Annotated in this window: 233 protein-coding genes, 3 tRNA genes, 1 other RNA gene and 2 riboswitches (1 of these 239 only partly in view); of the genes, 104 read left to right on the top strand and 133 right to left on the bottom strand. The window is 63.5% G+C overall.

The annotated features are described in order from the left end of the window. Positions 1-4,510: the 5' portion of an LPD22 domain-containing protein gene (locus HNQ95_RS03210; protein ID WP_182573415.1), read on the bottom strand. The gene continues 1,811 nt to the left of window position 1, outside the view; only the first 4,510 of its 6,321 coding nucleotides appear in the window; it begins with the start codon at positions 4,508-4,510; its stop codon lies beyond the left edge, outside the window. 572 nt (positions 4,511-5,082) lie between these two features. Here HNQ95_RS03210 and HNQ95_RS03205 point away from each other — a divergent pair. Beyond that, on the top strand, positions 5,083-5,742 hold the full coding sequence (locus HNQ95_RS03205) for a Rha family transcriptional regulator (RefSeq protein WP_182573416.1): 660 nt from the start codon (positions 5,083-5,085) through the stop codon (positions 5,740-5,742). Between the two features lie 27 nt (positions 5,743-5,769). On the opposite strand, the gene HNQ95_RS03200 is transcribed toward HNQ95_RS03205, so the two are convergent. From HNQ95_RS03200 to HNQ95_RS03120, 17 genes are all read right to left on the bottom strand, one after another. Next, complete coding sequence (locus HNQ95_RS03200) at positions 5,770-7,944, bottom strand: lysozyme family protein (protein WP_182573417.1); 2,175 nt, start codon at positions 7,942-7,944, stop codon at positions 5,770-5,772. Further along, positions 7,944-8,462 carry a virion core protein, T7 gp14 family gene (locus HNQ95_RS03195; protein WP_182573418.1) on the bottom strand — a complete coding sequence of 173 codons (519 nt, stop codon included), beginning with the start codon at positions 8,460-8,462 and terminating at the stop codon, positions 7,944-7,946. Before HNQ95_RS03195 ends, HNQ95_RS03200 begins: the two co-directional genes overlap by 1 nt. A gap of 1 nt (position 8,463) precedes the next feature. Beyond that, a complete protein-coding gene (locus HNQ95_RS03190; RefSeq protein WP_182573419.1) occupies positions 8,464-8,937 on the bottom strand; it encodes a hypothetical protein in 474 nt (157 codons plus the stop codon). After that, positions 8,918-11,314: a phage tail protein gene (locus tag HNQ95_RS03185; protein ID WP_182573420.1), complete on the bottom strand. Its 2,397-nt coding sequence runs from the start codon at positions 11,312-11,314 to the stop codon at positions 8,918-8,920. The genes HNQ95_RS03190 and HNQ95_RS03185 overlap by 20 nt, the downstream gene beginning before the upstream one ends. Continuing rightward, the gene (locus tag HNQ95_RS03180; RefSeq protein WP_182573421.1) at positions 11,314-11,916 is read right to left on the bottom strand and encodes a phage connector family protein; all 603 of its coding nucleotides are present in this window, start codon (positions 11,914-11,916) and stop codon (positions 11,314-11,316) included. Before HNQ95_RS03180 ends, HNQ95_RS03185 begins: the two co-directional genes overlap by 1 nt. Next, complete coding sequence (locus tag HNQ95_RS03175) at positions 11,916-12,209, bottom strand: hypothetical protein (protein WP_182573422.1); 294 nt, start codon at positions 12,207-12,209, stop codon at positions 11,916-11,918. The genes HNQ95_RS03180 and HNQ95_RS03175 overlap by 1 nt, the downstream gene beginning before the upstream one ends. Positions 12,210-12,214: 5 nt before the next feature. Further along, positions 12,215-12,508 carry a hypothetical protein gene (locus HNQ95_RS03170; RefSeq protein ID WP_182573423.1) on the bottom strand — a complete coding sequence of 98 codons (294 nt, stop codon included), beginning with the start codon at positions 12,506-12,508 and terminating at the stop codon, positions 12,215-12,217. Positions 12,509-12,559: 51 nt separating this feature from the next. Next, positions 12,560-12,910 carry a hypothetical protein gene (locus tag HNQ95_RS03165; protein ID WP_182573424.1) on the bottom strand — a complete coding sequence of 117 codons (351 nt, stop codon included), beginning with the start codon at positions 12,908-12,910 and terminating at the stop codon, positions 12,560-12,562. A 3-nt stretch (positions 12,911-12,913) separates the two neighbouring features. Beyond that, positions 12,914-13,357 (bottom strand): Bbp16 family capsid cement protein, encoded by a 444-nt coding sequence (locus HNQ95_RS03160; protein WP_182573425.1) that lies wholly within the window; start codon positions 13,355-13,357, stop codon positions 12,914-12,916. Between the two features lie 78 nt (positions 13,358-13,435). Then, positions 13,436-14,443: a major capsid protein gene (locus tag HNQ95_RS03155; RefSeq protein WP_182573426.1), complete on the bottom strand. Its 1,008-nt coding sequence runs from the start codon at positions 14,441-14,443 to the stop codon at positions 13,436-13,438. Positions 14,444-14,445: 2 nt separating this feature from the next. Further along, complete coding sequence (locus tag HNQ95_RS03150) at positions 14,446-15,207, bottom strand: hypothetical protein (RefSeq protein ID WP_210289140.1); 762 nt, start codon at positions 15,205-15,207, stop codon at positions 14,446-14,448. Continuing rightward, positions 15,197-15,532, bottom strand: coding sequence for a Bbp19 family protein (locus HNQ95_RS03145; RefSeq protein ID WP_182573428.1), 336 nt, complete (start codon positions 15,530-15,532; stop codon positions 15,197-15,199). Before HNQ95_RS03145 ends, HNQ95_RS03150 begins: the two co-directional genes overlap by 11 nt. Continuing rightward, positions 15,529-15,750 carry a hypothetical protein gene (locus tag HNQ95_RS03140; RefSeq protein ID WP_182573429.1) on the bottom strand — a complete coding sequence of 74 codons (222 nt, stop codon included), beginning with the start codon at positions 15,748-15,750 and terminating at the stop codon, positions 15,529-15,531. The genes HNQ95_RS03145 and HNQ95_RS03140 overlap by 4 nt, the downstream gene beginning before the upstream one ends. Beyond that, positions 15,750-17,426 (bottom strand): portal protein, encoded by a 1,677-nt coding sequence (locus tag HNQ95_RS03135; protein WP_312870907.1) that lies wholly within the window; start codon positions 17,424-17,426, stop codon positions 15,750-15,752. The genes HNQ95_RS03140 and HNQ95_RS03135 overlap by 1 nt, the downstream gene beginning before the upstream one ends. A gap of 11 nt (positions 17,427-17,437) precedes the next feature. Continuing rightward, a complete protein-coding gene (locus HNQ95_RS03130; RefSeq protein WP_182573430.1) occupies positions 17,438-17,650 on the bottom strand; it encodes a hypothetical protein in 213 nt (70 codons plus the stop codon). 166 nt (positions 17,651-17,816) lie between these two features. Further along, complete coding sequence (locus tag HNQ95_RS03125; RefSeq protein ID WP_182573431.1) at positions 17,817-19,298, bottom strand: terminase; 1,482 nt, start codon at positions 19,296-19,298, stop codon at positions 17,817-17,819. Further along, positions 19,291-19,827, bottom strand: coding sequence for a terminase small subunit (locus tag HNQ95_RS03120; protein WP_182573432.1), 537 nt, complete (start codon positions 19,825-19,827; stop codon positions 19,291-19,293). Before HNQ95_RS03120 ends, HNQ95_RS03125 begins: the two co-directional genes overlap by 8 nt. Positions 19,828-20,263: 436 nt before the next feature. Between HNQ95_RS03120 and HNQ95_RS03115 the strand changes: the two genes are divergently transcribed. From HNQ95_RS03115 to HNQ95_RS03035, 17 genes are all read left to right on the top strand, one after another. Next, entirely contained in the window at positions 20,264-20,752 is a 489-nt protein-coding gene (locus HNQ95_RS03115) for a hypothetical protein (RefSeq protein ID WP_182573433.1), read from the top strand. Then, positions 20,749-21,435 (top strand): exonuclease domain-containing protein, encoded by a 687-nt coding sequence (locus HNQ95_RS03110; protein WP_182573434.1) that lies wholly within the window; start codon positions 20,749-20,751, stop codon positions 21,433-21,435. Before HNQ95_RS03115 ends, HNQ95_RS03110 begins: the two co-directional genes overlap by 4 nt. 86 nt (positions 21,436-21,521) lie before the next feature. Next, positions 21,522-21,740: a hypothetical protein gene (locus HNQ95_RS03105; protein ID WP_182573435.1), complete on the top strand. Its 219-nt coding sequence runs from the start codon at positions 21,522-21,524 to the stop codon at positions 21,738-21,740. Next, the gene (locus HNQ95_RS03100; RefSeq protein WP_182573436.1) at positions 21,740-21,946 is read left to right on the top strand and encodes a hypothetical protein; all 207 of its coding nucleotides are present in this window, start codon (positions 21,740-21,742) and stop codon (positions 21,944-21,946) included. Before HNQ95_RS03105 ends, HNQ95_RS03100 begins: the two co-directional genes overlap by 1 nt. Positions 21,947-22,043: 97 nt before the next feature. Further along, positions 22,044-22,238 (top strand): hypothetical protein, encoded by a 195-nt coding sequence (locus HNQ95_RS03095; RefSeq protein WP_182573437.1) that lies wholly within the window; start codon positions 22,044-22,046, stop codon positions 22,236-22,238. Continuing rightward, positions 22,235-22,615: a hypothetical protein gene (locus HNQ95_RS03090; protein WP_182573438.1), complete on the top strand. Its 381-nt coding sequence runs from the start codon at positions 22,235-22,237 to the stop codon at positions 22,613-22,615. Before HNQ95_RS03095 ends, HNQ95_RS03090 begins: the two co-directional genes overlap by 4 nt. 2 nt (positions 22,616-22,617) lie before the next feature. Beyond that, positions 22,618-23,046 carry a hypothetical protein gene (locus tag HNQ95_RS03085; RefSeq protein WP_182573439.1) on the top strand — a complete coding sequence of 143 codons (429 nt, stop codon included), beginning with the start codon at positions 22,618-22,620 and terminating at the stop codon, positions 23,044-23,046. Then, positions 23,039-23,224: a hypothetical protein gene (locus HNQ95_RS03080; protein WP_182573440.1), complete on the top strand. Its 186-nt coding sequence runs from the start codon at positions 23,039-23,041 to the stop codon at positions 23,222-23,224. Before HNQ95_RS03085 ends, HNQ95_RS03080 begins: the two co-directional genes overlap by 8 nt. Continuing rightward, positions 23,221-23,415, top strand: coding sequence for a hypothetical protein (locus HNQ95_RS03075; protein WP_182573441.1), 195 nt, complete (start codon positions 23,221-23,223; stop codon positions 23,413-23,415). Before HNQ95_RS03080 ends, HNQ95_RS03075 begins: the two co-directional genes overlap by 4 nt. After that, positions 23,415-24,560, top strand: a complete 1,146-nt coding sequence (locus HNQ95_RS03070) for a hypothetical protein (protein ID WP_182573442.1) — start codon at positions 23,415-23,417, stop codon at positions 24,558-24,560. The genes HNQ95_RS03075 and HNQ95_RS03070 overlap by 1 nt, the downstream gene beginning before the upstream one ends. A gap of 1 nt (position 24,561) precedes the next feature. Continuing rightward, on the top strand, positions 24,562-25,131 hold the full coding sequence (locus HNQ95_RS03065) for a DUF1643 domain-containing protein (RefSeq protein ID WP_246340543.1): 570 nt from the start codon (positions 24,562-24,564) through the stop codon (positions 25,129-25,131). Between the two features lie 373 nt (positions 25,132-25,504). Further along, a complete protein-coding gene (locus tag HNQ95_RS03060; protein WP_182573443.1) occupies positions 25,505-25,753 on the top strand; it encodes a hypothetical protein in 249 nt (82 codons plus the stop codon). Between the two features lie 49 nt (positions 25,754-25,802). Beyond that, entirely contained in the window at positions 25,803-26,903 is a 1,101-nt protein-coding gene (gene dnaN, locus HNQ95_RS03055; protein WP_182573444.1) for a DNA polymerase III subunit beta, read from the top strand. 2 nt (positions 26,904-26,905) lie between these two features. Next, the gene (locus HNQ95_RS03050; RefSeq protein WP_182573445.1) at positions 26,906-27,289 is read left to right on the top strand and encodes a hypothetical protein; all 384 of its coding nucleotides are present in this window, start codon (positions 26,906-26,908) and stop codon (positions 27,287-27,289) included. Then, positions 27,286-27,501 carry a hypothetical protein gene (locus tag HNQ95_RS03045; RefSeq protein WP_182573446.1) on the top strand — a complete coding sequence of 72 codons (216 nt, stop codon included), beginning with the start codon at positions 27,286-27,288 and terminating at the stop codon, positions 27,499-27,501. Before HNQ95_RS03050 ends, HNQ95_RS03045 begins: the two co-directional genes overlap by 4 nt. Next, positions 27,498-27,755, top strand: a complete 258-nt coding sequence (locus HNQ95_RS03040; protein ID WP_182573447.1) for a pyocin activator PrtN family protein — start codon at positions 27,498-27,500, stop codon at positions 27,753-27,755. The genes HNQ95_RS03045 and HNQ95_RS03040 overlap by 4 nt, the downstream gene beginning before the upstream one ends. Beyond that, a complete protein-coding gene (locus tag HNQ95_RS03035; RefSeq protein WP_182573448.1) occupies positions 27,752-28,069 on the top strand; it encodes a hypothetical protein in 318 nt (105 codons plus the stop codon). The genes HNQ95_RS03040 and HNQ95_RS03035 overlap by 4 nt, the downstream gene beginning before the upstream one ends. A gap of 138 nt (positions 28,070-28,207) precedes the next feature. Here the strand turns inward: HNQ95_RS03035 and HNQ95_RS03030 are convergent, their stop codons facing one another. Further along, positions 28,208-29,218, bottom strand: a complete 1,011-nt coding sequence (locus tag HNQ95_RS03030) for a fatty acid desaturase (RefSeq protein ID WP_067961000.1) — start codon at positions 29,216-29,218, stop codon at positions 28,208-28,210. Between the two features lie 219 nt (positions 29,219-29,437). Here HNQ95_RS03030 and HNQ95_RS03025 point away from each other — a divergent pair, with 219 nt between their 5' ends. The 3 genes from HNQ95_RS03025 (at position 29,438) to bmt (ending at position 32,056) form a co-directional block, all read left to right on the top strand. Next, positions 29,438-30,295, top strand: coding sequence for a helix-turn-helix domain-containing protein (locus HNQ95_RS03025; RefSeq protein ID WP_067960997.1), 858 nt, complete (start codon positions 29,438-29,440; stop codon positions 30,293-30,295). Between the two features lie 65 nt (positions 30,296-30,360). After that, a complete protein-coding gene (locus HNQ95_RS03020; protein WP_154383928.1) occupies positions 30,361-30,981 on the top strand; it encodes a DUF1989 domain-containing protein in 621 nt (206 codons plus the stop codon). 58 nt (positions 30,982-31,039) lie between these two features. Continuing rightward, the gene (gene bmt / locus HNQ95_RS03015; protein ID WP_067966376.1) at positions 31,040-32,056 is read left to right on the top strand and encodes a betaine--homocysteine S-methyltransferase; all 1,017 of its coding nucleotides are present in this window, start codon (positions 31,040-31,042) and stop codon (positions 32,054-32,056) included. Positions 32,057-32,068: 12 nt separating this feature from the next. On the opposite strand, the gene HNQ95_RS03010 is transcribed toward bmt, so the two are convergent. The 12 genes from HNQ95_RS03010 to HNQ95_RS02955 form a co-directional block, all read right to left on the bottom strand. After that, positions 32,069-32,473, bottom strand: a complete 405-nt coding sequence (locus HNQ95_RS03010; RefSeq protein WP_154383926.1) for a hypothetical protein — start codon at positions 32,471-32,473, stop codon at positions 32,069-32,071. A 188-nt stretch (positions 32,474-32,661) separates the two neighbouring features. Beyond that, positions 32,662-33,204: a PadR family transcriptional regulator gene (locus HNQ95_RS03005; protein ID WP_246340545.1), complete on the bottom strand. Its 543-nt coding sequence runs from the start codon at positions 33,202-33,204 to the stop codon at positions 32,662-32,664. 291 nt (positions 33,205-33,495) lie between these two features. Next, positions 33,496-33,963 carry a hypothetical protein gene (locus tag HNQ95_RS03000; protein ID WP_312874155.1) on the bottom strand — a complete coding sequence of 156 codons (468 nt, stop codon included), beginning with the start codon at positions 33,961-33,963 and terminating at the stop codon, positions 33,496-33,498. 143 nt (positions 33,964-34,106) lie between these two features. Next, positions 34,107-36,149 (bottom strand): vWA domain-containing protein, encoded by a 2,043-nt coding sequence (locus HNQ95_RS02995; protein ID WP_067960977.1) that lies wholly within the window; start codon positions 36,147-36,149, stop codon positions 34,107-34,109. 2 nt (positions 36,150-36,151) lie between these two features. Continuing rightward, entirely contained in the window at positions 36,152-36,712 is a 561-nt protein-coding gene (locus HNQ95_RS02990) for an RNA polymerase sigma factor (RefSeq protein ID WP_067966374.1), read from the bottom strand. A gap of 100 nt (positions 36,713-36,812) precedes the next feature. After that, entirely contained in the window at positions 36,813-37,898 is a 1,086-nt protein-coding gene (locus HNQ95_RS02985) for a hypothetical protein (RefSeq protein ID WP_182573449.1), read from the bottom strand. A 115-nt stretch (positions 37,899-38,013) separates the two neighbouring features. Further along, entirely contained in the window at positions 38,014-39,192 is a 1,179-nt protein-coding gene (locus HNQ95_RS02980; RefSeq protein WP_182573450.1) for a BaiN/RdsA family NAD(P)/FAD-dependent oxidoreductase, read from the bottom strand. A gap of 152 nt (positions 39,193-39,344) precedes the next feature. Next, the gene (locus HNQ95_RS02975; protein ID WP_182573451.1) at positions 39,345-40,037 is read right to left on the bottom strand and encodes a dienelactone hydrolase family protein; all 693 of its coding nucleotides are present in this window, start codon (positions 40,035-40,037) and stop codon (positions 39,345-39,347) included. Between the two features lie 60 nt (positions 40,038-40,097). Next, positions 40,098-41,408 carry a CynX/NimT family MFS transporter gene (locus HNQ95_RS02970; protein WP_182573452.1) on the bottom strand — a complete coding sequence of 437 codons (1,311 nt, stop codon included), beginning with the start codon at positions 41,406-41,408 and terminating at the stop codon, positions 40,098-40,100. Next, positions 41,405-42,082, bottom strand: coding sequence for a FadR/GntR family transcriptional regulator (locus HNQ95_RS02965; RefSeq protein WP_154383924.1), 678 nt, complete (start codon positions 42,080-42,082; stop codon positions 41,405-41,407). The genes HNQ95_RS02970 and HNQ95_RS02965 overlap by 4 nt, the downstream gene beginning before the upstream one ends. A gap of 98 nt (positions 42,083-42,180) precedes the next feature. Next, positions 42,181-42,864 (bottom strand): 4Fe-4S dicluster domain-containing protein, encoded by a 684-nt coding sequence (locus tag HNQ95_RS02960; RefSeq protein ID WP_182573453.1) that lies wholly within the window; start codon positions 42,862-42,864, stop codon positions 42,181-42,183. 96 nt (positions 42,865-42,960) lie between these two features. Further along, positions 42,961-44,535: a trimethylamine methyltransferase family protein gene (locus HNQ95_RS02955; protein ID WP_067960954.1), complete on the bottom strand. Its 1,575-nt coding sequence runs from the start codon at positions 44,533-44,535 to the stop codon at positions 42,961-42,963. A gap of 267 nt (positions 44,536-44,802) precedes the next feature. Here HNQ95_RS02955 and HNQ95_RS02950 point away from each other — a divergent pair, with 267 nt between their 5' ends. Next, a complete protein-coding gene (locus HNQ95_RS02950) occupies positions 44,803-45,501 on the top strand; it encodes a cobalamin B12-binding domain-containing protein (protein ID WP_067960949.1) in 699 nt (232 codons plus the stop codon). Between the two features lie 92 nt (positions 45,502-45,593). Here HNQ95_RS02950 and HNQ95_RS02945 read toward each other — a convergent pair whose 3' ends face one another. Beyond that, positions 45,594-45,728, bottom strand: coding sequence for an entericidin A/B family lipoprotein (locus tag HNQ95_RS02945; protein WP_067960946.1), 135 nt, complete (start codon positions 45,726-45,728; stop codon positions 45,594-45,596). Positions 45,729-45,793: 65 nt separating this feature from the next. Here HNQ95_RS02945 and HNQ95_RS02940 point away from each other — a divergent pair, with 65 nt between their 5' ends. The 12 genes from HNQ95_RS02940 to HNQ95_RS02885 all read left to right on the top strand — a co-directional run bounded on the left by HNQ95_RS02940 (position 45,794) and on the right by HNQ95_RS02885 (position 55,361). Then, the gene (locus HNQ95_RS02940) at positions 45,794-46,441 is read left to right on the top strand and encodes a DUF1638 domain-containing protein (RefSeq protein ID WP_154383922.1); all 648 of its coding nucleotides are present in this window, start codon (positions 45,794-45,796) and stop codon (positions 46,439-46,441) included. Positions 46,442-46,478: 37 nt separating this feature from the next. Beyond that, a complete protein-coding gene (locus HNQ95_RS02935) occupies positions 46,479-47,054 on the top strand; it encodes a DUF4893 domain-containing protein (protein ID WP_182573454.1) in 576 nt (191 codons plus the stop codon). A gap of 128 nt (positions 47,055-47,182) precedes the next feature. Continuing rightward, positions 47,183-47,842, top strand: a complete 660-nt coding sequence (locus tag HNQ95_RS02930; protein WP_154383921.1) for an exopolysaccharide biosynthesis protein — start codon at positions 47,183-47,185, stop codon at positions 47,840-47,842. Between the two features lie 5 nt (positions 47,843-47,847). Then, a complete protein-coding gene (locus tag HNQ95_RS02925; protein ID WP_154383920.1) occupies positions 47,848-48,615 on the top strand; it encodes a formyl transferase in 768 nt (255 codons plus the stop codon). Positions 48,616-48,752: 137 nt separating this feature from the next. Next, a complete protein-coding gene (locus HNQ95_RS02920; RefSeq protein WP_115733777.1) occupies positions 48,753-49,055 on the top strand; it encodes a virulence factor in 303 nt (100 codons plus the stop codon). After that, positions 49,048-49,632, top strand: a complete 585-nt coding sequence (locus HNQ95_RS02915; RefSeq protein WP_067960936.1) for a methylenetetrahydrofolate reductase C-terminal domain-containing protein — start codon at positions 49,048-49,050, stop codon at positions 49,630-49,632. Before HNQ95_RS02920 ends, HNQ95_RS02915 begins: the two co-directional genes overlap by 8 nt. Then, a complete protein-coding gene (locus HNQ95_RS02910) occupies positions 49,629-50,729 on the top strand; it encodes a methylenetetrahydrofolate reductase (protein ID WP_067960933.1) in 1,101 nt (366 codons plus the stop codon). The genes HNQ95_RS02915 and HNQ95_RS02910 overlap by 4 nt, the downstream gene beginning before the upstream one ends. A gap of 77 nt (positions 50,730-50,806) precedes the next feature. Next, the gene (locus HNQ95_RS02905; RefSeq protein ID WP_067960930.1) at positions 50,807-51,775 is read left to right on the top strand and encodes a methyltetrahydrofolate cobalamin methyltransferase; all 969 of its coding nucleotides are present in this window, start codon (positions 50,807-50,809) and stop codon (positions 51,773-51,775) included. 169 nt (positions 51,776-51,944) lie between these two features. Continuing rightward, on the top strand, positions 51,945-54,053 hold the full coding sequence (locus tag HNQ95_RS02900) for an ASKHA domain-containing protein (protein WP_067960928.1): 2,109 nt from the start codon (positions 51,945-51,947) through the stop codon (positions 54,051-54,053). Positions 54,054-54,385: 332 nt separating this feature from the next. After that, on the top strand, positions 54,386-54,568 hold the full coding sequence (locus tag HNQ95_RS02895; protein WP_154383919.1) for a hypothetical protein: 183 nt from the start codon (positions 54,386-54,388) through the stop codon (positions 54,566-54,568). Between the two features lie 150 nt (positions 54,569-54,718). Then, on the top strand, positions 54,719-55,021 hold the full coding sequence (locus HNQ95_RS02890) for a hypothetical protein (protein ID WP_182573455.1): 303 nt from the start codon (positions 54,719-54,721) through the stop codon (positions 55,019-55,021). A 157-nt stretch (positions 55,022-55,178) separates the two neighbouring features. Further along, positions 55,179-55,361, top strand: a complete 183-nt coding sequence (locus HNQ95_RS02885) for a hypothetical protein (RefSeq protein WP_067960918.1) — start codon at positions 55,179-55,181, stop codon at positions 55,359-55,361. Between the two features lie 21 nt (positions 55,362-55,382). Here the strand turns inward: HNQ95_RS02885 and HNQ95_RS02880 are convergent, their stop codons facing one another. Continuing rightward, the gene (locus tag HNQ95_RS02880) at positions 55,383-56,282 is read right to left on the bottom strand and encodes a LysR substrate-binding domain-containing protein (RefSeq protein ID WP_067960915.1); all 900 of its coding nucleotides are present in this window, start codon (positions 56,280-56,282) and stop codon (positions 55,383-55,385) included. Positions 56,283-56,509: 227 nt separating this feature from the next. Here HNQ95_RS02880 and HNQ95_RS02875 point away from each other — a divergent pair, with 227 nt between their 5' ends. The 3 genes from HNQ95_RS02875 to HNQ95_RS02865 all read left to right on the top strand — a co-directional run bounded on the left by HNQ95_RS02875 (position 56,510) and on the right by HNQ95_RS02865 (position 58,462). Then, positions 56,510-56,689, top strand: coding sequence for a hypothetical protein (locus HNQ95_RS02875; RefSeq protein WP_182573456.1), 180 nt, complete (start codon positions 56,510-56,512; stop codon positions 56,687-56,689). 326 nt (positions 56,690-57,015) lie between these two features. After that, on the top strand, positions 57,016-57,156 hold the full coding sequence (locus HNQ95_RS02870; RefSeq protein WP_182573457.1) for a hypothetical protein: 141 nt from the start codon (positions 57,016-57,018) through the stop codon (positions 57,154-57,156). A gap of 367 nt (positions 57,157-57,523) precedes the next feature. Continuing rightward, positions 57,524-58,462 carry a GlxA family transcriptional regulator gene (locus tag HNQ95_RS02865; RefSeq protein WP_353622437.1) on the top strand — a complete coding sequence of 313 codons (939 nt, stop codon included), beginning with the start codon at positions 57,524-57,526 and terminating at the stop codon, positions 58,460-58,462. Positions 58,463-58,465: 3 nt separating this feature from the next. Here the strand turns inward: HNQ95_RS02865 and HNQ95_RS02860 are convergent, their stop codons facing one another. The 3 genes from HNQ95_RS02860 to HNQ95_RS02850 form a co-directional block, all read right to left on the bottom strand. Then, positions 58,466-58,846 carry a peptidase inhibitor family I36 protein gene (locus tag HNQ95_RS02860; RefSeq protein WP_182573459.1) on the bottom strand — a complete coding sequence of 127 codons (381 nt, stop codon included), beginning with the start codon at positions 58,844-58,846 and terminating at the stop codon, positions 58,466-58,468. A gap of 98 nt (positions 58,847-58,944) precedes the next feature. Further along, the gene (locus HNQ95_RS02855) at positions 58,945-59,787 is read right to left on the bottom strand and encodes a DUF1194 domain-containing protein (RefSeq protein WP_154384214.1); all 843 of its coding nucleotides are present in this window, start codon (positions 59,785-59,787) and stop codon (positions 58,945-58,947) included. 97 nt (positions 59,788-59,884) lie between these two features. Next, positions 59,885-60,301 carry a DUF6463 family protein gene (locus HNQ95_RS02850; protein WP_154383915.1) on the bottom strand — a complete coding sequence of 139 codons (417 nt, stop codon included), beginning with the start codon at positions 60,299-60,301 and terminating at the stop codon, positions 59,885-59,887. Positions 60,302-60,435: 134 nt separating this feature from the next. Between HNQ95_RS02850 and HNQ95_RS02845 the strand changes: the two genes are divergently transcribed. Then, entirely contained in the window at positions 60,436-61,020 is a 585-nt protein-coding gene (locus HNQ95_RS02845; protein WP_246719222.1) for a TetR/AcrR family transcriptional regulator, read from the top strand. A gap of 34 nt (positions 61,021-61,054) precedes the next feature. Here HNQ95_RS02845 and HNQ95_RS02840 read toward each other — a convergent pair whose 3' ends face one another. Beyond that, a complete protein-coding gene (locus HNQ95_RS02840; RefSeq protein ID WP_067960895.1) occupies positions 61,055-61,528 on the bottom strand; it encodes a site-2 protease family protein in 474 nt (157 codons plus the stop codon). Between the two features lie 194 nt (positions 61,529-61,722). Here HNQ95_RS02840 and HNQ95_RS02835 point away from each other — a divergent pair, with 194 nt between their 5' ends. Beyond that, positions 61,723-62,628: an IS110 family RNA-guided transposase gene (locus HNQ95_RS02835; protein WP_067960891.1), complete on the top strand. Its 906-nt coding sequence runs from the start codon at positions 61,723-61,725 to the stop codon at positions 62,626-62,628. On the opposite strand, the gene HNQ95_RS02830 is transcribed toward HNQ95_RS02835, so the two are convergent. Together HNQ95_RS02830 and HNQ95_RS02825 are read right to left on the bottom strand one after the other, a co-directional pair. Continuing rightward, positions 62,579-62,860, bottom strand: a complete 282-nt coding sequence (locus HNQ95_RS02830) for a zinc metalloprotease (RefSeq protein WP_067960888.1) — start codon at positions 62,858-62,860, stop codon at positions 62,579-62,581. The two genes, HNQ95_RS02835 and HNQ95_RS02830, sit on opposite strands and share 50 nt — an antisense overlap. 157 nt (positions 62,861-63,017) lie before the next feature. Next, positions 63,018-65,579, bottom strand: a complete 2,562-nt coding sequence (locus HNQ95_RS02825) for a GcvT family protein (RefSeq protein WP_067960886.1) — start codon at positions 65,577-65,579, stop codon at positions 63,018-63,020. A gap of 293 nt (positions 65,580-65,872) precedes the next feature. Here HNQ95_RS02825 and HNQ95_RS02820 point away from each other — a divergent pair, with 293 nt between their 5' ends. After that, on the top strand, positions 65,873-67,621 hold the full coding sequence (locus tag HNQ95_RS02820; RefSeq protein WP_154383912.1) for a glycosyltransferase family protein: 1,749 nt from the start codon (positions 65,873-65,875) through the stop codon (positions 67,619-67,621). 23 nt (positions 67,622-67,644) lie between these two features. Here the strand turns inward: HNQ95_RS02820 and HNQ95_RS02815 are convergent, their stop codons facing one another. The 8 genes from HNQ95_RS02815 to HNQ95_RS02780 all read right to left on the bottom strand — a co-directional run bounded on the left by HNQ95_RS02815 (position 67,645) and on the right by HNQ95_RS02780 (position 77,220). After that, a complete protein-coding gene (locus HNQ95_RS02815) occupies positions 67,645-68,130 on the bottom strand; it encodes a cupin domain-containing protein (protein ID WP_067960878.1) in 486 nt (161 codons plus the stop codon). A gap of 161 nt (positions 68,131-68,291) precedes the next feature. Further along, the gene (locus HNQ95_RS02810) at positions 68,292-69,704 is read right to left on the bottom strand and encodes an aspartate aminotransferase family protein (RefSeq protein ID WP_246340564.1); all 1,413 of its coding nucleotides are present in this window, start codon (positions 69,702-69,704) and stop codon (positions 68,292-68,294) included. Between the two features lie 71 nt (positions 69,705-69,775). After that, complete coding sequence (locus HNQ95_RS02805) at positions 69,776-70,783, bottom strand: NAD-dependent epimerase/dehydratase family protein (RefSeq protein WP_067960875.1); 1,008 nt, start codon at positions 70,781-70,783, stop codon at positions 69,776-69,778. Continuing rightward, positions 70,780-71,214, bottom strand: a complete 435-nt coding sequence (locus tag HNQ95_RS02800; RefSeq protein WP_067960874.1) for an EamA family transporter — start codon at positions 71,212-71,214, stop codon at positions 70,780-70,782. The genes HNQ95_RS02805 and HNQ95_RS02800 overlap by 4 nt, the downstream gene beginning before the upstream one ends. Before the next feature lie 99 nt (positions 71,215-71,313). Continuing rightward, on the bottom strand, positions 71,314-72,666 hold the full coding sequence (locus HNQ95_RS02795; protein WP_157097208.1) for an FAD-binding oxidoreductase: 1,353 nt from the start codon (positions 72,664-72,666) through the stop codon (positions 71,314-71,316). 2 nt (positions 72,667-72,668) lie between these two features. After that, on the bottom strand, positions 72,669-74,105 hold the full coding sequence (locus HNQ95_RS02790) for a UbiA family prenyltransferase (protein ID WP_182573461.1): 1,437 nt from the start codon (positions 74,103-74,105) through the stop codon (positions 72,669-72,671). 217 nt (positions 74,106-74,322) lie between these two features. Then, positions 74,323-74,589 (bottom strand): hypothetical protein, encoded by a 267-nt coding sequence (locus tag HNQ95_RS02785; protein WP_067960870.1) that lies wholly within the window; start codon positions 74,587-74,589, stop codon positions 74,323-74,325. 135 nt (positions 74,590-74,724) lie between these two features. Continuing rightward, on the bottom strand, positions 74,725-77,220 hold the full coding sequence (locus tag HNQ95_RS02780; protein WP_067960867.1) for a mechanosensitive ion channel family protein: 2,496 nt from the start codon (positions 77,218-77,220) through the stop codon (positions 74,725-74,727). Positions 77,221-77,416: 196 nt separating this feature from the next. Here HNQ95_RS02780 and HNQ95_RS02775 point away from each other — a divergent pair, with 196 nt between their 5' ends. The 4 genes from HNQ95_RS02775 to soxG are packed head-to-tail and all read left to right on the top strand — an operon-like array spanning position 77,417 to position 82,559. Continuing rightward, positions 77,417-78,676, top strand: a complete 1,260-nt coding sequence (locus tag HNQ95_RS02775; RefSeq protein WP_182573462.1) for a sarcosine oxidase subunit beta family protein — start codon at positions 77,417-77,419, stop codon at positions 78,674-78,676. Positions 78,677-78,686: 10 nt separating this feature from the next. Then, positions 78,687-78,986, top strand: coding sequence for a sarcosine oxidase subunit delta (locus HNQ95_RS02770; protein ID WP_182573463.1), 300 nt, complete (start codon positions 78,687-78,689; stop codon positions 78,984-78,986). Continuing rightward, complete coding sequence (locus HNQ95_RS02765) at positions 78,983-81,979, top strand: sarcosine oxidase subunit alpha family protein (protein WP_182573464.1); 2,997 nt, start codon at positions 78,983-78,985, stop codon at positions 81,977-81,979. Before HNQ95_RS02770 ends, HNQ95_RS02765 begins: the two co-directional genes overlap by 4 nt. Next, positions 81,972-82,559, top strand: a complete 588-nt coding sequence (gene soxG / locus HNQ95_RS02760; RefSeq protein ID WP_067960856.1) for a sarcosine oxidase subunit gamma family protein — start codon at positions 81,972-81,974, stop codon at positions 82,557-82,559. The genes HNQ95_RS02765 and soxG overlap by 8 nt, the downstream gene beginning before the upstream one ends. Before the next feature lie 12 nt (positions 82,560-82,571). Here soxG and HNQ95_RS02755 read toward each other — a convergent pair whose 3' ends face one another. Both HNQ95_RS02755 and HNQ95_RS02750 read right to left on the bottom strand, forming a co-directional pair. Continuing rightward, a complete protein-coding gene (locus tag HNQ95_RS02755; RefSeq protein WP_067960853.1) occupies positions 82,572-82,967 on the bottom strand; it encodes a VOC family protein in 396 nt (131 codons plus the stop codon). Between the two features lie 22 nt (positions 82,968-82,989). Beyond that, on the bottom strand, positions 82,990-83,460 hold the full coding sequence (locus HNQ95_RS02750; protein WP_067960850.1) for a DMT family transporter: 471 nt from the start codon (positions 83,458-83,460) through the stop codon (positions 82,990-82,992). 82 nt (positions 83,461-83,542) lie between these two features. Here HNQ95_RS02750 and HNQ95_RS02745 point away from each other — a divergent pair, with 82 nt between their 5' ends. The 3 genes from HNQ95_RS02745 to HNQ95_RS02735 all read left to right on the top strand — a co-directional run bounded on the left by HNQ95_RS02745 (position 83,543) and on the right by HNQ95_RS02735 (position 85,928). Beyond that, the gene (locus tag HNQ95_RS02745; RefSeq protein ID WP_067960847.1) at positions 83,543-84,460 is read left to right on the top strand and encodes a LysR family transcriptional regulator; all 918 of its coding nucleotides are present in this window, start codon (positions 83,543-83,545) and stop codon (positions 84,458-84,460) included. Between the two features lie 68 nt (positions 84,461-84,528). Further along, positions 84,529-85,035, top strand: a complete 507-nt coding sequence (locus HNQ95_RS02740) for an SRPBCC family protein (RefSeq protein WP_067960842.1) — start codon at positions 84,529-84,531, stop codon at positions 85,033-85,035. A 173-nt stretch (positions 85,036-85,208) separates the two neighbouring features. Next, a complete protein-coding gene (locus HNQ95_RS02735) occupies positions 85,209-85,928 on the top strand; it encodes a glyoxalase superfamily protein (protein WP_067960840.1) in 720 nt (239 codons plus the stop codon). A 40-nt stretch (positions 85,929-85,968) separates the two neighbouring features. On the opposite strand, the gene HNQ95_RS02730 is transcribed toward HNQ95_RS02735, so the two are convergent. Next, entirely contained in the window at positions 85,969-86,679 is a 711-nt protein-coding gene (locus HNQ95_RS02730; protein ID WP_067960837.1) for a nitroreductase, read from the bottom strand. A gap of 230 nt (positions 86,680-86,909) precedes the next feature. On the opposite strand from HNQ95_RS02730, the gene relB reads away from it, so the two are divergent. The 6 genes from relB (at position 86,910) to HNQ95_RS02700 (ending at position 95,109) form a co-directional block, all read left to right on the top strand. After that, positions 86,910-87,452 carry a type II toxin-antitoxin system RelB family anti-toxin gene (relB, locus tag HNQ95_RS02725; RefSeq protein WP_067966366.1) on the top strand — a complete coding sequence of 181 codons (543 nt, stop codon included), beginning with the start codon at positions 86,910-86,912 and terminating at the stop codon, positions 87,450-87,452. Between the two features lie 21 nt (positions 87,453-87,473). Further along, complete coding sequence (locus HNQ95_RS02720) at positions 87,474-89,927, top strand: GcvT family protein (RefSeq protein WP_067966365.1); 2,454 nt, start codon at positions 87,474-87,476, stop codon at positions 89,925-89,927. Next, complete coding sequence (locus HNQ95_RS02715) at positions 89,924-90,613, top strand: HAD-IA family hydrolase (RefSeq protein ID WP_376769244.1); 690 nt, start codon at positions 89,924-89,926, stop codon at positions 90,611-90,613. The genes HNQ95_RS02720 and HNQ95_RS02715 overlap by 4 nt, the downstream gene beginning before the upstream one ends. A 1-nt stretch (position 90,614) precedes the next feature. Beyond that, entirely contained in the window at positions 90,615-91,796 is a 1,182-nt protein-coding gene (locus HNQ95_RS02710; RefSeq protein WP_067966362.1) for a pyridoxal phosphate-dependent aminotransferase, read from the top strand. Next, positions 91,793-94,237 (top strand): GcvT family protein, encoded by a 2,445-nt coding sequence (locus tag HNQ95_RS02705; protein WP_182573465.1) that lies wholly within the window; start codon positions 91,793-91,795, stop codon positions 94,235-94,237. Before HNQ95_RS02710 ends, HNQ95_RS02705 begins: the two co-directional genes overlap by 4 nt. A gap of 68 nt (positions 94,238-94,305) precedes the next feature. Next, positions 94,306-95,109 (top strand): creatininase family protein, encoded by an 804-nt coding sequence (locus HNQ95_RS02700; protein ID WP_182573466.1) that lies wholly within the window; start codon positions 94,306-94,308, stop codon positions 95,107-95,109. Positions 95,110-95,283: 174 nt separating this feature from the next. Here the strand turns inward: HNQ95_RS02700 and HNQ95_RS02695 are convergent, their stop codons facing one another. Together HNQ95_RS02695 and cobD are read right to left on the bottom strand one after the other, a co-directional pair. Further along, positions 95,284-95,787, bottom strand: coding sequence for a tyrosine phosphatase family protein (locus HNQ95_RS02695; RefSeq protein WP_182573467.1), 504 nt, complete (start codon positions 95,785-95,787; stop codon positions 95,284-95,286). Then, positions 95,784-96,842: a threonine-phosphate decarboxylase CobD gene (gene cobD, locus HNQ95_RS02690; RefSeq protein ID WP_182573468.1), complete on the bottom strand. Its 1,059-nt coding sequence runs from the start codon at positions 96,840-96,842 to the stop codon at positions 95,784-95,786. Before cobD ends, HNQ95_RS02695 begins: the two co-directional genes overlap by 4 nt. On the opposite strand from cobD, the gene cbiB reads away from it, so the two are divergent. Further along, on the top strand, positions 96,841-97,806 hold the full coding sequence (gene cbiB, locus HNQ95_RS02685) for an adenosylcobinamide-phosphate synthase CbiB (protein ID WP_182573469.1): 966 nt from the start codon (positions 96,841-96,843) through the stop codon (positions 97,804-97,806). The two genes, cobD and cbiB, sit on opposite strands and share 2 nt — an antisense overlap. Positions 97,807-97,816: 10 nt before the next feature. Here cbiB and cobO read toward each other — a convergent pair whose 3' ends face one another. The 5 genes from cobO to HNQ95_RS02660 all read right to left on the bottom strand — a co-directional run bounded on the left by cobO (position 97,817) and on the right by HNQ95_RS02660 (position 100,894). Then, positions 97,817-98,434 carry a cob(I)yrinic acid a,c-diamide adenosyltransferase gene (gene cobO / locus HNQ95_RS02680; protein ID WP_067960818.1) on the bottom strand — a complete coding sequence of 206 codons (618 nt, stop codon included), beginning with the start codon at positions 98,432-98,434 and terminating at the stop codon, positions 97,817-97,819. Continuing rightward, entirely contained in the window at positions 98,434-98,934 is a 501-nt protein-coding gene (cobU, locus tag HNQ95_RS02675) for a bifunctional adenosylcobinamide kinase/adenosylcobinamide-phosphate guanylyltransferase (protein ID WP_067960815.1), read from the bottom strand. Before cobU ends, cobO begins: the two co-directional genes overlap by 1 nt. A 1-nt stretch (position 98,935) precedes the next feature. Beyond that, a complete protein-coding gene (locus HNQ95_RS02670; RefSeq protein WP_067960813.1) occupies positions 98,936-99,712 on the bottom strand; it encodes a CbtA family protein in 777 nt (258 codons plus the stop codon). Positions 99,713-99,728: 16 nt separating this feature from the next. Then, entirely contained in the window at positions 99,729-99,905 is a 177-nt protein-coding gene (locus HNQ95_RS02665; protein WP_067960811.1) for a CbtB domain-containing protein, read from the bottom strand. Between the two features lie 35 nt (positions 99,906-99,940). After that, a riboswitch (cobalamin riboswitch) is annotated at positions 99,941-100,137 on the bottom strand. A 67-nt stretch (positions 100,138-100,204) separates the two neighbouring features. Beyond that, on the bottom strand, positions 100,205-100,894 hold the full coding sequence (locus HNQ95_RS02660) for a gamma-glutamylcyclotransferase (RefSeq protein ID WP_067960810.1): 690 nt from the start codon (positions 100,892-100,894) through the stop codon (positions 100,205-100,207). A 121-nt stretch (positions 100,895-101,015) separates the two neighbouring features. Here HNQ95_RS02660 and HNQ95_RS02655 point away from each other — a divergent pair, with 121 nt between their 5' ends. After that, entirely contained in the window at positions 101,016-102,014 is a 999-nt protein-coding gene (locus tag HNQ95_RS02655; RefSeq protein ID WP_067966360.1) for an acetyltransferase domain-containing protein, read from the top strand. Further along, the gene (locus HNQ95_RS02650; protein WP_067960808.1) at positions 102,011-102,487 is read left to right on the top strand and encodes a methyltransferase family protein; all 477 of its coding nucleotides are present in this window, start codon (positions 102,011-102,013) and stop codon (positions 102,485-102,487) included. Before HNQ95_RS02655 ends, HNQ95_RS02650 begins: the two co-directional genes overlap by 4 nt. On the opposite strand, the gene HNQ95_RS02645 is transcribed toward HNQ95_RS02650, so the two are convergent. The 4 genes from HNQ95_RS02645 to HNQ95_RS02630 form a co-directional block, all read right to left on the bottom strand. Continuing rightward, complete coding sequence (locus tag HNQ95_RS02645) at positions 102,484-103,278, bottom strand: CPBP family intramembrane glutamic endopeptidase (RefSeq protein WP_182573470.1); 795 nt, start codon at positions 103,276-103,278, stop codon at positions 102,484-102,486. The genes HNQ95_RS02650 and HNQ95_RS02645 overlap by 4 nt on opposite strands. Before the next feature lie 88 nt (positions 103,279-103,366). Continuing rightward, a complete protein-coding gene (locus tag HNQ95_RS02640) occupies positions 103,367-103,753 on the bottom strand; it encodes a MerR family transcriptional regulator (RefSeq protein WP_055969316.1) in 387 nt (128 codons plus the stop codon). Between the two features lie 160 nt (positions 103,754-103,913). Next, positions 103,914-105,344 carry a magnesium transporter gene (mgtE, locus tag HNQ95_RS02635; RefSeq protein ID WP_067960804.1) on the bottom strand — a complete coding sequence of 477 codons (1,431 nt, stop codon included), beginning with the start codon at positions 105,342-105,344 and terminating at the stop codon, positions 103,914-103,916. A 126-nt stretch (positions 105,345-105,470) separates the two neighbouring features. Continuing rightward, complete coding sequence (locus HNQ95_RS02630; protein WP_067960801.1) at positions 105,471-105,893, bottom strand: MerR family transcriptional regulator; 423 nt, start codon at positions 105,891-105,893, stop codon at positions 105,471-105,473. A 72-nt stretch (positions 105,894-105,965) separates the two neighbouring features. On the opposite strand from HNQ95_RS02630, the gene HNQ95_RS02625 reads away from it, so the two are divergent. The 3 genes from HNQ95_RS02625 (at position 105,966) to HNQ95_RS02615 (ending at position 110,170) form a co-directional block, all read left to right on the top strand. Then, positions 105,966-108,245 (top strand): heavy metal translocating P-type ATPase, encoded by a 2,280-nt coding sequence (locus HNQ95_RS02625; RefSeq protein ID WP_182573471.1) that lies wholly within the window; start codon positions 105,966-105,968, stop codon positions 108,243-108,245. A gap of 267 nt (positions 108,246-108,512) precedes the next feature. After that, positions 108,513-109,421 carry a glycosyltransferase family 2 protein gene (locus tag HNQ95_RS02620; protein WP_182573472.1) on the top strand — a complete coding sequence of 303 codons (909 nt, stop codon included), beginning with the start codon at positions 108,513-108,515 and terminating at the stop codon, positions 109,419-109,421. Next, the gene (locus HNQ95_RS02615) at positions 109,418-110,170 is read left to right on the top strand and encodes a glycosyltransferase family protein (RefSeq protein ID WP_067960792.1); all 753 of its coding nucleotides are present in this window, start codon (positions 109,418-109,420) and stop codon (positions 110,168-110,170) included. Before HNQ95_RS02620 ends, HNQ95_RS02615 begins: the two co-directional genes overlap by 4 nt. 107 nt (positions 110,171-110,277) lie before the next feature. Here the strand turns inward: HNQ95_RS02615 and HNQ95_RS02610 are convergent. Next, positions 110,278-110,362: transfer RNA gene (locus tag HNQ95_RS02610), tRNA-Leu, on the bottom strand. Positions 110,363-110,571: 209 nt separating this feature from the next. Between HNQ95_RS02610 and lipB the strand changes: the two genes are divergently transcribed. Then, a complete protein-coding gene (gene lipB / locus HNQ95_RS02605) occupies positions 110,572-111,312 on the top strand; it encodes a lipoyl(octanoyl) transferase LipB (RefSeq protein WP_067960788.1) in 741 nt (246 codons plus the stop codon). Positions 111,313-111,864: 552 nt separating this feature from the next. Here lipB and HNQ95_RS02600 read toward each other — a convergent pair. The 24 genes from HNQ95_RS02600 to HNQ95_RS02485 all read right to left on the bottom strand — a co-directional run bounded on the left by HNQ95_RS02600 (position 111,865) and on the right by HNQ95_RS02485 (position 136,300). After that, the gene (locus HNQ95_RS02600) at positions 111,865-113,151 is read right to left on the bottom strand and encodes a lipoprotein-releasing ABC transporter permease subunit (protein ID WP_067960784.1); all 1,287 of its coding nucleotides are present in this window, start codon (positions 113,149-113,151) and stop codon (positions 111,865-111,867) included. Further along, a complete protein-coding gene (locus HNQ95_RS02595) occupies positions 113,148-113,297 on the bottom strand; it encodes a hypothetical protein (RefSeq protein WP_154383891.1) in 150 nt (49 codons plus the stop codon). The genes HNQ95_RS02600 and HNQ95_RS02595 overlap by 4 nt, the downstream gene beginning before the upstream one ends. 241 nt (positions 113,298-113,538) lie before the next feature. After that, a complete protein-coding gene (locus tag HNQ95_RS02590; RefSeq protein ID WP_067960781.1) occupies positions 113,539-114,222 on the bottom strand; it encodes an ABC transporter ATP-binding protein in 684 nt (227 codons plus the stop codon). Then, complete coding sequence (locus HNQ95_RS02585) at positions 114,222-115,508, bottom strand: lipoprotein-releasing ABC transporter permease subunit (RefSeq protein WP_067960776.1); 1,287 nt, start codon at positions 115,506-115,508, stop codon at positions 114,222-114,224. Before HNQ95_RS02585 ends, HNQ95_RS02590 begins: the two co-directional genes overlap by 1 nt. Next, positions 115,505-116,833 carry a proline--tRNA ligase gene (gene proS / locus HNQ95_RS02580; RefSeq protein ID WP_067966358.1) on the bottom strand — a complete coding sequence of 443 codons (1,329 nt, stop codon included), beginning with the start codon at positions 116,831-116,833 and terminating at the stop codon, positions 115,505-115,507. The genes HNQ95_RS02585 and proS overlap by 4 nt, the downstream gene beginning before the upstream one ends. Positions 116,834-117,296: 463 nt before the next feature. Continuing rightward, entirely contained in the window at positions 117,297-117,566 is a 270-nt protein-coding gene (locus HNQ95_RS02575; RefSeq protein WP_067960771.1) for a DUF1467 family protein, read from the bottom strand. Beyond that, a complete protein-coding gene (gene mce / locus HNQ95_RS02570; RefSeq protein ID WP_067960767.1) occupies positions 117,563-117,967 on the bottom strand; it encodes a methylmalonyl-CoA epimerase in 405 nt (134 codons plus the stop codon). The genes HNQ95_RS02575 and mce overlap by 4 nt, the downstream gene beginning before the upstream one ends. Before the next feature lie 95 nt (positions 117,968-118,062). Continuing rightward, on the bottom strand, positions 118,063-119,733 hold the full coding sequence (locus tag HNQ95_RS02565; RefSeq protein WP_067960765.1) for a ribonuclease J: 1,671 nt from the start codon (positions 119,731-119,733) through the stop codon (positions 118,063-118,065). Positions 119,734-119,755: 22 nt separating this feature from the next. Continuing rightward, positions 119,756-120,583 (bottom strand): biotin--[acetyl-CoA-carboxylase] ligase, encoded by an 828-nt coding sequence (locus tag HNQ95_RS02560; protein WP_154383890.1) that lies wholly within the window; start codon positions 120,581-120,583, stop codon positions 119,756-119,758. A gap of 4 nt (positions 120,584-120,587) precedes the next feature. Beyond that, positions 120,588-122,024 carry an NADH-quinone oxidoreductase subunit NuoN gene (gene nuoN / locus HNQ95_RS02555; protein WP_154383889.1) on the bottom strand — a complete coding sequence of 479 codons (1,437 nt, stop codon included), beginning with the start codon at positions 122,022-122,024 and terminating at the stop codon, positions 120,588-120,590. Positions 122,025-122,041: 17 nt separating this feature from the next. Beyond that, on the bottom strand, positions 122,042-123,547 hold the full coding sequence (locus HNQ95_RS02550; protein ID WP_067960757.1) for an NADH-quinone oxidoreductase subunit M: 1,506 nt from the start codon (positions 123,545-123,547) through the stop codon (positions 122,042-122,044). Beyond that, on the bottom strand, positions 123,547-125,535 hold the full coding sequence (gene nuoL / locus HNQ95_RS02545) for an NADH-quinone oxidoreductase subunit L (RefSeq protein ID WP_067966356.1): 1,989 nt from the start codon (positions 125,533-125,535) through the stop codon (positions 123,547-123,549). Before nuoL ends, HNQ95_RS02550 begins: the two co-directional genes overlap by 1 nt. A 10-nt stretch (positions 125,536-125,545) precedes the next feature. Further along, positions 125,546-125,854: an NADH-quinone oxidoreductase subunit NuoK gene (gene nuoK / locus HNQ95_RS02540; RefSeq protein WP_067960754.1), complete on the bottom strand. Its 309-nt coding sequence runs from the start codon at positions 125,852-125,854 to the stop codon at positions 125,546-125,548. Between the two features lie 2 nt (positions 125,855-125,856). Further along, positions 125,857-126,477, bottom strand: coding sequence for an NADH-quinone oxidoreductase subunit J (locus HNQ95_RS02535; RefSeq protein ID WP_067960751.1), 621 nt, complete (start codon positions 126,475-126,477; stop codon positions 125,857-125,859). A 129-nt stretch (positions 126,478-126,606) separates the two neighbouring features. Next, on the bottom strand, positions 126,607-127,098 hold the full coding sequence (nuoI, locus tag HNQ95_RS02530) for an NADH-quinone oxidoreductase subunit NuoI (RefSeq protein WP_055970601.1): 492 nt from the start codon (positions 127,096-127,098) through the stop codon (positions 126,607-126,609). Beyond that, positions 127,098-128,141 carry an NADH-quinone oxidoreductase subunit NuoH gene (gene nuoH / locus HNQ95_RS02525; RefSeq protein WP_067960748.1) on the bottom strand — a complete coding sequence of 348 codons (1,044 nt, stop codon included), beginning with the start codon at positions 128,139-128,141 and terminating at the stop codon, positions 127,098-127,100. The genes nuoI and nuoH overlap by 1 nt, the downstream gene beginning before the upstream one ends. A gap of 8 nt (positions 128,142-128,149) precedes the next feature. After that, complete coding sequence (gene nuoG, locus HNQ95_RS02520) at positions 128,150-130,231, bottom strand: NADH-quinone oxidoreductase subunit NuoG (protein WP_154383888.1); 2,082 nt, start codon at positions 130,229-130,231, stop codon at positions 128,150-128,152. An 87-nt stretch (positions 130,232-130,318) separates the two neighbouring features. Beyond that, complete coding sequence (locus HNQ95_RS02515) at positions 130,319-131,020, bottom strand: helix-hairpin-helix domain-containing protein (RefSeq protein ID WP_246340548.1); 702 nt, start codon at positions 131,018-131,020, stop codon at positions 130,319-130,321. Positions 131,021-131,106: 86 nt separating this feature from the next. Continuing rightward, on the bottom strand, positions 131,107-132,414 hold the full coding sequence (nuoF, locus tag HNQ95_RS02510) for an NADH-quinone oxidoreductase subunit NuoF (protein WP_182573473.1): 1,308 nt from the start codon (positions 132,412-132,414) through the stop codon (positions 131,107-131,109). Positions 132,415-132,425: 11 nt separating this feature from the next. After that, entirely contained in the window at positions 132,426-133,550 is a 1,125-nt protein-coding gene (locus HNQ95_RS02505) for an NADH-quinone oxidoreductase subunit E (RefSeq protein WP_182573474.1), read from the bottom strand. Further along, positions 133,551-134,741, bottom strand: coding sequence for an NADH-quinone oxidoreductase subunit D (locus HNQ95_RS02500; RefSeq protein WP_067960709.1), 1,191 nt, complete (start codon positions 134,739-134,741; stop codon positions 133,551-133,553). 9 nt (positions 134,742-134,750) lie between these two features. Continuing rightward, entirely contained in the window at positions 134,751-135,356 is a 606-nt protein-coding gene (locus HNQ95_RS02495; protein WP_067960706.1) for an NADH-quinone oxidoreductase subunit C, read from the bottom strand. A 6-nt stretch (positions 135,357-135,362) separates the two neighbouring features. After that, complete coding sequence (locus HNQ95_RS02490) at positions 135,363-135,944, bottom strand: NuoB/complex I 20 kDa subunit family protein (RefSeq protein WP_067960703.1); 582 nt, start codon at positions 135,942-135,944, stop codon at positions 135,363-135,365. Beyond that, positions 135,935-136,300: an NADH-quinone oxidoreductase subunit A gene (locus HNQ95_RS02485; protein WP_067960700.1), complete on the bottom strand. Its 366-nt coding sequence runs from the start codon at positions 136,298-136,300 to the stop codon at positions 135,935-135,937. The genes HNQ95_RS02490 and HNQ95_RS02485 overlap by 10 nt, the downstream gene beginning before the upstream one ends. Positions 136,301-136,643: 343 nt before the next feature. On the opposite strand from HNQ95_RS02485, the gene HNQ95_RS02480 reads away from it, so the two are divergent. The 8 genes from HNQ95_RS02480 (at position 136,644) to HNQ95_RS02445 (ending at position 146,682) form a co-directional block, all read left to right on the top strand. Further along, positions 136,644-137,870: a winged helix-turn-helix domain-containing protein gene (locus tag HNQ95_RS02480; protein ID WP_182573475.1), complete on the top strand. Its 1,227-nt coding sequence runs from the start codon at positions 136,644-136,646 to the stop codon at positions 137,868-137,870. Beyond that, positions 137,866-138,068: riboswitch (cobalamin riboswitch) on the top strand. (Overlaps the previous gene by 5 nt.) 37 nt (positions 138,069-138,105) lie before the next feature. After that, complete coding sequence (locus HNQ95_RS02475) at positions 138,106-138,540, top strand: DUF1636 family protein (protein ID WP_067966355.1); 435 nt, start codon at positions 138,106-138,108, stop codon at positions 138,538-138,540. Beyond that, entirely contained in the window at positions 138,537-139,574 is a 1,038-nt protein-coding gene (gene cobW / locus HNQ95_RS02470; RefSeq protein WP_067960695.1) for a cobalamin biosynthesis protein CobW, read from the top strand. The genes HNQ95_RS02475 and cobW overlap by 4 nt, the downstream gene beginning before the upstream one ends. A 14-nt stretch (positions 139,575-139,588) precedes the next feature. Further along, positions 139,589-143,023: a cobaltochelatase subunit CobN gene (cobN, locus tag HNQ95_RS02465; protein ID WP_182573476.1), complete on the top strand. Its 3,435-nt coding sequence runs from the start codon at positions 139,589-139,591 to the stop codon at positions 143,021-143,023. Further along, on the top strand, positions 143,020-144,537 hold the full coding sequence (cobG, locus tag HNQ95_RS02460) for a precorrin-3B synthase (protein ID WP_182573477.1): 1,518 nt from the start codon (positions 143,020-143,022) through the stop codon (positions 144,535-144,537). Before cobN ends, cobG begins: the two co-directional genes overlap by 4 nt. Before the next feature lie 2 nt (positions 144,538-144,539). Then, on the top strand, positions 144,540-145,172 hold the full coding sequence (locus HNQ95_RS02455; RefSeq protein ID WP_182573478.1) for a precorrin-8X methylmutase: 633 nt from the start codon (positions 144,540-144,542) through the stop codon (positions 145,170-145,172). Continuing rightward, positions 145,169-145,921 carry a precorrin-2 C(20)-methyltransferase gene (locus HNQ95_RS02450; protein ID WP_182573479.1) on the top strand — a complete coding sequence of 251 codons (753 nt, stop codon included), beginning with the start codon at positions 145,169-145,171 and terminating at the stop codon, positions 145,919-145,921. Before HNQ95_RS02455 ends, HNQ95_RS02450 begins: the two co-directional genes overlap by 4 nt. Next, positions 145,918-146,682: a precorrin-3B C(17)-methyltransferase gene (locus HNQ95_RS02445; protein WP_182573480.1), complete on the top strand. Its 765-nt coding sequence runs from the start codon at positions 145,918-145,920 to the stop codon at positions 146,680-146,682. Before HNQ95_RS02450 ends, HNQ95_RS02445 begins: the two co-directional genes overlap by 4 nt. On the opposite strand, the gene HNQ95_RS02440 is transcribed toward HNQ95_RS02445, so the two are convergent. Next, positions 146,646-147,413: a cobalt-precorrin-6A reductase gene (locus HNQ95_RS02440; RefSeq protein ID WP_182573528.1), complete on the bottom strand. Its 768-nt coding sequence runs from the start codon at positions 147,411-147,413 to the stop codon at positions 146,646-146,648. The genes HNQ95_RS02445 and HNQ95_RS02440 overlap by 37 nt on opposite strands. A gap of 1 nt (position 147,414) precedes the next feature. Between HNQ95_RS02440 and cbiE the strand changes: the two genes are divergently transcribed. From cbiE to cobM, 3 genes are read left to right on the top strand one after another with little or no spacing between them, the layout of a single operon-like run. Beyond that, the gene (gene cbiE / locus HNQ95_RS02435; RefSeq protein ID WP_182573481.1) at positions 147,415-148,647 is read left to right on the top strand and encodes a precorrin-6y C5,15-methyltransferase (decarboxylating) subunit CbiE; all 1,233 of its coding nucleotides are present in this window, start codon (positions 147,415-147,417) and stop codon (positions 148,645-148,647) included. Next, complete coding sequence (locus tag HNQ95_RS02430; protein WP_182573482.1) at positions 148,644-149,030, top strand: cobalamin biosynthesis protein; 387 nt, start codon at positions 148,644-148,646, stop codon at positions 149,028-149,030. The genes cbiE and HNQ95_RS02430 overlap by 4 nt, the downstream gene beginning before the upstream one ends. Next, entirely contained in the window at positions 149,027-149,791 is a 765-nt protein-coding gene (gene cobM, locus HNQ95_RS02425; RefSeq protein ID WP_182573483.1) for a precorrin-4 C(11)-methyltransferase, read from the top strand. Before HNQ95_RS02430 ends, cobM begins: the two co-directional genes overlap by 4 nt. Here the strand turns inward: cobM and HNQ95_RS02420 are convergent. Beyond that, positions 149,758-150,873: a cobalt-precorrin-5B (C(1))-methyltransferase gene (locus tag HNQ95_RS02420; protein WP_246340550.1), complete on the bottom strand. Its 1,116-nt coding sequence runs from the start codon at positions 150,871-150,873 to the stop codon at positions 149,758-149,760. The two genes, cobM and HNQ95_RS02420, sit on opposite strands and share 34 nt — an antisense overlap. A 53-nt stretch (positions 150,874-150,926) precedes the next feature. On the opposite strand from HNQ95_RS02420, the gene cobA reads away from it, so the two are divergent. The 9 genes from cobA to HNQ95_RS02375 all read left to right on the top strand — a co-directional run bounded on the left by cobA (position 150,927) and on the right by HNQ95_RS02375 (position 159,560). Next, positions 150,927-151,712 carry a uroporphyrinogen-III C-methyltransferase gene (gene cobA / locus HNQ95_RS02415; RefSeq protein WP_067960668.1) on the top strand — a complete coding sequence of 262 codons (786 nt, stop codon included), beginning with the start codon at positions 150,927-150,929 and terminating at the stop codon, positions 151,710-151,712. Further along, complete coding sequence (locus HNQ95_RS02410; protein ID WP_182573484.1) at positions 151,709-153,022, top strand: cobyrinic acid a,c-diamide synthase CobB; 1,314 nt, start codon at positions 151,709-151,711, stop codon at positions 153,020-153,022. The genes cobA and HNQ95_RS02410 overlap by 4 nt, the downstream gene beginning before the upstream one ends. A 4-nt stretch (positions 153,023-153,026) precedes the next feature. After that, a complete protein-coding gene (locus tag HNQ95_RS02405; protein WP_182573485.1) occupies positions 153,027-153,782 on the top strand; it encodes an adenosylcobinamide-GDP ribazoletransferase in 756 nt (251 codons plus the stop codon). A gap of 24 nt (positions 153,783-153,806) precedes the next feature. Beyond that, a complete protein-coding gene (gene cobT / locus HNQ95_RS02400; RefSeq protein ID WP_154383873.1) occupies positions 153,807-154,817 on the top strand; it encodes a nicotinate-nucleotide--dimethylbenzimidazole phosphoribosyltransferase in 1,011 nt (336 codons plus the stop codon). Between the two features lie 191 nt (positions 154,818-155,008). Continuing rightward, positions 155,009-155,995 carry a thiosulfate ABC transporter substrate-binding protein CysP gene (gene cysP / locus HNQ95_RS02395; RefSeq protein WP_067960659.1) on the top strand — a complete coding sequence of 329 codons (987 nt, stop codon included), beginning with the start codon at positions 155,009-155,011 and terminating at the stop codon, positions 155,993-155,995. A gap of 181 nt (positions 155,996-156,176) precedes the next feature. Next, positions 156,177-156,998 (top strand): sulfate ABC transporter permease subunit CysT, encoded by an 822-nt coding sequence (gene cysT / locus HNQ95_RS02390; protein ID WP_182573486.1) that lies wholly within the window; start codon positions 156,177-156,179, stop codon positions 156,996-156,998. A gap of 1 nt (position 156,999) precedes the next feature. Then, the gene (gene cysW / locus HNQ95_RS02385) at positions 157,000-157,908 is read left to right on the top strand and encodes a sulfate ABC transporter permease subunit CysW (RefSeq protein WP_182573487.1); all 909 of its coding nucleotides are present in this window, start codon (positions 157,000-157,002) and stop codon (positions 157,906-157,908) included. Next, a complete protein-coding gene (locus tag HNQ95_RS02380; protein WP_067960650.1) occupies positions 157,905-158,927 on the top strand; it encodes a sulfate/molybdate ABC transporter ATP-binding protein in 1,023 nt (340 codons plus the stop codon). The genes cysW and HNQ95_RS02380 overlap by 4 nt, the downstream gene beginning before the upstream one ends. 183 nt (positions 158,928-159,110) lie before the next feature. Continuing rightward, positions 159,111-159,560, top strand: coding sequence for an RrF2 family transcriptional regulator (locus tag HNQ95_RS02375; RefSeq protein WP_067960647.1), 450 nt, complete (start codon positions 159,111-159,113; stop codon positions 159,558-159,560). A 9-nt stretch (positions 159,561-159,569) separates the two neighbouring features. Here HNQ95_RS02375 and HNQ95_RS02370 read toward each other — a convergent pair whose 3' ends face one another. From HNQ95_RS02370 to HNQ95_RS02355, 4 genes are all read right to left on the bottom strand, one after another. Then, positions 159,570-160,505, bottom strand: a complete 936-nt coding sequence (locus HNQ95_RS02370; RefSeq protein WP_182573488.1) for an LLM class flavin-dependent oxidoreductase — start codon at positions 160,503-160,505, stop codon at positions 159,570-159,572. A 129-nt stretch (positions 160,506-160,634) separates the two neighbouring features. Next, entirely contained in the window at positions 160,635-160,787 is a 153-nt protein-coding gene (locus HNQ95_RS02365; RefSeq protein ID WP_157097064.1) for a hypothetical protein, read from the bottom strand. Positions 160,788-161,121: 334 nt separating this feature from the next. Beyond that, positions 161,122-161,394 carry a YMGG-like glycine zipper-containing protein gene (locus tag HNQ95_RS02360; protein ID WP_067960641.1) on the bottom strand — a complete coding sequence of 91 codons (273 nt, stop codon included), beginning with the start codon at positions 161,392-161,394 and terminating at the stop codon, positions 161,122-161,124. A 214-nt stretch (positions 161,395-161,608) separates the two neighbouring features. Next, a complete protein-coding gene (locus tag HNQ95_RS02355; RefSeq protein ID WP_246340552.1) occupies positions 161,609-163,495 on the bottom strand; it encodes an AI-2E family transporter in 1,887 nt (628 codons plus the stop codon). Between the two features lie 405 nt (positions 163,496-163,900). Between HNQ95_RS02355 and HNQ95_RS02350 the strand changes: the two genes are divergently transcribed. Further along, on the top strand, positions 163,901-164,386 hold the full coding sequence (locus HNQ95_RS02350) for a hypothetical protein (RefSeq protein WP_067960634.1): 486 nt from the start codon (positions 163,901-163,903) through the stop codon (positions 164,384-164,386). A gap of 92 nt (positions 164,387-164,478) precedes the next feature. Here HNQ95_RS02350 and HNQ95_RS02345 read toward each other — a convergent pair. The 3 genes from HNQ95_RS02345 to HNQ95_RS02335 form a co-directional block, all read right to left on the bottom strand. Next, a tRNA-Lys gene (locus tag HNQ95_RS02345) sits at positions 164,479-164,554 on the bottom strand. Between the two features lie 210 nt (positions 164,555-164,764). Beyond that, positions 164,765-164,840, bottom strand: a tRNA-Lys gene (locus tag HNQ95_RS02340). A 102-nt stretch (positions 164,841-164,942) separates the two neighbouring features. After that, positions 164,943-165,857 (bottom strand): PhzF family protein, encoded by a 915-nt coding sequence (locus HNQ95_RS02335; RefSeq protein WP_182573490.1) that lies wholly within the window; start codon positions 165,855-165,857, stop codon positions 164,943-164,945. Between the two features lie 186 nt (positions 165,858-166,043). On the opposite strand from HNQ95_RS02335, the gene HNQ95_RS02330 reads away from it, so the two are divergent. Genes HNQ95_RS02330 through HNQ95_RS02320 form a run of 3 tightly spaced genes read left to right on the top strand, consistent with a single transcriptional unit; the run spans position 166,044 to position 169,283 of the window. Next, positions 166,044-167,342 (top strand): efflux RND transporter periplasmic adaptor subunit, encoded by a 1,299-nt coding sequence (locus tag HNQ95_RS02330; protein ID WP_182573491.1) that lies wholly within the window; start codon positions 166,044-166,046, stop codon positions 167,340-167,342. A gap of 21 nt (positions 167,343-167,363) precedes the next feature. Continuing rightward, positions 167,364-168,068, top strand: coding sequence for an ABC transporter ATP-binding protein (locus HNQ95_RS02325; protein ID WP_067966350.1), 705 nt, complete (start codon positions 167,364-167,366; stop codon positions 168,066-168,068). Positions 168,069-168,071: 3 nt separating this feature from the next. Further along, positions 168,072-169,283: an ABC transporter permease gene (locus tag HNQ95_RS02320; protein ID WP_067960623.1), complete on the top strand. Its 1,212-nt coding sequence runs from the start codon at positions 168,072-168,074 to the stop codon at positions 169,281-169,283. A 6-nt stretch (positions 169,284-169,289) separates the two neighbouring features. On the opposite strand, the gene HNQ95_RS02315 is transcribed toward HNQ95_RS02320, so the two are convergent. The 3 genes from HNQ95_RS02315 to HNQ95_RS02305 all read right to left on the bottom strand — a co-directional run bounded on the left by HNQ95_RS02315 (position 169,290) and on the right by HNQ95_RS02305 (position 171,667). Next, positions 169,290-169,733 carry a cupin domain-containing protein gene (locus HNQ95_RS02315; protein ID WP_154383865.1) on the bottom strand — a complete coding sequence of 148 codons (444 nt, stop codon included), beginning with the start codon at positions 169,731-169,733 and terminating at the stop codon, positions 169,290-169,292. 98 nt (positions 169,734-169,831) lie between these two features. Continuing rightward, on the bottom strand, positions 169,832-170,545 hold the full coding sequence (locus HNQ95_RS02310) for a hypothetical protein (protein WP_067960618.1): 714 nt from the start codon (positions 170,543-170,545) through the stop codon (positions 169,832-169,834). Between the two features lie 9 nt (positions 170,546-170,554). Beyond that, a complete protein-coding gene (locus tag HNQ95_RS02305) occupies positions 170,555-171,667 on the bottom strand; it encodes an endonuclease/exonuclease/phosphatase family protein (RefSeq protein ID WP_067960614.1) in 1,113 nt (370 codons plus the stop codon). Between the two features lie 164 nt (positions 171,668-171,831). Here HNQ95_RS02305 and HNQ95_RS02300 point away from each other — a divergent pair, with 164 nt between their 5' ends. Together HNQ95_RS02300 and HNQ95_RS02295 are read left to right on the top strand one after the other, a co-directional pair. Next, complete coding sequence (locus HNQ95_RS02300) at positions 171,832-172,350, top strand: BA14K family protein (protein WP_154383863.1); 519 nt, start codon at positions 171,832-171,834, stop codon at positions 172,348-172,350. Between the two features lie 155 nt (positions 172,351-172,505). Next, positions 172,506-172,811: a PilZ domain-containing protein gene (locus HNQ95_RS02295; RefSeq protein WP_154383862.1), complete on the top strand. Its 306-nt coding sequence runs from the start codon at positions 172,506-172,508 to the stop codon at positions 172,809-172,811. A 307-nt stretch (positions 172,812-173,118) separates the two neighbouring features. Here HNQ95_RS02295 and ilvC read toward each other — a convergent pair whose 3' ends face one another. The 3 genes from ilvC to HNQ95_RS02280 form a co-directional block, all read right to left on the bottom strand. Next, on the bottom strand, positions 173,119-174,138 hold the full coding sequence (gene ilvC / locus HNQ95_RS02290) for a ketol-acid reductoisomerase (RefSeq protein WP_067960608.1): 1,020 nt from the start codon (positions 174,136-174,138) through the stop codon (positions 173,119-173,121). A gap of 26 nt (positions 174,139-174,164) precedes the next feature. Next, entirely contained in the window at positions 174,165-174,818 is a 654-nt protein-coding gene (locus HNQ95_RS02285) for a TetR/AcrR family transcriptional regulator (protein ID WP_067960605.1), read from the bottom strand. Between the two features lie 177 nt (positions 174,819-174,995). Continuing rightward, positions 174,996-175,907, bottom strand: coding sequence for a LysR family transcriptional regulator (locus tag HNQ95_RS02280; protein ID WP_067960604.1), 912 nt, complete (start codon positions 175,905-175,907; stop codon positions 174,996-174,998). Positions 175,908-176,000: 93 nt separating this feature from the next. Between HNQ95_RS02280 and HNQ95_RS02275 the strand changes: the two genes are divergently transcribed. Next, a complete protein-coding gene (locus HNQ95_RS02275) occupies positions 176,001-177,053 on the top strand; it encodes an SDR family oxidoreductase (protein ID WP_067966347.1) in 1,053 nt (350 codons plus the stop codon). A 16-nt stretch (positions 177,054-177,069) separates the two neighbouring features. Here the strand turns inward: HNQ95_RS02275 and HNQ95_RS02270 are convergent, their stop codons facing one another. The 5 genes from HNQ95_RS02270 to HNQ95_RS02250 all read right to left on the bottom strand — a co-directional run bounded on the left by HNQ95_RS02270 (position 177,070) and on the right by HNQ95_RS02250 (position 183,026). Next, positions 177,070-177,705: a hypothetical protein gene (locus HNQ95_RS02270; protein ID WP_067960600.1), complete on the bottom strand. Its 636-nt coding sequence runs from the start codon at positions 177,703-177,705 to the stop codon at positions 177,070-177,072. 55 nt (positions 177,706-177,760) lie between these two features. Beyond that, entirely contained in the window at positions 177,761-178,795 is a 1,035-nt protein-coding gene (locus HNQ95_RS02265; RefSeq protein ID WP_246719221.1) for an OmpA family protein, read from the bottom strand. 121 nt (positions 178,796-178,916) lie between these two features. Further along, entirely contained in the window at positions 178,917-180,179 is a 1,263-nt protein-coding gene (locus tag HNQ95_RS02260) for an FAD-dependent oxidoreductase (protein ID WP_182573492.1), read from the bottom strand. Positions 180,180-180,254: 75 nt separating this feature from the next. Further along, positions 180,255-182,171, bottom strand: a complete 1,917-nt coding sequence (locus HNQ95_RS02255; RefSeq protein WP_067960590.1) for a potassium transporter Kup — start codon at positions 182,169-182,171, stop codon at positions 180,255-180,257. A 114-nt stretch (positions 182,172-182,285) separates the two neighbouring features. Then, entirely contained in the window at positions 182,286-183,026 is a 741-nt protein-coding gene (locus HNQ95_RS02250) for a pyridoxine 5'-phosphate synthase (protein WP_182573493.1), read from the bottom strand. Between the two features lie 171 nt (positions 183,027-183,197). Here HNQ95_RS02250 and HNQ95_RS02245 point away from each other — a divergent pair, with 171 nt between their 5' ends. Then, positions 183,198-183,602: a SpoIIAA family protein gene (locus HNQ95_RS02245; RefSeq protein ID WP_182573494.1), complete on the top strand. Its 405-nt coding sequence runs from the start codon at positions 183,198-183,200 to the stop codon at positions 183,600-183,602. Here the strand turns inward: HNQ95_RS02245 and HNQ95_RS02240 are convergent. Further along, the gene (locus HNQ95_RS02240) at positions 183,599-184,219 is read right to left on the bottom strand and encodes a hypothetical protein (RefSeq protein ID WP_182573495.1); all 621 of its coding nucleotides are present in this window, start codon (positions 184,217-184,219) and stop codon (positions 183,599-183,601) included. The two genes, HNQ95_RS02245 and HNQ95_RS02240, sit on opposite strands and share 4 nt — an antisense overlap. 121 nt (positions 184,220-184,340) lie before the next feature. On the opposite strand from HNQ95_RS02240, the gene HNQ95_RS02235 reads away from it, so the two are divergent. Next, positions 184,341-185,213 (top strand): protein phosphatase 2C domain-containing protein, encoded by an 873-nt coding sequence (locus tag HNQ95_RS02235; protein ID WP_154383857.1) that lies wholly within the window; start codon positions 184,341-184,343, stop codon positions 185,211-185,213. Positions 185,214-185,336: 123 nt separating this feature from the next. Here the strand turns inward: HNQ95_RS02235 and HNQ95_RS02230 are convergent, their stop codons facing one another. Beyond that, positions 185,337-186,464 carry an ATP-dependent DNA helicase gene (locus HNQ95_RS02230; protein WP_182573496.1) on the bottom strand — a complete coding sequence of 376 codons (1,128 nt, stop codon included), beginning with the start codon at positions 186,462-186,464 and terminating at the stop codon, positions 185,337-185,339. Positions 186,465-186,636: 172 nt separating this feature from the next. Here HNQ95_RS02230 and HNQ95_RS02225 point away from each other — a divergent pair, with 172 nt between their 5' ends. Together HNQ95_RS02225 and HNQ95_RS02220 are read left to right on the top strand one after the other, a co-directional pair. Then, positions 186,637-187,287, top strand: a complete 651-nt coding sequence (locus HNQ95_RS02225) for an ankyrin repeat domain-containing protein (protein WP_157097062.1) — start codon at positions 186,637-186,639, stop codon at positions 187,285-187,287. Positions 187,288-187,530: 243 nt separating this feature from the next. Continuing rightward, positions 187,531-187,983: a GNAT family N-acetyltransferase gene (locus HNQ95_RS02220; RefSeq protein WP_210289139.1), complete on the top strand. Its 453-nt coding sequence runs from the start codon at positions 187,531-187,533 to the stop codon at positions 187,981-187,983. On the opposite strand, the gene HNQ95_RS02215 is transcribed toward HNQ95_RS02220, so the two are convergent. Genes HNQ95_RS02215 through nthA form a run of 3 tightly spaced genes read right to left on the bottom strand, consistent with a single transcriptional unit; the run spans position 187,980 to position 189,620 of the window. Further along, positions 187,980-188,360, bottom strand: coding sequence for a nitrile hydratase accessory protein (locus tag HNQ95_RS02215; protein WP_182573498.1), 381 nt, complete (start codon positions 188,358-188,360; stop codon positions 187,980-187,982). The two genes, HNQ95_RS02220 and HNQ95_RS02215, sit on opposite strands and share 4 nt — an antisense overlap. After that, the gene (gene nthB, locus HNQ95_RS02210; protein WP_182573499.1) at positions 188,347-189,006 is read right to left on the bottom strand and encodes a nitrile hydratase subunit beta; all 660 of its coding nucleotides are present in this window, start codon (positions 189,004-189,006) and stop codon (positions 188,347-188,349) included. Before nthB ends, HNQ95_RS02215 begins: the two co-directional genes overlap by 14 nt. Further along, a complete protein-coding gene (gene nthA, locus HNQ95_RS02205; protein ID WP_067960562.1) occupies positions 189,003-189,620 on the bottom strand; it encodes a nitrile hydratase subunit alpha in 618 nt (205 codons plus the stop codon). The genes nthB and nthA overlap by 4 nt, the downstream gene beginning before the upstream one ends. A gap of 98 nt (positions 189,621-189,718) precedes the next feature. Between nthA and HNQ95_RS02200 the strand changes: the two genes are divergently transcribed. Together HNQ95_RS02200 and HNQ95_RS02195 are read left to right on the top strand one after the other, a co-directional pair. Next, the gene (locus HNQ95_RS02200; RefSeq protein ID WP_067960559.1) at positions 189,719-190,993 is read left to right on the top strand and encodes an SDR family oxidoreductase; all 1,275 of its coding nucleotides are present in this window, start codon (positions 189,719-189,721) and stop codon (positions 190,991-190,993) included. A gap of 3 nt (positions 190,994-190,996) precedes the next feature. Continuing rightward, positions 190,997-191,470, top strand: a complete 474-nt coding sequence (locus HNQ95_RS02195) for a DUF2269 family protein (protein ID WP_067960556.1) — start codon at positions 190,997-190,999, stop codon at positions 191,468-191,470. Here HNQ95_RS02195 and HNQ95_RS02190 read toward each other — a convergent pair whose 3' ends face one another. The 4 genes from HNQ95_RS02190 to HNQ95_RS02175 form a co-directional block, all read right to left on the bottom strand. Continuing rightward, the gene (locus HNQ95_RS02190) at positions 191,471-192,067 is read right to left on the bottom strand and encodes a LysE family translocator (RefSeq protein WP_067960553.1); all 597 of its coding nucleotides are present in this window, start codon (positions 192,065-192,067) and stop codon (positions 191,471-191,473) included. A 187-nt stretch (positions 192,068-192,254) separates the two neighbouring features. Then, the gene (locus HNQ95_RS02185) at positions 192,255-192,902 is read right to left on the bottom strand and encodes a glycine-rich domain-containing protein (RefSeq protein WP_182573500.1); all 648 of its coding nucleotides are present in this window, start codon (positions 192,900-192,902) and stop codon (positions 192,255-192,257) included. A gap of 157 nt (positions 192,903-193,059) precedes the next feature. Next, entirely contained in the window at positions 193,060-193,632 is a 573-nt protein-coding gene (gene ilvN, locus HNQ95_RS02180) for an acetolactate synthase small subunit (protein WP_067960547.1), read from the bottom strand. Between the two features lie 76 nt (positions 193,633-193,708). Beyond that, positions 193,709-195,493 carry an acetolactate synthase 3 large subunit gene (locus HNQ95_RS02175; protein ID WP_256441225.1) on the bottom strand — a complete coding sequence of 595 codons (1,785 nt, stop codon included), beginning with the start codon at positions 195,491-195,493 and terminating at the stop codon, positions 193,709-193,711. 367 nt (positions 195,494-195,860) lie between these two features. On the opposite strand from HNQ95_RS02175, the gene HNQ95_RS02170 reads away from it, so the two are divergent. Beyond that, on the top strand, positions 195,861-197,687 hold the full coding sequence (locus HNQ95_RS02170; protein WP_067960541.1) for an ATP-binding protein: 1,827 nt from the start codon (positions 195,861-195,863) through the stop codon (positions 197,685-197,687). Between the two features lie 26 nt (positions 197,688-197,713). Here HNQ95_RS02170 and HNQ95_RS02165 read toward each other — a convergent pair whose 3' ends face one another. Next, positions 197,714-198,025 (bottom strand): hypothetical protein, encoded by a 312-nt coding sequence (locus HNQ95_RS02165; protein WP_067960538.1) that lies wholly within the window; start codon positions 198,023-198,025, stop codon positions 197,714-197,716. Positions 198,026-198,241: 216 nt separating this feature from the next. Here HNQ95_RS02165 and HNQ95_RS02160 point away from each other — a divergent pair, with 216 nt between their 5' ends. Next, entirely contained in the window at positions 198,242-199,057 is an 816-nt protein-coding gene (locus HNQ95_RS02160; RefSeq protein ID WP_067960536.1) for an alpha/beta fold hydrolase, read from the top strand. Between the two features lie 157 nt (positions 199,058-199,214). On the opposite strand, the gene HNQ95_RS02155 is transcribed toward HNQ95_RS02160, so the two are convergent. Both HNQ95_RS02155 and miaA read right to left on the bottom strand, forming a co-directional pair. Continuing rightward, positions 199,215-200,006: a GGDEF domain-containing protein gene (locus HNQ95_RS02155; protein WP_154386658.1), complete on the bottom strand. Its 792-nt coding sequence runs from the start codon at positions 200,004-200,006 to the stop codon at positions 199,215-199,217. A 46-nt stretch (positions 200,007-200,052) separates the two neighbouring features. After that, positions 200,053-201,030, bottom strand: coding sequence for a tRNA (adenosine(37)-N6)-dimethylallyltransferase MiaA (gene miaA, locus HNQ95_RS02150; RefSeq protein WP_182573531.1), 978 nt, complete (start codon positions 201,028-201,030; stop codon positions 200,053-200,055). Here miaA and serB point away from each other — a divergent pair. Both serB and HNQ95_RS02140 read left to right on the top strand, forming a co-directional pair. Next, positions 201,020-201,907 carry a phosphoserine phosphatase SerB gene (serB, locus tag HNQ95_RS02145; RefSeq protein WP_182573501.1) on the top strand — a complete coding sequence of 296 codons (888 nt, stop codon included), beginning with the start codon at positions 201,020-201,022 and terminating at the stop codon, positions 201,905-201,907. The genes miaA and serB overlap by 11 nt on opposite strands. Further along, positions 201,904-202,476 (top strand): GNAT family N-acetyltransferase, encoded by a 573-nt coding sequence (locus HNQ95_RS02140; RefSeq protein ID WP_154386661.1) that lies wholly within the window; start codon positions 201,904-201,906, stop codon positions 202,474-202,476. The genes serB and HNQ95_RS02140 overlap by 4 nt, the downstream gene beginning before the upstream one ends. 44 nt (positions 202,477-202,520) lie before the next feature. Here HNQ95_RS02140 and HNQ95_RS02135 read toward each other — a convergent pair whose 3' ends face one another. From HNQ95_RS02135 to HNQ95_RS02095, 9 genes are all read right to left on the bottom strand, one after another. Beyond that, the gene (locus HNQ95_RS02135; protein WP_067960527.1) at positions 202,521-204,038 is read right to left on the bottom strand and encodes a DegQ family serine endoprotease; all 1,518 of its coding nucleotides are present in this window, start codon (positions 204,036-204,038) and stop codon (positions 202,521-202,523) included. 124 nt (positions 204,039-204,162) lie between these two features. Beyond that, positions 204,163-204,348 (bottom strand): DUF2065 domain-containing protein, encoded by a 186-nt coding sequence (locus HNQ95_RS02130; protein WP_067960524.1) that lies wholly within the window; start codon positions 204,346-204,348, stop codon positions 204,163-204,165. A 3-nt stretch (positions 204,349-204,351) separates the two neighbouring features. After that, complete coding sequence (gene hflC / locus HNQ95_RS02125; protein WP_067960521.1) at positions 204,352-205,290, bottom strand: protease modulator HflC; 939 nt, start codon at positions 205,288-205,290, stop codon at positions 204,352-204,354. Then, a complete protein-coding gene (hflK, locus tag HNQ95_RS02120; protein WP_067960518.1) occupies positions 205,290-206,393 on the bottom strand; it encodes an FtsH protease activity modulator HflK in 1,104 nt (367 codons plus the stop codon). The genes hflC and hflK overlap by 1 nt, the downstream gene beginning before the upstream one ends. A 149-nt stretch (positions 206,394-206,542) precedes the next feature. Further along, complete coding sequence (locus tag HNQ95_RS02115; RefSeq protein WP_182573502.1) at positions 206,543-207,064, bottom strand: dihydrofolate reductase; 522 nt, start codon at positions 207,062-207,064, stop codon at positions 206,543-206,545. A 40-nt stretch (positions 207,065-207,104) separates the two neighbouring features. After that, positions 207,105-208,124 carry a DUF4424 domain-containing protein gene (locus HNQ95_RS02110; protein WP_246340556.1) on the bottom strand — a complete coding sequence of 340 codons (1,020 nt, stop codon included), beginning with the start codon at positions 208,122-208,124 and terminating at the stop codon, positions 207,105-207,107. A gap of 10 nt (positions 208,125-208,134) precedes the next feature. Next, positions 208,135-208,929 (bottom strand): thymidylate synthase, encoded by a 795-nt coding sequence (locus tag HNQ95_RS02105; protein ID WP_067960510.1) that lies wholly within the window; start codon positions 208,927-208,929, stop codon positions 208,135-208,137. 102 nt (positions 208,930-209,031) lie between these two features. Next, entirely contained in the window at positions 209,032-209,499 is a 468-nt protein-coding gene (locus tag HNQ95_RS02100; RefSeq protein WP_154386663.1) for a YHS domain-containing (seleno)protein, read from the bottom strand. 138 nt (positions 209,500-209,637) lie between these two features. Beyond that, complete coding sequence (locus HNQ95_RS02095; protein ID WP_067960504.1) at positions 209,638-209,949, bottom strand: DUF2853 family protein; 312 nt, start codon at positions 209,947-209,949, stop codon at positions 209,638-209,640. A 183-nt stretch (positions 209,950-210,132) separates the two neighbouring features. Here HNQ95_RS02095 and ssrA point away from each other — a divergent pair. After that, positions 210,133-210,494: a transfer-messenger RNA gene (gene ssrA, locus HNQ95_RS02090) on the top strand. A gap of 188 nt (positions 210,495-210,682) precedes the next feature. Next, a complete protein-coding gene (locus HNQ95_RS02085) occupies positions 210,683-211,234 on the top strand; it encodes an AAA family ATPase (protein WP_154386664.1) in 552 nt (183 codons plus the stop codon). Between the two features lie 4 nt (positions 211,235-211,238). Here the strand turns inward: HNQ95_RS02085 and HNQ95_RS02080 are convergent, their stop codons facing one another. Both HNQ95_RS02080 and HNQ95_RS02075 read right to left on the bottom strand, forming a co-directional pair. After that, the gene (locus HNQ95_RS02080) at positions 211,239-212,384 is read right to left on the bottom strand and encodes a GGDEF domain-containing protein (protein WP_182573504.1); all 1,146 of its coding nucleotides are present in this window, start codon (positions 212,382-212,384) and stop codon (positions 211,239-211,241) included. 170 nt (positions 212,385-212,554) lie between these two features. Continuing rightward, complete coding sequence (locus HNQ95_RS02075) at positions 212,555-213,763, bottom strand: multidrug effflux MFS transporter (RefSeq protein WP_067966336.1); 1,209 nt, start codon at positions 213,761-213,763, stop codon at positions 212,555-212,557. Between the two features lie 169 nt (positions 213,764-213,932). Between HNQ95_RS02075 and HNQ95_RS02070 the strand changes: the two genes are divergently transcribed. From HNQ95_RS02070 to HNQ95_RS02050, 5 genes are all read left to right on the top strand, one after another. Continuing rightward, on the top strand, positions 213,933-214,586 hold the full coding sequence (locus tag HNQ95_RS02070; protein ID WP_067960499.1) for a TetR/AcrR family transcriptional regulator: 654 nt from the start codon (positions 213,933-213,935) through the stop codon (positions 214,584-214,586). 152 nt (positions 214,587-214,738) lie between these two features. Next, positions 214,739-215,278, top strand: coding sequence for an SspB family protein (locus HNQ95_RS02065; protein ID WP_067960496.1), 540 nt, complete (start codon positions 214,739-214,741; stop codon positions 215,276-215,278). Positions 215,279-215,293: 15 nt separating this feature from the next. Then, on the top strand, positions 215,294-215,491 hold the full coding sequence (locus HNQ95_RS02060) for a DUF4169 family protein (protein WP_154386667.1): 198 nt from the start codon (positions 215,294-215,296) through the stop codon (positions 215,489-215,491). Next, complete coding sequence (locus tag HNQ95_RS02055; RefSeq protein WP_067960490.1) at positions 215,488-215,715, top strand: ribbon-helix-helix domain-containing protein; 228 nt, start codon at positions 215,488-215,490, stop codon at positions 215,713-215,715. Before HNQ95_RS02060 ends, HNQ95_RS02055 begins: the two co-directional genes overlap by 4 nt. After that, the gene (locus HNQ95_RS02050) at positions 215,712-215,888 is read left to right on the top strand and encodes a BrnA antitoxin family protein (protein ID WP_169808380.1); all 177 of its coding nucleotides are present in this window, start codon (positions 215,712-215,714) and stop codon (positions 215,886-215,888) included. The genes HNQ95_RS02055 and HNQ95_RS02050 overlap by 4 nt, the downstream gene beginning before the upstream one ends. On the opposite strand, the gene HNQ95_RS02045 is transcribed toward HNQ95_RS02050, so the two are convergent. The 4 genes from HNQ95_RS02045 to HNQ95_RS02030 form a co-directional block, all read right to left on the bottom strand. Continuing rightward, complete coding sequence (locus HNQ95_RS02045; protein ID WP_182573505.1) at positions 215,866-219,810, bottom strand: AsmA family protein; 3,945 nt, start codon at positions 219,808-219,810, stop codon at positions 215,866-215,868. The genes HNQ95_RS02050 and HNQ95_RS02045 overlap by 23 nt on opposite strands. 311 nt (positions 219,811-220,121) lie before the next feature. After that, positions 220,122-220,646, bottom strand: a complete 525-nt coding sequence (locus HNQ95_RS02040; protein ID WP_182573506.1) for a hypothetical protein — start codon at positions 220,644-220,646, stop codon at positions 220,122-220,124. Positions 220,647-220,746: 100 nt separating this feature from the next. Next, entirely contained in the window at positions 220,747-221,199 is a 453-nt protein-coding gene (locus HNQ95_RS02035; protein WP_067960483.1) for a GNAT family N-acetyltransferase, read from the bottom strand. A gap of 166 nt (positions 221,200-221,365) precedes the next feature. Beyond that, positions 221,366-221,829 (bottom strand): transposase (locus tag HNQ95_RS02030; RefSeq protein WP_182573507.1); only part of this gene is annotated, 464 nt, incomplete at its 5' end.

Raw genomic sequence — 221,829 nt, 5'->3', positions numbered from 1 at the left:
GGGCGACAGCAGCGTTGCGGCGGCGCACCTGAAGCCGGTTCATGGCGTCGTCGAGCGGCGCCTTGATGTTCCGATAGGTGGCGCCCATGTCCGCAAACCCATCGATCTCACGCAGGATCGTGCCCGCATTCAGCACCAGATCGAGGAACTGTCGCACCTTGCCACGGCGCTGCTCTGCCTTGGTTGCCACACGCGACGGTGGGCGCTTCTTCACGTTGGCGTCGAACGCCGCGATGATGTCGCCGACAACCTCGTCGAGTTCACGCTGAGACTGAGCGTCAGTCAGTTTCTTTTCGTGGCGCGCGGTATGGGCGATGTTCTTCAGGCTGTCGACCACGCCGCGCAGATGCTCGACCGAAAGGGATTTGTAAGGCGTCCGCCCTACATCCTTCAAAACGTCGTCGGGGATAGAGATTTCATTCTCCCGACCGTCCGCCTTCATCTGCTCAACGTAGGCTTCCAGCGCACCACGCATATCTTCCTTGCGCCCGGAGATGCGGCGGAAGTCGTATCGGAACAGCAATTCGTCGATGGCTTCCAGGTATCGGCCCGCCAGGTTCTGCCGCGTCGATTTCTTCTGCAGCCGCGAGACCAACCTCTCGGCCGCCTCGACCTCATCGCCAATACGCCGCGCCTCCGAATAAAGGGCGTGGTTCAGCAACTGCCGGCGCTTGGCCTCGGAAGCGCCCGCCAGGTCATCGGCCGAGGCCATGCGATACGCCTGCTCGCCCGTCTTGCGCTCTGCAGCGAGGTATCGGTTCGAGTTCATGGCATCGCGAACGCGCATCCTCGCAGTCGTGCGCCGAGCGATTTCACGGATTTCGGCAACACTGGTTTTGCCACCCGGCCGGCCGGCGCGCCTGTTCAGCGCGTCCAGCTCCAGGGCGAGCACGCGAGCGCGCTTATCACCATGAACTGCGTCCATCGCCGCCGCTTCGATCGAGCCGTCGCGCAGCACGTCACCATGACGTTCAAACATCACACGATCGGTTTGATCCTCAATCGCCTGCTTCCGGCCGGGCGCTTGCTCCATAGCCTTCACGAGCTCGTCGCCCGATCCGTAGCCGAAGACGCCAGCGGCATCGTCAGGATCAAGCCCGCCCTCGACCGCGTAAACAGTCTGCTTGCCACGCGGCAGGGTTTTCAGGACGCCCGCGCCATAGCGGTCAACCAGGATATCCTTCGACAGACGGATGTCGCCCATGGTCTCGGGCTGGGCCTCGCCGAACCAACGGCGGTTGCCCATCCACTCGATCGCGCGATACACCCGCTGCGAGCTGACATCGATCTCGACATCATCCCGAACCTTGGCGCGCTCCTCGCGATACCATTTCTCGCGCTCGCGCTTGATCGGCGCCATGGTCTCGGCGAGCAATTTCGCATGCGCCTCGTCGGTCGACTGGTCGCGGAGCTTCAGGAACGCGGCATAATCCTCGGGAGACAGACCCATTTCCTCGGCGGTCGCGAACACTGTCACGTCAGCCGAAGACTGCCGAGCCTTGGCGATCTCGTCATCGGTCGCAAGCATGCGGTCGAACACCGCGCGCAGCTCGTCGGACGGTGAGATATTCAGGCCGGCCAGATTCTTGTAGATCGAAATCAGCCAGGCGCGGAACTTCTCGAATGCGCCGCGGAGTTCGATCGAAGGTGCCTTGCCCTCCAGAAGATACGCCTCGAAAGCCCGAGCCCACTGCTCCTGCATGCCGACATCGACGGCGGCGTCCTTCATAAGATCGCCGGTCGAACCGTTTTCCAGTGCGGCAATCACGTCCTCCGATGTCAGTTTCACATCGGGCATGACGCGCGCTGCGTCTTTCACAACGTCGTCCGCGTTCGAACGCCACCATTCCTTGATCGCAGCGAAGTCCTGAGCACTGGCAATCTCGCCGCGCGCCGACAAATCCTGCATCACGGTCAGGAAATAGTGACCGCTTTCATGGATGAACGTCGACAGATCAGCCGACTTGAACAGCGAGATCACACTGTCGCCGTTACCTACGCCGGCAAGCGGAAACTGCACCGAGCCGCGAGCACCGCGCACGTCACCGGACTGCCCGTACCGCCGCACCTCCTCGGCCTGATCTGCCTCGACCGCCGCACGGATCGCGTCGTCGCTGTCATCGAGCGACAGCCCGATCGCCGACAGATACCGCTCGATCTCATCAGCGTCGGTTCCGGCCTCAGGCGCAGCCTGATCAACGGAGAACTGCTGTATGCCGCCGATCTCAGCGTCGATCGCATCCCACAGCGCAGCTCCGATATCGGGCACCTGTCCGCCGTTCGTCAGCGCTTCCTTGTACGCAAGCACGACAGGATGATCGGCCATGAACCCGGCCTCGATCGCGGCGAGCGCCACGTCATCGGGGCCGAATTTCCTCCCCGCATTGCCGAACATGTCGCGCATGCCCGCCGCCACGCCCTTACGCGCAAGCCTGAGCTTCTTCTTGCCGCGGCCACGGTCAACGACCTCGGCATCGCGCGCCTTCAACTCGCCGCCGCGATCAACGATGCCGCCGTAATCCGAGATGAACTCCAACAGCGTCTGACGCCGATCGACGCCGACCGCCTTCTGAGCACGTGCCTCGGCCAGCGTCCGCGTCAACGCGTCGACATTCTTCAGCTGCATGCCCTGAGGGACATCGCCGCGCACCTGTGGCAGCGGATACCGGGCGATGAATTCCTCGGTCGTCAGGCCAGAACGCTCAGCCATGACGCGGTAAAACGCCGGGTACAGCATCGCCTCACTGGTCGCGACATCGGTCGATCGGCCTGAGACACGCAGGCGCGAAACCATCTCGTCATAAATCTTTGCCTCGAATGAGCGGTACTGCTCATCGTCCTGGCGCATGCGATCGGCTTCCTCGAATGCCTCCTGCATGGCGTCTTCGGCGCGTTCATTGAACTCCCGAGCCTCGCGCGCGGTCATCTCATCAGGGTCGAACCGCATGTTCTCCATCAGGAAGGCATCATGGTCCGACCCGGCCATTTTCGCCGCATAGGTCGCAGTCGGGATCTGCAGATCGCCACCGGTCGCGAGCGCCGTCCTAAGATCGTCGGAGTTCACGCCGTCGAGTTCGTCGGCCAACAGGAACGGATCGACACCCGAACTCTGGAAGTACTCGACCCACTCCGACGCAGGCACATACACGTTCTCGACCGGGCCATTCGCAGTGGCGCGGGCGACGAAATCGCGGAATGCGTCGGGCATGCGGTTGCGCAGAACGGACGTGACCGACGCCGACTGAATTTCCTTGATCTTAGCTTCGGCCTCCTCGGCGCGGCCCGCGGCCTGTTGCGCCCGCCTGTAACGGCCTGGCATGATCGCATTCAAGCCGATACGGCCAGCCTCAACCAAGCCTCCGACGAACCCACCTGTCTGTATGGCGCGCATCACACCATCGAATGGGTCTTGATCTGGAGCATACAAGTTCTTGGCGATCGCATTCTGGAGGATATTCTGAACCGCCTCCTGCCCGCCCTCCAGCGCAACTTGCTTGCCAATGGACCGGAGAATAGATGCCAGCCCCGACTTTACGACCGGGTTTGCAATTAGACGCTCGATCGGGATCGCGTCGGTCATGCCGGGGAAAATGCCGTAGAGAGCCGCGATTGTTTGCGTATCCTCATCTTGGCCGCCCCTCCGAGCGCGAGACGCGGCCTCACCGGCTCCTGCCGCGCCGCCGAACACAGCCGCTCCCGATCCGCCCGTGACAAGACCAACGCCAAGGATAGTCAGCAGGGAGCCGAGGCCAGAGCCAACGTCACGCCCGAAACTGTCTTCCATCCCCTGTGCAGCCGGCAGAATGCCTGCCCCAAAATCCTGGACGGCCTCCCCGCCAGATTGCAGGGCCTCCGACGCCGCGCCCAACGCCGGGGCAAGGGCCGGCTCCAGCGCCGTCAACGCCTCCTCCATGGTCATGTCGCCGGCGATCACGTCAGACAGGACACTTTGCGCCACTTGGGGATTGATCACGCCTTGCTGAAAAATCTCAGCCCGTAGAGCTGCGATTTCTTCGGGTGTCTTCCGCCCCGCTCCCGCAATCGACTGCGCCAGCGGCGCCCGATCGGAAGGGTCGCGTGGGGTCAATATTTGCCCCGCCCCCTCCATGGCTGTGCCAAGGCTGGAGACGGCGCCGCCAGGAACGGCCTTGCCGGCTTCTTTGATGTTGGAGCCGATAATCTCCCAGAGCGACAACCCCTCAAGATCGTCGCGGGCCAAGGCTGAGTTTTCAGGCTTCCGCAGCCATTCGGCCAGCATGGGTGAGGATGACAGGATCGACGAATTCCGCTTGCGCTCAATCTGCTGCTGAAAAATCGAGCGGTTTTCCTGCACCAAAGGCAACGGCGGCGTCGGGCGCCCCGTCGTCCTTGCGTACTCCTGCGCAAGCTGCAGGTCGCCCGCGATTTCGTCTGGCTTGACGTTAATCGTATCGAGAACTATCCCCGCCGCCGCAGCGGTGGCCTGTTGCTGCTTTGACTTCCATGCATCATAGTCCGCGAGAGTATCCAACTGACGTGCTCCTGTGCCGGGATGTGCGACCGTTGTGATTTATGCCACGGATGTTGAGATTTTAGCAATGGAAGTATTAGGGGTGCGCACGAGGTTGGCCTTGAACTGGGTTAGGTCAAAACCCATTTTGGCCGCCCTCTATGCTGTCATGGCGCTACAATTGGCGACTGCCATTCTTGCCTACTCGGCTCTGTCTGAAGCGAATAGCGCGGCAATATGGGCTGCGGACGCGTACAGCCAAGCGAGAGACGCAGCAAATTCATCTCGTGAGGCGGCCGATGATGCGAGGGCGGTCAAGCAGATGCTTCCATGAACGTCACTGTTGACAATCGCAACATGTTGCGATAATCACAACTATTGACGGAGGCTGGTTTATCCTCCATAGTGCGCTTGGGTTTGAACACCCTTGTGCACGCGGTTTGAGAGCATCCGTTAGGCTTTCGTCCCGCTTTAAGAATTGGTCCAGGGTCTACGTGATATGTCCAAGGCGAAAGCCTAAAGGCGCGTAGAGCCGTCGTGCACGGTTGTTCAAACCCTGGATCAAACTATCCTTTTGAACAAGGAATGCACAAATGAACGACATCACCACCCTCATCCCCTGCCATGCTCGCACCGTTCGCGGCCTGGACCAGCCCGTCGTGTTCGTGTGCGACGGCAACGTCTACGCCAGCAGCGAGGATGTTGCTGCCTTTTTCGGCAAGTCGCACTATCATGTTATGCGTGACATCAAGGCGTTGATTTCCAACAATGTTTTATGTGCATCCAATTTTGGTGAATCATCCCGCCCCATGAAAATGCCGAGCGGTGGAACCCGAGACATCGCGATCTACAACATGAACCGCGACGGGTTCACGCTGCTGACAATGGGCTTCACGGGCAAGCGCGCCCTGAACTGGAAGCTCAAGTATATCGCCGCCTTCAACGCGATGGAGGAAAAGCTTGCAAACCGAGAGCGCGCGCAGGCGCCGAAAGGATCACTCCAAACTCTGATCGACGCGCACCGGAGAGCATACGAGCGCTTTCTGACCCACGTCGATATCATCCAGACGGCGGCGGAATACAACATGGATGAAGACGCTGAGGATCGGACGGCGGACGAACTCATTCGGTATCAGTGCCGGACACTGGAGGAGTTGCGCCAGAAGGCAGGATATATCGCCGCAGCGCCTACATTAGGCGGCGACATGAGGAAAGATCAGGTGCGCGCCCTGCTCTATTCGATGGCAGGGTAATCAAGGCGGGCCGGGTCACTCCCGGCCCTACCCTCCGTTTAAGATATACGCCTCGTACTCAGTCACGATTTCATCCTCGCTCGGCTTACGGCCAAGCTCCGTTTCGAGGCGCGTCGAAATTCCGCGGCGCAGATCGACCGGAATATCCTGATACTCGACGGCGACATCGACCGAGAGCCCGTCGCCGATCTTGCCAGCCTCGAACAGGAAGCCCTCCCGCTTCGACGTTGACGACCACGGCGTTTTCGTCGGGTTCCACATCGACTTTTCTTCCTCGATGACAATCGGCAGCAGCATGCGGTTGATCATCGACTGAATGTCGATCTGCGTCGGGTTCTTGTTCTCTGCCTTCTTGAACTCCTCCATCTGGCGCGACAGGGCGTTGTTGAACTCGGCGATACGCGCGGCCTGTGCCTGGCGCTTCGAACCATCGGTGCCGACCGTCGTGATCCCAAGCGCCTCAAGCTGCGTCTGAGCTTGGGAGAACGCGGCGGTGATCGTCATCCCGTCTTCACGAGCCTTGCGCTCATCGGTGAGCGCGGACTGACGCCAGCCGTTCACCTGCTTCCAATCATCGTCGCTGAGGCGGTCGCGGTATTTGAACATGTCTATGTCAGCGAACGCGGCCGGGTCTTCGGCATACATCGTCTGAAGATCATAGAGCGTCCGGTCATCCGTCTTTGGCTGTCCGCCTTTCGCCCGGGCCTCGAAATACGACCACAGGCCAGACATCTCCTCGCGGCCGAGCTGCGCGCGGACCTCGGCCGGGATGGCATCTGGGCTTGATCCGGCATCTACGAACCCGAATGCCTGCGACTTCAGAGCATCCATCTGGGCTTTCGCCTGGGCCTCACGCACCGACGTGATAGCCTTGATCCGCTGCATCGTGGCGTCTCGGACGGACGGGTTGCTGATCCCGTCAAGAAACTCGGTCGGGTCGGCAGACACAGCCACGCCGCTTGCCTTCGACATACGGGCAGCGAACTGGGCATTCGACAGTTTTGCGATGCCTTCCCACGTCGGAGCGAGGCCGTTGCGAACATCAGAGTACCGGCCGGCAGCAAGGTCGTCGCTCAATTCGCGGCCAGTGCGCGACTTATAGTCGGCCTGCGCCAGCCACCATGCGCCGCGGTCCTGGCTCTCTGGAGTGAAGTCTGGCAGGCCAAGCGCCGAGCGAACGCGGTCCCACGTCCCTTTGACGAACTGATACCTGCCCGCCGCCGTCGACGTACCGCCCGCGCCCTTCTGCCTCGGGTGATCGGAGAAATCAGAGAATTTCGCCCCGCCGTTGATGGTACGATAATCCGGCGCCTCAGTCCCGGCGATGACGCCGAGCAGCGAATATGCCTGCTGCGGAAGGTCAGCCGCGGCGAATTTCGTCGCCGGCACCTTACCGCTATCGAAGAACTCGTTCGTCTTCCGCTTGGCTTCTTCCTCGATAACCAACGGCGCAAACACACCCTCCAGGTCAGTCTGGTGCGGGCCGGTCAGCATCTTCTTGTTCTCGTCCTCGTACTTCTTCGCAGCGACAGGATCAGTCTGCGCCATCCTGAGGGCGATGTTCTTGTGTACGCCCGAGATGAATTCGACTTCGCGGTTTTTCAGCGTGTCAGCATCCCAGCCCTGCAGCGCGCCCATCTCCCGCAACTCAGCCTGACCGGCTGCGATGTTCTTGTTCACGAGCGCCGGGTTCTGGTAGCCGGCAAGGGCATCCTCGGCGAACGTATCGATCCGAGCCGTCGACGCATCCGCGAACCACTTCTTGCGCGACTGAGCCGTATGCAGGATCGACTGATCGAGCGACGAGTTCACGCGCGCCTGAGACGCCTGCGAATATTTCTGCTGAGCGGACGGCGACAGGCCCTTGCCGATCTCGCGCTGCTTGTCAGCCAGGCGCTTTTCATAATCGGCGCGGCCGTCGACGGCGGCCTTGCCTTCCAGCGTCATGAAGCCGTTTTCGCCGTACTTCGCTTCGCGGTCCCAGGCTGCGAGCTCGTTGTCGGCTTCCTTGGCCTTGGCGATATCCTCAAGCTCGCGGACGCGTGCGAGCGCATCGCCCATCTGGGACACGCCAGCGGCAAGACCCTGCATGCCACGGCCGATCGCAGCGCCCATGTCATCGGCGGTCGCGTTGACGTTGATGCCCTGTTGATGGATCGGCCGATTGGCAACGTTGGGCTGATACTGAGGGACGACGGGCATTAATAGATGCTCCCGATCTTCGGCGCCTTGTAATCCGTGTACGCCTTACCGAAACCACCGAGCACCGTGCCGGCCGCGGCGAGATAGCTGCCCGACTTGGCGGCCTTGGCGTTCATCCGGTTCAGTGTGGCATCGGCGCGACCGTTCACGCCCTGAACCTCGTAGTCATACGCTTCACGTGCGGTGTTGCGGCGGATCGTCAGGGCGTCGAGCTCGCCGAGGACGGCAGTGTCGACCAGCGTGTCCAGAGGCGAGCCAAAGGTCAGATCCACGCCGTTCGCGGCCATGGCGGCTTTCTGCCTGCCCTGAAGCTGTGCGACCTCCTGCCGCTTCTGCTGCTCCTCGATCGCGCCGCGTTCCAGCGCATCGCGCGCGCGACGGTCCGCCAGCTGGGCGTTCATCTCTGCGACCTGGGCATTGTAGTTCGAGGCCGCAGCCTGGGCTTTGCCCTGCTGGATCTGGCCTGCCGCGCCGAGCAGGCTCGCCCCGAGCGTCAAAGCAATACCAAGATCGCACATGTCAGCGCCTCATTTCGAACAGCCGGAACATCTCTCCGTTGACGCCGAGAGCCGCAGGACTGGACAGTTCGAAGCCCATCCACTGCAGCCAGCGCTTGGAAACCTCGTTCCGGTCATCAACGACGTTCCTCAGCACTGCATACCGCTGCAATAGTTGTTCCCTCCAATCGAGCGACTGGCGAAGGAACACGCGGAAATGCCGCTCGACAGCATCGGTGCCGAGCAGCCACGGCGCGCCGGTCAATGTCAGGACGTTCAGATCGCCGACGCCGAACATCACTTCAGGGTTGCCGTCTACCAGCGTGGTCCACGCGCGTGACGATTTCTGCAGTGACCTTTCAAGGGCCTCTGTTGGAGAGAAGCCCGAAGCCGCCAGCACTTCCAGCCGGTCGGCAGGGCGCATCCGTTCCGCGATGGTCGCGATATGCGATGCATCTGCCGGAACAAATTCGACATCAGGCCCCCAGCGTGACATCAGGCATCACCGCAAGGATCGTCATCGGCAGCGGATCGAACTGCTTCACGACCACGTTGCCGCCGTCGCGCCAGGTCGGCATCGGCGTTATCGCAAGATCCCCGGTATACGCCTGAATTGCCTCGTTCCAGGCTTCCGTTTCGCGCTGCTTGTATTCGATCATCTTGCCGCTATCGCGGGTGTAGTCGTCGGTGCCAAGCCAGATGCCGCGCGTTCGCTCAACGCGCATCGTCACATTCGAGACGGATTTCTTGCGGCCTTGCACCGTGCCCAAGCCGCGAACCTCACCAAGATCGAGATCGAGCGTCTTCAGCATCGCCTCATACGGGAGGCCGACATGAACCTTTTGCGCCGCATTCTGGAGCGTGATCGAGCCGCCTGCGACGGTCAGGTTACGGACGACATTGCCATCCGCCAGTGCCACGACCTGCTTGCCCTCCAGATGCCCAAGACCTGAGATCGTCGTCGTCGCTGCGCCGCTGTAGGTCAGGCCGCTATCGACGAAAAATGCATCCTCGACGTTCGTGAACGACCGCGAGTGCAGCCGCTCGATGTACCGCTTGGTGACGCCGCCGATCGTGCGCTTAATCAGGAAGTAAGGAACATCCTCCATCCCCTCGCCAATCACTGCTACGTCTTCGAAAACCCCGTCCGTTTCGTGGCGCGTCCACGCCCAGACATCGTGCTCTTTCATGTAGGTCAGCGATCGGAGCGAACCGTCATCCATCACGACCCAGACGATCGAATACGGAGCCTGAGCATATCCCCAAGCCTTGATCTCGCGATCCTCGAACAGGTGGCGGGAGAGGATCGTCAGGTCTTTGCCGGTGAAGCTGTCTTCGGTGAACTCGTAGGAGAAATCGCGCACCACGCCGCCGCGTTCTTGGGCGAACAACACCGTGTTGCCGACCACCACGGGCTGCACCTTGGACGCGCCGCGGTAGCCCTGTGATTTGATCACGATCGCATCAGGCGCAATGAAATCAGCCTGGCCGCCCGTCACCGTCCATTCGGCGCCCGAGGTCAGGACCATCATGCCGCGCAGGGCCAGCAGAGAGCGGACCTCATTCACTTGCCGCGAGCGAATACGGAACTCCAGCGCGTCACTGGCCTTGCGAGGGTTCGCGTAGCCGAAATTCTCATAGTTCGCCGACTGAGACATCCAGATCGCTTGGGGGTCGTTTAGCGTGCCGCCGAGCGCAAAACGCTGTTCAACAAACGTCGAGCAGCGCGGGTAATTTCCGGCGCCGACGAATGGATTGTTCGCGGATTGCGGCGCATCAGCCGTATCGGCCACGATATTCTCATCGGTGAAGCTCGTCGTTTCGGTCTTCCCGATGTACCCGTAAACGCCGTTGCTCTCTTTATATACGACGTAGTAGGCCGCGCCCGCGACAGCGCTCCACGTGATCGTATTCTTGTTGCCCTTGTAAGTGAGATCATTCGTCAGCGTGACAGCCGCAGATGGAAGGCTTTCCTCGCCTGTGCTGCCAGAGATAGCGGCAACCTTGTACCGCATATTAGATCCCCAAAGCGTCTCGAAAGCCAAGCCTGTTGGCGCAGAAGGAGCGCCGGGGTCAGCCCCGCCAGGAGGTGACGGAGAAACGCCGTTGATGCCGAACTGGCCGATGATCGCTTCAGTTCCTGTCACTTCCACAAGCAGGCCGACATCGGCCGTGGCCGAGCGGTACAAGCGATATGAAACTGCACCGACGACCGGGTTCCATGAAAATCTATAGGTGCGCCCGTCTTCCTTGCCCCACTGCAAGGTTCGCGTGATGGAGGACGAAACCGCGCTCTGTTCGCCGCCAGCGCCGACCGCAGTCACGACAAAGCTTGCCGAGCCGCTATCCCCGTTTTTGCGCTGGAAATACTCAGAGCCGGCAACGCCCGTGGGCACAGTCATCGTCGGCGTGAACGTCGGCGTCGTCAGCGACCAGTTGTCGTCAGCCAGGCGCGAGAGCTTGCGAGGCGCATACAGTACGTGCGTGATATACATCACGTCCGCCTCTTGCGTCAGAACCAGATCGTCAACGTCGTCCTGAGTGTAGGGCGTCACAGCTTCATACGCGCTCGGCCCCGACAGCACCAACCCGCCGTTGCGGTAAACGCGCATGGAGAGGTGGCCGAACTCCAGCACGTAGGATTGCTCGGTGTTGAACTGAAATGAGATCAGCCGCGTTTTCTTGGTGCTGTCCTTGACCTCGCCAATGAACTCAAAGCCAGCCCGGTTTGACGCGCCACCATGGGCGTGAATGAACAAGTTGAGCGCGGACTTCAGCCCGGATCCGTATTTCGCCAGATCGACGCGAGCCCACAGCGCTGGCGACAGCTCGCCGCCCGTGAACGCCGGCTGGTATGCGCGCAGGTCAGCCATCAGGAACGCGCTTCCATCATCTCAGCCGGATAATCCGAAGTCTCTCGGACCTCGTTCGCGTCAGCCGCGGCGGCCTCGCTCTGCATCCTGGTCGCAAGCTGGAATGCGTCGGCGCGGATCTTCGGGTCGCGGGTGAGTGGCATGGCAAGGCGAACGGCCAGGTGCCAAGCAAGCGCCTCGACAAATAGCGGCGGGAATTTCGTCACGTCGTCGACGCGGCAGGTGTAGTCGAGGAACGCGGGCGACAGATCGCAGAACAGCGTTGTGCCCTCGATGTCGTAGGCATAGCCGCCAGCGACGGCACCGTCGCCGTAGTCCAGATAGTCACCTTGCCCCTCGTCAGTGACCCGGCGAACCTTGAGGCAGTCGGTCGGGCGCTTGTAGGCGTAGGCCCAGCGCCTATCCTTGGTGTTCGTGACTTCGGCGAGCGAGCTAGTCTTGCGAGCAAACCGCCACGGGAACGCCTGCAGCAGCGTGTCGCGCGAATGCTCATAGAACTGCTTGCAGAGCTTGGCCTCGGTGCTGGCCTCGTCCAGGTCTTGGATGTTGTCCTTGGCGAGGTTCGACAGGGCGAGATTGCAGATCGAGACGACGGAGGTCATCAGTCGTCACCGTACAGGATAGAGGCAGTGTCCTTGCCCTCGGGCGCCGCCTCAAACGCCGCCTCGACGATTTCCAGGTCGACGCTGCCGCCGCCGCTGATGCTGTCGCTTTTCGAGCGCACGCGCACCTTGGCAATCATCTGCAGTTCGTCGCCCGCCTGCGATCGGCTCAGGCCGGCCGCGCTCATCTGCTCCTTGTCGAGGTAGATGGACGGATAGTATTTCTCGCTCGACGGCTTGTCGGAGACGACGGACGGCTCGCTGTATTTCCTGCCGAGATCCTGCATCTTCATGGAGATCAGTCCTCCATGCGGTAGAGCGACAGATAAATCCCGGTAGGCGGGCCACTGGAGATCACGCCCTTTACGGTGCAGCCCCACGGCAGATAGACCACGGCGCTACCAGCTGCGGTCAGGCTCGCGCTCGGAACATCGACATACGTCACGCCGTCAGGGCCAAGCATCTGGACCTTGACTGTCGCGCCGCTGAACGTGCCGGTTGCAACCATGAGATAACGCCCGCCAAAGGCTACAGCTTTCGCAGAGCCTGACGCGGCGACGTTGACGAGCAGATCGATTTGGGAAGCGGGCATCCGTGATCCTCACATGGAAGGAGAACAGGGCGGCCGAAGCCGCCCCGCTGGTCAGTCCTCGACGGCCTCGATCGGCGTGTCGTCCGAGAACGGCGCCGGCTCGTCGATGGCGGGATCAGGATCGCCAGCAGCGGCGAGGATCGCGTCGGCTTCCTTCGCCGTCTTGATGTCGTCGCGGCCGGTCAGTTCCTTCGCGAGGGCGATACGTTCGGCGGCGGTCGGCTTGCCGGCCGGCAGCGATCCGCCCTTCTTGCCGTCGTCGTCATGGTCGAGCGGATCGGCGGAGCCGGTCTTTTCCATCCACGACTTGCTGAAGTCTTCGGGCTGAGCGAGGGAGAATTTTGCCCCCTCCTCGCGGATCATGCCGCCGTAGTAGCCCCGCTGGGTTGCGCGGACCTTCATGGCTTAGACCCCGTTCGTCTGGACGGACCCGACGATGCCCGCCGTGATCTTGCCAGCCGTGAACGCACCAGCGCCGCCAACCGTGAAATACAGCTGGGCGTACTGGAGATTGATGCCCTGGGGCAGCAGCGTCCACGGAACCTGAAAGCCGGCGACGAGCTCGGCCTCGGTGAACGTGCCGATCGTGATCGTCTTGTCGGGCGTGAACGTGTCAGTGCTGTCGAGCTGAATATCGATCTTCAGCGTGCCGTCTTCCGCAGCCGTGTCGAAAGTCTCGACGACCTGGATCAGCAGCGGGATCTTCAGCGACTTGGCGACATCGCGCGACAGATCGGCCGCGGCGCCATAGACGCGGCCAACAGCGTTGAAGTTGATCGCGTTCGTCGACTTCGCCGAGACGGTGACCGCCTGGGCGTCGGAGAACTGGAGGGTTTTGTCGAAGATCATTTTGATTGCCTTCCTCAGCAAATCAGGGTTCCCGGTGCGACCATCGCACCGGGCATTGCGCAAATCACATCACTCAGATCAAACGACCTGAGCTTCAGTGTTCAGGATGGCGTCCGTTTCGCGGATCGGGATGCCGCGATACGTCAGCACTTCCTGCCCTTCCAGTTCGCGGCGCTGCAGCTGGAGCGCTGCGTTTGCCGCAGTGCCGTTGCCGGTCGACAGGCCGTCGAGAGCGGCAAGGGTGTCTCGGTTGCAATAGATCGCGATGCGGCTGGTCTTGCCGTCCATGCGGCGAGACTGGAGCTTCCAGTATGCGAGACGCATCCACTTGTAGAGATCGACCGAGCCGGCAGCGACATCGGCCGCCTTCAGGTTGGCGATGCGCGCGTTGTAGCGCCAGTCCTTGACGGCAACACCCATGTGCCAGGTGAACACCTCCTCCTTGACGTAGAAGGCATTGTTCTGGTCGTCGAGAACGCGCTGTTCGCCCTTGTCCTCACGCTGCACGCCTGCCTTGCTGCCCTCTGGGAAAAGGAGGTGCGTGGCATGGTCGCCCCACGTGACGAACCAGATCGAAGTCTTATCGGCACCAGCGCCGCCACCTGCGTCGACGATCTGGTTCCCAGCGCCGCCGCCGCCGATCACGCCGTAGCGCGCCGCCAGACCCTTGAACTTCTCCGGGGTGGTCGCCGTGTCATGGTAGAACAGGCCGGTTGCCATCTCCTGGTTCATCGCCTCAAGGTGCGAATTCGCCTCGCCAAGCCGAAGCTGGGCTGGGTTCTTCGACATCTTCAGTACGCGCGTGTCGACACCCGAACGGGCTTCAAGGAAACCAGTGGTGTCTTCGACAGCCTGCAGCGAGGACTTGGACTGAGGGATGCCCTTGTAGAGCGCGCCCCATGCCGGGGTCGGAAGGCCGGTGCGGATCGCGTGCTTGTGCGAGGAGCCGTTGTTGCACTCCATGGCAACAGCGTCGTCGAGGATCGGGTTCTGATGCTTCAGAACTTCGATCACTTCGCCGATGGCCGGGTCGTTCTGCTTGTGAACGTCGATCAGGTTGATGTAGGTGGACGACAGAGTTGCCATCGTTATTTGCCCTTCGGTTTGTCATCGGGATAGAGGATCGAGGCGGTGTCAGCCGCGACCTTTTTCCCAGGGGTTTCGCTGATGGCCGGGTTGTCTTCACCGATCACGGCACCGACCTTCGCCATGAAACGGATCATTTCGGGATGGTTGCCTGCCCCCGAAGCGTTCAGGTATTCTTTGAGTGCATCGTTACCGAACCGGCCAACGACGCCGCTGGCGGTCTTCACCGTGCCGTCCCAGTTGGCGCCGCCGATCTCTGGGTCCTTCTTGGCCTCGTCGACCCAGTCGGAAACCGTCTTGGCCCAGCCCTCGCCCTGCGCCTTCATGCGAGCCTGCTGCTTGGCGATGAACTTGTCGGTCAGGGCCTGGGCCTGCTTGCCAGTCAGACCAGCCGCCTTGAACTCGGGCGACAGCTCGTCGAGCAATTCCTGATCGACCTCGACGCCTTCGGGCATCTTGAGGACGTATTTGCCATCCTCAGGCACCTTGTCAGCGGGATCGTCGGCGGCGGGCTTGGTCTTGTCGTGCTCAGCCTTGGCGGCGGCGTTCTCCTCGTCCGTCTTCGCCGGATCGGGAGCGTATTCCTTCCACTCGGTGGGCGCATCGCCGGCAGGCTTTTCGGTGCCGGGCTCAACCGTAGGCTCGACCTTGGGGTCATCGGGATACAGAACCGAGCCGGCATCGGCAGGCGGCGTGACGACGACGGCAGGCGGATCGCCCGCGCCGGTTCCATCTTCCGCGCCGTAAACCGGCTTATTCTTCATCCAATTCAGAAACATGCACCGTTCCCTTGTCTTCCGCCTTTTTCTGCGCCCTCTCCAAGATCAGGCGCGGGTACTCGGTCAGGTCCACCAAATCCATCTGAGCGATCAGCCACAAACCGATGTTCTGCTCGCCTAGCCTCAGGTCAGTCGTCGCTCTGTCGCCCGTGAATGCAGTGCGATAAACGCCGCATCGCTCCAGAACCCGCAACATAACTCGCCTGCCATGCGGTAATCGCAACACTGCTTCCAAATCACTGATGACCTGGTCGCGCTGCAATCCTTGGTCCTTAGATAGTTGTTCGGTCAAATTGGCCTGGTCGCTCAATGCAGCACCACCTCGACCTCGTCGTCCGGTATGGTGATCGTCCACCACCCATGTGCGTCATCCCCGGCGACGAAAACGACAGCGTCGTCGTAGTCGCATTCCTCGCCTTCATCGTCGAAATAGGTCGTGATCGGAGATGTGACGCCATCCGAAAACAGTACGTACCGCTCGCTGTGGTTCACGATCTCAACTGTCGGGACCGGCTTCGGCGGAAACATCACCCTATCCCCAGTTGCTGCAGCACGGAGCCACCGCCGCCCGTGTCGACCTCGCTCAGCAGGCGCGCAGCATCGGCGCCCTGCTTGACAGCCGGCGCCATAGCAGCAGCATTCGCGGCGTTCTCAGCCTGGGCCTTGCGCTGGGCGCGGGCTTCGCGCTTCTTCGCGACCTCCTCGTCAGGAACGATGACGGACGGAGGCGAGCCGAGCATATCGCCGTAAATGTCGACACCCTCGTCCATATCGATCTTGTCGAGGACTTCGGGGTTGACGGCGGCCAGGTTGCCGGCAAACGAGAACAGGCGCTCGATCGAGCCGGTCGAAACCGCCTTCTGCGCCTGGGCGAGCATCGAGATATACTCAATCTTGAGATCCTGCCCCTGTAATTCAGGTGGCGCAGGCGGGAACAGGCGGCGCGCCTCCATGATGTCGTAGGTGCGGTCGATCGTCGGCGCCAACTGGCCGCCGTAGATGTTTTCGAGGACCGGCCCGAGCGCGAGCAGTTTTTCTTCCTTGCGCTCTGCGATCTCGAACTGGTTGCGCGGCTGGATGCCTTCCATCTGCGACAGCATCAGGAACAGGTCTGCATAGTACGCGCGCTCGATACGCTGGCTCGTCGTCTGGATCTTGTTTTCCAGTTCCGCCAGCGACAGGTTGACCTCGATCGCCGCGGTATAGCCGCGCCCGGTAGGGTCATCGACATAGGTCACCGAGCCAGGCATGAGCGATGCCGGGTTGTTCTTCAGTGACATCGGCCCTTTCATGGGCGGGCGCACCTTCTTCTCGATCGCCTCGCCAGACCGCAGCTGCATCGTCTGCAGCATCTTCACATCGGGCAGCGCATCCATGCCAGGTGATGTCGCGTAGTGATCTTCGGCGACGAGCTCCCACGGCGGCGAGATGATCGGATTGCTATCGAAGCCGCTTTCTTCAAGCATTCCGCTGCCATAGATCGGCCGCGCGCCGTCCTCCCAATAATTGGAAGTCCACGGCTTGTTGCGCTTATCGATCTTGGTGACATCTCGATCGTGGCGCGGCTCGACCGCGTGATTGATCGTGAACCGTTCGTCGTAATCGCCCTTGTCGTAGCAGCGCTTGACCGTGTTGCTGACCTTGTCCAGGCCGAACCGTTTGACGATGCGCTCGACCGACCACGAGAATTGACGATAGAGCGTCGATGCCCTGCCCGCATCATCACGCGCTATCCAGAACGATCCGTGCAGCAGCTGGATCATGCGGATAACCTTGTCGGCATCCTCGACCAGCAGGCCGCAGGACTGGCCGAACAGTCCGAGATCCCCGTATCCCCAATGGAACGAATTGTAGATGTTCGACGACTGGAACACCTCTCGCATCCGGGTTTCGACGGAGCTCAGGTAAGTCTTAACCGGGGCAAAATCGCGCATCTCCGGGTCATAGGTGGTGAGCCGGAACCAAGGGCGAGCAGGCGACGTGATGCCCGAATGCATGCCGCTGGCGAGCGTGCGCAGGCCGAACGTGCCGGTGCTGTCGACGATCTTCTTGCGCGACGGTCGGCCTTCGCTGTGGTTCAGCGTCAAGCGCAGGCGCGACGGTGCGTTGAACTCGGCAAGCTCGCTCCAATGCGCCTCCCACGGGTTGCGCATCTCCTTCAGAGACTGGAGACGGCGGTCATGGTACTGGCGCTTGGTTTCCACGAACGATGACCTCAGGCGCCGAGCAGCGTCTTTTTCTGGGTCGGTGCAGCCGACGTGACGCCAGAGCCCGAGGTGAGCAGCGTCCCGGTTGCAGCGCGTGCGCGATCCCTGACGCGGCTCGACACGTCGCCGGCCACCTGGGAGCGGTCGGGCTGACGCATGGCCGCATACTCAGGCGGCAGCTGCGGCTTGTCAGGGGCCTTAGGCGTATCGAACATGCACATGAGGAGCATCCTACGGTGACGATCCCGCGATGCTTACTCGCCGATGGTTGATTGGCTGAACGGGTGGTGTTAATCCTGACAGCGCAAAGTCGCCACGCTCTCCCGAACTGTCGCCGGATGGTTGGCGTGCTGCCCGATCGGGCAGATAGGGAGAGCGGGCGCACTCTCACCCGAACGGGTTGTAATCCTCGTCCATCAGCGGGGCGCCAACAGCGGCGGCGCGCTGTGACCGATCCTTCTTCACCACAGGCTGCGCAAACGTCAGCGCGAGCGCATCTCCCTTGTTCGGCGATGGTAGGCCGCGTTCCTTCATGTCTTCCTTGCTCTCCATCTGGATCTTGCCGTCGATCCTCGGGACAGTCTCAGGTCCGATCAGATCCTGATACAGGTCCTCGTCCTTCGGGTCGATCGCGCCGCCTTCCTTGAGCCAGTCCTTGATGCCCTGCCCCCACATCTGAGCTCGCTTGTTTAGGAAGCCTGGGTCGCTCGATCCGCCGCCAAACCACACGAGCTGCCACGACCGGCCCATCGTCCGACCCGCCGACACGATGCCTGTCCCATACCCGCCATCGACGAAAACAGCATCGGCCTGGTGCTCGTCCTCAAGGCGCGCGATGATATTCGCGACGTGGACGTCGTTGTCGTTCTTGGGGATCGTCAGCAAGTGCTTGGAGTAGAGCCCCTGCCTTAGATAGATTTCCAGATTGTCATCACCTGTCCATGCTGGGTCTACGCCCAAGATGACGGGGGCAAAGTTGTATTGCTCTGGCCGAAGATGGCGCGTCCTTGCCGCTTCGATATCCTCGCCGTTCAGCATCTGTCGGGCACTGGTCGACGGGAATTGACCGCGAACGCGGATCTTTACCTTGTCGCTGTCCTCGCCGTTATCGTCGACAAGCTTCTGCAGATACGCCTTGTTCGTGCCCGGGACGGTGCGGCTGTCGATCTGTCGCTTGACCCAGCGGTGGCGAAACCGCCTGAAGCACTCACGAAATCGGCCTGAGTTGCGCGTCGGGTTGCCGAACACGATCCAAATGATGATCGTGTTTTCGTCAGTCAGCGCGCCTTCTGCGACCTCCCAGACCTTATCATGGATCTTCGACGCCTCATCAAACAGCAGAACAATGATCTTGTCTTTGTTGTGCAGGCCGGCAAATGCCTCGGTGTTGTGTTCTGACCACGGTATGAAATCCTGCCGCCAGTCGTTCGCGTGCTTTTTGTCGCGGCTCTTAATCGACGTCGACTGAACATCGAACCAATGCGACGTGATCGACATGCGAAACCACTTGCCGATCTCCGGCGCCGTCTTGGTGCGCAGCTGTCCATCGGTGTTGGCGGTCGTGACGATCTTGCAATCGTCGAAGCAGGACATTGCCCAGTTCGAGATCATGCCCATCTCGGCAGATTTGCCGATACCGTGGCCGGACGCGACCGCAATCTGAAGCGGCTGGTATCGTTTCGTCGGGTCACTCAGATGGTCGCGGATGACGCCGTTGATATCAGACTGCCATTCACGCGGCCCGTCATAATCCTTGAGGTCCCCCTGGCCCCAATCGAACGCAAACCGCGCCCACCCATCGGGATCGTACTGGTATCGGCCGACCGCATCGAGGATGTCGTCGTCTGGCGTGCGCTCAGCCTTAGCCATTCGTCGCACGCTTCTTGGCGCGAGCAACGCGCTCAGCTAGGTTGTCAATCACATTAACTTCCAACTTGTCGTTGTAGAGCGAGTGGTGACGCGCGAGCATATCGAGAGCGCGCAGCCTATCGGCTCGCTTGATCTTGGCAACGTGCTCGACAACGCCCTCACCCTTATTGACCGTGACCACCTCCAGGCCGGCAACAGCCGCAGCCGTCTCGTCGTCCCAGTCTTGCGGCCGGGTAAGCGCGCCGTCTGCGTTGAACATTTTGCGGATGTCGCCGAATGCGATTTCAGCGATTGCATTCAGGACGCGCTCGCCCGTTATCTCGGCTTTCTGAAGGCGCTTGCCTGTGGCCGCGTCGATGTGTGCGCGTACCTCTGGTTTGCTGAGGTTTTCGCTACCGATCTTTTCGGCCGTCTTCTTCGAATATCCCGCCCTGATAGCCGCCTGTGTCGCGTTCAAATCGATCAGGTATTCCGCGACAAATCGCTCCTGCTTTGGAGTGAGTTTTTTCTCCCTGATATTTCCGGCCATTCGCCTGTCTCGCTGCGTTGTAATTTCCGCATCAGATAGCGCGCGGATGGTTGAGCGGGTGAATTGCAGGACGGGCGAGGTTTGTATTTGGTGTTTTCAAAAAGAGGTCAAAAACTCGTATTTGATGAGGGTTAGCGCTGTTAATACTGCTGTACTCCTCAAACCATAGAGTTTTTGATGTCTCTATTAAAACCTATCTTCCATTCTATTTCGAATAGATAAGATATTGATTTATAAGGGGAATATTGGATTTCTTGGTCTGCAATGAGGTTTTGATTTGGCTTGAAATGGTCGATTGTTCAGTACGCTGTGAACAGGCTACGGAAATCGTTCACACCATGATCGTTGATTTATACTGCGGCAAAGAAAGAGATTTGATTTCCAGTTTCGAACTGGTGTATGTTGCCATATACGCAACATATTGAGGAAATCGCACATGCTGATAGCGGAGCGAATAGCCTACGAAAACGCGGTCGAGGATTGCATTCGGGCCGTCAGCCGCGCGACCGATGGGAATGAGGCTGACGTCCTGGTCGACGTGTTCAGGGCGCTACGCTCCGTCATGCCGGAGAAATCGGTTCGGGTACTCCAGCCGGTTCAGGTGAACTATCTGGAGCAATTGCAGCGCTTGGCGCAGCGCGCCTGGTTCGACAAGCACGGCCATGGATCAGGGTTGTCAGGCGTGACCGCTGACGCCGTTGCGGGCATTGAGACGCCGATAGGCATGTTCCGCGCTGTGATCTGGCGCAGGCCATGGGCCGGCAAGCGAGGTGACCGCCTGTGCTGGTCGACCGAGTATTATTTGAACGACGAGGCGATCGTTCTCGACGAGATACGCGCGGCAGGGCTGGCGAAAGGCGTCAGGCAGCGCCGCGCCGAGGCTGGGGTATTGCCGCGTAGGAAGAAAAAGGAGCAGGCGAGATGAAAATCGCGAGGGTGATAGATTATGAGACGACCGGAACGCCCGAAGATGCCGGCGCCGAGATCATCGAGTTCGGCCGGATCGATGTCGACCTGGTTACACGCGAGATAGGCAACGGCTGGCGATCATTCGCTCGACCACGCGGTCCTATCCCGGCCGTGACAAAGGCCGTCCACCACATCACCGAGGACGAGGTCGTGAATGCGCCCGATGCGCGCGAGCTCTGGGATGCATTCTATGACGGATGCGCCGAGACTGACGTTCTCGTGGCGCATAACGCGAAATTCGAGATGCATTTCCATGCCGGCGACGGTCGACCATGGATCGATACTTACAAGGTGGCGCGCGTCGTATGGCCCGATGCGCCGACGCATTCGAACCAGGGGCTGAGGTACTGGCTCGACCTGGCCGTAGACCCCGCCGAGGCTACGCCGCCACACCGCGCTTTGCCCGACGCCTACGTGACAGCGCACCTATTCGTGCGGCTGCTCGCCGAGAAGACGCCCGACGAGATGATCCTGATATCGAAGTACCCGGCACTCCTGAAAGTGATGAATTTCGGGAAGCACCGCGGCACGACGTTCGAGGCGGCGCCCATCGATTACCTCGAATGGATACGCGACAAGTCCGAGATGGACGAGGATACAAAATTCTCGGCGCGGTACTGGCTGAAGAAGCGAACCTAAAATGTTGCGATATGTGTTGCGATTAGTGTTGACATGCGCCACATGCGTTGCGATAGTCGCAACATAAGAGCACCGGGAAATCAGCGATGAACGCCCACGTAACCGTCACCGAAAACGCACTGCAGCCGGGCACCGGACGCATGATCTGCGCTGTCGCCCACGTTGGCGGCGACATGCGCGCGACGGTCCTGTTCGACGGCGAATACTACGTGGTCGGCAAGCATCTCCTTGCAGACTTGCAGCGCGGACTGACCCCGGCCGAGCTCGAAATCGATCCCGAAATTATCGATGAGGACATGCTGTGATGAACAGAATGGACGCCTATCGCGCGCACCTGTACGCCGACGAGATCAGCAAGTCGCTGCTCATGGCATATGCGCTTAACGGACATGCGGATCCGCTCACGGTCGCGCACCACGTCGCTACGGCCGAGGCGAAACTCGACAAGCTCGCGGCTGCGCTTGGCTATCGTGTTGAGAAAATCACATCACCCGTTAAGGAGGCTGCGTAATGATCCGCCGCTTGATCAACGATCTCAAGCCGTTCGAGCGCGTCGGCGTGGCATTGCTGCTCGCCGCCCTCGTGATCGGCCAGATGGGAGCCTGAAGATGCTCGCCCGTCTCGACCCGAACGAACTCCGTACCGAGGCCGCCAAGCTATGGCGGCAATCCGAGGCGCTGGCAACTGCCGGCCAGATGAACCTGGCACGCGAATACGCTGATGCGTCCGCGTGCCTCTACGACAACGCCGCGGAGATTGAGGCCGCCCGCCCCTTGTTCGCACAAGCGAGGCAGCAGCCATGAGCACGAACACCAATCACGTCGTACAGTGGGACGAAGCCGACCTAGTCGAACTGCATCGCATGGTGCCCGACCTAGACGCCGTTCTGACCCACAACCCCATCCATCAGGTCTATTTCCGCGCTGGCTTGCTGGCGTGCCGCGAGTACATGGCTCGCTTCGTCGAACAGGGCGGCGATGCAACGACCGCTGGCTCTATCCGCGCCAACTGGTGGCCCGACCTCGGCGCCGACCCAGGAGCGCCCCGGCAGCTAGCTTTTGACGAGCTTGTGTCCGAGCGAGAGGGCGGCGGCTTTGATAGCAAAGACATTAGCCCCAGCGTCGAGGCTTTGGCCCGCGCATGGGCATTCTTGGCTCGCTCCCCAGCCAGGAGCGCTTAGCTATGGCTGGAACAAAGCATACGGCGGAGACTGTGAACCTAGCACCGGTCAAGCATTGGTCTATGGCAACCGCCATTGAGCAAGTCGAGAAGTGCGCTTTCGAGTGCGAAGGTGGCCCACTCGCGAATAACGATGCATGGCGCTGGCTGGTTGGCGCGGCAAAAATTGGCCCCGAGTTTTGGCCCGGCCAAGGCGTCTTTTTCGAGATCACGGCAGAGGCTAGTGGCAAGACGCTGAAGCAGTGGGTCCATTTCTACATCGTCGGTTGTCACATGGATAGCGACACAGACCGCCGCTATTGGACCTATGATCTTAGCTACGACCCGCCAGCGCCATGGCATTACGGCACAGTCCATGTCCAGCGCATCAGAGGCGATAGGCTTCGGCTCGAAAAGCCTGGCAGCCTGACGGAGGGCTCCTCCCATGCATGAACTCGACAAGACGGGACTGGAAGCGGCCCTGCGCAAGCTTGTGAATGAGGTTGCCGGTTTGGGCATGTTCGGCCCCGAGATCAAAGCCATCATCGGAAACACTAATTGGGAGGTGCTGGCTATGCGCGTTCAGGAAGCGCGTGCAGTCCTCGCCGAAGTTGAGGAGAACCGCCCATGACCACGATCCCCGGTTACGACGCATGGAAATTGGCTTCGCCCGAAGACAGCGACACGCTCTGCCCGTTCTGTGGCGCCTATTCACGCCGCAGTTGCGAGATTGAGGAAGAGAGCGGCGGTGTTTGCCCTTGGGAGGAAAGCCAGCCCGAGCCCGATCCTGACTATCTCCGCGACCTTCGGGAGGACCGCTGATGAGTGCGCTCGACAAGACGGGACTGGAGCCCTGCCCGTTCTGCGGTGGCAAAGACCTGGTGTCCGAAGGCGATGACAAGATTGTCGGATACCGCTGCCGCACATGCGAGGCCACCGGCCCCAACCACTACAACAGCCGGTTCGATTGGAACCGTCGGGCCTCCACCACTTCAGCAGGAGTGACGGAGGAGCAGGTAGACCACGCCCTCGACGCGGCTGACTATTGCCGGAACACGATCACTCGCAAATGGATGCGCGCCGCCCTCGAAGCCGCTTTCGTCTCTCGGGTAGCTCCAGTCAGCCAGAAAGAGGCGGTGCCGGTCAACGATGAATTGTGGGCGCTCTGCTATCTGCATGACTGGGGCCCACCAAGGGAAGGGCAAGAGCACCGCTGGGAGCCCGGCAAAAACATCTTCCCTGCGGTCCATGCCTTCTACACCTCGTGGCAGGACGCAGAGGCCATCCGCAAGGACATGACCAACCCGGCAAAATACTGGGTGGTTCGCGCTCGGACTGAGGACGCGCGGATGAACAAAGTTCGCGCATCATCCCCCTCCCCAGCACCTGCCGTAGAGCCGGTGGGGATCAAGGCGCTGGAGTGGAACGAGAACCGAACCGCAAAGAGCATCGGCGGTAGCTACCATATCGCGACCGGAAGTTTCCTGATGTGGGTGCCAGCAGCGATGCACGACTTCGGCTTTTACGCCGACGACGAGGCCGCTATCCGAGCCGCAAACAGGAACCACGAACGGTCCATCCGCTCTGCGCTCCATCCTTCTCCTACGCCAGTCTCCGACGAGACCTGTGCGACGTGTCAGGGTAACGGTGAGATCGTCACCGATTGGGAAACCTACTTGCACGGCGACGATGACGAGCATGCCACCGCCGAATGCCCCGATTGCAACGGCGAGGGCAAGATTTCTCCTACGCCAGTCTCAGCGCCTGTGGGGGTGGTGGAGGAGCTGCACGAACTAGTCGAATTGGTAGCCGACCAGTGCTTGGGCCCATCCACACTTGATGATCCCGATGATGAAACAGTCGGCTGGGACGGCGATGGCAAGCCATTGGCGATGACATTCGGCCATATCCGCCGTGCCCGCAAGGCTGTCGCTTCCCTCCGCTCCCCGGCTGTGGAGGGCAAGTAGCATGGCGAACCAGCTCATGATCGAAAGTCTGCTTGCTCTGCATAGCTCAGCGGTCATCTCAGACTGCACAGACTACCGCTACCGACTGGATCGGGAGGTCCAGGAACGTGGGCTGGTGTTCGCCTTCTTCGGCGTCAACGGCTCGACTGCTGGCCCCGTCGAGGAAGACCAGACAACGAAGAAGTGGCGAGGCTTCACTCTTCGGAACGGTGGGTGTCGATACATCGCCGCCAATCCGTTCGGATACCGCGCAAAGGATGTCAGACGGCTTGCCGAGGTTGACGACCCGGTCGGCCCTGAGAACGCCCGTTATCTTCGCGAGATAATAGCCGAGGCTGATATCCTAGTCCCCTGCTGGGGAAGCCGCGACAAGATACCGGAGCGCCTGCGGCATCATCTTGATGATCTACGCGAGCTGTTGTTCGCCAGCGGCAAGCCAATCAAGGTCTTCGGTTTCACATCGTCTGGCGATCCGAAGCACCCATTGATGCTTGGCTATGACACGCCTCTTGTCGATTGGCCCGCCGCGATCGCCCCTAGTGCCAGCGCGCAAGGGGGAACGCAGCCATGAGTGAGCTTGTGGAGCGGCTACGCGATATCTACGCCAACGATGACCATGCCAGGGGCTGCGAGGGGCGTACCTACAGTTGCTCGTGCGGCTTTGACGACCGGACATTCCAGACTGCTGAGGAAGCCGCATCCGAGCTTTCGCGCCTCCAACAGGCTCTTGCAGCAGCAGAGGCACGGATTGCGGCTGTGTATGTCTCGCTGACCAATTGTCCGCACGACATGGGCTACGATCTGGAATGTGGCCCTATCGGCTGCCGTCTGGATTTGACCGCCGAAGGTGGTTGTGTTTGCTCGGGGATTGGGCCGGCTCTCGCCCCCTCAACCGACCCTGCTTCCCTCCCCGCCCTTCTAGCAGAGACGCGGGGGCGCCCGTAATGGCGAAGTTTCAGCGCAAGCCGCCACGCACGGCATCGGCGATCATCCGCGACATGATGGAGATCATCGACCAAGATCCTCGATCAATGGAGACGATCGGCAAGGTCGTCGGCATCCACCCGAACAACCTCTCGTACTGGCGATCAGGCATGAGATCGCCGACGCTTATAAATTTCGAGAATGCCGCCCAGGCCATTGGCTATAAGCTGACGCTCGTGCGCATTAACGATGTTGACAGCGGTTTATAACTGCCTGTAGTGTTGCGATTAAAGCAACGATAGCAACGGAGATCACACCATGGATTTCGTAACTGTAGAAGGCCGCTCGCTTCGGGATGCGTTGAAATGCATCACGCCCATCGTGGAACGCCGGAATACCATCCCGATCCTGGGAACTCTTCTTTTGGAGTTCAACGGAAACGCTCTGATCATCACAGGCACCGATCTCGATATGGAGATGCGCGTCGACATCGACGTTATCGACGGCGACGGCGCTTGGAAGGCTTGCCTTTCGGCCGACACCCTTTCGAACATCGCCAGGTTAAGCGGCGCCTCCCCGGTTCGGATATCTGTTGAGGGCGACAAAGCAAAGCTCTCCGTTGGAGATGGCGACGCGTCGTATGAAATTCCCACGATGCCCGTTTCGGATTTCCCACTGATCGAGGCGACGGCCGACACCGTGCTCGACAGGTTCGGAAACGGCTCGATCTCTGATCTCCTGAGTAAGGTCGCGTGGTGCATCTCGACAGAAGAAACGCGCTACTACCTTAACGGCGTGTGTTGGCAGAGCCGCGAGGACGGGCACGTATTTGTTGCCACAGACGGGCATCGCCTATCAGTTTGCCGGTACGATCAAGATGCCGTCCCTGGCATCAACATGATCATCCCCCGGAAGGCCGTCACGCACGTCGTGTCTCATTTCCGCGGCAGAGATGTTGAGATTTTCTCAACATCGAAGCCCCTGGCTATAGACATCGTTTCGCCCGGCCGCCGCCTCCGGACCAAGCTGATCGACGGCACTTTCCCCGACTGGACCCGCGTTGTCCCGAAGTCCGAGGCACTGCAATACAAGTTCGAGATCACGCCGGCAGAGATCGATCTCGCTGTCCAACGCGCCCAGGTCTTCGGCGAGGCGAATAGGGCGGTCGAGATCAAACCGAAAGACGGCAAACTCGCAGTTGCCAGAAGGTCGCCAGACTGTGGAACGGCCGAGATCCAGACTTCAGCAACGTGGCCCGAGGGGGCGACGAGCTTCGGCTTCAATGCGAAATATCTGCGCGAGGTGCTAGCGACGGTAGCCGGCCCCACCGAACTGCTTATGCAAGATGCCAGCGCGCCGTTCATGGTCGCCGACATGGATAAGACCATGACACGCGTCATCATGCCGATGAGGGTTTAGAATTGACCCCTTTCGCATCAGTCGCCCTGTTCAAGCGCGCCGGCAAGCTGACGTTCAAGCCGCCGCGCAAGGAACGCTCGGACACCGCCACCCAGGCGCGCAAGTCGGCTATCCGCTTCTGGCGCGGCAACATCGGCGGCGACGACGTTCTAACACGCGTCATCGTGGTCCGCGAGTTCGGCGGCGTGCTGGAGATCAGCGAGCGCGGCGGCGCAGTAGGCGCCGAGCGGCCTTGGACGGAATACAGCCTCGATCTGGCTACTGCATCCCAAGCGCCGCACCTCGCCGCGTGCATGAAGGAAATCGGCATTGATGCCGTCGACATTCCGCCGCCAGTGCCCGACGTGCTGGTGATCAATGGGTTCACGTACAGGAGGGAGATTTGAGCACGATCCCCAAGGATATCGCCGCCAAAGCCGACGCGGTTTATGATGCACTCGGGCGCGGAAGTCTGGCCGACACCGGAGCGATCGCCCGCGCCATCTTTGCCGAGCGCGAGCGTTGCGCAATGGTCGCTGACGGCATCGCCGAGCGTGAGCGCGGCGAGCGCGCCTCTACCGCAGAGCACATCGCGCAGAGCATCCGAGGCCAGAAATGAACACCGCCTTCATCCTCATGGCCCAGTACGAGCGAGCCGTTATCCCGCTCGAAACCGTCTGCAAGGACTACTTCCAGCACCTGACGCCGACGACGTTCATGCGCAAGTCGCTGGCCGGCGAGATCAAACTTCCCGTAATCAGGATCGACGAGGGGCAGAAGGCCGCGCGGGGCATTATGCTCAGCGACCTTGCAAAATGGATCGACGATCGCCACGCTGAGGCCGTCGAGGAAATCAGGAAGATACACGGATGAAAGCCACTGAAGCAATGGACCGCATCAATTTCCGCAGGCGGCGAGCTGACGTGCTCGTGGCAGCGATTATGGATAAAGTCGGGCATCTCGTCGATGACAAGCGGGAGTTTTGCGGCTTACTCAGAGAACTCTTGGCTGATGCCGGCATCGAAGTTCTGAGCGACTTTAACCGCATGGAGCTTGGCTTACCGCCTCGCGGCGAGGATGGTTGGACGGCTCAGGAGATCGTGGCGATGGAACGGCTGCGGCTTGAGATCATGCTGCGGCCGATAACAATGACGATCCCGAGCGCCGACCTCCTTAAATCCGAGTAGTACACCAGTGTTACAAGACGCCCGCAACACCATGCGCTTCATGCACTTCCGTCCCATCATACATGGGCAGTGCGGCGATGAAGTCGCTCATTGCAACATTTCAGGCTAGAGCGCGGGAATTGGCAAGGTCTGAAAGGATCATTCCTTCGGCGGCTCAGCAGGCACAGGTGCTGTGCCCAGCCCATTGACGTTGCGCGCCCTGACGCGCGGCACGAACGCCCTGCCCGGCTCGGGCGCGCGGCGCAGCGCCGGGTGGCACACCGGTTCCTTGGCGCGGAAGGCATAGGCTTTGACCAGCGCGAGATAGTTCGGATAGGCATAGCCCTTGTTCATCCGGAGCCACTCTTCGCGGCGCGCGCGGAACAGTTCCGGCAGCTTGTACCAGGCGACGGTCGGGCTCTTGTGGTGCACGAAATGCAGGTTGTTGTTGAGGAACAGGATCGAAAGCGGCGAGCGTTCGACGATGACGGTGCGCCCTTCCGGATGCTCCGACCATTGATGCTCGGCAAAGGTGCGGATCGAGATCAACGAATGGCCGAGCCAGACCGGCACCAGAACATAGAGCCAGAGCGGCAGGCCGAAGCCGAACTGGATGACCGGCAGGACGATGACCAGCCCCGCCGCGTGCAGCAGCCAGGCAGTGCGGACTGCCTTGTCGCCGCCGGCGATCGCCTTGGCGTCGTCGATGACAAAGCCGATGCAGGACAGCAACGGCCCGAGCACGAAACGACCGGCCATGGTGTTGTTGATCCTGAGCACCAGCTTCATCGCCTCAGGCAGGTCGTCATGCTGCCAAAGTGAGCGGTAGTAGCTCTCGGGATCGTCGAACGGGTCGGTCAGCTTCTCGTCGGCGTGGTGGCGCAGGTGAATGGTTTTGAAACGACGGTAGGGCCAAAGCAGACCGATGGGCAGAGAAACCAGCGCTTCGTTGATGCGCGCGTTGCGGGTTGGGTGGCCGTGCAGCACCTCATGCACCAGCGACGATTGCAACGCCACCGTCAGCACCATCAGCACCAGCGCAGCAACCGGATAGCTGGGCCACACCAGCAGTCCCACCAAAAGCCAGGCACCGTAGCAGGCGGCGATCAGAAACACCGTCGGCCATTCGACCCTGGTGGTCGTGCCGCGTTTGTTTCCCCTGTTAGCCATGCTGCTGCCTGCTGTCCTTGGATGCCTGGAACTCGATGATTCCTGACATAATGCTGTCAGTAGCCTTGCGTTTCTGCAACGAGACAATGCGCACAGATTGTTTACATTGCGCTGCTTAAGCCGCAAGTGTTACACTTAGTAAACAAGCTGGAAGATGAATCTATTTCCCGCGGGCGCCTTGCCTGCGTTCCGCAAAACCATTCCACCTTTGGGCAGGCCATGGACAAACGCGATCTATCCGAAGTTTTCCGCGAGCGTCTCAAGGCGTTGGTCCAACGCTCCGGCCTCAATCAGTCGGCCTTTGCCACATCGGTCGGCATCGACCGCTCGGCGCTGTCGCAGTTGCTTTCGGGGGCAACGATAAGGCTCCCTCGCGCCGAAACCCTGCTGACAATCGCATCCGCTCACAAGGTTTCGCTCGACTGGCTGCTTGGCCTCAGCCAGGACGAAGGGGTTACAGGCGAAATCCGCGAAAGCCTCGAGATCGAGGAGGCATCGGGCGGTTTCGAACGCACGCTGATCGCGAAATGGCATGCCGAGGCCGCCGGCACCAAGATCCGCTATGTGCCCGCGGGCATTCCTGACCTGCTGCGCACCGAAGCACTCATCGACTACGAGGCCGGCATCTCCAACAAGAGCCGCGAGAGCCAGGCCGGCGAGACGCAGTATCGCATCGACTACAACCGCCGGCCCGAGACCGACATGGAAGTCTGCATGCCGCGTCACACGCTCGAGATTTTCGCGCGCGGCCTGGGCGTCTGGTCGGGTTTTCCAGACAAGGACCGCAAGCAGCAGCTGCGCCACATGGCTGACTTGCTCGACGATCTCTACCCGACATTCCGGCTGTTCCTGTATGACGGCCGCATGCGCTATTCCGTGCCCTACACGATCTTCGGCCATTCCCGCGCGGCGATCTATGTCGGCGACATGTACCTTGTGCTCTATGCCACCGACCCGATCAGGACGCTGACCCGCCATTTCGACAATCTGATCCGCGCCGCCGACATCAACGCCCACGAGACCGCGGCCTTCGCGCGACGGCTGGCTGTGGCTTCGTTCCCGGCCAGTTGGGGCTGACTGGCGCTCTGGTTGAATTTGCCGCCGCGATACGGCAGCGTGCGCCGCGATCCCCGAGGAAACCCATGCCAGATCAGAAGCGTGTCGTCATACCTGCCCAGTCGGGCCGTTCCATCCGCGTCTCCAGCGGTGACCTGGTCCGCATCATCGACATCAAGGGCCAGCAGGTCGCCGACCTCTGGGCGTTCACGCCTGATATGAAGGACTGGCTGAGCACTTCCAACACCCGCGATATCGGCGAGCGGCTGTTTCCCAAGACAGGCGAACATTTCTACGGCACGACGGGAAACAAATTGCTGACCTTGGTCGAAGACGCCTCGCCCGGCCCGCACGACATGCTCTACCCCGCCTGCAACCACGCGCTTTATGTCCGCGCCGGCTTCGACGAGCATCCCAGTTGCCAGGACAATCTGCACAAGGCCCTTGCCTCGGAAGGGCTCGCCTTGCCCTTCACGCCAGACCCGGTCGACCTGTTCCAGAACTCGCTGCCGCAGCCCGATGGCAGCATCGACGTCTTCGCCTCGATCAATCCGCCCGGCGGCTACGTCGCTTTGCGCGCCGAATGCGACCTGCTGCTCGTCGTCACCGCCTGCTCGGTCGATCATTATCCGACCAATGGCGGCGTCTGCACCGAGATCGCGGTCGAGGTGACGCCGGCAGCATGGTCGGCCAAGCAAACGCGTTGACTGGACATAAAGACTTCTTTATATCCTTATCTAATCTCCTGATATGAAAGTCGCTGCGATGACGACCAATCCGATCGATGCCCTGCTGGCCGAAAAGGGCGTGCTGCTCGCCGATGGCGCAACCGGCACAAACCTGTTTGCCATGGGCCTCGAGGCCGGCGAAGCACCCGAGCTGTGGAATGAAAGCGCGCCCGAGAAGATTTCGACGCTGCACCGGAAATTCGTCGAGGCCGGCGCCGACATCATCCTTACCAATTCGTTTGGCGGCACCCGTCACCGGCTCAAGCTGCATCACGCCCAGGATCGCGTGCACGAGCTCAACAAGCGCGCTGCCGAAATCGCCCGTGGCGTTGCCGACAAGGCCGGCCGCAAAGTTATCGTCGCCGGCTCCGTCGGCCCGACGGGCGAGCTTCTGGTTCCGCTTGGTGCCATGACCTATGACGAGGCGGTCGATGCATTCGCCGAACAGATCGAAGGCCTCAAGGCCGGCGGCGCCGAAGTCGCATGGATTGAAACGATGTCCGCGCCGGACGAAATCCGTGCGGCGGCGGAAGCTGCCATTCGCGTCGGCCTGCCCTACACCTACACCGGCTCGTTCGACACCGCCGGCCGCACCATGATGGGCCTGCTGCCCAAGGACATCCACGGTGTCGTTGACGGCCTTGCCCAGACGCCGCTTGGCGTTGGCGCCAATTGCGGTGTCGGTGCGTCCGATATCCTGGCTTCGCTGCTCGACATGAGCGACGCCAAACCGGATGCAACGATCATCATCAAGGGCAATTGCGGCATCCCGGAATTCCGCGGCACCGAGATTCACTATTCGGGCACGCCGGAACTGATGTCGGACTATGTCCGCCTCGCTGTCGATGGCGGCGCCAGGATCATCGGCGGCTGCTGCGGCACCTCGTTCGAGCATCTGGCCGCCATGCGCAAGGCGCTCGACGCCCACAAGAAGGACGTTCGTCCGACCGTCGAGGCAATCGTCGAGCGCATCGGCCCGATGCGCAACAAGCTGGCGGCGCCGAACACCACGGAAACCAGCGAAGGCCGCCGCGAACGCCGTCGCCGCAGCTGAGGCTTCTTCTGATCAGCTGTTTTCTTCGTATCGCGCGAGTGCCGACTTGATGTCGGTGCCCGCGCCTTCGACCGGGCGCATCATCATCACGGCGTCCGATGTGCGCACATCGCCCAGTTTCTCCATCGCCAGCCGGAAGCGCTCATTGTTGAGCGCCGACCATGCCGTGCGATGGGCGTCATCGACATCGCTCACGCGGGAACGCGAGGAACTCGGGGTTGAGACCGGCACCGCCTGCTGGACAGGCTTGGCGGGCACATAGATGTGGCTGCTGGTGGCAGGCGCCGGCGCCTGTGCGGCAGCATCTGCCACGGCGTCGCTATTGCGGTTGGCAGCCTCCGGCCGGGTTGGCATCGCCAAGGCATCGGCGGTGCGAGCAATTGATACCGCACCCGCCATCACACGTCCAACCAGCATTCTCAAACCACCCCTTGTACACCCGCAGCTGTATTAGCCGGGGATCGTTGCGATCGGGTTCCGGGGCGAATTGGCTTTTGATTCAAATTGTCGGAAACGGCCCGCAAATCTGGCCTTTTCCTAGGTTTCACACAGAAAAAGCTCCCGCCTTGCGGCGGGAGCTTCAGACGTTACAAGACCTCGGGGAATCAAAGGTCTTCGAGGTCGCGACGGGCCTTCTTCAGGATCTCGCGCGCCTTCTCAGCCTGTACGGCGGTCAGCGAACCGCTGCGCAGTCGGCTGAACACAGCGAAGTTCAGCGCCTTGACTTCGTCGCCGAGGGCGACACCGCTGACCTGCGTCGAGTTTTCCTCGATCTGGCCATTGATCTTGGCGAGCTCGGCGGCGTTTTCATCGAGATATGCCTGGCCCGCCTCGGTGATCGAGTAGAGCTTCTTGTTGCCATTGGCGACGGAGACGACGAGGTCCGCCTCCTCCAGCATCTGCAGCATCGGATAGATCGCGCCCGGGCTCGGGCTGTAGGCGCCCTGGAACTTGGCCTCCAGCGCCTTGATGATGTCGTAGCCGTGGCGCGGCTCTTCGGCAATCAGGCCGAGCACGACCAGGCGCAGAGCGCCGGGATCGAACATGCGCGGGCCGCGGCCGCCGAAGGGACCGCCACGATGACGGCCGAAGGGACCGCCGCGGCCATGCCGGCCGCCGCCCCTGCCGCCTTCATTCTGGCCCGACATGGACCATTCTCCACGGCAACGATCGTTGAAATTCGGGTGGTTGAACATGTGAGTACCTCTCCAGGATGTTTGTTTCATGTCGCTATATCTATTCAAAGATATATCTTTTGCAAGATAGAACGTAGGGAATTTTTCGCGCCGCTCTGCGAACGCGTGCGGAAACATCCCGGAAGGGAGCGCCCTCCCAGTCCGATGAAAGTCGATTTCAGCTTGTTTTCAACCGCTTACGCCCGGATCGAGATGTCCTCGCAGGGCCACGCCGTTGTAACGGAATTTCGCTCCGTCCGGCACCTAGGCGCCGACAACCATGTCGCTCAGAACATGACTGAAGTGCTTTTCCTGCCGTTCCAGCCACGCGTAAGCCCGCGGCCAGTTGGCCGGATCTGTCATCGCGACCGGATGGTTGGACAGGTAGCACAGCGCGTACTCGCCGCGCAGGCTGACGCCAAGCGCCTTGCCCAATGCGGGCTCGAAGGCAATCAGCCGGTTCGCGGTTGTGGCATAACCCTCGCCGCGTTGGCCCCTGACGAACAGCCCGACGCTGCGATTGGTCAAATAGAGCGAAACCACCAGATCGTCGGCGATATGCCGCCAGCGCGAATAGAGGCTGCCATGGCGTATCCTGGGATCGTTGCGGCGGGCGAGATAACCGTCCCAGAAAACCTTGATCTCGCGCGACGACAGTGAGCGCAGCCCGCCATGCGCAATATCCCATTCGTCCAGTTGCCGGTCGGCCATCACCAGTCTCCGAAACACCACCCCAGCGATTTTCGGGTGGACGCCTAGAGATCACAAAAGAACGGCCGGCGGAAAGCCCCCTTTCCGCCGCCGGAGATCACAAAAGAATGGCCGGCGGAAAGCCCCCTTTCCGCCGGCCGGCCCACCTGCCCTTGCCTGTTGCCTTACTGCTTGTTGCCCTGGAGCGACGATGCCAGCCGCACCAGCGACAGGAATTCGGCGCGATAGCCATAGGGATCGGCACCGCGCGCCGCCGAGGCGATCTCGGCGATCCGGTCAAAGCCGAACCTGGCTGTCGCGTCCTCGTCGCGCAGTTTCTGGCCGAAGGCCGCAACCGCCACCGAGAACCGCTGATCGGTGCCGGCGCCGTCGAAGCTCGCGACTTCGTTCGTCTTCGTCACCGGCGTGGTGATCAGCTTGCTCACGTCGCCATCAGGCGCCTTGTAGCGGATCTTCACGAAAGCATACTCGTCGGCATCGGCGACGCCGCCATTGCCTGTCGAAGCCTGGCCGTAGCGCAACGGGTCCATCGCCAGCGACGGGCTGCCCTTGGGCGTGATCTCGTAGATCGCCGTCACCGAATGGCCGGAGCCGATCTCGCCGGCATCGACGCGATCGTTGTTGAAGTCCTCGCGATTGAGCGCACGGGTCTCGTAGCCGATGAGCCGATATTCGGCGACGGCAGCCGGATTGAACTCGACCTGTATCTTGACGTCCTTGGCAATCGGGAACAGCGTCGAGGAGGCATCCTGCACCAGCACCTTCTCGGCTTCGGCCAGCGTGTCGATATAGGCCGCCGTGCCGTTGCCGTTCTGGGCGATGGTCTGCATCATCTGGTCGTTGAGATTGCCGCGGCCGAAGCCGAACACCGACAGGAACACGCCCGACTTGCGCTTGTCCTCGATCAGCCGCTTGAGCTCGTCGTCATCGGTCTGGCCGACATTGAAGTCGCCGTCGGTCGCCAGCATCACACGATTGATGCCGTCCTTGACGAAGGATTTTTGCGCCAGCCGATAGGCTTCGCGAATGCCCGCTTCGCCGGCAGTCGAGCCGCCAGGGGCCAGCGTGTCGATGGCCGACAGTATCTTTTCCCGGTCCGACGCCTTGGTCGGTTCGAGCACGGTACCCGCGTTGCCGGCATAGGTGACGATCGAAACCGTGTCGTCGGCATTGAGCTTGTTGACCAGGAGGCGGAAGGCCGAGCGCAGCAACGGCAGCTTGTCCGGCTCGTCCATCGAGCCCGACACGTCGATCAGGAACACCAGATTGGCCTTCGGCTGCTCGGTCGGCTTGACGTCATAGCCCTTGATCGCGACGTGCATCAGCTTGCTGTGCTCGTTCCACGGCGTCGGCATGACGCTGACGGTGGTGTTGAACGGCGTGGCGATCGCCTCCGGCCCCTTCCAGTCATAGGGGAAGTAGTTGATCATTTCCTCGACCCGTACCGTGTCGGGCTGAGGCAGAACCCCTTCCTTCAGCAAACGGCGAGCGAAGGAATAAGAGGCTGTGTCGACATCGATGGAGAAGGTCGAGACCGGATCCTCAAGCGCCGAACGCACCGGATTGGTCTTGAAATCCTCGACGCGATCGCGGTTTTCCGGCGGGGCCATCGGCATGTCGGAGGGCGCGATCACGCCCTGCAGCTCGGTTGTCAGCGTCGGCGCGGACATGCGGCTCATCTGCGCTGCCGCGTCGGCCAGCGGCGCCGGCGCCGGCACGGCCGGCGCCGCCTCGTTCATGACATCAGCTTCTTCGGCTGCCGCTGTTGCCTCCGCCTTGGCCGCCTGCGAGGCGGCAGCCATCGGTTTGGCCGGCGCGGTCTGCGCCGCGCCTGAATCGGTCTTCTTCAACGCGGCGGCAAGCGGCTCCTTCAGGCGCCCGGAAGGCACATCGGCGATCTCCTGCTCGGCGCCGAAATTGAACGGCGAGCCCTCCATCAGATAGAATGTGGCATAGCCGGCGATCGGCAGGGCAACGAGACCGGCAAAGGCCGGCGCTGCAATCAGCTTCTTTTGCATGATGTCTCTCCAGAGCTTTCGTGCTCGTTCGGTGAGACGACCGGCATTGGCGGTTCCTTGGGTGGCCGCGGAATTTTTTTCGAGGTCGTAGGCCGCCATCGCCGCCGCAAGCGCGCGCGCCTTGGCCTCGCTGCCTGGAGCGGGCGTCGGAATGTTGCGCAGCATGTCGAGTTCGTTATCGTCGACCATGGTCACTCTTCCCCGGCCGAGCGCATGAGCAGCTTCAGCCGTTTCTTCGCTTCATGGATATGCCAGGACACGGTGGCCTCGGCGATCGCCATGGCATCCGCCGCTGCCGCATGGCTCAAGCCCTCGCCATAGACGAGAAGGATTGCGTCGCGCTGCTTGTCCGGCAGTTGCCTGACCGCCGCCCACATCCGCTCGGTCGGATCTTCCGCTTCCGGCCCGCCATCTCCCGCGACAAGCGCATGGACGCCATAGGCGGTGGTCTTCGCCGTCTCGCGCGCCGATTTGCGCTGCATGTCGCGCGCGGCATTCAGCGTCATCGCATAGAGCCATGTCGTGAAGGCGGCACCGCCGCGATAGTCGCGAATGGCCTGGCCCAGCCGCGCACAGACCTCTTGGGCAATGTCTTCAGCATCCGATCTGTTGCCGCACCAGCGCCAAGCGACACGGTGGACGAATCCGTAATGCCTTTCGACGAGTTCGCCGAAAGCTGTCCTGTCGCCATCGCACGCTCGTCCGACCAGATCGCCGTCGGAGGCTTCGCTTTCGTCCAGCATCATCGCCATCATTTGTCCGTTGGACGAAAGCTTTGAGGCAATCCTTGGGGTGCTGCGAAGAAAAATTTCCTCACCTCCCCAAGGCATGCCGGGCGGCGCGCCACCTCCGTCACGAGCCGGGGCAGACCAGCTTGACGCTTACCGTGTTCTTGCCGCTGACGGACATGCCGCCGGTGACATATTTGGCAAATGGCAAGGTGCTGACATCGTGGGACACCTCGGTGTCGACGGTGAAGCTCTCATTGGCGAAGACATTGCCGCCGTCGACTTCTCCTTGCGGCCGCATCGACATGCCATGGCCGCCCTTGCAGCGGATCTTCACGTCGCCCGGCCGGCCTTTCGACTTGTTGTCGAGAGCCATGGTCAACCCGTCGAGCTCCAGCGCCATGTCGATGTCGTCGTTGATCTGTCCGCTCGAAGTGCATGACATGCCGGCAATCCTGACGCTCTTGATCTTGCCTGCCCGCCGCGTTTTCCCCTTCAGCATCCATGTGTCGGATCCCGGCGAACTGTTGCCCTCCATCTCCACCGACTGGGTGACATAGGAGTAGGTCACGTCGAATTGCGGCCCCTTGATGCGCGGCTCGAGCTTTGCCTCGATGGTAACCGTCCCTTGGTCGACGATGCGCTTGAGCAATGCTCGTGTCGCCTTGGCCTGTTCGCGATAGCGCTCCGCTTCCTCAGCTGCGAAGTGGCTCGGCAGTCTGTCCCAGTAGACGGTGGCGGTGTCTCTTGTGCATTTCGCCCGGTGAACAGCTTCGTGCTCGAGCGCGAAATCCGCGAGTTCCTTGCATTGCGAGCCTGCTTTCAAGGCTTCGAGCGCAGCGGGTTGCTGCTCGCAGCTGCCATATTTCATGTCGACCGTCGCTGGCCCGGTGTAACCATGGGCGGGACGGTGGGGTAAGCTGAACCTCCCCATGATTTCGGTCCGTTTCAGCGACGAGCGGTGATAGATGCTGACGTCGGAATCCGGATGCGTCGGGATTTTGTGCGCCTCGATCAGCGGGTCCTCGACTGCCTTGAGCTGTGCTGCCATGTCGGCGAAGAACTTTGCTGCGTAGTCGGCGTTTCTGAGTTCTTCCTGGACGCTTTGCAGGTTCTTGCACGAGCATTGTTGCTGGTCGGCCAAAACAGGCATCGCCAGCGCGCCGCCGAGCGCCAGCGAAACGGCAAACGCCTTGATTATCGAGAACATCCGCGCCACACCTTGTGATTGATTCAGGTGGCAGTCGGTATCGGAAACCTGTGTATCCGCAGGATGTTGCGATGCGGGTGCGTTGGATGCACAACGAAAACAGGGATGAGCAAGATCAGGCTGCCTGCCCGGCCGCCCAGCCCGACGACCATGCCCACTGGAAATTGTAGCCGCCGAGCCAGCCGGTGACGTCGACGACCTCGCCGATGAAGAAAAGGCCCGGCACCGATTTCACCTGCATCGTCTTCTGGTCGAGCGACCTGGTGTCGACGCCGCCAAGCGTCACTTCCGCCGTACGATAACCCTCGGACCCGGCAGGCTTGATACGCCACTGATTGACAGCAGCATCGACGGCTTTCAGATGCGTATCGTTCAGATCGGCGAGATTGCCGTTGAAGCCGAGCCGTTCGGCAATCGCCTGGGCCAGCTTCTTGGGCAGGTGGGCGGCGAGAACGGTCTGCACCGCCTGGCGCCCGTTGGCGCGCTTGGCCTCGCGCAGGATCGCCGCGACGTCGCTGCCCGGCAGCATCGAGATCGCGATTTCGTCGCCCTCGCGCCAGTAGGACGAGATCTGCAGGATCGACGGCCCGCTGATGCCGCGGTGGGTGAACAACATGGCTTCGGAGAAGCTGGTCTTGCCGCAGGCAACATCGGCATCGACAGCGATGCCGGCGAGCGGGGTCAATTTCTGCAAGGTGTTGGCGTCGAAGGTCAGCGGCACCAGCGCTGGCCGCGTCTCGACCACGGGCAGCCCGAACTGCGCAGCAATCTCGTAGCCGAAACCGGTCGCCCCCATCTTGGGGATGGACTTGCCGCCGCAGGCGACCACCAGCGACTTGCACGCGACCCGACTGCCGGAGACAAACAGCTCGAACCCGTCGGCCGTCCTGCTGATGTCCTCCACCGCGGTCGACAGCCTCAGCTCGGCGCCGTTTTCCCGCATTTCCTCGACCATCATCTCTATGATCTGGCGCGCCGAGCCGTCGCAGAACAGTTGGCCGAGCGTCTTCTCGTGATAGGCGATGCCGTAGCGCTCGACGAGGCCGATGAAATTGCGCTGGGTGTAGCGGCTCAGCGCCGAGATGCAGAAATGCGGGTTCTTCGACAGAAAATTCTTCGGGCTGGCGTGGATGTTGGTGAAGTTGCAGCGCCCGCCGCCGGAAATCCGTATCTTTTCGCCGGGCGCCGAAGCGTGATCGACGACCAGCACCGAGCGGCCGCGCTTGCCGGCTTCCACGGCGCACATCATGCCGGCCGCGCCGGCGCCGATCACCACGACATCAAAGGACTGCATTCCGGAGTGTTCCCGCTGGTCCGTCGCCGCCTTGCCGGCGCGCGAACCCTGGTTGTCGGATCAAGCTGTTCGGTGCCTGATAGCCGAAGCTGTCGGGATGGCAAAGTTGGAAGTTATGCCAGCGTTTCCTCAAACAACGCCGTCAGCCGCTTCTAGTGGCGTTCGGCACCGGCGGCATCGTAGACGCCGTGGTCGGATACGCACCAGCCATGGCCCATGCCGACATAGTTTTCGAGAATGTGGTCAACGCCGGCAGTGCGCAGGCTCTCGGCCAGGATTGCCGACTGTTCCGGCGGGAAGCTGCCGTCGACACCGGCAGAGCCGACATAGACACGCGCCTTGATCTTTGCGGCGCTGCGGTGTGGGCTATCGGTCGCATCGCTGGCCAGATTGCCGCCATGGAAGCTTGCCGCGGCCACGATGCGGCCCGGATGGGCGGCGGCAGCGTTGAGCGCACGCGAGCCGCCCATGCAATAGCCGACAGTGCCAATCGGGCCTGTTGCGCCGGCCTTTGCCAACGCGTCGATGAAGGAGGCCGTGTCGCGTGCGGTCATCTCCTGCGTCGTGCCGCCGATCAGGGCACGCAACTCGGTCCGCGTCTTCTCCTCGACGAAGGCCGTCTTGGCTTCGAACGGACCATAGGCGCCTGCACGATAGAACAGGTCGGGCACCAGCACCGCATAGCCGTGGCTGCCCAGCCGTTCGGCCATCTCGTCCAGCGCCGGGCGCGGACCGAAGGCATCCATATAGAGGATCACCCCGGCTTTCGCCTTGGCAGGTCCGAACAGCCCGGCCTTGCAAACGCCATCCGCCGTCCTGATCTCAATCTCGCGCTTGGTCGGCATGGCAAGGTTCCTTCTGTCTGCCCCGTCGCGAACATAGGGACTTCGGCCCGCCAGACAAGCTCAGGCGGCAATGGTCCGCTCGGTGCGCGCGCCGACATGCAGCGCCCTGCCCGCGCCCAGTCCCGTGATCGCAACGCCAAGGCCAAGGGCCACGAACAGCACCGAAGAGGCGGCGAAGCTGCCGGTCCAGTTGCGGATCAGCCCGACCAGCAGCGGGCCTATGGCCGCCAGCGTGTAGCCCACGCCCTGCGCCATGCCGGAGAGATGGGCCGCGACATGGGAATCCGGCGAGCGCAGCACGATCAGCGTCATGGCGGCGGCAATCAGCCCACCCTGGCCGATGCCCTGCAGCACGGCCCAGAACAGGGTCGTCGAGGTCGGCGCAAACAGGATGCCGAGCAATGCCGTTACGGCAGCCACGACGAGCGCCACATTGACGCCGCGCTGGTCCTTGCGGCGGATGGCGATCGAAGGCACGGCAAGGCAGGTCACAACCTGCGCCATGACCGACAGCGAGACGATCGCGCCGGCCGTCGTGGCATCGAAACCGCGCTCGCGCAGGATCGGCGCCAGCCAGCCGAAGACGCAATAGGCGAGCGCCGACTGCAGCCCCATGAACAAGGTGACCTGCCAGGCCAACCGGTCGCGCCACAGGCCGACGACGCGGAAGCCGCTTTGGCTCGCCTGCCTGCGGCTGCCGAGCGCCTGCGGTGTCCAGATGAGCACCACGATGAAGGCGGGAACCGCCCAGGCAGCGAGCGCGCCAGACCAGGAGCCCGTCAACAGATGTTCTATGGGCAGTGTCAGCCCCGAGGCCGAAGCAGCACCAGCGCAAAGCGCCATCGTATAGAGCCCGGTCATCATCGCCGCCTTGTCGGGGAAGTCGCGCTTGACCAGCCCGGGCAAGAGCACGTTGCCGATGGCGATTGCGGCGCCGGCCATAAAGCTCGCGATGAACAGCAGCGGCACGGTGCCGAGACCACGAAGGACAGTGCCAAGGGCCAGCAGCGCCAGCGCAAACAGCAGCGTGCGCTCGGCGCCGAAGCGCTGCGCCAGCTTTGGCGCCAGCGGCGCGAACAGGCCGAGGCAGAGCACCGGCAGCGTCGTCAAAAGGCTGGCGCCGGCGGGCGACAGGCCGGTTGCCTGCATCACCTCCGGCAACAGCACGGAGAGGCTGGAAAAGATCGGCCTGAGATTGAAGGCGATCAGCACCAGGCTGGCGCCGAGCACAAAACGCGCCATGCCGCTGCGCAGGACGGGCGCCTGCGGTGCCGGCAGGCTGTCGATCTCGGCATCGACAAGCTGGTCGTCGAGACCATCGATGGCGACGGCCTCGGCAGGCCGGCCGGCCGGAACAAAGCTCTGGTTCATTGGTCAAGCAACCTGTCGAGTTCGAGAAGCACCGGCGCCATGAAGGCGCGGACTGCCGCGGCAGCCCTGTCCGGATCGCCGGAGGCGACGGCATCGACGATGGCCGCATGGGCCGGTGCGTCGGGCTCGGGCAGCTCGCCCGCCAGCGTCGCCTTGATCGTCTCGGCAATGGCGCCGGTAAAAAAATCGTAGAGCTCGATCATCGCCAGGTTGCCGGAAGCCTCGACCACCGACTTGTGGAAGGCGATGTCGCGGCGAATGAAGGCTTCGTGCCCGCCGTCGGCAACCGTGCCACGCGCCTCCAGCAAGCGGCGCATTTTCACCAGATCAGCTGGTGTGTGGCGCTGCGCTGCCAGCCGCGCCGCCTCCGCATCCAATGCGGCGCGTGTCTCCCACTGGTCGCGCAGGCCGGCGCGCTTGACACGGTCCAGCGCCGCGGAAGGGTCGACCGCCGAGCGGACATAAGTGCCAGACCCCTGGCGCGTATCGAGCAGGCCTTGCGAGACCAGGGCACGCACGGCCTCCCGCACCGTGCCACGGCTTACCGACAATAGGTCGGTCAGTGCAGCCTCATTGGGGATGCGTTCGCCGACGGCCCAGCGGCCGCTGACGATTTCGGCCCGCAGGCTGTCGGCGGCGCTGTCGGTGAGATTGGTTCGTGTGGCTGGCTGCATGGGTATATTCATCAAGTCATCTGATGACTTTGAATATGCTGGTCAGCTTGCAAGAGCAATATGCGTGCCAGAAAAGCGATTGGGCCAGCGGGTCGGGATCAGAGGCCGGCGTAGCTCTTCATGTGAAAGGCCTGCACATCGGCCGGATACCGATAGGCAAGCCCGTAGGGACAGGCGTTGCGATCGAGGCAGCCTTGCGTTCGGCACCCCCCACCCGAGGCGCCGCGTACATGCTCCAGGCATCGCTCATAGGCGAAACCCGCCTCCGAATAGGCATCGACGGGACAGGCTTTAAGACAGGGTTTTCCTGGGCATAGGTCGCAAAGGTGATTCTGTTCGCGAACTTCGGCGAACTCAAGTTCGGCCTCGAACAGCAGCGCCCCGCGATAGGCATGCCAGAGCCCATATTCGGGGTGCATCAGAATGCCCAACGGCGACGGCCTGAGGCCTTCCGCGCGCATCGCCCATTGCTGAAACGGCAGATAGGGCTTGTCGGACGGCGACACCGCGTGCGCGCCAAACTCACGCGCCACCTGCCCGATCACCTCGCGCGCCCAACTGTCGAGCGGGTTCTCCAAATTGGCCGGCTGCGCCTCGCGCCAGCGTAGGAAACACGGCCACGGCTCCGCACCCGCCTGCCCCACCAGCAACACCGAGCGCACGGGCCTGCCTGTTGGGCCGTTGGGTGCAGCTTCGCCGTGGTCGAATACAAAACCGCCGCGCTGGATGAGGCCGTGACCGGCCAGCGCGGCGGAAATCTCATCAAGGTCGGGGGACGTCAAGCGTCACCCCTTCTTGTCCGGATCGGAGAATGCGCTCCGCCAGACTTCCTTGTGAATGATGCTGGCGACTTTAGCCCCGCCTGAAACGGGCTCCTTTCACGTGAAGGCGTCGGGCATCGACGCCTTCTTCGCAGCAATGAAGTCCTTGAGGCCGTCGTCGATGCTGGGATCGAGATACGGCGCCTCGTAGCTTTCGAGCCAGCGGCGGGCGAGCTCGTTGGCACGCTGCGGTGCCGTCTTCTGTCCTTCGGCCAGCCACTGCTCGTAGGAATTGTTGTCGGCGATGCTCGAGCGGTAGAACGCGGTCTGGAAGTTCGCCTGGGTATGGTCGCAGCCGAGATAGTGGCTGCCGGGCCCGACCTGGCGGATGGCGTCCATGGCCTGGCCGTTTTCGGAGAGATCGACGCCCTCGGCAAATTTCTGCTGCATGCCGAGCTGGTCGATGTCCATCATGAACTTCTCGTAGCACGAGGCGAGACCACCCTCGAGCCAGCCGGCCGAATGCAGCACAAAATTGGTGCCAGCCAAAAGCGTCGAGTTCAGCGTGTTGGCGCTTTCATAGGCCGCCTGCGCGTCCGGGACCTTCGAGGCGCAGAGCGAGCCGCCGGTGCGGAACGGCAGGCCGAGGCGACGCGCCAACTGGGCAGCGCCGTAGGACACCAGCGTCGGCTCCGGCGTACCGAAGGTCGGCGCACCCGACTGCATCGAGATCGACGAGGCGAAGGTGCCGAACAGCACAGGGGCGCCCTTGCGGATCAGCTGGGTGAACGAAGCGCCGGCCAGCACCTCGGCCAGAACCTGGGTCAGCGTACCGGCAACCGTCACCGGGCTCATTGCGCCGGCCAGAATGAACGGCGTCACGATGCAGGCCTGGTTGTGGCGCGCATAGACCTTGGCCGCGCCCAGCATAGTCTCGTCGAAGACCATCGGCGAGTTGGCATTGATCAGGCTGGTCAGAACCGTGTTGTTCTCGACGAAGTCGTCGCCGAACACGATCTTGGCCATCGCCACCGTGTCCTCGGCGCGTTCGGGTGCGGTCACCGAGCCCATGAACGGTTTGTCGGAATATTTGATGTGGCTGTAGACCATGTCGAGGTGGCGCTTGTTGACAGGCACATCGACAGGCTCGCACACCGTGCCGCCCGAATGGTGGATCGACGGCGCCATATAGGCCAGCTTCACGAAGTTGCGAAAATCCTCGATCGTCGCGTAGCGCCTGTTGCCGTCGAGGTCGCGCACGAAGGGCGGGCCGTAGACCGGCGCAAAGACGGTAGCATCACCGCCGATCTGCACCGAACGCTCGGGGTTGCGCGCATGCTGGGTGTAAACAGAAGGCGCCGTCTTCAGCAGTTCGCGGCACAGCCCCTTGGGGAAGTGGACCCGTTCGCCCTTGACGTCGGCGCCGGCTTCCTTCCACAACGCCAGCGCTTCGGCGTCGTCGCGGAACTCGATGCCGATTTCTTCCAGCACCGTGTCAGCGTTCTTCTCGATGAGGGCGAGGCCCTCCTCGTTGAGCACCTCATACACGTTCACCTTGCGCTTGATGTAGGTGAGCTGCGTGCCCGGCCCGCCACCGCTGCGTGCTGCGCGTCGCGCAGCCGCGCCACCGCTTGCGCCACGCCCGCGCCTGCCGCCCGCTTGTTCCTGCTCGACTGCCGCGTCTTCGCCCATGGCTCTGCCTTCCGTAAGAATCCGTTTTTCGCCGCCCATGCGGCTCTACGACGGATCGTAATCATGCACCCATATCGAAACGGCTCGCCAGCGCCAACGCCTGTCGCAAAATCGACAAGCCGACAGCCAAGACGACAGCCGGACTGCCAGTCGCTTTCGTTTTGCAGGAGGTCGCAAATCAGCTATGGATTTGCGGCACTTGCAAGCTAGGTATAGCGCAACATCAGCAAGCCGCACTTTAGCGCTGCCTCGAGGGAGCCTTAGAAGATGTCCGACGACGAAATCATCCTGTCCGAGCTTTCCGACGACGAACTCGTGCAGCAGATGCACGACGACCTGTATGACGGGCTCAAGGAAGAAATCGAGGAAGGGACCAACATCCTGCTCGAGCGTGGCTGGGCGCCCTACAAGGTGCTCACCGAAGCACTGGTCGAAGGCATGCGCATCGTCGGCGAGGATTTCCGCGACGGCATTCTGTTCGTGCCGGAAGTTTTGCTCTCGGCCAACGCCATGAAGGCGGGCATGCACATCCTGCGCCCGCTGCTCGCCGCCACCGGCGCTCCCAAGCAGGGCAAGATGGTGATCGGCACCGTCAAGGGCGACATTCACGACATCGGCAAGAACCTCGTCGGCATGATGATGGAAGGCGCCGGCTTCGACGTCATCGACCTCGGCATCAACAATCCGGTCGAGAATTATCTCAATGCGATCGAAGAGCATCAGCCCGACATCATCGGCATGTCGGCGCTGCTGACCACGACCATGCCCTACATGAAAGTCGTCATCGACACGATGAAGGAAAAGGGCATCCGCGACGACTATGTCGTGCTGGTCGGCGGCGCGCCGCTCAACGAGGAATTCGGCAAGGCCGTCGGTGCCGACGCCTATTGCCGCGATGCGGCTGTGGCTGTCGAAACCGCCAAGGACTACATGAAGCGCAAGCACAACCTGCGCGCGGCCGGCTGACGACAAAGGGCCGCCCCTTGCGGCGCGGCCCTTTCATTGCGATCTGGCCGATCTGAGTTCGGCCAATCTGAGAAATGCGGCGGTATGGTGCCTTATTGGACTGTGTCCTCGATGGCGTTCGCCGTACCTTTGACATCCTTGCCGACGCCGCGAATGGTGTTGGCGCAGGAGGCCAGTGCAAGCGCGCAGGCAATGACGGCGATCGGTGCCAGACGTGACAGTTTCATGGACGGTGTCTCCCTCTCTCGATAAACTTCGTCCTAGAGCAACGAAGGCCGGATCGACTGGTTCCATGGCCGCAAAGCAGACAACGAAACCCGACGTCGAAGACAGGCTGCTGGTCATAGGCTGCGGCATGATTGCGCGCGAGGTTTTGGCGGTCAAGCAGCAGCTCGCGCTCGATCATCTCGAGCTGACCTGCCTGCCGGCCGATTTCCATTTCCACCCCAGCCGGATCGCGCCTGCCATGGACCAGGCGATCACCGAAGCGAAGGCGGAGGGGTATCGGCACATCTATGTCGGCTATGCCGACTGCGGCACCGGCGGCCTGCTCGACCGTGTCTGCGAAAAGCATGGCGTCGAGCGCATCGCCGGCCCGCATTGCTTTGCCTTCTACCAGGGTGCTGCTGCCTATGCGCAAGTCGGCGAGGCCGACATGATGTCGTTCTACATGACCGATTTCCTCTGTCGGCAGTTCGATGCCTTCTTCATCAAGCCGCTCGGCCTCGACCGACATCCCGAGCTGATGAAGGACTATTTCGGCAACTACGAGAAGCTGATCTACCTCGCCCAGACCGACGACCCCGCGCTCGACAAGGTCGCCGAGGATGCCGCCAGAATGCTCGGCCTCGTCTACGAGCGTCGCGCCACCGGCTATGGCGACCTGCCCGAGGCCCTTGCCAACGCAGCGGACGCTGCGGCACATCATCAAAGAGCCTGATTCCTCCCCTGAGGTTCGACCTTTACAGAGGTTTGCCATGGCTTTTCGACGACTGATTCTTGCTGCTGCTCTAGCAACCACGGCGACCTTCACGCATGCCGACGGCGTGGTGCAGAAGCTGATCACACCGGCAGACAAGGCCAGACTCGAAAAGTACGAAGCCACGCGTAAGGGAGCGCTTCAGGAGGCCAAGGCAGGCCAGGCACGCGAGGTCGCCGTGGTCGACGCGATCGTCGCCAAAAAGCCCATGTCGTTTTCCGATTTCGACATGACCGGCAACTGGCAGTGCCGCACCATCAAGGCCGGCGGCCTCGGCCCGCTCGTCGTCTACGGCTGGTTCAAATGCAAGGTCAGCGACGACGGCTCGGGCTGGATGCTGGAAAAGATTTCCGGCTCGCAGCGCACCAAGGGCCGCTTCTATACCGACGGCGACAGCAGACTGATCTATCTCGGCTCCGGCTTTGTCTCGGGCGAAAAGCCCAAGGCCTATGGCCGTGGCCCAGATACCGACCAGGTCGGCTATGCCTTCCGCAGCGGGCAGGCAGAATGGCGCATCGAGTTTCCGGCGCCGCGATACGAATCAAAGCTGGACATCATCGAATTCCGCCGTTGATGTTGCATTCTGCGCGAAGCGACATCACATTCGCACCCTCCGGGGTCATCAAGGATTAACCTGGCCGTCGCACACTGCGATGGGGATTGGCGCGTTGGAAAGCGGGCCGCAAGTGGGCTGAAGGCTGAATGTTAGGGCAAGACAAGCAAACCGACGCAGGCGAATTCGATGCGGCGCCGAAGCGCCGTCGTGGCCGGCGCTTGTCAGCGATCTTCGCCCAGCTCGCCCGCGACGCCAAAGGCAGCATCTCGATCGGCGACATCAGGGACACGCTGGGCAAGCGCAGTTTCGCGCCGCTTCTGGTGCTGTTTGCCGCCTTCAACATGCTGCCGCTGCCACCGGGCGCCTCGGCGGTGCTTGGCCTGCCGCTGCTGATCGTCGCAGCACAGATGGCCTTCGGCAGCAATCGCGCCTGGCTGCCCGACTTCATCACCCAGCGCTCGCTGTCGGCCGAACAGTTCCGCACGGTCACTGACTGGGTCGTTCCCAGGCTGATCCGCCTTGAGCAAGTGGTGCGTCCGCGCTACTGGCCGTTCTGGCGCAAGCGCGGGGACCGCGTCATCGGCATCATCGCGCTTGTTCTATCCGTTTCGATCACGCTCCCGATCCCGTTCGGCAATTGGCTGCCGGCCTTTGCCACGGCGCTGCTCGGCCTGGCGTTGTCGGAACGCGACGGTATTCTGTTTGCCGTCGGCAGCGTCGTCGGCGTGGCATCGCTTGCCGTCGTTTGTGCGGTCGTCGGCGGCGCCGGCATTGCCACGCACGCCTTCCTGGCCTGGCTGGGGTAGACTGAATGGATCGCAGGCCGATCGTCTTCGTGACTGAAGGCGGCGAACATATCTGGGCAATCATCAACAGCCTGACCGATCGCTTCGGCCCCGTCACTGTCGTTCTGGAAACGCCCTACCCCAAGCGTGAACTGATGAGGCGCCGCGCCAAAAAACTCGGCTGGATCTCGGTCGCCGGTCAGTTGGGCACCATGGTGCTCATCCGTGCAGCCAAGAGTCTCGTGAGCGGTGGCATCGAGCGCATTATTGCTGATGAAAAGCTGGAAATCGTGCCGCGCGCCAGCCAGGAGATCGTTCCGGTCTCCTCCGCCAATGCCCCCGAACTGATCGACGTCGTCCGCAAGCTGGAACCAGCGGTGATGTTCCTCGCCAGCTGCCGGCTGTTGTCGGCCAGGACGCTTGCCGCCATCCCCTGCCCTGTCATCAACTATCACTCCGGCATCAATCCGAAATACCGCGGCATGAACGGCGGCTATTGGGCGCTTGCCACCGGCGACCACGGCAATTTCGGCTCGACAGTACATATCGTCGATGCCGGTGTAGACACCGGCTCCGTCCTCTACCAGGCACGCGGAATTCCTGGAAAAGGCGACACTATCGCGAGCTACGCGATGCGCCAGGCTGCCTTTTCCCGCGACATCTGCATCCGGGCCGTCGAGGACGTGCTTGCCGGCCGAATGACGCCGATCGACACCGGCCTCCCATCACGCCAATGGTACCATCCGACCATCTGGCAGTATCTCTGGACGGGCATCCGCCGCGGCGTCTGGTAGACGCGTCTGCGGCAATCCTCACTTTATCTTTTTGCGACAGGAGATCGCGTCGCTTTTGAATGCGCGCGCGTCGTCCCATAACAAGCGGCACCCGCATGGTTGCGGCAATGCTCAACGTCATCGAAAGCGAGACCGAAATGGCCGACCTGATCATCGTCTACTGGCGCGACATCCCTGCACAGGTGATCGTCAAGAAGGGCCGGCAGAATGCCAAGCGCGAATTGCCGCTGCGCTTTACCGAAGCGATCGACATGTGCGCGATGCGCACCGGTGCCGGCGACACCGACGCCTATCTGGCGGAGTGGCGCAAGGCCGACCCGGTTCCGGTCAGCGACGACCTCGAGGCGGAAGCCGACAAGGCGATGGCCGAGATCGATGCAAATTTCACACGCGAGCGGCTGGTCGCTCTCGTCAAGGCAGGCGGCAAGGAAGATGGTTGATACCCAGCCGACAGTAACCCAGGCGACCTTGGTCAAGAAGGCCGCGCCCAAAAGCGACTACAAGCCGGCCGACGTATCGCCGCAGCGGCGCGTCCAGCGCAGCTACACGATCAGGCTGTGGTCGATCCGCCACTCGCGCCTGCTTGAATGGTTCTACAGCCGCTTCGCCGACGCCTTCCTGCTGCTCCATCCCCTGTGGAAGGGCATCGGCTATGGCCGTGTCGAGGCCCCGATCAAGTTCGTCGAGAAGCGGGTCAAGGGACTGATGTTCGACTGCCGGATGTGCGGCCAGTGCGTCTTGTCGTCGACCGGAATGTCGTGCCCGATGAACTGCCCCAAGCAGCTGCGCAACGGCCCCTGCGGCGGCGTCCGCGCCAACGGCAATTGCGAGGTCGAGCCCGACATGCCCTGCGTCTGGGTCAAGGCCTGGGAAGGCTCGCGCAACATGGTCAATGGCGACGCCATCCTCAACGTCCAGAAGCCGGTCGACCAGTCGCTGCGCGAAACTTCGGCCTGGCTGAGGGTGACCGCTCAGGCTGCCGCAACGCGCGAAACTGCCAGCAAGGAAGTCGCATGACCCCGCCGCGCCCGCGCCAGACCGACGAGCATCCCGATGGCATCGACCTGCCGCTCGACCCCCTGCCCGGCCACTCCTCGCGCGGCCGCCTGGAGCGCGTGCTGCGCCGGGGCGAATTCGCCGTCACCACCGAACTGAATCCGCCCGACAGCGCCGACCCCGAAGACGTCTACAACCGCGCCAAGATCTTCGACGGCTGGGTCGACGGCATCAACGCGGTCGATGCTTCTGGTGCCAATTGCCACATGTCGTCGGTCGGCATCTGTGCTCTGCTCACCCGCATGGGCTACGCACCGATCATGCAGATTGCCTGCCGTGACAAGAACCGCATCGCCATCCAGGGCGACGTGCTCGGCGCGGCCGCCATGGGCGTGGCCAACATCCTGTGCCTGACCGGCGACGGCGTGCAGGCCGGCGACCAACCCGGCGCCAAGCCGGTGTTCGACCTCGACTCGACATCGCTGCTCGAAACCGTGCGCATCATGCGCGACAATGGAAAGTTCCTGTCGGGCCGCAAGCTGACCACGCCACCGCAGCTCTTCCTTGGCGCCGCAGTCAACCCTTTCGCCCCGCCCTATGATTTCAGGCCTGTTCATCTCGGCAAGAAAATCGCCGCCGGCGCACAGTTCGTGCAGAGCCAGTACTGCTTCGACGTGCCGATGTTCCGCACCTTCATGAACCGCGTGCGCGATCTCGGTTATGACGAGAAATGCTACATCCTGGTCGGTGTCGGCCCGCTTGCCTCGGCCAAGACAGCCAAGTGGATCCGCGCCAACGTGCCGGGCATCCACATCCCGGATACAGTCATCAAGCGTCTGGAAGGCGCCCAGGACCAGAAGAAGGAAGGCAAGCAGCTCTGCATCGACATCATCAACGAGGTCAAGGAGATACCTGGCGTATCGGGAGTCCACGTGATGGCCTACCGGCAGGAGGAATATGTCGCCGAGATCGTCGATGAATCGGGCGTACTGAAGGGTCGCCGGCCATGGAAACGCGAGGCCCGTGCCGACGACCAGCGTGTCGCCGAGCGGCTCGAGCACATCCTGCACGACGACGTTACCGAATCGCAGGTCGACATGGTGAAGACCGCGCACTGACAGGCAGGCGCGACTGCCGCGCTTGAACGAAACCAGACAACGATATAAAGAAATCTTTATATCTTAGGGAGAACTTCATGACCCGCACGATCGTCGCCTCGGCGACCCGCGAAATCATCATCGGTTTCGATCAGCCTTTCTGCGTCATTGGCGAACGAATCAATCCGACCGGCCGCAAGAAGCTGGCCGCCGAGATGGTTGCCGGCAATTTCGAGACCGTCATCAAGGACGCCCTGGAACAGGCCGCCTGCGGCGCGACGATGCTGGACATCAATGCCGGCGTGACGGCGGTCGATCCGAATGCGACCGAACCGGCGCTTCTGGTGCAGACGCTCGAGATCGTCCAGAACCTGGTCGACCTGCCGCTGGCGATCGACAGCTCGGTGTCGGCGGCGATCGAGGCCGCCCTCAAGGTTGCCAAGGGCCGCCCGCTCGTCAACTCCGTCACCGGCGAGGAAGAGAAGCTCGAGGCGATCCTGCCGCTGGTCAAGAAGTACAACGTCCCGGTCGTCGCCATCTCCAATGACGAGACCGGCATCTCGATGGATCCCGACGTCCGCTTTGCGGTTGCCAAGAAGATCGTCGAACGTTGCGCCGATTTCGGTATTCCCGCCCATGACGTGGTCGTCGATCCGCTCGTCATGCCGATCGGCGCGCTTGGCGATGCCGGCCGCCAGGTCTTCGCGCTGCTGCGCCGCCTGCGTGAAGAGCTCAAGGTCAACACCACCTGCGGACTGTCCAACATCTCGTTCGGCCTGCCGCACCGCCACGGAATCAACGCCGCCTTCATCCCGATGGTCATCGGCGCCGGCATGACCTCGGCGATCATGAACCCGGTTCGTCCGCAGGAAATGGAAGCGGTGCGCGGTGCCAACGTGCTCAACGGCACCGACGAGCACTGCACCCACTGGATCAAGACCTACAAGGACTACAAGCCATCGGAGGGCGGCCACGCCGTTGCAGCTCCCGTCGCCGTCAGCGCACCGGGTGACGCCGCCGGCGGCCGCCGCCGCGGCGGCCGTGAAGCCCGCATGGCGCGCGGCTGAGATCAGTCGTGGGACACGACGCGCTCCATTTTCCCCCAGTCGTCCTGTCGGACGGGGAAGCTGAGCCGTCGCATGATTTTCCTTCCCCCCGCACGCGGGGGGAAGTTGCCGGCAGGCAGATGAGGGGCAACCCGATCGCCATAAGGTCGGTGCATTCCGGAGCATTGCAATGAACTCTCCCGCCAACATCACCGATCCGCTTGTCCTGTTCATGCCTTCGGGCAAGCGCGGCCGGTTTCCGGTGGGAACGCCCGTGCTCGACGCGGCGCGTACGCTTGGCGTCTATGTCGAAAGCGTGTGCGGCGGACGCGCCACCTGCGGCCGCTGCCAGGTCGAGGTGCAGGAAGGCAATTTCGCCAAGCACAAGATCATCTCGTCGAACGACCACATCTCGCCCAAGGGCCCGAAGGAAGAGCGCTACGAGCGCGTTCGCGGCCTGCCTGAGGGCCGGCGCCTGTCATGTTCGGCGACGATCCAGGGCGACCTCGTCATCGACGTACCACAGGACACCGTCATCAACGCGCAGGTCGTGCGCAAGGCAGCCACCGATCGCGTCATCGAGCGCAATGCCGCCGTCCAGCTCTGCTATGTCGAGCTGGAGGAGCCCGACATGCACAAGCCGCTCGGCGACCTCGACCGCCTCAAGGTGGCACTCGAAAAGGACTGGGGCTGGAAGGACCTGCTGGTAGCCCCCCACCTCATCGCCCAGGTCCAGAAGATCCTGCGCACCAAGCTGCCCGACCAGCCGGAGGTTACGCCCGGCAAATGGGGCGTGACCGCGGTAGTCCACCGCGACATGGATTCCTCGCGCCCCTTCATCATCGGCCTGTTCCCCGGCTTGAAGAACGAGGCCTATGGCATCGCCTGCGACATCGGCTCGACGACCATCGCCATGCATCTGGTGTCGCTTTTGTCCGGCCGCATCGCTTCTTCGTCAGGCACGTCCAATCCGCAGATCCGCTTCGGCGAAGATCTGATGAGCCGCGTCTCCTATGTGATGATGAACCCCGACGGTCGCGAAGCCATGACCAAGGCCGTGCGCGAGGCCGTCAACGGGCTCATCGGCAAGGTCTGCGAGGAAGGCCAGGCCAACCGCGACGACATCTTCGACTGCGTCTTCGTCGCCAATCCGATCATGCATCACCTGTTCCTCGGCATCGACCCGACGGAACTCGGCCAGGCGCCGTTCGCGCTCGCCGTTTCAGGCGCGCTGCAATTCTGGGCGCATGAGATCGACATCGAGGTCAATCGCGGCGCGCGTCTCTACACCTTGCCCTGTATCGCCGGGCACGTCGGCGCGGATGCTGCCGGTGCGACCTTGTCCGAGGGACCGTACCGCCAGGACAAGATGATGCTGCTGGTTGATGTCGGCACCAATGCCGAGATCATTCTCGGCAACCGGAACCGGGTCGTCGCCGCGTCCTCGCCCACCGGCCCGGCCTTCGAAGGCGCCGAAATCTCTTCTGGCCAACGGGCAGCCCCTGGCGCCATCGAGCGCGTGCGCATCGACCCTGAGACGCTGGAGCCGAAATACCGCGTCATCGGCACCGACAAATGGTCGGACGAGGAAGGCTTCGACGAGGCATCGTGGACCACCGGCGTCACCGGCATCTGCGGCTCGGCGATCATCGAGGTGGTGGCGGAGATGTACCTGTCTGGCATCATCTCCGAAGATGGCGTCATCGATGGATCGATGGCTGAGAAAAGCCCGCGCATCATCCCGAACGGCCGCACCTTCTCCTATCTGCTGCGCGAAGGCCGCCAGGGCGAGCCACGCATTACCGTTACCCAGAACGACGTCCGCGCCATCCAGCTTGCCAAGGCAGCTCTCTATGCCGGCGTGAAGCTGCTGATGGAAAAACAGGGCGTCGAGACCGTCGACACCATCCGCTTCGCCGGCGCCTTCGGCTCCTTCATCGATCCGAAATACGCAATGGTGCTCGGCCTGATCCCCGATTGCGACCTCGACGAGGTCAAGGCGGTCGGCAACGCCGCCGGCACCGGCGCGCTAATGGCGCTGCTCAACCGCAATCACCGCCGCGAGATCGAGACGGAGGTCGGCCAGATCGAAAAGATCGAGACCGCGCTCGAGCCGCACTTCCAGCAGCTATTCATCGACGCCATGGCGCTGCCCAACAAGGTCGATCCATTCCCCAAGCTGCAGGCCGCGGTCAAGCTACCGCCGCGCAAGGCGGCAAGCGTCGAAGGCGAGCTTTCCGACGGTGCACCACGCCGCCGGTCTCGCGAGGAACGCGCCGCGCGTCGCTCCCGCGACTGAACCACAAGGACATCTGCCCAACCGGCGCTTCGACGAGGTTTTCCGCGCCTCGCCGGAGCGCTGTTGTGCTATGATGCACGTATCGGGTGTGTTTCAGCTAGGCAACCATTCGACCTAAAGTTGCCGCTCATACGAAATCGATACGAAACAATCCCGAACTAGTTTCTGCTCGTCAGCCGCCAGCGAGCTTCGCCTCTCAGGCGGTAAACGTGCATGGCCTCGAAGATCGAATTCGGTTTTTGGAATGGATCAGGCACCGATTCACACGAACCACAGCGTTCATTGCACGCCCCTTGAGGCGCGCGGCGCAGCGGGATTTGCAGGAGACGACAATGTCGATGATGAGCACCATCGGCCGCTTCGGTGCGGCCATCCAGAGCGCCCGCCGCGCCGCCCGATCCGAACGCATGCTGAACAGGTTGCCGCCGGAGATCCAGAAGGACATTGGCTGGCCCGCCCCGGAACATGGCCGGCGCCGCGCGACACTGGCGATCTACATGTCGCCCGACCGTTGAGGCGGATGTTTCAGAATCGCGCGCAATCTGAAACAGAAAGGCGCTCAAGCGATATCAACCTGAAACACAAACGAGCATAAACTCTTACCCGGCCGGCGGCGCATCCAGTCTCGCGTGGTGCTGCCGGCCCGTTACTCCCAGGAGACGACCATGTCCATCATTGGAGAGTTTCATCTGTACGGCTCGGTGTTGCGCCATGCGTGCCGCGATAGCCGCATCGAGAACATGATGAACGGCTTGCCGCGCGAATTGCAGGTCGAGCTCGGCTGGATCGACGGGGTGACCCACCATGGGTCGGGCGCCGCGGGTCAACTCCACAAATATGGTCGCGTGGCGATGCTGATCGACGCGTTGCCCATCGACATTCAGATCGAACTCGGCTGGCCCGTCGGCCCCTTGGCGCCGGCGACAAATGTTATCGCGTTCGCCCGGCCGAAAGAGCGCTGCGCATGACCTTCGCCGAAAAGGTCGGCCTGCTCGTCTTTCGCCAGCGCACCGCCGGCCGGCCTGCCGCGGCCGACCGGCGCCTGCGCATGGCATTGAAACCGCGCCGCCGCGCAAGCTGATTGCTGGAACTCACAATCGGAATTCACATTGAAAGGAGGGCCAGATGCCCCTTTTCGACGATCTCGGCCGCATTGGCGCCCGTTACAAGCTGGCGCGAAGCGCCCGCCGGACCGTCCGCATCCTGAATGCGCTGCCACCGGAGATTCAGCGCGACCTTGACTGGCACCCGCCATCGTCGCTGATGGCGAGCATCTACCGGTCGATGGCCACAGCAGTCAGGCGCTGAAGCCATCACCACAGGTGCGCTCTAGAACTTGCCTGTAAGGTTGAAGGTCTCGAAGGCCGCGCGGATATGGTCGGCCGCGGCCTTGACGGGCGCGCTTGCCTCGGGTGCCACGATCATCGCCAGGCTGTAGTTGCCGATCTCCGGCATGCCATCCTTGACGCCGAGTTCGACGAGTTCGTCGCCGATGAACGACCGCGGCAGCGGCGCGACCGCCAGGTCGGACAGGATTGCGGCCCGCTGCCCGGCCGTGTGCGCGCTCATATAGGCGACACGATAGTTGCGGCCATCGCGGCCGAGCGCTTCGAGCGCCCCTGCCCGCCATGCGCACCCCTCTTCCCAGATCGACACCGGCAGCGGCTCGCGCAGATGGGCGCAGCCGCCCCTGGCGCCAGCCCAGACGATCGGCTCGGTCAGCAGCGTCTCGGCGCCTGCTGCATTGGCCCTGCAGGCATTGGTCAGCAGCGTGATGTCAAGCGCCCGATCGTCCATACGGCGTCTGAGATTGCTGCTCTGGTCGATGATGACGTCGACGGCAATCGAAGGATGCGTCTGAGCAAAACGCTTGAGCACATGCGGCAGCACGCGTTCGCCGAAATCGTCGGGCGAACCCAGGCGAACCACGCCAACGATGTCGGGAATGATGAACTTCGACACCGCCTCGCGATTGATCGCCAGCATGCGGCGCGCATAGCCGAGCAGCATTTCGCCGTCGGTGGTCAGCGTCACCGAACGCGCGTCGCGGAAGAACACCGAGCGCCCGAGAATGTCCTCGAGCTTCTTGATCTGCATCGACACGGCCGAGGGCGTGCGGAACACCGCATTGGCGGCCGTGGTGAAGCTGCCGGTCTCGGCAATCGCAACGAAAGTGCGCAGCACATCGAGGTCGAGCAGCGGCAGCGGATGATTGAGCGGTGCGTTCATGGCCAATGACCTTCAATATTTCTGATCGAACACATCATTTCATTTCGTTTGATTGAACCTCATCCCTGAGCGATAGTCAACACCATCGAAGCAGCGGCCATGGCCAAGCGTCGACAGAGCCCGGAACGGAAGCGCCATGGTGCGCGAGACGGTTGAAGCAAGCGGTGCCCACCGGGCGAGCACCTCAAGCCGGCCTTGACCCGGCCCAGCAGGAAGGAGAGACCGCAATGTCCATTTTCTCATCGATCGGGCGCATCGCCAGCGAACTCAACGCCGCCCGTACCCGCATTAACACCGCCCGCTCGATCCGCTCGCTGCCGATCGAATTGCAGAAGGACATCGGCTGGCCGGAAGCCTTCGATTCGAACACCGGCTACCGTCGCGGCCACAGCGGTGAAGCGGTCTGAGCAGTGTCGAGGCGAAGTCGCGACCTGTCGCATGGTGTCGACAGGTCATGCGACCTCGCCTCAGCCATGCGAGCGCCGCACGCCTGGGATGAACGGCTTGCATGGCGCCGCAGCATCCTCTCAAGAGACTGAAATAGCTTGATTTTTCGTCGCAACCGACGTCGCATCCGCAGTAATGTCGCATGTCGTGTCGCTTTTGAGGTGTGCCACTTCGCATTTGCAGCATGATCCGCATCGGCCAAGGCCTATATGCGCATCGTCAAACGAGCTGCCCCACTCCACAACGCGAAGGCACCCCGTGTAACCACTGTGCATGGAGATGTGTCATGAAGATTTTTGCCCGCTTGTTCGGTATCCGCCGCGACACCTCGCTGTCGACCGCGATCGAGCGCCAGCGCCTTTCCAGGACGATGCCCGGCCAGACCGGAGCGATAGCCGCAAACCGCCTCGGCATGCTCGTCGGCTGAGTTTTCTTTCGATCCCTTTCCTCCCGGATCGAACCATTGGAGCGGCGCAAGCCGCTCTTTTCTTTTTGACGCCGTCATTCGGCGACGCCAGTTGCGACATCACCGGCATTCGGCCGGCCCGGGCTGCCCCGCCGTTTCAAACGCGTCATTTGTTCGTCAAAACGAGCCAGCGGCGTTTTGCCCATGTCGCAAACTTTAATTTTAGCGACAGCTTCAACCCCATTGACAGCAAGGGAATTTGCTGTTGACGCTATGCTATTCGCGACATCAAAGTCGCGTCGTTCCCGGCCAGCGCGAGGGTTCCTTGAACGCCATCAAACATCCGATCAAACGATCGCTTGTGTTCTTCCTTGTCCCCGACTTCACCATGGTCGCCTTTGCGACTGCCCTCGACCCACTGCGCATCGCCAATCGCATGCTCGGCTACGAGGCCTACAAATGGCGCTTGGCCAGCATCGACGGTAAGGCCGTGCCCGCCTCGAATGGCGTCGAATGTGCCGTCAACACCTCGCTCGACGAGGAGCGCAAGAAAATGGCCGGGCCGGAACGGCCTTCGATGGTCATCGTCTGCACCGGCATCAATGTTGAGACCTACACCAACAAGTCGGTCTTTGCCTGGCTGCGCGAGGAGTACAATCGCGGCGTCGCCGTCGGCGGCTTGTGCACCGGCGCCTATGTGCTGGCCAATGCCGGCCTGCTGTCCAACAAGCGTTGCGCCATCCATTGGGAAAATCTGCCGGGATTCGCCGAGGCTTTCCCCAAGGCCAATGTCTATGCCGACCTGTTCGAGGTCGACCAGAACATCTACACCTGCGCCGGCGGCACCGCTGCCCTCGACATGATGCTCAAACTGATCGGCGACGATTTCGACGACAACCTCGTCAACCGCATCTGTGAGCAGGTGCTCACCGATCGTGTCCGCAGCCCGACCGACCGCCAGCGCCTGCCGTTGAGGGCACGGCTCGGCGTGCAGAACTCAAAAGTCCTGACAATCATCGAACTGATGGAAGCCAACCTGTCGGAGCCGCTGTCGCTGATCGAGATTGCCGACCATGTCGGCCTGTCCAGGCGACAGATCGAGCGACTGTTCCGCACCGAGATGGGTCGGTCCCCTGCCCGCTATTATCTCGAAATCCGGCTCGACCGCGCCCGGCATCTTTTGATCCAGTCGTCGATGCCTGTCGTCGAGGTTGCCGTCGCCTGCGGCTTCGTCTCAGCCTCGCATTTCTCGAAATGCTACCGTGAGCTTTATGCCCGTTCGCCGCAGCAGGAGCGCATCGACCGCAAACAGTTGATTGCGGCCTGACAGCTACTGTCGCCGGTAAGGGTCGTAACCGTCCTCGACGTCGTCCTGATAGCCGTCGCAGATGCACTCTGCCGACGATATCTGGTCGTTCCAGCCGCCAATGGAGCGGGCATTGCGGTCGAACTCTTCCGACGCGCCCTGCATGCCGGTGTGCTGGTAGACGACAAGCGTGCAGCCGGGCGCGACGCGCACCGACGAGACGCGGTCGTTCCAGAACCGGCCGGCGCGGAAGCTGATCGACCGGTCGGCCCGCATCGGCAGGACACGGCCGCCATAGCCATTGTGTTCGTACATCTCGCAGGCAACGTCGTCGTCATACTGCGCGTTTGCGCTGCCGGTCATCAGGACCGATGCGACGGTGGCAAGGAGTGCTAGGCGTTTCATGTTTCTCAGTGTCCTCGTGGCCAGAAGACGCAGAGAAAACAGCCGCGTGGCCAAACTTTGGCATTTTCCGCTACTGGATCGCAGTTTACGACTTATGCCTAACGGCTGTCCCAGAGCCAGGAGCGGTCGCGCCACAGCTTCTCGCCGATCAGGCAGTCATATCTCGGCTGCGCCTGGGCAAGCACGACAGGCGGATGGGCTGCTTCCTCGGCGGCCCACTGACGTGACGCGGGCCCAGCCAGTTCCAGCACCAGCTTGCGCCGGATCGCCTCCGGAAACTGCGACCACTCATTGACCGGGATCATGAAGGCGCCCGGCCCACCAATGACGCAATCGGCGTAGTAGCGGTCGAGATCCTCGACGTCATAGGCATTGCCAAAGCCGCCATTGGTCATCAGCGGCAAGCCATTGATGGTGATGCCTTGCGCCACGGCAGCGTCTCGCACCAGATCCACCGGCGGCCCCTGATTGTTCGGACCGTCGCCCGAGATGTCGATCACTCGCTTCATGCCGCGGTAGGCGCTTTCGGCAAAGAGGTCCGTGCCGAATTCCAGCGCACTGGAGATAGAGGTGCGGCGCGCGCTGTTGGGCGGCTTGGCCGAGAGTTGCCGCACCACGCGCTCGGCATCGGCGCGATTGGCAATGACTGTCCATGGCACCACGACGATCTGCGACGTCGAGCCGGCCCATTCGACATAGGTCACCGCGATCTTGCCATAGGCGCCCTCGGCGATCGCCTGCAGGACACGTTCATGGGTCAGCGCCGCGGCATAGCCGTGGCGCTGGATCTCGAGTTCGTCAGGCGACATGGAGAGCGAGACGTCGACGGCCAGAACCAGTTCCACATCGACCTGTTCGGCTGCATTGGCGTGAAAGCCGAGACCCAGCATCAGTGCCAAAGCAGCACCGCCTGCGAGAAGAGCTTTGGCCACGGCAGACATAAGCAAAGGGTAAGCGAGATTCGGCTTCTTCAAAAGAAACGCCCGCCCAGAAAGCCGGACTTTTCAATCACATTGTCGGGAAGCGCACCGCAAATGGTCAGGCTGCCGGGGAATTGCCACGCTTTCTCGACCGGACTTGCAGGCCGACTGTGAGGAACACCGAAACGACGAAGACGACGGTCAGGCCACTCGGCGGCATGATCGCCGTCATGATGGCCGTCCAGACGAGCAGCCCCCAGCCGACAAAGACAGGGATGGGCAGGCTCCTGCGATCGAGCCAGAGGATGAGCGCGCCGAGAATGACCAGCGGGATGGCCAGCGACCCGATGGATTGCCAGAACACACCGCCGGAAAGTGCCAGGTCGAGCGGCTGGGCCCTGAGCGGCGCCCAGTGATCCCAGGTCCAGAGATTGAGCGACAACCAGTTCGGCAGTTCCGCGGGGATTTCGGCCCCGAGCACGAGCATATGAATGATGCCGAGCGAAATCAGCGCAATGGCGCTCCATTTGACCATGACGTCCACCTCCTTCGATTGACCGCGACCGCGCCGCAAGGCATGACCATACGCAACCGTATGTAGCGCGAGCGCCCAAAAATAACCATACGGATGCGTATGGTGTGGCGCGATGCCGCAAGAAGGGAGAGATGATGGCTGGGACTGTTCCGCAGACAAAAGGCGAGACAAGGGACCTGACGCGCGAAGACTGGCTGATCGCCGCCGTAGCTGCCCTGGCGGATGGCGGCGTTGACGCAGTCAGGGTCGAGCGCCTCGCCAAGTCGCTGGGCGTCAGCAAGGGCTCGTTCTACTGGCACTTCAAGGACCGCCCGCAATTGCTGGCAGCGATCCTCGACCTTTGGGATGCCGACTTCACACAGCAGCTCATCGACAATGCGGCCGGATTGGCGACGCCGCAATTGCGGCTGCGCCATCTCGCGCGGGATGCCTTGGCAAGAACCGTCTACGGCATCGATTCAGCACGCGCAGAAGCCGCGATCCAGTCGTGGGCTGCGACCAACGTCCAGGTTGCGGAGCGTCTGCGAGCCGTCGACGCCGCCCGCCTCGCCTATCTCGAAAGGGAACTCGCTGCCGCCGGCCAGCAACCAGACAAGGCCCGCGCCAGGGCGAAGATGCTTTATCTCGCCCTGCTCGGGCTTTACGCGGCGCGCGGCTACAATCCGGAGCTCGCCGACGACAGCGCCTATCTCGCGCTGGTCGAACTGGCCCTGCAGTAGACCAAGCGGCGCGCGTAAGATTGCATGGGCGGCGTTACCGTCGGATTGGCCGCCCGCCTTTGCCGCGCCACTCCAACGTCTCGGCTTCTTCCGGCGCTGGCTTGCGGCGCACCGCCTTGGTCTTCCGGATGCCTCGCGCCGCCCGCCAGTTTGGGCCGAAGGGCGGGGGCAGCCAGATCAGGAAGCCCTTCGATGCCACCCACAGCATGGCAACCATGCGCAGCGTCGACAGGGTAAGGCCGCAAATCCCAACGATCCGTGTCGCGGCTTGCGGGCTCAGCCTTGCCTGCAACAGCTCCCTGGCTATGAATCCCCCGTCGAGAGGCAGGGCCGGCAGCAGGTTGAGACATGCGAGCGCAAGATTGAGGACCGCGCCCAGCGCAAAGGTCCACGCCAGCAGGCGCAAAGGTTCGAGCGGTGGCGGGACAAGGCTGAGACCTGGCCCTGCGGAGGCAGCGAATAGATAATAGCCGGCCAGAAACAACAGCCCTACGGTCAGGTTCACCATCGGCCCGGCAGCATAGATCCTGTGTGTTTGGCTTGGTGTAGATTGAATGCGGGAAGGACGCCGTCAGGATCCTGGTCGTCGCGCTGAGCACGGCAGACCGTGGCTTGGCTCGGCTCCCTTCCCGCACCATGCCGTCAACCTGCACAGTTGCACGAGGCCGTTGGCGCGGACCTCGCACCACAGGAAGAGGTTCCATGACGATACACCAGACCTACATCGGTTGCGACATCGCCAAGGCGATGATCGATGTCTTCGATCCGCTCAGCCGCCGTTTCAGCCGGGTGGCCAACGAACCGGCAGCCTTGGCCGGCTTCGCTGCCGGCCTGGTACCAGGCAGCTTCGTCGTCTTCGAGGCGACGGGCCACCACGACAAGGCCCTGCGCCATGCGTTTGCCCGGGCCGGCATCCCTTGTGCCCGGCTCAATCCGATGATGGTGCGCCGCTTCGCCCAGGCGCGCGGCCGCCTGGCCAAGACCGACAGGGTCGATGCCCGCATCCTCAGCGAGATCGGGGCGATGTTCCGCCCCGATGCCGACACGCCGCCCTGTCCCGGGCGTGAGCGCCTGGCTGCCTTGGCCCGCCGCCGTGACCAACTGGTCGCCACGCGGGCGCTCGAGCTGCGTCATCGCGACGAAACTGGCGAGGCCACCGTCGTCGCCGACATCGAAGCTGCAATCACCAACCTGTCGCTGCGCATCGCAGCCCTCGAAGCCGAGATCGCCAGCCATGTCGAAACCCTGGACGGACTTGCCGAACAGGCCGCGCGCCTGACCTCTGCCCCCGGTATCGGCAAGGTGACCGCCGTGACCCTCTTGGCCCACATGCCCGAACTCGGAACCATCTCCCCCAAGGCCATCGCCAGCCTCGCAGGCCTTGCGCCCTTTGCCAATGACAGCGGCACAAGGACCGGCCGGCGTAGCATCCGGGGCGGCAGGCCGAGGCTGCGGCGGGCGCTCTACATGGCAGCCCTCGGCGCCATCCGCGCCAACCAGCGCTTCAAGGCCTTCTACCAGGCTATCGCCCAACGCTCCGGATCAAAGAAATGCGCTATCATCGCTGTCGCCATGCCCATGGCGCGCGAAGCTGGCCGAATGGTCTGAACAAGATACGCCCACCGAACAGATAGAGCTCGATGCGCTCGGCGGCGATCTTGCTACGGCGCGCGGCCCAGAGATGGCCGAGTTCGTGAAGCAGCACCGCCGAGAACAGCAGCACCGCGACAATGACGGTGAGCACCAGGGCATGCCGCGGCCGCACGAACCATTCATGCAGGAACGGCAGCATCACAGGAATGGCAAAGGTCGCGTGGACATGAACGGGAACGCCGGCCACGCGGAATGTCAGCGCATCAACGCGCCTTTTTGATCGAACGGTCGCCAGAAACCCCTCCCCGGTCGGCTGGTTTGGCCGAGCGTATCAGACCTGGGCCAGGCAGGGGTAGCCGTGTCGAGCGGTCGACAGGAGTTTCCGACCGCTCAAAACTGCCATGTCAGCTGCGCGGCTTCAGGTTCTCCGGATCATAGAGCGGCTTGTAGCCGATGCCGACAACCTCGACCGGATAGGTTTCGGCGAAATACTCGACAACGAGCTTGCGGCCTTCCTGGCAATAGGCGTGAGGCAGATAGGCCAGCGCGATATTCTTGCCGATGGTCGGGCCGAAGGCGATCGAGGTCGTGTAGGAACGGCGCCCGAGCTCGTCGACCAGCACTTCGCCCGTCTGCGGGTCGATGACCGGCAGCGTGCCGACCGGGTAACGCTTGACGCCATTCCTGTCGGTGTTTTCGGTCATGACCAGCGTGCACAGCATCGCGGGCTGGTGATCGCGCGCCTTATATTCAAGATGCTTGGCCTTGCCGCGGAAATCGACGTCCTTGACCTTCGGGCGGGCAAGATCGGCCTCGATGAGGTTGTATTGGGTCAGCAGGTCGGCGTTCTGCAGGCGCAGGCTCTTTTCCATGCGGCGCGAATTGGCATAGGTCTCGACGCCGAAGGCCATGACGCCGGTCGAGCGCAGCGCATCCCAGACGGCCAGGCCATCCTCGTATTTCATGTGCAGTTCCCAGCCCTGCTCGCCGACATAGGAGATGCGGAACGCTGTGACACTCTTGCCGGCGATCTCGATCTGCTTGATCGCGGCGAAGGCAAAATTTTCCTGGTCGAGGCCAGCAGGGTTCGCCACCACCTTCTTCAGGTTCTCGCGGGCATTCGGCCCCCAGATGCCGATGGTGATGAACTTTTCCGACGTGTCGGTGATGGTGACGTCGAGGCCACGATCCTCGGCGACGCGCTTCATGTAGTGGAAGTCGCGCGGACCGGCATCGGCACCGTTCACCAGCCGGCAGCGGTCGGCCATGCGGAACACGGTGAAGTCGGCGCGCACCATGCCCTCGTCGTCGAGGAAGTGAGTGTAGACGCCCTTGCCGATGTTGCCGTCGCCGCCGATCTTGGCAGCGCAGAGCCATTCCAAGAGCTCGACATGGTCGGGGCCTTCGATATCGACCATGTGGAAATGGCTGAGGTTGACGATGCCGCAATCCTCGCTCATCGCCAGATGCTCGGCATTCGAAACGCGCCAGAAGTGCCTGGAGTCCCACTCGTTCTCGCGCACCGGCACGCGGTCGCCATACTTCTCCAGCAGGTGCTCATTGGCCTTGTAGCCATGCGCACGCTCCCAGCCGCCAAGTTCCATGAAGTAGCCGCCGAGCTCGACTTCGCGTTCGTAGAAGGGCGAGCGCTTGACGTTGCGGCCGGTGGCATAGGGCTCGCGAGTATGAACGGCCGGGAAATAGATCTTCTGCGCCGCCTCGAAGGTGCGGCCTTCGATGAACTTCTCTTCCAGCTGGTGCGGGTAGAAGCGGGCATAGTCGATCGAGTTGTGGTCGATCTCGGTGCGGCCGTCGGTCATCCAGTCGGCGATCAGCTTGCCGTAACCGGGTCCGTCCTTGACCCAGATGGCGACGCAGTACCAGAGGCCGCGCACCTTCTGGCTTTCACCGCAGGAGGCGCCGCCAGCAGCGGAAACCTGCAGCAGGCCGTTGAAGGAGTGGCTCTCGTTGTAGCCGATCTCGCCAAGGATCGGCGTCAGCTCCATGGCGCGCTCGAGCGGCTCCATGATCTGCTCCATGTCGAGGTCGCGCTGCGACGGCGACAGGCGAGCCTCATGTTTTTCCAGGAGCTCGCGCGGATGACAGAGGCGCGGATTGGTCTGCTCGTAGTAGCCCCACTCGATCTGGCCGCCTTCGGTGGTCTTGGGGTCGCCGGTGTCGCGCATATAGGCCGAGTTGCCCTGGTCGCGCAGCAGCGGGAAGCCGATTTCCTTGCCGGTGCCCTCGAACTCGTTGTAGGGGCCGAAGAAGGTCAGCGGGTGGTCGACCGGCATGACAGGCAGGTCCTCGCCGACCATTTCGGCGATCAGGCGGCCCCAGATGCCGGCGCAGACGACGACATGGTCGGACATGATTGTGCCGCGATGGGTGACGACGCCCTTGATGCGGCCACCCTCGACGATCAGCGACGTCGCCGGCGTGTTGCCGAAGACCTGGAGCTTGCCGGACTTCTCGGCGGCATCGACAAGCTTGCCTGCGACCGTCTGCGAGCGCGGGATGACGAGGCCGGCATCGGGATCGAACATGCCGCCCATCACCTGATCTTCCTCGATCAGCGGGAACATCGCCTTGATTTCGGAGGGCGAAACGTAGTGTGCGCGGGTGCCGAACGCCTTGGCCGAGGAAAGCTTGCGCTTGATCTCCTCCATCCAGCTGTCGTCGCCGGCGCGCGCCACCTCGAGGCCGCCAATGCGGGCGTAGTGGCCCATCTTCTCGTAGAAATCGATCGAATATTGCGTGGTCCAGACCGAGAGAAAGTCGTGGCTGGTGGTGTAGCAGAAGTCGGAGGCATGCGCCGTCGAGCCGATGTCGGTCGGCACGCCCGACTTGTCGATGCCGACGATGTCGGTCCAGCCGCGCTCGATCAGGTGATGGGCAATCGATGCGCCCACGATGCCGCCCAACCCGACGATGACGACCTTTGCCGTTTTCGGAAACTCAGCCATTACCCACGACTCCGAGATGATATTGCGCGCAGACTATAGAGCGCCGCCGCGCGATTGCAGCCTGTTTGCGACATTGCCACAAGGCCGCGCGACCTCGGCAAAATTGCCGGCATCGATCCGCCGCGCCGCCCGGTTCTGCTCCTGCCGCCGACGCGCCTTCGTCACCCCGGCCCACAGTCCGCGGCCACGGCCGCAAGCATGGCGAAATCGGCCCGCTTAACGCTTTTGTCGCCATTTACCTGTAGTTGAATACAACAACTCCATGTCGATCGAGATTGCCGCAGGTGCCGAAGATGAACACCACTTTCACGCCGCCTGCTGCATCCCTGGGTTCACGCCTCAAGGCCAAGACGACAAGCCCGCTTTTTCTTTTGGCTGTCGCGTTTCTGCTGGTTTGCACCTTGCTGGCATTGCCGGTCGCCGTGCCGATCGGCCCGATGTATTGGGACGTGCTGATCTATTACGATGCGGCGAACCGCATTTTCGACGGCCAGGTGCCGATCAACGACTTCTTCACCCCCGTCGGCCCGCTCGGCTACTACCTGTTTGCAGGCTGGGTGACGCTGTTTCCCAACGCCCAGCCGGCGCTCGTGGCGCACTGGTCGCTGCTTGCCGTCACCGCACCGCTGATGGCGCTGGTGCTGTGGGATGTCGGCCAGCGTTCGCGCGGAATCGCATTTGCGCTGCTGGTGCCGTTCCTGCTGTTCGCCCTGCTGCCCTTCAACACGCGCGAATTCTATCCGTTCCCCGGCTCCGACGCATTCGGCATCTATAACCGCCAGGTCTGCCAGACGCTGTATGTGCTGGTGGCCGCGCTGATGTTCGTGCGCAATCGCTACCTGCTGGTTGCGCTGATTTCGCTCACAATGACGGCGCTGTTCTTCCTCAAGATCACCGGTTTCGTCGCCGGCGGCGTCATCGCCGCCTATGCGTTCTTCGCCGGCCGCGTGAAGTTTCGCTACGCGCTGGAGGCGCTGGTCATCTTCGCCGCCGTCCTTGCCGCCATCGAACTGTCCAGCGGCCTGGTCAGCCACTACATCACCGACATCCTCAAGCTGGTGATGATGAACGGCGGCACGCTCTTGCCGCGCTTCCTGCAGTCCACCTCGATCAATTTCGGCGTCGTGCTGGCGACGTCTGCGCTCGCCCTGGTCCTGCTCTGGTCCGACCGGCACAAGCTGTCCGAGCGCTTTTCCGCCGACCGCAAGACGTCGCTTGCGACAGCGGTTTCGGGGCTTCTCGACCATAACGGGCTTTGGCTGCTCGCTGTCCTGTTCGCCGGCGTGCTGTTCGAGACGCAGAACACCGGCAGCCAAGCGTTCATCTTCCTGGCGCCGCTCATCGTCGCCATCCTGCTCAAGGCGTCCAGGCTGCTTGCCAAGCCTATGGTGCTGCTCTCGGTCCTGGGACTGGCTGCGGCCGTCATATTGCCGCCAGCGTTGTTCGTCGTCGAGCGCGCGGCCCGCGCCTATATCGGCTCGCTCAAGAACCGGCCCATCGCGCAGCGCAATCTTGGTACGCTCGGGGCGGTCAACATGCGCAGCGAGGTCGCCGTCCGTGTCGACCATATGCTGAAATTCTACCCGGAGCATCGGCAGCTCTATGCCGACCTCACCAACGCCGGCGAGTTGCCGACGCCGCTGCTCTATTCCGATTTCGACTTCCAGGTCACCTATCTCAGCAATGTCGACACGGCGGTCGATTCCATCCGCAAGCTGGAAGCCGACAAGGGCGTCCACTTCAACACGCTGATGTCGCTGAACTTCGTCAACCCCTTCCCTTGGCTGCTCGACCGCTCGGCACCGCTGCACATCGCCATCGGCGCCGACCCGATGCGCGCCGTGCCCGACCCCGGCTCGACCGAGGAGGCGGCGGTGGCGGACACCGACCTCGTCCTCCTGCCCACCTGCCCGCCGACCACGGCCAATGCCGCGCTCTACGACATGTACAAGAGCGCACTGACCCAGCACCGCCGTATCCAGCTCGATTCCTGCTACGACGCCTTCGTCCATCCCAGGTTTTTCGCAGCGCTGGACAAGTAGCGTCGAGCCGCAAACGGAACGGCTTACCTGCTCTCGCGGTCGTAGTAGTCGGTCGTATTCTCGGCCCGGAACATCTTGCGGAGCCCGGGAACTCCCCGCTTGCCGGAGACGACCATCACCTTGCCCGAGTCCGGGTACTCGCAGGCATCGACCTCGACCAGCGTCGACAATGCCAGATACCGCATCGTCGTCGTGCCGGTGTTGATGATCTGGTGGGCCACTTCAGCTCCCCCGGTCGGACAGGCGATGACGTCGTGCTGACGGATCGGATAGCGCTTGTCGCCGAAGCGTAGCTCGCCCTCACCTTCCATGATGAAGAACATCTCCTCTTCGCCGCGATGGTTGTGGAACGGGCATTGAACCTTGCCCGGCGGCAGGACGGTGAGGTTGTAGCCGAGGTTTTGCGCGCCGATGTGACGGCTTATCGACGCCCTCTTCGACGTGTAGATGCCATTCTCCTCGATGTCGTCGAACTCGACCTCGTCCAGATTGATGATCGGCTTGACCATTCGCTCCTCCCGATTGTTGCTCCGCCGCGCCATCCGAACATGCCGCGCTTGCGGAAGCCGGACAACCGCCTCCCGCCGACAGCGCCAACGCCCTCCGGCAACCAGCTAACAAAAAAAGCCGGGTCGAGACCCGGCTTTGGAGGCGACGGGGATGATGTCCCCTACTTGACCTGGCTTTTGACGAAGTCCTTGACGATCGAAACGATGCCGCGGCCGAGCAGGCTGTCGAGGGCTGCGATCAGCACGTCGACATCGGCGCGGCTGCAGGTCAGCGGCGGCAGCAGGCGCACGACATTACGGTTGTACTCGGTGAAGGCCACCAGCACGTCATAGTCCCGCAGCAGCAGCGCCCCGACGAAGCCTGACAGCGACCCCTTGAGCTTGTCGTCGAGCACGCTGACCACCGGGCGCAGCACCATCGGCAGCGTCTGCGAGAAGTCGTGGAACTCGAGCCCGACCATCAGGCCCTGGCCGCGAACCTCCTTGATGATCTTGGGGTACTTCGCCTGGAGTTCCTCCAGCCGCGCCAGGAGATAGGCGCCGGTGTCGGCCGAATTCTCGATCAGGCCTTCGTCATAGAGCACGTTGAGCGTCTCGATGGCCGTGATGCAGCCCTCGCCGATACCGCCGAAGGTCGCCATGGCATGGATCATCGCCGTCTTCGGCGTGCCATAGGCCTTCATGTAGACGTCGCGGCGGGCGATCATCGCAGCCATCGCTGCCTTGCCGCCACCCAGCGACTTGGCAACCGCGGTGATGTCGGGCACCACGTCATAGTGCTCGAAGGCATAGAAACGGCCGGAACGGCCGACGCCGCACTGCACCTCGTCGGCGACCCAGATCACCCCATACTGGTCGCACAGCACGCGCAGCTTGTGCCAGAACGCGGCCGGTGCCTTGTTGATGCCGCCACCACCCTGGATCGTCTCGAGCACGATGGCGCCGATGGCCGAATCGGAACGGAACGCCTTCTCGATGGCATCGATGTCGCCGAACGGCACCCGCACGGTGTTTTCGGTGAGCTTGAACTCGCCGCGATAGAGCGCGCCGTCGGTGACCGAGAGCACGCCCTTGGTCTTTCCGTGGAACGAGTTCTCGGCATAGACGATCTTGGGACGTGCCGGCCCCGCAGCACGCTCGGCGAGCTTGACAGCTGCTTCCATGGCTTCCGAACCAGACGAGCCGAAAAACACCATGTCGAGATCGCCGGGCGAGATCTGCGCCAGATTGTAGGCCAGCGCCGAGGCGTATTGCGACATGAAGGCGATGCCGATTTCGTGGCGCTTCTCGTCCTGGAACTTCTTGCGCGCCTCGAGCACGCGCGGATGGTTGTGGCCGAGCGCCAGCGAACCGAAGCCGCCGAAGAAATCGAGGATCTTGCGGCCATTCTGATCGATGTAGTGCATGCCCTCGGCACGCTCGATCTTGATCTTGTGGAAGCCGAGCAGCTTCATGAAATGCAGCTGGCCGGGGTTGAGATGCGCCTTGAACAGGTCGGTCATCCTGGCGACGTCGAGCGCCTTGGCCTGCTCGACCGACATCAGGTTCGGCTTGGCGAGCTTTGCCGAAGTCATTGCCGGAGCAACCGCGACGGCATGCGAATGGGCCGTATCCGGCTTGGTGACAAGCGTCATGTTCATATCCTCTATTCAGCCGGGGCGTGCTGCGTGGACGCAGCGAGGCCGTCCTTTTTGGCGCGATATTCCTTGTAGGCTGCGATGAGCATGTCCTCGTCGCGGTACTGCGGCACCCAGCCGAGTTGGCGCTCGCCCTTGGAGACGTCGAGAACGCACTCCTCGTCGGCGATCAGATACTGCTCGGGATCCATGATCGGCATGTTCATCAGGTCGAGCAGGTCGAGCGTCCGCTTGACCGCCCAGCCCGGCGTCGGCAGCAGGATCGACTTCGAACCGGCATGCTTGACAAGGTCGCCGAGCAGCTTGCGCACCGGCGGCGGATTGAGCGATCCGAGATTGTAGGCCTCGTTCGGCACGCCGGCCTTCCAGGCAAGCCGCGCTGCCTCGGCGCAGTCGAACACCGAGATGAACTGGTATGGGTTCCTGCCCGAACCGATCATCGGCACCGGCAGGTTCCAGTCGATCAGCTTGAACAGCTTCTCCAGAATGCCGAGACGGCCGGGCCCGATGATCAGGCGCGGGCGGAACAGCGAGATGTTCATGCCGCGCGTCCGCCACTCGGCCGCCAGTTCCTCGGTCTTCTGCTTCGACCAGCCATATTCGCCGAGCGGCGCCACCGGATGCTCTTCGGTCATCGGATGGGTCACGGTATGACCGTAGATCATGTCGGTGGTGTAGTGGACCAGCCTCGGCGCTGCCGCATGGTCCATAGCCTTGATGATGTTCTCGGTACCGAAATAGTTGACCGGGAAGAAGAAGTCGTGGCGCTTGGCCCGCACCTGCAGCGGCGACAGCATCTTGGCCGACAGGTTGTAGACCATGTCGTCTGCCTTGATGCCGACGGCTGCGATCGCGGCGGGATCGGTCACGTCGCAATGGACAAAACGCGCGTTGCGGTAATGCGCAAGGTCGCTCTTGACGATGTCGGCAACGACAACCTCTTCGCCGTCGGCGATCAGTTTGGGCGCAAGATGACGACCGACGAAGCCGTCGCCTCCGAAAATGATGTGTCTCATCGCAAAAGCTCGCTTGTCTTGGTGGGTTCGGTAGAGGCCGCGGCGACAACTTCGCCATGGTCGCGGCCGCTTTGGGCGATCAGCACGGTGCCGACGCAGATGAAGGCGATGCCGGCGATGCGCCAGGCATTCAGGTCTTCATGGAAGACGAAGTAGGCAAACACCGCCACCGCCACATAGGCCAGGCTGAGGAAGGGATAGGCGAAGCTGAGCTCGACCTTGGACAGCACATAGAGGTGCGATGCCATCGAGATGACGAAAGTCAGCAGTCCGGCGAAAACCCATGGGCTGAAGACGATCTGCAGTATCTTGATCAGCGGATTGCTGCCTTCGAAAGAAAGCGGACCAAGAGACATCATGCCCTGTTTCAGCATCAGCTGGGCCGCGGCATTGGTCATCACTGTGAAAAGGATGAAGAGGATATATTTCATTGCTTTGTCCGTCCTTCGCACAACCTATCGGAAAGCCCCTGATATTCTGTGAAGCTTTCCTGGCAATTTGAACTTTTTCCGCACTTCTCTAACAAGCGCCTACTCGGCCGCCTGCGCGGTCTCGCCATTGCGCCCGCCCAGCCGGCCGGCGGTCCGGGCCCAGAAGTCGGACATGAATGCCGGATCGCGCATTGCCTCGAGCCGCTGCCAGTCCGGGAACGAAGCCGCGAATGTCTCAGCCGACATGCGCGCGTCCTTGTAGGGATTGACCGCGCCACCCGCGCCGACGGTGATCCGGTCGAGTTCGGCGAGCAGCTCCAGCGTGCGCCGGCCATGGTTCGGAAAATCGAGCGTCAGCGTGTAGCCCGGACGCGCGAAGGACAGCAAAGCCGGCGAACGCTGGCTGCCAAAACGTTTGAGCACGGTCAAGAACGAGCCCTGCCCGGAGCGTCGCGCCGCCGCCAGCAATGCCGGAATTGTTTCGCGCGCCATAGCTTCAGGCACGACGCTCTGGTGCTGGTAAAGCCCGCTCGGACCGTAGAGCCGGTTCCAGTCGGCAACGCCGTCGAGCGGAAAGAAGAACTTCTGGTAGCTCGCCTGGCTTTCCCTGAGGCGGCCGCGCCGCCAGCCATAGGCGGCATTGAACAGCTTCAGGAAGGGCCGGTTGAGCAAGGTCAAGGGCGGCCGGAACGGCACCGACAGTCTTGCCGTGCCGCATTCGGCCGTCCGCGCGCCATAGGCGGCGTGGTTGCCTGCAAGCAGCAATCCGCGGCCGGCATGCTTGCCGCCGGCCAGCTGGTCAATCCAGGCAACGGCATATTCGTTGTCGCGGTCGGCGGCTTCGGCGAGATCAAAATATTCGCCCAGGCTGCCGAACGGCTTCACCGTCTCGGCGATATCGAGCGAGGGTACCCGCATCAGGCGGATCGCGGCGGACACGATGATGCCGGTCAACCCCATGCCGCCGATTGTCGCCCAGAACAGCCGGGCGTTCTCGCCGGCCGAGCAGGCATAGCTGCGTCCGTCCGAGCGCAGCAATGTCAGGCGTTCGACATGGCAGCCAAAACTGCCGCGACGGTGGTGGTTCTTGCCATGCACGTCGTTGGCAATGGCGCCGCCGAGCGTGACGAACTGTGTCCCCGGCACGACCGCCGGGAAAAACCCGTGCGGAGCGGCATAGGCGATGATGTCGGCCAGCAGCGCGCCGGCCTCGGCTTCGATCAGGCCGGTCTCGGCGTTGAAGGAAACGACGCGCTGGCGCGGCCGCATATCGACGACGGCGCCGGCGCTGTTCTGGCAGCTGTCGCCATAGCTGCGGCCATTGCCATAGGCGAGCAGCGATCCGGCGCGTGCCGTCCCGCCGGCCAGAAGCCGCGTTGCCTCGGCGATGTCGATCGCCTGGCTTGCGCCCGGATTGGCGCGGCCAAAGCTCTGGTAGCGGGCCAGTCCCACGCTCACAGGCCCGCCACCACAAGCAGCACCGCGCCGGCGAAAACGACGATCTGGCTGCGCCAGTCGCGGATGATGAAGACGACCGGATCGTCATGCAGTTCATCGCGCCGCGCCAGAATCCAGATGCGCATCGTGAGATAGAGCACGATTGGCGCCAGCGGCCAGACCAGCCAGGGATGCTCGTAGAGCTCACGCACCGCGCTGCTGTCGATGTAGAGCGCCAGAACCAGCGCCGAGGAAAACGCCGACGCCATGCCGGCCTGGGCGACGATCTCCTGGTCCTCGATGCGGTAGCCGCGCCCGGCGATACGCTCGCCGACGCTGAGGCTGGACGAACGCAGCTCGACATAACGCTTCACCAGCGCCAGCGAGAGGAAGAAAAAGATCGAGAAGGCGAGCAGCCAGAACGACACGTCCACCCCGGTCGCGGCGGCACCCGCCAGGATGCGCAAGGTGTAGAGCCCGGCAAGGGTCAGCACGTCGAGCAGCAGCATCCGCTTGACCGACAGCGAATAGGCGGTTGTGGCCACGAGATAGACCAGCAGAACGCCGGCAAACTCGATTGTCGTGAAGGTAGCCGTCGCCAGGCTGATGACCAGAAGGACGCCCACGGACGCCAGTCCGAACGGGATCGACAGCTTGCCGCTGGCGAAAGGCCGCTCACGCTTGGTCGGGTGCGCCCGATCAAGCGCCAGGTCGAAGAAGTCGTTGACGATGTAGATAGCCGAGGCGGCAGCGCTGAACGAGATGAATGCCAGGATCGCCGGCACCAGCATCTCGGGATTGAAATATTTGTGCGCCAGCACCAGCGGCACGGCGATCAGCACGTTCTTGAGCCATTGATGGACACGCAGCATCTTGCGGATGGTGCGCAGGTCGGGCTTCGGCGTCTCGATCAGTTCGGACTGATGGCTGGCCTGCCAACGTGCGGCGGCCCGGTCGGGTGCAACCACGATTGCCTCGCGCGCGGCATCGAACACTTTGATGTCGTGACGGCTGTTACCGGCATAATCGAAGCCGCCATCGCCATAGGCTGCCACCAGAGCCCTGCGCTTGCGTTCAGCGGTCAGGTTTTCACCGCCATCGCTGGCAAGCACCGCGTCGAACAGGCCAAGATGGCGTGCGATGGCTTCGGCGAACTTGCGTGGCGTGCCGGTGGCGAGAACGATCTGGCGCCCGTTGGCCTGCTCTTCGCGCAGGCGTTTCAGCACTTCGGGCCGATAAGGCAAGGTCGCCGGGTCGATGTCGACCACCGCGGCAATCGCCTGCTTGAGACGCGCCGGGCCGCCCTTGAGCAGCCAGTACGGCACCATGAAGATGGCGAGCGGATTCTTCTTGAGAAGGGCAAACAGTCCTTCCCACAAAAGATCGCTGGCGATCAGCGTGCCGTCGAGATCGACCGCCAGTGGTACTATCTTGTTGTCTGATCGCGCATCCATCAAACTGCCTGCCCTGCCCCTTGCCGGACGGCGTGAACCTTCCGGACCCCTTGCCGCTATAGCGGGCGACCAGGTTCCGGATGGTTAAGGTCGAGGCCGAATGCTAAACGAGCACCAGTCATTTCGCCAGTCATGCTTAAGCAGACGTTAGCAGAATGCAGAAAAGGCCGGGCTGATGCCCGGCCTTTTCGATCATTAGCCTGTGTGTTGACAGGCTTTACTTGATGCGGGCAGCGCCGCCCGAAATCTCTACTGTTTCATCACCGGTCAGCGCTTCGCGGTCGCCATTCGGCAAGGTCACGAAGCAGCCGCTCGAGCAGAACTCGACCGTTTCGCCGGCGGCAAGGGAAAGTTCCGTCTTGGAACCACCTTCCGTGACGATCAGGGTCCGCGGTTCGGCATCGAGGTTTACCGCGCTTGCAGCATGCGCAGCGCCCGACATTGCCAGGACCAGCGCGCCTGCAGCGACAAGAAACCTTTTCATTTAGCACTCGGTGTTTCCACCGCCCCTGTTCATCTCAGCAAGGCATTTTCGCCGTTTGCATGAGAGCTTATATGAGTTCGAAGCTGAACGGCAACTGAATGCCTTGTTCATGCCATAATTGGCATCGGCCCACCATTAGCTCGGATCCGGCTTGCGGCGACGGGACTTTGGCTTGGCGGTTTCCTCCCCGCTCTTCTTGAGCCGCTCCTGCTCCATGGCGGCATATTCCGCTTCCGCCTGCTCGTCATCGGCAGGCCACGGGGTTGCCTGCTTGTCGCCAACCACACGGATGCTGCGCTGTGGGAATGGAATGTCGATGTGCTCGCGCTCGAATGCCTCAAGGATGGCGAAGCGCAGGTCGTTTTGCACGAATGCGCTATTGCCGATATCGGCGAGAAATACCCTGATTTCGAAGTTCATCGACGAATCCGCGAACGCCGAAAACAGCACGAACGGCTCCGGATTCTTGAGCACCAGCGGGTGGCCACGCGCAATATCCAACAAAATCTGGTGCACTCGCTTGGCGTCCGAACCGTAGGCAACTCCGATCGGCACTTCGACGCGGCCAAGCTTGTTGCGGTGGGTCCAGTTGCCGACTGCGCTGTTGATCAGATCGGAATTGGGCAGGATCACCGACTGGCGCTGGAAGGTTTCGATCTCGGTGGCACGCACGCTGATCTTCTTGACCGTGCCCGACACCGCACCGGCAACGATCCAGTCGCCGACCTTGAACGGTCGCTCGGCGAGCAGGATCAGGCCCGAAACGAAGTTCGATACCACATTCTGCAAGCCGAAACCGATACCGAGGGAAAGCGCACCGGCAACGAGCGCGAGGTTGGAAAGATCGATGCCTGCTGCCGAAACGGCGATCAGTCCGGCAATCGCCACGCCCGCATAGCCGACGGCGAGACGGATCGAATTGCGCACGCCGGCGTCGACCTTGCTGCGCGCCATGACCGAGCCGTCGAGCCAGCCCTGGAACCAGCGTGTCAGGAAATAGCCGATGGCAAACACCATGACGCCCGACAGAAGGCCGGCGGGCGAGAAGGTGAAGCTGCCGATCTGGAAACCCGAGCCGATGCGGTAGAGCCAGGTGATCATGTCGCCGGGCTGGAACCCCCACGTAAACAGGATCAGCGGCACGCCGACGGTCAGCACGAGCAGATTGATGACCATGCTGGTGACTAGGCCGAGTTGGTCGAGCGTCGCATCGTCGAGGGTGAACATTCGCTTGATGCGCCGGCCGACCGTCGTCTTGATGAAGGCGTCTTCCTCGTTGATCGCCTGCGACGACAGAAAGCCGATATACATGGTCGCCAGGATCGTGCCGGTGATGACGATCTGCTGCGACACGAAACGCGCAAGCCCGATATAGCCCAGCAGCGCTGCGGCGATGGTGACGCCGCCAAGGGTAAGCACGATGTAGCGGAAGAGACGCGGCCACGGCTTCGGCCGTCCTTCCTCATCGACGAACGGCTTGACCAGGCCGATCAGGATGACCAGCACGCCGATCACCACAGTCGAGGTCAGCGCCTCGCCGACAGTCAACGCAACCGGCGAGCCGAGTACCTGGTAGACCGAGCTCAGGAAGTAATCGAGGCCGGTAAACAGGGCGGTCGCGGTGATCAGGAGCATCAGCCAGCGCGCAGCACCGCTTTCGACCGGGATAAGCCGCCACTTGGGCAGCTTGGGCGACAGCACGGCCATGCCGAGGCGCGAAACGAAGAACACGATGGCGATGACGTAGAACAGCGACCACAGCATGGCGCCGATGTCGCCACGCAGCACCTCGAAATAGGCGAACAAATAGTAGGTGACGCCAAGAAAGACGACGAGCGCCGCCGACTGCATGAAGGTCGACCAGAAGGCGACCGAAAGCCTGCTGAGATAAGACGGCTCTTCTACCCGGCCGTCGGGCTCGAACATCCGTCCGAACATGCGCCGGCCACCGATGATGATGACCGCCGCCGCACCCAGGGCGAAGAACGTTGCCGCCAGCATCGACTTGAGCTTGAAGCTGACAACGAAACGAACCCAGGACGATACCGTCCGGTAAAGGTCGTTCATCTCCGTCTTGAAGGCGTCGGCCACCTCCGACCCCAGAGCGAAATTGATCTGGTAGCGTTTGGTCAAAAGGTTCTGGAACAGGCTGCGGCGGATCTCGGTGATCTGGCTGATCAGCCTGTCGATGCGGATCGACAGGTTCTCGGCAACGCCGAGCACGGCATTGATTTCGGTTTTCTCGGCGTTCAGTTTCTCGCGCTCACTGGTCACCACGGCAGGTTCGGGCGGCTGGCCCTCTGCCGGCGGCTTGCCGAGCTGCTCCAGCCGGGCGTTGATCTCGGCCAGGCGCGGACGGAACGCGACGCCGCTTTGCAACAGGTCGCGCGACAGCTGTTCGAGCTGCAGGCGGATGTCGACGAGACCGGCATCGTCTTCGGCGCTCTGCTCCATCTTTTTCTGCAGCGCATCGGTCCTGGCCGTGATGCTGGCGATGACCTCCTGCTGGTCGGACACCACGCCGGCCGGCGCCTTGCCGAGATCGGCATCCTGCGCTGCGGCGTTTGCCACAAGCACGGCTGTGAATATGAACAGGGTGGCAGCTATGCGCCGGACTGCGGAAAACAACATGATTTGTCAGCGACTCGTGGTCAGTTTGCCAAGGAAAAGGCGTGGCCATTGATAAAGACGCGCATCTCGGCGGGCAAGCCGATGCGCGCTGGCCCATGGGAAAGTCGGCCTGACGAAAAACAATGGCGGAATATTGGCTTGATCGCCGCAGTGCGGCCTGTAGTGTCCCGGCGCAGCCCGAAGGATGACATGAAGTATGGCGGAATATTCGGCCTTTTCGCTTCTCAAGAACGCGCTCAGCGGCAACCGCGACTGGAAACCGGCGTGGCGCAAGCCGAGCCCCAAGGCCTCGTATGACGTCATCGTCATCGGCGGCGGTGGCCACGGATTGTCGACGGCCTATTACCTCGCCAAGGAATTCGGCATCACCAATGTCGCCGTGCTGGAAAAGGGCTATCTCGGCTCCGGCAATGTCGGCCGCAACACCACCGCCGTCCGTTCCAACTATCTGTTGCCGCAGAACACGCGCTTCTACGAACATTCGATGAAGATGTGGGAGAATCTTTCCCACGACCTCAATTACAACGTGATGTTCTCGCAGCGCGGCGTGCTCAACCTGGCGCACACGCCCGGCCAGCTCGACGACCTCGCCCGCAAGGGCAACGCCATGCGCCATCTCGGCGTCGACGCCGAGCTGATGACGCCGGCCGAGATCGGCTGCCGCGTCCCCGGGCTCGACATGTCGCAGCGGGCACGTTTCCCGATCTTTGGCGGGCTGATGCAGGAACGCGCGGGTACTGCCCGCCACGATGCCGTAGCCTGGGGTTATGCCCGGGGTGCCGACCGCCGCGGCGTCGACATCATCGAGAATTGCGAAGTCACAGGCTTCCTGCGCGACGGCGACCGGGTCATCGGCGTCTCGACAAGCCGCGGCGAAATCCGCGCCAAAAAGGTCGCCGTTGCCGTGGCCGGCAGCACGGGGCGCGTGATGCAGCTTGCCGGCATCGACCGCATGCCGATCGAGAGCCACGTCCTCCAGGCCTTCGTCTCGGAATCGCTCAAGCCGTTCCTCGACACCGTGCTGACCTTCGGCATGGGCCACTTCTATGTCGGCCAGTCCGACAAGGGCGGCCTCGTCTATGGCGGTGACCTCGACGGCTACAATTCCTATGCCCAGCGCGGCAGCCTGCCCATCGTCGAGGAAGTAATGAGTGAGATGCTGGCGCTGTTCCCTTCGCTGGCACCCGTGCGCGTGCTGCGCTCATGGGGTGGGGTCTGCGACATGTCGATGGATGGCTCGCCGATCATCACCACCGGCCCGTTGCCCGGCATGTATCTCAATTGCGGCTGGTGTTACGGCGGCTTCAAGGCAACGCCGGCTTCCGGCTTCTGCTTTGCCCACACCATCGCCAAGGACGCGCCGCACGAGTTCAACGCGCCCTTCACGCTCGACCGTTTCAGCCGTGGCACCGTCATCGACGACAAGGGCCAGGGTCCGACGCCGCGAATGCACTAGGGGTTCGAACATGTTGATCACCTGCCCCTATTGCGGCCCGCGCGACGTCTCCGAATTCGCATATCAGGGCGACGGCAACCGCACCCGTCCCGATCCCGCTTCGACCGATGCCGAGGCGTGGAGCGCCTATGTCTATGACCGCCTGAACCCGGCCGGCATCCACAACGAGATCTGGCAGCACGCCGGCGGCTGCCGCGCCCATCTCGCCGTCGTCCGCGACACGCTCACCCATGAAATCAAGAGCGTGCGTTTTGCCCGCGAACATGGCGCGCCGCCCCACGGCCGCCGCACATCCGGAGCCAAGGCATGAGCCCGCGCCGCACACCGTCGGGTGGCCGCATCGACCGGTTGCGGACCATCCGCTTCACCTTCGACGGCACCGCCTATACCGGCCACCAGGGCGATACGCTGGCCTCGGCGCTGCTTGCCAATGGGGTTTCGCTGTTCGGCCGTTCGTTCAAGTACCACCGTCCGCGCGGCGTGCTGACATCAGGCGTCGATGAGCCAAACGCTCTCGTGACGGTGCTGCGCGGCGAGGTCCGCGAACCGAACATTCCCGCCACGATGGTCGAGATCCATGACGGCCTCACCGCGGTCAGCCAGAACCGCTTTCCCTCGCTCGCCTACGACGTCAGTGCCATCAACCAGCTCGGCGGCAAGTTCATCTCCGCCGGCTTCTACTACAAGACCTTCATGGGTCCGGTGATTGGCCCGCTCAAGGGCACCCGCTTCTGGATGCTTTGCGAAAAGATCATCCGCCGCGCCGCCGGCCTCGGCCGCGCCGGCCACGCGGCCGATCCGTCACGTTATGAGCGCATGAACGCCTTCTGCGACGTGCTTGTCGTCGGCTCCGGGCCCGCCGGCCTTGCCGCCGCGCACGAGGCTGCCCAGTCGGGCGCTCAGGTCATCCTGACTGAGCTCGATCCATGCTTCGGCGGCTCGGCCAACTGGTCGGGCGAGACGATCGACGGCGAGCCCGCCGCAACCTGGGCCTCCGATGTCGTCGGCGAACTCAAGACCCATGACAATGTCCGCCTGCTCAAGCGCACCACCGTCTGGGGCTACTATGACGGCAACACGCTGGCCGCCGTCGAACGTGTCAGCGACCACAAGGACACGCCCGCCAAGGGCGCGCCGCGCCATCGCCACTGGACCATCCGGGCAAAGAACGTCGTGCTCGCCACCGGTGCCTTCGAACGGTCGCTGGTGTTCCCCGGCAACGACCGGCCGGGCGTGATGATGGCCAGCGCCGCGATGCGCTACGCCAATGAGTACGGCGTGCTGGCGGGCGAGAAGATCGCCGTTCTAGCCAACAACGACAGCGCCTATCGTGCAGCCGCTGCCCTCGCCAAGGCGGGAGCCAGGATCGTCGCCATCGCCGACCTGCGCTCGGACGTCTCCGCGGCCTGCCGCACTCTTGCATCAGAGGCCGGCGCCGAACTGTTGACCGGCCATGCGGTGATCGGCACCGAAGGCGGCAAGAAGCTCTCCGGGGTCAAGCTGGCCCCATTCTCCGCCACATCGGGTGTCTCCAAGGGCAACGCACGCGACATCGGCGCCGACTGCCTGATCGTTTCGGGCGGCTGGTCGCCAACCATCCACCTCGCCAGCCAGGCCGGGGCGCGGCCGGTCTGGAGCGACGACCTGCAGGCCTTCCTGCCGCCGGAAACCGGCAAGGGCTGGATCGGCGCCGGCGCCTTCAACGGCACCTTCTCGACGGCCGAAGTCATCTCCGAAGGCTTTTCCGCCGGCCGCAAGGCGGCAGGCCAGCCGGCGCTCGAAACCGCCACCCTGCCCGACGTCGAACCCGCGTCGCTCGACCCCAACCCGGCACCGGTCTTCGAGATCAGGGCCAAGGGCAAGGCCTTCGTCGACCTCCAGCACGACGTGACGGCTGACGATGTCCGCCTCGCCCACCTCGAAGGTTTCGTCTCGGTCGAGCATCTCAAGCGCTACACCACCCTCGGCATGGCCACCGACCAGGGCAAGGGCTCCAATGTGCCCGGCCTCGCCATCATGGCCGAAGCCCTGGGCAAGCCGATCCCCGAGGTCGGCACGACGCGCTTCCGCCCGCCATACGCACCTGTCTCCGTCGGCGCACTTGCCGCCGAGCGTTTCGGCGACCTCAAGCCTGACCGACTGACCCCGATGCATGACTGGCATCTGGAAAACAGCGCGACGATGTATTCGGCCGGCCTGTGGTTCCGCCCGATGATCTATGGCGGACCCGGCGAGACGATCGAGCAGGCCTATGTCAGGGAAGCGGCAGCGACCCGCGAAACGGCGGGCATCGTCGACGTCTCAACGCTCGGCAAGATCGCCGTCCAGGGACCGGATGCCGCCGAGTTCCTCGATCGCGTCTATTCCAACGTCTTTTCGACCTTGCCCGTCGGCAAGGCGCGTTACGGCCTGATGCTGCGCGAGGACGGCCTCGTCTTCGACGACGGCACCACCTGGCGGCTTGGCGAACACGACTTCCTGATGACCACGACCACGGCCAATGCCGGCAAGGTCATGCAGCATCTCGAATATTTCCTCGATGTCGTCTGGCCGGATCTCAAGGTTCACCTGACCTCCGTCACCGACCAGTGGGCCGGCGCGGCGATCGGCGGCCCGAAGGCGCGGGACATCCTCGCTTCCTGCGTCACCGGCACCAGGGTCGACAACGAGGCCCTGCCCTTCATGGGCATCGTCCATGGCGAGATTTCGGGCGCGCCGGTGATGATCTGCCGGCTCTCCTTTTCCGGCGAGATGGCCTTCGAGGTCTATTCCGGTGCCGGTCACGGCACCCATGTCTGGGAAGCGCTGATCGAGGCGGGCAAGCCTTTCGGCATGGTTCCCTACGGGCTCGAGGCCCTCGGCACGATGCGCATCGAAAAAGGCCACGTCACCGGTGCCGAGATCGACGGCCGCACCTCGGCACGCGACCTCCATCTCGGCTGGATGCTGTCCAAGAAAAAACCCTTCATCGGCTCGGCCATGATGGACCGCGAAGGACTTGCCGCCTCGGGCAGGCTCGAACTGGTCGGCCTGATCGCACTCGACAACCGGCCGCTCAGCGGTGGCGCGCACATCGTCGAGGAGGTCGACGCCGCCAACCCGCACGGATCGCTCGGCCACATCACCGCCGCCTGCTTCTCGCCCGCGCTCGGTAAGTACATAGCACTTGCGCTGGTCTCGGGCGGCAAGGCGCGCCATGGCAAGCGCGCTCACATCTCCGACCCGTTGCGCAACCGCTTCGGCCCGGTGGAAATCGTCAGCCACCACTTCTTCGATCCCGAAGGGAAGCGCATGCATGGTTGAGCAGCTTTCACCGCTCGAACCGGTATTCCGGCCCGGCTCGTACGGAAATTTCGTCGATGGCGTCGGCGTAACCTTGTCCGAGATTGCACCCGGATCGATTGTCCAGCTTGCCGCCTGGCCGGGCGAGGAAAAGAAGCTGATGGCAACGATCGGTTCGGTCACCGGCCTCAAGCTGGCCGATGGCGCGGGCGCCGGCGCTTCGTCCGAGCGCTGTTCCGCCTTCGGCTTCGCTCCCGGAAAGTTCCTGGTATCAGACGCTTCGGAAGGACTCGCCACAGCCTTTGCCGGCAAGGTCACCGCAGCGATCGGCACCATCACCGACCTGTCACATGGACGCACGGCGATCAGAATTGGCGGCCCGAAATCGGAATGGGTGCTGGCCAAGCTCTTTGCCGTCGACTTCTCCCTGACTGCATTTCCAGTCGGTTCGGGCATCTCGACCACCCACCACGACGTGTTCACCCAGATCCAGCGCAGCGGCCCCGACAGCTTCGACCTCTACGTCTTCCGCTCTTTCGCCCGCTCGTTCTGGAAAATGCTGTGCCATGCATCGGACGAAGTCGGCTACGAGGTTAGGTAAGTCAGGCTGCGGTCATGGTGCCCAGCCCGCATTCTGCAACACGACGCGGTAACCATCACAATCCTCAAAGGTCACGCCTCGCCTGTCCCAGTAGGGATTGAAGGACGGCACCGGCTGATAGCCATGCGCCTTCATCCGCGCGATCGATGCCTGCCAGTCGTCGCTGTCGGGCAAATAAAACACGACGAGATTGTCCTGCGTCGGCGCCCTGCCGGCGTCATGGCCATGGGCATGGGTGAACTCGAAATGATGCGCTTCGCCAGCCTTGCCGAGCATAACGCCATCGAAACCGTCATGGTTGTCGAAGCGGGCGAGTTCGTCGAGCCCGAGCCCGTCGCGATAAAAGCGGACGGTGGCCTCGAGATCGTTCGTGGGCCGCGCCACGCGCAGGACGACGTTCTTTTTCATGATCTCTCTCCCTGGGTCGAGCCTAGCCTGCCTTCGCATTTGACCACTGGGTGACGACGAGCCCAATGACGATCAGCACCAGGCCGGCAACCCTGGCGAGACTGGCAGGGCGCTGCACGAACCCCATCAGCCCGAAATGGTCGATGACGAGCGACGCCACCATCTGCCCGCCTATGACGGCGACGACGAAGCTCGCCGCCCCCATCTTCGGCGCCAGCAGCAGCGCCGCCGTGACATAGACCACGCCCGCGACGCCGCCGGTCCAGATCCACCAGGGCCCGGTGGCTGCGGCGGTTGCAAAGCTGGGCACCGGGACCCTGAACGCCAGCATGACAGGCACGGCCAGGGCCACGCTGACGGCCAGCGAGACCATAGTCGCCCAGAGCGGATGGCCGAGCAGCCGCCCGAGCATGGCGTTGGCGCCGGCTTGAAACGGGATGGCGGCGCCGGCGACCAGCGCTGCGGCGAGCAGGGATGAACCTAGGTTCGGCATGACATGTCTCCTTGTTTTCCAAGACCTAGGGCATCCGAAATTCTGATGGAAATTCGTATTTCGTAGCCGCAATATGCACGGGATGAATAATCTTGCCGGCATCGATCTCAACCTCCTCGTCGTGCTCGACGCGCTTTTGGCCGAGCGCCATGTCTCGCGCGCCGCTATCCGCCTGAACAAGAGCCAGCCGGCAGTCAGCCACGCGCTTGGCCGTCTCCGCCATCTGCTCGACGATCCGCTGCTGGTCCGGCATGGCGGTGCGCTTCAGCCGACCATGCGCGCGCTGGAGATTGCGCCGCGGCTCACTGAAGCGCTGGAACGTATGCACGATCTGCTCGCCCCGAGCGGCTTCGATCCGGCCACGGCACGCCGCAGCTTCCGCCTCGCAATGTCCGACTATGGCGCTATCGTCGTTTTGCCGCGCCTGCTGCCGCTTTTGCGCCGGCGCGCGCCAGGCATCGATCTCCATGTCAGCCAGGCCGGCCGCGAAGCCATGGCGGCACAGGTCATGGACGGCGAGGTCGACATCGCGATCGGCGTTTTCCATGCGCTCGACAAAGCCGTCCGGCGACAGCGGCTGTTCGAGGAGGACTATGCCTGCCTTTCCGACGCCGCGTTGCTGGGCAAAGCGGCTGGAATGGACATTGCCGCCTATCTCCAACGGCCCCATGCGCTCGTCGCGCTGCGCGCCGACGTCGAAAGCGAGATCGACGTGGCATTGGCCGCCGCCGGGCACAAACGGCGCATCGCATTGGTGCTACCGCATTGGGGCGTCGCACCCGGGCTGATCGCCGGAACCGATCTGGTGCTCACCATCGCGCGCCGGCTGCACCCGGCAGTGCCGGCAGCAAGCGGCCTCGCCGCCTTCGAGCCGCCATTTGCGATACCGTCCTTCGCCTTCCAGCAGATCTGGCACAGGCGCCGCGACGGCGACGCCGCGCATCAATGGCTGCGCGAGACGATTGCGGGCCTGTTCGAAAGCCTGCAACGCCTGCCATAGCCGAAAAAGAGCCGATGCTTTAAGATCGTCGCCGCTTGAATGGCAGTTGCACATTGGTATCGGCACTCATGGCCAGCAACGCGTTCCGCTTCGATGAGGTCTGGGAAATCCCCGAGGCATCCCCGCAAGAGGTGTGGGCCGTACTCGCTGACGCGACGCTGCTGCCACTGTGGTGGGGCGACGTCTACAAGGACGTGGAAAAACTGACTTCCCATGACAAGCCGTCGGTCGGTGCCAAGGTCCGCGCGCGTGCCCGGGGATTTCTGCCCTATGAGCTCAACTTCATTCTCGAAGCGGTGGAACTCGAGCCCGGCAAGGTCGTGGCGGTGAAGACATCAGGCGATTTCGATGGCCACTGGCGTGCAGTGCTCGCGCCCTCCGGCCATGGCACCCATGTCACGCTCACCTGGCAAGTCATCGTCGAGCGCCCGATCCTGCGCCTGTTGTCGCCGCTGCTGCGCCCCGCCTTTGCCTGGAACCATCGCTGGACCACGCCACGCGGCGAAGCCGGTCTGCGCCGCTATCTTGCCGAGCGAAAGGCCGGTCGAGCCTGGTCGCCTTATCCGCAAGATTGACAGTTCGGACCGGAATCGCGTCATGTTGTCGGTGGCCCGTGCAGCCTGCCGCTCGCCCCTTCCGGGAAGGTGAATGCACGACGATTGACGCGGTTTGACCTTTTGCACGGGCGATCCGCCAGAATGCGAGCACTGGCACTTTCCAAAAGTTCGCCCGGGCCAAGGATCGAACCATGCATTCCTTTCTCGACGCCAAACTGATGGCCAAGGCGCTTCGCAAGGCCATGGCCGAACGTCATGTCGAATTGTCCCACACCGATTGTCTCGAAGTCGTATCCCGGCAGTTTGGCCTTGCCGACTGGAACACGCTTGCCGCCCGCATCGCCGCTGCCACGGGTGACGACGCGCTCCCGCTTCCCGAGAGCTGGTTCATCACCGGCAACACCGAGCGCACCAACTACCGCATCGGCCTCGACCCTACTCAGCCCGGAACGGCCATCATCGAATGCCGCTTCCACCGCCAGGGCGGCATCGTGCTGCGCGAAGACCATTATGGCGTGCTGATGCAGAGCATCCAGGCCGACGACTATCGCGGTGGTCGCATCAGGCTGTCGGCAACGTTGAAGGCTGATGACGCCGACGCCGGATCCATCTGGATGCGCGTCGACAAATCGGAGGGCAAGGTCCTCCAGTTCGACAACATGACGACGCGGGAGGTCGACGGCGCACTGAGGGGCTCCACCGGCTGGCTTGAGCGCAACGTCGTGCTCGACGTTCCGGCCGAAGCCTCGAGCATCCACTACGGCTTGCTGCTGCAGGGATATGGTCGCATTTCGGCGCAGTCGTTCCAGGTCGAGGCCGTCGACGCAAAGATGAGCCCGACGCCACGGAGCCCGAAACATCTCCCACGGCCGACCAATCTCGACCTGAGGTCGAGTGGACTGTCCGCCTGACGGGTATTAGCCGGCGCTGTGCGGCGCCGGCATTTCCCGGCTATTTCAGGAACTGCACCCACTCGTCGAGGGGCGCGCGGTCGGTGCGGAAGGTGCTTTCCGGCTTCGACGTGTCTTCGTGGCCCAGCGCCATGCCGCAGACCACGACCTCTTCCTCGGGAATGCTGAGCACCGGCCGGATCTGGCGGTGATAGGGCGCAAATGCTGCCTGCGGGCAGGTGTGCAGCCCCCGCGCCCGCGCCGCGATCATGATGTTCTGCAGGAACATGCCGTAGTCGATCCACGAGCCCTGGTTGAGCCTGCGGTCGATGGTGAAGATCATGCCGACCGGCGCGTCGAAGAAGACGAAATTGCGGTCGTGCTGGGCGCGCATGCGGTCGACGTCGCGGCGGCCGATGCCGAGCGTGCTGTAGAGCCCGAAGCCGTTGGCGCGGCGGCGGCCGAGATAGGGCTCGAAGAACTGGTCCGGGTAATATTTGTATTCGTCCCAGACGGCCTTTTCGGCACGCACGCCGGAATTCAGGATGGCCTCGCTGATGCCGCGCAACGTCTCGCCCGAGGTCACATAGACCTTCCACGGCTGCATGTTGGTGCCGGAAGGCGCACGTGCGGCAACGTCCAGGATGTCCCTGATGACACTGTCGTCGACCGGCGTCGGCAGGAATGCACGCACCGACCGGCGCGACACGATGGCCTCATCAACGATATCGGTTTCGTCGTAGTGCTGCGGTTTTTGGTCCGGTGCCAGCATCAGCTGTCCCTATGGCATGGCTATTGTCGGATCGCCCCTCACCGCCCGTCCGAAACCGAGCCTTTGCACTCTCTCCCGGAGTCTCGCAAGAGAAACTTGCTGGACTATGAAAATGGGCTTGAATTTTTCACCGCAATGCCATTTCATGAAATTCTTCCTTGAAATTTCACGAGGGCCGCATTTTGAGTTCCACCGTGTCGCTGCGCAAGGAAGGCAACGTCGCCGGCGATGTGCTGGCCAACGACCTGCGCGCGCTGCGCAAGTCGCGCGGGCTGACGCTCGCCGAGATCGCGATCAAGCTGGGCCGCTCGGTCGGTTGGGTGAGCCAGGTCGAGCGAGGATTGTCGACGCCATCGATCGGCGACCTTCGCGCCTTTGCCGAACTGTTCGGCGTGCCGATCAGCCTGTTCTTCGGCCATGAGGCCACCAATGACATCGAGCGCGGCGTCGTTGTCCGCTCCGGACGGCGGCGCTCGCTGGGCAGCAACGAATCCGGGCTGGTCGAGGAGCTCCTGTCACCCGACCTCGGCGGTAGCTTCGAAATGCTGCGCTCGATTTTCGCGCCCGGCGCCGGCATGGCAAAGCCTGTGACGCGCCCCACCGAAGAGGCCGGCTATGTCGTCTCGGGCGGCTTCGACATCGAGATCGACGGCACCTGGCACAGCCTGGGCGAAGGCGACAGCTTCCGCTTCGACCACAAGCCATTCCGGTGGCGCAACCCCGGTTCGGTTCCGGCAGTGGTCATATGGGTCGTATCGCCACCGGTTTACTGATTGCTTTTTTGGGAGGAAAAGATGGCTGAGTTGCCGAGCACGGCCCGCGTGGTGATCATCGGCGGAGGCGCGGTCGGAGTCTCGTCGCTCTATCACCTCGCCAAATCAGGCTGGACCGACTGCGTCTTGCTCGAAAAGAACGAGCTGACCTCCGGCTCGACCTGGCATGCCGCCGGCAACGTGCCCACCTTCTCGTCGTCCTGGTCGCTGATGAACATGCAGCGCTATTCGACCGAGCTTTATCGCAGGCTGGCGACCGAGGTCGACTACCCGATGAACTACCACGTCACCGGCTCGCTCCGCCTCGCCCACAGCAAGGAGCGCATGCAGGAGTTCCAGCGCGCCAAGGGCATGGGCCGCTACCAGGGCATGGATATCGACGTCATTGGCACAGACGAAATCAGGCGCCGCTACCCTTTCATCGAGACGCATGATCTCAAGGGCGCGCTCTACGATCCCAGTGACGGCGACATCGACCCGGCACAGTTGACCCAGGCGCTGGCCAAGGGGGCGCGCGACATGGGCGCAAAGATCATCCGCTTCTGCCCTGTCATTTCGGTCCGCCGCGACAAGGACGAATGGGTCGTTTCGACCGAAAAGGGCGACATCCGCTGCGAAAAGGTGGTGAATGCGGCCGGTTATCGCGCCGCCGAGGTGGGAAAAATGTTCGGCCGCGACGTGCCGATGATGGTGATGAGCCACCAGTACATCCTGTTCGACGAAATCCCCGAACTGGCTGCATGGTCGCGGGAAGCAGGCCAAAAGCTGCCGCTGCTGCGCGACGTCGACACCTCCTATTATCTCCGCCAGGAGAAGAACGGCATGAATCTCGGCCCCTATGAGCGCAACTGCCGCGCCCATTGGGCAACGCCCGACGACCAGATGCCCGCGGATTTTTCCTTCCAGCTCTACCCCGACGATCTAGAGCGGCTGGAATGGTATCTCGATGACGCCGTCCGCCGCGTGCCGATCCTGGGCACCGCCGGCCTGTCCAAGATCATCAACGGCCCGATCCCCTACGCTCCCGACGGCAACCCGCTGATCGGCCCGATGCCCGGCGTGCCAAATGCCTTCGAAGCCTGCGTCTTCACCTTCGGCATCGCCCAGGCCGGTGGCGCCGGCAAGGTGTTGGCCGAGTGGGTTACCAGGGGCGAGACCGAATGGGACATGTGGTCCTGCGACCCACGCCGTTTCACGTCGTTTGCCTCCGCGACCGACTATGCGGTTGCCAAGGGGATGGAGGTCTACGGCCACGAGTACGCCATCCATTTCCCCCGCCACGCCTGGCCCGCGGCGCGTAACCGCAAGCTCTCGCCGATCCACGACCGGATCGCCGCCCTCGGCGCGCAGTTCAACGCCTATAATGGCTGGGAGCGCGCCACCTGGTATGCCCAGCCCGGCGACGACACCTCGGAAGCATCGACCCAGACCTTCGCCCGTTCCGGCCCCTGGGAGAAACGCATCCGCGAGGAATGCCTCGCCGTCCGCGATGCCGCCGGCATCCTCGACCTGCCCGGATTCAGCCGCTTCAATCTCGACGGGCCGGGTGCCGCCGCGTGGCTCGAGACGCAGGTCACCGGTACCGTGCCCAAGGTCGGCCGCATCGGGTTGTGCTATTTCGCCGACGATCACGGCCGCATCGTCAGCGAGATGTCGGTTGTCCGCCATTCCGACGACCTGATGACGCTGATAACCGCAGCGGTTGCCCAGTGGCACGATTTCGAGTGGCTGAAAGCGCACATGCCTGCCGGCGCCACCTTCGAGCTGATAGACCGCACCGAGGAGTATTCGACCCAGATCCTCGCTGGCCCCAACTCCAGGAAAATCCTGGTCGAGGTCTGCGAGGCGGACCTCGCGGCCCCTTGGCTGACGCATCAGGAGACGACCATCGCCGGGCGCTGGGCCAAGCTGGTGCGCGTTTCATTTGCCGGTGAGCTCGGCTGGGAGATCCACACAAAGGTCGCCGACACGGCGACCGTGTTCGACGCTCTCTGGGCCGCCGGCCAGAAGCACGGGCTAAAACCCTTCGGAATGTTCGCGCTCGACGCGCTGCGGTTGGAAAAGGGTTACCGCGCCTGGAAAGGCGATCTTTCGACCGACTACACCATCCTGCAGGGCGGGCTCGGGCGTTTCGTCAAATGGGACAAGGCCGACTTTCGCGGCAAGACGGCGCTGCTCAACGAGAAGCAGCAGGGCACAAAGAAACGTTTCGTCACGCTTGTCATCGACACGCCGGGCGAATGCGACGCGCCCTACATGTCGACGCTCTGGCACAATGGAACAATTGTCGGTGAGACCACGTCAGGAGGATGGGGCCACAGGGTAGACAAATCGATCGCGCTGGGCATGCTGCGAACCGATCTGGCCGTGCCGGGCGTTACCATCGAAGTCGAGATTTTCGGGGAGCGCTTCAGCGCCACGGTCCAAGAGGACAAGCCCTTGTGGGATCCCGAAAACGAAAGGCTACGCTCATAATGTCCCTTCCCCATTCCGGTCGCGCCTTCGGCGCCTTCATGTTCGACATGGACGGCACCATCCTGAGCTCGATCGCCTCGACTGAACGCGTCTGGAGCGCATGGGCAATCAAGCACGGCCTCGACGTCGAGAGCTTCCTGCCGACCATCCATGGCGTTCGGGCCTATGAGACCATCCGCAGGCTGAACCTGCCCGGCGTCGACGTCATGGCAGAAGTCGAGGCTCTGACCCAGGCCGAGTTCGACGACGTCGACGGCATCGCATCGATCCATGGTGCAGCGAACTTCCTCAATGCACTGCCTGTCGAGCGCTGGGCGATCGTGACGTCGGCACCGCGCCGGCTGGCACTGCGCCGGCTGGAGGCCGCGGGCCTGCCTGTCCCGCCGATCATGGTCACCAGCGAGGATGTCGCCAACGGCAAGCCTGCGCCCGACTGCTTCCTACTCGGTGCTGAGCGGCTCGGCCACAGGCCGGAAGATTGCCTGGTGTTCGAGGATGCGCCGGCAGGCATTCGCGCGGCGGAAGCCGCTGGCGCGCAGGTGCTGGTCATCACCGCCACCCACAACCATGCTGGCGGCACCCCGCATCCTTCGGTTACCGGCTATGGCGCGCTGACGCCCCGGCTCGACGGCACGAGCAGGCTGACACTCGCCCGTCTGGCGGCCTTGCAGGATGCAGGAGCCTGAGATGCCGAAACCATCCGCCCGCATCTCCGGCATCGTCCCATCAGGCAAGGACGGCTGGGAAGTGCATTTCGCCGCCATGACACGCAAGCAGGCCGGCGAAGACATCATCATGCTGTCGGTCGGCGACCACGATTTCGATACGCCGTCGGAGACGGTCGAGGCCTGTGTCGACGCCGTGCGCGCCGGCTACCACCACTACACACAACTGCCCGGCCTGCCGCGCCTGCGTGCTGCCATGGCCAGGATCTCCACGCGCTGCAGCGGCGTCGACACCGCACTTTCCGAAATCATCGCCACACCGGGCGGCCAGGCCGCTCTCTACGCCGCGGTCCAGGCAACGCATGATCCGGGCGACCACGCCGTGGTCGTGGCGCCCTATTACGCCACCTACCCCGGCACCTTCCGCGCCGCCGGCGCCGGCTACACCGTCGTCGAGGCGCACGCATCGGATGGCTTCCAGCCGCGTGCCCAAGAGATCGAGACGGCGCTGAAGCCCAACACGCGCTCGATCCTCATCAACACGCCGAACAACCCGACCGGTGCCGTCTATAGCAGGAAATGCCTGGAGGACATCGCCGAGCTTTGCATCCGACGCGACCTCTGGCTGCTCTCCGACGAGGTCTATTGGACGCTCGGCGGCGGCGAGCATGTGTCGCCCCGGGCCCTTCCCGGCATGGCCGAACGCACGCTCATCATCAACTCGATGTCCAAAAGCCACGGCATGACCGGCTGGCGCATCGGCTGGCTCACCGCCCCAGCCGACCTCGTCTCGCTGGTCATCAACCTCAACCTCGTCACCACCTACGGCCTGACCGACTTCGTCAGCCGCGCGGCGATCGAAGCGCTGGAAAACGATTTCGGCGTTGAATGGATCGCGACCACCTATGCCGGCCGCCGCAGCCTGTTCGTCGACCAGATGCGTGGACTGAACAACGTCACCGTGCGCGGCTCCGAAGGCGGCATGTATGTCATGCTCGATGTCAGCGCCATCGAACCCGACTGCGAGAAATTCGCCTGGGATCTGCTCGAGGCCGAGAAGGTCGCCGTCATGCCTGGCAAGAGCTTCGGCGACGCCGCCGCAGGTCACATCCGCATCAGTCTGTGCCAGCCCGACGACGTGCTGAGGGAGGCCGCCGGCCGCCTGAGGCGCTTCGCCAACAGCTACGAGAGGTCTGCCGCATGACCGAAATCCCCACCCGTGCCCGCGCCGTCATCATTGGCGGCGGTGTGTCCGGCTGCTCCGTCGCCTATCATCTGGCGAAGCTCGGCTGGACCGATATCGTGCTTCTGGAGCGCAAGCAGCTCACCTCAGGCACGACATGGCACGCGGCGGGGTTGATCGGACAGTTGCGCGCGTCGCAGAACATGACCCGGCTGGCGAAGTATTCGGCCGACCTCTACGTCAGGCTCGAGGAAGAGACCGGCGTCGCCACCGGCATGCGCCAGGTCGGCTCGATCACCGTCGCGCTGACCGAGGAGCGCAAGCACGAGATCTACCGCCAGGCTTCGCTCGCCCGCGCCTTCAATGTCGACGTGCGCGAGATTTCGCCAGGAGAAGTCAAGGAGATGTATCCGCATCTCAATGTCTCCGACGTTGTCGGTGCCGTGCATCTGCCGCTCGACGGCCAGTGCGACCCGGCCAACATCGCGATGGCCTTGGCCAAGGGCGCACGGCAGCGTGGTGCAAGGATCATCGAGAACGTCAAGGTCACGAAGGTCCTGACGAAGAATGGCCGTGTTTCCGGCGTGTCATGGGCGCAAGGCGACGAACAGGGAACCATCGAGACCGACATCGTCGTCAACTGCGCCGGCATGTGGGCGCGCGAGCTGGGCGCCAAGAACGGTGTCAGCATCCCGCTGCATGCCTGCGAGCATTTCTACCTCGTCACCGAAGCCATTCCCGGCCTCGGCCGCCTGCCAGTGCTGCGCGTGCCCGACGAATGCGCCTACTACAAGGAAGACGCCGGCAAGATGATGCTCGGCGCGTTCGAGCCGGTGGCCAAGCCCTGGGGCATGGACGGCATCCGCGAGGATTTCTGCTTCGACCAGTTGCCCGAGGACATGGATCATTTCGCCCCGATCCTCGAAATGGGCGTCAACCGCATGCCGATGCTGGAAACCGCCGGCATCCACACCTTCTTCAATGGGCCCGAGAGCTTCACCCCCGACGACCGCTATTATCTCGGCGAGGCGCCGGAGCTGGGCGGCTACTGGGTCGCCGCCGGCTACAATTCCATCGGCATCGTCTCATCTGGCGGTGCCGGCATGGCGCTGGCGCAGTGGATCCATGACGGCGACGCGCCGTTCGACCTCTGGGAGGTCGACATCCGCCGCGCCCAGCCATTCCAGAAGAACCGGCGTTATCTCAAGGAGCGCGTCTCGGAGACGCTGGGCCTGCTTTATGCCGACCATTTCCCCTATCGCCAGATGGCGACATCGCGGAACATCAGGCGCTCGCCCCTGCATGAGCACCTGAAGGCGCGCGGAGCGGTGTTCGGCGAAGTCGCCGGCTGGGAGCGCGCCAACTGGTTTGCGCGCGAAGGCCAGGAGCGCGATTACAGATATTCCTGGAAGCGGCAGAACTGGTTCGACAACCAGCGCGACGAACACCTGGCAGTCCGCAACGGCGTCGGCCTGTTCGACATGACTTCCTTCGGCAAAATCAAGATCGAGGGCCGTGATGCGCTGGCCTATCTGCAGCGCCTCTGCGCCAACGACATGGATGTCGAGCCCGGCCGGATCGTCTACACCCAGATGCTCAACCAGCGCGGCGGCATCGAAAGCGACCTGACGGTCACACGGCTTTCACCGACGGTCTTCCTGGCCGTCGTGCCCGGCGCCACGCTTCGCCGCGACCTCGCCTGGCTGCGGAGGTATCTTCGCGACGAATTCGTCGTCATCACCGACGTAACTCCGGCAGGATCGGTGCTCTGCCTGATGGGACCGAATTCGCGGGAGCTGATCGAAAAAGTCAGCCCCAACGATTTCTCCAACGACAAAAATCCGTTCGGAACCTGGCAGGAGATCGAGATCGGCATGGGCCTTGGCCGCGCCCATCGCGTCACCTATGTCGGCGAACTCGGTTGGGAGCTCTATATTCCGACCGACCAGGCGGCGCATGTATTCGAGGTCATCGAGGAAGCCGGCGCCGATCTTGGGCTGAAGCTGTGCGGCCTCCACGCGCTCGATTCCTGCCGCATCGAGAAGGCTTTTCGGCATTTCGGCCATGACATCACCGACGAGGATCATGTTCTGGAGGCCGGACTCGGCTTTGCGGTCAAGACCGGCAAGGGCGACTTCATCGGCCGCGACGCGGTGCTGCGCAAGCGCGAGGCGGGTCTTGCCCGCCGGTTGGTCCAGTTCCGGCTGACCGACCCCGAGCCGCTGCTGTTCCACAACGAGGCCATCGTCCGCAACGGCAAGATCGTCGGCACGATCACCTCGGGCAATTACGGCCATTATCTCGGCGGCGCCATCGGGCTCGGTTATGTCCCCTGCGCTAACGAGCCCGAGGCAGACGTGCTCGGTTCGCGCTACGAGATCGAGATCGCCGGCGAACGTTTTGTTGCCGAAGCCTCGCTGAAGCCGATGTACGATCCCAAGGCCGAACGCGTGCGCATGTAGCCGCCCCTTACAAAATCGCCCGCGCTGACATATTCAGACGGAGGGAATTCATGCGGCGAGGCCGGGCAGTGACGAAAAAGCAGCGACGCGTCTGGTGGGGCGACTTCAAGGCGGCCGATTTCGCCGGTCTCGATCCGGAAATGACGATCGCCGTCATCCCTGTCGCGGCCATCGAGCAACACGGCCCGCATCTGCCCGTCTCGACCGACCTTTCGATCATGGAAGGCATGCTGGCCGAGACCTTCGCCCATCTGCCCGACGACCTCGACGCCCGCTTCCTGCCGATCCAGGCAGTCGGCAAGTCCGACGAGCATATGCAGGCACCCGGCACGCTCAGCCTGCCCGCCAATATGCTGGTCGACGCCTGGACCGAACTCGGCGCCTCGATCGCCCGCGCGGGCATCCGCAAGTTCGTGTTCGTCACCTCGCATGGCGGCAATGAGGAGGTGATGGGCATCGTCTCGCGCGAACTGCGGGTGCGCTTCGACGCCCTGTCGGTGCGCTCGAGCTGGGGCCGCTTCGGCACGCCCGACGGCCTCTACCTTCCTCGCGAGATCCAGCTCGGCATTCATGGCGGCGATGTCGAGACTTCGCTGATGCTGCATTTCCGCCCCGAGCTGGTCGAGATGGCAAAGGCCCAGGACTTTGCCTCCAGCTTCGAGCGCACTGAGGCCGAGTTCGACCTGCTGCGCTCACATGGCCCATACGGCTTCTCGTGGATATCAAGCGATCTCAACCCACATGGCGTGGTCGGCAATGCGCTCGCCGCCACCGCCGAGAAGGGGCGGCTGACGGCCACGCATCAAGCCAAGGGATTCGTTCGCCTGCTGCAGGACATCCGCAAGGCGAAGTTGGCGGAATGGCTGGCGTAGAGATGGTGCGTCCTTCAAGGCTCGCCGATCGAAGATAGCGGCTGAACGGAGTGAGCGGTCGCACGACCGGCCTCATCCTGAGGTGTGAGCCCGTATGGCCGCGCTGTTGTGCACAGCCCATCGGCGGGCGGGCCTTGAAGGACGCACGACCAGCCAAGCTGAACCCTGGCCGCCCTAGACCTCCAGCCCGAACGGCACGCCCTCGAAACAATCGGCGCCACGACCGATGGCGGCGATCGCCGTCACCATGCGCCCGTTGCGTCCCAGAACGTGGTCTGCCACCGCGATCAGCCGCGGATTGGGCGTCGCCGTTGGTGAAAGTCTCCGCAACAGCAGGGCAAGCTCCGTCTCGTCGCGCGACGGATCGAATGCCGCAGCGACAATGTAGGCCGACGCCGTCGACCGGCTTACACCAGCCCAGCAATTGATCGCCAGCGGCCGCGAGCGGTCCCATGCGCGGGCGAAATCGAGCAATTGCCGCACATGGGCCTCGCCGGGCAGCGTCATGCCGTCCTGCTCGACCGCGATGTCGTGCATGTTCATCAAAAGGTGGTTCTCGGCGCGGATCGACACTGGCCGCGTCATTTCCATTCCGGCCGAAAGCAGTGAGACAAGCCGCTCGGCCCCGATGCGCGCAACTGTCTCGTCGACCTTCGAAAGCGGGCAGACAAAGATCACCGCGCAGCCTCCTTCTTCGCCGCTTCCCGGTCCTGCGCCCAGTCACCCAGGGCCACGTCAAGCCGCCGCCACTCGACTTCGTGGCCCGGCAGGCCGCAGCGCAACTGGGTCGGTCGATCGGTGAAACCGCGCACCAGGATACCCTCGCGCCCCAGTGCCTTGAACAGTCCGGCGGCGTCGGAAATGTCGACATGGCGGAACAGCGACGTGCCACCGGTGACGATCACGCCAGCGCGGGCAAAGGCCTGGTCGAGACGATGCGCGGCATGCGCCAGCGTCGTCCGCATCTCACGCTGCCAGTCAGCATCCGACAGTGCCTTGATGCCATACTCGAGCGACGGTACGGCCACCGACCAGGGCCCGAGCTCTTCCTCCAATCGACCGGCGATATCGGGGTGGGCCAGTGCAAAGCCGAGACGGATGCCGGCCAGCCCGTAGAACTTGCCGAAGGAGCGCAGCACCACGAGGCCACTCTGTTCGACGTCGCCGGCAAGGCTCTGCGCCTGCGGGCCGACGTCCATGAACGCCTCGTCGACGACCAGAAGCCCACCGCGGGCGCGCAGGCTGGCGGCCAGTTCAAGCAGGTCCTTGCGCTGCACGACACGGCCGTCAGGGTTGTTCGGATTGACCACGACGGCGAGGTCGGCGTCGAAAAGCTGCCCGAAATCGCGCGTCTCGGCCACCTGATGACCGGCGATCGCAGCGGCGCGGGCGTGTTCCTGATAGGTCGGCCCGAGCACGAGGGCGCGGCCGGACCGCACCAGCGAGGCGATGCGCGGCAATAGAATCTGCGTGCCCGGCGCCGGCACCACATGGGCGGCCGAGGGCGCACCGTAAGCAGTTGCGGCAACCGCTGCGAGGTCGCGCGCCCGACCCGGCTCGGGCAGGCGCGACAAGGCTGTGGCAGGCAGCTCGAAAAGCGGATAGGAGTTTGGATTGATCCCGGTCGACAGGTCGACGAATGGCTCGGGCGCTCCCGGAAACAGCGCCCTCGCCCGTTCCAGGCTGCCGCCGTGGTCCACGGTCCCTGTCCTACGTCCTGCAAGAAGCGTCATGTCTTTTCCGCTCGCCTTCCTGTCGCTTCTGGTTGAACTCGGTCTCGGCTATCCGGACCGACTTGTGCGCAAGATCGGTCATCCGGTCATCTGGATCGGCAAGCTGATATCCTTTCTCGACATCAGCCTCAACCGAGCCACCGATACCGACGCTCAGCGCCGCATCTGGGGTGTCGCCGCCCTCGTCGTCATCGTCACACTGCCCGCCACAATCGCCTTCGCCCTGGAGCGGCTGTTCGGTTTGCTGCCCCTCGGCATGCTCTTGACCGCCATCGCCGCTTCCAGCCTCGTCGCCCAGCGCAGCCTCGGCAGCCATGTGAAGGCGGTCGCCGACGCGCTCGACAGCGGCGGCATCATTGCCGGTCGCAAGGCCGTGTCGCAAATCGTCGGCCGCGACCCCGAGCGTCTCGACGAAGCAGGCGTCAGCCGTGCCGCAATCGAGAGCCTGGCCGAAAACTTCTCCGACGGCATCACCGCACCTGCCTTCTGGCTCGCCATCTCAGGTTTCGCTGGAGGTGCCGCCTACAAGGCGGCCAACACCGCCGATTCGATGATCGGCCACCGCACCAACCGCCACGAAGCCTTCGGCTGGGCCGCCGCCCGTTTCGACGACCTCATCAACCTGCCGGCCTCGCGCCTGACCGCGCTTGCCATCGTGCTCGCCGCCTCCCTCGTGCCCGGCGCCGACCCGAAGGCCGCCTGGGAGGCCGTCTGGCGCGACGCCCAAAAACATCGTTCACCCAATGCCGGCTGGCCCGAGGCCGCCATGGCCGGCGCGCTCGGCCTCGCCCTTGCCGGCCCTCGCGCCTATGGCGGCGTTTTGGTCGAGGACGCCTTCATGGGCGCGGGCGGCCGCCGGGACGCCAATGCCCGGGATATCCGCGCAGCACTCCGCCTCTACTGGACCGCCGACGCCATCCTGGTCGGCGCCATCGGCCTGATCGGCTTCGCCATCTGGCTCTGACACAGCAGCGCTAGAACTCGATTCCCTTCTGAGCCTTCACGCCGGCCGAGAAGTGATGCTTGGTCGCGCCCATCTCGGTGACAAGGTCGGCAGCCTCGACCAGCGCCGGCTTGGCGTTGCGGCCGGTGACCACGACATGCAGGCCCTCGCGACGGTTCTGCAGCGTCGCGACCACCGCCTCCAGATCGAGATAGTCATAGCGCAGTGCGATATTGAGCTCGTCGAGCACGACAAGCGAAATTGTCGGGTCGGCCAGCAGTTCCTGCGCCTTTGCCCAGGCTGCTTCGGCGGCGGCGATGTCGCGCTTGATGTCCTGCGTCTCCCAGGTAAAGCCCTCGCCCATCGTGTGCCAGACGGCGCGGTCACCGAAGGCGGCGAATGCGTCCTGCTCGCCCGAATGCCAGGCGCCCTTGATGAACTGCACGACGCCAACCCGCTGGCCATAACCCAGCATGCGCAGCGCCAGACCGAATGCCGCGGTCGACTTGCCCTTGCCGGGACCCGTGTTGACGATCAGCAGCCCCTTCTCGACGATGGTCTTGCCGGCGACCTCAGCATCCTGAACCGCCTTGCGCTTGGCCATCTTGGCGCGGTGGCGTTCGGCTTCCTGCTCGTCGATCGTCTTCATCATTTCACCCTCATCGGCAGGCCGGCGACAAGAAACAGCACCTCTTCGGCCACGGCCGCCACCTTCTGATTGAGCCTGCCGGCATCGTCACGAAAACGGCGGGCCAGTGCATTGTCGGGCACGATGCCGAGCCCGACCTCGTTGGAGACCACGAACCACGGCCCGCGCGGACGCGACAGTGCCTCGACGAGCGCCGCACATTCGGCCTCGACGTCATGATCGGCCAGCAGATGATTGGTAAGCCAAAGCGTCAGGCAGTCGACCAGAACAGGCGCGCCATCGGGCAGGCTGGCGAGCGCGCCGACCAGATCCAGCGGCGCGTCGAGCGTCCGCCAGCCCTCGCCACGGCGTCCCAGATGGATCAAAATGCGCTCACGCATCTCGTCGTCATAAGCCTGCGCCGTGGCAACATAGGTCCACGGCGCAGGAAATTGGGTGATGAGCTGCTCGGCATGCGCGCTCTTGCCGGAGCGCGCGCCGCCGAGCAGGAGGGTCAGCATCTCAGGCAAGGCGGCCGTTCAGCGACGGCGCCGGCTCGCTCATGAAGCGGTTGCGCACATAGCCCGCCACCGCCCCCAGCACGACCCAGAACACCAGATTGGTGATGGTGACGGCGACGACGAAGCTGTGGTGCAGGTCTGCTGGAATCGGCGACTCGTGGCTTTCCGGTTGCGGTGCACCGACGATGTGCGGCGCAACGATCAGCACCACACCGAGTATCGCCAGCGGCAGCGACTGCTTGAAAGCGATCAGCGCGAGACCCGCCGCGGTGGCGACGACGGTCAGCGTCCACCAGATCTGGCGTGCGCCAAGATCGGCTGCCGGCATCGCCGGCAGCTCCGGCGGCAGGCCAAGACCGGGAGCCAGGGTAAACACGGCAAAGCCGGCAAAGCCCCAGAACACCCCCTGGCGCCAGTTGGCGATGCCACCGGCAAACTCGGAAACGGCGACCAGGATCAGGCCGAAAGCGATGCCGCTGACGATATTGGCGAGCGCCGAATAGGCAAAACGTTCAGCGCCGTCGGCCGGAGCCCAGGCTTCTTCTTCGGCTGGCGCCGCAGTCTGTGCCGCCGTGGTTTCGGCGCCGGCCGCAGGGGCGGTCGCCTCAGTGCCGGCAACTGGTGCCGCGGCGTGCTCATGGCCACCGCCGGCGTTCTCATAGGTCTCCGCCTTGAGGATCAGCGGGACGGTTGCATAGGTCTGGAGTGCGGCAAGGACCACGCCGGCCAATAGCCCGCTGATCGCCGCGATGAACACGACGTTTCTGAAGATGGACATTGTTGGATCGCCTTGGTTAGTGGCAGGGGAAAGCCATCGAGTGGCGATAGTCGTGGGCAGCGTTGTGCACCACGTCCATATGCGAGAACCCGAGGAAGCCAACAACGAAAAGGCCGAGCAGCGCGGCAAGCGCCAGCTGCATGCTACGCGACTGCGAAGAGACGTCGGTGCCGAGAGCAGAAACAGTGTTCATCACAAGTCCTTTCGCCCTCCACCCGAGGGCACAGAGATAAGTGCCTGTCGCCGGCAGGTCTCCTGGCTTGCGGATCGGCACCCTTCCCCGCCTTCCCGAAGCAAGCTTCAGTGGCATTTGGGGAGAGCTAACCGCATACAGTTGCGGGGGCAGCCACGGCTTTGGACCTTCAAATGGCCCTTACCGCATTCCCTCTTGATTCCGTAACGGAACCGACGACGCCGCAACTATAGAAACAAATGGCTTGGGCGGCAAACCAAATTCCGACGCCGCCGCGCTCGAAAGCGGCGTTCCGGCGATCATCCGCGGGCCACGATTCGCTCGGCCACCAGATGCTGGAGCCGCCACAGATGCCGATCGTGGATCGCCCGCTGCTCGAGGTTGCTGACCACATTATAGAGATAGTCCGCAGCCGAACCCCAATGGCCGCAGGTCGTCGCCAGTCGCTCCGCCACCGCGTCCTCGCCCAGCGCGCCGGCATAGGCGTGGCCTTTGCGGTTGATGACGAAGGCGAGCGCGGTCAACGGACCTTCATCGGTGGCGAGCTTCAGCCAGCGCGGCTTGTAGGTGGAGGGTTTCAGCGTCATCTCGCGGCGAAACAGCTTGTCCAGCTGCTCGCGGCGGTCGCCGTCCGTCAGCCTGAGCGCCACGCCCTTGCACTGGCCGCCGCGATCCATGCCCATCATCAGTCCAGGCTCAGCCTTTGTGGCGCGCCAGCGGGTCATGTTGATGCAGAACGAACGGTGCCAGCCGCGCACCAGCGCCACCCTTTCGTCGGTGTGCTCCACCTCGGGTTTCCAGATCAGCGATCCATAGGCAAACAGCCACAACGGTCCATTGCCGGGACGCGCGGCAAGCGTCTCGTCGATCATCACCTCATAGTCGGCGTCGTCGAGATGCATCGCATCGGGGTCGGGGCCCGTGTCGGCGACCTCGCGATGGCAACGCGCCACCAGCTCCTCGGTCAGCGCCATCTTTCGTCCGCTCATGCCCGCCCCATCAATTGCTTAACCCTGTGCACGACAGACAGTTCTGCTCTCTTCCGCCCCGCTTCAACCATGATAGTGCTGCATGGGCGCTGCAACACCCGAAAACGCAGAAGCGAACAACATGACGATGCAACCGGACCCCGACCAGATCAAAGCACCTTCTCGGCGCGTATCGGTCATCGACATCGCCCGCGGCGTAGCCCTGATCGCCATGGCGATCTACCACTTCGCCTGGGACCTCGAATTCTTCGGTTATGCCGATCCGGGCATGACCGCCTATGGCAACTGGAAGCTGTTCGCGCGCTGCATCGCCTCGAGCTTCCTGTTCCTCGTCGGTGCCAGCCTGGTGCTGGCACATGCCAAGGGCATCCGCTGGCCCGGCTATTTCAGGCGGCTCGCCATGGTGACAGCGGCGGCACTAGCGATCACCGTCGCCACCTGGTTCGCCACGCCAGACACCTTCATCTTCTTCGGCATCCTGCATCATATCGCGCTCGCCAGCGTGCTTGGCCTTGCCTTCCTACGCGTCCCGCCGGTGCTGACGCTGATCGCCGCTGCTCTGGTGATCGTAGCACCCCACTATCTGCGCTCGGAGGCGTTCAATCACCCGGCCCTGGTCTGGATCGGCCTTTCCACCGCCAACCCGCGCTCCAACGATTTCGTCCCGCTGTTCCCCTTCTTCGGCGCGGTGCTGGCTGGCATCGGCGTCGCCGGACTGGCGCTCAGGGCAGGCCTGATCGAAAAGATGGCGCGGCTTCAGCCCGGCGCCTGGTCGCGCCCCCTCTCCTTCTTTGGTCGCCACAGCCTTGCCTTTTACCTCATTCACCAGCCGGTGATGATCTCGCTGGTCTGGCTCTTCGCCCAGCTCTTCCCGGCCCCGGTCGAAACCCGCGAGGTCACTTTCCTGAAATCCTGCCAGCTTTCCTGCGAGCAGAGCCGCGACACCGATTTCTGCTCGCGCTACTGTGTCTGCATGCTCGACGAGTTGCAGAAGGATGATTCGTTCGATCGGCTCTATGCCTCCGACCAGAGCCCGAAGTTGAAGGCCCATGTCGGGCAGACCGCCGCCATGTGCACGACAAGCACCGAAAATCAGACGATACCAGGAGGAGCGCAGTGACCAATCCCAACGCCGCCCCCAGCAAGGTGCCATGGCCGCCGATCCTCTACCTCGCAGCAATCGTGGTGGCGGCGGTGCTCGGACTGCTCTATCCCTTGCCGTGGATCACCGAACCGCTGTCGGACTTGCTTTTTGCCGCCGGCTGGCTGGCGGTTGCCGGCGTTGTTGCGATCTATTATTCGGCCATGCAGACGCTGAAGCGGGCCAAGACCACCATCCGCCCCGACAGGCCGTCCGAGCATCTGGTCACGTCGGGCGCCTTCTCCTTCACCCGCAACCCGATCTATTTCGCCAACACGCTGCTGATGATCGCCATCGGGCTGATCACCGCAAATGTCTGGTTCCTGGCGCTGGCCCTCATTGCCGCCTTTGCCACGCAAAAGCTCGCCATCGTACCGGAGGAAAAGCACCTGCAGGCACGTTTCGGCAAGAAATACATCGATTACGCGAAGAAGGTCCGGCGCTGGATCTAACCGGCGACGGCGGTCGCTTGCCTTCGGAGAAAACTGCTCGTCCCATAGACGGCGACGATCGCCAGCGCGAACACCAGCCATAAGATCAAGCCGATCCATTGATGCTGGGCCGCATCGCCGCCTTGAAACACGCGGCCGAGATAGCGGACGCTGTTCTGATGCGATGCATGCATCAGGATAGCCGGCAGCACGCTTCCGGCCGAGTTCTGGTACAGCCATGTGAACACCACCGCTGCCGCCATGACATTGAGCGCACTTGAAATGCTGTAGTCGTTCAGCAGCACCAGCGGCAGGTGCCAGGCCGCCCAGATCAGCCCGAGCACCAGACTGGCATTCAGCGCTCCGCGCTCGCCGAGAAGCAAGGGCAGTGCAAAGCCCCGCCATCCCGGCTCCTCGCCAAGCGGACCGCTGAAAACCATGAGCAACGCGACCATGACGGCGATTTCCGTGACGGCCGGCACATTCGCCCAGTCTGGCGGGGCCGAGCCGAACATCGGATTGAGCCAGATAGCAAGCAGTTGCACCGCCAGCGGCATGCCGATCGCCGCCAGGTACCACACCGGAGGCACACGCCACTTAACAACCGAGGCAAGCAGGGCACGTACCCTTGGCCAGCCGCCCAGGACAGCCGAAATGACGATGGCAGCGACAAACGGGCCGAAGGTGAACCAGGCGATGTCTTCGCCGCCTGCCCGATAGAACGGAATGAAGCCTATCCAGGTGATCGTGAATGCCAGCAGCACGAAGCTCACGACCGGCCAGTCGCGAACCGTCCTGACGAGCATGGACATTGGAGCTACTCCCGAGGGGTAGTTGACCATACCACAATGCCGTAGGCGAGTCCGGGCTGCCGCCCGCAGAGCGTGACCGGATCGGGCGTCAGGTGTTGACGCCGAGTTCGACCAGCCGCTCGACGCAGGATTCCTCGGCCTGGTCGAGCTCGGCCAGCGTCTCCTCGAGGTCGCGGCGCTTCTGGCGCAGGTCCTCGCGCTTCTCCTCGATGCGCTTGATCATCAGCTTGAGTTGACCGACTTCGCCGGGCGGCTCGCGATACATCTGGATGATCTCGCGGATCTCGTTGATCGAGAAGCCGAGCCTTTTGCCGCGCATGATCTGGCGAATGAGATGCCGATCGGATGGTCTGAACAGGCGGGTGCGGCCACGGCGGACGGGCTGGACCAGCCCCTCGTCCTCGTAGAAGCGCAGCGTGCGCGTCGAAATGTCGAATTCCCGGGTCAGTTCGGTAATCGAGTAATATTCCCGCATCGTCTCTCCACCCGGCGGACGCTATCGCCCCGCCTCAAATTCATGCCGGGCACTAGCCGAGGCGATCATGCCGCGCGACTGATCCGCGCAAGCCGAGGAACCGTCACCGATCCCTTGCGGAGTCTGGCACGCGATTTACGTAAAAGTCAATCGAGCACAACTATCCCGGAGCGGCTCCGAGATGCAGCCACCAGGTGGCGAGACTGAGGAAGGCCAGGAAGCCGATGACGTCAGTGATCATCGTCGTGAAGATCGATGACGAGATCGCCGGATCGGCGCCGAATTTGTCGAGCAGCAACGGAATGAGGATTCCGCCAAGTGCCGCCGCCAGCATGTTGAGGATCATCGCCGCAGCAATGACAAAGCCGAGGTCCGGATTGTGGAACCACAGGCCGGCAACGAGGCCGAGGATGGTCGCGATGACCGCGCCGTTGAGCAGACCGACCATCACCTCGCGGCGAATGACGCGGCCGGCATTGTAGATGTCGAGGTCGCGGGTCGCGAGTGCGCGCACCGTCACCGTCATCGTCTGCGTTCCGGCATTGCCGCCGAGCGAGGCGACGATTGGCATTAGCGCCGCCAGTGCCACCATTTCCTCGATCGTCGCGCCGAACTGGCTGATGACGGATGCCGAGATGAAAGCGGTGCCGAGATTGACCAGCAGCCAGGGCACGCGCGAACGCGACGTCGCCGCCACCGTGTCGGACAGCTCTTCGTCGCCGACACCGCCCATGCGCAGCAGATCTTCCTCGGCCTCCTGCTGGATGACGTCGACGACATCGTCGATGGTCAGCACGCCGACAAGACGCTCGTTCTCGTCGACGACGGCAGCGGAAAGCAGATCGTATTGCTCGAATTCGCGCGCCGCCTCTTCCTGATCCATCGTTGCAGGAATGGCATGGCGCGTCTCGTGCATCACCTCTTCGATCTTGACTGCGCGCTTGGTGCGCAGGATCTGGTCGAGGTCGACAGCGCCGAGCAGCTTGAAGGTCGGGTCGATGACGAAGACCTGGCTGAAGCGGTCAGGCAGATCCTTGTCGTCGCGCAGATAGTCGATCGTCTGGCCTATGCTCCAGAAAGGCGGCACGGCGACGAACTCGGTCTGCATGCGCCGGCCGGCCGATTCCTCGGGATAGTCGAGCGAACGGCGCAGCCGGATGCGTTCGGTGAACGGCAGCTGCGCCAGGATCTCGTCCTGGTCCTCGGTGTCGAGATCCTCGAGAATGTAGACCGCGTCGTCGGAATCGAGTTCCTGGACGGCCTGGGCGATCTGCTCGTTGGGCAGGTTGTCGACGATGTCGAGGCGGATCGCATCGTCGACCTCGGTCAGCGCCGAGAAGTCGAAGTCCGAGCCCATCAGTTCGACAAGCGCCAGCCGCTGTTCCGGCAGCAGCGCCTCCAGCAGGTCGCCAAGTTCGGACTGGTGCAGGACGGAGACGTCGCGCTTCAGCGTCAGCGTATCGCGATCGGCAATCGCCGCCCCGATATGGGCCAGGAACGGCGCGAGAATCACCCCGTCATCGCCATAGATTTCGGCGCGGACAGCGTCAGCGGCGTCGGCGCCGTGGCTATGGTCGTGTCGGGCTTCCATCGGCGCTTCCCGCTTGCGGATTTCGGGATTCGAGGTGGGTTATCCCTAGCCCGCAAAGGGCCGGAATATCAAATGAAATACGGCCCGGACGCAGCACTTCGAACAGGCGGCGCGCGCCTGTCTCAATCAGGCCACATGATCGGCGGCGCAGTGGCCGTGATCGGCCAGAACCTCGATGATGCGGCAGTCGCAGATACGGCCATGGCCGCACTCGTCGATCATGCGGGCGAGCTCGCCGCGCAGCCGCCTGAGCTTCTCGATGCGACGGTCGACCTCAAGCAGATGCGACTGGGCGATGCTGTCGGCCTGATGACAGGAGGCCTGCGGCTCCTGTGACATGGCAAGCAGTTCGCGGATGTGATCGACTTCGAAGCCGAGTTCTCGGGCGTGGCGGATGAAATTCAGCCGGTCGATCTCGGTCTTGCCATAGCGGCGCTGGTTGCCCTCGGTGCGCGGCGGCGCGGCGATCAGCCCAATCTGTTCGTAGAAGCGGATCGTCGGCACTTTGACACCGGTTCGCCGCGCCAATTCGCCAATCGGCAGATTCATCGAAAAATCCTCTTGATCCTCTAGTGGCTAGAGATTCTAGCATCGCTTCATATAGGATTGAAAGGACCTGAAATGAACGACGCCAGCCACGGCAAGACACGCTTCCGCGTCGGCGGCATGGATTGCGCCTCTTGCGCGACCAAGATCGTAAACGCGGTCAGCCGCCTGCCCGGCATCACCGAGGTCGGCATTTCGGTGTCGGCCGGCACCATGATCGTCACCCATCAGGGCCCCGCCCCCTCCGCCGCCATCTCGAAACAGGTGAAGGCGCTTGGCTACTCGGTTGCCGAAGTGGGCGCAGCCAGGACCGCGGCACCGACGGCTCATGTCCATGAGCACGGCCCGAACTGCAGCCACGACCACGTCGGCCATGACCATGCAGGTCACGACCATTCCGGCCACGATCATGGCGACCATTCCGGACACGACCATGGCGCGGCGGCGGCAAATGTTGCCGGGGCCGGCCACGATCATTTCGACCTCGACGACGGCCCGTGGTGGAAATCGCGCAAGGCCAAGCTCACCATCACCTGCGGTGCAGCACTTGTCGCCGCCTACGCCATCGGCCAGCTCTTGCCGCAAATCGGGCATTGGGCTTTTCTGGCAGCACTTGCGGTCGGCCTGGTGCCGGTCGCCCGCCGTGCTTATGCCGGTGCCATATCGGGCACGCCGTTCTCCATCGAGACCTTGATGACCATCGCCGCCGTCGGCGCGGTGTTCATCGGCGCGACCGAAGAAGCAACGATGGTCGTCCTGCTGTTTCTCATCGGCGAATTGCTCGAAGGCGTCGCCGCCCGCCGCGCACGCGCCAGCATTCGCGGCCTGGCCGACCTCGTTCCCAAGACCGCCCTGGTCGAGGAAGGTGGCACGACGCGCGAAGTAGCCGCCGACACGCTTCAGGTCGGCGCGATCATGCTGGTCCGGCCGGGCGACCGCGTTGCCGCCGACGGCACAATCGTCGAAGGATCGAGCACGCTCGACGAAGCCCCTGTCACCGGGGAGAGCGTGCCCAAGTCGAAGAGTGCAGGCGACGACGTCTTTGCCGGCACGATCAACACCGATGCGGTGCTCCGGGTCCGCGTTACCGCAGCTGCCGCCGACAACACCATTGCCCGCGTCATCAAGCTGGTCGAGGAAGCGCAGGAAAGCAAGGCGCCGACCGAGCGCTTCATCGACAGCTTCTCGCGCTATTACACCCCTGCGGTCCTCGTCGTCGGCGCGCTGGTCGCCATCCTGCCGCCTTTGGTTGCCGGCGGCGACTGGTCGGAGTGGATCTACAAGGGCCTCGCCATCCTGCTGATCGGCTGTCCCTGCGCGCTGGTCATCTCGACGCCTGCCGCGATCGCCGCCGGCCTGTCTGCCGGCGCCCGCCGCGGCCTGCTGCTCAAGGGCGGCGCCGTGCTCGAAGGCATGCGCCGCGTCACCACGGTCGCGCTCGACAAGACAGGCACGCTGACCGAAGGCAAGCCGAAAGTCACCGACATCATCGGCATCAGCCTCTCCGAGGCCAATGTCCTGTCGCGCGCCGCCGCATTGGAAACAGGCTCCAGCCATCCACTGGCGCTGGCCATCCTCGGGCGCGCCAAGGCCGATGGCGTGCCAATACCACCGGCCAATGCCGCCAAGGCCATCGCCGGCAAGGGCGTGACAGCCAGGGTCGGCGGCGAGGAGGTTTTCCTCGCCTCACCTGGTGCTGCCGAAGAAATGGCCGGGCTGTCAGCCGAACAAAAGGCGCGGATCGCTGCCTTCAATGCCGACGGCAAAACAGTCTCGGTGCTGCTCGTCGACGGCAGGGTCGCGGGCATTCTCGCCATGCGCGACGAGCCGCGCGCCGATGCCATCGCCGCTCTCGCCCGGCTCAAGGACGATGGCATCGCCACAGTCATGCTGACCGGCGACAACGAGGCCACTGCCAAAGCCATCGGCAAGGGACTCGGCATCAACGTCCGCGCCGGGTTGATGCCAGACGACAAGCAGCGCATCGTGCGCGAACTGCAGAAGCAGGGCCAGGTCGTCGCCAAGGTCGGTGACGGCATCAACGACGCCCCTGCTCTGGCCGCGGCCGACTTCGGCGTCGCCATGGGCGGGGGCACAGATGTCGCGCTCGAAACGGCCGACGCCGCGATCCTGCATGGCCGCGTCAGCGACATCCCCGACATGATCGCACTGTCCAGGACAGTGATGGGCAACATCGCCCAGAACATCACCATCGCGCTCGGCCTCAAGGCGGTCTTCCTGGTGACGACAATCATGGGCATCACCGGCCTGTGGCCGGCGATCCTGGCCGACACAGGCGCGACCGTGCTGGTCACCGCAAACGCAATGCGCCTGCTCGCCTGGCGCGGGCGCTGACGAAAGCCGGCTCTGCTAGGTCTCAAGCGCGCAGAGCCGCCCCGGCACACTGCTTCAGCTCGCGAGCTTGCCCGGCTCCACCATCCCTGGGCATCGCCGCCTGGCCGGCGGCGATGCGGCGCACGTCACCGCCGACGCCACGCCCTGTTCGCATGGCGTCGGCCCTTAAGACAGACACCACGACTTGAGCGCGACGGAATGTGTGTTATCGTCCCTGCATTGCGAAGGGACGATCGCAGTGTACCGTGGATAACATGCGCGCACTGAATGTCGTCACAACCAGCACCTGCCCCTGAACTTGCCACCATCGTCATTGGCTACCGGGCCCCGGCGGAAATCGTCGGCGCCGTCCGCTCATTGCGCGAACAGTCAGTGGCGACCGACATTCTCGTCGTCAATTCCGGCGGCGGTGACATCGGCGCCCTGCTCCGCCGCCACGGCCTCGACGTCGCTTTCGTCGAATTCGAGGAGCGCCTTTATGTCGGTGCCGCCAGAAACCGCGGCATCGAACGAACCAGGGCGCCCTACGTCGCCTTCCTCGCCGATGATTGCCGCGCCGCACCCGGCTGGGTCGAGCGCCGCCTTGCACGCCATAAGGCCGGCGCGCCTGTCGTCGCCAGTGCTGTGATAAACAGCAAGCCGCAAAATCTGGTCGCCTGCGCCGCCCATCTCAGCCTGTTCATGCGCCGCCTGCCCGGATTGCCGGAGGAACAGGCTATTCGCTATGGCGCCTCCTTCGAGCGCGGCCTGTTTGCGCGTCATGGCCTCTATGACGAGACGATGGCGACCGGCGAGGACAGCGAATTCCTGTTGCGCCTGCCCGCCGAGCTCAAGCCGGCCTGGGATGGCGACATAAGAACGGTTCACCTCAACGAAACGAGGATCTTGCGCTTGCTGATCGACCAGTATCAGCGCGGTACCAACTACGGCCGCGAAATGCACCGGCTGTCCGGCAAATCCTTGCGCAAGATCGCCCGCGATGTGCTGCGCCAGCACCGCCCCGCCCGCCAGTTGGCCATGGCGGGGCTCTCCGGCGACGAACTGATCCAGACGCTGCGGGCCATGCCCATCCTGCGGCTCAGCCTGCTCGCCAAGGCCGCCGGCGTTTTGATGGCGGCCGACAGCAGGGACAAATCTGTCATCGCTCCCCTCAGCAGGCACGGGGTGCGGCCATGATCACCGTCACGGCCAAGCCACAGCGCCGACGCCGTTGGCGCGATCTTTTCCGCCGCCGGCAGACGGTACTTGCCGTTTTCAGCTACCGCTACGACGCCCATCTGGTGCCCGACCTGCTGACCAACATCGATCCGATCGTCGACGGCTGGGTCGCGCTGGACGACCGCGCCTCCACCGGGATTGTCAGCAGCGAGTTCGAGCGCCAGCGCACCCTCATCGGCGCTGCGCGGGCCGCCGGCGCCGACTGGATTCTTGCCATGGATCCGGACGAGCGATTCGAGATCGGCGCTGCGACCGCCATTCGAAGGCTGCTGTATCCGCGCAAGCCGACGGCCTGGGGCTTCAACCTGCGCGAACTCTACGAGCCAGACGCCTATCGCATCGACGGCATCTGGGGCCAGAAGGTCCGCTACCGGCTCTTCCCCGTCTTTGATGCAGCCGAACTGCCCGACCGTGGCATGCATGCATGCTGGTATCCGCGCGACGGCCGCTATCTCGAGCGGCACTGCGACCTGAACCTCTATCATCTCAAGATGATCGCCCCGGCCAGACGGTTGGCACGCCGGGATCTCTACAATCATCTCGATCCGGAGCTTCGCGACCAGCCGATCGGCTACGACTATCTTGCAGACGAGCAAGACGCCCGCTTCGAAACGATTCCGCAGGGCCGCGCCTACGCGCCGCCACATCATGATGACGGAGGCTTGTGGATGGCCGACTTGGCTGCAGCAGTTCAGACGGAACCTTAAAAACGGCCGTCAACATCCTGCACGTGTTTGATGATTGAGGAGTTTCCGGCTTTTCAGCCTGCCGGCACGTCTGGCCGGTGAAGCGGATATTTCCGCTTAGGAGTGACTGGTGCGGTCGAGAAGACTCGAACTTCCACGGGTTGCCCCACAGCGACCTCAACGCTGCGCGTCTACCAATTCCGCCACGACCGCACTGTCACGAAGGGCCGGTCCGAACCGGCTCGCGGCATGTAGCAAATCGTTTCCGGGGAAACAAGCGCCCTGTGCGATATTCGTCCATCATTCTTGCATACCCCAAGGGAAGCCGCATGACGGAGGCTGCGATAGCCGGCTTTCTAAGCCTGACCACTGGACGTTTTATCCCCAAGCCGCCATATCAGGTCGACGAACGGACCCCCAGAATGACCGAACGCAGCCTGATCGCCACGTCGTTTCTTGCCCTTCCCGGTTCAGCACCGGTCGAATGGCGAATCGAACCAGGCCTGACGCCCTACGATCAGGCGCTCGCCTTCATGGAACAGCGCGCAGATGCGATTCGCCAGGGCACATCAGGCGAGATGGTCTGGCTTGTCGAGCACCCGCCTGTTTACACCGCCGGCACCAGCGCCCAGGAACAGGACCTTGTCGAGCCCGACCGGTTTCCCGTCTTCAAGACCGGGCGAGGTGGCGAATACACCTATCATGGGCCCGGCCAACGCGTGGCCTATGTCATGCTCGACCTCAAGCGAAGGCGCGAGGACGTCCGCGCCTTCGTTGCGGCACTCGAAGCCTGGATCATTTCGGCGCTTGCCGCCTTCAACGTGAAGGGCGAACGGCGCGAGGACCGCGTCGGCGTCTGGGTGGTGCGGCCCGACCGCCCGGCCCTGCCTGACGGCTCGCCGGCGGAAGACAAGATCGCAGCCATCGGCATCCGTCTTCGCCGCTGGGTCAGTTTCCACGGCATCGCCATCAACGTCGAACCGGAGCTCGGCCATTTCTCCGGCATCGTGCCGTGCGGCGTCACCGACCACGGCGTTACCAGCCTCGTCGACCTTGGCCTACCGGTGACCATTGATGACCTGGATGTCGCGCTTAAAACTGCCTTCGAAGAGATATTCGGGCCGGCCGAAACCACCGCGACCGCTGTCCGGAAGACGGCCTGAGGCCGCCTTCCCGCGCGGCAGCTGCGATCCGCGCTTGATTCAACTCATTTTGCGCCAGGCGGCGCTGGCTCAGTCTTTTCCGTCTTGGCGATTTCAGCCCGCACGGTGTCGGCATCGAGTTAACCCGGTGCCCTGTTTCAGGTTGGGATTCAGCTCGCGCTGCTCATCAGGCACTCCAATCAGAGTGCGCCGATCCACACAGCCATGGTGACAAGGAAGGTGCTCATGCAGACCATCGAAATGACATCCTGTACCAGCTCGGTCATCTGTTGCTCCTGTTTTTAATATGTTCGTAATTTGTTCTATTTTTGTTCAAATGTCAACGCGAGCCATTGCATCCGGCAGCAGCCACTCGCCGCAACCGATTCGACAGTAAATGAAGGGTTTATCCAGGCGAACCGAGACCTTCGCCCGTTAACGAACAGGCAACGGCGTCATCAGGCGATAGGGACAGCGGTTGAGAACAGATTCGTCCGGCTCAAGCGCCGGGCGTCTTCAGCAAGCGTCAGTGGCGCTCGACGCCCTTGAGCTCGATGACATGCTCGATGCCCATCATTCATACCTCAGGGCTTCGACCGGATCGAGCGCGGCCGCCCGCCATGCCGGAACCAACGTCGCCAGGAACGACAGCACCAGTGCCATCAGCACCACCGAGATGGTCTCGCCGACATCCATCTTGGCCGGCAGCTGGCTGAGGAAATAGAGCTCGGGGTTGAACAGCACGGTACCCGACAGCCAGGAAAAGAACTGCCTGATGCGCTCGACATTGAGGCAGATGACCACGCCGAGCATCACGCCGGCGAGCGTGCCGGTCATGCCGATGGCAGCTCCCGTCATCAGGAAGATGCGCATCACCGCACCGCGTGTCGCCCCCATCGTGCGCAGGATGGCGATGTCGTGGCCCTTGTCCTTCACCAGCATGATCAGGCCGGAAATGATGTTGAGCGCCGCCACCAGCACGATCAGCGTCAGGATCATGAACATGACGTTGCGCTGGACCTGCAGCGCCGAAAAGAAGGTCTGGTTGCGCTCGCGCCAGTCGGTCAGGAAGATCGGCCGCTGTACCGCCTCCTCCACCTTGGACCTGATCGCGTCAACATTGTCGGGATCGTCGAGATAGACCTCGAGGCTCTGCGCCTTGCCTTCGGAGTTGAAGTACGTCTGCGCTTCAGACAACGGCATGAACACGATCGAGGCGTCGTATTCCGACATGCCGACTTCGAAGATCGCCGTGACCGCATAGCCTTGCAGGCGTGGCGTCGTGCCAAGCTGACTGACATCGCCGTCAGGCGCGATCACCGTAATGATGTCGCCCAGCGCCAGGCCGTGATTCCTAGCCATGCGGCTGCCGATTGCGACGCCGCCGGCCGTATCGAAACCGGCGATGCCCCCCTGTTTGATGTTATTGGCAACCAGCGTGATCTTGCCGAGATCCTCTCCGCGGATGCCGCGCACCAGCGCGCCGGAACCGGCGCCGACATTGCCCCGTGCCAGCACCTGACCTTCGACCATTGGAATGGCGTATTTGACGCCTGGGACACCATTGATCCGCTTGGCAAGCTCGGCATAGTCCTCCAGCGGCAAATCGACCGGCGTGACGATGAGATGGCCGTTGATGCCAAGAATCCGCGAAAGCAACTCCGCTCGGAAACCGTTCAACACCGCCATCACGACAATCAGCGTGGCGACACCCAGCATGATGCCAAGGAAAGAGATCGAGGCGATCACCGATACCATCGTTTCGTTGCGACGCGAGCGCAGATAGCGCCACGCCACCATGCGCTCGAAAGTCGAAAAAGGTCCGGCGCCTGCCGGCTTGGCTGCGCTTGTCTGGCTCATGCGGCAACGCCCAGGCGCTGGAGGGTGCTGGCCAGTCGCACCGTTTCGCGCGTGTCGCTCTTGCGGTTGATTTCGACCTCGCCGGCGGCAACACGACGCGGTCCGACGATGACCTGCCGGGGCAGGAAACTGCACGACAAACGCATGGGCTGGTCCGAAAAATGAGGAACGTTGCGCCGGAATCGGCGCACAGCTTCAGTGCACAGGCTTCATAGCCATTTCGTGGCGGAATGGAAACTCGCGGGCGCGAGGCAACCGCAGAGCATGCGGCCGCGTTAGCCTGCCTTGTGAGAAGGGCCGCGGACCACCAGCGGTAACGGACCGCACGAGATGCGAAGCGGGCAGCAGCTCGCTTCTGGAGACACCGTGGACGGAAGAAAGGCAGCCCTACAAGGGCACGATCTTGCCTTCGGAAAGCGTAACGCGACGATCCATGCGTCCTGCAAGCTCGTGGTTGTGGGTGGCGATCAGGGCCGCCAAGCCCGACTGCCGCACAAGTGCTGAAAGCGCGTCGAAGACATAACCCGCCGTCACCGGATCGAGATTGCCGGTCGGCTCGTCGGCCAAAAGCACCAGCGGCGCATTGGCCACCGCGCGTGCAATCGCCACACGCTGCTGTTCGCCGCCTGACAGCTCCGACGGCCTATGCTGCGCCCGCTTGCCGATCTTCATATAGTCGAGCAGCATACCGGCACGCTCGGCCGCTTCTTTGCGCGACAGGCCCTTCACCAGTTGCGGCATCATCACATTCTCCTGCGCGGAGAATTCGGGCAGCAGGTGATGGAACTGATAGACGAAGCCGACGTCGTTGCGACGGATGGCGGTACGCTCATCGTCCGACAGCCGCCCGCAGGCACGCCCATTCAGGATGACGTCGCCGGCGTCGGGCCGCTCGAGCAGCCCTGCTGTGTGCAGCAGCGTCGACTTGCCGGCACCCGAAGGCGCCACCAGCGCCACCATCTCGCCGGGCTTCAGCGCGAAGCTGGCATTGTTGAGGATCGTCAGCTTGCGCGAACCCTGCTCATAGTGGCGCTCGACGCCCTTGAGCTCGATGACATGCTCGATGCCCATCATTCGTACCTCAGGGCTTCGACCGGATCGAGCGTTGCCGCCCGCCATGCCGGAAACAGCGTCGCCAGGAACGACAGCACCAGTGCCATCAGCACAACAGAGATGGTCTCGCTCATGTCCATCTTGGCCGGCAGCTGGCTGAGGAAATAGAGCTCGGGGTTGAACAGCACGGTGCCCGACAGCCAGGAGAAGAACTGCCTGATGCGCTCGACATTGAGGCAGATGACGACGCCGAGCAGCACGCCGGCGAGCGTGCCGGTCATGCCGATGGCAGCTCCCGTCATCAGGAAGATTCGCATAACCGCGCCGCGTGTCGCCCCCATCGTGCGCAGGATGGCGATGTCGTGGCCCTTGTCCTTCACCAGCATGATCAGGCCGGAAATGATGTTGAGCGCCGCCACCAGCACGATCAGCGTCAGGATCATGAACATGACGTTGCGCTCGACCTGCAGCGCCGAAAAGAAGGTCTGGTTGCGCTCGCGCCAGTCGGTGAGGAAGATCGGCCGTTGCGCCGCTTCCTCGACCTTGGGTTTCAGCGCGTCGACATTGTCGGGATTGTCGACATAAATCTCGATCGAGCCGACCTTGCCTTCGGAGTTGAAGTAGAGCTGCGCCTCGTTGAGCGGCATGAACACAATCGAGCTGTCATATTCCGACATGCCGACTTCGAAGATGCCGGTGATCGGATAAGCCTTGGCTCTCGGCGTCGTTCCCATCGGTGTCACGTCGCCGTCGGGCGAAATCAGCCGGATGGAATCGCCCAGCACCAGCCCCATGTTCTCGGCCATGCGCTTGCCGATCACCACGCCCTCGCCCTGGTCGAAGCCAACGATCGAACCCTGCCTGATGTTGTTGGCGACCAAGGTCACCTTGCCCAAGTCGTCGCCCCTGATGCCACGCACCAGTGCGCCGGAACCGGCGCCGACATTGCCCTGGGCAAGCACCTGGCCCTCGACCAGCGGGATCGCGTATTTCACGCCCGCCACGCCATTGATGCGGTCAGCGACCGCTGCATAATCCTCGAGCGGCGTGTCGGTCGCGGTTACGACAAGATGGCCGTTGACGCCAAGGATGCGGGTCAGCAGCTCGGCGCGAAAACCGTTCATCACCGCCATCACCACGATCAGCGTGGCGACACCCAGCATGATGCCAAGGAAGGAGATCGAAGCGATGACGGAAATCACCGTCTCCTTGCGCTTCGAACGCAGGTAGCGCCATGCCACCATGCGTTCGAACACCGAGAAAGGCCCAGCCCCTGCCGGTTTCGCCGCCACCGCCTGGTTCATGCGTTGGCGCCCAGCTTGGCCAGCGCCTCGGCCACCGGCAGCGTCAGGCGCTCGCCGGACTTGCGGTTCTTGATCTCGACCTCGCCGGCAGCCGCACCACGCGGGCCGACGATGACCTGCCAGGGCAGGCCGATCAGATCGGCGGTCGCGAACTTGCCGCCCGCGCGCTGGTCGGTATCGTCATAGAGCACGTCCTTGCCGGCCGCTTCGAACGCCTTGTAGAGCTCGTCGCAGATGCGGTCGCAGTCGGCGTCGCCGACCTTCATGTTGATCAGGCCGATGTCGAACGGCGCCACGGCCTCCGGCCAGATGATGCCGTTCTCGTCGTGGCTTGCCTCGATGATCGCTGCGATCAGGCGGCTCGGGCCGATGCCGTAGGAGCCCATCGACACGAAATGCTCCTTGCCGTCGGGGCCCATGACCTTGGCGCCCATGGGCTTGGAATATTTCTCGCCGAAGTGAAAGATGTGGCCGACCTCGATGCCGCGCGCCGATACCTTGTCGGCCTCGGGCACCGCCGCCCAGGCGGCCTCGTCATGCATCTCTTCGGTTGCCGCATAAGGCGTCGTCCACTGCTTGACGATGCCGTCGATCTCGCCGTCATTGGCGAAATCGGTCGCAGCGCCCGGCACAGGTAAAGCAAGGTAGTCGCGGTGGCAGAACACCTGGCTTTCGCCCGTCTCGGCCAGGATGATGAATTCGTGGCTGAGATCGCCGCCGATCGGGCCGGTGTCGGCGCGCATCGGGATCGCCTGCAGGCCCATCCGGGTGAAGGTGCGCAGGTAGGAAACGAACATGCGGTTGTAGGCAGCTTTCGCGCCTTCGTAGTCGAGGTCGAACGAGTAGGCGTCCTTCATCAGGAATTCGCGCGAACGCATGACGCCGAAGCGCGGACGCATCTCGTCGCGGAACTTCCACTGTATGTGGTACAGGTTGAGCGGCAGATCCTTGTAGGACTTGACGTAGGACCGGAAGATTTCCGTGACCATCTCTTCATTGGTCGGGCCGAACAGCATGTCGCGTTCGTTGCGATCCTTGATGCGCAGCATCTCCTTGCCGTAGTCGTCATAGCGGCCGCTTTCGCGCCACAGCTCGGCCGACTGGATGGTCGGCATCAGGATTTCCAGCGCCCCTGCCCGGTCCTGCTCCTCGCGCACGATGCGGCAGATCTTGTCGAGCACACGCTTGCCCAGCGGCAACCAGGAGAAGCTGCCCTGGCCCTGCTGCCTGATCATGCCCGCGCGCAACATCAACCGGTGCGAAACGATCTCCGCCTCGCGGGGATTCTCTTTCAGGATGGGCAGGAAATAGCGCGACAGACGCATCGAATGTTCCATGAAATCGGTGATGCCGGAATCGGCATGACAAGGAGGCTTGCTTGAACGGGCTTCATAGCCATTTCAAGGCGGAATGAAAACCCGCGCATGCCGTTTCGACGCAGCGTCACAATGCGCTTTGTGGTTGATCGAGGGCACTTGCCAATCAATTGTGCAACGCAGCACAGGATTGCCCGCCAGGAAGCAAAATTCCGCGTGACAATTCATTTCGGCTTGGTCTAATGTGCCCCGATAACCGAGAGGGCGGAGAAAAAATCCGCTCTCCTACGCGGTCAAAGTCTTGGGAGGATGCGATCTAGGCGCGATAACTCGCTGCCGCCGGCAACGGAAAGCAGATCGGACGCGTTTAAATTGCAAGGCTTCGTGCCTTGCATTTTTTTTGGGCAATCATCAGCTTATGCTGCTTCGCTGAGAAGCAACACTAACTGCGTTCCCCTCCCCTAGGAATGCGTCAATTGATCTCGGGAATGAACTGCGGGAAATCGTCGAAGCTGTAGCCCAGCCCCTTGGTGACGAAATAGAACGCCCCGATCACCACAGCGGTCACCACCGTCGTCCACAGCATAGCGCGCAGCATATGCGGTCCACGCGGCGCACTTGCCTCCGTGCCGAGCGTCACGTCACGGTCGTCGTCCTGGGTCTTCAGGCCAAAAGGCAGGATGGCGAACAAGGTCAGCCACCAGAAGACAAAATACATCGCTGCGAGTGATACCCAGGTCATACCTGCTCCAGTTCTACCAGCGTGCCCTGGAAATCCTTGGGGTGGAGAAACAGCACCGGCTTGCCGTGCGCCCCAATCTTCGGATTGCCGTCGCCGAGCACCCGAGCGCCCGTCGCCTTGAGACGGTCGCGCGCGGCCAGAATGTCGTCAACCTCGTAGCAGACATGGTGCATGCCGCCCGACGGGCTTTTGGCCAGGAACGCCGCAATCGGCGACCCCTCGCCCAGCGGCTCGAGCAGCTCGATCTTGGTGTTGCCGACGTCGATGAAGACCACGGTCACGCCATGCTCCGGCAGCGCCTGCGGCGCGCCGACATTGGCGCCGAGCGTATCGCGATAGACAGCACTTGCCGCTGTGAGGTCGGGCACGGCGATCGCGACGTGGTTGAGACGTCCAAGCATGGTTCCAAATCCCAGCGAATGGCTACCAGTGAGCGCAGAACAGGACGAAACGGCCACAACAGCCGTCTGTTGCCTATTCCCCACTCCCTGTCCGCTCACCTCGTGACGAACACCGTCACCAGCGGTTTCTTGCCCCAGGCTTCGTTGGCGGCACCGCGCACAGCGCGACGCACGGCTTCCTGCACCAGGTCGAGGTCTTTTCGCCGCGCGCGGGGTATCGAGTCCACGGCGCCGATTGCCGCATCGAGCATCAGCTCCTCGAGATCTTCGCCGGCAGCATCGGTTTCGGCGACGCCGATCGCCACCAGATCCGGGTCGCCGGCGAGCTCGTACTTGTCGTCGAGCACGACGTTGACTGCAACATGGCCGGCAAACGACAGCTTGCGCCGGTCGCGAATGCCCATTGCCTCGTCGGAACCGATCAGCTTGCCATCCTTGTAGACGCGGCCGAACGGCACCTGGTCGATGATCTCGGCAGCTCCCGGCCACAGCCTCAGCATGTCGCCGTCGCGGATCTGCGCCACCTCGGGAATGCCCGACAGCGACATCAACGAACCCTGACCGACAAGGTGGGCGGCCTCGCCATGCACCGGCACGCCGATGCGCGGGCGAACCCACTCATACATGCGCTTGAGTTCCGAGCGGCGTGGATGGCCGGAGACGTGGACCAGCGCGTCACCGTCCTCGATGATCTTGATGCCTTGGTCGATGAGCAGGTTCTTGATCTCGAGGATCGCCTTCTCGTTACCAGGAATGGTGCGCGAGGAAAACACCACGGTGTCGCCGGGCGAAAGCGCCACCGACTTCATCTCGTCACGCGCCAGCTTGGCGAGTGCTGCGCGCGGCTCGCCCTGGCTGCCGGTACAGATGACGACGAGATTTTCGCGCGGAATGTAGCCGTAATCCTCTTCGGATACGAACTCGGGCAGCCCATCCATGTAGCCGAGTTCGCTCGACACGTCGATGACGCGCTTGAGCGAACGGCCCATGACGAGAACCTGTCGACCGGCATCGCGCGCGGCTTCCGCGATCGAGCGGATGCGACCGACATTGGACGAGAAGGTCGTGACCGCGACACGGCCCTTGGCTTCCTCAATGACCTTGCGCAGCCCCTGCCCGACCTGCTGCTCGGACGGCGAGTCGCCCTCGCGCAGCGCATTGGTCGAATCGCAGACGAGTGCCAGCACGCCCTTGTCGCCATAGGCGCGGAAGCGAGCCTCGTCGGTCATCGGGCCGATTTCGGGCGCGGGATCGATCTTCCAGTCGCCGGTATGGATCACGGTGCCGGCCGGTGAGGTGATCGCCAGCGACACGGGCTCCGGGATCGAATGGCTGACAGCGATCGCCTCGATCTCGAACGGACCGACGGTGAATTTTTCGCCGGCACGGTAGACAGTCACCGGGATCTTCGGCGCACCCTGCTCCGACTGGCGCTTGGCTTCCAGCAGGCCGGCGGCGAACGGCGTCATCCACACAGGTGCCTTCAGCTTCGGCCAGGTGTCGTGCAGCGCACCATAATGGTCTTCATGCGCATGCGTGATGATGATGCCGCGGAGGTTTTCCAGCTGCTCCTCGATGAAGCGCGTGTCGGGCAGCACAAGGTCGACGCCGGGCAGCGTCGCATCGGGGAACGTCACGCCGACGTCGATGATGATCCATTCACGCTTGTTCGCCGGGCCGAAGCCATAGAGAGCGAAGTTCATGCCGATCTCGCCGACACCGCCCAGCGGCACGAATACGAGCTCGGCTTTTTCCGCTTTAGCCATACCAGAAATCCTTTCAGGCCTGTCAGGCCGCGCCGGCCGAAGCAACCGCGCCGAAATGCACGTCGCCGGCGGCGATCTTTACCGCCTCACCTTTAGTGTCACGGATCACGAAGCGGCAATCCTCGTCGATGGTCTCGAAGACGCCGCGCACCACATTTCCCTCGATCCGCACGGCGACTTCGCTGCCGAGGCCGGCCGCGCGCCCAAGCCAGCGCTTGCGGATCGCCGCCAGTCCCCTGCCGCCGGCCCAGATGCGTTCGTTCTCGCTCCAGGCATCGGAAAGCGCCAGGAACAGGGTCTCGGCATCGACGCCTGCCCCCAGGCTGGCGAGCGAGGTCGCGGGATAAGGCACTTCGGTCGGATGCGCCACGACATTGACGCCGATGCCTATGGCGATCGCCAGCCTGCCTTGCCCGAGCAATGTCGATTCAAGCAGGATGCCGGCAAGCTTGGCGCCGGAAGCCAAGACGTCGTTCGGCCATTTCAGCTCGAAACGCTTGACGCCCTGCCCGCTGCCGCCGTCGACGCCGACCGAAAAGCGCGCATTCGGCGCAACTGCGTCGAGTGCATCGGCAAGCGCCAATCCGGCGACGAAGCCAAGCGTCGCCGCATATTGCAGGTCGTGGTCGAGAACCTTGAGCAGGGTCGCTGCGAGATTGCCTTCCGGCGTCGCCCAGGCGCGGCCACGTCGGCCACGCCCGCTTTCCTGTTTCTTCGAAACGACCCAGAGTTTTCCAGGGTCGCCGGCCATCGCCCGTTCCAGCGCCAGTGCGTTGGTCGAGCCCACGGCGTCATGGGCTTCGAGGCGGAAACCGTCGGCAGTTGCTGTCGGTGCGAGCTGGAACCCCATACCGTCAGAAGAAGGTCTTGGCAGCAGCTTCCGCCATCTGCCCGATCGGGCCGCCGATCAGCACGTAGAACAGAACGAACGCACCCGACAGGCCGAGCACGAGCCGAAGCTCGCCCGCCATCGGCTGGAAACCGCCAACCGGCTCATCGAACCACATGATCTTGATGATGCGCAGATAGTAGAACGCACCGACCACCGAAGCCAGCACGCCGATGACCGCCAGCGCGTAGAGATTGGCGTTGATCGCGGCGAGGAAGACGTACCACTTCCCCCAGAAGCCCGCGAGCGGCGGGATGCCGGCCAGCGAGAACATCAGGATGGTCAGGATCGTCGCCATGACAGGATTGGTCGACGAAAGGCCTGCGAGATCTGAGATCTGCTCGACATTGCCGTCCTTGCGTCGCATGGCGAGGATGAAGGCGAAGGTGCCGAGCGTCATCACCAGGTAGATCAGCATGTAGATGACCACGCCGCGCACGCCGGCTTCACTGTTGGCGGCAAGGCCGACAAGCGCGTAGCCCATGTGGCCGATCGACGAATAGGCCATCAGGCGCTTGATGTTCTTCTGGCCGATCGCGGCGAAGGCGCCGAGCGCCATCGAGGCGATCGAGACGAAGACGATAATCTGCTGCCAGTCGGTACCGATCGGCTCGAACGCGCCCATGGTGACACGCACGATCAGCGCCATCGCCGCCATCTTCGGAGCAGCGGCGAAGAATGCCGTGACCGGCGTCGGCGCGCCTTCATAGACGTCGGGTGTCCACATGTGGAACGGCACCGCCGAGATCTTGAAGCACAGGCCGGCAAGCACGAAGACCAGGCCGAAGACCAGGCCGAGCTGGCGCTCGCCACCGGTCAGGGCCGCGGCAATCGCCTCGAACGAGGTGTGACCGGTGTAGCCGTAGACGAGGCTGATGCCGTAGAGCAGCATGCCCGAAGACAGCGCGCCGAGGACGAAGTACTTGAGGCCAGCTTCGGTCGATCGCACGTTGTCGCGGTTGATCGCGGCAATGACGTAGAGCGCCAGCGACTGCAGCTCGAGGCCGAGATAGAGCGCCAGCATGTCGTTGGCCGAGATCATCAAGAGCATGCCGAGCGTCGCCAGCAGCACCAGCACCGGGAACTCGAACTTGTCGAACTTCTCGGCCTTGGCGAAACCAACCGACATGATCAGCGTCACCGCGGCACCCAGCAGTGTCAGGAATTTCATGAAGCGTGCGAAGGCATCGGAAACGAAGGCCGTGCCGTAGCCCGAGCCGTCATGGCCGAACACCAGCATCCAGGCGCCGGCCGCCACCAGCAGGGCGACGGCAAGGCCGGTCACGGTCGAGTTGGCGCGCTCGCCGGAGAACACGCCGATCATCAGAAGCGCCAGCGCGCCCAGGGCGATGATCAGCTCCGGTGCGGAGAGCGAGAGGCTCGAAAGGAGTTCGGGCGTCATGGTTCGCAAAACCCCTGTCAGTTCGCCGCCGCGGTCTGCGCGGCGTCGATCGATACGGTTACGTTGTTGATCAGCGCCTTGACCGAAGCGGTCGTGGCGTCGAACACCGGCGCCGGATAGACGCCGTAGAAGATGACCAGGATGATCAGCGGATAGAGCACCACCTTCTCGCGACCCGACAGGTCGAACAGACCCTTCAGGCTTTCCTTGGTCAGCGCGCCGAACACGACGCGGCGGTAGAGCCACAGCGCATAGGCTGCCGACAGGATCACACCGGTTGCCGCAATCAGCGCCACCCAGGTGTTGACCTGGAAGACACCGAACAGCGTCAGAAACTCGCCGACGAAGCCGGAAGTGCCGGGCAGGCCGACATTGGCCATGGTGAAGATCAGGAAGGCCACAGCGTATTTCGGCATGTTGTTGACCAGGCCGCCATAGGCCGCGATCTCGCGGGTATGCATGCGGTCGTAGACGACGCCGACGCAGAGGAACAGCGCGCCCGAGACGAGGCCGTGGCTGAGCATCTGGAAGATAGCGCCCTGAACGCCGGCTTCGTTCATCGCGAAGATGCCCATGGTGACGTAGCCCATGTGGGCGACCGACGAGTAGGCGATCAGCTTCTTGATGTCTTCCTGCATCAGCGCCACCAGCGAGGTGTAGACGATGGCGATTGCCGACATAGCAAACACCAGCGGGGCGAAGAATTCGGAAGCCAGCGGGAACATCGGCAGCGAGAAACGCAGGAAGCCGTAACCGCCCATCTTCAAGAGGATGCCCGCCAGGATGACCGAGCCGGCCGTCGGCGCCTCGACGTGCGCATCCGGCAGCCAGGTATGAACCGGCCACATCGGCATCTTCACCGCGAACGAGGCAAAGAACGCCAGCCACAGCCATGTCTGCATATTGGCCGGGAAGTCATATGCCAGCAGCGTCGGAATGTCGGTCGTACCGGCCTGCCAGAACATCGCCATGACGGCCAGCAGCATCAGCACCGAGCCGAGCAGCGTGAACAGGAAGAACTTGAAGCTGGCATAGACGCGGCGCTTGCCGCCCCAGACGCCGATGATGATGAACATCGGGATCAGGCCAGCTTCGAAGAAGACGTAGAACAGCACGATATCCAGTGCGCAGAACACGCCAATCATCAGCGTTTCCAGGATCAGGAACGCAATCATGTATTCCTTGACGCGCTTCTCCACCGACTCCCAGCTCGCCAGGATGCACAGTGGCATCAGGAAGGTCGTCAGGATGACGAACAGCATCGAAATGCCGTCCACGCCCATGTGGTAAGAGATGCCGGAGTCGAGCCAGGCGGCCTTCTCGACGAACTGGAAACCAGCTTCCGCATTGTCGAAATAGATCCAGATCAGCAACGACACCGCGAAGGTGAACACCGTCGTCAGAAGCGCGACGTTGCGGATATTGCGGCGCGCAGCGTCACCATCGTCCCTGATCAGCAGGATCAGGAGCGCGCCGACCAGCGGCAGAAAGGTGACCAGCGATAGAATGGGAACGCCAGACATCAGAAGGAGCTCCCGAGCATCATCCAGGTAACGAGGGCCGCCACGCCGATCAGCATGGCGAATGCGTAGTGATAGAGGTAACCGGTCTGCAGCTTGACGACGCGGTTGGTAACGTCAACGACGCGCGCCGAGATGCCGTCGGCACCGAAGCCGTCGATCAACCAGCCGTCGCCCTTCTTCCAGAGGAAGCTGCCGAGCCACTTGGCCGGGCGCACGAACAGGAAGTCGTACAGCTCGTCGAAGTACCACTTGTTGAGCAGGAAGGCGTAGAGCCCGCGATGGCGTTCGGCCAGGACCTTCGGCATCTCCGGCGACCGGATGTAGAACAGGTAGGCCATGGCGAACCCGCCGATCATCGCCGCGAACGGTGCCAGCTTCACCCACATCGGCACGCCGTGGAAATCGTGCAGGATGTGGTTGGTGTCGAGCGTGAACAGCGCGCCCTTCCAGAACTCGTTGTAGGCTTCGCCGATAAACTGGTCGTGGAAGACGACGCCCGCCAACAGCGCACCGACAGCCAGGACAAACAGCGGCACCAACATGACCGGCGGCGATTCATGCACATGGTGCATGACGTCGGCGGTGGCGCGCGGCTTGCCGTGGAAGGTCATGAAAATCAGGCGCCACGAGTAGAAGCTGGTGAAGCAGGCAGCGATAACCAGCATGGCGAAAGCGAAGCCCGCGACCGCATTGTGGCCGACGAATGCGCCTTCGATGATGGCATCCTTGGAGAAGAAGCCTGCCGTGCCGATGATCGTCGCCGGGATGCCGACGCCGGTCAGCGCCAGCGTGCCGATGACCATCATCCAGTAGGTGGTCGGGATCAGCTTGCGGAGGCCGCCCATCTTGCGCATGTCCTGCTCGTCGGAGACGGCATGGATCACCGAGCCCGATCCCAGGAACAGCAGCGCCTTGAAGAAGGCATGCGTGAACAGGTGGAAGATCGCCGCCGAGTAGAAGCCCATGCCGAGCGCAACGAACATGTAGCCGAGCTGCGAGCAGGTCGAATAGGCGATGACGCGCTTGATGTCGTTTTGCACCAGGCCAACGGTTGCCGCGAAGATCGCCGTGATCGCGCCGATGAAGGTGACGACGGTGAGCGCGGTGTGCGACAGTTCGAAGACCGGCGACAGACGCGCCAGCATGAACACACCGGCGGTGACCATGGTCGCCGCGTGGATCAGTGCCGACACAGGCGTCGGGCCTTCCATGGCGTCGGGCAGCCAGGTGTGCAGCGGCACCTGCGCCGACTTGCCCATGGCGCCCATGAACAGCAGCAGGCAGACGATGGTCAATGCACTATGCTTGTCCAGCGCGTAGCCGAGGAAGTTCAGCACGGTGCCACCGTGTTCGGCGGCGCCTTCAGCCGGCAGGTAGGAGGCAGCGCTGGCAAAGATGGTGCTGAATTCGACCGAGCCGAACAGGACGTAGAGGCCAAAAATGCCGAGCAGGAAGCCGAAGTCGCCGACGCGGTTGACAACGAAGGCCTTGATCGCGGCAGCGTTCGCCGACGGCTTCTTGTACCAGAAACCGATCAGCAGGTAGGACGCAAGGCCCACCCCTTCCCAGCCAAAAAACATCTGGACGAGGTTGTCAGACGTCACCAGCATCAGCATGGCGAAGGTGAACAGCGACAGATAGGCAAAGAAGCGCGGCCGATGCGGATCGTGGTGCATGTAGCCGATCGAGTAGATGTGGACCAGCGCCGACACCGTGTTGACCACCACCAGCATGACGGCGGTCAGCGTATCGATGCGCAGAGCCCAGTCGGCCTGCAGTCCGCCGACGTCCAGGAAACGCAGTACCGGCACGGTGAAGGCTTCGACGTCGCCCAGGGCCACTGTCACGAAGGCGATCCAGGACAGGACCGCCGATATCACCAGGAAGCCTGAGGTGACGTATTCGGACGCTTTCGCGCCGATCGAACGGCCGAGCAGGCCGGCGATCAGGAAGCCGAGAAGCGGAAGGAAAACGATGAAGTGGTACATCATTGGCCGATCAGCCCTTCATCATGTTCACGTCTTCGACCGCGATGGAGCCGCGGTTGCGGAAGAAGACGACGAGGATTGCAAGTCCGATCGCCGCTTCGGCGGCGGCAACCGTGAGCACGAACAGCGCGAACACCTGGCCGACGAGATCGCCGAGCTGGGCCGAGAACGCCACGAAGTTGATATTGACCGCGAGCAGGATCAGCTCGACCGACATCAGGATGACGATGACGTTCTTGCGGTTCAGGAAGATACCGAACACGCCGAGCGTGAACAGGACCGCCGAAAGCGTCAGATAATGAGCGATGCCGACAACCATGGTCAGATTCCCTTGCCTGTCTCGACCTTCTTGACCTCGATCGCGGTCGCCGGGGTACGGGCGACCTGGGCCGAGATGTCCTGGCGCTTGACGTTCGGCTTGTGGCGCAGCGTCAGCACGATGGCGCCGATCATGGCGACCAAAAGCACGAGGCCGGCGATCTGGAAGAAATAGATGTAGTCTGTGTACAGAATGTCGCCGAGCGCTGCCGTGTTGTGGCGCGTCGCGATATCGGGCGTCGGCTGCGCAACGGCTGTCGCCAGTTTCGGCGCGAAGGCGTAGCCGCCGGTGACAACGATCAGTTCGGCAGCGAGGATCAGGCCGACAAGCGCGCCGATCGGCGCATATTGCAGCGCGCCCGATTTCAGCTCGGCGAAGTCGACGTCGAGCATCATGACGACGAACAGGAACAGCACCGCCACCGCGCCGACATAAACGACGAGCAGGATCATCGCCAGGAACTCGGCGCCGGTCAAAAGGAACAGGCCCGCCGCGTTGAAGAACGTCAGGATCAGGTAGAGCACCGAGTGAACCGGGTTGCGCGCCGAAATGACCATGAAGGCCGACGCCACCGCGATGAAGGCGAAGAGGTAGAAAAATACCGCTTCAAGTCCGTTGAGCATGGGTTCCCCCGGGTTTCCTTTCGGGCGGCGCGCCTTGTGCGCCCTGCCCTGTTCACGTCCTCGCTCCGCCTCCGAAGCAGGCCGCGCGTTCCTTAGACGAGCCGATTGGGCCCGTCCATTGTTCAGGCATCAGCGATACGGCGAATCCATAGCGATGTTGCGCGCGATTTCGCGCTCCCACCGGTCGCCATTCGCAAGCAGCTTGTCCTTGTCGTAGTACAGCTCCTCGCGCGTTTCCGTCGCGAATTCGAAGTTCGGCCCCTCGACGATGGCGTCGACCGGGCAGGCTTCCTGGCAGAAGCCGCAATAGATGCACTTCACCATGTCGATGTCGTAACGCACCGTGCGGCGGGTGCCGTCGTTGCGGCGCGGGCCGGCTTCGATGGTGATCGCCTGTGCCGGGCAGATCGCCTCGCACAGCTTGCAGGCGATGCAGCGCTCTTCGCCGTTGGGATAGCGGCGCAGCGCATGCTCGCCACGGAAGCGCGGGCTGACCGGGCCCTTTTCATGCGGATAGTTCAGCGTCGCCTTGGGCGCGAAGAACTGGCGCATCGACAGGAAGAAGGCGCCGACGAAGTCCTGCAGCAGCAGCGATTTGGCGGCTTGTGCGAGAGCGGACATCATGCAGCTCCGGTAAGCTTGAGGACGGCGGCGGTGATGACGACCATCGCCAGCGAGATCGGCAGGAACACCTTCCAACCCAGGCGCATCAGCTGGTCGTAGCGGTAGCGCGGCACGAAGGACTTCACCATGGCGAACATGAAGAACACCATGCAGACCTTGAGCACGAACCAGATCACGCCGGGAACCCAGGTGAAGGGTGCGAAGTCGAACGGCGGCAGCCATCCGCCGAGGAACAGGATCGTCGTCAGCGCGCACATCAGCACGATTGCGACATACTCGCCGAGGAAGAACAGCAGGAACGGCGTCGACGAATATTCGATCATGTGACCGGCGACGAGTTCCGACTCGGCTTCGACCAGATCGAAGGGCGGACGGTTGGTCTCGGCCAGCGCCGAGATGAAGAAGATCACGAACATCGGGAACAGGACGAGCCAGTTCCAGTCGAGGAAGGTATTCGGCAGGCCAAGGCGCGTGCCGATGCCGTCGCCCTGCGACAGGACGATGTCGGTGAGATTCAGCGAGCCGACGGTGAGCAGCACGCAGACGATGACGAAGCCGATCGAGACTTCGTAGGACACCATCTGCGCCGCCGAACGCAGCGCGCCGAGGAACGGATATTTCGAGTTCGAGGCCCAGCCGCCCATGATCACGCCATAGACCTCGAGCGAGGAGATGGCGAAGACATAGAGGATGCCGACATTGACGTTGGCGATCGCCCAGCCTTCGCTGACCGGGATCACCGCCCAGGCCGAGATCGCCAGCACCGCCGAGACGACGGGCGCGAGCAGGAACACGCCCTTGTTGGAGCCCGACGGGATGATCGGCTCTTTGAAGACGAACTTCAAAAGATCGGCGAAGGCCTGCAGCAGGCCCCAGGGGCCGACGACGTTCGGGCCGCGGCGCAGCTGGACGGCGGCCCAGATCTTGCGGTCGGCATAGAGGATGTAGGCGACGAAGATCAGCAGGACGACGATCAGGACGACCGACTTCAAGAGGATGATCAACGCCGGCAGGACGTAGAAGGAGAAAAAGGTATCCATGACAGCCTTTACTCCGCCGCCTGCTTGAAGCCGTTCTTGGCCAATGCCGAACATTCGGCCATCACCGCTGACGCGCGAGCGATCGGGTTGGTGAGGTAGAAGTCCTTCACCGCCGAGGTGAAGGCGCCCTTGTTCAGCCGGCCACCAAGCTTGGCGACCTTGGCAATGTCGTCGTTGTCGCCGGCGTCGATCTCGTCGATGCGGCGCAGGTGCGGGAATTCCTGATACAGCTTGGCACGCAGCTGCTGCAGCGAATCGAAGGGCAGCTTGTGGCCAAGCACGTCGGACAGCGCGCGCAGGATCGCCCAGTCTTCCTTGGCCTCGCCCGGCGCGAAGCCGGCACGGCTGGTCTGCTGCACGCGGCCTTCGGTGTTGACATAGGTGCCCGACTTTTCGGTGTAGGCGGCAGCCGGCAGGATGACGTCGGCGCGGTGCGCACCGGTATCGCCATGGGTGCCGATGTAGACCACGAATGCGTTCGCTGCCTTGGCCAGCTCGAGTTCGTCGGCGCCGAGCAGGAACAGCACGTCGCTGTCGCTGAGCATGCCGGCGACGTTCTTGCCGCCCTCGCCCGGCACGAAGCCGACGTCGAGGCCGCCAACGCGGGCAGCTGCGGTATGCAGCACGGCAAAGCCGTTCCAGTCCGGGCGGCTCGCCTTGACAGCAGTCGCGAGCTTCGCCGCCTGGCCGAGCACGGCAGCACCATCGGAGCGCGCAATTGCGCCCTGGCCAACGATGATCAGCGGGTGCGAGGCCTTCTTCAGCACCGAGAAGAACTTGCCATTGCCTTCGGCCAGATCCTTGAGCGTATCCGGGCCTGAGCCGAGCTGTTCGTAGTCGTAGCGGGTGTCGCCGATCTCGCCGATGACGCCGACCGGCACATTGGCTGCACGCCAATGCTTGCGGATACGTGCATTGAGTACCGAAGCCTCGAAGCGCGGGTTGGCGCCGATGATCAGGATGGCGTCGGCCTGCTCGATGCCTTCGATGGTCGGGTTGAAGATATAGCTGGCGCGGCCGAGCGACGGATCGAGCGCTGCACCATCCTGGCGGCAGTCGATGTTCTTCGAGCCGAGCGAGGCGATCAGCTGCTTGAGTGCATACATTTCCTCGACGGTCGCCAGATCGCCGGCGATCGCGCCGATGCGCTCGGCCGAGGTCTTGGCGACGGCATCCTTGATCGCCGTGAACGCCTCTGGCCAGCTCGCCGGAGCGAGCTTGCCACCCTTGCGGACGTAAGGCCGGTCGAGGCGCTGCGTGCGCAGGCCGTCCCAGATGAAGCGGGTCTTGTCGGAGATCCACTCCTCGTTCACCTGCTCGTTGATGCGTGGCATGATGCGCATCACTTCGCGGCCACGCGTGTCGACGCGGATGGCCGAGCCGACGGCGTCCATCACGTCGATGGATTCAGTCTTGGTCAGCTCCCACGGACGTGCCTGGAAGGCGTAGGGCTTGGAGGTCAGCGCGCCGACCGGGCACAGGTCGATGACGTTGCCCTGCAGCTCGGAGGTCATCGCCTGCTCGAGATAGGTGGTGATCTCGGCGTCCTCGCCACGGCCGATCAGGCCGAGCTCGGAGATGCCGGCAACTTCGGTGGTGAAGCGGACGCAGCGCGTGCAGTGGATGCAGCGCGTCATGATCGTCTTGACCAGCGGGCCGATGTACTTGTCTTCGACCGCACGCTTGCTTTCGTTGTAGCGGGAGCCGTCGAGGCCGAAGGCCATCGCCTGGTCCTGCAGATCGCATTCGCCGCCCTGGTCGCAGATCGGGCAATCGAGCGGATGGTTGATCAGCAGGAATTCCATCACGCCTTCGCGGGCCTTCTTGACCATCGGCGTGTTGGTGAAGATTTCGGGCGTCTCGCCGTTCGGCCCGGGACGCAGGTCGCGCACGCCCATGGCGCAGGATGCCGCCGGCTTGGGCGGTCCGCCCTTCACCTCGACAAGGCACATGCGGCAGTTGCCGGCGATCGACAGCCGCTCATGGAAGCAGAAGCGCGGCACTTCCGCGCCCGCCTCTTCCGCCGCCTGCAGCAGCGTATAGTGGTCGGGTACCGAAATCTCTTTCCCGTCGACCTTAAGCTTTGCCATAGCGCCTCAAATCCCGCGGATGATCCGCATTCCGTCCTGCAAGGGGCGCGGCCAGCGCTGCGCCCCGAAATCCACAATTCAAGCGGCTCAGTTGCCGCCGGCAAGCGTTGCCGCCTGCCCTATCCAATCATCACGACCGATCCGACCCTTGAAGCCGAGATAGTCGTCGGCCCAGGCCACCTCTTCCGCCGTCCAGCCGGCGATCTGGCCATAGGTCCAGATACCGAGACCATTCAGCACCTGCTCCAGCTTCGGGCCGATGCCCGAAATGGCCTTGAGATCGTCAGGCGTCTCAGGCCTTTCGATCGATGCAGGCTGCCTGAAATCCTCAGGCTGAAGCCCCACCGGAGCTTCTTCAAAGACAGCGGTCTCGATGACCGCCGGTTCGACCGTGGCGCCAACCGCAGGCTTCGCCTCGGCCTGCTCCAGCTTGCGCGCCAGGGTCTTGACCTCGGCGATCAGCGACGCCGTTTCATCGTCCCCGCGCCTGACGACCTTCGTACCCGTGGGCGCGAAGCTCGCCACGTCGCCGGCATAGTCGGCAAAGGGCGACAGCAGGCGTTGCGCGACTTCCGATGCGCCCGACACGGCTCCCATCCAGACGCCCATGGCGTGACTGGCGAGACCAACGCCGAGAGCCGAAGCAGCGGCGAAACCTGCGGCGGGATGCACCATGAGGTTCGCCGATCCGGCAAACTCCTTGGGCAGCATCGCCACGAAGTCCCTGTTCATCTGCTCCAAACGTTCCATTTCAGGCACTGCATTCTTGGGAAAGGGAAATGTCGACATTGATAGCTCCTTGTCGCCTTCGCCGTTCGCCTCTGCCTCGTCGTTTCCTGTTTCGGACCTTTGGCCCGCACTTTCTGACTTAACCCTTACTCAGCCGCCACCAACACCGGCTCGCTGCGGTGCGCATTGCGCGAGAACTCGTCGATGCGCCGCTCGATTTCCGGGCGGAAGTTGCGGATCAGGCCCTGGATCGGCCATGCCGCCGCATCACCCAGCGCACAGATCGTGTGACCTTCAATCTGCTTGGTGACGTCGAGCAGCATGTCGATCTCGCGCTTGTGCGCTTCGCCGCGCACCAGGCGCTCCATGACGCGCCACATCCAGCCCGTGCCTTCGCGGCACGGCGTGCACTGACCGCAGCTCTCATGCTTGAAGAAGTAGCTGAGACGCGCGATCGCCTTCACGACATCGGTCGACTTGTCCATGACGATCACGGCAGCCGTGCCGAAGGACGACTTGCGCTCGCGCAGGCCGTCGAAATCCATCGGGCAGTCGATGATGTCCTCGGCCTTGACCAATGGGCAGGACGCGCCGCCAGGAATGACGGCAAGCAAATTGTCCCAGCCGCCGCGGATGCCGCCACCGTGCTTTTCGACCAGCTCGCGGAAGCTGATGCCCATGGCCTCTTCGACCGTGCAGGGTGTGTTGACGTGACCGACCAGCATGAACAGCTTGGTGCCGACATTGTTCGGGCGGCCGATGCCGGAGAACCAGGCCGCACCACGGCGCAGGATGGTCGGCGCGACGGCGATCGACTCGACGTTGTTGACCGTCGTCGGGCAACCATAGAGGCCGACATTTGCCGGGAACGGCGGCTTCAGGCGCGGCTGGCCCTTCTTGCCCTCGAGGCTTTCCAGCAGCGCGGTTTCTTCGCCACAGATATAGGCGCCGGCACCGTGATGGACATAGATCTCGAAGTCGTAGCCGTTCTTGTTGTTCTTGCCGATCAGCTTGGCGTCATAGGCCTCGTCGATGGCGCGCTGCAGCGCTTCGCGCTCGCGGATGAACTCGCCGCGGACGTAGATATAGGCGGCAACCGCCCCCATGGCGTAACCGGCAAGCAGGCAGCCCTCGACCAGCGTGTGCGGGTCATGGCGCAGGATGTCGCGGTCCTTGCAGGTGCCCGGCTCGGATTCGTCAGCGTTGACGACGAGGTAGGACGGACGGCCATCCGGGTTGCTCTTGGGCATGAACGACCACTTGAGACCCGTCGGGAAGCCGGCGCCGCCGCGGCCGCGCAGGCCAGACGCCTTCATCTCGTTGATGATCCACTCGCGGCCCTTCTCGATGATGCCGGCGGTGCCATCCCAGGCGCCACGCGACATCGCGCCGGCCAGCGACTGGTCGAAGCGGCCGTAGATGTTGGTGAAGATGCGATCCTTGTCTTCAAGCATGCTCTTGCTCCTCAGACCGGCTTCTTGCCGAAGACGCGGACGTATTCGGCCACACCGCCCTTGGCGAGCGCCTTGGCCTGCTTGACCCAGTCGTCACGCTCGATGCGGCCCTTGAAATTCAGGTAACCGTCGACCCAATCGCGCTCGGCCTTCTTCCAGGAAGCGACCTGGCCGAAGGTGAAGATACCGAGCTCGTGCAACGTGCCCTCGATCTTCGGGCCGACACCCGAGATCAGCTTGAGGTCGTCGACGGCAGCCGGCTTGGCGATGCCGGCCGGACGGTTCTTGTCTTCGAGCGACGGCTTGGCCGCAGCTGCTGCCTTGGGCGCTGCAACACTTGCTGCCTTCTCGGCTGCGGGTGCTGCCTTGACCTTCGACGGCGACTTGACGGCCGGGCTGGTCTCGATCGCGTCGGTCTTCGGCTTGGCGGCGTTCGACGGCGGAACGGCCGTTCCGACGGCGGCGGCCTTGGCGGCCTTTGCCGCGGCCTTGGCAGCCTTGTCGCGGGTCGTCTTGAGCACGCCCTTCTCGTCGGCCAGCGAGGTCAAGCCTGTCAGCGGGGCGGAAAACACGCGGCCGGTCTGCGGTCCGGTCTTGACCTGCGCGCCCTTGCCAGCCTCGAACTGGTCGATGATCTCGCCTAGGCGTTCCGGCGTCAGGTCCTCGTAGGTGTCCTTGAAGATCATGACCATCGGTGCGTTGACGCAGGCGCCAAGGCACTCGACTTCCTCCCACGACAGTGTTCCCGCCTCGTTGGTGTGGAACTGGTCGTGATGGATCTTCGAGCGGCAGACGTCCATCAGCTCTTCCGAGCCGCGCAACATGCAGGGCGTGGTGCCGCAGACCTGGATGTGGGCGCGCGTGCCGACCGGCTTGAGCTGGAACTGCGTGTAGAAGGTCGCGACTTCGAGCGCACGGATATAAGGCATGGCAAGCATGTCGGCGACATGCTCGATGGCAGCCTTGGTCACCCAGCCGTCCTGCTCCTGCGCCAGCATCAGCAGCGGGATGACGGCCGACTGTTCGCGGCCCTTGGGATACTTCTTGATCCAGGTCTTGGCTTGCGCCGTGAACGCCTTGTTGAAGGCGAATGACGCTGGCTGGACGCTGGCTTCTGCGAGACGGCGAACTGACATTTAGCGGTCGACCTCACCAAACACGATGTCGAGGGAGCCGAGAACGGCCGAGATATCCGCCAGCATGTGGCCGCGGCACAGGAAATCCATGGCCTGGAGATGGGCGAAGCCCGGTGCGCGCAGCTTGCAGCGGTAAGGCTTGTTGGTGCCGTCGGAGACCAGGAAGACGCCGAATTCGCCCTTAGGCGCCTCGACGGCTGCATAAACCTCGCCAGCCGGCACACGATAGCCTTCGGTGTAGAGCTTGAAGTGATGGATCAGCGATTCCATCGAACGCTTCATCGCCTGGCGCTTCGGCGGAACCACCTTGCCGTCCACGTTTGACACGGGACCGGTCGCTTCCTTGCCGAGCAGCAGATCGACGCACTGGCGCATGATCTTCGCCGACTGGCGCATCTCTTCCATGCGGATCAGGTAGCGGTCGTAGCAGTCGCCGTTCTTGCCGATCGGAATGTCGAATTCCATCTCCGAATAGCATTCGTAGGGCTGGCTCTTGCGCAGGTCCCAGGCAGCGCCCGAACCGCGCACCATGACGCCCGAGAAACCCCAGGCCCATGCGTCGTCGAGCGACACCACGCCGATGTCGACGTTGCGCTGCTTGAAGATGCGGTTCGGCGTCAGAAGGTCGTCGAGATTCTGCACGGTCTGCAGGAACGGATCGATCCACTTGCCGATGTCTTCGACCAGCTTCTGCGGCAGGTCCTGGTGGACACCACCCGGACGGAAATAGGCCGCGTGCATGCGCGCGCCGCAGGCGCGCTCATAAAACACCATCAGCTTTTCGCGCTCTTCGAAGCCCCACAGCGGTGGGGTCAGCGCGCCGACGTCCATCGCCTGCGTGGTGACGTTGAGCAGGTGCGACAGGATGCGGCCGATCTCGGAATAGAGCACGCGGATGATCTGGCCACGCTTCGGCACTTCGAGGCCGAGCAGGCGCTCGACCGCGAGCGCAAAGGCATGCTCCTGGTTCATCGGCGCGACATAGTCGAGGCGATCGAAATAGGGCACGGCCTGCAGATAGGTCTTCTGCTCAATCAGCTTTTCAGTGCCGCGATGCAAAAGGCCGATATGCGGATCGACGCGGTCGACGACTTCGCCGTCGAGCTCGAGCACCAGCCGCAGCACGCCGTGTGCCGCCGGATGCTGCGGGCCGAAATTGATGTTGAAGTTGCGGACGGAGGTTTCAGCCATTTCGGCGCCTCAATTCGTCTTGGCTTTTTCGTCACCCGGCAGCACGTATTCGGTGCCTTCCCAGGGAGACAAAAAGTCGAAATTGCGGAATTCCTGCTTGAGCTCGACCGGCTCGTAGACGACACGCTTCTGCTCGTCGTCGTAGCGAACCTCGACGAAGCCGGTGAGCGGAAAGTCCTTGCGCAGCGGGTGACCTTCGAAACCGTAGTCGGTCAAAAGTCGACGCAGGTCGGGATGGCCCGAAAACAGGATGCCGTACATGTCATAGGCTTCGCGCTCGAACCAGTCGGCACCCGGATAGACCGAGGTGATCGACGGAACCGGCGTGTCCTCGTCGGTGGCGACCTTGACGCGGATGCGCAGGTTCTGGCGCGGCGACATCAGATGATAGACGACATCGAAACGCTTGCGACGCTGCGGGTAGTCGACACCGGCAGCATCGATGAAGGAGACGAACTGGCACTGCACATCGCTGCGCAGGAAGGTCATCACGTCGACGATGTCGGCGGCCTTCACCGTCAGCGTCAGCTCGCCATAGGCGACGACGCTTTCTTCGATGTCCGCATCGAGCTTTTCCGCAATGTACGCGGCAAGGTCGTTCAGGGCTTCACTCATCTGGGATCACCGCTCGATCGTGCCGGTGCGGCGGATCTTCTTCTGGAGAAGAAGGATGCCGTAGAGAAGTGCCTCGGCGGTCGGAGGACAGCCGGGCACATAGATGTCGACGGGCACGACGCGATCGCAGCCGCGCACCACCGAATAGGAATAGTGATAGTAGCCGCCGCCATTGGCGCACGAGCCCATCGAGATGACGTAGCGCGGTTCCGGCATCTGGTCGTAGACCTTCCGCAGCGCCGGCGCCATCTTGTTGGTCAGCGTGCCGGCGACGATCATCACGTCCGACTGGCGCGGTGAGGCGCGCGGCGCGATGCCGAAGCGCTCGGCGTCATAACGCGGCATCGAGATGTGCATCATCTCGACGGCGCAGCAGGCCAGACCAAAGGTCATCCACATCAGCGAACCGGTACGCGCCCAGGTAATCAGCGCCTCGGACGAGGTGACGAGGAAACCCTTGTCGGACAATTCGTTGTTCAGCTCGCCGAAGAAGGCGTCGTCTGAACCGATGGGCTTGCCGGTGTTCGGATCGATGATGCCTTTCGGCTTCGGCGCGATCAGGGTGCCGGAGGCGTCGTTCAATCCCATTCCAGCGCTCCCTTTTTCCATTCATAGACAAAGCCGATGGTCAGCACGGCCAGGAAGATCATCATCGACCAGAAGCCGAGCATACCGATCTCGCCGAAGGACACCGCCCACGGGAACAGGAACGCCACTTCGAGATCGAAGATGATGAACAGGATGGAGACCAGATAGAAGCGGATGTCGAACTTCATGCGGGCGTCGTCAAACGAGTTGAAGCCGCACTCATAGGCTGAAAGCTTTTCCGGATCCGGACTGCGGTAGGCCACAAGGAAAGGCGCCACGATAAGCGCAATGCCGACAATAAGCGCCACACCGATAAAAATGACGATGGGCAGGTACGAACTCAGGAGAGCGTTCATGCTGCGAATTCCGTTGGTGGCCTATCCACCCAGATTTACAGCACGGGGTCCGTTTCCGGAAGCGCGACAGATTCTCGCCGAGCCGGACGAAACGGTCGTGCTGCAATGCGGCGACGGTTAGCGCAGCCGGTCGGTCGAAGCAAGTCCAACCTTGGCCAAAACGTGGCAAAGCACGCTGCTGGCCCAAAATCCTGCGCGTGTGGCTCCCCTTTGATTTCCTTCGTTTTTTACTCAAGTTTACGCTCCTGACAAGACCGGAACCCAAGTTCTGCTAGCATTTGCAGCAAAGGTCGATTCTCGTGCCCTTGCGTCACTCCTCAAGAGACTGCGATAGCTTGCCGCAATGAAGGAAAAACTCTCACTCGCCACGGCCCGCCGCATCGCATTGGCGGCCCAGGGATTTGCCGACCCGCGCCCCACCGGCGCGATCACGCGGCGTCACCTGCAGCGCGTGCTCGACCGCACCGGCCTGCTGCAGATCGACTCGGTCAGCGCCGTCGTGCGCGCCCACTACATGCCGCTCTATTCGCGACTAGGCTCCTACCCCATGGCCCTGCTCGACGACGCCATGGCTCCAAAGAAGCGCATGCTGTTCGAATACTGGGCGCATGAAGCGTCGCTGCTGCCGCTGGAGACCTTTCCGTTGTTGCGCTGGCGCATGGCGCGGGCCGAGGACGGGATGTATGGCGGGCTTGCCAAGTTCGGCCGTGCCAACAGGCCCTATATAGAAGAGATCTTTCGCCAGGTGGTCGACCGCGGTCCGATCGCCGCTTCCGACATCGAGGGCGCCAAGGGTTCCGGCGGCTGGTGGGGCTGGAGCCAGGAAAAGCATGCCTTCGAATGGCTGTTCTGGGCCGGCCGCATCACCACCCATTCGCGGCGTGGCTTCGAACGCCTCTACGATCTGCCTGAGCGCGTGCTCCCGGCCGGCATATACGACCGTCCAGCTCCCCAGGCCGAGGATGCGCATCGCGATCTCTTGCGAATCTCCGCCCGCGCCCATGGCATCGCCACCGGCATCTGCCTGCGCGACTATTTCCGCCTGTCGCCAGCCGACATGAAAGGCCAGCTCGAAGAGCTGGTCGAGACCGGCGAACTGATTCCCGTCCGCGTCGAAGGCTGGGACCGGCAGGCCTATCTCCACGCCGATGCGCGCATTCCGCGCAAGATCCAGGCACGCGCCCTGCTTGCGCCCTTCGATCCGCTCGTCTTCGAGCGCACCCGTGCCGAGCAATTGTTCGACTTCCGCTACCGCATCGAAATCTACACCCCGGCTGAGAAGCGCCAGTACGGCTACTACGTCCTGCCCTTCCTTCTGGGCGAGCGCATCGTCGCCCGCATCGACCTGAAGGCCGACCGACCGGCGGGTATCCTGCGCGTCCACGCCGCCTATGCAGAGCCCTGTGCGCCACCGGAAACCGCAGCCGAACTTTACGAAGAACTCCAGCAGATGCGCGACTGGCTCGGCCTCGAAAGCATCGAGGTGACGCCCGCGGGCGATCTCGGACCCGGCCTGAGCGACATTGCGGGTCGCTCCGCCTCGTTGACTCCACCCCTCGCGAAAGCCTAAATCGCCCACAGACGGTCCTTCGCCCGCAACGGCGAAGGCTAAGAGGGAATGCGGTGCGCGCCGGTGGCGTCAAATCCGCGGCTGTCCCCGCAACTGTGAGCGAAGAGCCAAGCTCGAAGACCACTGGGATTTTCCCGGGAAGGCGAGCGAAGGCGACGATCCGCAAGCCAGGAGACCTGCCGTCGCAGACATTGATCCGATCGCCTGGCGGGTGCCCCGGGCAAGGAGCCTGGATTTGGATTTCGACGACAACCTTCCGGTCGCATCAGCCGACGCATCCTGCGATGCAGCCGACGCGCGCCCATGCGACGTGACCATCCTCGTCTGCTCATCCTGCCGCGACGAAACCGGGTCCGACGCCCATCCACGCGCCGGCGCCCAGCTTGCCGAGCACGCCCGCCTCGCCGCCAATGGCGAGATCGCCGTGCGCAGCGTCGAGTGCCTGGGCAACTGCAAGCGCCGCCTTAGCGCCGCCCTGATCCGCGACGGCGCGTGGAGCTACGTCTTCGGCGATCTCAACACCATGTCGGGCGACGATCTCGTCGCCGGCGCAAGACTCTTCGCCACCTCGACCGACGGCCTGATCCCCTGGCGCGGCCGTCCCGATAGCCTCAAGCGCGGCCTCGTCGCGCGCATCCCACCACTTGCTCTCATCAAGGAAGATACATGACCGCCTCCCTCGAACGCGTTCCCTGCACCGTCGTCACCGGCTTTCTCGGCGCCGGCAAGACCACGCTGCTGCGCAACATCCTCGAGAACTCCAAGGGCAAGCGCCTCGCCATCATCGTCAACGAGTTCGGCGATGTCGGCATCGACGGCGAGATTCTCAAGGGCTGCGGCGTCGATACCTGCCCGGAGGAAAACATCGTCGAACTGGCCAATGGCTGCATCTGCTGCACCGTCGCCGACGACTTTGTCCCTGCCCTCGACCAAATCCTGTCGCTTACACCGAGGGTTGACCACATCCTGATCGAGACCTCGGGCCTGGCGCTGCCCAAGCCGCTGGTCCAGGCCTTCCAGTGGCCAACGGTCAAGAGCCGCGTGACGGTCGACGGCGTCATCGCCGTGGTCGACGGTCCTGCGCTGGCCGCAGGTAAAGTTGCCTCCGACATGGAAGCGCTCGCCGCCCAGCGCAGTGCGGACGATTCGCTCGACCACGACGACCCGGTCGAGGAAGTGTTCGAGGATCAGGTCGCCTGCGCCGATCTCATCATCCTGTCCAAGAGCGACCTGCTCGACGAAGCCGGCCACGCCCGCGCCACCGCCATCGTGCGCGAGCACCTGGCACGCGCCGTCAAGATCGTGCCGTCGGCGCATGGCAAGGTCGATCCGTCGGTGCTGCTCGGCCTCGGCCTCGCCGTCGAGGACGACATCGAAAACCGCAAGACCCATCACGACGGGGCGTTCGACCACGAGCATGACGACTTCGATACCTTCGTCATCGAGATCCCGTCGATCGCCAACCCGGACGAACTGGCGAAACGCGTCGCCACCGCCGCCGAAGAAGAGAACGTGTTGCGTGTAAAGGGCTTCGTCGACGTCGGCGGCAAGCCGATGCGGCTGCTCGTGCAGGCCGTCGGACCGCGCGTCAACCACTATTATGACCGTGCCTGGACCGCAGAGGACGACCGCCGCTCGCGCCTGGTCGTGATCGGCCTCAAGGGTCTCGACCGCCCGGCCATCGAGCGTATCCTGGTCGGCTGAACCGGACAGCCGGGATGCACATCCTCACCACCACCTCCGCCTCGCTCGATGACCTGATCGAGCCTGTCGACCTCAGGCAGAAGCCTGCGGATGTGGTGGCGCTGTCCTTCACCGACAGCGATCTAGCCGGCCTCGCCGGCGCCTGGAAGGCGGATGCGGACAACTTGCCATCGATGCGGCTCGCAAGCCTGCGCGACCTCCGCCATCCGATGTCGGTCGATCTCTGGATCGACAGCGTCGCCAGCCACGCCAAGGTCATCCTTGTCCGCATTCTCGGCGGCCACGACTGGTGGCGCTACGGCTGCGACCAGCTTGCCGCGATGGCGCGCGAAAAAGGCATCGCGCTGGCGCTCTTGCCGGGCGAAAGCCACGACGAGGATCTCAGGCTGATCGAGGCCTCGACCCTGCCGCGCACCGAACTCGACACTCTGCTCGGCTATTTCCGCGAGGGCGGCCCGGAGAACATGAAGGCGCTGGTGGCGCGGCTGGCCGGACTGGCGGGTGGCAAGAATGCCATGGCGGCACCCGTCGCAGTGCCGAAGGCGGGTTTTTATGATCCGGCGCGGGGCATCGTCTGTGATTTAGAAGCCTCTTTTGCCGGATGGACCAGCGCCTCTGCGCAGATGTCCTGCAGGACAGAGGGGGGTGCGCAGGATCACGCCATCTCCAGCTCTCCTGCCATCCCCATCCTCTTCTACCGTTCGATGCTGCTCGCCGCCGACGTCGCCCCTATCGACGCGTTGGTCGAGGCACTGAGAGCACAGGGCCTCCGCCCCGTCCCGATTTTCGTCTCAAGCCTCAAGGATAAGGCCTCCCTAGCATTCGTCGAAGCAGCCCTGGACCAGCTCGCGCCCACGGCAATCATCACCGCAACCGCCTTCGCCGCCGGCGCCGAACCGGGCACGGAAACGCTGTTCGACCGCGCCCGCGTGCCGGTGTTCCAGGTCATCGTCGCCACCACCCGCCGCGAGGCCTGGGAAGGCAGCCCGCGCGGCCTTGCGCCCGCCGATCTTGCCATGCATGTGGTGATGCCCGAGCTCGACGGTCGCATCCTCGCCGGCGCCATCTCGTTCAAGGCGGAGAGCGAAGTCGACCCAGCCCTCGGTTTCCGCGCCTTCGCCAACCGGCCCGAGTCCGATCGCGTCGAGCAGGTCGCCCGACGCATCGCCGCCCACCTCAGGCTGCGCCAGACACCGCCCGAAAAGCGCAAGCTGGCGATTCTCGTCCCCGACTATCCCAGCGCCCCCGGTCGCACTGGCTATGCCGTCGGCCTCGACGTGCCATCAAGCGTGCTCGCCATGCTGCACGACCTCAAGGAGGCCGGCTACACAGTTGAATCGATTCCGCAATCGCCGCGCGCATTGCTCGACCTGATCGAGGCTGGCGGGCAAGGGCTGGCGCTCGAAGACTATCTCACGCTTGCCGAAGATCTGCCTGAGGAGGCGAGGAAAGCTGTCGAAGCGGCGTGGGGCTATCCCGAAGCGGAGGCTACAGGCGGAAGTGCGCGCTCTACGTTGCCCCACTTCGCCTTCCGCGCCGCCACCTTCGGCAACGTCACCGTCGCCCTCGCCCCTGACCGCGGCCGTTCGGCCGATCGCCGCGTCGACTATCACGACCCGACGCTGCCGCCGCGCCACGCGCTGCTCGCCTTCGGCCTCTGGCTGCAGAAGTCGCTCGGCATCCACGCCATCGTCCATGTCGGCGCCCATGGCACGCTCGAATGGCTGCCCGGCAAGGCGGTGGCACTGAGCCGGAATTGCTTTCCCGAAATCGTCATCGGCTCCCTGCCGGTGGTCTATCCCTTCATCGTCTCCAATCCCGGCGAGGCGGCTCAGGCCAAGCGTCGCATCGCAGCGATCACGCTTGGCCACCTGCCGCCGCCGCTCGCCGCTGCCGGCCTGGACGAACACCAGCAGAAGCTCGAGCGCCTGGTCGACGAATACGCCCAGGCAGACGGCCTCGACCGTCGTCGCCGCGACCGCCTGGCCAAGCTCATCGTCGAAACGGCGTCGCAGACCGGCCTTGCTGCCGAGGCCGGCGTCGCCGGGACCGACGCGCCCGACGAAGCGCTGCGCCGCATCGACGCCTGGCTCTGCGACCTCAAGGATTTCGCCATCAAGGACGGCCTGCATATCTATGGCCGCGCCGAAGAGAACGGGCCGGACTCAGCGCGCCTTGCCAGCGCAGAAGCCGAGCGGAAAAACCTGATCGCCGCGCTCGACGGCCGCCATATCAAAGCCGGCCCAGCAGGCGCTCCGGCACGTGGCCGCACCGACGTCCTGCCGACGGGGCGCAACCTGTTCACGTCAGACCCGCGCACAATGCCGACGCCGACGGCCTTCGACCTCGGCAAGGCAGCCAGCGACGAGGTCATGCGCAGCTACCTGCAGAGCCATGGCGAATGGCCGCGTGCGCTCGTCATCGACCTGTGGGGCAGCGCTTCCTTGCGCACCGGCGGTGAGGAGATCGCCCAGGGCCTGGCGCTGATGGGCTGTCGGCCGCAATGGGACGCCGCCACCGGTCGCGTCACCGGCATCGAGGTGCTGCCGCCGGCAGCGATCGGCCGCCCGCGCGTCGATGTCACCTGGCGTATATCAGGCCTGTTTCGCGACATGTTCCCAACCCAGATCGCGCTCATCGACGCCGCCGCGCGCGCCGTTGCCACCCGCGACGAAGACGACCACGACAACCCGCTCGCCGCCAGCACGCGCGCCGCGGGCAAGGTCGAGCCACGCATCTTCGGTTCCTCCCCCGGCACCTATGGGGCGGGCCTCGAGGACCTGCTTTCCAGCGGTGACTGGCAGGCGCGCGAGGACCTCGGCCGCGCATATCTCCATGCTGCCTCCCACGCCTACGGGGGCAGCGACGGCGAAGGCGTTTCCGCGCCGGGCGCCTTTGCCGACCGCATCGCCGGGGCCGATCTGCTTGTGCACACCGGCGACGACCCCGGCCGCGACATTCTCGAAGGCTCCGCCGACGTCGCCTTCATCGGCGGCTTCGCAGCAGCGGTCGCTGCCCTCGGCAGGCACGCGGACGTCATCGTGCTCGACACCTCGGATCCGCAGAAGCCGCGGCCGCGCTCGGTCACTGAGGCTGTCGGCCGCGTCGTCAGGGCACGCGCCACCAATGCCCGCTTCATTGCCGGCCAGATGCGCCATGGCCCGCGCGGCGCTTCCGAATTCGCCGAGACGGTCGACAGGCTGATCGGTTTTGCCGAGACCACCAACGCCATCCCGGCCGCGCTGATCGAGGCCGTCCACGACGCCTATGTCGGCAACGAGGACGTGCGCGACTTCATGCTGCGCGAAAACCCGGCGGCAGCAAAATTCATCGCCGAGCGTTTTGCCACCGCCCGTCGGCGCGGCTTGTGGCACCCGCTGCGCAACTCCGTCGACGACGATCTGGCTGCCCTCATCGCCGAGGCTGAAGCGCGCGAGGTTGCGGCATGACCGGCTTTTCCCGCCGCGGCGCTTGTCCGGCCCTTTCGGCCCCGATGTCGACCGGCGACGGCCTGTTGGTGCGGCTCAACCCGCTTGCTGGAGAAATCGCGCCCAACGTCTTGATCGGACTCTGTGAATCCGCCGCGCGGCATGGCAACGGCATCGTCGAGGTGACTGCGCGTGGCAGCATCCAGATCAGGGGGCTGACGGCGGAGAGCGCGCGTCTGCTGGCCGAAGAAGTCGATGCGCTCGGCATCGCGGTGCGCACCGGCGTGCCGGTCGACACCAGCCCGCTCGCCGGCATGGACCCGAAGGAGACTGCCGATCCGACACCGCTGGCGGCGGCGATCCGGACAGCCATAGCCGAGGTCGACCTTGCTACGCGGCTCGGCCCGAAGGTGTCCGTCGTCGTCGATGGGCGTGGCCAGATCGGGCTCGGCGCAATCATCGGCGACGTCCGACTGGTGGCAAAGGATGCCGAGCGCTGGCGCTTGTCGGTTGCTGGCGACGAGAGTTCGGCGCGTTTGGTCGGTGAAGTCGATGCCGACGCCGCATGCGCGGTCACGCTCGACATTCTCCAGGCAATTGCGGCACTCGGCCGGCAAGGCCGCGCGCGTGACCTTGGCCCGGAGATCATAAGAGCTGTCGTTGAAGCATATGAAACGTCTCGCTCCTTCACGCCCCCCTCTGTTCTGCCTGACATCTCCCCCACGGGTAGGAAGATTGGCAGCTCCGCCGGTAGCGCTGATCATGCAGCGTCGTCGATGGGCGGAGGCGGCGATGGCAGCCTGATCTCCCCCTTTGCGGGGGAGATGTCCGGCAGGACAGAGGGGGGTGGGAAGGATCGCTACCCAACTGACTCAAGAACTGAGCACTCCGCCGCAACCGATTCATCGCCCATCGGAATCCTCCCGCTCACAGGCGCCCGGATCGCCCTCGGCATCGCCCTGCCCTTCGGCAGCATCGAGGCCTCGACTCTGGCCAGATTCTGCCAGGCGGCGACAGCCGCGGGCGCCACCGGCATTCGCCCGGCGCCCGGCCGGACCCTGCTCGTCATGGGCCTCGACCGCTCCGCCGCCGCCACGCTCACCACCACCGCCCAATCCCTCAGCCTTGTCACCTCGCCCGCCGATCCCCGCATCCGCATCGCCGCCTGCCCCGGCGCGCCGGCCTGCGCTTCGGGCATGATCGCCGCGCGCGACGTCGCCGCCGAAATTGCCCACGAGATCGGCGAAAGCCTCGACCCGACGCTGTCGCTGCATGTCTCCGGCTGCGCCAAGGGCTGCGCCCATCCGGGACCGGCCACGCTCACCATCGTTGGTGACGAAAAGGGTGCTGTATTTGTCGTCGGCGGAACGGCGAAGGGCCTTCCGGCCGCCTACACCGCAGGATATGAAGCCGCGCGCGGCATGGGCCGCCTCACGAAATTGCTCGCCCAAGAGCGCAAGCCGGACGAAAATGCCGCCGCCTGCCTCGCACGGTTGGGCGCAAAGCGCCTCGCGCAAGCTCTGGCACAGGAATGAACATGGCCGCCTACGACTATATCCATGATGGCACGGCCATCTACGAACGCTCCTTCGCCATCATCCGCTCGGAGGCGGACCTCAAGCGCTTCTCCGAAGACGAGGCCGACGTTGCTGTGCGCATGATCCATGCCTGCGGCCTGGTCGAGGCGGCCGAACATTTCGTCTTCTCTGAAAACGTCGTCGCCGCTGCGCGCGGTGCGCTGAAGGCCGGCGCGCCGATCTTCTGCGACGCCGAAATGGTGGCGCGCGGGGTCACCCGCGCCCGTTTGCCCGCCGACAACGAAGTGATCTGCACACTGCGCGACCCGCGCACATCAGATATCGCCAGGGAGATCGGCAACACCCGATCGGCCGCCGCGATCGACCTCTGGGTCGACAGGCTCGCAGGCTCGGTCGTCGCCATCGGCAACGCGCCGACAGCCCTGTTCTACCTCCTCGAGAGACTGCGCGACGGCGCGCCCAAGCCTGCCGCCATCATCGGCATGCCGGTCGGCTTCGTCGGCGCGGCCGAATCCAAGGACGCCCTGGCAGAGAATTCCTATGGCGTGCCCTACGCCATCGTCCGCGGCCGCCTCGGCGGCAGCGCCATGACGGCCGCTGCCCTCAACTCGCTGGCGAGGCCCGGCGTATGAGCGCTCCCGCTGCAAAGGGCCGCCTCATCGGCGTCGGCACCGGGCCCGGCGATCCCGAACTTTTGACGCTCAAGGCCGTGCGCGCGCTGGCCGAGGCTGACGTGATCGCGCATTTCGCCAAGCGCGGTGCCAATGGCAACGCCCGCACCATCACCGATGCACATTTCCGCGACGACGTGATCGAGCTGCCGCTGATCTATCCGGTCACCATCGAGATCGACAAGGATCACGACGACTACCGCGCTGCCATTACGGGCTTCTACGAGGCGTCGGCGCAAGCGATAGCCGCCCATCTCGATCAGGGCCGTATGGTTGCGATCCTGTCGGAGGGCGACCCGCTGTTCTACGGCTCCTACATGCATCTGCATGTGCGCCTGTCGCATCTCTACCCGACCGAGGTCATCCCCGGCGTCACTGCCATGTCCGGCTGCTGGTCGCAGACGGGCGTGCCGATCGTCCAGGGCGACGACGTGTTGTCGGTACTGCCCGGCACGATGAGCGAGTTCGAGCTGACCCGCCGCCTCGCCGATACCGACGCTGCGGTCATCATGAAGGTCGGCCGCAACCTGCCGAAGATCCGCAAGGCGCTGGACGCGACCGGCAAGCTCGGCCGCGCGCTGTATGTCGAGCGCGGCACCATGCCCAACACCCAACACATGAAGCTGATGGACAAGACAGACGACAAGGCGCCCTATTTCGCCATCGTGCTGGTGCCCGGTTGGGCCGGCAAGCCGGGAGCGGACAATTGAGCGGCTCCCTCGTCGTCATCGGCCTCGGCCCCGGCAATCCGGACCAGATCACGCCGGAAGCCAGCCGCGCGGTCGCGGAAGCCAGCCATTTCTTCGGCTACAAGCCCTATCTCGACCGGATCGAGCTGCGCCCTGACCAGACCCGCGTCGCCTCCGACAACCGCGAGGAGATCTCGCGCTCCAACGCCGCCCTCGATATGGCGGCAAGCGGCCACCACGTTGCTGTTGTCTCGGGGGGCGACCCCGGCGTCTTTGCCATGGCAGCCGCCGTCTGCGAGGCCATCGAGGCCGGCCCGAGGGCATGGCGCGACATCGAGTTGTCGGTCGTTCCAGGCGTCACCGCCATGCTGGCCGTGGCAGCCCGCGTCGGCGCACCGCTCGGCCACGATTTCTGCGCCATCAATCTGTCGGACAATCTCAAGCCATGGGATTTGATCGAGCGCCGGCTTGTCGCCGTCGCGCGGGCAGGCTTCGTCATCTCACTCTACAACCCCATCAGCAAGGCCCGTCCCTGGCAGCTCGGCAGCGCGTTGGAAACCCTGCGCAAGCATCTGCCTGCCACGACGCCCGTCATCTTCGGCCGCGCCGCCGGCCGGCCCGACGAGCGCATCGAGATCTTCACGCTTGGCGAAGCAGATGCGGCGAAGGCCGATATGGCGACCTGCGTCGTCATCGGCTCGCCCGAGACGCGCCTGATCGAACGCGACGGCAAGCCCCCGCTGGTCTACACGCCGCGTTTTTCCGCCGGAGCGGCGAAATGATCGACAAGATCGGCCATGGCAGCGACATCAGGTGCGGACGGCACCTCGGGAAGCTGCGGCCGGCGGAAGAGGATCACCTCGATGCCGAGTTGCCGCGCTGCCGCGATCTTGCCGTAGGTCGCCTGCCCGCCGCTGTTCTTGGCGACGATGACGTCGATCCTGTGTGCCTCGAGCAACGCCCGCTCATCCGCTTCGCGAAACGGCCCGCGCGCCAGAATGTAGGTCGCGTCGGCCACGCCGAGCGGCGGCTCTATCGGATCGACGCTGCGAATGACATAGCCGTGCTGGGGGGCTGTCTCGAAGGCCGCGACCTCCTGCCGACCGAGCGCCAGGAACACGCGGCGCGAGCTCTGGCCCAGCGCGGCGACAGCCTGTTCGGCGTCTTCCACCAGCGTCCAGCTGTCACCTTCGACCGGCTCCCAGCCGGGACGGCGCAGGGCGAAGATCGGCACACCCGATATCCGAGCCGCCTCCGCCGCATTGGCCGAGATGCGCGCCGCATAAGGATGCGTGGCGTCGATCAGGAGATCGGTCTTGTGCCCAGCCAGCCAATCGGCCAGCCCCTGCGCGCCGCCGAAGCCACCGGTTCGTACCGGCACCGGCTGCTCGACAGGGTTTTCGGTCCGGCCCGCCAGCGAAAGCAAGATGTCGAGATCGCCACGGGAGGCGAGCCTGGCCGCCAGCTGCCGCGCTTCGGTGGTTCCGCCCAGGATCAGAATACGGTGGGTCATCATGCCTGCTGAACTCGACGCCCCGATGCAAGAATGGCTGACCGTCGTCGGCATCGGCGAGGACGGTGTAGCGGGTCTCGGCGACGAGGCCAAGCGGGCGATATCAGGCGCTGCCCACGTCTTCGGCGCCAAGCGTCATCTGGCGCTGGCAGCAACGCTCATCGCAGGCGCGGCTCGCCCATGGCCGACGCCCTTCGACAGCGAAATGCGTGACGTGGTCGCCCTGCGCGGCGAAAATGTCTGCGTGCTGGCTTCGGGCGATCCCTTCCTTAACGGCGTCGGCGTCACGCTCGCTCGTGCAGTGCCGTCAGCGGAAATGCGGGTCCTTCCGGCCCCATCTGCCTTCTCGTTGGCCGCCTCGCGGCTGGGCTGGGCGCTGCAGGACATCGAAACGGTTTCGCTCCACGGCCACGCCATCGATCTGATCCGCCCGTTGCTGCAGCCGGGCGCGCGCATCATTGCACTCACCTCGGATGGCGAAGCGCCGGCCCAGATCGCAGCCCTTGTCACCGGCAACGGTTTCGGTGCTTCGTGTTTGACGGTGCTCGAAGCGCTCGGTGGAGAAAGCGAGCGCATCCGCGCCACGACAGCCAGTGGCTTCGACCTCGAAAACATCAATCCGCTCAACGTCCTGGCGCTCGAGCTTGAATCCGGATCGCAGGCACGGATCCTGCCGCTTGCCTCAGGTCTCGCCGACGACTTGTTCGAGCATGACGGCCAGATCACCAAGCGCGAGATCCGCGCGGTCACGCTTTCCACCCTCGCGCCCCGCCGCGGGGAGTTGCTGTGGGATATCGGCGCCGGCTCCGGCTCGATATCCGTCGAATGGATGCTGTGTCACACCTCGCTGCGCGCCATCGCCATCGAGCACAATGCCGAGCGCGCCGAGCGCATCGAGCGCAATGCCGGCGCCTGCGGCGTGCCCGGCCTCACGGTTGTCAGGGGCGCAGCGCCTGACGCGCTGATCGGCCTGCCGACGCCAGACGTCATCTTCATCGGCGGCGGCGGTTCGGACGCCGGCGTCTTCGATGCGGCAATCGCAGCACTTCGATCAGGCGGTCGCCTCGTCGCCAACGCCGTCACGCTCGAAATGGAAACATTGCTGCTGTCGCACCATGCCGCGCATGGCGGCGATCTTCTGCGCCTTCAAGTCTCCCGCGCCGCCCCTGTTGGCTCGATGACCGGCTGGCGGCCGGCGATGCCGGTCACGCAGTGGAGTTGGGTGAAGCCATGATGGTCGCGGGAATCGGCTGCCGCAAAGGCGCGGCACACGAAGACATTCTCTCGGCAATCGAAACCGCGCTCGAAGCGCACGGCCTTGTCGTCACAGCACTTTCGGCGCTGGCCACCGCGAGCCTGAAACGTGACGAGCCCGGTATTCTTGCAGCCGCACGCCGGCTCGACCTGCCGCTGCTCGTCATGGACGACGCGGCACTCGCCGCCGCCGCATCCAGGACATCCAGCCAGTCGCAAGCCTCATTGGAGGCAGCCGGCACGCCATCCGTATCGGAGGCCGCCGCGCTCGCCGCTGCCGGCGCGGATGCCGCACTGCTTGGCCCGCGCATATCAGTCGGCCCCGCAACCTGCGCCATAGCTATCTCTGGAGCCACAGCTTGACCGTTCACTTTATCGGCGCCGGCCCGGGCGCGGCAGACCTCATCACCGTGCGCGGCAGCCGCCTGCTCGGCTCCTGCCCGGTCTGCCTCTATGCCGGTTCCATCGTTGCGCCGGAGCTTCTGACCTATTGCCGCGCCGACGCCCGGCTGGTCGACACGGCACCGATGTCGCTCGACGAGATCGAGGCGCAATATGTCGCCGCCCACAAGGCCGGGCATGACGTCGCGCGGCTGCATTCGGGCGACCTGTCGGTGTGGAGTGCGGTCGCCGAACAGATCCGGCGACTGGAAAAGCACGGCATTCCCTACACGCTGACCCCCGGCGTGCCATCCTTCGCGGCGGCAGCGGCGGCGCTGAAGCGCGAGCTGACGATCCCCGAAGTCGCCCAGAGCCTGGTGCTGACCCGCACCTCCGGCCGCGCCTCGAAGATGCCTCCGGGCGAAACGCTTGCCGGCTTCGGCCGCACCGGCGCCACGCTTGCCGTCCACCTGTCGATCCACGCCATCGACCACGTCGTGGCTGAGCTGACACCGCATTACGGTCCGGATTGCCCCGTGGCGGTCGTCTTCCGCGCCTCCTGGCCGGACGAGCGCATCGTTAGGGCCACGCTGTCGACGATAGCAGCCGAGTTGGCAAAGGACCCTATCGAGCGCACCGCCATCATCTTCGTCGGCCAGTCGCTGGCAGCGCAAGATTTCCGCGAAAGCTCGCTCTACGACGCTTATTATCAGCGCCGCTTCAGGGGCCGCGACGGGCTATGAGAGGCCGCGAAGGGCGCATGCCCCATCAGCTCTCCCTCGCGGTTGAAGACCAGGATTTCGACCGCGATATCGAGCTTGTCGAAGACGCTTGCCGCCGTGCGCCAGGCCGCAGCAGCGACCGCGTCACCTATGCCGATGCCTGCCTTGTTGGCCTCGATGAAGGCCTCGGCGACGGTGTTCGCGTCCTTGATGCGGGCTTCGAGTCCGGTGTCTGCTCCGGCCCCCACGGCGATGGCTGCCAGGCCGTCGAGATCGGCCGAACCGCGGCTCGAATGCAGGTCGAGCAGGCCTTGCGCCAGCTTGGTCATCTTGGCGACGCCGCCGGCAATGGTGACCTTTGCCACCGGGTGGGCGCGAATATATTTCAGCATGCCGCCGACGAAGTCGCCCATGTCGATCAACTGCACCTCGTGAAGACCATGGAATTTCTGAACCGCCAGCTCGGAAGTGTTGCCGGTGGAACCCGCCACATGGTCGAAGCCCATGGCGCGGGCCACGTCGACGCCGCGATGGATGGAGTGGATCCAGGCCGAGCAGGAATAGGGAATGACGATGCCCGTCGTCCCCAGGATCGAGATGCCGCCCAAGATGCCAAGGCGCGGGTTGAGCGTCTTCAGCGCCATTTCCTCGCCGCCGGCGACGGAAATCTCGACCTCTACATCAGCCCCTTCGCCCAGCACCTCGGCCACGACGCCGGCAATCATCTTGCGCGGAACCGGGTTGATCGAGGCTTCGCCGGGCGGAATCGGCAGGCCAGGCCGCGTCACCGTGCCGACGCCCTTGCCCGCCTTGTAGACAAGACCGCTGCCGGCAGCGCCCGGCCGCACCGTGCTCATGACCAGCGCACCATGCGTGACGTCAGGGTCGTCGCCGGCGTCCTTGACGATACCGGCCATGGCCAGGCCGTCGCCGCGTTCGTTTCTGGCCAGCGCAAAGGCCACGTTCTGCCCGCCCGGCAGCACGATCTCCACCGGATCGGGAAACGCACCCGCCTTCAATGCCACGCACGCCGCCTTGGTGGCGGCAGTGGCGCAGGCGCCGGTGGTCCAGCCGCGCTTGAGCGGACGATCTTCTTCATTCATGACGCGATCTATAGGCTGGCACAGCCTGTGCGTCATCGGCGAAAGCGACACGCATGACACTCGAAAACGCTATCACGCGTTTGAATTACAAGCAGCACGTGCTCGAACCGGGCCATGTATGGCTGGCCGGCGCCGGCCCCGGCGATCCCGGTCTGCTGACACTCGACGTCCTGTCGGCGCTGGCCCAGGCCGATGCGCTGGTGCATGACGCGCTGGTCTCGCCCGAGATCGTTGCGGTTGCCGAACAGGCGGAAAAATTCTTCGTCGGCAAGCGCGGCGGCCGGCTGTCGATCCCGCAGGGCGACATCAATGCGCTGCTGGTCAGGCTGGCGCGCGAAGGCCGCAAGGTCGTGCGGCTCAAGGGCGGCCATCCCTTCGTCTTCGGGCGTGGTGCCGAAGAAGCGCTGGTGCTGACCCGAGAGAACATTCCCTGGCGCGTGCTCTCGGGCATCACCTCGGCCTTCGGCGGCCTCTCCTCCGCCGGCATTCCAGCCACCATGCGCGGCGTCAACGGCGCGATCATCCTCGCCACCGGCTTTGCCGCCGTCAGCGACGACCGGCCCGACTGGGCAGCGCTTGCCCGCACCGGCCAGCCCATCGTCATCTATATGGGCCTGACACACATGGCCGAGACGGTGACGGAGCTTCTGCGCGGCGGACTGTCGACCGACACGCCTGCAGCCTTTGTCGAGAACGCCTCGACGCCGGAGGAACGCACGGTCACCGCCACGCTCGGCACACTGGTTGCCACCGCCGAGCGCGAAAAGGTCGTCTCGCCGGCCCTCATCGTCGTCGGCGGCATTGTCTCGCTGCGCGCCGAGCTGATTGGACGGAAATGACGGCGCGTGGGCTCATCATCGGCGCCCCACGCTCGGGCTCGGGCAAGACCAGCGTAACGATTGGCCTGCTGCGCGCGCTCGCGCGCCGCGGCATCAAGGTGCGTGGCGCGAAATCGGGACCGGACTACATCGATCCCGGCTTCCACGCTGCCGCAACCGGCCGGCCCGGCGTCAATCTCGACAGCTGGGCCATGGCGCCGTCGCTGCTCAACGCATTGGCCGCCGATGCATCGGCCGAAGCCGAGATGGTGATCCTCGAAAGCGCCATGGGCCTGTTCGACGGCATCCCCGCGGAGACAGGCCGCTCGGGTGCGGCTGCCGATCTCGCCCGTCTCTACGGCCTGCCGGTGCTTCTGGTGCTCGACGTCTCCGGCCAGTCGCAGACAGCGGCGGCCATCGCCAAGGGTTTTGCCACCTACGACCCCGGCGTCCGGATCGCGGGCGTGGTGCTCAACAGGCTCGGCAGCGACCGTCACCGCAAGCTTGCCGGCGACGCCATCGAGGCGCTCGGTCTGCCCGTCGTCGGCGCCATCCTGCGCGACCCGACCTTGTCCATTCCAGAACGCCATCTCGGCCTCGTCCAGGCCGAAGAGCATGCTGACCTCTTCGCCCACATCGAAAAGCTCGCCGACATGGTCGAGCGCTCGCTCGACCTCGATGCCATCGTCGAACTGGCGACGCCGCTGGCGCCAATGTCTGGCGACCAATCCTTCGCCCTGCCGCCGCCCGGACAGCGCATCGCGCTCGCCCAGGATGCCGCCTTCACCTTCCTTTACCCGCACCTCGCCGCCCACTGGCGCGCCATGGGCGCAGAGCTGGTTCCGTTCTCGCCGCTCGCCGACCAGGCGCCCGACGCCACCTGCGACATCTGCTGGCTGCCGGGCGGCTATCCCGAACTCCATGCCGGCCGCCTCGCCGCAGCTGGCACCTTCCTGTCGGGCACCCGCCGTTTTGCGGACACCAAGCCGGTCCATGGCGAGTGCGGTGGCTTCATGATGCTCGGCGGTTCCATCGAGGACGCCGATGGCGCCACCCACGCGATGCTCGGCCTGCTCGGCCATGCCACCAGCTTCGCCAAGCGCAAGATGAACCTCGGCTACCGCCAGGCCAGACTTTCGGCACCTTGCCCGCTTGGCTCCGAGGGCAGCGTCGTCAGGGGGCACGAGTTCCATTACGCCCAGACGGTTGTTGCAGGCGACGATACGCCACTCGGGCAACTGGCCGATGGCCAGGGCAAGCCGCTCGGCAGCTTCGGCGGCCGGCGCGGCCATGTTACCGGCACCTTCTTCCACGCGATCGCGCGAGGCTGAGACGATGACGCCGGCGACGATCTTCGACGACATCCGCCTCGGCCTCGTCTTCTTCACGCGCCTGCCGCTGCCGCATTTCGAGGTCAGGGATCGTTCGCTCGCCGACGCCATCTGGACTGCGCCGCTCGTCGGCTTCGTCGTGGCGGTCCTGGCCTGGCTCGCCTTCGCTGCCGGACAAGCCCTCGGCCTCGCCGAAGGCCCGACTGCCGCACTGGCCATCGCTGCCGCCATGCTGGTCACCGGTTGCCTGCATGAGGACGGCCTGTCCGATACATCAGACGGTTTCGGCGGCGGACGTACACGCGAGCGCAAGCTCGAGATCATGCGCGACAGCTGCATCGGCAGCTATGGCGCGGCAGCGCTGGCGCTGTCGATCCTGGCGCGCTGGAGCGCGATCGTCGAAATCGAAGACCCCGCCCCTGTTTTCGCCGCCCTCGTCGCCGCTCATGTCGGCTCGCGCGCACTGATCCCCGCCTTCATGCAGAACCTGCCCCAGGCCCGCGCCGACGGCCTTGCCGCCGGCGTCGGCACAGTCGCCGACGGGGCAGTGATCGCCGCCCTCGCCATCGGCGCCGCAGGCCTGCTGTTCCTCGGGCTCAGCGGCGCGGTCGTCGCGGCGTTGTGCCTCGCCCTCCTCTTCTTCGCCTTCAGAAAGCTCTGCCTCGCCCAGATCGGCGGCCAGAGCGGCGACACCATCGGCGCTCTGCAGCAAATGGCCGAAATCGCCCTGCTGTTTGTCGCATCCGCCATCCTTGCTTGATTCTGTTTTGGAGTATTCACTGCCATGGCCTTCAAATCGCTCAATGAATTGCGCCAAGCTTGCCTCGACCTGCCGGCCGGCAGCGACGCCGCAGCGGATGCCGTCGCCCGCCGCCAGGACACGCTGACCAAGCCGCGCGGCAGCCTCGGCAAGCTCGAACAGATCGCCGCCTGGCTCGGCCGCTGGCAGGGCCGCGAGATGCCGAGGCTCGACGAGGTCAAGGTCATCGTCTTCGCCGGCAACCATGGCGTCACCGCCCAGGGCGTGTCGGCCTATCCGTCGGAGGTGACGGTACAGATGGTCGCCAACTTCGCCGGCGGCGGCGCTGCCATCAACCAACTCGCCCGCCTTGCCGGCGCCGAACTCGCGGTCATCCCGCTCGAGCTCGATCGCCCCACGGGTGACTTCACCCAGACGGCGGCCATGGACGAAGCCGATTTCCTCGCCGCCGTCTCGACCGGCTATGACGCGGTGACGCCTGATCTCGATCTCGTCTGCTTCGGCGAAATGGGCATCGGCAACACCACACCCGCCGCGGCCATCGCCGCAGGCCTGTTCGGCGGCACCGGCCGCCAGTGGGCCGGCCGCGGCACCGGCGTCGACGATAGTGGCCTGGCCCGCAAGTTCGCCGCCATCGATGCCGGCCTCGCCCGTCATGCCGCCACGCTCGCCGATCCGCTGGCTGTCGCCGCCAATCTCGGCGGCCGCGAACTCGCCGCCATCCTCGGCGCCACGCTGGCCGCGCGCCACCACAACGTGCCCGTCCTGCTCGACGGCTTCGTCGTCACGGCAGCAGCTGCCCCCTTGGCAAAACTCCACCCAGAAGGCCTTGCCCACACGCTGTCGGCCCATGTCTCCGCCGAGGCAGGCCATCGCCAGCTGCTCGAAACCCTGAAGCTCGCGCCGCTGCTCGACATGGGGATGCGGCTCGGCGAAGGTTCGGGCGCCTGCGTGGCCGTCAATCTCGTCCGTTCGGCGCTGGAATGCCACGCCAGAATGGCAAGCTTCGCCGAGGCCGGTGTCACCGAAAAATAGTTAGGCATTCCGCAGGAAGCCGGTCGCACATCTCAAGCCTAGAAATCGATTTCTTCGTTTGACAAAAGGATAGAAGAAAATTCTTCATACAAGCGCAGAGGCAATCCACCTCTGCCTCTACCTGAAACAGGCCCGCAGCTATGTTGCGGCAAAGTTTAGCCATTTGCCGCTTGTCTCAGGAGAATGCCCCCATGAAACGTTTCCTTCTTGTCGGCGTAGCACTTGCCGCCATGCTCGCCGGCCCACTGCAGGCGTCTGCCGCCGACAAGCTGCTCAACGCGTCTTACGACGTCGCCCGCGAACTGTTCGCTGCCGAGAATGCCGCCTTCATCGCCAAGAATCCGGGTGTCACGCTCGACCAGTCGCATGCCGGCACCTCCAAGCAGGCACGCGCCATCGTCGAAGGACTTGAAGCCGACGTCGTCACCTTCAACCAGGTCACCGATATCGAGTTCCTGGTCAAGAACGGCTTTGTATCAGACGACTGGAAAAAGGATTTCGCCAACCAGGCCTCGCCCTTCTATTCGCTGCCGTCCTTCCTCGTCCGCGCCGGCAACCCCAAGGGCATCAAGGACTGGTCCGACCTGGTCCGCGACGACGTGAAGGTCGTCTTCCCCAATCCGAAGACCTCGGGCAATGCGCGCTATACCTATCTGGCGGCAACCGCCTACGCCAAGGAAGCATTCAAGGGTGACGAGGCCAAGGTCAAGGAGTTCGTGACCAAGCTGTTCGACAACGTGCCGGTGTTCGACACCGGCGGCCGCGCCGCCACCACCACCTTCGTCGAGCGCAACATCGGCGACGTGCTGATCACCTTCGAGGCCGAGACCCGCTCGATCGCCAAGGAATATGGTTCCGACAAGGTCGAGAGCGTCATCCCCTCGGTCAGCCTGCTCGCCGAATTCCCCGTCGCCATCGTCGACAAGGTCGTCGACAAGCGCGGCTCGCGCGATCTGGCAAAGTCCTATCTCGATTTCCTCTACACGCCGGAAGGCCAGCGCATTGCCGCCCAACACGGCAACCGTGTCCACGAGCCTTCGGTCGCCACCGAATTCAAGGAGCAGTTCCCCGATGTTCGCCTGGTCACTGTGGAAGATGTCTTTGGCGGCTGGGACAAGGTCCAGAAGGAACATTTCGGTTCCGGCGGCCTGCTTGAAGAGATTTACGGCGAGCGTTGACCTCAGTGCATGACCCCGGAAATCAATATCGATTTTCGGAAGAGGATCATGCACAACTCAGACTGCTACGGGGTCCTTTGCGCGTCCAACAAGGACGCGCGGCACCGTCGTCGTTATCGTGGAGAATTGGACAGCCGGCCATGCCGGCTTTCCGCATTGTTGTATCCGGGAAGGCATTTCAGTGGCGCGCCGCATTCTGCCGGGGTTTCCCCTGGCACTGGGGATAACCCTCGTCTACGTCTCGATCATCGTCGTGCTGCCGCTCGGCGCGCTGGTGTTCAAGGCGGCCAGCCTCGGCTTCGAGGACTACTGGCGCATCGTCTCGTCGCCGCGCGCGGTCGCCAGCTACCGGGTCACGGCCCTTTCGGCGCTCGCAGCCACCGTCTTCAACCTCGTCTTCGGCATGGCGCTGGCGTGGGTGCTGGTGCGCTACCGTTTTCCCGGCCGCCGCTTCATCGACGCGCTCGTCGACCTGCCCTTTGCACTGCCGACGGCGGTCGCCGGCATCGCCTTGACGACATTGTTCGCCGAAAACGGCTGGTTTGGACAGGCGCTTGCCCAGGCCGGCATCAAGGTTGCCTACACCCCGCTCGGCATCATGGTCGCCATGGCCTTCACCAGCCTGCCCTTCATCGTGCGCACCGTGCAGCCGGTACTGGAAGACCTCGACCCCGCACTTGAGGAAGCGGCCCAGACGCTCGGCGGCAGCGACCGGTCGATCTTCCTGCGCGTGATCCTGCCGCTGCTGGCGCCCGCGCTGCTGGCCGGCCTGTCCTTGTCCTTTGCCCGCAGCTTGGGCGAGTTCGGCGCCATCATCTTTATCGCCGGCAACCAGCCGATGTCGACCGAGATCACGGCGTTGCTCGCGTTCATCCGGCTCGAGGAATACGACTACCAGGCCGCTGCGGCGATCGCCTCGGTGCTGCTCATCACAGCCTTCCTGATGCTCGCCATCACCAACATCCTGCAGGCACGTGCCCTGCGCTACACGGCGAGGGGCTGAGATGAGCAATTCCGTCAAGGGCCGCCCGTCCCGCGTCGGCGACGCGCCGGCCTTCCGCCGCGCGCTCATCGGCATCGTGCTGACGCTGGTCGCCATCGTCATCGTCGCGCCGCTGGTCGTCATCGGCTACCAGGCCTTCTCGCAAGGTATCGCGGTCTATGCCGCCGCGATCGCCCATCCCGACACGCTGCACGCCATCGGCCTGACTGTGGTCACCGCGCTCATCGCCGTGCCCATCAACACCGCCTTCGGCGTTGCCGCCGCCTGGGCAATTACTAAGTTCGATTTCCGGGGACGCCGCTTCCTGCTGGTGGTGATCGAAATCCCGTTCTCCATCTCGCCCATCGTCGCGGGCGTCGCCTATCTCTTCGTCTACGGCCTGCAGGGCCTGTTCGGCCCGGCGCTGGAGCAGGCTGACATCAAGATCCTGTTCGCCCTGCCCGGTATCGTGCTCGCCTCGATGTTCGTCACCGCTCCCTTCGTCGCCCGTGAGCTGATCCCGCTGATGCAGGCGCAAGGGCGCGATCTGGAAGAAGCCGCGACATCGCTCGGCGCGTCGGGCTGGCGTACCTTCTTCTCGGTCACCCTGCCCAACATCCGCTGGGCGCTGCTCTATGGCGTGGTGCTGTGCAATGCGCGCGTCATGGGTGAGTTCGGCGCCGTGTCGGTGGTGTCAGGCAATATCCGCGGCCAGACCAACACGCTGCCGCTGCATATCGAACTGCTCTACCACGACTACCAGACCGCGGGCGCCTTCGCCGCGGCCTCGATCCTGGCCCTGCTCGCCGTCGTTACCCTCGTTGCCAAGGTGCTGCTCGAGCGCCAAGGCGCCGGCCGCGCCCGTCGTCGCCCCGCGCTTGCAGCCCCCGTAGCCGCACCCAAGACCGCTTCCGCTGAGGTTCCGTCATGAAAATCCGCCTCGACAACGTCGTGAAGACCTTCGAGACCTTCCGCGCCGTCCATGGCGTCTCGCTTGAAATCGAGAGCGGCGAACTGGTGGCCCTGCTCGGACCTTCCGGCTCGGGCAAGACCACCATCCTGCGCATGGTCGCCGGCCTCGAATATGCCGACGCCGGCCACATCTATTTCGGCGCCGAGGATGCCACCGACATTCCGGTGCGCGACCGTGGCGTCGGTTTCGTCTTCCAGCACTATGCGCTGTTCCCGCATATGACGGTCGCCGAGAATATCGCCTTCGGCATGAAGGTCTCGAAGCAGCGCCGCGACAAGACTGCCATCGATGCTCGCGTCGCCGACCTGCTGCGCCTCGTCCAGCTCGAAGGCCTGGCCGAACGTTTCCCCGGCCAGATTTCAGGCGGACAGCGCCAGCGCGTCGCCCTTGCGCGAGCGCTCGCCGTCGATCCCAAGGTACTCTTGCTCGACGAGCCTTTCGGTGCGCTTGACGCCAATGTCCGCCGCGACCTGCGCCGCTGGCTGCGCGAGATCCATCAGGAGCTCGGCATCACCACTTTGTTCGTCACCCACGACCAGGAGGAAGCGCTCGACCTCGCCGACCGCGTCGTCATCCTCGACAAGGGCCAGATCGTCCAGCAGGGCACGCCCGAAGAGGTCTGCCGCAACCCCGCATCCGCCTTCGTCATGAATTTCCTCGGCGACACCAACCGCATTTCTGCAGCCGTGGCCGGCGGCATAGCCCGCCTTGGCGAGGCACAGATCCCCGCCCCCGGCTTTGCTGACGGCCCGGTCGAAATCTTCCTGCGCCCGAGCGATCTCGGCTGGAGCAGCAGCGGCGCCGGCATCCCCGCAACCGTCGCCCGCGTCATCGACCGGCCTGCCGGACGGCGCATTCTGGCGCTGACGGCAACGGGCGAAGCCGTCGAACTCGACGTCGCGCCTGAAACCCAGGTCAGTGCCCGCGAGCAGGGCATCATCACCATCGAACGCGCCAGGGTCTATGCGGCAGGCTGATTCTGCCGCGAATAGGGTCAAAACCCGCAAAACTTACGGAAAATCAACGCGTTTCGGCTTGTATATCAAGTCTGTGGAATTTATCTCTGGTGAAGGCCGGAATGCGATGGGGACGAATCGTTATCCTCGGCAAGCAACCTCACGCTGCGACTGGCAGCAGGAAGCCGATGACACGCGTTCGCCATGCTGACTAAAAAAGGCAAATACGGCCTCAAGGCCCTCGTTCACCTATCCCAACTGCCTGCCGGCCAGCTCGCTTTCGTCGGCGACATCGCGACCACCAACAAGATTCCGAAAAAATTCCTCGACGCGATCCTAGGCGAACTCCGCAATGCCGGTTTCGTCCAGAGCCGCAAGGGCAAGGACGGCGGCTACCGCCTCGCCAAGCCTGCCGCCGAGATCAAGATCGGCCATGTCGTGCGCGTGCTCGACGGCCCGCTGGCACCGATCCCTTGCGCCAGCCGGACCCAGTACCAGCCCTGCGACGACTGCGACGAGGCGACCTGCCAGATCAGGCACATGATGCTCGAAGTTCGCCAGGCGATTGCCGGCGTGCTCGACAATCGCAGCCTCGCGCAGGTGCGCGACGCTGCCAATGACGACATTCTGAGCGACGCCCTGAACCACGCCTGACCGTGCCGGTCAGACAATGCGGCGCAGCATCACCGGCCGCTTGCGCAAATGGGTCGGCGCGGGATCATGGCGGCGAAATGCCTTGCGCAATGCCGGTATGACCTGACGCCCGAAGGCCTCAACCGCATCGGCATCGTCGAGCCCGTGGACGATGAAATCGCTCACTCCGAGTTCGACAAAGCCAGCCAGCACAGAAACGACGTGCTCCGGTTCACCCGTCAGCTGCCAATCCTGCTGCCCGCCCTCGCCAGCTTGCACATGCCCGACATGCACCGGCAAGGAGAAGCGGATGCGCTGGGCCCGACCGAACGGTTCGGCAGCAACCCTCACGCGTTCGATCAGCCGCAACGTGTCGTCGAAGCCACCCACCGGCAGCTCGAACCTGTCGGCGTGCCGGCCCGCGATCTTGAGCGCCGTGCCAGACAATCCGCCGAGTTGCAGCCGGATCATTGCGCCTTCGGCTGCCTTCATCGGCACGAAACCGCCATGGATGCGGTAGAACAGGCCCTCATGGTCGAAGGGCTGCGCATTGCTCCACAGCCGCTTGAGCAGCATCAGATATTCGTCGGTGCGCCCCAGCGTGGCGACGAGACCGCTGTCGTCATTGATCTCGCGCAGGTCGCGGCTTGGCGGCACCCGCAATGCCAGCCGGCCAGAGCCGATCTGGTCGAAGGCCGCAAACTGCCGGGCAGCCACCACCGGCGCCACGATTCCAGGCCAATGCGAGACGAGCACACCGATCGACTGCGTGCTGCGTAGCGCAAGCGACGCCAGGTCCATATTGGCAAGCAGGCCGCCCATGTCGTCGATGAGAACGCAGTCGAAGCCCGCCCTTTCGAGCTGGCGCAGCCTCTGCACGGCAACCGCCGTGTCTGAAAAGAAGGAAGAGTGAAGTTCGTCCTTGTCGGCAACGCCGCCCGGGCAATGGGTGAAGTCGATCTGCATCGCAAACTCCTTCATCTTGTCAGGAACAGTTATTGGCGCCGCCCGCGCCGGTTCACGCGCTACTCTGGAAAACCTTCTTCAGTTGGGTTGAGATGATATGGCGCGCCCGCCTCCGGGCACGGGGTGGCCCTAGTGGACCAGACCGACGACGACGGCCGCGGTAAAGCCGAACGACACCGTGAAGAACAGATACGACGCGATCTGCGCAATGCTGGCAGGCCTGCCGGCCGCAGCTGCCGTCTCGCCGACGCGGCTGTTCGAGAGATACTGGGTCTGTGCCATCGCAATCTCCATCATGCCGTTAGTCTATAAAATTAATAGACTTTGTCGATTGCTAATTTTGGCGAGATTGTGGAACGGCTTTGCCCTGCCACAGCTGGGCGGGAGCAATTTTTCTCTTGCGAGAATGATCTGCCGACTACCGGTTGAGCGCTGAAGCGCCGCTGCGGCAGGACGCATGAACTCAAAAAAGTCATTACATAACAGATGGATAGCCGAAATCCAGTCGCCAAAAGATTACAGTTTTGGGCCGAATTCGACGACAGGAGGGAGGCAAAAAAATGTCCCGAAGGCACTGTTGGCGCCTTCGGGACCGGACGAAATACGGCTAGCCGGCTCAGTAATAGCCGCGCGGGCATTCTGCCAGATAGGTGCGACCATAGCGGTCGCGATAGCGGCAGCGGTTCGGCTCGTTGGCCCGGCCGATCAGGGCGCCAGCAACGGCACCGACGGCGCCACCGACGAGCGCGCCTTCAGCCCGGTTTCCGGGTGCGGCAACGGCACTGCCGATCGCCGCGCCGCCAAGACCGCCAATGGCTGCACCCTGTTCGGTCTGCGAGCAGGCTGCCAGCGGCACCAGAAGTGCAAGACTCAATACGAGTTTCATCATCACCAATAACTCCCGAAAATGTGTCCCCACCTCGCCTACAATGCGCGGCGGCGAAAAACGATCCATCGCGCCTCTCCAGCGCGTGGACCACTAAGTCCCTTCAACCCAAGGCATGCCAAGGCAATCGGGCAGCATTCGGGCAGCTCCGATCCGCAACTGCCGCGATGAACCGGCTTCGAAACGAGCCGCTTCCAGCCCGTCGAATTACGCTGACCTATGCCGTCTTGCTCTTCCGCCCCGCCTGTGACGGACGCCGGACCTTCCGTTTGGCCGCCTTGAGCGGTACCGCGGGCGCGTCAGTCAGGGCGCCGATGGTGGCGCCGGCCATGTTGAACGCCGCAAAGTCGGCGTTGAGGTCGCCGGCAAGCTTGTCGGCATCCCCGGCAGCACCGTCGGTCCACAGCACCACCCCTACCCTGAGCGATGGCTTGGCACGTTTCAGACGCCGCACCAGAAAGCGGCCATGGTGAAGCGAATCGGCATTCAGGAAGCCGATCACGGCTGTATGCACGCCTTCGAGCGGCAGGCTTCTGATGCTGGACGGTTCGACATCGGCATGGTTCGCCGTGGCAACAGTCGCGCCCTGCACCGTCAGCACCTGCGCCAGCATGGCCGCGGCCGCGTTGTCGAGCTCGCCGCGCCCGCCAATGCACAGCACCGCCTTCCCCGCACCGTCGGGCAGTTCGTCGGCCGGCTCGCCATCGTCCTGCGTCACATCCTCGGGCGCGTCGTCCTCTTCATCCGCTTCTTCGCCGGCGATTTCGTTCAAGTTGGCCACCAGCACCACGGCACTGGCGGCGACGCGCGTCCGCTGCTCGTCGGTCAGGGCACCGCGCGCCCGGTCGAATTCGCCAAGCAGCAGGGCCGGAATGGCGACATTGCCGTAGAAGTCGACGAGATATTCGGTCTCGAGCATCTCTTCCGCGTGATCGGTCGCCTCATCAGGATCTCCTGCCAGAAGGCGCTGGTATAGCCGCTCCTTGGGGTCGAGCACCGGTTCGTTGCCGAACAGAACTTCAAGGAATTCGAACTGTGGCACGTGTTTTCCGAGCACCACCAGGCAGACGGTCAGCGGCGTCGACAGGACCAGTCCGACCGGTCCCCACAACCAGGTCCAGAAGATCGCGGCGACGATGATGGCGAGCGGCGAAAGGCCGGTTCTCGAGCCATACAGCCAGGGCTCGAGCACATTGTTGATGACCAGTTCCATGGCGATGAACAGTGCCGCAGCCCACAGCACGAGCGACCAACCGGGGGCAACCGCAATCGCCAGGAACAGCGGCAGGATCATTGCGATCGCCGGCCCAATATAGGGCACGAAGCGCAGCACGATGGCGAGCAGGCCCCACAGAATCGCATTCGGAATGCCGAGCAGCCAGAGGCCCATGCCTATCGGAACGCCATAGGCGACATTCACCACCAGCTGCATCAAAAGGTACTGACCGACCCTTCGCCCGGCATCCTGCAGCGCTTCGGTCGTCCGGTGCAGGTCGCCATAACCGACGAGGCGAATGAACCGGTCGCGCAAATCCTCGCGCTCCAGCAGCATGAAGATGACGACGACGATGACGAGGCCAGCCGTCGCCAGCGGTCCGATCAGCGGCGTGATCAGGTTCATCAGCGTTTCGATCGGCTTTTGCGGTGTGAAGATCTCGACCAGCAGCGGGTCCGGCCGGGATGGATGGGCCGCAGGCGCGAGATTGTCTTCCGGCTTATCGATCTCCTGGCCAACGCGCTCGATGACTCCGCTCAGCCTGTCGATGATCCCCTCTCCGCTGCCGCTTTCCTTGAGCGCGCGCACCTTGTTGAGGATGTTCGACTGATAGGTCGGTACGTTCTGCGCGACCTCGCCGATCTGCGAAACCACCACGAAGCTGAACACCGCGACCACGCCGAAGGCGGCCAGCACGCAGGCAATCACCGAAACCAGCCTGGGAACACCGAACCGCCTGAGCCAGCTGACGATCGGCGCAAGCGCGAAGGTCAACAGCACCGCGATCGCAAGCGGCAGGAACACATCGCGGGCAAAATACAGGATCGCAACGACAGCTGCTGTGGCCGCGAACGGCGGCAGCGCCGTCCTGGACTGCGGCTGAAGCAACGGTGGCTGTCCAGAACCGAGGCCTCGAGTTTTCGGAATTGCCTCCACCACCTGCAACCTCCTGGCCCTGAACCGCTTCGCGCTGATGACGAGCAACCATTCGTGACAGGAGACGTCACGAACACGCTGTCATGTCGTGCCGCATAGTCGCGGCAGATGGGCCGCATTTGCAATGGCCCGCAAGTCTGCCGCCAGAAGAAGCGCCGGCCATCAGCGGAACGTGCATGCCAAGGGCGCAAGTGCCTGCGAGGGGCGGAGCTCGGATCGCCGGGGCAAATGCTCAGGTCGGAGCGAAACGTGCTTGCCAACTGGCTGCCCCGCGCCCGACGGACATTTGCGCATTGGCAATGCTGAATCAGGCACGCTAGGCAAGATGCAGTCCGATTCGCTATCGACAGGTCCGCCATGAACAAGGCCGCAGCCTCATTTGCCCTCGTTGCCGTGCTGGCGGCCGCACTGACGGCACTCAGCCTCGCCGTTGCGCGGCACGGCTATCCCTTCGGCGTCATCGGCGTGCAGCGCCTCGACGGCATCGCCAGCGCCGATAGCTTCATTCCGCTGGCGGCGATCTACTTCCTTGCCGCGATGCTGATGATGATCCTGCCGCTCAAGGCGGCGAGTATCGTCCTGGTCAATGCCGCCGACACCATCCACTGGATCGTCATCGCCCTGTTCGCCACCATCGTCGGCTGCCTTGCGGCGCGCTGGGTATTCGGCCAGGCCAGTGCGCCTTGGGCCCTGCTCGACTGGCGCTACCTGTTCGTCGCCATCATTGTCGGCTGCCATCTCGCAATGAACGAACTGCGCCGCAACGTCCTGCTGCGCAGCCTCTTCTTCGCCCTCTTCGGCGTGGCAACGCTTGCCTGCCTGTTCTGGTCGTTCCGAATTTGAGGCAGCGCAGGGCCGACCAGAAATAGAACTCCAAGCGACTTCAACCCAATTGAAGCAACAGTCACAGCGGTTTGAAATCTTTGGAGAAGAAGTGGTGGGTGCGACAGGGATCGAACCTGTGACCCGCTGATTAAGAGTCAGCTGCTCTACCAACTGAGCTACGCACCCACTCGCGACCGGTGAACCGACCGTGGCCGCATATAGCCACACCATCCGTTGCTGTCCACCCATGATCGCCAAGAAAGATGCAGCAATCGGCAGTGGTACGCGATTGCCTGTGCAAAGCCTGGCGGCATTGCATCCGGACAAGGAGATCGACCATCCGCCCGCGCAATTATATGCGCGGCGTTCCAGTATTCGGCGGCTAAGGGAAAGAAGTGGTGGGTGCGACAGGGATCGAACCTGTGACCCGCTGATTAAGAGTCAGCTGCTCTACCAACTGAGCTACGCACCCACTCGCGACCGGTGAACCGACCGTGGCCGGCATATAGCCAAGGCATTTTCGCCTGTCCACCCCACCGGCCGCTTTTTCTTTCAGTCGGCAAAAATAGCTGGGTCAAACCAGCAGAACGCCCTCGGCCACCCTCACCGCGTGTCCGCCGATGCGCGCGGAAGCCAGCTTGCCGCCCGAGATCTCGAGCTCCAGCCTGATCCTGGACGGTCGCCCCATCTCGATGCCCTGTTCGATCCAGAATCGCTGCGCCCCATCGGTCGGCCTGTCGAACTCCATGATCGCCCCCGCAAAGGCGGCAGCCGCCGAACCTGTCGCCGGATCTTCGTAGGATGGGCTGCCGGGAACGATCATCCTCGCGTGGAATGCGTTTTCGTGCCCCACAGTCTCGCGACAATAGACATAGGCGCTGGCCACCGCCGAGTCGTTCTTGCGTGGCGAAAAGGTGAACCAGGCCTCGTTGTCGAATCGAATTCTCGCCGCAACCTTGGTGTCCGCCACCGGCACGGTGATGTAGGGAACGCCCGCAGACCACAGCGATACACGATGGTTTTCAAAGCCGATCTCGTGTGGCGCCAGTCCAAGGGCTGCGGCAACCGCATCGGTGCTGGCGGCCAGCGGCATCGGCTCGGGCAGTTTCGGCAGGTCGAATTCGGCAAACAGGCTGTCGCCGACCTTGTTCACGGCACAGCGCACCAGGCCGATATTCTCTTCGAGGACAAAAATGCCGGCAAGATCATTACCTTGCGCCATCTCGGTCAGCGCGATCGCCGTGCCGACGGTCGGGTGACCGGCAAACGGCATCTCGTAGTCAGGCGTGAATATGCGGACCCGTGCCTTGTGCTTCGGGTTTTCGGGCGGCAGCACGAATGAGGTCTCCGACAGGTTGAACTCCCTGGCGATGGCCTGCATCTGCGCCGTGCTCAACCCCTTGGCATCGACGACCACAGCGAGTGGGTTGCCGGCAAGCCTGTTTTCGGTGAAGACGTCATAGACAAAATACTTGCGTCCGCCCGTCATGTTTGCTCCTTCTGCGCCGGCAACATGAGCGAAATTTAATTTGAATTTCGGGACCACTCAGCCGATCTGTGATTTTAAAGCATGATCGTCAAACTGGCATCCCGGTTTCAGACAAGATCATGCTCGATCGAACCAGCTTAGAGCAGGCTCTAGGCGGATTTTCTGGGACCATCGAAAGGGTCTGGCTTGGACCAGCTGACAAATCGCCCGCAATCGGCGAGCACGCCATCGATAGAGGCAGCCCTCGGCCTCGACGGCAACGGCCGCGCCACGCGCCGCCGCCGTGGCTGGCTGTGGCTGCTGGTGGCGCTGGTCGCTGCGGCTTGCGCCTATGCCGGCTATTCCTGGTTCGCAACGCCTTCCCAGAAGCTTGTCTACACCACCCAGGCCGCCGAGACAGGCGACCTGACCATCGAGGTGTCGGCGACGGGCAATCTGCAGCCACTCACCCAGGTCGACATTTCGAGCGAATTGTCGGGTGTCGTCCGCTCGGTCGCGGTAGTCGAAAACCAGCAGGTCAAGAAAGGCGACGTGCTCGCCTCCCTCGACACGACGCGGCTTTCCGCCCAGATCGAGCGTGCCCAGGCGTCCGCCAAGGCTGCCGCCGCCAAGGTCGAAGACACGCGCACCACCTTGTCGCAGAATGCCCAGGCGCTCACCCGCGCGCAGGAACTGGCAAGACGCGGCATGGCCACCACCCAGGCGCTGGAAGCAGCCACCGCCGAGCGCGATCGGGCGCAGAGCGCGCTCGACATGGCCGAAGCCAACCTCGCTATCTCGGAGGCCGATCTCAAGCTGCAGCAGGCCGACCTCGCCAAGAGCACGATTTATGCCCCCATCGACGGCGTCGTGCTGACGCGCTCGGTCAATCCGGGCCAGACGGTGGCGTCCTCCATGCAGGCGCCGGTGCTGTTCGTGCTCGCCGCTGACCTGTCCCAGATGGAGCTCAAGGCGGCGGTCGACGAGGCCGACATCGGTTCGGTGGCGAAGGGTCAGAACGCCCGCTTTACCGTCGATGCCTTTCCCGACCGCAGCTTCAAGGCGACGATCCGCGACATAGCCTATGCCGCTGTTACCACAGACGGCGTGGTCACCTACAACGCCTGGCTCGAAGTCGCCAATGACGAGCTGCTGCTGCGCCCGGGCATGACGGCGACGGTGTCGATCGTCACCCGGGAGGCCAAGGATGTGCTGACAGTGCCAGCCACCGCCTTCCGTTACCGCCCGGCACCTGTTGCCCGCAGCAGCGGATTCAGCCTGCAGAACCTGTTCCTCGGCCGTTCCAATCGCGGCCCGACCGATCGCAGCCGTCCAGCCTCGACGCCTACAGATGGCCTGCGCACGCTCTATGTGCTCAAGAACGGCGCGCCGGTCGCGGTCAGGGTCAAGACCGGCTCCACCGACGGCGATCGCACCGAGATCGTCTCCGGGCTTGCGGTCGGTGATGCGGTCATCACCGCCTCGTCGTCCGCAAGGGCCAATTGAGCTGGTCGTGGAAACCCTGTGATGACCACCGCGCCGCTCATCCTCTTCGACAAGGTCTGGAAGACCTACGGCCAGGGCGAAGCCGAGGTGCGTGCCCTCGCCGGCATCGATATCGCCATCGCGCAAGGCGAGTTCGTCGCCATCATGGGCCCGTCCGGTTCCGGCAAGTCGACAGCGATGAACATTATCGGCTGCCTCGATACGCCCACCTCAGGGCGCTACGCCTTCATGGGCACAGACGCCGGCCGGCTCGACCGCAACCGCCGCGCCGTCTTGCGCAATCTCTACATCGGCTTCGTCTTCCAGGGCTACAACCTGCTGCCGCGCACCACGGCTGTGGAGAACGTCGAACTGCCGTTGATCTATCGCGGCGCAGCCGCGCATGAGCGCCGCGCGCTGGCCATGCAGGCCCTTGCCGAGGTTGGCCTCGAGGGCCGTGAGCACCACACGCCGGCCGAACTCTCCGGCGGTCAGCAGCAGCGCGTGGCGATCGCGCGCGCCATTGTCACTCGGCCCACCCTTCTTGTCGCCGACGAGCCGACGGGCAATCTCGACACTGCCCGCAGCCACGAGATCATGGAGCTGCTGACCCGCCTCAACGAGGAGGCCGGGCTCACCATCGTCATGGTCACCCACGAGGCCGATATCGCCGCCTATGCCGGACGCACCATCGCCTTCCGCGATGGCCACGTCGCCTCCGACACCAGAAAGCTGGAGGCAGCATAAGTCATGATCTGGGAGACCGTCCGCCTCGCCCTCCGCTCTGTCCGCCGCAACGCGCTGCGCTCGTTCCTGACGCTGCTTGGCATCGTCATCGGCGTCGCCGCCGTCATCGCCATGCTGACAATCGGCAGCGGCACCACCGAGAAGGTCAAGGCCGACATCTCGCAGCTCGGCAGCAACCTTCTGATCGTCCGCGCCGGCCGTCCCGCCGCCCCCGGCTCAGGCCCGCAGCAGACCATCCGCCAACTCGGCGACAAGGAGGTCGCAGCCCTCACCGCCCATCTCGAAGGCGTACGTGCCGTCTCGCCGGCGTCGCAGAAGCAGGTGCGCGTCGTCTTCGGCACCGAAAGCCTGACCTCGTCCATCACCGGCACCGACAACGCCTATCTCGACGCCCGCGACTGGAAGGTCGCTTCGGGCCGGCCATTCAGCGAGTCCGAGGTGCGCGGCGGCGTCAATGTCTGCCTGATCGGCGAAACCTTGCGCCAGCAGTTCTTTGGCGCCGGCGATCCCGACGGCGCCGCCATCCGCGTCGGCCGCGTCAGTTGCAAAGTCATCGGCCGGCTCGAGCCGAAGGGTTATTCCGGCTTCGGCCAGGACCAGGACAATGTCGTGCTGATGCCGCTTCAGGCGTTCCAACGCCGCATCGCCGGCAACCGCGACATCGACAACATCTATGTCGCCGCCGATGACGTGACACCGACCTCGGTCGTCCAGACGCGGATCGAGGACATCATGCGCGACGTCAGGCGCGTCACCGCCGACCGCGAGGACGATTTTTCCGTCCGCGACATGACCCAGATCGCCGATGCGATGGCCAGCGCCACCGCCACGATGACCGGCATGCTCGGCGCTGTCGCCGGCGTCAGCCTGCTCGTCGGCGGCATCGGCATCATGAACATCATGCTGGTGTCGGTCACCGAACGCACCCGCGAGATCGGCATACGCCTCGCCATCGGCGCGCATGAAAAGCACATCCTGATCCAGTTCCTGGTCGAGGCAACCGTGCTGTCGCTGCTCGGCGGGCTGATAGGCATCGCCATCGGCCTGACGCTGGCGGGCGTCGCCTCGCTGGCGCTATCCATCCCGTTTGCGCCGAGTCTGGCGGTCGTGCTGCTTGCCGTCGGCTTCTCGGCGTTGATCGGCATGGTGTTCGGTTTCTTCCCAGCGCTGCGCGGCGCGCGCCTCGATCCGATCGAGGCGCTCAGGCACGAATAGCCGAAGCTACTTCTTCAGCAGCGTGTTTGCCGTGCCTTCCTCGACCTGGTCGATGACAAGCAGCTTGACCGGCTCGGCACCGACATTGGCGCCCTGATGCCACGTGCCGAGCATCTCGACGATGAAGTCGCCCGTCTTGTAGCTGGTGCTCTTGCCGGTTTCGGCATTGGTCACCTGCAGTTGGCCCTCGAGCACATAGGCGTAGCGCGCCGACGGGTGCATGTGCACCGGCAGCGACGCCCCGGGCGGGATCTCGAAGGAGGAGACCAGCACCTGCACGTTCTTCTGCGGCAGCACGATCGGCTGTCCGTTCGCGGTCACCGTCGTCGACGCCAGCGGCGTCACGACAACCTTGGCAGCAGGCGTGTTGTCGAGAGCATGGGCACTGGCGCTCAGAGCCAGCGCAATGGCGCCAGCGAAAAAACTTGCACGTGCTGGAAAGCTGGCCATCGAATCCCCCCGAAATGCCGCACAAGGTCTGCGGCAACTTGTGACCCAGCGGCATGCGGCCCGCAAGGGCTTCGGCAGGTCGGCGACGGCTGGTGGCGTCAGCCGCGTGAAAAATGCCATTCCACCAGCGCGGGCATATGCGGCATCAAATTGTCGGGCAGATCGTCCATGCCGCGGATGATGACAGGCCCTTCGATCTCGGGCTCCGCATCGGCCGCCACAAAGCGCTCGATGCGCGCGGCCACCTCGTCGGCGGTCTCAGTGAGATGGTAGCAGCGCACGATCGCCGTGCCGGTGTCCCCAGACAGCGCATAACAGCGTTCTTCGCCGCGAGCCTCGCCAAGCTCGAGCCCGGTCTCCTCGCGAACCTCGCGCGCCATGTTGTAGTCGAGGTCGACGAGCCCATCACAAAAGTCTTCCGGCTCGAACGAGCCGGCGGCGAAATAGACCTTTCCCGCATTGACCGTATGCGCGCCCATGCGGATCGCCACCAGCGCATTGTCGCTTGAGATCAGCATGGCGTGCGCGAAGGAATGTTCGGCACTGGTGAGCGGTTTCAGCTTTCGCCACAGCATGAAGGTCGAGAAGCGGACGGCGTGGCAGCGTCCCACGAGCCGGTTGTCGCCATAGGCAAGCTCCGACAGGAGCACCACCGTGCCGTCGAACATCGCCGGCGTCAGTGCCTTTTCAGCCGCCCAGTTGGCCAAGATCGCCTCGGCATTGTCGCGCTCGAACGGGTGCGGCTCGGCATCGAGGCGCACGTCGACGACGTCGACCGGCAGGATCTGGTTGCGTGGAATGTCGAATGCCAAGGAAATCTCTCAGGTAATGCTCAACGTCACCGCAACCGGGCAGTGGTCGGAGGCCTTCGGCCGGTCCCAGCCGGCGCGCGGATAACGGTCCACCTCTTGCCCAGGCGGGAAGATGGTGCGCCAGGGCTGGCCGCGCCGCACGATGTCGGGCACCGCCTGCTCGTTCGTCCGTGCCAGCGACGGCGAAAGCAGGATGTAGTCGAGCTGGCACAGATGCCGTTCCAGCGGTCCACGCGTGTGATAGAGTGTCCAGCGGTCCATCTCCTGTCGCCGCGCGACAACGTTTTCGGCAAAACCATCGGCGAGGAACACGTCGAGGCAGGACGCCGTCTCCTGAACCGGCGTGAAGCCGTAGCCCTGATAGGCATCGCCCGAGATCACCAGCCGCTCGCGATAGTCGTTCATGTCGCCGCAGATCACCCAGCGCTTGTCGGCTGCATGGTCCTTGCCGAAACGGTCCTCGATGATCCGCCGGACGGCCTTAGCCTCGGCGACACGGATCGGCATCGTCGCGTCACGGCCGTTCAGCCCGTTGCGCGGCGAGCCCATCGACTTGAAGTGCACCGAATAGATGGTCAGCGGCTTGCCGCCGATCTTGACGTCGATCTCCAGGCAGTCGCGCCGGAAGATGCGCTCGAACGGCTCCTGGCCGAGACTGGCGAGTTCCGGCGTATGCAGCCCGAGCTCCTCGAAGGTGACATGGGCATGGCTGGTCATGCGCACGAACTCGATCGGTTCGCCATGCGCAGTCTCAGCCCGCATCATCACCGCAACGTCGATGCCGCGCGAATCATTCCCAGAGGTGGTGTATTTGTGCTGGTAGCCTTGCCCCACCATCTTGAACAGATAGCCGTATTCGAAGGCCTTCAGCGCTTCGATGTTGTCGACTTCCTGCAGGCAGATGATGTCGGCGCGGGTCTCGGCGATGGCCAAGGCCGTCAGCTGGCGCATGTCGTCGGCGTGCGCGATCGCTCGCGCCTGCTCAAGCAGCCGATACTCAGCCTCGCTATGGATTTCGAACAGGGCAAGTGTCCGGTCCTCGTTGAGCTGATTGCGGTAGCCGGAATAGTCGAACCTGTTCATCAGGTTCTCGACATTGAAGGTGGCAAGGCGCAGCGACATGCGCCGAGCATTGCCTTCATGTTGGCCCAAACACAAGAGCCCAGCCCACAAGCCCACGGGAACTCGGCGTTCATTTCCCGTTCAGGCTGAAAGGCGGAATATGCCTGATCTCCATCGAAATTTGGGGGCATGGAGCCTTTGGGATTCGGACTCAGGAGACGATCATGAACCTCTCATCCCTTGCACGTTCCGGGCTCGTCGCGCTCGGTCTCGTCACCGGCCTGCCGCTGGCTGCGTCGGCTTCGCCAGCCAGCCTGGGCCAGATGCCCTCAATTGTTCCGCAGGCGCCGCAGAATATCATCCTCGCCCAGAGCCATTTCTGCCCGCCCGGAAGCGGATGCTATGGCCGCCGTGATGGCCGGCGCGATGGTTGGCGTGGCGACGGTTGGCGCCACAAAAACTGGAGCGGCGACCGTTGGCGTGACGACTGGCGCTGGCGCCACCGCCCGCACCGCCGCCATTTCAGGAGCGGCATCTATCTGAACTTCGGCATCCCTGCTTACCGCTACTACGAGCCGCGCTACTACCAGCCACGCTATGTCCAGCCGCGCCGCGTCTATCGTGGCGGCGGCTCGCCGCACGTCCAGTGGTGCTACGACCGCTATCGTTCGTATCGGGCCTGGGACAACACCTTCCAGCCTTATAACGGTCCGCGCCGGCAGTGCTGGTCGCCCTATAGCTAGGCGAAGCCGAAACAACGGAGACGGCGTCGCACCTGCGGCGCCGTTTTGCTTCAAATATGACTTCAGGCTAATAAACAACAGCTACAAGCTGTTGTTTACGTATCATGTGTAGAACCAAGAATACCGGGAGGATTTCTATTCTGGGTTGAAATTACATGACGGCAGACAACGCCGAGATTGCCGAAAACGAACTGCGCCGGGAGCGACGCAACCGCGTCCTCAAGGGCGCTGCGATTCTGACCGGCATCACCAATTCGGAAACCCGCTGCACCATCCGCAACATGCATACGAACGGCGCCGAGATCAAAATCCCCGCGGAAAGCCGCGTCCCCGACCAGTTCCTGCTCTATGTCCCCGTCGACGGCATCGCTTATCGCTGCATCGTGCGCTGGCGCAAGGCCGACCGCCTCGGCGTCCAGTTCGAAGGCACCGAACCCAAGCCGCACTGGCATTACGGCTGAACCCCCGATTCCCAGTCGATAAAAAAGGCCGGCAGATTGCTCCACCAGCCTCTTTTTGATTTTCGAGCCAATCGCCCTGCCGAGCCTGGGGCCGGCAGGGTGACGCGGACTTCCTAGTTCTTGGCCTCGTCGACCAGCTTGTTCTTGGCGATCTCCGCGCGCCAGCAGGGCGTAGCCCGAGGACGCGTAACGAAGGAGACCTGGATCGTCTCAGTTCTTCGCCTTGTCGACCAGCTTGTTCTTGGCGATCTCCGCGCGCCAGCAGGGCGTAGCCCGAGGACGCGCAACGAAGGAGACCTGGATCGTCTCAGTTCTTCGCCTTGTCGACCAGCTTGTTCTTGGCGATCCACGGCATCATCGCGCGCAGCTTCGAGCCGACTTCCTCGATCTGGTGGCTGTCGTTCATGCGGCGGATGCCCTTGAAACGAGCGGCGCCCGAACGGTATTCCTGCATCCAGTCGGAGGTGAACTTGCCGGTCTGGATGTCCTTGAGGACGCGCTTCATCTCGGCCTTGGTCTCTTCGGTGATGATGCGCGGGCCGGTCACGTACTCGCCCCACTCTGCGGTGTTCGAGATCGAGTAGTTCATGTTGGCGATGCCGCCTTCATAGATCAGGTCGACGATCAGCTTCACTTCGTGCAGGCACTCGAAATAGGCCATCTCGGGAGCGTAGCCGCCCTCGACCAGCGTCTCGAAGCCGGCGCGGATCAGCTCGACAAGGCCGCCGCAGAGGACGACCTGCTCGCCGAACAGATCGGTTTCACACTCTTCCTTGAAGTTGGTCTCGATGATGCCCGACCGGCCGCCGCCGACGCCGCATGCATAGGACAGGCCGAGATCAAGCGCGTTGCCCGAAGCGTCCTGATGCACGGCAACCAGGCACGGCACGCCGCCGCCCTTCTGGTATTCGCCGCGCACGGTGTGGCCCGGGCCCTTCGGCGCGACCATAATGACGTCGACGGTCGACTTCGGCTCGATCAGGCCGAAATGCACGTTGAGGCCGTGGGCGAAGGCGATCGCTGCACCATCACGAATGTTCGGAGCGATCTCGTCGCGGTAGATGTCGGCCTGCAGTTCGTCAGGCGTCGCCATCATCATCAGGTCGGCCCACTTGGCGGCTTCAGCAACCGTCATGACCTTGAGGCCGTCGGCCTCGACCTTCTTGGCGGTCGCAGAGCCAGCCTTCAGACCAACAACCAGTTCCTTGGCACCCGAATCCTTGAGGTTCAGCGCATGCGCGCGGCCCTGGCTGCCGTAGCCGATGATGGCGACCTTCTTGCCCTTGATCAGGTTGAGATCGGCATCGCGATCGTAATAGACACGCATTGGTGGGTTCCTTCCCGGTTTTTAAGTCAGAGGGCCTTGGGCCCGGTTTTCGCTCCATGAAGAGCAAGAAACTGCTGCGTTGCGCGCACGGCGTCGCCGTCGATCCCCGCCTCAGTCAATTCCAGCCGGTCGCCGAGCAGCAGACGGATCTGCACGTCGCGGGCGACCAGCCCAAAGAATGTCCGGAATGCCGTCTCGGCATCATCGAATTCGAGCAGGCCCGCCTCGCGCCCCGCTTCCAGCACCGGCTTCAGCCTGCGCCCCAGCGCAAAGCGGCCGCGCTCCAGCACGATGGCGCCAAGGTCGCGCTTGTCCGATCCGGCATGCACAACGCCAACCCTATTGAGCGCGATCGAAGTGTCGCTCGAAATCACCCGCAGCCAGTCGGAAGCGAAACGTTCGAGGCTCGACGTCAGCGACGCCAGGTCCAGTCCCTTGCGGTCGACCGGCGGCACACGCACCTTCGAAGCCTGCCACTGCACGGTCGCGGTCAAAAGCCCGTCACGGTCGCCGAACCACTTGTACAGCGTTTCCTTGGAGCAGCTGGCGCGGCGCGCAACGGCCGTCATCGTCAACCTGTCGCCCTCCTCGACGAGCAGGCGCAGCACCGCGTCGAGCACGTCCTGCTGACGTGCCGTCGGTCCCTCGCCTTCCATCATCTCAGTTGTCGTCTGCAACATCGTTCCAAGCCTGCCACGTCACGCCGGCTCGCTTCGAACAAGCCGTACCGTACGTTACGGTTCGGTTGATAGCGCAATTGAAGGCAGCCCTGCAATCGGATTCTTCGCATCGCTTGCAATTATCTGGTGACCGCCTTGACGGAAGCCGCCCCTGCGGAAACTTGCCGTCTGGCCGCCTCAGGAACCACCGAGATCGACGGTCTCGGCCAGGAAATCGAGCAGCGCCCTCACCCGCGCCGGCACCGGGCCGCCATTGCCAAGAAACACCGCGTGCACATCCTCGAGATCGCCGGGATTGGCCTCTTCGAGAACGTTGGCCAATCTGCCTGCCGCCAGATCGTCGCGCACCTGGAACGCGGCAATGCGCGCCAGTCCGATTCCGGCCAGCGCCAGTTCGCGCAACGCCTCGCCGTCGCTGGCCTGGACGTTGCCTGTGGGCGTGACGTCCACGACAGCGCCGCCCTGCAGCACCGGCCATGCCGGCATGGTTCGGGCATAGGACGGCCCGAGCAGATTGTGCCGCTTCAGTTCGTCGGCGCTACGCGGCATGCCTCGCATTGCGAAATAGGCGGGCGCTCCGACGATCATCATCCGCGTCGCGCCAAGCTTGCGTGCGACAAGGCTCGAGCTTTTCATCGGTCCGGCTCTGATCGCCACATCGGCGCGTGCTTCCAGAAGATCGACGACAATGTCGGACAGGGCGATATCGACGGAGATCTCGGGATATCGTGCCAGGAACTGCGGCAACAGCGGCAGCAGGAAATGTTTGCCGAACGGCACGTTGGCGTTGACGCGCAGGCGCCCGCGCGGCGCCTCGCCGGCTGCCGCGCATTGTTCCGCCTCCTTGAGGTCGGCAAGGATGACGACGCTGCGCTCATAGAACGCACAGCCCTCAGGCGTCAGTTGCAGCCGCCGCGTCGAGCGGTTGACCAGCCGCGTGCCGAGCCGGTTCTCCAGCCGCGACACCAGCTTGCTCACCGCCGAAGGCGACATATCAAGCGCGCGTGCCCCAGCCGAAAAGCCACCGCTCTCCACAGCCCGGACAAACACTTCCATTTCGCCGAAGCGGTTGACGTCCACGCGCATCATTGTGAATTCACGTCACAGATCCTTCGCCAGAGCGACGTCTACTTCATCTAGTTGGCCGCGTCCATATCAAGGCTCTCACCGGAGACTTGGACGATGAAACAGAACACTGCACTGATCGTCGGCGCCCATGGCGTCATCGGCAGCAATCTCGCCAGCCACCTGGCAGCACTCGGCAACTGGGACATTGTCGGACTGTCTCGGCGCGGCGGTTCGAGCCAAGGCTCAGTCCGTCACATCGCTGTCGATCTGCTCGATATCAGGGACGCCAGGGAAACGCTCGGCGGCCTCCACGACGTCACTCACATCTTCTACGCCGCCTATCAGGATCGGCCGAGCTGGGCCGAGCTCGTCGAGCCCAACGTCGCCATGCTGCGCAATGTCGTCGACACGGTCGAACCGATCGCCAGGAACTTGCGCCACATCAGCCTGATGCAGGGTTACAAGGTCTATGGTGCGCATCTTGGGCCGTTCAAGACGCCGGCACGCGAGACCGACGCCAACCACATGCCGCCGGAGTTCAACGCTGACCAGCAGGATCTTCTCGAAGACCGGCAGATGGGCAAGAGCTGGGGCTGGTCGGCGCTGCGTCCTTCGGTGGTCATCGGCCAGGCGCTTGGCAACCCGATGAATCTCGCCATTGCCATTGCCGTCTATGCTTCGATGTCGAAGGAGCTTGGCCTGCCGCTGCGCTTTCCCGGCAAGGCAGGCGCCTATGACAAGATCATCGAGATGACCGACGCCGGCCTGCTGGCGCGGGCCACCGTCTGGGCCGCGACAGACGAACGCTGCGCCAACCAGGCGTTCAACATCACCAATGGCGACCTGTTCCGCTGGAACGAGATGTGGCCGAAGATCGCCTCGAGCTTCGGCATCGAGACAGCCCCGCCCTTGCCGATGTCGCTCGACACCATCATGGCCGACAAGCAGCCGCTGTGGGACAAGATGAAGGCCCGCCACGGCCTCGCCGACACACCCTATGCCGATGTGTCGTCATGGCGCTTCGCTGACTTCGTTTTTGGTTGGGACTACGATTTCTTCGCCGACGGCACCAAGGCGCGGCGCTTCGGCTTCCACGACTTCGTCGACACCGAGGAGATGTTCATGCGCACCTTCAGTGAGTTGCGCCAGCGCCGGATCATCCCCTGATCCGACGGGCCGCCGCCTACTGTCCGTAGGTTGCGAGATAGTGCGGAGGAATGGCTACCGGATACAAGGCGCCGGACAACGCCATGACAATCAGCGCCGCCAGCAGCGCGCCCACTCCGGCAGCACCTCCAAGCAAGGCCGTCCCCAGCGCGGGACGGCTGGCCAGGGAGCTCCAGTATGCCGCGCAACCGACATGGACGAATAGCGAGAGAACCCCGAGAAAATAGTAGGGCGCGAAGAACCAGTGCCAGGGCGGCGCAAAGAAGCCAGCGGCGGCAAAGCGAAAGTCAGTGTCGAGACCAAAGACTGTGCGTCCGGCGATGACGGCCCCGATATGGTTGACCAGGAAGAAGGCGAGATAGCCACCCGACGCCGACTGTAGCCAGGCGACGGTTCCCGTTCGCCTCGCCCAACCGCGCACCAGCATGGTGAGCCCGCTGCCGACCTGCCACAGGATGAGGCAGACCAGCGCCACCTCGACGAAGGGCTGTCGATAGAGCTGCCGTGCTTCGGCCATGAAGGCGATGTGGGTCTCCTGCCCGCTCAGGCCGGCAAGATGATTGGCCATGTGCAGCAGCACGAACAGGCCGATGAACAGCGCCGACGCGCGATGCAGGCCGCGCAGCCTCGGGCGCGCCGGTAGATCTTCCATTCATCCCCCTCAGTCGGCCGCCGCATCGTCGGCCGCAATGCTGCAGAATGCCTGATCAGTTCAGCTTGACCAGGGCCACGCGCCGGTTCTTGGCCCGGCCTTCGTCATTGTCGTTGCTGGCGACCGGCGCCATCATGCCGGCACCCGCTGCAGTCAGCCGTCCGCCGTCGATGCCGAATTGCGAGACAAGCGCTGCTTTCACCGCAGCCGCCCGGCGATTGGACAGGTCGATATTGTAGTCGAACTTGCCCTGGCTGTCGGTATGCCCGACAACGGCCACCGCCAGCGCCGGGTTGTCACCCAGAAGCTTGGCGATCTCCTTCAGCGTCGGTCCTGACTCCGGCTTGATGTCGGCCTTGTCGGTGCCGAAAAAGATGCCGTAGAGCGAGATGCCGCCGCTGGTCGACAGTGTATCAGCCATCTTGGCTGCCTCCACCACAACCATCTTCTTGTCGCGCGCCTTGGGCTCCACCACGTGCACGATGGCGATGGTGCGCGCATTCAGCGCCTTGCAGTAGAGGTCGTCGAGCAGTTGGAAGGTCTGCACCGTGACATAGGCGTCGCCGCCGTCACGCGGCACCTTGGCGCTGAGATAGCGCTGGTCGGCAACCCCAGACGAGGCCACGCAGGCGGCATTGGAGAACGCCTCGACGCCGAGGGCGCTGTCGTAGAAGAAGTTCATCATCAGGCTCATGTCGCCGCCGCCGCTCGAGGCCGAGCGCGAAGCGTCGCCACCGCATTCCTCCTTCTTGCATTCGAACACGACCTCGCCGCCGGCCGCCTGCACCACGTCCTGGTAGTTGCGCAGCACTTCGAGCGGCGAACGGCCGTCCGGCAGCACATAGAACAGCCGGGTGAGCGTGCCTTCAATCTCGTCAGCCTTCTCCGGCTTGAACACCCTGTTGTTGTTCTTGTCGCGCTTGTCCGGATCGGGATCGGCCTTAAGCGGCGAAAGCGGCACGCTGAAATCAGTGTAGTCGAGCTTCTGGTGGTAGACGATGAACGAGCCTTCGTAGCGCTTGGCAAGCGCGTTGTCGGCGGAACCTTCGATGTCGGCGGAGGGCACCGTCGCATCGGCAAGCGCTGGCATGCAGCTGACGGCGAGCAATGCCAAGCCTGCCGCTGCCTTTCGAAATCCACGCACCATAAGTCCCCGCATCGCACGCCCCCCGGTTGAATGTGACGCAAGGTAGCCACAACCGCAGCATGGCTCAAGCAAGGATGCGAACTTGCTTTTCTTCGCTGCGCTCCGTCCAGTCCGCTTCCTTGAGTCCGGCCGACGCGAACGGATCGATCAGCGTGCCGGCGACAATCGAGGCCAGCAGTTGCGGCGCCGGCGGCAGCTTGGCGACCGTCGCCACCAGCCGGTCGCGCAGAAATGGCAGCAGCACCGAGTCGGACTGGTAGAATGGCGTAAAAGCCAGCGACAGCGCCTGGAACAGCCTAAGGTGCCGGCGCCGGGTGCGAACATAGGCCGTAAGCGCTGCCTCCGTGTTGCTTGCCTGCCGCAAGGCGTGCGCAAGTGCAGCAGCGTCCAGCAAGGCCATGTTGGCACCTTGACCCAGTTGTGGGCTGGTCGAATGCGCGGCATCGCCGATGACGGCAAGGCCCCGCGCCGCCGGCGGCAGTAGCGTGTGATGGCCATAGCGGGCCAGTGTCAACTGGTCGAAATCCTCAATCTGGTCGAGATAGGACTGGCTTTCAGGCCAATGCCCTGCCACCTCGGCCTTCCAGGCGTCCAGCCCAAGGGCCTGCACGCGCTCGGCATGCGCCGGCTTCAGGCTCCAGAAGAACGCCGCCATCTTGCGCCCGCCTGGCTCGGCGCGGCCGATCGGCAGCACCCCGATCATGATGCTGGCACGGCGATAGCGCTGGGTTAGCGAGTGTTTGTCGAAGCCTTCGCCCTGCCAGTCCAACGAAGCCCAGAACGCGCCATAGGCCAGCGGTTTCGGCTCGCCCGCGAGGCCGGCGCTACGCCGGATCTTCGACCTTGCGCCGGTGGCATCGACAACGAGGTCGAACGATCCAAGCTCCCGCCCTGCGGCGTCGACAAGCCGTGTCTGCTCGCCCGGAACCACGGCCTCCAGCTCGGCAGCGGTGACGATGTCGATGCCTTCGCCCAACACTGCCCGGTACAGCACGCCGAACAACGCCGCACGGTGGACGGCCAGGCCAAACCGCCCACCCGGCCGCGCATCGTAACGCACGTCGAGCACCGTGCGCCCGCTCACGGCATCGGTGCCGTGCAACCGGTCGATCCGACTTCCAAGTTGTGAGATTTCGCCCAACAGGCCGAGATCGGCCAGCACCGAAAGTCCGGTCGGCTGCAGGATCAGCCCGGAGCCCAGCGGCTTCGGCTCGACGAAGCGATCATGGACAGTGACCCGGTGCCCGTCGCGCTTGAGATAGAGTGCCGCTGCCAGTCCAGCAGGCCCGGCTCCGGCGATTGCGATGTGAAGTTTTCGAGTGCCCATCTGCCTTCCGTCCATGACGCATGGTTCACGGACGGAACATGTACTGGCCATGCTACTTTTTGCCCCGCGCCGGTCTCAGATCGACACCTGCGTGCCAACCTCGACCACGCGGCCGGTCGGGATCTGGAAATATTCGGTCGCATCCGCCGCCGTGCGTGCCAGGCCGATGAACAGCCTGTCCTGCCACAAGGGCATGCCCGAGTTGGGCGACGCCTTCAGCGAGCGCCGCGACAGGAAGAACGACGTCGTCATGATGTCGAACTTCCAGCCCTGCTTGCGGCAGATGGCCAGCGCCTTGGGGATGTTCGGCTGCTCCATGTAGCCGAATTTCAGCTTCACCCGCATGAACAGCTCGTTGACCTGCTCCATCTTGACCCGCTCGCTGTCGGGCACCACCGGCTGTTGGGCCGTTACCACCGACAAGATGACGTTCTGCTCGTGCAGCACCTTGTAGTGCTTGAGGCTGTGCATCAGCGCAGTCGGCGCGCTGTCGGGATCGCTGGTCAGGAACACGGCAGTGCCCTGCACAAGATGCGGTTTCTTCTTGCCCAGATTCTCCGCCAGGAAATTGAGCGGAATCTCGTTCTTGCGCGTCTTGTCGAACAAATAGCGGCTGCCGCGTACCCAGGTCCACATGATCAAGGCGCTGGTGAAGGCCACCGCCAGCGAGGCCCAGCCGCCCTCGAACACCTTGACGATGTTGGAGGCGAAGAAGCCGATGTCGATCAGGCCGAATATCGCGGTCGCAACAATCGCCACAGCCGCCTTCCAGCGCCAGATGCGCAGCATCACCACCGAAAGCAGCAGCGTCGTCACCAGCATATTGCCGGTGACAGAGATGCCATAGGCTGAAGCCAAAGCGCTCGACTCGCCGAAGCCGACAACCAGCAGCATCACCACCAGCGCGAGGATCAGGTTGACCCGCGGCATGTATATCTGCCCCAGTGTCGTCTCGGAGGTGTGCTGGATCTCAAGGCGCGGCAGCATGTTGAGCTGGACCGCCTGGCGCGTCAGCGAATAGGCGCCTGTTATGACCGCCTGGCTGGCAATGACGGTCGCGGCCGTCGCCAGCACCACCATCGGGATCAGCATCCAGCCTTCGTTCATCTCGAAGAACGGATGGCCGACGGTACCGTTGTGGCTGAGCACGAAAGCACCCTGACCGACATAGTTCAGCAGCAGGCACGGAAAGACGATGCACAGCCAGGCCAGAACGATCGGCCTGCGGCCGAAATGTCCGAGGTCGGCATAAAGCGCCTCGGCACCCGTCACCGCCAGGAAGATGGCGCCGATGGTGACGAACGACACTTCCGGCTGGTTGGTGAGGAAGTTGACGATGTAGATCGGATTGACCGCCCAGAGGATTTCCGGGTCGTCGAGGATATGGACGACTCCCGAATAGCCGATGGCGATGAACCAGACGAGCGTGATCGGACCGAAGACGATCGCCACGCCGCTGGTGCCGAAGCGCTGCACCGAAAACAGCGCTGCCAGGATTACTAGGGTCAGCGGCACCACGTAAGGCTGGAACGCCGGTGTCACGACATTCATGCCCTCGACTGCCGACAGCACCGAGATCGCCGGGGTGATCACCGCGTCGCCATAAAACAGCGAAGCACCGACCATGCCGAGCGCCAGGATGATGCCGGAGCGCTTGGGCAGGCTGCGCCGTGCCAGCGCCATCAGCGACAGCGTACCGCCCTCGCCCCGGTTGTGCGCCCGAAGCACGAACATGACATATTTGACGGTGACGATGATCGTCAGCGCCCAGATGATCAGCGAGAGCACGCCGAGGATGTCCTCGCGCGATGCCACCTGGCCACCAGCCGACGCCACCAGCGCCTCGCGGAAGGCGTAGATCGGACTGGTGCCGATGTCGCCGAAAACGACACCCAGCGCGCCGATGACGAGCAGTCTGATGTCGTGGGAATGGCCGTCCGCCTGGACCGCCTGCCCGCTATTTGCCGCCTTGTCAGCGCCGGCATCGGTCATGAACGACTCTCCGTGAAGCCGCGGGGCTCTACGCTCGCTGTGTTGCAAAAGCAACAGTTGTTTTGCGACAGCTAATGTTGAGCTCATGCGGGCGACGCATGGCTCGCCTGGATATTACCACCCGCAAGCCTTGAGATAGCGCCTGATCGTGCCGGCCATGCCATGCTCCAGTGCATCGGCTGTCAGCCCATGGCCGATCGAAACTTCAGCCAAAGTGGGAATGTGTTTCATCAACTGCGGCAGGTTGTCGACGACGAGGTCGTGTCCCGCATTGACGGCGAGGCCCGCCGCCAGAGCCGCCTCGGCGGTTCTTGCCAGCTTTTCCAGTTCCCTGGCGGCCTTTGCCTTGTCATCGAAGCAAGCGCCATAGGGCCCGGTGAACAGCTCGATCCGGTCGGCGCCGGTGTCGCGGGCGGCCGTCATTCCGGCCGGGTCCGCATCCGAGAAAAGTGAAACCCGGAAACCGCCCTTCTTGAGCCGCGCCACCACCGGCTTGAGCAGGCTCGCCTGTCCAGCGAAATCCCAGCCATGGTCGGAGGTTGCTTGCGACGGATCGTCCGGCACCAGCGTCACCTGCTCCGGCTGGTGCTTCTCGACCAGTTCGAGGAAATCTTCCGTCGGATAGCCCTCGATGTTGAATTCGGCCTTGGGAAACTCGTCGTCGATCAGCGCCCGGATTTCAGGCACGTCGGAAAAGCGGATATGGCGTTGGTCGGGGCGCGGATGCACGGTCAGTCCGTGTGCGCCGGCGGCGAGTGCGATGCGCCCCAGGCCGGTGACGCTCGGCCACGGCAGATCGCGGCGGTTGCGCAGCATAGCGACGGCATTGACGTTCACGGACAGCTTGGCAGGCATCGGCAACTCTCAGCAAAAGCGACACCCACGCCACCTATCACGGCTTGGTCGGGAACAGAGAGCGCTTTTATGTGTTCCAGTGACGATACGGGATGCATGACCCCGACAATCGGAATCGATTGTCGGAAAGGATCATGCACAGCTTGAAGCCGCATCGACGAGGACAACCCGATGAGCTCCATGGATGCTCCACCGCCCTTCCGGCGCATCGACACCGACAATGCGGAGGTCTTTGCCTTTGAGATCGTCGGCCATTTCACCCAGGCCGACATCGAAAACGCCTATGGCCTGCTCGATGCCGCCTATGAAGGCCATGACAAGATCGACGTCCTGCTGCGCGCGAGCGGATATGACGGGTTCGACTGGTCGGCCTTGTTCGATCCCATGACCTTCAGGGGCAAGTGGAAGGCATTGCATCACATCAGGCGCTATGCGCTCGTCGGTGGCCCTGTCTGGATGGGCCCGGTCGTCGGCCTGTTTGCGCCACTCACCTCGATCGAAACAAAACACTTCACCGATGCCGACGAAATCAAGGCGTGGGAATGGCTCGGCGCAAAGCCGGCCGACGCCGGCTAGGCTCTCATCGAGCGTGGCCTCAGATAGCGGACATTCTTGCGCAGGCGCCGCATCTGCTCGGCCATGATGGCCGACAGCGGCCACCTGATCTGAAACGACGACAGATGCGCTTTCCAGACCTCGTGATCGCCGCTCCAGTGGTTGTCATGATCGCCCTCAGGCGCTGCAAGAAGCAGGAAACGTCGCCCGGGACGCGCCTTTTCGATGAGACCGGAAATCTCGGCCATATCGCCCGCCGACACCGGACGGGCCAGTACGAACAATGTCGAGAGATCGTTGTTCAGAGCCATCCTGCTGACCGCGCACCAGATGTCATGGCCTTCGCGTGCCTTGGCATAGAGCGCGTCGAGCGTATTCTCGGCGATGTCTTTGGGAAACTCGTGCATGTGGCTGGTGCCGAAGCGCTTGTTGAAGACGACGCCGTCGACGACATGGAGATCGTCCCGCTCGAACAAGCCGTTGAAGTCGCGCCTGATGTATTCGGCAACGGCTGGAACAGGCGTCACCTGCCAGTCGAACACACCCCGCCTCGAGATGCGCTCGCCGAAAATCTTCCGGATATGGAACTTTGCGCGGCAATTCGGGCCGAGACTGACGATCTGTTGAAAGACTGCCATGGACCAACAAAGGTTCGGTTGCCTGACCTGACAATCTGCCACGGACTGTGCAAACTGCAACCTTCACACACCTTGCCGCGGTCACACTCCGGTCATCGGCGCGCGCCACACAGCGATCATCATGCCAAACATCCGCATTATCGATTCGATCACTGACCCGGGCTCTGCCTCGCGTCCCAACGAAGACAGCGCCGGTGGCAATGCCAGCTGCGCCTTTGTCATCGACGGCGCCACCGGCCTCGGCGGCACCAGCATCGTCGGCCTGCACGGTTCGGATGCCGCCTGGCTCGCGCGTTTTGCCCAGAGCACCTTCGAGGAACTCGTCCGTAATGGCCGCAAGGTCGCCGAGGTCGTGCGCGAGCTCAACCAGCGCGCCGCCAATGTCGTGCACGAGGCGGCCCACGCCTTGCCGATCGAGGCCTGGAATCTGCCGATCGCGAGCTTCCAGATGGTTCATGTCGAAGGCGACCGGCTGGTCACGCACGGCCTGGGCGATTGCCGCCTGTTCCTGGTCGACGCCGATGGCAAGGTCGTCGAAACCTCTGCCATCAAGGCCGCCTACGCCAATGAGCGCGACGGCGCCCGGCGGGCGATTGCACAGTCTGGTGGATTCGCGACGCATCAGGCGCTCGCCGACGAGCCCGTTGTGCGCGACGAGTTGCGCCGCCGCCGCGCCGCTTACAACCAGCCTGGCGGATCGGTCTGGACCCTCGGCATCGAGCCCGCCGCCGCCGATCATCTCGCCTCCGAGCAGCTCGACGTTGCCCTGCCGGCCAGGGGCTTGCTGTGCTCCGACGGCTTCGCCGCCCTTGCCGACCAGTATGGCCGCTATGGCGTCTCCGACCTGGTCCGCGCCGCTGCCAGCACAGGCCTTGCCCCGCTCCTGCAGGAGCTTCGGCATATCGAACGGGTCGACGACCCCGACGGCCAGCAATTCCCGCGCTTCAAGATCTCGGACGACGCCACGGCAGTGCTGTTCGAGATCGTCGCCTGACGGCAAGCAAGGCGGCTCGGCTCACGTAAAGCCAACTGCGGCAAATTATTGCAGAACCGTCTCGATGCGCATCCTCGCGCTCGAGAACGCGCGCATCGGCGGGTTGCCAGCCGGCCCAATGCTCTAGCGGACGATCGTCAGCCGTTCGGCCGCACGCGTGATCGCCGTGTAGAGCCAGCGCTGGCGCGTGTCCTTGAATGCCCAACTCTCGTCGAACAGCACGACATTGTTCCACTGCGAGCCTTGCGCCTTGTGCACCGTCAGCGCGTAACCGTAGTCGAAATCGTCGTAGCGCTTCTTGGTGCCCCACGGGATCTCCTCGTCGGGGCTCTCAAAAGTCTGTTTCAATAGCTTGATCTTGGCGACGCCACGGTCGGGATCGTCCTCCTCGGGCGCGACCAGCAGGTTAATGCCGGGCTTCACCGTCTCGCGCGACGAGGTCATCACCTTCCACAACGAGCCGTTGAGCAGACCCTTGGCCGGGTCGTTGCGCAGGCAGACAAGCTTGTCACCCGCCTGTGGGTATCCTGCCGTAAAACCCTTGAGCTCGCGCAGCCGCTGGTTGTAGCGCCGCCGTGTCCGGTTGGTACCGACAAGCACCTGGTCGGCTTCGAGCACCAGATCCTGGGTGACGTCCTCCTTGCCGATCACCTGCGCCGTGCCATAGTCGCCGCGCATGAATTCACGGCCCTCGCGCACGTCAAGCGCCAGCCTCAGAATCGGGTTGTCGCGCGCCTGGCGATGGATTTCGGTCAGCAGGAAATCCGGCTCGTGTTCGGTGAAGAAACCACCGCCCGAAATCGGCGGCAACTGTGCCGGGTCGCCCAGGACGAGAACCGGCGTGCCGAAGGTCAGAAGGTCACGCCCGAGCTGCTCGTCGACCATAGAGCATTCGTCGATGACGACGAGCTTGGCCTTGGCGATCGGGCTCTGCCGGTTGAGCGAGAATGTCGGCGACATCGAGGTCTTGCCGGTCGCCTCGTCGGCAATCGCCTCCTCGCCCTTCGGCCGGTAGATCAGCGAATGGATGGTGCGCGCATTGGTGGCACCCTTCGAACGCAGCACCTGCGCTGCCTTGCCGGTGAAGGCCGCGAACTGCACCTGGCCGTCGACATGCTCGGCGAAATAACGCGCAAGCGTCGTCTTGCCGGTGCCGGCATAACCGAACAACCGGAATATCTGCGGCCTTCCTGATTTAAGCCAGCGCGCCACTGCCTGCAGCGCTTCGTCTTGCTGAGGTGAAAAATCCATCGTTTCGACTGACAGGATTCGGCGGCCAAGGGCAAGAGTTTGCGTCCCGAAGCGCCACATAAGCTGACAAGTTGGCCCAATATGGTGCAGTCTTCCTCGGAAAGGGAACCCTCGCTCATCAGCCGACCGCGAGGAACCTGGCAAATTGTGGTATCGTGGGGCGTGCATCTCCATGAAGGCGACTGACGTGACCAGAAGCCTGCAAATCAATGAGGCCAGTGCTTGGCCTGCCCTGCTGGTGGCGGCAGAGCGTGGCGACGTGGACGCCGCAAACGCAGAGCTTGCCGCCGGCGCCGACGTCAATCAATCGGACGACGACGGCTGGACGGCGCTTCACCTCTCAGCTCTCAATGCCCACGCCTCGGTAGTCGAAGCTTTGGTCGGGCATCCGGAAGTCGACGCGAACTGCAGGAACAGATGGAAAAGTACGCCGCTTAGCCTGGCCTCGGCCAAGGGCCACTACGCCTGTATTCTCGCCATCGTCGGGCACCCGCAAACGGACATCGACGCGAAGGCGGAATATTACGGCAGGACGGCCCTGATCGAAGCCGCGAAGAACGGCCATCTTGATGCCGTCAGGCTGCTTGTGGAGCGCGGCGCCGACGTCAACTCCACCGACAAGAGCGGTCGAAACAACGCCCTCATCGAGGCCATCAAGGGACGTCACTACGCGATCGCGGAGTATCTGCTGGCCACAGGCAAACTGAACTTCCTCAACAAGGACGTCAGGCTGAACGCCCTGATCTGGGCCGGAAGCGGGCACGACCACCCGTTCATCGAAAGGCTGGAGGCGGCGATCCGCAGGTTCTTCGACGGCGATTGAGCCCCTGTCACGCTCGGCTCGGGCCGGCAAGCGCATCAACGACAGCTCCCCAAATGAGCTCTTCGCGCCCACGAGATGACTTGTCCCGAGCCTGATCGGCTGGCCTGTAAATTTGCCCGGCTCTGCCATTGAGTTTCCATAAAGCTGCCTTTACGCCGCTCAGGATCGGAGAAAGCGCCTGCCTTGAAGACAGATCCAGAGCCCCTTGGAATCCGACCGCTGATCCCAGCCGACGCTTCCGCCGTGCGCGACCTCTATAATCGCGCCGCCGACTTCGTCTTGCTGGAATCCGGCACGGAACCCACCGATCAGATGGTGGCGGACTTCTTCACCGACCATCCGCCCGGCAGCGATCTCGCGGCGTCTTGCAAACTTGGCATGTTCTTGCCCGGCGGAACGCTTGTCGCCATAGCCGACATGGCCTTCGGCTATCCTGAAACCGACGACGCCTATGTCGGGCTGCTGCTGATCGATCAGAACTGCCGTGGTGTGGGCCTCGGTCGCACTTTCCTCGACCACCTGACCGCCACAGCACAGGCGCGCAACGGGACACGGCTTCTGATTGCCGTGCTCGACGAAAACACCCGCGGCCGCGCCTTCTGGGAGCGCGAAGGCTTTTGGCTGGTCCAGAGCATCCCGAACTTCAAGATCGGCCTGAAAACACATGTCGTGCACCGCATGTGGCGGCCACTCTAAGGCGTAGCTGCACTCAGCGAAGGTGCGCTTTCCGGATCGTTCTCCAGCACGATCGGCTGGCCGTGCGGCGTGGCGTGCGCGGCCCGCGCCCATGCGGCGGCGACAGCATCGACCTCGTCATGGCCTGCAAGCCCCTTTTCCGCCAACAGCCTCTCAAGCGCCGCCAGCCAGCGCTCGTAATAGTCGCTTCCATCGGCTGCGGCCTCCGGCCGCTTAACCTCAGCCGACAGCCGCTCGGCCCACTCCGCCCAGCCGAACAGACCGCGCTCGTGCAGCGCCACCACCATGGCAAAGGCCTCGGCCTGCCAGGGCTCGGCGAAAACAGGCGCATCGGGCGCCCCTGTTCCTGCCGGAATCCCCGCCTCATGCCGGCTCAAGGTAGCTCTCCCAGGCGTCGATGCTGACTTCAAGCGCCGAATCCGCGCCCTCGCCCCACAATTCGCCGCCGGAAAACACCACGGTGTAGACCCGTTGCGGGTTTTCGCCCTGGCCGGGCGCGTTGCTGTCGGGGAAGACAAATCCGTCGCGCACCGCGTCGATCACCCCCTCCTTGCCGCGGGCATAACGCGGCAGGCGGGTGTGACCGGTCGGATGAAAATTCTTCGTCCGCACGCGCTGACCAAGCGAAAACCGCGCCGGCCCCTCCACCGGCCGATCGCAGGGTCCGCCTTTGGCAAGGGTCGCCGGCACATTTTCTGCTCTCAGCACCCGCTTGGGCGTCGCGGCCGGGTCGACCGCATCACCAGCTTTGAAATCATTCTCAGTGACAAAGTTGTGTCGCTTGAGCAGCGTTTCCAGCGCCTTGATCCAGATCTCGTAGTAGCTCGACGCATAATAGTCGGCCGGGTGCAGGCTCTCCCGCGCGTGCCGGCTCTCATCGATATTCCAGGCGCCCATGGCGCCCGCCGTCAGCGTGACGCCCAGCGCACGCTTTTCCCATTCGGCGTGGAAATAGGGCTCGTCCTTTTCCGGCGCGACAGGCCCGAAACCCATCTGCCCGCCGAGATCATGCGGTCCGTTCATGCGGCCTCCCGCGCGAGCGCCGTGCCGATCATCGAATCCCGCGTCACCAGCTCAGCGAGCTTGTCTTCGCTCCAGCCGTCGGTATCTGCGGGTCGCTGCGGGACGACGAGATAGCGCAGCTCGGCGGTCGAATCCCAGACGCGAATCTTCTTGTTCGCCGCCAAGGTGAGCCCGAATTCCTGAAGCACACCACGCGGGTCGATCACCGCCCGGCTGCGATAGGGCGGCGCCTTGTACCAGACCGGCGGCAGGCCCAGCACCGACCACGGGTAACAGGAGCACAAAGTACAGACGACGAGGTTGTGCGTCTCGGCAGTGTTGAACACCGCCTGCATATGCTCCCCCTGCCGCCCGCTATAGCCGAGCGAGGCGATAGCGGCAGTCGCGTCGCGCTTCAGCCAGTCGGCGAATTCGGGATCGGACCACGCCCTAGCCACGACGCGCGCACCGTTGCGCGGGCCGACCTTGGTCTCGTAGGTATCGACGATGACGTCGATCGCCTCGGGGTCGATCAGGCCCTTCCTGGTCAGGATGGTCTCCAGCGCCCGCACGCGGGCGGCCATTGGATCAAGCTCGTTGTCGTGATGGTGGTCGTGGTCATGATCGTGTGACATGGCAGGAGGCTAAGCGCCTGCACGGCGCCACGCAAGCATCCTCGCCTTGGGCCAGCCGACGTTTGCCGTGTCGCCCCGAAGCTCGCTATCGTCGCGCCATGCGGGTTCTGATTCTCGGCGGCAACGGCTTCATCGGTGCAGCGGTGGCAAGGTCGCTTGCCGCGCGCGGGCATTCGGTCGTTGCGCTGGCACGAGACACCGAAACTGCCGCCCGCCGCTATCCCGACTTCGACTGGGTCAAGGCCGACATTGCACAGCTGTCTCAGCCCGCTGACTGGCGCCCGCTGCTTCAAGGCATTGATGCCGTGGTCAATTGCGCCGGCGCGCTGCAGGATGGTCCGCGCGACGATGTCGCTGCTGTCCAGTTCGGCGCCATGAACGCGCTTTACCAGGTCGCGGCGCCGCGCCTCATCGTCCAGATTTCGGCGCGTACCGACGACGTCGCGGCAAACAGCCCCTTCTTCGCCACCAAGCGGCGGGCCGATGCTGCCCTCCGCGCCTCCGGCCTGGCCTTCGTCATCCTGCGCCCTGCCATCGTCATCGGCCGTGCGGCCCATGGCGGCTCGGCATTGCTGCGGGCACTGGCAGCCTCTCCGCTGATCACGCCGCTGATCTTCGGCGACAGCCACATGCAGTTCGTTGCGCTTGACGACGTCGCTTGTGCCGTCGTCGATGCCTTGTCAGGCTCAATCCCCGCGGGCACCGACCTCGACCTGGCAGCGCCCGAGACGATGACGCTCGCTGAAGCCGTCGCCCGCCACCGCCAATGGCTCGGCCTGCCGCCGGCACGCGTGCTTGCCCTTCCCGGCAGCTTCGCCGGCATTGCCGCCGGTGCTGCCGACCTGCTTGGCCGGCTCGGCTGGCGCTCGCCCCTGCGCTCGACAGCACTTGAGGTCGCGGCCGGCGGCATAAGCGGCCATGCTACCGGCTCCGGCCGCAAGCTCCACTCCCTCGACCAGACGCTTGCCGCAAGTCCCGCCGGCGTTCAGGAATTGTGGTTCGCCCGGCTCTATCTGCTGAAGCCGCTGGTGCTCGGCACGCTTTGCCTGTTCTGGCTGCTCTCCGGTCTCGTCGCCCTGCTGCGTTTCGAGACCTCGGCGGCGCATCTTGCCGCTGCCGGCGCGCCAGTGGGATTTGCATATGCCATCACCCTGGTCACCAGCCTCGCCGACATCGCGCTCGGCCTGGGCGTTGCTATCCGCCGTTACGCCAAACCGGCCCTGATCGGCATGGTCGGACTATCTGTCGCCTATCTCGCCTCAGCCACGGTGCTTGTTTCAGGCCTCTGGGCTGATCCACTCGGTCCGCTGGTCAAGGTGCTGCCATCGATCGTGCTGGCGCTTGTGGCGCTTGCCATACTGGACGAGCGTTGAACCATGGAAGAAATCCTCCGTCTCGCCCACGTCCTTGGTGCCGCGGTGCTGTTCGGCACGGGAGCCGGCATCGCCTTTTTCATGGCCGTGGCCCACCGCACCCGCGATCCCGCGACCATCGCCCATGTCGCCGGCACGGTGGTCGTCGCCGACACGGTGTTCACCGCCACTGCGGTCATCCTGCAGCCGATCACTGGCGCCTGGCTCGCACACGAGGTCGGCTGGCCGCTGACAGAGAGCTGGATAGCCCTGTCGCTTGCGCTCTACGCCCTCACCGGTCTGTTCTGGTTGCCTGTGGTGTTCATCCAGATCAAGCTGCGCAACCTCGCGCGCGATGCCGCCGCCAGGGGCAAGCGCCTGCCCGACAGCTACTTCAGGCTCTACCGCTTCTGGTTCGCCTGCGGTTTCCCGGCCTTCTTCAGTGTCATCGCCATCTTCTGGCTGATGCTGACCCGGCCGGCGATCGAGCTGTTCTGACTATTTCAGCATCGGCCACAGCGTGGCTGCCAACAGCACGCCCATGGCGATGTTGAACCATTTCAGCCGCACCGGGTCAGCAAGGAAACCGCGCAGCGCCATGCCGAATCCGGCCCAGCACGACACGCTCGGCACGTTGACCACGGCAAAGGCGCCCGAAATGATCAGCACCGACAGGAACGGCGCTTCGGTGCTGGTGTAAAGCGCCATCGCGGTGACGGCCATCACCCAGGCCTTCGGGTTGATCCACTGGAAGGCGGACGCTTCGAGAAAGGTCATCGGCTGGCCCTTGCTTTCGCCATCCTTGCCGAGCGAGCGCGACATGGCGATGCGCCAGGCGAGATAGAGCAGATAGGCCCCGCCGGCGATCTTGAGCACCAGGTGCAGCGCCGGAAATGCCGTCAGCACCGCGCCCAGCCCGAAGCCGACGCCAAGCAGCAGCGACAGGAAACCGAAGCCAATGCCCAGCATATGCGGGATCGTGCGCACGAAACCAAAATTAACGCCCGAGGCCAAAAGCATGAAATTGTTCGGTCCCGGCGTGATCGAGGTCACGAACGCATAGACCAGCAGTGCAAGGAATGCGTCGTAGGTCATCGATCCCTCCCGTCGGGCAATTTTATGTCAGTATTACTGACCTTATTTGAAAGATTCGACAACGAACCAGCGACGCTCAAGCGCTAAGCCAGATGCATAAACGCCTCAATGGCTGCTGGCTCAATCGCCGCCACCACAGCCGCCACCGTCGCCATCTCCGGCGCTGGCACCGCCGCCGCAGCCACTGTCACCGGCTTTGGAGCGTCTCCGGCGTCGCTTTTCCGGGCAGGAGCGAAATCGAGCCGATCACGCCGACCACGCAGAGCCCCACGGCCAGCGCACCGCCGATCAGCCCGGTGCTCCAGAGCAGTGAAACCGTAATCACGATCAGTGCCAAGGCGATCCCGAAGGTAATCTCCGCCGCAGGCAGGACTGCGGATCCGAGGCCAAGCGCCCCGGCAACAAGCGGCCGCGCAGCATCCACTCCAGGCCACAAAGCCGCATCAGGGGTCTCGCCAAACTCCTCGGTCAGCAATTCGAGGGTCCTGGCATAGGCTTCGCGCAGCGGCCCCTGGCTCTCGTCCGCTCCTCTGCTCGGAAAATGATGCACCTCCTGCCCTAGCGTCTCGTCGCAGAAGCGTTTCCAGTAGTCCTTGGTGTAGATCAGATGCAGGTGCCAGACCTTGTCGACGTCGGGCGACGGGCTGAGCATGTCATCGGAAATGCAGACCATATAGATGAAGCGGCGGTACTGATCGATGGCCGCCTTCGTCCGCTCGGGCGTCCAGCCATTCTCCCGTGCCAGCCGCACCGAAAACGGAGCTTCGGCTTGCGGATCGTCGAAGTCGAAGCCGGCTATCTTGTTCCAGAGGTCGTTGTCGGTCAGGTCGTTCATCTTGAGGCCGCGAAGTTGAGCTTGAACGTCCGGACCCCACACTGCCCGGACGTTGCTGCAATCACCCTCAGCAACCGGAGGCTGCCAACGACTGGCCCCGCCACAACGATCGCTTGGCCAGGGCAGGTAGGGCGTCGGCCGGAACCGCGCCCTGCCCTCACATCCCCTGCGGGCCGCGGTTCATTGCCGCCACGCCGGTACGGCAGACCTCGACCAGGCCGAGCGGCTTCATGATGGCGATGAACTGCTCGATCTTCGATACCTTGCCGGTCAGTTCGAAGATGAAATGCTCGGTGTTGGCGTCGATCACCTTGGCGCGGAAGGCGTCGGCCAGGCGCAGCGCCTCGACGCGGGCGTCACCGGTGCCCGACACCTTGACCAGCGCCAGCTCGCGTTCCAATGCGCCGCCGGTGCCCAGTTCCTGCGCCGTAACCGTCAGGTCGACGACGCGGTGCACCGGCACGATGCGCTCGAGCTGGTGCTTGATCTGCTCGAGCACATGCGGCGTGCCGCGCGTGACGATGGTGATGCGCGACAGGTGCTTCTCATGTTCGGTTTCGGAGACAGTGAGGCTTTCGATGTTGTAGCCGCGGCCGGAAAACAGGCCGATGACCCGGGCAAGCACGCCCGGTTCGTTGTCGACCAGCACCGATAGCGTGTGGGTTTCCGGCTTCTCGGTTTCCTTGGCGATGAAATAGGCCGAACCGGTGGGCTGTAGCTGTGCGTTCATAAGATGAATCTCGATCTCAGGCGTTTGCGCCAACTCGTTGATTGTGCGGCCCTCCCCGAAGGCCGCACGCGGTCCGTCACACCAGTTCGCGGCCCTTGGCGTCGATGGCGTTGGCCACAGCCTCGTCGGTCGCCTCGTCCGGCAGCAGCATCTCGTTATGCGCCTTGCCCGACGGGATCATCGGGAAGCAGTTGGCGAGCGTTGCCACGCGGCAATCGAAGATCACCGCCTTCTTCACCGAGATCATCTCCTTGATCGCGTCGTCGAGCTCGTCCGGCTTGTCGCAACGAATGCCGTGGCCGCCATAGGCTTCCGCCAGCTTGACGAAGTCGGGCATCGCCTCGGTGTAGGAGTGCGACAGACGATTGCCGTGCAGCAGCTGTTGCCACTGGCGCACCATGCCCATGTAGGAATTGTTGAGGATGAACACCTTGATCGGCGCATTGTACTGAAGGGCGGCGCTCATCTCCTGGATGCACATCTGCACCGACGCGTCGCCGGCGATGTCGATGACAAGCGATTCAGGATGCGCGATCTGCACGCCGAGCGCAGCCGGCAGGCCGTAACCCATCGTGCCCAGGCCGCCCGACGTCATCCAGCGGTTCGGCTTTTCGAAGCCGTAATGCTGGGCCGCCCACATCTGGTGCTGGCCGACCTCTGTCGTGATGTAGGTGTCGAGGTGCTTGGTGTTCTCGTAGAGCCGCTGGATCGCGTATTGCGGCATGATCACGTCGCTGTTGTGCTTGTATGCGTAGCTGTCGCGGGCGCGCCATTTGGCGATCTGCTCCCACCACGGATACAGCGTCTTCTTGTCCGCCTTGGCGGTCGCCCGCCACAGCCGCACCATGTCTTCCAGCACGCGGCCGACATCGCCCAGGATCGGCACGTCGGCACGCACGTTCTTGTTGATCGACGACGGGTCGATATCGATGTGGATCTTCTTCGAGTTCGGCGAGAACGCATTGAGGCGACCGGTGATGCGATCGTCGAAACGCGCACCGATGCAGACCATGACGTCGCAGTCATGCATCGCCATGTTGGCTTCGTAGCTGCCGTGCATGCCCAGCATGCCGAGCCAGTTCTTGCCCGATGCCGGATAGGCGCCCAGGCCCATCAGCGTCGAGGTGATCGGGAAGCCGGTCAGATCGACCAGCTCGCGCAGCAGGTGGCTGGCTTCCGCGCCGGAATTCACCACGCCGCCGCCGGAATAGATGATCGGCCGCTTGGCGGTGGCCATCAGGGCAACGGCTTCCTTGACCTTCTCCAGGTCACCCTGGACCTTGGGCTGGTAGGAGGTGCGCGGCGCAGTCTGCGGCGGTGTGTAGGTGCCCCGGGCAAACTGCACGTCCTTGGGGATGTCGACGACGACCGGGCCGGGACGGCCGGTGGTGGCGACATGGAAGGCCTCGTGCAGGATGCGGGCCAGTTCGTTGACGTCCTTCACCAGCCAATTGTGCTTGGTGCACGGCCGGGTAATGCCGACGGTGTCGCATTCCTGGAAGGCGTCGGAGCCGATCAGCGAGGTCGGCACCTGGCCGGTGATGCAGACCAGCGGGATCGAATCCATCAGCGCGTCCTGCAGCGGCGTCACTGCATTGGTGGCGCCCGGCCCCGAGGTCACCAGCATCACCCCGGCCTTGCCGGTCGAGCGCGCATAACCTTCGGCGGCATGGCCCGCGCCTTGCTCGTGGCGCACCAATATATGCTGGACATCGTCCTGCTGGAACAGCTCGTCATAGATCGGAAGGACGGCGCCGCCGGGATAGCCGAAGAGGTGCTTGACGCCATTGTCCTTCAGCGCCTGCACCACCATCTCGGCGCCGGTCATTTCGCGTCGTCCGCTGTCACTATGTCCGCTCATCGGTCCGTCCCGTCTTTCCTTCGCCGTTTTTCGGCGGTTGCTGCTCGTTTAGTCCTGTTTCGGGCAATAAAAAAGGCCCCCGAGGGAGCCTTCACATTTGCGCATGGGGGGATTTCGCCCGGCGGTCACACCGCCTTGCCCACGCGCCTTCCTACTACGAGAATGAGTGTCTTGTTCATGGGCGCGGACGTTAGTGCGCGACACCGCGCCCTGTCAACCGGGCGGGACAACTTTTTCCGCAGCGTCACCCGCCCCCTCGGAAACTCCAATTCGACCGTTTCGTTTAACGATCGCTACACCATCAACCATCACCCCACCTTAACTGCGCAGCGCTATTCTCTTGGCCAGATTTGGGGGAATTACTGCGATGTACTTCGAACGTCAGGCCGAGGGCGGAGAAACCACCTCGCAAGAGCGGCGCGACCCGAAACAGGACGACGCCCGCATCCTTGGCCATGTCGTGCAGTGCGATGGTGCCCGCGCGGTCATCAGCGCCTATGCAGAGGGAGCCTCGGCCGCAGTCGGCCTGTGGACCGTCGGCCGCATGATCTGCATCAATCTCGGCGAAACCCGCACCATCGGCCTGGTCTATTCCATCGCCAAGTCCGACCGCTCGTGGAGCAGCGAAGGCGACAACCCCATCGAGGTCAATGTCGAGCTGATCGGAGAGGTTCGTGACGTGGGCACCGACAAGTACCCGGTGTTCGACCGCGGCATCACCGCCTATCCCTATATCGGCGCCATCGCCCATCGCATACGCAGCCGCGACCTGCAGGCGGTCTACGACCTTGCCGGACGCCGCACCGTCACCATCGGTCAGCTTTCCCAGGACGATGCTATCGACGCCTGTATCGCGATCGACGAGACCCTTGCCCGCCATTTCGCCGTCGTCGGCACGACAGGCGTCGGCAAATCGACTGCCGTCTCGCTCCTGCTGCGCAAGGCGATTTCGGCACGGCCCGATTTGCGCGTCCTAATCATGGACCCGCACAACGAGTTCGCTGCATCGCTGCCGGAGCACTGCGTCAAGGTCGACACCAATTCGCTCGACCTGCCCTTCTGGCTGTTCCGCCTCGAGGAGTTCTCGGAAGTGCTGTTTCGCGGCCGCGAGACCGACGCCGACGAGATCGACGTGCTGCGCGACCTCATTCCCGTCGCCAAGAACCTCTACCGCAGTCCCCAAGGCGGCGCCTTCCTGCGCCGTGGCGTCGACGCGCTGACCGCGGACACGCCCGTGCCCTACCGCATCGCAGACCTGATCAAGCAGATCGACGAACGCATGGGGCTGCTCGAATCGAAGAACGAGCGCCCGATCCTGAAGTCGCTGCGCACCCGCATCGAGTCGGCGCTGGCCGATCCGCGCTACCGCTTCATGTTCCATTCCAGGCTGATCGAGGACACCATCCACGAGACCATCGGCAACATCTTCCGCGTGCCGACGCATGGCCGTCCGGTCACCTGCTTCGAAATGGCAGGCATGCCGTCGGAAGTCGTCAATTCGGTCTGTTCGGTGCTCGCCCGCCTCGCTTTCGACCTTGCGCTGTGGAGCGAAGGGCGCCTCAAGCTGCTGCTGCTGTGCGAAGAAGCCCATCGCTACATGCCCGCCGACCACAGGCTCGGCTTTGCGCCGACGCGCCACGCGCTATCGCGCATCGCCAAGGAGGGCCGCAAATATGGCTGCTACCTCGGCGTCGTCACCCAGCGCCCGGGCGAACTTGACCCCACAATCCTGTCGCAATGCTCGACCGTTTTCGCCATGCGCCTCGCCAACGAACAGGACCAGGCGATCATCCGCTCGGCCATCGCCGATTCCTCCGCCTCGACACTCTCCTTCCTGTCGTCGATGGGCCAGCGTGAGGCCATCGCCTTTGGCGAAGGCGTCGCCACCACAATGCGCCTGAAGTTCGAAAAGCTTTCGGACGAACTTATCCCCGGCACCGGCAAGCGTGCCGCCGAGGCGCCGACGAGCAGCGGCGACGACGTCGATCTGGCCGCCGTCGTCGAGCGCCTGCGCAACGTGCCAAAACCGCAAGCAACGGCACTCGGCTTCGCCGAAGTCGTCGACGTCCAGCGCCAGGCAGGCGACAGCGACTACCGCAAACCGGCAGCGCCGAGGCCGCAGCCGGACGACGATTTCGATACCCGCTTCGGCCTGCGCCCCTCGACCTTCGGCGGCCGTCCGCCACAGGACTGAACGGGCACAAGAATGGCTGTTCAAGTTCAGATTCCCGAACCGTCCAGCTGTTCCTCGTCATCGCCTTCCCAGGGCGTCGGCATTTCAGGGGAATTCTTGCTCAGATTGGCTGTAGGAAGCGGCATCCAGCATTTCAGTTCCGGATCAGCATAGCCGATGATGCAGCCCGGGTAGGAATCGCCGGCGCGCCAGCCTTCGATGCCGAATGCGTCGGGCCGCGCCCAGTAGGCCACGTCGACCTCCGCCGGTCCCTGTTCGGAAGGCCGCACGGTGACCAGAATCCGGCTGCCGTCCTTTGGCGCGCTCGCCATGTTCCGCCACCGGTCTGAATCGTCCATTCGTCGTCCTCCTCTGCCCTGATGCGGCCGCAGCCATTCAGACGGCGGCAGGATCAGTGTTGCGTCGTTCGACGAGGACGTCCAGCGGCAAGTTAGAGCCAAGGTCTATGGCAGATGAATTCCGTCGCCCTGGCGCAGTCGCCATCCGGCGCTGAGCCATGACATCTGCCGCCGCAGCCGCGACCATGAGAGCCGGCATACCGTGGAGAAAAGCGCATGGCCGAATGGACGCTTTCCGAATCGGTCTCGACCAGCGCCGGCCGTATCAGCGCCGGCCGCGCCGGCGATGGCCCCGACCTCGTGCTCGCGCATGGCTGGCCTTGGTCGTCCTTCTCCTGGCACCGGGTCATCCCTGATCTGGCGCGGCGATACCGGGTGCACTGGTACGACATGCCAGGCTACGGGCAATCGGACAAGGTCGCCACGCAGCGGACTTCACTCGATGTCCAGGGTGAGATTTTCGCCGAGATGCTTGCCCACTGGCAACTCGTGCGCCCCTCGGTCATTGCCCACGACTTCGGTGGTGCCACCACCTTGCGAGCGCACCTTCTGCTTGGCTGCGACTACGACCGCTACGTCCTGATGAACGTTGTGGCGATGCGCCCCTGGGGCTCGGCATTCTTCGATCACATGGGCAAGCACGTCGAGGCCTTCCAGGGTCTGCCGACCCACATCCACCGGGCGCTTGTGGAGGCCTATATCAGGGGCGCCCTGGTCGGCACGGTCGCCGATGACGACATCCGCGGCCTGGTCGAGCCATGGCTGACGGACGACGGATCTGCCAGCTTTTACAGGCAGTTTGCCCAGGCCGACGAGCGTTACACGGCAGAGGTCGAGCCCCTGTTTGGAAATGTGCGCTGCCCGGTGCAGATCATCTGGGGAGAAGACGATCCCTGGATCCCGCTTGAGCGGGCGACGGCCCTTCACGCGCTTATGCCGCAGGCAGGTTTCGAAACGATTCCCTATATTGGCCACATGCCACAGCTGGAAGCGCCCAAACGTTTCTTGGCCAGCCTGGAGGGCTTTCTCTAACGGCTCCGCAGTGCCTATTGCTATCGGGGAATTCGTCAGGTCGTGCCGAATGGCGTGGGTTTCGAGAACCGGAGCGGAGCGGACACCAAGTCCGTGAGCACGGGAAGCGGAGAAAACCGCGTCAGGCGGCCGGCATCACGAATTCAGCGATAGGAATTCACGCGCAGACGCGGTTGCGGCCCTGCCGCTTGGCTTCGTAGAGTTGTTTGTCGGCGCGGCGATAGAACTCTTCGGCCGTTTCCTCGCGGTCCCACAAGGCGAGGCCGAAGCTCGAGGTGACGTTGAGGTGCGCGCCGCCAGCCTCGATCGCCATGCCGGCGATCGCCTTGCGCATGCGCTCGGCGAAGCGCTGCAGAAGCTCGATGTCCATGTTGGGCGCGACGATGGCGAATTCCTCGCCGCCCAGCCGCGCCACCACGTCGTGATATCTCGTCATGCTCTTGAGGCACTTGGCGACAGAGCGCAGAACCTCGTCGCCGGCGTCGTGCCCATAGGTGTCGTTGACCTGCTTGAAGTGGTCGAGATCAAGGATCATCAGCCCGACAGGCCTGTCGATGCGGCCAAACTCGCCGAGATATTCCCGCAATGCATCGTCGAAATAGCGCCGGTTCTGCATGCCTGTCAGACCGTCGGTGAGTGCCGCCTGTTCAAGCGTGCGCGACCGCTCGCTCAGCGACGCCGTCATCTGGCGCAGCTCGCCGCCTTCCTTCACCTGCGTGCGGATCTGCGGAAAAATGAAGAACACGCCGTAGACAAGCGTACCGCTCAAAAGCAGTGCGATCATGAACAGCAGCCGCTCGACGGCCTCGACGCTCTGCACCCAGCCGGGCGTGTAAAGCGCCTCCGCGGCCCCCTGCACCTGGCCCCAGGCGTAGAAAATCCCCAGCGCTGCCGACAAAATCAGCGCACTGAAGATGAAAAACGCGGTTTCAGCCCGGTGAAAGCGCATGATGATCCTAGTGGAACCCCTGCGCGGGTTATGTCATGGCTGCGCCTTACGGACGGTTAATCCCTGCCGCCACTTCCGATGCATCGGCGCCTCCGGACGTCCGTCCGGCCTCGCCGCCGATGCGTTGCCACTCCGGCCCGAACTGGTTGCGGAACCACGTCGATTGCCGCTTCGAATATTGGCGCGTGGCGATCTTGGCACGTTCGATCGCCTCGTCGAAGCTCATCTCGCCGGCTATGGCCGCCGCCAGTTCGCGCACACCGATCGCCTTCATCGCCGGCAATTCGGGCGCAAGCCGCATCGCCATGATTTCCTTGACCTCGTCCAGCGCGCCGCCCTCGATCATCCTGTCGAAACGCTGGTCGATGCGCTTGATCAGAAGGTCCCGTTCCGGCGCGATGACGATGAAGCGCGCCGTGGCGAAGTCGATCAGCGGATGGCCCTTGTCGGCCTGCCATTTCAGGATCGAGCGGCCCGACGCCTCCAGCACCTCCAGCGCGCGCACGATCCGCTGGCCGTCGCTGGCTTTCAGCCGCATCGCCACCTCGCTGTCGACGTGCATCAGCACGCGATGCAGCCGCGGCGCGCCTTCCTCGTTGAGACGCCAGCGCCAGCGATCCCTGATCTCGGCTGGGATTTCGGGCATCTCCGAAATACCCTCGGCGAGCCCCCGAAAATAAAGCCCGGTGCCGCCGACGAACACAGGCGGCTTTTCGGCAAACAGTCCGCTGTCGGCCAGCACGGCGACGTCGCGCAGCCAGTTGCCGGTCGAATAGGCCGTCGCCGGCGAGACATGGCCGTAGAGGAAGTGGCGCACGCGTGTCAGATCGTCGGCGCTCGGGCGCGCCGTCAGCACGTCGAGCACGCCATAGACCTGCATCGAATCGGCATTGACGATGATGCCGCCGTCACGCTCGGCGAGTTCGAGCGCCAACGCCGACTTGCCGCTGGCGGTCGGCCCGGCTATCAGGGTCGCGTTCTTGATGCGCCCCTCGCTAGTCCCGGAATTTTTGATGCCGCTGATCGCCACGCTGATTTCCCATCCGGACCGCGCTCTGCTGGCTCCGTCCCTTGCCGATAAGGCCTCTCGCGCCCTGGGCGCAAGCGCCATTGTGTGGCTGGCCGAGGCCGTTGCCTGCGACATCGCCCTGCCAGCGGGACTTTCGGCCGACGATGCCCATGCGTCGCTTGCCGCCGCCCTCTCCGGCGAAGCCATCGATTTTGCCATCCAGGACAACGCGACACGTAGGAAAAAGATCCTCATCGCCGACATGGATTCGACGATGATCGACCAGGAATGCATCGACGAGCTCGCCGACGAGATCGGCGTCAAGGATCGTGTCGCCGACATCACCGCGCGCTCGATGAATGGCGAGATCGCCTTCGAGCCGGCGCTGCGCGAGCGTGTCGCGCTGCTTGCCGGTCTCGACGCCGCAGTCATCGACCGCATCATCGACACCAGGCTGACACTCACCTCCGGCGGCAAGACGCTGGTCGCCACCATGAAGGCGCATGGTGCCTATACCGCCCTCGTCTCCGGCGGCTTCGACGTCTTCACCTCGCGCATCGCCGCCAAGCTCGGCTTCGACGAAAACCGCGCCAACCACCTGATCGAGGCCGACGGCAAGCTCACCGGAAAGGTTTCCGAGCCGATCCTCGGCCGCGCCGCCAAGGCCGCTGCGCTCAACGAGATTTCTACCCGCCTCAGCCTCACCCCGACCGACGCGATGGCCGTCGGTGATGGCGCCAACGATCTCGACATGATCCGCCTCGCCGGCTCGGGCGTTGCTCTTCATGCCAAGCCGTCGGTGGCCGCCCAAGCCAAGATCCGCATCGACAATTCCGATCTTACCGCCCTGCTCTACCTCCAGGGCTACAGCGCGCGCGAATTCGCGCGATGAAGGAGATTCGTACTGAGCGTTTGATCCTGCGCAACTGGGAAGAGCGCGACCGTGCCCTCTTCCACCGCATCAACTCAGACGACTTGGTGATGGAGTTCTTCGGCATGCGCCGCAGCCGCGCAGAGAGCGACGGGTTGCTGGACAAGCTGCGCGCCGGCATCGACAGCGACGGCTTTGGCTTCGCCGCCGCCGAAATTGCCGGAACAGGCGAATGCATCGGCTTCGTCGGCCTGCTGCGCACCGACCTCGAACCGTTCATCCCCAAGGGCACGCTCGAAATCGGCTGGCGTCTTGCACCAGAGTTCTGGGGCAAGGGCTATGTCACCGAGGCGGCGGATGCCTGGCTCGATTTTGCTTTCGAGGCGATCGGCGACGATGAAGTCGTCTCGTTCGCCGTCTGGAACAATAATCGCTCGACGGCGGTCATGCAGCGCCTCGGAATGCGGGCGGAGCCGTCGCGCAATTTCGACCACCCGCGCGTTCCCGACGCCCATCCAGAGCTCAAGCGCCACGTCTTCTACAGCCTCAAGCGGAACCAGTGGCAAGAACGGAAAAAGGCGGCCAACTAGCCGCCTTTTCCTTGTCTTTCAGGGGTTTGCCTGAATCTCCTGACTCAATCCATCCGGATCGTCACGAAGCGCAGTTCACCCGTCTTCGACGCCAGCATCAGCAGCGCGTTCTTGCGACCCTGCTCCTTGAGCGCGGCGATCCGGTCGGTCACTTCCTTCGGCGTCGACACCGATTCCTGGGCGATCTCGGTGATCACCTCGCCGGCGACGATTCCGCGCTCTGCGGCAGCTGAATCCTTGGCAACGGCAGTGACCACCGCGCCTGACACCTCGGCAGCGATGCCGAACTTGGCACGCGCGTCGCTGTCGAGTTCGCCGATGGTCATGCCGAGCACGCTTGCCGTGGCGACCTCGGCACCCTTGTCGGCGCCCTCTTCCGGCTTGGCGGCCTCGCCTTCAGCCAGCTTCTCGCCGTCCTCGAGCCGACCGAGCGTCACCTTGACGGTCTGCTCGACGCCCTTGCGCACGATCACCACGTCAACGGCCTTGCCGACGGGGCTTTCGGCGACGACGCGCGGCAGGTCGCGCATTTCGACGACGTCCCTGCCGTCGAACTTGATCACCACGTCGCCGGGCAGGATCTGGCCCTTGTCGACCGGTCCGCCCTTGATGATGCCGGCAATCAGCGCGCCCTTGGCGGTGGCCATGCCCAGGCTCTCGGCAATGTCGTCGGTGACAGGCTGGATGCGCACGCCGAGCCAGCCGCGACGGGTTTCGCCGAACTCGGCGAGTTGGTTGACAACGCCGACCGCGATCTCGGCCGGGATCGAGAAACCAATGCCGATCGAACCGCCCGAGGGCGAGATGATCGCCGTGTTGATGCCGATGACCTCGCCATCCATGTTGAACAGCGGCCCGCCCGAATTGCCGCGGTTGATCGCAGCGTCGGTCTGGATGAAGTCGTCATAGGGGCCGGAATTGATGTCGCGGTTACGCGCCGAAATGATGCCGACGGTGACCGTGCCGCCAAGCCCGAACGGGTTGCCGATCGCCATCACCCAGTCGCCGATGCGCATCTTGTCGGAATCGCCGAACTTCACCGCGGTCAGCTTCTTGGCCTTCGGGTCGATCTTCAGCACCGCAATGTCGGTCTTGGTGTCGGTGCCGACCAGCTCGGCCTTCAGCTTCGAGCCGTCGGAGAAATTGACCTCGATCTCGTCGGCGTCGGCGATGACGTGGTTGTTGGTGACGACGATGCCTTTTTCGGCATCGATGACGAAGCCGGAGCCGAGCGACTGCACCTTCTGCGAGCCGCCATTATTCTGGCCTTCGCGGTTCTTGAAGAACTCGTCGAAGAAATCCTGGAACGGCGAGCCCTCGGGAAGCTGCGGCATCGGAACCGCGTTCTCGTCCTCACCGCCCTCGCTGCCCTTGACGGTCTGCGACGTCGAGATGTTGACAACCGCGCCCAGCAGGCCCTCGGCGAGGTTGGCGACCGACTCCGGTCCTTGCGCCAGCGCCGGCGTCACGAAGGACGGGGCGACGGAGGCGCCGATCATCAGCGCCGTGGTGGCGGCCAGAGAGGCCTTTCGCATGGCGCGCAAAAGGGGCGTGGAAATCATAGGGAAGCCTCCCGGGGCTGTCATGGCATAGATCGCGCCCGGGCCGTCCGGACGCGAAGCGTCATGATGGAAACAAATAAGGCCTGTTTGCGACCATTGCTACGGGCACGGGATAAATCGTCCGTTATCCCCTGACGAGCCAGACGATGCCGACGCCCATGGCAAGGGCGGCAAGGCCGACTGTCCGGAGCACTGCCTCGGGCATTTCGGCCGCCTGCGCGGCCATCCTCTTGGCCGCGGCTGGAAAGCCGCCATAGACCAGGCCCTCGATGACGAGGACCAGGCCGATGGCGACGATAAAGTCCCGCACTGCTTAGTTGCTGGCGGCGGGAGCGGCAGCACCGGCGGCAGGCGCCGGCGCAGCCTTTGCGGCACCGCCCTCGGGGCCGCGGAAGTAGCGGAAGAACTCCGATTCCGGCGACAGCACCATGGTCGTGCCATCGGCATTCAGGGCCGTGCCGTAGGCGCTCATCGACCGGTAGAAGTCGAAGAACTCGGGATCGCGGTTGTAGGCGTCGGCAAACACCGCCGAGCGTTCAGCTTCGCCTTCACCGCGCAGGATTTCCGATTCCTTCTGCGCCTCGGCGACGATCTCGACCACTTCGCGGTCGGCGCGGGCGCGGATGCGCTGCGCAGCTTCGCGGCCGCGTGCCCTCAGCCTTTCGGCCTCGGCCAGACGTTCCGCCTTCATGCGGTCGAAGGTCTGCTGCGACACTTCCTGGGTGAGATCCGTACGGCGAATGCGGACGTCCTGGATTTCCAGGCCGAGCGACGTGGCGTCAGGCTGCAGCTGATCGCGGACCTCGCGCATCATCGCCGCGCGCTCTTCCGAGAGCGCGGATTCGAAACCACGCACACCGTAGACCCGGCGCAGGGCCGCGTCGAAGCGGGTGCGCAGGCGCTGCTCGGCCAGTTCCACGCTGCCCGACACCGTCGAGCGGAACTTGCGGGCGTCGTTGATGCGATAGGCGATGAAAGCATCGACGTCGTAGAACTTGCCGCCAGAAACCTGGACGCGGATGTCGTCGAGGTCGAGGCGCAGCACGCGGTCCTCGATGACCTGCACGTTGTCGGCCTCGAACATCGAGAACGGCGCCTTGAAGTAGATGCCCGGCTCGGTCTTGACGTCGACGATCTCGCCGAAGCGCAGCACGATGGCCTGCTGGCGTTCGTTGACGACGAAGATCGACGACCAGATCAGGAACAGGATGATAGCGGCGAGAACGCCGATGATGGGAAGACGATTGGACATTAGTTGCCTCCCGCCGCCGGAGCGCGCTTCTGCAATTCAGGCAGCGGCAGATAGGGCACAACGCCCTGGCCGTTGCCTTGCTCGACGATCACCTTGCTCGAGCCCTGAAGCACCTTTTCCATCGTTTCGAGATAGAGGCGCTGGCGGGTCACGTCGGGCGCCTTGGCATATTCGTCATAGACCGAGATGAAGCGCTGCGCCTCACCCTGGGCTTCCTGAACGACGCGGTTCTTGTAGGCGGCGGCGTCTTCGCGGATCTGCGCCGCCTCGCCTCGCGCCTGGCCGAGCTTCTGGTTCGAGTACTGGTTGGATTCCTCGACGAAGCGGTCTTCGTCCTGCTCGGCGCGCTGCACCTCGTCGAACGCGTCGGCCACTTCGCGTGGCGGTGCGGCGTCCTCGATCGAGATCGCGTTGACGGCAAGGCCGGCGCCATACTGGTCGAGGGTCGACTGGATGATGTCGCGCACGCCAGCGGCAATGCCCTGGCGGTCGTCGCGGAAGATGTCCTGCGCCGGACGGCGGCCGACGACTTCGCGCATCGCGCTCTCGGCAATCTGGCGAACCATGATGTCGGGCTCGGAAACCTTGAACAGATAGGCCTGGGGATCCGAAACCTGGTAGGCGACGGAGAACTTGACGTCGACGATGTTCTGGTCGCCCGAAAGCATCAGGCCGGAAGACGTGCTGCCGCGGACTTCGCCGATATTGACCAGCTTTTCAGCCGTGTTGACCTTCTCGACAGTCTCGATCGGCCACCAGTGGAAATGCAGGCCGGGCTGCGACAATTCCTGCTTGGGCTTGCCGAAACGCAGTTCAACCGCCAGTTCATCCGGCTGCACGGTGTAGACCGACTGAAACGCCAGGAAAGCGACAAGGCCAGCGCCGATAAGGCCGAACAGCACGCCGGTCGAGCCACCGCCACCGGGCAGCGCGCGCTTCAGCTTGTCCTGGCCCCGGCGAATGATGTCCTCGAGATCGGGAGGCGAACCTTGCGGCCCGCTTGGACGTGGTCCCTGCCCCCAGGGGCCGCCGCCGCCATTATTGCCGCCGCCGCCACCCCAAGGGCCACCGCCGCCGCCTCCACTTTGATTGTTCCAGGGCATGAATGTCCTTTCGACTACGAAACCATGGCAGCCACGCCTGAGACGGCCGCACAATTACTGACACCATCTATAGGGATGCGGGCAAGCGCTTTCAACGCGATGCCCTTGAAGTGCCTCGGATTCCACTACAAATGTATGAATTCACACCATCAATGCACGTCCTGGCGCTTTTCGTAAACGGTATAGCGTGTCGCATGGCTGTCTTTTTCGCCGGCGGCAAAATCTTCGGCGTGTGCAACCGCCCAGATCTCCGGATCGATATCGGGAAAGCGCGTGTCGCCGTCGGGAGACGCCATGACATGGGTAACATGCAGCCGGTCGGCGAGCGGCAGCGCCTGGCGGTAGATCTCGCCCCCACCGATGACGCAGATTTCGGTGACGCCAGGCATGCAGCGACCCTTGGCAGTGCCAAGCGTGATGGCGTCTTCCAGCGAATGCACCACCTCCGCACCCTCGGCGCGAAACGCCTTGTCACGGGTAACGATGATGTTCAGCCGTCCCGGCAGAGGGCGCTTGGGGAAACTCTCCCAGGTCTTGCGCCCCATGATGATCGGCTTGCCCATCGTGTCTGCTTTGAAGCGCTTGAGATCGCTCGACAGCCGCCACGGCAAGCCGCTGTCGCGGCCGATGACACCGTTTTCGGCTATCGCCACGTAGATCGCAACTTCCATCGGACGCCCTTCCCACCCAGGCGAATCTGCGCCCGGTCGCTTATCGTGGGCTATCGTAGGGCTGCAGGATCAGAATTTCGATATCGCGATCGGGATAAAAATCGGTGGCAGTCATCTCGAAGGTGGTCAACCCCACTTTCTTCACGCCAGCGCCACAGAAGCTGACAATGTTGGCTGGATCGCCCTTGTCGATGGTCAGCCTGAACTTGCCTATCGTGCCCAATGCCCAGTTGCCGCCCGTGGTGAGCACATAGGACAGCCAGGTTTCTGTATAGGGTGGGAAGCCGTCACCGGAATTCTTGGTCGCCTTCTCGACAGCGCGTTCAAAACTTTCGTCGAGGCAGTATTTGCGCTTGTAGTCGTCGTATTGCCCCTGAAACTTTCCGTCCGTGTAGAAGCTGACACCAGCCGTGCCGCCAACACTCGGCTTGTAGCTGTGCGCGACCTTCACCGGCTTGCCCGCCGGAAAGCTGGCCCTCCACCAATAAGTCGAGCTTAGCTGCCACAAAGGCTCGCGCACGCTCTTCATGCCCGAACCGTCGTCATACTCATTGAGTGTGATCAGCCCGCGGTTTTGCCAGTCGGCCGCCACTTCCGACGACAGCTTCTCCAACGCCTTCAACGTCGCGTCGCCGAACGGAAAATAAGGTACGCCGTTGGCGTCCAGCTCCTTGCCGATATCCAGCCCCACGGCAAAAGCCGAATGCTGCAACTCAGGCTTCACCTCCTGACCGTCGATCGATACCGAGAAGCCGAGGAAATTGTCGGACGCATCCACCGGAATGTCGACATTGGCGTAGGGACTGCCCTCGATGTCGGGCATCGGAAACGCCACCAGCGTCTCGACATCCTTGTCCGAATTGTTGCGGAACACGTAGTCGACCGTCACCTTCTCCGGGGAGATGAACAGATCCTCGCTTTCCATGGCGATCTGGTCGCTGCGACCGATGATCAACCCGCCGGCGCCAAGCTGCGCCGTCGTGTCGTTGGCGGATGCGAGAGCAGACATCGCCGACATGCCGGCAACGCTCAGGGCGATCAGTCCGTCACGGCGTGCCATCCGGTAGCCCTCACACCGCGATCGGCGCGCGGATGGTGGCGTCGGCGACGTAGTTCTCGAGTCTGAAATCCTCGAAGCGGAAGGCAAACAGGTCCTTCACCTCGGGATTGATCCACATCGTCGGCAGCGTCTTCGGGCTGCGCGTCAGTTGCTCGCGCGCCTGGTCGAAATGGTTGTGGTAGATGTGTGCGTCACCCAGCGTGTGGACGAAGTCGCCCGGTTTCAGCCCGGTCACCTGCGCCACCATCATCGTCAGCAGCGCATAGGACGCGATATTGAACGGCACGCCGAGGAAGATGTCGGCCGAGCGCTGGTAGAGTTGGCATGACAGTTTGCCGTCGGAAACATAGAACTGGAACAGGCAGTGGCACGGCGGCAGCGCCATGGCATCGACCTCTTCCGGGTTCCAGGCCGAGACGATCAGCCGGCGCGAATTGGGGTTCTTGCGGATCTGTTTGAGCAAAAGTGCGATCTGGTCGATCTCGTCGCCGTCGCGCGTCGGCCACGACCGCCACTGCTTGCCATAGACCGGGCCGAGATCGCCATTCTCGTCGGCCCATTCATCCCAGATCGATACCCCGTTGTCCTTGAGATACTTGATGTTGGTGTCGCCGGCGAGGAACCACAAAAGCTCGTGGATGATCGACTTCAGATGCAGCTTCTTGGTGGTGACAACAGGAAAGCCATGCCCCAGGTCGAACCGCATCTGATGGCCGAAGACCGAGCGTGTGCCGGTGCCGGTGCGGTCGCCACGGTCGCTGCCGTTTTCAAGGACATGGCTGAGAAGGTCGAGATACTGGCGCATGAAGGACGTCCGGTCGGATTGGCGAGATTCGCTGGCCGCAAGCGTAGCCCATTCCGCTGCCCCGGCAAACGCCGGGACACGCGGCTGGTCGCTCGTCCGATCCTATTTCAGCACGCCAGGCCAGTTCCTCTCAGCCTTTGCAATGTTGCCCTCGACATCCTGCCGCCACAACGAGCGAACGCTCTTGGAGTAGTTGAGGTAAAGCTTGTCGCCCACCACTGTCCAGGCATTCGGGTCTGAGGAAGCGGTTGCACCCTGGCTGACGGCATAGGCGCAATAGCCGCCATATTGCGGCAGGTATCGAGCCGGAGACCGCAGGAACGTCCCCCGGTTGGCGGCACTGGCGAAGCGATAGGTGATGCCGTCATGCACCGCGACGTGCGCAGGCAACCCCTTGGTCGCCTTGCCGGCGGTGAAATAAGCGACCACGTCATAGCCGCTCGCGCCGACACCGGGCGGTTTACCGGTGTAAACCATAGCCTGTTTCGCTCGCGCGACGCCCGGTCCGAGGGCCCCGCTCACGGCGAGCGGCAGAAACATTGCGGTCAGAATGAGACGGCGTCTGTCCATCGCCGGTTTCCCTCGACAAGCCACCGTTATCATAGCAGCCCGCGGCCCCATCTGCCGCGCGCCTCGCTACACAATCAGGTGATCCGGTCAGGGTCAGGCTAATGATTGGCCAGCAGATGGACTTGCCGGAAAGACAGCTCAGAGCGAACCGAGTTTGCCCAGTTCCTTGGCCACAAGATAATAGAACGTCACGCGGTTCTTGGTGTTGTCGGCCGACATCGCCTTGCAGACCTTTTCCAGCGCGCCGTCCGCCTTCTTCGCATCCTCGACGCCGAGCTTCTTGGCAATCCAGCCGGCTTTTATGCGATCGAGTTCCTTGGGGTCGGTGCACGAGACAAGCGAAGAGTCGCGGTTCCGGAGCGCGATGCCCAGGTGCTTGACGATCTTGGTCACCACCTCTTCCTTGGCGCCGGCGTCGTACTTCTTCACGTCTGCAAGATAGTCGGTCATGTGAATTCCCCTCGTCGACGAATTGATCTCATCTCCCGCAGGGGCCCGGCTTAGACCGGTTCAGGTACTTCACGGGCATCCCCAGCGGGCCGAAGCTTCGGTTCGCGCATCACGCGAGTCAACCCTGCGTATTCGCGTGGCTTCATGAATCTGTTGCGAATGGCTGTTAGGACTTGCCGTTCCCACCTTCCATTTTGCAGCCGGCCTCCCTATATTGGGGTCGTCAGCTTGACTGACTATGGCGATAAACTGCCGATGAAATAAGCCATTCGGACCCGGGGGCGGTACCCGGCGCCTCCACCAAAAGTCGTCGCACAGTCGAACGACGATTTTTGCTGGGGGCGAAATAGGATCGACGAGGGTGTAAAGATCGGACTTTTGCCCGGCATTGTACCACCGTTATCGGGCTAAACTTGTAGTTGCAAACGACAACTATGCGGAAGCACGTCTCGCTGCTTAATGCAGTGCGATAGCTTCAAATTAAGCCCTAGAGGTTCGCACTTCTAGGCGGGGTTCGGAGGTACCTGGCAACAGAAACCTCCACTTCTCTCCCCCCAAAATCTTCCAAGATCAAAATCTCCTAAGACATTGTCATCGCCGGCCAATGCCGGTTTGCCGTTGCCTGTTTTTTTGCCGGTGCGCCGCGCGTCCTGACGGGTGCCCGAGACGCGCTCCGGCCGACCCCTGCAGCGTCGGCCTGCCATGGCCGGTCCCGTTCCATCCGGAGACCTACATGCCTCGCAATTCCAACCGCTTCTTCGTGCTCACCGGCGGCCCCGGATCGGGCAAGACGACCTTGATCGAACGCCTTGCCGCAGCCGGCCACGCCACTTCGGTCGAAGCCGGTCGCAGCATCATCCGCGACCAGGCCGCAATATCCGGCACCGCCCTGCCCTGGCATGACCGCGCGCTGTTCGCCGAGCTCATGCTGTCATGGGAAATGCGCTCGCATACCATCGCCGAGGCTACGCCCGGCCCGGCGTTCTTCGATCGGGGCGTCCCTGATGTCATTGGTTATCTCAGGCTCGTCGGCCTGCCGGTACCGATCCATATCGAACAGGCGGCCCGGGAATTTCGCTACAACCGCAAGGTGTTCGTCCTGCCGCACTGGCCCGAGATCTTCACCCAGGACAACGAGCGCAGGCAGGACGAGGACGAGGCGCGGCGCACCCATGCCAGCATGGTCGCGACCTACGCTGCCTGCGGCTATGATCTTGTCGAGGTCCCCACGGCACCGGTCGAAGACCGTCTCGCTTTCATTCTCGAAAACGTCCGTCAGGCGTGACGAATCACGCCGCGTGCGGCAGTTGCAGCCCTTCGGCGAAGGTGCGGTTGCGGCCTGCCCGCTTGGCGGCATAGAGCACTTTGTCGGCGCGGCCGATGGCGTCCCAGAGGCCCTCTCCGGCATGCAGCTTGGCGATGCCGAAGCTGCATGTCACCGCGAAATCGCCGGGCATGCCGGCAAATCGCACATTCGCGATCTCCCGGCGCAGCGTCTCGACCAGGCCGAAGGCATCGTCCACCGGTGCATCCTTCAACACGATGACGAATTCCTCGCCGCCGGTGCGTGCCGCGATGTCGCCCGCCCTAAGTTTCGACTTGATGACCCTGGCAAGGCTCGACAGCACGACATCGCCGCCGGCATGGCCGAAGCTGTCGTTGATCGACTTGAATCGGTCGATGTCGCAGGCGACGATGCTCAACGGCTTGCCTACGCCCTTGGCGAACAGGCGCTGGGTCTTGCCCTGCAAGCCGCGGCGGTTGAGCAGCCCGGTCATAGGATCGCTGTCGCGCTCCGCCTTCAGCGCCAGAATGACGTCGGCACAGGCGACGACCACCAACGCAAGCCCCATCGCCACGCCCAGCACCGACATGGCAAACTGCGCCCAGACCCAGAAGGCGGACTGGAAGAAGGCATCGACATCGCGGCTCGGCACCGTACCGCCCGTCAGCAAGGTACGGCCGACAAAGGTCGCCCCCAGGCCCAGCAGCAGCCACAGCATGCCCCGGTCGACGACATTGCCGAGCACGAGATGCCTGAGCTTCCACGCCCCGCTCAGCAAAATGCCGCCCATGCCGAAATTGAGGGCATAGACGCGGACGGCGAGATCGTTGTGGACGTAATAGAAGAAGGTCAGGATGGCGACGATGCCGTCGAACCACAGCGCTTGCTCGGCCCGTGCCATCGATTTGCCCGAGCGCATCAGCACGCCCTGCACAAGAAAGAGCGGCGCCGCCGAATAAAGCACCGCGCACGCAATAGTGTTGTAGCCGACGTCGGCCGGCCACAGCGCGAACTGGACGACGGTTGCGGCACTGATCGTCAGGAACGCCAGCGCAAACAGCAGCAAGTGCCTGTTTCGGCGATCGAGCAGCCAGATGCACAGGAACGTTGCCGCAAACAACAGCAACAGGACGGAAGGGATGAATTTCAAGATCTTTTGTCGCCTCGACGTCTCGGTTCTGCTTCCGGTGTCTTCGCAACGACTTACCGGCCGAGTGTAAACAAACGATATCGAGGCTTTGTGAGGCGACGGCGACAGCGCCTGACCTGCGTCACGATGATGTGAAACGAGGCCGGGCGGATGCCCGGCCTCGACAAAACTCACTCCGCCGGCGCGCCGACGGCCGTTTCGCGCCTGCGGCCGAGCGTCACCTGCGCCAGCGCGAAGGCGACGACGGCGGAGATGGTGATGCCGAACACCATCGGCAGCGGCGTTCCGTCGAAGAAGAGGCCAGCCACCGCCATGGCGACGGCGCCGGTGGCAAAGTGCAGCGTGCCCATCAGTGCGGATGCCGTTCCGGCGATTTCGCCATGCTCTTCCATCGCCAGCACCGAGGTCGTCGGGATGACGAGACCGAGGAAGCCGTAGCCGATGAACAGAAGCACGGCCAGTACGTCGAGGCGGTCGACGCCTGCGGAAAACACCGCCAGCAGAATGACCATCATCGTGGCGTAGCCGACCACTGCCACCCGCACCACCCGGTGCAGGCCGAAGCGCTCGGTCAGCAAGCCGGTCAGCTGCGACATGCCGATGAAGGCTACCGCGTTGATCGAGAAGAACACGCTGTAGACCGACGGCGACAGGCCGTAATGGTCGATCAGAATGAAGGACGAATTGGCGAGATAGACGAAGAAGCTGGCAATGCCGAAGCCGCCGATGAAGGTCAGGCCGAGGAAGTTGCGGTCGCCGAGCAGGAAGCGGTAGCCGCTGAGCGCGCTGCCGACCGAGCTTTCGGCGCGATGCTCGACGGGGCGCGTTTCCTTGAGCGACGTCGACAACAGCACGATGGCAAGTACTGCAGCAGCAGTTACCACCCAGAATACGGCGCGCCAGCCAAAGCCTTCGATGACAAGCGAACCGGTCAGCGGCGCAAGGATAGGCGACACCGAAAACACCAGCATCAGCAATGACATGAGCCGCGCCGCTTCGGTGCCGGTATGCAGGTCACGCACGATGGCGCGCGGCACCACCATGCCGGCAGAGGCACCCAGGCCCTGGATGACGCGGAAGAAGATCAACCATTCGATATTGGGCGCAAGCGCCGCCCCAAGGCCGCCAATGGCAAACAGCACCAGGCCGATATAGAGCGGCGCCTTGCGGCCTATCATGTCGGAGATCGGGCCGACGACGATCTGCGCCAGACCCATGGCCAGGAAGAAGACAAGCAGGCTCATCTGCACGGCGGCGGTGCCGGCGTTGAGATCGGCGCCGATCGTCGGCAGAGCGGGAAGATACATGTCGATGGCGAACGGGCCGATGGCCGACAAAAGGCCGAGCACGACCGCTACGCGGAGAAATTGGGGTGTCATGATGTGGTTCTTTCGGATCGGGTTTCCGCCGTGAAGCCACGGCGACGTGTAATCCAAGGACGTTTGGCAACATGAGATTCCGACTCCTCCCGAACCGGCATCTCGCCATTGCGTCCAGTTTTTTAGACAGACTTGTCCAAATCGTCAATCACCTGTATATAAAAATTCCATGACACCTGCCATCGCTCCTGACATTGCGGTCGCCCGCAGCCACACCGCCAAGCGGCTCTCGATCCTCGACGCCGCTGCACGCGTCTTCTGCCGCGAGGGATTCGCCGGCGCCAACATCGACCTCATCGCCGCCGAGGCCGGCGTGTCGCGCCAGACCGTCTACAACCACCATGGCGACAAGGAGAACCTGCTCGTCGCGGTAGTCCGGGAAATCACCGAACGCATCAACGCTGGTGTGTTCGAAACTCTGGCCACCTTCCCCGACAAGCCGATCGACCTCGAGGCCGAGCTCGTCGAGTTCGCCGTGCGGCTCAACCAGAACTGCATGTGCAACCGCGACGGCAAATTCCTGCGCAAGCTGCTGCAGACCGAAGGCGAGCGTTATCCCGAATTGTTTGCCGGCTGGCGTGAACATGGCCCGGCCAAGACCTGGGCGGCCCTTGCCGCGCGATTCGCCCGCCTCGCTTTGTCAGGCTGGCTCGATCTCGACGATCCCGATGTCGCAGCGCGCCAGTTCCTGGCGCTGGTCAATGCCGATCTGCAGATGGCGCTGATCTTCGGCGACACCGTCTCGGAAGAACAACTGCGCACAGCAGCAAGCAATGCCGTGCGCTGTTTCCTGCGCGCCTACGGCAAGCCGCGCCCGGTCTGATTCCTAGGGAATGGACGGCCGTCCGGACCTGCGGCAGGCATCGTGGCGCCTGCTCGAATCCCAAACATTCCATACCGCGTTATATCCGGTTTACGCCGGCCAAAAGCTTGATTACAGGTAGGGAGACGATTCAATCGGACCCGCATCTACATATGGCCGAAGACCAGATCCGCTACGACATTCTCGCCCAGGAGGCACTGCGTGGGGTCATGCGCAAGGTCCTGGCGGAAGTCGCGCGCACCGGCCTGCCGGGCAACCACCATTTCTTCATCACCTTCATGACCGGCGCGCCGGGCGTGCGCATCTCCTCGCGCCTGCATGAACGTTATCCCGAACAGATGACGATCGTCATCCAGTTCCAGTATTGGGACCTCAAGGTCACCGATACCGGCTTCGAGGTCGGCCTGTCCTTCTCGGATGTTCCGGAGAAGCTCGAAATCCCCTTCTCTGCCGTGCGCGGCTTCTACGATCCCTCGGTCAACTTCGAACTCGAATTCGAGGTCAAGGCCGAAGCAGCTGCAGCCCCCGAAGAGGTTGCCGCCAAGCCGGAGCCGATCGCGGTGGTCAAGCCTGCCGAGCGCAAGCCTGCGACCAAAAAGAAAGCCGACGCGACTGAGAAGGAAGCCGTCGAAGAGCCCGCTCACGGCAAGGGCGCGGATGTCGTATCGCTCGACGCGTTCCGCAAGAAGTAGCCAGGACGAGGTCGCATGGCCGACATCGTCAATCTTCGCCAGTTCAAGAAACAGAAGGCACGGGCCGAGCGCGAGACGCTTGCCGACCGCAACCGCGCCCTGCACGGTCGCACCAAGGCCGAAAAACAGCGCGACCAACTGACCTCGGAGCGCGCCGACAAATTCGTCGACGACCATCGCCGCGAGCGCGATCCAGAGAAATCCGACCGGTGAGCCTGGTCGAAAAGCGCTCGGTGACGATCCGCGGCCACCGCACCAGCTATTCGCTCGAAAAGCCGTTCTACGACGACCTCTTGGCCATATCGGCGGCGCGCGACATGACGCTGGCCGCCCTCGTCGCCGAAGTCGACACCCAGCGCCCGCGCGAGGCAAACCTTTCCTCCGCGCTCAGGCTGTTCGTGCTGGAGCAAGCCAAGCGCGGCGTGAGACAGACCTGAGGCGCGTCGTCTCCATCCGCCTCGATCCCGATGTCATTGCCCAGTCAAAGGCCACTGCCAAAGGCTGGAGCACAGGCATCAACGAGGTTCTGAAAAGGCAGAGGGCGGGCTGGCGCGACAGCGCCACCACATCGGGCCAGCATCGCCTGCCTATTGGCTCTGCAGCGACTTGAAGAAATCGTCGAGACTGAGCGGTTCGAGCTTTTTCTTCACCGGCGCATCGGCGGGTGGCGCCGGCACGGCGTCGACTGGCGCATCCATTGGCCGGACTTCCGGCAACGGCGCCCGCTCGATCTCAGCCGCTGGTTTGGGCTTGGCAGCCTCAGCCTCGCGCCTCGCCTTCTGCTCGGCCTCGTGCCGCAACTTTTCTTCCGCTGCCTGGCGTGCCTTCTCAGCTTCCTGGCGCGCCGTTTCCCTGTCCGCCTCGGCTTTGGCCTTCGCGGCGGCTTCCGCGGCGCGTTTTTCTTCTTCGGCGCGCAAGCGTTCCGCTTCCGCCTTTGCCTTGGCTTCCTCTTCGGCTTTCAGCCTTTCGGCCTCGGCTTTCGCCTTGGCCTCTTCCTCGGCCCGGATCCGCGCCTCCTCGGCAAGCCGCGCCTCTTCGGCGATACGCTCGCGCTCGGCCTGGAGTGCTGCGAAATACCGCGTCTCGCGTCGTAGCCGCTGCTTTTCCAGCAACACCGCCTGCATCGCCTCGACGCGGGCCTGTTCCTTTTCCAGGGCGCGCTGGGTCAGGAACTGCGCCATCGGCGCGCTGTCGAACAGCTTGACCGTCGCACCCGGCTCGCCGTCGATCTGGAAGTTCATCGCCGGCTCCGAGCCGACCAGCTGCTCCTTGCCGGGCGCGTATGTGATCGAGCCATTGGCCGAGATCACACCGGCGTTGAGGTCGGTGCGCAAATCGGCGTTCAGCATCGCAGCCGGGTTTTTCAACGTCAGTGGCGGCGCCCGCAGGATGCCGCCGGCAACGGTAAACGCGATGTCGGCCTTCCCGGCGGCAAAACTGCCCTCGCCGGCCAGGTCAGGCGCGAATTCTGCGACGCGCGCCGCATTGATATCTCGGCCAAGCGCGTCGGCCTTGGCGATCAGCGCGGCAAACGCGTCGGGGTTGAAGCCGGGCAGGACGAGCCCGTCAATATCGGCCGTGCCCGACCCGGCCAGCGAGGCGACAAGGCCCTCGACCGATTTGCCGCTGCCTGAAAGCGTCGCCGAAAAATTGCCCTTGCCGCCGATATCGCTGGCCACCGGGACCGCAGCGACATCGGCGCCGTCGAGCTTCAACTGGCCCGACACGAAGGCCGTGCCATCGTTGTTCTTGAGTTCGACAAGTCCGCCAAGGTCGCCGCCATACAGCTTGGCCTTGATGTTGGACAGCCTGAGCGCCTGGCTGTCGATCTGCAACGCCAGCACCGCATCATTGGCGGTCGCCAGCGGTTCGGCCAAAAGTGTGCCGGCGATGATTTCGAGGTCAGCGCTGAAGGGCGCAATCGGTTTCGGCGCGAATGCCGCCGTAGGCCACCCGCCGTTGCCGCTTTCCAGCGCCGCGACGCCCAGGGTCATTTCGGCGAACGGCCGGAGATTCAGTTCGTCAAGCGTCAGCGAACCGCTGAGATGCGGCAGCCCCTCGTTCAGCTCGGCCTTGAGATTGCCGACCACCGCACCCTGGTTGACGGTGCCGTCGAGCCTGTCGAGCGCAAGAACGCCTTGGGCAAGGCTGGCATCTGCGGCGAGCTCCACCTCGGTGCCGGTGCCCATGCCCGGCAGGCTCACGCCCGAGGTCATCAGCCACGGCTCCAGGTCGGCAGCCTGCAGCGTCGCCCGGCCCGTCAGGCTGGGCAGGCCGTCGCGCACCGCCACCGTGCCGGTGAAGCCGGCCGAAGAATCGTCACCTTTGAGGCTTGCGGTCACGTCGAGGCCATTCTGCACGGCACCTTTCGCGGCAATGGCTAGCTCACCCGGGCCGGTCACGCCGAGCGGCAGCACCGGCAGGCCGGCCAGCGCCAGCAGGCTGGTCGCATCCTCGTTGCGGGCGGAGAATTCGAGCTTCAGCTGCGAGCTGGCAAGCGCGCTCGATATCGCCTGCGCCGACAGCGTCGCCAGAAGATCGGAGCCGCCGGCCTCGCCTTGCCCGCTGAGCGCAATGCTCGTCGTCTTGTCGCCATTGTCGACGGCACTGGCGACGAAGTCGATGCGCGCGTCAGCCAGCAGGCCGGGATAGGCCGCAGCACGGGTTGCCAGCTCGTTCAGCAGCCGGTTCTCGGGCGTCTGTTTAGCTGCCAGCGCGACCAGCGGCGCGAGGTCGACTGATATCACCGAGGCGTCGAGATTGCCGGTCGGCGCCTTGGGAAAATCCTTGATCCGCCCGGTGGCACTGAGCGAGGCGCCTGCCAGTCCGCCGACCGACAGCTTGTCGATTTCCAGCACGCCCTCGCGCAGCCTGAGCGCGGTATCGACGGTTTCGGCGCTGAGGCCGGCGAAATTCACCGGCCCGGCCTTCACCGCGAGATCGAGGTCGGCGTCGCTGAAGCGGTTGGCGCCCTGGTCGGTCACGAACAGCGAGGCAAAGGCGCGCAACCCGTCGAGATCGAGCTCGCCGCCGTCGAGCTTCATCGTCATCGACGCCCTGGCATCGTCGGGAAGCATGCTGTCCAGCTCGCCGGTGAACTTGGCTTTGCCGAGGATCAGCTCGACGGCATCGAATGTCTGCTGCTCGCGGGTCAGCCTCACCTTGGCCTTGAAGCCCGCCGCCGGCAGCTTGCGCACCGCCTCATCGACATCCTTGGCGACCCAGGCGGCGAAGCCCGAGGGCTGGCCCACGGCCAAGAGCATCTGGCCGTCGAAGCCGAGCGTGTTTTCGGTGCGCAGGAAACCGTCGGCCTCGAGTCGCGTGCGGCCGGGCAAGGTCGCAGCCAGCGACTTCAGCACCCAGCCGCCTTCGCCCGGCTGCGCCGACATCTTGACGTCGCGCACCGTGGTGTCGCCGGCGACGACCGCGGGCAGGTCGACGTCGACGGTGCCGGGGATCGTCGGCCGCGGCAAGTCGACCAGTACCTTTTCAAGCGCCGTCAGCCGTTCGGAAACCGAAAAGCCGGTGCCGGTCTGATCACCCCCAACCGCTTCGTCGAAACGCACCTGGGCGCCATTGGCCGTAATGGTGAAATGCGGGTTGGCGCCGAGATCGACCTCGCCCGTGCCTTCGGCGGTATAGGGATCCTCAAGTGGCCCGCTTTCGAAGCGGAACTCCTCCACGCCCAGTCGGGCATGGTCGAGCGCGAACTTGCCCTTTACCCGAAAGCCGGGTTCAACTGGTTTGACTGGCGCCTTCGGCTTTTCGCCTTCGGCCGTGGCCACGGGCTCAGGCTGCGCCTCGATCACGGTGAAGCCGCCGGCATAGAGGGCCTTGCCCTTGTCCATCGAGGCATTGCCGTCGCCTTCGATGACCACGCCGTAGCGATCGGGCGTCGCGCGTATCCTGAGCCGCATCTGTCCAGCCGGATCGACGGAGCCGGTCGACACCGAAAGCTGGGTTTTCAGCCCGTCGACGCGCAGCGAACCGTCGACGCGCCACGGCCCGGCGAGCGACTTTGCCGAGACCTCGGTGTTGATCTCCGACAACAGGTGGTCGCGCCCGCTGGCGGCGCGGCGCAGCCGCACCTGTCCCTCGGTGATGGTCAGCTTTTCGATCGAGATCTGCCTGGCGTCGAACGGCGCAGACGGGCGGATCGCCCAGTCGACGACGCCGTCGGCGGCGACATCGATGATCGCCTTCGGCCGCACCAGCCGCATGTCGTAGATCAGGAACTCGCCGCTCAGCAGCGGCGCGAGCTCCGCATCCATCGAAAACGTCTCGACGGTCATCGCATCGTTGCCGCCGGCCCCGCCGCCGACGGTGACGTCCGAGAAGGTCACCGATGGAAACGGCAGGATGCGCGCCGTCACCTCTCCCTGCACCGCAACCTTGCGGCCGAGTATTGCGCTGGCCTCGCGCTCGAAATCGGCCTTGTAGCCCGACCAGTCGATGAAATACGGCCCCACCAGCGCCGCACACAGCGCCAGCACGAAAAGTCCACCGAATATGACAAACAGGCGTGCGAGCATTGCCTCTGGGCAAATCTTTCATGCGTCCCAGGCGACTAAGCGCAGGAGCGTGGTCATTTGGTGGCATGTTGGGCTGTGCGCTGCAGCACGTCAACGCCGCCCGGCAACCTGTCCCGTGAAAAACGGTCGCGCCGCGTCATCACGGCATTCGTCGCCGTCCCTGCAAGCGGACCAACGAAGACGCGGAGATTCAGGTCAGGCCGAGCCGAAAATGGTGGAGACCGAGAACCGGAACGGAGCGTACATTCGGGTACGCGAGTACGGAAGCGCAGGTGTCCGGCATTTGCAGGCCGGCCCCACCTGAATCTCCGCTATTTTGAGTCGCGCTTGGCCTGGGCTACTGCCGCTGCCTTGCGCAGGCGCCCACGTTCCATCGGCCTGACCAGGCTCTTGGCCTTGGCGTTGTCCACCGCCCGCATGCCGAGATGCGCCTGTCGGGTGTTGAAATCGGCGGCGCGGGCCGGCTTCTTTTCCTTGCTCAGCGCCAGTGCGTGGCGCGCGTTCTCGACGAGATCGATGCGCGCCGCCAATTGCCGCCGCCGCTCATGTTCGCCGTTGAGCCGGCGCATGCTCATCGCCAGCACGCCGAGCTTTGCCTTGGTGCCGTGATCCTTGGTCGCCGGCTGCGCGCCTTTGGCGGCTGCCTTGCCGCGCATCTCGCGGCGCTTGCGGTTGGCTTCGCCCTGCGCCCTGTCGCGTCGTTCGCGCACCGCCTTCAGCAGGTCGCGCAGTTCGGCATCCGAGAGATCCTGCACCACCGGGTGGTGCGAGTTCTGCACCAGCTTCCACTCGTCTTCGCTGAGGGCTCGTTCTTCCTGCTTCCTGGAAACAGCCATCTTCTGGTCCTCGCCTGTCACAGTCCGGTTGCCCAAGACCTAGGCAACAAGACCTGAGCAACCCGGACTGTCCGCCCGAACCAAAGCGGGGTCAAGCCGGCTATGCCGGGCGGCGCATCCGGATCACCTCCTGCAACCGCCCGTCATCGTCGGCGTTGCGCCTCAGCGTTTCGACGAAGCCGAGCTTGCGGTAGAAGCCGACCGCCGTCTCGTTCTCGGCATAGACTTCCAGCTCGAGCGCGCCCTTCAGCGCCACGGCATGCAGCACCAGCGCCTTGCCGAGCCCATGGCCATGGGCTGCGGGATCGACGAACAGGCCGCCGATGAAGCCCTCGATCAGGCCGATGAAGCCGGCCGGCTCACCGTCGAGTTCGATCACCCAGTTCTCGGCCTGGGGCAGATAGATGTCGCGGACCCGCCCCTGCTGCTCCAGCAGGTCAGCCTCGGACATGAAGGGATGGCCGATGCGCGAAGCCTCGAGCCAGACGTGAGCCAGCCGATCGCGATCGGCGGCGCAATAGGCGCGGATCGTCGCGCCATGGGCGTGTATCATGGGAATATCCTCGGAATTTTGCGTATCAGAGAAAGACGCATAAGCGTCTCAGACTGCTGACGAACCCCGTCGAATTTCGGCGGGGTTTTGTTTTGTGGGTTGATTGAGCTTTTTTGGATTGATGTCGGGGGGCAGATGCCAAGGCCGTTGCGAGCCGGCTTTGGCCTCATGCGAGGCTTGGTTCTGGCTTTGGCCAGAGGCTGATTGCGATCTTTTTCATGTTCTGGGCGGCGGCTGCGATCAGGCACTGGCAGGCGACGCGTGTTCGCCCTCGGAAGCGGGCATAGCGATGGCCGAAGAGCTGCTTGGCATCGGCGAAGGATCGCTCGACCGTCTCCTTGCGGCGTCGATAGATCGCCTTGCCCCATGCGGTTAAGCGGTTGGCATCGACCCGCTCGCGGACATCCTGCCAGACATGGCGCGTGATGGTGCGCTCGGCCTTGGCGTTTGATGTGCAAGACGCCAGCAGCGGACAGTTGCGGCAGATCGTCGGGTCGCTCCTGTAGTGGCGATAACCGCCGCGATCGGTGGTGGCGTAAGTGAGCAACTGGCCCTGCGGGCAACGATAGCCGTCAAGGTCCGGCTCATGGACGAAAGCGCCCTTCCTCATCTTGCCAGGCTTTGGCCGGG

The sequence above is a fragment of the Aminobacter ciceronei genome, assembly GCF_014138625.1.
Classification (GTDB): domain Bacteria; phylum Pseudomonadota; class Alphaproteobacteria; order Rhizobiales; family Rhizobiaceae; genus Aminobacter; species Aminobacter ciceronei.
The sequence above is the reverse complement of the archived record's forward strand: the minus strand, read 5'-3'. Positions and strand labels throughout refer to the sequence as shown.

Coding starts and splice junctions, on each gene's coding strand:
- HNQ95_RS03205 (WP_182573416.1), top strand. CDS start 5,083: ATGAACGACATCACCACCCTCATCCCCTGCCATGCTCGCACCGTTCGC.
- HNQ95_RS03200 (WP_182573417.1), bottom strand. CDS start 7,944: ATGCCCGTCGTCCCTCAGTATCAGCCCAACGTTGCCAATCGGCCGATC.
- HNQ95_RS03195 (WP_182573418.1), bottom strand. CDS start 8,462: ATGTGCGATCTTGGTATTGCTTTGACGCTCGGGGCGAGCCTGCTCGGC.
- HNQ95_RS03190 (WP_182573419.1), bottom strand. CDS start 8,937: ATGTCACGCTGGGGGCCTGATGTCGAATTTGTTCCGGCAGATGCATCG.
- HNQ95_RS03185 (WP_182573420.1), bottom strand. CDS start 11,314: ATGGCTGACCTGCGCGCATACCAGCCGGCGTTCACGGGCGGCGAGCTG.
- HNQ95_RS03180 (WP_182573421.1), bottom strand. CDS start 11,916: ATGACCTCCGTCGTCTCGATCTGCAATCTCGCCCTGTCGAACCTCGCC.
- HNQ95_RS03175 (WP_182573422.1), bottom strand. CDS start 12,209: ATGAAGATGCAGGATCTCGGCAGGAAATACAGCGAGCCGTCCGTCGTC.
- HNQ95_RS03170 (WP_182573423.1), bottom strand. CDS start 12,508: ATGCCCGCTTCCCAAATCGATCTGCTCGTCAACGTCGCCGCGTCAGGC.
- HNQ95_RS03165 (WP_182573424.1), bottom strand. CDS start 12,910: ATGAAGGTCCGCGCAACCCAGCGGGGCTACTACGGCGGCATGATCCGC.
- HNQ95_RS03160 (WP_182573425.1), bottom strand. CDS start 13,357: ATGATCTTCGACAAAACCCTCCAGTTCTCCGACGCCCAGGCGGTCACC.
- HNQ95_RS03155 (WP_182573426.1), bottom strand. CDS start 14,443: ATGGCAACTCTGTCGTCCACCTACATCAACCTGATCGACGTTCACAAG.
- HNQ95_RS03150 (WP_210289140.1), bottom strand. CDS start 15,207: ATGAAGAATAAGCCGGTTTACGGCGCGGAAGATGGAACCGGCGCGGGC.
- HNQ95_RS03140 (WP_182573429.1), bottom strand. CDS start 15,750: ATGTTTCCGCCGAAGCCGGTCCCGACAGTTGAGATCGTGAACCACAGC.
- HNQ95_RS03130 (WP_182573430.1), bottom strand. CDS start 17,650: ATGTGCATGTTCGATACGCCTAAGGCCCCTGACAAGCCGCAGCTGCCG.
- HNQ95_RS03125 (WP_182573431.1), bottom strand. CDS start 19,298: ATGGCTAAGGCTGAGCGCACGCCAGACGACGACATCCTCGATGCGGTC.
- HNQ95_RS03120 (WP_182573432.1), bottom strand. CDS start 19,827: ATGGCCGGAAATATCAGGGAGAAAAAACTCACTCCAAAGCAGGAGCGA.
- HNQ95_RS03115 (WP_182573433.1), top strand. CDS start 20,264: ATGCTGATAGCGGAGCGAATAGCCTACGAAAACGCGGTCGAGGATTGC.
- HNQ95_RS03110 (WP_182573434.1), top strand. CDS start 20,749: ATGAAAATCGCGAGGGTGATAGATTATGAGACGACCGGAACGCCCGAA.
- HNQ95_RS03105 (WP_182573435.1), top strand. CDS start 21,522: ATGAACGCCCACGTAACCGTCACCGAAAACGCACTGCAGCCGGGCACC.
- HNQ95_RS03100 (WP_182573436.1), top strand. CDS start 21,740: ATGAACAGAATGGACGCCTATCGCGCGCACCTGTACGCCGACGAGATC.
- HNQ95_RS03095 (WP_182573437.1), top strand. CDS start 22,044: ATGCTCGCCCGTCTCGACCCGAACGAACTCCGTACCGAGGCCGCCAAG.
- HNQ95_RS03090 (WP_182573438.1), top strand. CDS start 22,235: ATGAGCACGAACACCAATCACGTCGTACAGTGGGACGAAGCCGACCTA.
- HNQ95_RS03085 (WP_182573439.1), top strand. CDS start 22,618: ATGGCTGGAACAAAGCATACGGCGGAGACTGTGAACCTAGCACCGGTC.
- HNQ95_RS03080 (WP_182573440.1), top strand. CDS start 23,039: ATGCATGAACTCGACAAGACGGGACTGGAAGCGGCCCTGCGCAAGCTT.
- HNQ95_RS03075 (WP_182573441.1), top strand. CDS start 23,221: ATGACCACGATCCCCGGTTACGACGCATGGAAATTGGCTTCGCCCGAA.
- HNQ95_RS03070 (WP_182573442.1), top strand. CDS start 23,415: ATGAGTGCGCTCGACAAGACGGGACTGGAGCCCTGCCCGTTCTGCGGT.
- HNQ95_RS03065 (WP_246340543.1), top strand. CDS start 24,562: ATGGCGAACCAGCTCATGATCGAAAGTCTGCTTGCTCTGCATAGCTCA.
- HNQ95_RS03060 (WP_182573443.1), top strand. CDS start 25,505: ATGGCGAAGTTTCAGCGCAAGCCGCCACGCACGGCATCGGCGATCATC.
- dnaN (WP_182573444.1), top strand. CDS start 25,803: ATGGATTTCGTAACTGTAGAAGGCCGCTCGCTTCGGGATGCGTTGAAA.
- HNQ95_RS03040 (WP_182573447.1), top strand. CDS start 27,498: ATGAACACCGCCTTCATCCTCATGGCCCAGTACGAGCGAGCCGTTATC.
- HNQ95_RS03035 (WP_182573448.1), top strand. CDS start 27,752: ATGAAAGCCACTGAAGCAATGGACCGCATCAATTTCCGCAGGCGGCGA.
- HNQ95_RS03030 (WP_067961000.1), bottom strand. CDS start 29,218: ATGGCTAACAGGGGAAACAAACGCGGCACGACCACCAGGGTCGAATGG.
- HNQ95_RS03025 (WP_067960997.1), top strand. CDS start 29,438: ATGGACAAACGCGATCTATCCGAAGTTTTCCGCGAGCGTCTCAAGGCG.
- HNQ95_RS03020 (WP_154383928.1), top strand. CDS start 30,361: ATGCCAGATCAGAAGCGTGTCGTCATACCTGCCCAGTCGGGCCGTTCC.
- bmt (WP_067966376.1), top strand. CDS start 31,040: ATGACGACCAATCCGATCGATGCCCTGCTGGCCGAAAAGGGCGTGCTG.
- HNQ95_RS03010 (WP_154383926.1), bottom strand. CDS start 32,473: ATGCTGGTTGGACGTGTGATGGCGGGTGCGGTATCAATTGCTCGCACC.
- HNQ95_RS03005 (WP_246340545.1), bottom strand. CDS start 33,204: ATGTCGGGCCAGAATGAAGGCGGCAGGGGCGGCGGCCGGCATGGCCGC.
- HNQ95_RS02995 (WP_067960977.1), bottom strand. CDS start 36,149: ATGGTCGACGATAACGAACTCGACATGCTGCGCAACATTCCGACGCCC.
- HNQ95_RS02990 (WP_067966374.1), bottom strand. CDS start 36,712: ATGGCGATGATGCTGGACGAAAGCGAAGCCTCCGACGGCGATCTGGTC.
- HNQ95_RS02985 (WP_182573449.1), bottom strand. CDS start 37,898: ATGTTCTCGATAATCAAGGCGTTTGCCGTTTCGCTGGCGCTCGGCGGC.
- HNQ95_RS02980 (WP_182573450.1), bottom strand. CDS start 39,192: ATGCAGTCCTTTGATGTCGTGGTGATCGGCGCCGGCGCGGCCGGCATG.
- HNQ95_RS02975 (WP_182573451.1), bottom strand. CDS start 40,037: ATGCCGACCAAGCGCGAGATTGAGATCAGGACGGCGGATGGCGTTTGC.
- HNQ95_RS02970 (WP_182573452.1), bottom strand. CDS start 41,408: ATGAACCAGAGCTTTGTTCCGGCCGGCCGGCCTGCCGAGGCCGTCGCC.
- HNQ95_RS02965 (WP_154383924.1), bottom strand. CDS start 42,082: ATGCAGCCAGCCACACGAACCAATCTCACCGACAGCGCCGCCGACAGC.
- HNQ95_RS02955 (WP_067960954.1), bottom strand. CDS start 44,535: ATGGGCGAAGACGCGGCAGTCGAGCAGGAACAAGCGGGCGGCAGGCGC.
- HNQ95_RS02950 (WP_067960949.1), top strand. CDS start 44,803: ATGTCCGACGACGAAATCATCCTGTCCGAGCTTTCCGACGACGAACTC.
- HNQ95_RS02945 (WP_067960946.1), bottom strand. CDS start 45,728: ATGAAACTGTCACGTCTGGCACCGATCGCCGTCATTGCCTGCGCGCTT.
- HNQ95_RS02940 (WP_154383922.1), top strand. CDS start 45,794: ATGGCCGCAAAGCAGACAACGAAACCCGACGTCGAAGACAGGCTGCTG.
- HNQ95_RS02935 (WP_182573454.1), top strand. CDS start 46,479: ATGGCTTTTCGACGACTGATTCTTGCTGCTGCTCTAGCAACCACGGCG.
- HNQ95_RS02930 (WP_154383921.1), top strand. CDS start 47,183: ATGTTAGGGCAAGACAAGCAAACCGACGCAGGCGAATTCGATGCGGCG.
- HNQ95_RS02925 (WP_154383920.1), top strand. CDS start 47,848: ATGGATCGCAGGCCGATCGTCTTCGTGACTGAAGGCGGCGAACATATC.
- HNQ95_RS02920 (WP_115733777.1), top strand. CDS start 48,753: ATGGCCGACCTGATCATCGTCTACTGGCGCGACATCCCTGCACAGGTG.
- HNQ95_RS02915 (WP_067960936.1), top strand. CDS start 49,048: ATGGTTGATACCCAGCCGACAGTAACCCAGGCGACCTTGGTCAAGAAG.
- HNQ95_RS02910 (WP_067960933.1), top strand. CDS start 49,629: ATGACCCCGCCGCGCCCGCGCCAGACCGACGAGCATCCCGATGGCATC.
- HNQ95_RS02905 (WP_067960930.1), top strand. CDS start 50,807: ATGACCCGCACGATCGTCGCCTCGGCGACCCGCGAAATCATCATCGGT.
- HNQ95_RS02900 (WP_067960928.1), top strand. CDS start 51,945: ATGAACTCTCCCGCCAACATCACCGATCCGCTTGTCCTGTTCATGCCT.
- HNQ95_RS02895 (WP_154383919.1), top strand. CDS start 54,386: ATGTCGATGATGAGCACCATCGGCCGCTTCGGTGCGGCCATCCAGAGC.
- HNQ95_RS02890 (WP_182573455.1), top strand. CDS start 54,719: ATGTCCATCATTGGAGAGTTTCATCTGTACGGCTCGGTGTTGCGCCAT.
- HNQ95_RS02885 (WP_067960918.1), top strand. CDS start 55,179: ATGCCCCTTTTCGACGATCTCGGCCGCATTGGCGCCCGTTACAAGCTG.
- HNQ95_RS02880 (WP_067960915.1), bottom strand. CDS start 56,282: ATGAACGCACCGCTCAATCATCCGCTGCCGCTGCTCGACCTCGATGTG.
- HNQ95_RS02875 (WP_182573456.1), top strand. CDS start 56,510: ATGTCCATTTTCTCATCGATCGGGCGCATCGCCAGCGAACTCAACGCC.
- HNQ95_RS02870 (WP_182573457.1), top strand. CDS start 57,016: ATGAAGATTTTTGCCCGCTTGTTCGGTATCCGCCGCGACACCTCGCTG.
- HNQ95_RS02865 (WP_353622437.1), top strand. CDS start 57,524: ATGGTCGCCTTTGCGACTGCCCTCGACCCACTGCGCATCGCCAATCGC.
- HNQ95_RS02860 (WP_182573459.1), bottom strand. CDS start 58,846: ATGAAACGCCTAGCACTCCTTGCCACCGTCGCATCGGTCCTGATGACC.
- HNQ95_RS02855 (WP_154384214.1), bottom strand. CDS start 59,787: ATGTCTGCCGTGGCCAAAGCTCTTCTCGCAGGCGGTGCTGCTTTGGCA.
- HNQ95_RS02850 (WP_154383915.1), bottom strand. CDS start 60,301: ATGGTCAAATGGAGCGCCATTGCGCTGATTTCGCTCGGCATCATTCAT.
- HNQ95_RS02845 (WP_246719222.1), top strand. CDS start 60,436: ATGGCTGGGACTGTTCCGCAGACAAAAGGCGAGACAAGGGACCTGACG.
- HNQ95_RS02840 (WP_067960895.1), bottom strand. CDS start 61,528: ATGGTGAACCTGACCGTAGGGCTGTTGTTTCTGGCCGGCTATTATCTA.
- HNQ95_RS02835 (WP_067960891.1), top strand. CDS start 61,723: ATGACGATACACCAGACCTACATCGGTTGCGACATCGCCAAGGCGATG.
- HNQ95_RS02825 (WP_067960886.1), bottom strand. CDS start 65,579: ATGGCTGAGTTTCCGAAAACGGCAAAGGTCGTCATCGTCGGGTTGGGC.
- HNQ95_RS02820 (WP_154383912.1), top strand. CDS start 65,873: ATGAACACCACTTTCACGCCGCCTGCTGCATCCCTGGGTTCACGCCTC.
- HNQ95_RS02815 (WP_067960878.1), bottom strand. CDS start 68,130: ATGGTCAAGCCGATCATCAATCTGGACGAGGTCGAGTTCGACGACATC.
- HNQ95_RS02810 (WP_246340564.1), bottom strand. CDS start 69,704: ATGACTTCGGCAAAGCTCGCCAAGCCGAACCTGATGTCGGTCGAGCAG.
- HNQ95_RS02805 (WP_067960875.1), bottom strand. CDS start 70,783: ATGAGACACATCATTTTCGGAGGCGACGGCTTCGTCGGTCGTCATCTT.
- HNQ95_RS02800 (WP_067960874.1), bottom strand. CDS start 71,214: ATGAAATATATCCTCTTCATCCTTTTCACAGTGATGACCAATGCCGCG.
- HNQ95_RS02790 (WP_182573461.1), bottom strand. CDS start 74,105: ATGGATGCGCGATCAGACAACAAGATAGTACCACTGGCGGTCGATCTC.
- HNQ95_RS02785 (WP_067960870.1), bottom strand. CDS start 74,589: ATGAAAAGGTTTCTTGTCGCTGCAGGCGCGCTGGTCCTGGCAATGTCG.
- HNQ95_RS02780 (WP_067960867.1), bottom strand. CDS start 77,220: ATGTTGTTTTCCGCAGTCCGGCGCATAGCTGCCACCCTGTTCATATTC.
- HNQ95_RS02775 (WP_182573462.1), top strand. CDS start 77,417: ATGGCGGAATATTCGGCCTTTTCGCTTCTCAAGAACGCGCTCAGCGGC.
- HNQ95_RS02770 (WP_182573463.1), top strand. CDS start 78,687: ATGTTGATCACCTGCCCCTATTGCGGCCCGCGCGACGTCTCCGAATTC.
- HNQ95_RS02765 (WP_182573464.1), top strand. CDS start 78,983: ATGAGCCCGCGCCGCACACCGTCGGGTGGCCGCATCGACCGGTTGCGG.
- soxG (WP_067960856.1), top strand. CDS start 81,972: ATGGTTGAGCAGCTTTCACCGCTCGAACCGGTATTCCGGCCCGGCTCG.
- HNQ95_RS02755 (WP_067960853.1), bottom strand. CDS start 82,967: ATGAAAAAGAACGTCGTCCTGCGCGTGGCGCGGCCCACGAACGATCTC.
- HNQ95_RS02750 (WP_067960850.1), bottom strand. CDS start 83,460: ATGCCGAACCTAGGTTCATCCCTGCTCGCCGCAGCGCTGGTCGCCGGC.
- HNQ95_RS02745 (WP_067960847.1), top strand. CDS start 83,543: ATGAATAATCTTGCCGGCATCGATCTCAACCTCCTCGTCGTGCTCGAC.
- HNQ95_RS02740 (WP_067960842.1), top strand. CDS start 84,529: ATGGCCAGCAACGCGTTCCGCTTCGATGAGGTCTGGGAAATCCCCGAG.
- HNQ95_RS02735 (WP_067960840.1), top strand. CDS start 85,209: ATGCATTCCTTTCTCGACGCCAAACTGATGGCCAAGGCGCTTCGCAAG.
- HNQ95_RS02730 (WP_067960837.1), bottom strand. CDS start 86,679: ATGCTGGCACCGGACCAAAAACCGCAGCACTACGACGAAACCGATATC.
- HNQ95_RS02720 (WP_067966365.1), top strand. CDS start 87,474: ATGGCTGAGTTGCCGAGCACGGCCCGCGTGGTGATCATCGGCGGAGGC.
- HNQ95_RS02710 (WP_067966362.1), top strand. CDS start 90,615: ATGCCGAAACCATCCGCCCGCATCTCCGGCATCGTCCCATCAGGCAAG.
- HNQ95_RS02705 (WP_182573465.1), top strand. CDS start 91,793: ATGACCGAAATCCCCACCCGTGCCCGCGCCGTCATCATTGGCGGCGGT.
- cbiB (WP_182573469.1), top strand. CDS start 96,841: ATGTCTTTTCCGCTCGCCTTCCTGTCGCTTCTGGTTGAACTCGGTCTC.
- cobD (WP_182573468.1), bottom strand. CDS start 96,842: ATGACGCTTCTTGCAGGACGTAGGACAGGGACCGTGGACCACGGCGGC.
- cobO (WP_067960818.1), bottom strand. CDS start 98,434: ATGAAGACGATCGACGAGCAGGAAGCCGAACGCCACCGCGCCAAGATG.
- cobU (WP_067960815.1), bottom strand. CDS start 98,934: ATGCTGACCCTCCTGCTCGGCGGCGCGCGCTCCGGCAAGAGCGCGCAT.
- HNQ95_RS02670 (WP_067960813.1), bottom strand. CDS start 99,712: ATGTCCATCTTCAGAAACGTCGTGTTCATCGCGGCGATCAGCGGGCTA.
- HNQ95_RS02665 (WP_067960811.1), bottom strand. CDS start 99,905: ATGAACACTGTTTCTGCTCTCGGCACCGACGTCTCTTCGCAGTCGCGT.
- HNQ95_RS02660 (WP_067960810.1), bottom strand. CDS start 100,894: ATGAGCGGACGAAAGATGGCGCTGACCGAGGAGCTGGTGGCGCGTTGC.
- HNQ95_RS02655 (WP_067966360.1), top strand. CDS start 101,016: ATGACGATGCAACCGGACCCCGACCAGATCAAAGCACCTTCTCGGCGC.
- HNQ95_RS02645 (WP_182573470.1), bottom strand. CDS start 103,278: ATGTCCATGCTCGTCAGGACGGTTCGCGACTGGCCGGTCGTGAGCTTC.
- HNQ95_RS02640 (WP_055969316.1), bottom strand. CDS start 103,753: ATGCGGGAATATTACTCGATTACCGAACTGACCCGGGAATTCGACATT.
- mgtE (WP_067960804.1), bottom strand. CDS start 105,344: ATGGAAGCCCGACACGACCATAGCCACGGCGCCGACGCCGCTGACGCT.
- HNQ95_RS02630 (WP_067960801.1), bottom strand. CDS start 105,893: ATGAATCTGCCGATTGGCGAATTGGCGCGGCGAACCGGTGTCAAAGTG.
- HNQ95_RS02625 (WP_182573471.1), top strand. CDS start 105,966: ATGAACGACGCCAGCCACGGCAAGACACGCTTCCGCGTCGGCGGCATG.
- HNQ95_RS02620 (WP_182573472.1), top strand. CDS start 108,513: ATGTCGTCACAACCAGCACCTGCCCCTGAACTTGCCACCATCGTCATT.
- HNQ95_RS02615 (WP_067960792.1), top strand. CDS start 109,418: ATGATCACCGTCACGGCCAAGCCACAGCGCCGACGCCGTTGGCGCGAT.
- lipB (WP_067960788.1), top strand. CDS start 110,572: ATGACCGAACGCAGCCTGATCGCCACGTCGTTTCTTGCCCTTCCCGGT.
- HNQ95_RS02600 (WP_067960784.1), bottom strand. CDS start 113,151: ATGAGCCAGACAAGCGCAGCCAAGCCGGCAGGCGCCGGACCTTTTTCG.
- HNQ95_RS02595 (WP_154383891.1), bottom strand. CDS start 113,297: ATGCGTTTGTCGTGCAGTTTCCTGCCCCGGCAGGTCATCGTCGGACCG.
- HNQ95_RS02590 (WP_067960781.1), bottom strand. CDS start 114,222: ATGGGCATCGAGCATGTCATCGAGCTCAAGGGCGTCGAGCGCCACTAT.
- HNQ95_RS02585 (WP_067960776.1), bottom strand. CDS start 115,508: ATGAACCAGGCGGTGGCGGCGAAACCGGCAGGGGCTGGGCCTTTCTCG.
- proS (WP_067966358.1), bottom strand. CDS start 116,833: ATGCGTCTGTCGCGCTATTTCCTGCCCATCCTGAAAGAGAATCCCCGC.
- HNQ95_RS02575 (WP_067960771.1), bottom strand. CDS start 117,566: ATGACCTGGGTATCACTCGCAGCGATGTATTTTGTCTTCTGGTGGCTG.
- mce (WP_067960767.1), bottom strand. CDS start 117,967: ATGCTTGGACGTCTCAACCACGTCGCGATCGCCGTGCCCGACCTCACA.
- HNQ95_RS02565 (WP_067960765.1), bottom strand. CDS start 119,733: ATGGCTAAAGCGGAAAAAGCCGAGCTCGTATTCGTGCCGCTGGGCGGT.
- HNQ95_RS02560 (WP_154383890.1), bottom strand. CDS start 120,583: ATGGGGTTCCAGCTCGCACCGACAGCAACTGCCGACGGTTTCCGCCTC.
- nuoN (WP_154383889.1), bottom strand. CDS start 122,024: ATGACGCCCGAACTCCTTTCGAGCCTCTCGCTCTCCGCACCGGAGCTG.
- HNQ95_RS02550 (WP_067960757.1), bottom strand. CDS start 123,547: ATGTCTGGCGTTCCCATTCTATCGCTGGTCACCTTTCTGCCGCTGGTC.
- nuoL (WP_067966356.1), bottom strand. CDS start 125,535: ATGTACCACTTCATCGTTTTCCTTCCGCTTCTCGGCTTCCTGATCGCC.
- nuoK (WP_067960754.1), bottom strand. CDS start 125,854: ATGGTTGTCGGCATCGCTCATTATCTGACGCTTTCGGCGGTCCTGTTC.
- HNQ95_RS02535 (WP_067960751.1), bottom strand. CDS start 126,477: ATGCTCAACGGACTTGAAGCGGTATTTTTCTACCTCTTCGCCTTCATC.
- nuoI (WP_055970601.1), bottom strand. CDS start 127,098: ATGTCCGCTCTCGCACAAGCCGCCAAATCGCTGCTGCTGCAGGACTTC.
- nuoH (WP_067960748.1), bottom strand. CDS start 128,141: ATGGATACCTTTTTCTCCTTCTACGTCCTGCCGGCGTTGATCATCCTC.
- nuoG (WP_154383888.1), bottom strand. CDS start 130,231: ATGGCAAAGCTTAAGGTCGACGGGAAAGAGATTTCGGTACCCGACCAC.
- HNQ95_RS02515 (WP_246340548.1), bottom strand. CDS start 131,020: ATGTCGACATTTCCCTTTCCCAAGAATGCAGTGCCTGAAATGGAACGT.
- nuoF (WP_182573473.1), bottom strand. CDS start 132,414: ATGCTTGAAGACAAGGATCGCATCTTCACCAACATCTACGGCCGCTTC.
- HNQ95_RS02505 (WP_182573474.1), bottom strand. CDS start 133,550: ATGTCAGTTCGCCGTCTCGCAGAAGCCAGCGTCCAGCCAGCGTCATTC.
- HNQ95_RS02500 (WP_067960709.1), bottom strand. CDS start 134,741: ATGGCTGAAACCTCCGTCCGCAACTTCAACATCAATTTCGGCCCGCAG.
- HNQ95_RS02495 (WP_067960706.1), bottom strand. CDS start 135,356: ATGAGTGAAGCCCTGAACGACCTTGCCGCGTACATTGCGGAAAAGCTC.
- HNQ95_RS02490 (WP_067960703.1), bottom strand. CDS start 135,944: ATGGGATTGAACGACGCCTCCGGCACCCTGATCGCGCCGAAGCCGAAA.
- HNQ95_RS02485 (WP_067960700.1), bottom strand. CDS start 136,300: ATGAACGCTCTCCTGAGTTCGTACCTGCCCATCGTCATTTTTATCGGT.
- HNQ95_RS02480 (WP_182573475.1), top strand. CDS start 136,644: ATGAAGGAAAAACTCTCACTCGCCACGGCCCGCCGCATCGCATTGGCG.
- cobW (WP_067960695.1), top strand. CDS start 138,537: ATGACCGCCTCCCTCGAACGCGTTCCCTGCACCGTCGTCACCGGCTTT.
- cobN (WP_182573476.1), top strand. CDS start 139,589: ATGCACATCCTCACCACCACCTCCGCCTCGCTCGATGACCTGATCGAG.
- cobG (WP_182573477.1), top strand. CDS start 143,020: ATGACCGGCTTTTCCCGCCGCGGCGCTTGTCCGGCCCTTTCGGCCCCG.
- HNQ95_RS02455 (WP_182573478.1), top strand. CDS start 144,540: ATGGCCGCCTACGACTATATCCATGATGGCACGGCCATCTACGAACGC.
- HNQ95_RS02450 (WP_182573479.1), top strand. CDS start 145,169: ATGAGCGCTCCCGCTGCAAAGGGCCGCCTCATCGGCGTCGGCACCGGG.
- HNQ95_RS02440 (WP_182573528.1), bottom strand. CDS start 147,413: ATGACCCACCGTATTCTGATCCTGGGCGGAACCACCGAAGCGCGGCAG.
- cbiE (WP_182573481.1), top strand. CDS start 147,415: ATGCCTGCTGAACTCGACGCCCCGATGCAAGAATGGCTGACCGTCGTC.
- HNQ95_RS02430 (WP_182573482.1), top strand. CDS start 148,644: ATGATGGTCGCGGGAATCGGCTGCCGCAAAGGCGCGGCACACGAAGAC.
- HNQ95_RS02420 (WP_246340550.1), bottom strand. CDS start 150,873: ATGAATGAAGAAGATCGTCCGCTCAAGCGCGGCTGGACCACCGGCGCC.
- cobA (WP_067960668.1), top strand. CDS start 150,927: ATGACACTCGAAAACGCTATCACGCGTTTGAATTACAAGCAGCACGTG.
- HNQ95_RS02410 (WP_182573484.1), top strand. CDS start 151,709: ATGACGGCGCGTGGGCTCATCATCGGCGCCCCACGCTCGGGCTCGGGC.
- HNQ95_RS02405 (WP_182573485.1), top strand. CDS start 153,027: ATGACGCCGGCGACGATCTTCGACGACATCCGCCTCGGCCTCGTCTTC.
- cobT (WP_154383873.1), top strand. CDS start 153,807: ATGGCCTTCAAATCGCTCAATGAATTGCGCCAAGCTTGCCTCGACCTG.
- cysP (WP_067960659.1), top strand. CDS start 155,009: ATGAAACGTTTCCTTCTTGTCGGCGTAGCACTTGCCGCCATGCTCGCC.
- cysW (WP_182573487.1), top strand. CDS start 157,000: ATGAGCAATTCCGTCAAGGGCCGCCCGTCCCGCGTCGGCGACGCGCCG.
- HNQ95_RS02380 (WP_067960650.1), top strand. CDS start 157,905: ATGAAAATCCGCCTCGACAACGTCGTGAAGACCTTCGAGACCTTCCGC.
- HNQ95_RS02375 (WP_067960647.1), top strand. CDS start 159,111: ATGCTGACTAAAAAAGGCAAATACGGCCTCAAGGCCCTCGTTCACCTA.
- HNQ95_RS02370 (WP_182573488.1), bottom strand. CDS start 160,505: ATGCAGATCGACTTCACCCATTGCCCGGGCGGCGTTGCCGACAAGGAC.
- HNQ95_RS02365 (WP_157097064.1), bottom strand. CDS start 160,787: ATGGCACAGACCCAGTATCTCTCGAACAGCCGCGTCGGCGAGACGGCA.
- HNQ95_RS02360 (WP_067960641.1), bottom strand. CDS start 161,394: ATGATGAAACTCGTATTGAGTCTTGCACTTCTGGTGCCGCTGGCAGCC.
- HNQ95_RS02350 (WP_067960634.1), top strand. CDS start 163,901: ATGAACAAGGCCGCAGCCTCATTTGCCCTCGTTGCCGTGCTGGCGGCC.
- HNQ95_RS02335 (WP_182573490.1), bottom strand. CDS start 165,857: ATGACGGGCGGACGCAAGTATTTTGTCTATGACGTCTTCACCGAAAAC.
- HNQ95_RS02325 (WP_067966350.1), top strand. CDS start 167,364: ATGACCACCGCGCCGCTCATCCTCTTCGACAAGGTCTGGAAGACCTAC.
- HNQ95_RS02320 (WP_067960623.1), top strand. CDS start 168,072: ATGATCTGGGAGACCGTCCGCCTCGCCCTCCGCTCTGTCCGCCGCAAC.
- HNQ95_RS02315 (WP_154383865.1), bottom strand. CDS start 169,733: ATGGCCAGCTTTCCAGCACGTGCAAGTTTTTTCGCTGGCGCCATTGCG.
- HNQ95_RS02305 (WP_067960614.1), bottom strand. CDS start 171,667: ATGTCGCTGCGCCTTGCCACCTTCAATGTCGAGAACCTGATGAACAGG.
- HNQ95_RS02300 (WP_154383863.1), top strand. CDS start 171,832: ATGAACCTCTCATCCCTTGCACGTTCCGGGCTCGTCGCGCTCGGTCTC.
- HNQ95_RS02295 (WP_154383862.1), top strand. CDS start 172,506: ATGACGGCAGACAACGCCGAGATTGCCGAAAACGAACTGCGCCGGGAG.
- ilvC (WP_067960608.1), bottom strand. CDS start 174,138: ATGCGTGTCTATTACGATCGCGATGCCGATCTCAACCTGATCAAGGGC.
- HNQ95_RS02285 (WP_067960605.1), bottom strand. CDS start 174,818: ATGTTGCAGACGACAACTGAGATGATGGAAGGCGAGGGACCGACGGCA.
- HNQ95_RS02280 (WP_067960604.1), bottom strand. CDS start 175,907: ATGATGCGCGTGGACGTCAACCGCTTCGGCGAAATGGAAGTGTTTGTC.
- HNQ95_RS02275 (WP_067966347.1), top strand. CDS start 176,001: ATGAAACAGAACACTGCACTGATCGTCGGCGCCCATGGCGTCATCGGC.
- HNQ95_RS02270 (WP_067960600.1), bottom strand. CDS start 177,705: ATGGAAGATCTACCGGCGCGCCCGAGGCTGCGCGGCCTGCATCGCGCG.
- HNQ95_RS02265 (WP_246719221.1), bottom strand. CDS start 178,795: ATGCCAGCGCTTGCCGATGCGACGGTGCCCTCCGCCGACATCGAAGGT.
- HNQ95_RS02260 (WP_182573492.1), bottom strand. CDS start 180,179: ATGGGCACTCGAAAACTTCACATCGCAATCGCCGGAGCCGGGCCTGCT.
- HNQ95_RS02255 (WP_067960590.1), bottom strand. CDS start 182,171: ATGACCGATGCCGGCGCTGACAAGGCGGCAAATAGCGGGCAGGCGGTC.
- HNQ95_RS02250 (WP_182573493.1), bottom strand. CDS start 183,026: ATGCCTGCCAAGCTGTCCGTGAACGTCAATGCCGTCGCTATGCTGCGC.
- HNQ95_RS02245 (WP_182573494.1), top strand. CDS start 183,198: ATGAGCTCCATGGATGCTCCACCGCCCTTCCGGCGCATCGACACCGAC.
- HNQ95_RS02240 (WP_182573495.1), bottom strand. CDS start 184,219: ATGGCAGTCTTTCAACAGATCGTCAGTCTCGGCCCGAATTGCCGCGCA.
- HNQ95_RS02235 (WP_154383857.1), top strand. CDS start 184,341: ATGCCAAACATCCGCATTATCGATTCGATCACTGACCCGGGCTCTGCC.
- HNQ95_RS02230 (WP_182573496.1), bottom strand. CDS start 186,464: ATGGATTTTTCACCTCAGCAAGACGAAGCGCTGCAGGCAGTGGCGCGC.
- HNQ95_RS02225 (WP_157097062.1), top strand. CDS start 186,637: ATGAAGGCGACTGACGTGACCAGAAGCCTGCAAATCAATGAGGCCAGT.
- nthB (WP_182573499.1), bottom strand. CDS start 189,006: ATGAACGGACCGCATGATCTCGGCGGGCAGATGGGTTTCGGGCCTGTC.
- nthA (WP_067960562.1), bottom strand. CDS start 189,620: ATGTCACACGATCATGACCACGACCACCATCACGACAACGAGCTTGAT.
- HNQ95_RS02200 (WP_067960559.1), top strand. CDS start 189,719: ATGCGGGTTCTGATTCTCGGCGGCAACGGCTTCATCGGTGCAGCGGTG.
- HNQ95_RS02195 (WP_067960556.1), top strand. CDS start 190,997: ATGGAAGAAATCCTCCGTCTCGCCCACGTCCTTGGTGCCGCGGTGCTG.
- HNQ95_RS02190 (WP_067960553.1), bottom strand. CDS start 192,067: ATGACCTACGACGCATTCCTTGCACTGCTGGTCTATGCGTTCGTGACC.
- HNQ95_RS02185 (WP_182573500.1), bottom strand. CDS start 192,902: ATGAACGACCTGACCGACAACGACCTCTGGAACAAGATAGCCGGCTTC.
- ilvN (WP_067960547.1), bottom strand. CDS start 193,632: ATGAACGCACAGCTACAGCCCACCGGTTCGGCCTATTTCATCGCCAAG.
- HNQ95_RS02175 (WP_256441225.1), bottom strand. CDS start 195,493: ATGAGCGGACATAGTGACAGCGGACGACGCGAAATGACCGGCGCCGAG.
- HNQ95_RS02170 (WP_067960541.1), top strand. CDS start 195,861: ATGTACTTCGAACGTCAGGCCGAGGGCGGAGAAACCACCTCGCAAGAG.
- HNQ95_RS02165 (WP_067960538.1), bottom strand. CDS start 198,025: ATGGACGATTCAGACCGGTGGCGGAACATGGCGAGCGCGCCAAAGGAC.
- HNQ95_RS02160 (WP_067960536.1), top strand. CDS start 198,242: ATGGCCGAATGGACGCTTTCCGAATCGGTCTCGACCAGCGCCGGCCGT.
- HNQ95_RS02155 (WP_154386658.1), bottom strand. CDS start 200,006: ATGCGCTTTCACCGGGCTGAAACCGCGTTTTTCATCTTCAGTGCGCTG.
- serB (WP_182573501.1), top strand. CDS start 201,020: ATGCCGCTGATCGCCACGCTGATTTCCCATCCGGACCGCGCTCTGCTG.
- HNQ95_RS02140 (WP_154386661.1), top strand. CDS start 201,904: ATGAAGGAGATTCGTACTGAGCGTTTGATCCTGCGCAACTGGGAAGAG.
- HNQ95_RS02135 (WP_067960527.1), bottom strand. CDS start 204,038: ATGATTTCCACGCCCCTTTTGCGCGCCATGCGAAAGGCCTCTCTGGCC.
- hflC (WP_067960521.1), bottom strand. CDS start 205,290: ATGTCCAATCGTCTTCCCATCATCGGCGTTCTCGCCGCTATCATCCTG.
- hflK (WP_067960518.1), bottom strand. CDS start 206,393: ATGCCCTGGAACAATCAAAGTGGAGGCGGCGGCGGTGGCCCTTGGGGT.
- HNQ95_RS02115 (WP_182573502.1), bottom strand. CDS start 207,064: ATGGAAGTTGCGATCTACGTGGCGATAGCCGAAAACGGTGTCATCGGC.
- HNQ95_RS02110 (WP_246340556.1), bottom strand. CDS start 208,124: ATGGCACGCCGTGACGGACTGATCGCCCTGAGCGTTGCCGGCATGTCG.
- HNQ95_RS02105 (WP_067960510.1), bottom strand. CDS start 208,929: ATGCGCCAGTATCTCGACCTTCTCAGCCATGTCCTTGAAAACGGCAGC.
- HNQ95_RS02100 (WP_154386663.1), bottom strand. CDS start 209,499: ATGGACAGACGCCGTCTCATTCTGACCGCAATGTTTCTGCCGCTCGCC.
- HNQ95_RS02095 (WP_067960504.1), bottom strand. CDS start 209,949: ATGACCGACTATCTTGCAGACGTGAAGAAGTACGACGCCGGCGCCAAG.
- HNQ95_RS02085 (WP_154386664.1), top strand. CDS start 210,683: ATGCCTCGCAATTCCAACCGCTTCTTCGTGCTCACCGGCGGCCCCGGA.
- HNQ95_RS02075 (WP_067966336.1), bottom strand. CDS start 213,763: ATGACACCCCAATTTCTCCGCGTAGCGGTCGTGCTCGGCCTTTTGTCG.
- HNQ95_RS02070 (WP_067960499.1), top strand. CDS start 213,933: ATGACACCTGCCATCGCTCCTGACATTGCGGTCGCCCGCAGCCACACC.
- HNQ95_RS02065 (WP_067960496.1), top strand. CDS start 214,739: ATGGCCGAAGACCAGATCCGCTACGACATTCTCGCCCAGGAGGCACTG.
- HNQ95_RS02060 (WP_154386667.1), top strand. CDS start 215,294: ATGGCCGACATCGTCAATCTTCGCCAGTTCAAGAAACAGAAGGCACGG.
- HNQ95_RS02045 (WP_182573505.1), bottom strand. CDS start 219,810: ATGCTCGCACGCCTGTTTGTCATATTCGGTGGACTTTTCGTGCTGGCG.
- HNQ95_RS02040 (WP_182573506.1), bottom strand. CDS start 220,646: ATGGCTGTTTCCAGGAAGCAGGAAGAACGAGCCCTCAGCGAAGACGAG.
- HNQ95_RS02035 (WP_067960483.1), bottom strand. CDS start 221,199: ATGATACACGCCCATGGCGCGACGATCCGCGCCTATTGCGCCGCCGAT.